The sequence below is a fragment of the Marinobacterium sp. LSUCC0821 genome, assembly GCF_012848475.1.
GTDB lineage: Bacteria > Pseudomonadota > Gammaproteobacteria > Pseudomonadales > Balneatricaceae > Marinobacterium_E.
Window position 1 is genome coordinate 1863083 of the sequence record NZ_CP051666.1, and the last position, 229290, is coordinate 2092372.

223 protein-coding genes (2 of these 223 only partly in view) are annotated in these 229290 nt (G+C 48.6%); 122 read left to right on the plus strand and 101 right to left on the minus strand.

Translation table 11 applies throughout. From position 1 onward, the window contains the following. Positions 1-134 carry the start of a YheV family putative zinc ribbon protein gene (locus HH196_RS09075; protein ID WP_169451804.1) on the minus strand. The gene continues 145 nt to the left of window position 1, outside the view, so the window shows 134 of its 279 coding nt (coding positions 1-134); its start codon is at positions 132-134; its stop codon lies off the left edge, out of view. Between the two features lie 15 nt (positions 135-149). Beyond that, complete coding sequence (gene prlC, locus HH196_RS09080; protein WP_169451805.1) at positions 150-2180, minus strand: oligopeptidase A; 2031 nt, start codon at positions 2178-2180, stop codon at positions 150-152. A gap of 94 nt (positions 2181-2274) precedes the next feature. Here prlC and HH196_RS09085 point away from each other — a divergent pair, with 94 nt between their 5' ends. Beyond that, positions 2275-2817, plus strand: a complete 543-nt coding sequence (locus HH196_RS09085) for a gamma carbonic anhydrase family protein (protein ID WP_169451806.1) — start codon at positions 2275-2277, stop codon at positions 2815-2817. Between the two features lie 137 nt (positions 2818-2954). Here the strand turns inward: HH196_RS09085 and HH196_RS09090 are convergent, their stop codons facing one another. The 6 genes from HH196_RS09090 to HH196_RS09115 form a co-directional block, all read right to left on the minus strand. After that, the gene (locus tag HH196_RS09090; protein WP_169451807.1) at positions 2955-5324 is read right to left on the minus strand and encodes a Lon protease family protein; all 2370 of its coding nucleotides are present in this window, start codon (positions 5322-5324) and stop codon (positions 2955-2957) included. Positions 5325-5422: 98 nt separating this feature from the next. Next, on the minus strand, positions 5423-6247 hold the full coding sequence (gene aroE, locus HH196_RS09095) for a shikimate dehydrogenase (protein ID WP_169451808.1): 825 nt from the start codon (positions 6245-6247) through the stop codon (positions 5423-5425). After that, a complete protein-coding gene (hemF, locus tag HH196_RS09100; protein ID WP_169451809.1) occupies positions 6244-7164 on the minus strand; it encodes an oxygen-dependent coproporphyrinogen oxidase in 921 nt (306 codons plus the stop codon). The genes aroE and hemF overlap by 4 nt, the downstream gene beginning before the upstream one ends. A gap of 10 nt (positions 7165-7174) precedes the next feature. Further along, positions 7175-7735, minus strand: a complete 561-nt coding sequence (locus tag HH196_RS09105; RefSeq protein WP_169451810.1) for an L-threonylcarbamoyladenylate synthase — start codon at positions 7733-7735, stop codon at positions 7175-7177. Between the two features lie 19 nt (positions 7736-7754). After that, the gene (locus HH196_RS09110) at positions 7755-8933 is read right to left on the minus strand and encodes a DNA-processing protein DprA (RefSeq protein WP_169451811.1); all 1179 of its coding nucleotides are present in this window, start codon (positions 8931-8933) and stop codon (positions 7755-7757) included. A 55-nt stretch (positions 8934-8988) separates the two neighbouring features. Beyond that, entirely contained in the window at positions 8989-10026 is a 1038-nt protein-coding gene (locus HH196_RS09115) for a LysM peptidoglycan-binding domain-containing protein (RefSeq protein ID WP_169451812.1), read from the minus strand. Between the two features lie 188 nt (positions 10027-10214). On the opposite strand from HH196_RS09115, the gene def reads away from it, so the two are divergent. From def to glyS, 7 genes are all read left to right on the plus strand, one after another. Further along, complete coding sequence (gene def / locus HH196_RS09120) at positions 10215-10730, plus strand: peptide deformylase (RefSeq protein ID WP_169451813.1); 516 nt, start codon at positions 10215-10217, stop codon at positions 10728-10730. A 51-nt stretch (positions 10731-10781) separates the two neighbouring features. Beyond that, complete coding sequence (gene fmt / locus HH196_RS09125; RefSeq protein ID WP_169451814.1) at positions 10782-11717, plus strand: methionyl-tRNA formyltransferase; 936 nt, start codon at positions 10782-10784, stop codon at positions 11715-11717. Further along, positions 11710-13020 (plus strand): 16S rRNA (cytosine(967)-C(5))-methyltransferase RsmB, encoded by a 1311-nt coding sequence (gene rsmB / locus HH196_RS09130; protein ID WP_169451815.1) that lies wholly within the window; start codon positions 11710-11712, stop codon positions 13018-13020. The genes fmt and rsmB overlap by 8 nt, the downstream gene beginning before the upstream one ends. A 6-nt stretch (positions 13021-13026) precedes the next feature. Continuing rightward, positions 13027-14421 carry a Trk system potassium transporter TrkA gene (gene trkA, locus HH196_RS09135; protein ID WP_169451816.1) on the plus strand — a complete coding sequence of 465 codons (1395 nt, stop codon included), beginning with the start codon at positions 13027-13029 and terminating at the stop codon, positions 14419-14421. A 7-nt stretch (positions 14422-14428) separates the two neighbouring features. Continuing rightward, a complete protein-coding gene (locus HH196_RS09140) occupies positions 14429-15877 on the plus strand; it encodes a TrkH family potassium uptake protein (RefSeq protein ID WP_169451817.1) in 1449 nt (482 codons plus the stop codon). Positions 15878-15974: 97 nt separating this feature from the next. Next, on the plus strand, positions 15975-16928 hold the full coding sequence (gene glyQ, locus HH196_RS09145) for a glycine--tRNA ligase subunit alpha (RefSeq protein WP_169451818.1): 954 nt from the start codon (positions 15975-15977) through the stop codon (positions 16926-16928). Next, positions 16928-18976, plus strand: a complete 2049-nt coding sequence (gene glyS, locus HH196_RS09150; protein WP_169451819.1) for a glycine--tRNA ligase subunit beta — start codon at positions 16928-16930, stop codon at positions 18974-18976. Before glyQ ends, glyS begins: the two co-directional genes overlap by 1 nt. A gap of 117 nt (positions 18977-19093) precedes the next feature. On the opposite strand, the gene HH196_RS09155 is transcribed toward glyS, so the two are convergent. From HH196_RS09155 to HH196_RS09185, 7 genes are all read right to left on the minus strand, one after another. Then, positions 19094-20323: a TIGR03862 family flavoprotein gene (locus tag HH196_RS09155; RefSeq protein WP_169451820.1), complete on the minus strand. Its 1230-nt coding sequence runs from the start codon at positions 20321-20323 to the stop codon at positions 19094-19096. A 74-nt stretch (positions 20324-20397) separates the two neighbouring features. Further along, positions 20398-22821: a DNA topoisomerase (ATP-hydrolyzing) subunit B gene (gene gyrB, locus HH196_RS09160; protein WP_169451821.1), complete on the minus strand. Its 2424-nt coding sequence runs from the start codon at positions 22819-22821 to the stop codon at positions 20398-20400. Next, positions 22814-23920, minus strand: coding sequence for a DNA replication/repair protein RecF (gene recF, locus HH196_RS09165; RefSeq protein WP_169451822.1), 1107 nt, complete (start codon positions 23918-23920; stop codon positions 22814-22816). The genes gyrB and recF overlap by 8 nt, the downstream gene beginning before the upstream one ends. A gap of 50 nt (positions 23921-23970) precedes the next feature. After that, complete coding sequence (dnaN, locus tag HH196_RS09170; protein ID WP_169451823.1) at positions 23971-25074, minus strand: DNA polymerase III subunit beta; 1104 nt, start codon at positions 25072-25074, stop codon at positions 23971-23973. Between the two features lie 24 nt (positions 25075-25098). Then, the gene (gene dnaA, locus HH196_RS09175) at positions 25099-26574 is read right to left on the minus strand and encodes a chromosomal replication initiator protein DnaA (protein WP_169451824.1); all 1476 of its coding nucleotides are present in this window, start codon (positions 26572-26574) and stop codon (positions 25099-25101) included. Between the two features lie 283 nt (positions 26575-26857). Next, positions 26858-28357 carry a TRAP transporter large permease subunit gene (locus HH196_RS09180; protein ID WP_169451825.1) on the minus strand — a complete coding sequence of 500 codons (1500 nt, stop codon included), beginning with the start codon at positions 28355-28357 and terminating at the stop codon, positions 26858-26860. Continuing rightward, on the minus strand, positions 28358-28927 hold the full coding sequence (locus HH196_RS09185) for a TRAP transporter small permease subunit (RefSeq protein ID WP_169451826.1): 570 nt from the start codon (positions 28925-28927) through the stop codon (positions 28358-28360). It abuts the gene before it with no gap. Positions 28928-29174: 247 nt separating this feature from the next. Here HH196_RS09185 and HH196_RS09190 point away from each other — a divergent pair, with 247 nt between their 5' ends. From HH196_RS09190 to HH196_RS09280, 19 genes are all read left to right on the plus strand, one after another. Continuing rightward, complete coding sequence (locus HH196_RS09190) at positions 29175-30251, plus strand: TRAP transporter substrate-binding protein (RefSeq protein ID WP_169451827.1); 1077 nt, start codon at positions 29175-29177, stop codon at positions 30249-30251. Between the two features lie 184 nt (positions 30252-30435). Beyond that, entirely contained in the window at positions 30436-30570 is a 135-nt protein-coding gene (gene rpmH, locus HH196_RS09195) for a 50S ribosomal protein L34 (protein ID WP_169451828.1), read from the plus strand. Between the two features lie 20 nt (positions 30571-30590). After that, on the plus strand, positions 30591-30977 hold the full coding sequence (gene rnpA / locus HH196_RS09200; protein WP_169451829.1) for a ribonuclease P protein component: 387 nt from the start codon (positions 30591-30593) through the stop codon (positions 30975-30977). Between the two features lie 6 nt (positions 30978-30983). After that, a complete protein-coding gene (gene yidC, locus HH196_RS09205; RefSeq protein ID WP_169451830.1) occupies positions 30984-32642 on the plus strand; it encodes a membrane protein insertase YidC in 1659 nt (552 codons plus the stop codon). A 75-nt stretch (positions 32643-32717) separates the two neighbouring features. Continuing rightward, positions 32718-34007: a hemolysin family protein gene (locus HH196_RS09210; RefSeq protein WP_169451831.1), complete on the plus strand. Its 1290-nt coding sequence runs from the start codon at positions 32718-32720 to the stop codon at positions 34005-34007. Between the two features lie 14 nt (positions 34008-34021). Further along, positions 34022-35386, plus strand: a complete 1365-nt coding sequence (gene mnmE, locus HH196_RS09215) for a tRNA uridine-5-carboxymethylaminomethyl(34) synthesis GTPase MnmE (protein WP_169451832.1) — start codon at positions 34022-34024, stop codon at positions 35384-35386. A 506-nt stretch (positions 35387-35892) separates the two neighbouring features. After that, positions 35893-37782, plus strand: a complete 1890-nt coding sequence (gene mnmG / locus HH196_RS09220) for a tRNA uridine-5-carboxymethylaminomethyl(34) synthesis enzyme MnmG (RefSeq protein WP_211160780.1) — start codon at positions 35893-35895, stop codon at positions 37780-37782. Next, positions 37782-38408 carry a 16S rRNA (guanine(527)-N(7))-methyltransferase RsmG gene (rsmG, locus tag HH196_RS09225; protein WP_169451834.1) on the plus strand — a complete coding sequence of 209 codons (627 nt, stop codon included), beginning with the start codon at positions 37782-37784 and terminating at the stop codon, positions 38406-38408. Before mnmG ends, rsmG begins: the two co-directional genes overlap by 1 nt. 1 nt (position 38409) lies before the next feature. Next, positions 38410-39198 carry a ParA family protein gene (locus HH196_RS09230; protein WP_169451835.1) on the plus strand — a complete coding sequence of 263 codons (789 nt, stop codon included), beginning with the start codon at positions 38410-38412 and terminating at the stop codon, positions 39196-39198. A gap of 12 nt (positions 39199-39210) precedes the next feature. Further along, positions 39211-40074 carry a ParB/RepB/Spo0J family partition protein gene (locus HH196_RS09235; protein ID WP_169451836.1) on the plus strand — a complete coding sequence of 288 codons (864 nt, stop codon included), beginning with the start codon at positions 39211-39213 and terminating at the stop codon, positions 40072-40074. Positions 40075-40214: 140 nt separating this feature from the next. Then, a complete protein-coding gene (locus HH196_RS09240) occupies positions 40215-40613 on the plus strand; it encodes an ATP synthase subunit I (protein WP_169451837.1) in 399 nt (132 codons plus the stop codon). Between the two features lie 25 nt (positions 40614-40638). Further along, complete coding sequence (gene atpB / locus HH196_RS09245; protein ID WP_169451838.1) at positions 40639-41460, plus strand: F0F1 ATP synthase subunit A; 822 nt, start codon at positions 40639-40641, stop codon at positions 41458-41460. Between the two features lie 70 nt (positions 41461-41530). Continuing rightward, positions 41531-41764 carry a F0F1 ATP synthase subunit C gene (gene atpE, locus HH196_RS09250; protein WP_169451839.1) on the plus strand — a complete coding sequence of 78 codons (234 nt, stop codon included), beginning with the start codon at positions 41531-41533 and terminating at the stop codon, positions 41762-41764. A gap of 58 nt (positions 41765-41822) precedes the next feature. Beyond that, a complete protein-coding gene (locus tag HH196_RS09255; RefSeq protein ID WP_169451840.1) occupies positions 41823-42293 on the plus strand; it encodes a F0F1 ATP synthase subunit B in 471 nt (156 codons plus the stop codon). A gap of 12 nt (positions 42294-42305) precedes the next feature. After that, a complete protein-coding gene (locus tag HH196_RS09260) occupies positions 42306-42842 on the plus strand; it encodes a F0F1 ATP synthase subunit delta (RefSeq protein WP_169451841.1) in 537 nt (178 codons plus the stop codon). 15 nt (positions 42843-42857) lie between these two features. Beyond that, positions 42858-44402 (plus strand): F0F1 ATP synthase subunit alpha, encoded by a 1545-nt coding sequence (gene atpA, locus HH196_RS09265; RefSeq protein ID WP_169451842.1) that lies wholly within the window; start codon positions 42858-42860, stop codon positions 44400-44402. A gap of 78 nt (positions 44403-44480) precedes the next feature. Then, the gene (atpG, locus tag HH196_RS09270; RefSeq protein ID WP_169451843.1) at positions 44481-45344 is read left to right on the plus strand and encodes a F0F1 ATP synthase subunit gamma; all 864 of its coding nucleotides are present in this window, start codon (positions 44481-44483) and stop codon (positions 45342-45344) included. A 36-nt stretch (positions 45345-45380) separates the two neighbouring features. Beyond that, complete coding sequence (atpD, locus tag HH196_RS09275; RefSeq protein ID WP_169451844.1) at positions 45381-46778, plus strand: F0F1 ATP synthase subunit beta; 1398 nt, start codon at positions 45381-45383, stop codon at positions 46776-46778. A gap of 31 nt (positions 46779-46809) precedes the next feature. Further along, positions 46810-47235, plus strand: coding sequence for a F0F1 ATP synthase subunit epsilon (locus HH196_RS09280; RefSeq protein ID WP_169451845.1), 426 nt, complete (start codon positions 46810-46812; stop codon positions 47233-47235). A gap of 46 nt (positions 47236-47281) precedes the next feature. Here HH196_RS09280 and HH196_RS09285 read toward each other — a convergent pair whose 3' ends face one another. Beyond that, positions 47282-48022: a TrmB family transcriptional regulator gene (locus HH196_RS09285; protein ID WP_169451846.1), complete on the minus strand. Its 741-nt coding sequence runs from the start codon at positions 48020-48022 to the stop codon at positions 47282-47284. 97 nt (positions 48023-48119) lie between these two features. On the opposite strand from HH196_RS09285, the gene glmU reads away from it, so the two are divergent. Together glmU and glmS are read left to right on the plus strand one after the other, a co-directional pair. Next, the gene (gene glmU / locus HH196_RS09290; protein WP_169451847.1) at positions 48120-49484 is read left to right on the plus strand and encodes a bifunctional UDP-N-acetylglucosamine diphosphorylase/glucosamine-1-phosphate N-acetyltransferase GlmU; all 1365 of its coding nucleotides are present in this window, start codon (positions 48120-48122) and stop codon (positions 49482-49484) included. 9 nt (positions 49485-49493) lie between these two features. After that, positions 49494-51317: a glutamine--fructose-6-phosphate transaminase (isomerizing) gene (glmS, locus tag HH196_RS09295; protein ID WP_169451848.1), complete on the plus strand. Its 1824-nt coding sequence runs from the start codon at positions 49494-49496 to the stop codon at positions 51315-51317. A 14-nt stretch (positions 51318-51331) separates the two neighbouring features. Here glmS and HH196_RS09300 read toward each other — a convergent pair whose 3' ends face one another. Continuing rightward, the gene (locus tag HH196_RS09300) at positions 51332-52819 is read right to left on the minus strand and encodes a RimK family protein (RefSeq protein WP_169451849.1); all 1488 of its coding nucleotides are present in this window, start codon (positions 52817-52819) and stop codon (positions 51332-51334) included. A gap of 117 nt (positions 52820-52936) precedes the next feature. Here HH196_RS09300 and HH196_RS09305 point away from each other — a divergent pair, with 117 nt between their 5' ends. Further along, positions 52937-54034 carry a GNAT family N-acetyltransferase/peptidase C39 family protein gene (locus HH196_RS09305; RefSeq protein WP_169451850.1) on the plus strand — a complete coding sequence of 366 codons (1098 nt, stop codon included), beginning with the start codon at positions 52937-52939 and terminating at the stop codon, positions 54032-54034. Here the strand turns inward: HH196_RS09305 and HH196_RS09310 are convergent. After that, complete coding sequence (locus HH196_RS09310; protein ID WP_169451851.1) at positions 54024-54950, minus strand: DMT family transporter; 927 nt, start codon at positions 54948-54950, stop codon at positions 54024-54026. The genes HH196_RS09305 and HH196_RS09310 overlap by 11 nt on opposite strands. 6 nt (positions 54951-54956) lie before the next feature. Continuing rightward, positions 54957-58388, minus strand: a complete 3432-nt coding sequence (putA, locus tag HH196_RS09315) for a bifunctional proline dehydrogenase/L-glutamate gamma-semialdehyde dehydrogenase PutA (protein ID WP_169451852.1) — start codon at positions 58386-58388, stop codon at positions 54957-54959. A gap of 147 nt (positions 58389-58535) precedes the next feature. On the opposite strand from putA, the gene HH196_RS09320 reads away from it, so the two are divergent. The 8 genes from HH196_RS09320 to HH196_RS09355 all read left to right on the plus strand — a co-directional run bounded on the left by HH196_RS09320 (position 58536) and on the right by HH196_RS09355 (position 65894). Then, positions 58536-59006 (plus strand): Lrp/AsnC ligand binding domain-containing protein, encoded by a 471-nt coding sequence (locus HH196_RS09320; protein ID WP_169451853.1) that lies wholly within the window; start codon positions 58536-58538, stop codon positions 59004-59006. A 345-nt stretch (positions 59007-59351) separates the two neighbouring features. After that, positions 59352-60548, plus strand: coding sequence for an ABC transporter substrate-binding protein (locus HH196_RS09325; protein ID WP_169451854.1), 1197 nt, complete (start codon positions 59352-59354; stop codon positions 60546-60548). Positions 60549-60614: 66 nt separating this feature from the next. Continuing rightward, positions 60615-61385, plus strand: a complete 771-nt coding sequence (locus tag HH196_RS09330) for an ABC transporter ATP-binding protein (RefSeq protein WP_169451855.1) — start codon at positions 60615-60617, stop codon at positions 61383-61385. 5 nt (positions 61386-61390) lie between these two features. Further along, positions 61391-62095 (plus strand): ABC transporter ATP-binding protein, encoded by a 705-nt coding sequence (locus tag HH196_RS09335; RefSeq protein ID WP_169451856.1) that lies wholly within the window; start codon positions 61391-61393, stop codon positions 62093-62095. Between the two features lie 3 nt (positions 62096-62098). Beyond that, positions 62099-63112 (plus strand): branched-chain amino acid ABC transporter permease, encoded by a 1014-nt coding sequence (locus HH196_RS09340; RefSeq protein WP_169451857.1) that lies wholly within the window; start codon positions 62099-62101, stop codon positions 63110-63112. After that, positions 63112-64443 carry a branched-chain amino acid ABC transporter permease gene (locus tag HH196_RS09345; RefSeq protein WP_211160781.1) on the plus strand — a complete coding sequence of 444 codons (1332 nt, stop codon included), beginning with the start codon at positions 63112-63114 and terminating at the stop codon, positions 64441-64443. The genes HH196_RS09340 and HH196_RS09345 overlap by 1 nt, the downstream gene beginning before the upstream one ends. A 140-nt stretch (positions 64444-64583) precedes the next feature. Then, complete coding sequence (locus tag HH196_RS09350; RefSeq protein WP_169451858.1) at positions 64584-64853, plus strand: antibiotic biosynthesis monooxygenase; 270 nt, start codon at positions 64584-64586, stop codon at positions 64851-64853. A gap of 60 nt (positions 64854-64913) precedes the next feature. Then, on the plus strand, positions 64914-65894 hold the full coding sequence (locus HH196_RS09355) for a GlxA family transcriptional regulator (protein ID WP_248276845.1): 981 nt from the start codon (positions 64914-64916) through the stop codon (positions 65892-65894). A gap of 16 nt (positions 65895-65910) precedes the next feature. On the opposite strand, the gene HH196_RS09360 is transcribed toward HH196_RS09355, so the two are convergent. Both HH196_RS09360 and hexR read right to left on the minus strand, forming a co-directional pair. Beyond that, positions 65911-66111 (minus strand): PA3496 family putative envelope integrity protein, encoded by a 201-nt coding sequence (locus tag HH196_RS09360; protein ID WP_169451859.1) that lies wholly within the window; start codon positions 66109-66111, stop codon positions 65911-65913. A 150-nt stretch (positions 66112-66261) separates the two neighbouring features. Next, entirely contained in the window at positions 66262-67152 is an 891-nt protein-coding gene (hexR, locus tag HH196_RS09365) for a transcriptional regulator HexR (RefSeq protein WP_169451860.1), read from the minus strand. 146 nt (positions 67153-67298) lie between these two features. Between hexR and pbpG the strand changes: the two genes are divergently transcribed. After that, entirely contained in the window at positions 67299-68177 is an 879-nt protein-coding gene (gene pbpG, locus HH196_RS09370; RefSeq protein ID WP_169451861.1) for a D-alanyl-D-alanine endopeptidase, read from the plus strand. 12 nt (positions 68178-68189) lie between these two features. Continuing rightward, positions 68190-68831 carry an MBL fold metallo-hydrolase gene (locus tag HH196_RS09375; RefSeq protein ID WP_169451862.1) on the plus strand — a complete coding sequence of 214 codons (642 nt, stop codon included), beginning with the start codon at positions 68190-68192 and terminating at the stop codon, positions 68829-68831. 93 nt (positions 68832-68924) lie between these two features. On the opposite strand, the gene pfkA is transcribed toward HH196_RS09375, so the two are convergent. Then, complete coding sequence (gene pfkA, locus HH196_RS09380) at positions 68925-69929, minus strand: 6-phosphofructokinase (protein WP_169451863.1); 1005 nt, start codon at positions 69927-69929, stop codon at positions 68925-68927. Positions 69930-70068: 139 nt separating this feature from the next. Continuing rightward, a complete protein-coding gene (locus tag HH196_RS09385) occupies positions 70069-70971 on the minus strand; it encodes a dienelactone hydrolase family protein (RefSeq protein WP_169451864.1) in 903 nt (300 codons plus the stop codon). Between the two features lie 203 nt (positions 70972-71174). On the opposite strand from HH196_RS09385, the gene HH196_RS09390 reads away from it, so the two are divergent. Together HH196_RS09390 and HH196_RS09395 are read left to right on the plus strand one after the other, a co-directional pair. Continuing rightward, positions 71175-71669 carry a hypothetical protein gene (locus HH196_RS09390; protein ID WP_169451865.1) on the plus strand — a complete coding sequence of 165 codons (495 nt, stop codon included), beginning with the start codon at positions 71175-71177 and terminating at the stop codon, positions 71667-71669. Then, a complete protein-coding gene (locus tag HH196_RS09395) occupies positions 71670-72434 on the plus strand; it encodes a sulfite exporter TauE/SafE family protein (protein ID WP_248276846.1) in 765 nt (254 codons plus the stop codon). It abuts the gene before it with no gap. On the opposite strand, the gene HH196_RS09400 is transcribed toward HH196_RS09395, so the two are convergent. The 3 genes from HH196_RS09400 to ssb all read right to left on the minus strand — a co-directional run bounded on the left by HH196_RS09400 (position 72431) and on the right by ssb (position 74283). Then, positions 72431-73039: a LysE family translocator gene (locus HH196_RS09400; protein WP_169451866.1), complete on the minus strand. Its 609-nt coding sequence runs from the start codon at positions 73037-73039 to the stop codon at positions 72431-72433. The two genes, HH196_RS09395 and HH196_RS09400, sit on opposite strands and share 4 nt — an antisense overlap. 13 nt (positions 73040-73052) lie before the next feature. After that, entirely contained in the window at positions 73053-73682 is a 630-nt protein-coding gene (locus tag HH196_RS09405) for a LysE/ArgO family amino acid transporter (protein WP_169451867.1), read from the minus strand. 82 nt (positions 73683-73764) lie between these two features. Further along, a complete protein-coding gene (ssb, locus tag HH196_RS09410; protein ID WP_169451868.1) occupies positions 73765-74283 on the minus strand; it encodes a single-stranded DNA-binding protein in 519 nt (172 codons plus the stop codon). 243 nt (positions 74284-74526) lie between these two features. On the opposite strand from ssb, the gene uvrA reads away from it, so the two are divergent. Beyond that, the gene (uvrA, locus tag HH196_RS09415; protein ID WP_169451869.1) at positions 74527-77346 is read left to right on the plus strand and encodes an excinuclease ABC subunit UvrA; all 2820 of its coding nucleotides are present in this window, start codon (positions 74527-74529) and stop codon (positions 77344-77346) included. A 70-nt stretch (positions 77347-77416) separates the two neighbouring features. Here the strand turns inward: uvrA and ilvD are convergent, their stop codons facing one another. Then, positions 77417-79249, minus strand: a complete 1833-nt coding sequence (gene ilvD, locus HH196_RS09420; protein ID WP_169451870.1) for a dihydroxy-acid dehydratase — start codon at positions 79247-79249, stop codon at positions 77417-77419. Between the two features lie 199 nt (positions 79250-79448). Here ilvD and HH196_RS09425 point away from each other — a divergent pair, with 199 nt between their 5' ends. From HH196_RS09425 to HH196_RS09435, 3 genes are read left to right on the plus strand one after another with little or no spacing between them, the layout of a single operon-like run. After that, positions 79449-79946 carry a PepSY domain-containing protein gene (locus HH196_RS09425; protein ID WP_169451871.1) on the plus strand — a complete coding sequence of 166 codons (498 nt, stop codon included), beginning with the start codon at positions 79449-79451 and terminating at the stop codon, positions 79944-79946. Beyond that, positions 79943-80623 carry a response regulator transcription factor gene (locus tag HH196_RS09430; RefSeq protein WP_169451872.1) on the plus strand — a complete coding sequence of 227 codons (681 nt, stop codon included), beginning with the start codon at positions 79943-79945 and terminating at the stop codon, positions 80621-80623. Before HH196_RS09425 ends, HH196_RS09430 begins: the two co-directional genes overlap by 4 nt. Continuing rightward, positions 80583-81995 (plus strand): ATP-binding protein, encoded by a 1413-nt coding sequence (locus HH196_RS09435; protein ID WP_248276847.1) that lies wholly within the window; start codon positions 80583-80585, stop codon positions 81993-81995. The genes HH196_RS09430 and HH196_RS09435 overlap by 41 nt, the downstream gene beginning before the upstream one ends. Here HH196_RS09435 and argA read toward each other — a convergent pair. Beyond that, the gene (gene argA, locus HH196_RS09440) at positions 81992-83326 is read right to left on the minus strand and encodes an amino-acid N-acetyltransferase (RefSeq protein ID WP_169451873.1); all 1335 of its coding nucleotides are present in this window, start codon (positions 83324-83326) and stop codon (positions 81992-81994) included. The genes HH196_RS09435 and argA overlap by 4 nt on opposite strands. A gap of 2 nt (positions 83327-83328) precedes the next feature. Then, a complete protein-coding gene (gene argE, locus HH196_RS09445) occupies positions 83329-84483 on the minus strand; it encodes an acetylornithine deacetylase (RefSeq protein WP_169451874.1) in 1155 nt (384 codons plus the stop codon). A 102-nt stretch (positions 84484-84585) separates the two neighbouring features. Here argE and HH196_RS09450 point away from each other — a divergent pair, with 102 nt between their 5' ends. Then, the gene (locus HH196_RS09450) at positions 84586-85575 is read left to right on the plus strand and encodes a CYTH domain-containing protein (RefSeq protein ID WP_169451875.1); all 990 of its coding nucleotides are present in this window, start codon (positions 84586-84588) and stop codon (positions 85573-85575) included. Then, positions 85575-86543: an asparaginase gene (locus tag HH196_RS09455; RefSeq protein ID WP_169451876.1), complete on the plus strand. Its 969-nt coding sequence runs from the start codon at positions 85575-85577 to the stop codon at positions 86541-86543. The genes HH196_RS09450 and HH196_RS09455 overlap by 1 nt, the downstream gene beginning before the upstream one ends. A 22-nt stretch (positions 86544-86565) precedes the next feature. Here the strand turns inward: HH196_RS09455 and HH196_RS09460 are convergent, their stop codons facing one another. The 4 genes from HH196_RS09460 to HH196_RS09475 all read right to left on the minus strand — a co-directional run bounded on the left by HH196_RS09460 (position 86566) and on the right by HH196_RS09475 (position 90753). After that, positions 86566-87330 carry an amino acid ABC transporter ATP-binding protein gene (locus tag HH196_RS09460; protein WP_169451877.1) on the minus strand — a complete coding sequence of 255 codons (765 nt, stop codon included), beginning with the start codon at positions 87328-87330 and terminating at the stop codon, positions 86566-86568. A gap of 1 nt (position 87331) precedes the next feature. Then, the gene (locus HH196_RS09465) at positions 87332-88432 is read right to left on the minus strand and encodes an amino acid ABC transporter permease (protein WP_169451878.1); all 1101 of its coding nucleotides are present in this window, start codon (positions 88430-88432) and stop codon (positions 87332-87334) included. A 9-nt stretch (positions 88433-88441) separates the two neighbouring features. Then, positions 88442-89662, minus strand: a complete 1221-nt coding sequence (locus tag HH196_RS09470) for an amino acid ABC transporter permease (protein ID WP_169451879.1) — start codon at positions 89660-89662, stop codon at positions 88442-88444. Positions 89663-89736: 74 nt separating this feature from the next. Then, positions 89737-90753, minus strand: coding sequence for an amino acid ABC transporter substrate-binding protein (locus tag HH196_RS09475; RefSeq protein WP_169451880.1), 1017 nt, complete (start codon positions 90751-90753; stop codon positions 89737-89739). 351 nt (positions 90754-91104) lie between these two features. On the opposite strand from HH196_RS09475, the gene glnE reads away from it, so the two are divergent. Beyond that, positions 91105-93954: a bifunctional [glutamate--ammonia ligase]-adenylyl-L-tyrosine phosphorylase/[glutamate--ammonia-ligase] adenylyltransferase gene (glnE, locus tag HH196_RS09480; RefSeq protein WP_248276848.1), complete on the plus strand. Its 2850-nt coding sequence runs from the start codon at positions 91105-91107 to the stop codon at positions 93952-93954. A gap of 76 nt (positions 93955-94030) precedes the next feature. Continuing rightward, the gene (locus HH196_RS09485) at positions 94031-94297 is read left to right on the plus strand and encodes a hypothetical protein (protein ID WP_169451881.1); all 267 of its coding nucleotides are present in this window, start codon (positions 94031-94033) and stop codon (positions 94295-94297) included. Between the two features lie 73 nt (positions 94298-94370). Here HH196_RS09485 and HH196_RS09490 read toward each other — a convergent pair whose 3' ends face one another. After that, a complete protein-coding gene (locus HH196_RS09490) occupies positions 94371-95366 on the minus strand; it encodes a branched-chain amino acid aminotransferase (RefSeq protein WP_169451882.1) in 996 nt (331 codons plus the stop codon). A 178-nt stretch (positions 95367-95544) separates the two neighbouring features. Between HH196_RS09490 and HH196_RS09495 the strand changes: the two genes are divergently transcribed. The 3 genes from HH196_RS09495 to HH196_RS09505 are packed head-to-tail and all read left to right on the plus strand — an operon-like array spanning position 95545 to position 98791. Then, positions 95545-96399, plus strand: a complete 855-nt coding sequence (locus HH196_RS09495; protein ID WP_169451883.1) for an ELM1/GtrOC1 family putative glycosyltransferase — start codon at positions 95545-95547, stop codon at positions 96397-96399. Then, on the plus strand, positions 96390-97679 hold the full coding sequence (tviB, locus tag HH196_RS09500) for a Vi polysaccharide biosynthesis UDP-N-acetylglucosamine C-6 dehydrogenase TviB (RefSeq protein ID WP_169451884.1): 1290 nt from the start codon (positions 96390-96392) through the stop codon (positions 97677-97679). Before HH196_RS09495 ends, tviB begins: the two co-directional genes overlap by 10 nt. An 11-nt stretch (positions 97680-97690) precedes the next feature. Beyond that, complete coding sequence (locus HH196_RS09505; protein WP_169451885.1) at positions 97691-98791, plus strand: glycosyltransferase family 4 protein; 1101 nt, start codon at positions 97691-97693, stop codon at positions 98789-98791. Here HH196_RS09505 and HH196_RS09510 read toward each other — a convergent pair. From HH196_RS09510 to lpxL, 4 genes are read right to left on the minus strand one after another with little or no spacing between them, the layout of a single operon-like run. Beyond that, on the minus strand, positions 98781-99530 hold the full coding sequence (locus tag HH196_RS09510) for a glycosyltransferase family 2 protein (RefSeq protein WP_169451886.1): 750 nt from the start codon (positions 99528-99530) through the stop codon (positions 98781-98783). The two genes, HH196_RS09505 and HH196_RS09510, sit on opposite strands and share 11 nt — an antisense overlap. After that, positions 99527-100279 carry a polysaccharide deacetylase family protein gene (locus tag HH196_RS09515; protein WP_211160782.1) on the minus strand — a complete coding sequence of 251 codons (753 nt, stop codon included), beginning with the start codon at positions 100277-100279 and terminating at the stop codon, positions 99527-99529. The genes HH196_RS09510 and HH196_RS09515 overlap by 4 nt, the downstream gene beginning before the upstream one ends. A gap of 4 nt (positions 100280-100283) precedes the next feature. Beyond that, positions 100284-101291 carry a glycosyltransferase family 4 protein gene (locus HH196_RS09520; protein ID WP_169451887.1) on the minus strand — a complete coding sequence of 336 codons (1008 nt, stop codon included), beginning with the start codon at positions 101289-101291 and terminating at the stop codon, positions 100284-100286. 59 nt (positions 101292-101350) lie between these two features. Continuing rightward, positions 101351-102271, minus strand: coding sequence for an LpxL/LpxP family Kdo(2)-lipid IV(A) lauroyl/palmitoleoyl acyltransferase (gene lpxL / locus HH196_RS09525; RefSeq protein WP_169451888.1), 921 nt, complete (start codon positions 102269-102271; stop codon positions 101351-101353). Positions 102272-102384: 113 nt separating this feature from the next. Between lpxL and msbA the strand changes: the two genes are divergently transcribed. After that, positions 102385-104145 carry a lipid A export permease/ATP-binding protein MsbA gene (gene msbA / locus HH196_RS09530; RefSeq protein WP_211160783.1) on the plus strand — a complete coding sequence of 587 codons (1761 nt, stop codon included), beginning with the start codon at positions 102385-102387 and terminating at the stop codon, positions 104143-104145. Continuing rightward, the gene (gene waaA, locus HH196_RS09535; protein WP_169451889.1) at positions 104138-105373 is read left to right on the plus strand and encodes a lipid IV(A) 3-deoxy-D-manno-octulosonic acid transferase; all 1236 of its coding nucleotides are present in this window, start codon (positions 104138-104140) and stop codon (positions 105371-105373) included. The genes msbA and waaA overlap by 8 nt, the downstream gene beginning before the upstream one ends. On the opposite strand, the gene HH196_RS09540 is transcribed toward waaA, so the two are convergent. Both HH196_RS09540 and cyaY read right to left on the minus strand, forming a co-directional pair. Further along, a complete protein-coding gene (locus tag HH196_RS09540; RefSeq protein ID WP_169451890.1) occupies positions 105370-106374 on the minus strand; it encodes an NAD-dependent epimerase in 1005 nt (334 codons plus the stop codon). The two genes, waaA and HH196_RS09540, sit on opposite strands and share 4 nt — an antisense overlap. A 9-nt stretch (positions 106375-106383) precedes the next feature. After that, positions 106384-106710 (minus strand): iron donor protein CyaY, encoded by a 327-nt coding sequence (gene cyaY, locus HH196_RS09545; protein ID WP_169451891.1) that lies wholly within the window; start codon positions 106708-106710, stop codon positions 106384-106386. 198 nt (positions 106711-106908) lie between these two features. On the opposite strand from cyaY, the gene HH196_RS09550 reads away from it, so the two are divergent. The 6 genes from HH196_RS09550 to HH196_RS09575 are packed head-to-tail and all read left to right on the plus strand — an operon-like array spanning position 106909 to position 111400. Continuing rightward, positions 106909-107016: a lipoprotein gene (locus HH196_RS09550; protein ID WP_169451892.1), complete on the plus strand. Its 108-nt coding sequence runs from the start codon at positions 106909-106911 to the stop codon at positions 107014-107016. A gap of 10 nt (positions 107017-107026) precedes the next feature. Then, on the plus strand, positions 107027-108283 hold the full coding sequence (gene lysA / locus HH196_RS09555; RefSeq protein WP_169452376.1) for a diaminopimelate decarboxylase: 1257 nt from the start codon (positions 107027-107029) through the stop codon (positions 108281-108283). Continuing rightward, entirely contained in the window at positions 108283-109116 is an 834-nt protein-coding gene (gene dapF, locus HH196_RS09560; RefSeq protein ID WP_169451893.1) for a diaminopimelate epimerase, read from the plus strand. The genes lysA and dapF overlap by 1 nt, the downstream gene beginning before the upstream one ends. After that, positions 109113-109787, plus strand: coding sequence for a DUF484 family protein (locus HH196_RS09565; protein WP_169451894.1), 675 nt, complete (start codon positions 109113-109115; stop codon positions 109785-109787). Before dapF ends, HH196_RS09565 begins: the two co-directional genes overlap by 4 nt. Position 109788: 1 nt before the next feature. Continuing rightward, positions 109789-110697: a tyrosine recombinase XerC gene (xerC, locus tag HH196_RS09570; RefSeq protein WP_169451895.1), complete on the plus strand. Its 909-nt coding sequence runs from the start codon at positions 109789-109791 to the stop codon at positions 110695-110697. Then, entirely contained in the window at positions 110684-111400 is a 717-nt protein-coding gene (locus HH196_RS09575; RefSeq protein WP_169451896.1) for an HAD family hydrolase, read from the plus strand. Before xerC ends, HH196_RS09575 begins: the two co-directional genes overlap by 14 nt. Here the strand turns inward: HH196_RS09575 and hemW are convergent. The 9 genes from hemW to HH196_RS09620 all read right to left on the minus strand — a co-directional run bounded on the left by hemW (position 111390) and on the right by HH196_RS09620 (position 117883). Continuing rightward, entirely contained in the window at positions 111390-112535 is a 1146-nt protein-coding gene (hemW, locus tag HH196_RS09580; RefSeq protein WP_169451897.1) for a radical SAM family heme chaperone HemW, read from the minus strand. The two genes, HH196_RS09575 and hemW, sit on opposite strands and share 11 nt — an antisense overlap. Position 112536: 1 nt before the next feature. Continuing rightward, positions 112537-113136 carry an RdgB/HAM1 family non-canonical purine NTP pyrophosphatase gene (rdgB, locus tag HH196_RS09585; RefSeq protein ID WP_169451898.1) on the minus strand — a complete coding sequence of 200 codons (600 nt, stop codon included), beginning with the start codon at positions 113134-113136 and terminating at the stop codon, positions 112537-112539. Between the two features lie 37 nt (positions 113137-113173). After that, a complete protein-coding gene (locus HH196_RS09590; protein ID WP_169451899.1) occupies positions 113174-113611 on the minus strand; it encodes a DUF4426 domain-containing protein in 438 nt (145 codons plus the stop codon). A 9-nt stretch (positions 113612-113620) separates the two neighbouring features. Continuing rightward, a complete protein-coding gene (gene metW / locus HH196_RS09595; protein ID WP_169451900.1) occupies positions 113621-114211 on the minus strand; it encodes a methionine biosynthesis protein MetW in 591 nt (196 codons plus the stop codon). Then, positions 114201-115367 (minus strand): homoserine O-acetyltransferase, encoded by a 1167-nt coding sequence (locus tag HH196_RS09600; RefSeq protein WP_169451901.1) that lies wholly within the window; start codon positions 115365-115367, stop codon positions 114201-114203. Before HH196_RS09600 ends, metW begins: the two co-directional genes overlap by 11 nt. A 57-nt stretch (positions 115368-115424) precedes the next feature. After that, positions 115425-115721, minus strand: coding sequence for a DUF167 family protein (locus tag HH196_RS09605; protein WP_248276849.1), 297 nt, complete (start codon positions 115719-115721; stop codon positions 115425-115427). 13 nt (positions 115722-115734) lie between these two features. Further along, complete coding sequence (locus tag HH196_RS09610; protein WP_169451902.1) at positions 115735-116280, minus strand: YggT family protein; 546 nt, start codon at positions 116278-116280, stop codon at positions 115735-115737. Between the two features lie 73 nt (positions 116281-116353). Continuing rightward, entirely contained in the window at positions 116354-117178 is an 825-nt protein-coding gene (proC, locus tag HH196_RS09615; protein ID WP_169451903.1) for a pyrroline-5-carboxylate reductase, read from the minus strand. A 12-nt stretch (positions 117179-117190) separates the two neighbouring features. Further along, on the minus strand, positions 117191-117883 hold the full coding sequence (locus HH196_RS09620) for a YggS family pyridoxal phosphate-dependent enzyme (RefSeq protein WP_169451904.1): 693 nt from the start codon (positions 117881-117883) through the stop codon (positions 117191-117193). 43 nt (positions 117884-117926) lie between these two features. Between HH196_RS09620 and HH196_RS09625 the strand changes: the two genes are divergently transcribed. Both HH196_RS09625 and HH196_RS09630 read left to right on the plus strand, forming a co-directional pair. Further along, positions 117927-118961 (plus strand): type IV pilus twitching motility protein PilT, encoded by a 1035-nt coding sequence (locus tag HH196_RS09625; RefSeq protein ID WP_169451905.1) that lies wholly within the window; start codon positions 117927-117929, stop codon positions 118959-118961. A 12-nt stretch (positions 118962-118973) separates the two neighbouring features. Beyond that, complete coding sequence (locus HH196_RS09630; RefSeq protein ID WP_169451906.1) at positions 118974-120110, plus strand: PilT/PilU family type 4a pilus ATPase; 1137 nt, start codon at positions 118974-118976, stop codon at positions 120108-120110. A gap of 85 nt (positions 120111-120195) precedes the next feature. On the opposite strand, the gene HH196_RS09635 is transcribed toward HH196_RS09630, so the two are convergent. The 9 genes from HH196_RS09635 to metK form a co-directional block, all read right to left on the minus strand. Beyond that, positions 120196-121473, minus strand: a complete 1278-nt coding sequence (locus HH196_RS09635) for a dihydroorotase (protein WP_169451907.1) — start codon at positions 121471-121473, stop codon at positions 120196-120198. After that, positions 121473-122477 (minus strand): aspartate carbamoyltransferase catalytic subunit, encoded by a 1005-nt coding sequence (locus HH196_RS09640; protein ID WP_169451908.1) that lies wholly within the window; start codon positions 122475-122477, stop codon positions 121473-121475. Before HH196_RS09640 ends, HH196_RS09635 begins: the two co-directional genes overlap by 1 nt. A gap of 13 nt (positions 122478-122490) precedes the next feature. Next, complete coding sequence (gene pyrR / locus HH196_RS09645) at positions 122491-123000, minus strand: bifunctional pyr operon transcriptional regulator/uracil phosphoribosyltransferase PyrR (RefSeq protein WP_169451909.1); 510 nt, start codon at positions 122998-123000, stop codon at positions 122491-122493. Further along, positions 122990-123457 (minus strand): Holliday junction resolvase RuvX, encoded by a 468-nt coding sequence (ruvX, locus tag HH196_RS09650; RefSeq protein WP_169451910.1) that lies wholly within the window; start codon positions 123455-123457, stop codon positions 122990-122992. Before ruvX ends, pyrR begins: the two co-directional genes overlap by 11 nt. An 11-nt stretch (positions 123458-123468) precedes the next feature. Further along, the gene (locus HH196_RS09655) at positions 123469-124032 is read right to left on the minus strand and encodes a YqgE/AlgH family protein (protein WP_169451911.1); all 564 of its coding nucleotides are present in this window, start codon (positions 124030-124032) and stop codon (positions 123469-123471) included. A 48-nt stretch (positions 124033-124080) separates the two neighbouring features. Further along, positions 124081-125016 (minus strand): energy transducer TonB, encoded by a 936-nt coding sequence (locus tag HH196_RS09660; protein WP_169451912.1) that lies wholly within the window; start codon positions 125014-125016, stop codon positions 124081-124083. Next, entirely contained in the window at positions 125016-125966 is a 951-nt protein-coding gene (gshB, locus tag HH196_RS09665) for a glutathione synthase (protein ID WP_169451913.1), read from the minus strand. The genes HH196_RS09660 and gshB overlap by 1 nt, the downstream gene beginning before the upstream one ends. 32 nt (positions 125967-125998) lie before the next feature. Then, entirely contained in the window at positions 125999-126730 is a 732-nt protein-coding gene (locus HH196_RS09670; RefSeq protein WP_169451914.1) for a 16S rRNA (uracil(1498)-N(3))-methyltransferase, read from the minus strand. A gap of 105 nt (positions 126731-126835) precedes the next feature. Further along, a complete protein-coding gene (gene metK, locus HH196_RS09675; RefSeq protein WP_169451915.1) occupies positions 126836-128026 on the minus strand; it encodes a methionine adenosyltransferase in 1191 nt (396 codons plus the stop codon). Positions 128027-128239: 213 nt separating this feature from the next. Between metK and tkt the strand changes: the two genes are divergently transcribed. From tkt to fba, 4 genes are read left to right on the plus strand one after another with little or no spacing between them, the layout of a single operon-like run. Continuing rightward, positions 128240-130234, plus strand: a complete 1995-nt coding sequence (gene tkt, locus HH196_RS09680; RefSeq protein WP_169451916.1) for a transketolase — start codon at positions 128240-128242, stop codon at positions 130232-130234. Positions 130235-130291: 57 nt separating this feature from the next. Then, positions 130292-131314 (plus strand): type I glyceraldehyde-3-phosphate dehydrogenase, encoded by a 1023-nt coding sequence (locus HH196_RS09685; RefSeq protein ID WP_169451917.1) that lies wholly within the window; start codon positions 130292-130294, stop codon positions 131312-131314. Positions 131315-131346: 32 nt separating this feature from the next. Then, positions 131347-132513: a phosphoglycerate kinase gene (locus tag HH196_RS09690; protein WP_169451918.1), complete on the plus strand. Its 1167-nt coding sequence runs from the start codon at positions 131347-131349 to the stop codon at positions 132511-132513. Positions 132514-132573: 60 nt separating this feature from the next. Then, on the plus strand, positions 132574-133638 hold the full coding sequence (gene fba / locus HH196_RS09695; protein ID WP_169451919.1) for a class II fructose-bisphosphate aldolase: 1065 nt from the start codon (positions 132574-132576) through the stop codon (positions 133636-133638). 53 nt (positions 133639-133691) lie between these two features. On the opposite strand, the gene HH196_RS09700 is transcribed toward fba, so the two are convergent. After that, the gene (locus HH196_RS09700; protein ID WP_169451920.1) at positions 133692-134000 is read right to left on the minus strand and encodes a hypothetical protein; all 309 of its coding nucleotides are present in this window, start codon (positions 133998-134000) and stop codon (positions 133692-133694) included. A gap of 122 nt (positions 134001-134122) precedes the next feature. Between HH196_RS09700 and HH196_RS09705 the strand changes: the two genes are divergently transcribed. Continuing rightward, complete coding sequence (locus HH196_RS09705; RefSeq protein WP_211160784.1) at positions 134123-135109, plus strand: serine/threonine protein kinase; 987 nt, start codon at positions 134123-134125, stop codon at positions 135107-135109. Between the two features lie 13 nt (positions 135110-135122). Then, positions 135123-135743 (plus strand): FMN-binding negative transcriptional regulator, encoded by a 621-nt coding sequence (locus tag HH196_RS09710; protein ID WP_169451921.1) that lies wholly within the window; start codon positions 135123-135125, stop codon positions 135741-135743. Here the strand turns inward: HH196_RS09710 and nadS are convergent. From nadS to HH196_RS09730, 4 genes are all read right to left on the minus strand, one after another. Next, positions 135740-136024, minus strand: a complete 285-nt coding sequence (gene nadS, locus HH196_RS09715) for a NadS family protein (protein WP_169451922.1) — start codon at positions 136022-136024, stop codon at positions 135740-135742. The two genes, HH196_RS09710 and nadS, sit on opposite strands and share 4 nt — an antisense overlap. Next, positions 136021-136356 (minus strand): type II toxin-antitoxin system RelE/ParE family toxin, encoded by a 336-nt coding sequence (locus HH196_RS09720; RefSeq protein WP_169451923.1) that lies wholly within the window; start codon positions 136354-136356, stop codon positions 136021-136023. The genes nadS and HH196_RS09720 overlap by 4 nt, the downstream gene beginning before the upstream one ends. Before the next feature lie 80 nt (positions 136357-136436). Next, on the minus strand, positions 136437-137822 hold the full coding sequence (gene dbpA / locus HH196_RS09725) for an ATP-dependent RNA helicase DbpA (RefSeq protein WP_248276850.1): 1386 nt from the start codon (positions 137820-137822) through the stop codon (positions 136437-136439). 53 nt (positions 137823-137875) lie between these two features. Continuing rightward, a complete protein-coding gene (locus tag HH196_RS09730) occupies positions 137876-138742 on the minus strand; it encodes an NAD-dependent protein deacetylase (protein ID WP_169451924.1) in 867 nt (288 codons plus the stop codon). Positions 138743-138798: 56 nt separating this feature from the next. Here HH196_RS09730 and HH196_RS09735 point away from each other — a divergent pair, with 56 nt between their 5' ends. After that, positions 138799-139470: a 2OG-Fe(II) oxygenase gene (locus tag HH196_RS09735; RefSeq protein WP_169451925.1), complete on the plus strand. Its 672-nt coding sequence runs from the start codon at positions 138799-138801 to the stop codon at positions 139468-139470. A 59-nt stretch (positions 139471-139529) separates the two neighbouring features. Here HH196_RS09735 and folD read toward each other — a convergent pair whose 3' ends face one another. Continuing rightward, entirely contained in the window at positions 139530-140378 is an 849-nt protein-coding gene (gene folD / locus HH196_RS09740; protein WP_169451926.1) for a bifunctional methylenetetrahydrofolate dehydrogenase/methenyltetrahydrofolate cyclohydrolase FolD, read from the minus strand. Between the two features lie 219 nt (positions 140379-140597). Here folD and purU point away from each other — a divergent pair, with 219 nt between their 5' ends. Continuing rightward, a complete protein-coding gene (gene purU / locus HH196_RS09745) occupies positions 140598-141467 on the plus strand; it encodes a formyltetrahydrofolate deformylase (RefSeq protein WP_169451927.1) in 870 nt (289 codons plus the stop codon). Between the two features lies 1 nt (position 141468). Here purU and HH196_RS09750 read toward each other — a convergent pair whose 3' ends face one another. After that, on the minus strand, positions 141469-142539 hold the full coding sequence (locus HH196_RS09750) for a substrate-binding domain-containing protein (RefSeq protein ID WP_169451928.1): 1071 nt from the start codon (positions 142537-142539) through the stop codon (positions 141469-141471). An 86-nt stretch (positions 142540-142625) separates the two neighbouring features. On the opposite strand from HH196_RS09750, the gene HH196_RS09755 reads away from it, so the two are divergent. From HH196_RS09755 to HH196_RS09775, 5 genes are read left to right on the plus strand one after another with little or no spacing between them, the layout of a single operon-like run. Then, complete coding sequence (locus tag HH196_RS09755) at positions 142626-143162, plus strand: formate dehydrogenase subunit gamma (RefSeq protein ID WP_169451929.1); 537 nt, start codon at positions 142626-142628, stop codon at positions 143160-143162. Next, the gene (locus HH196_RS09760) at positions 143155-144708 is read left to right on the plus strand and encodes an NADH-quinone oxidoreductase subunit NuoF (RefSeq protein WP_169451930.1); all 1554 of its coding nucleotides are present in this window, start codon (positions 143155-143157) and stop codon (positions 144706-144708) included. The genes HH196_RS09755 and HH196_RS09760 overlap by 8 nt, the downstream gene beginning before the upstream one ends. Next, positions 144705-147560, plus strand: a complete 2856-nt coding sequence (gene fdhF / locus HH196_RS09765; RefSeq protein WP_169451931.1) for a formate dehydrogenase subunit alpha — start codon at positions 144705-144707, stop codon at positions 147558-147560. The genes HH196_RS09760 and fdhF overlap by 4 nt, the downstream gene beginning before the upstream one ends. Positions 147561-147563: 3 nt before the next feature. Further along, the gene (gene fdhD / locus HH196_RS09770) at positions 147564-148364 is read left to right on the plus strand and encodes a formate dehydrogenase accessory sulfurtransferase FdhD (RefSeq protein WP_169451932.1); all 801 of its coding nucleotides are present in this window, start codon (positions 147564-147566) and stop codon (positions 148362-148364) included. Between the two features lie 2 nt (positions 148365-148366). Further along, a complete protein-coding gene (locus HH196_RS09775) occupies positions 148367-148594 on the plus strand; it encodes a formate dehydrogenase subunit delta (RefSeq protein ID WP_169451933.1) in 228 nt (75 codons plus the stop codon). Here the strand turns inward: HH196_RS09775 and HH196_RS09780 are convergent. Next, the gene (locus tag HH196_RS09780) at positions 148591-149142 is read right to left on the minus strand and encodes a molybdenum cofactor guanylyltransferase (RefSeq protein ID WP_169451934.1); all 552 of its coding nucleotides are present in this window, start codon (positions 149140-149142) and stop codon (positions 148591-148593) included. The genes HH196_RS09775 and HH196_RS09780 overlap by 4 nt on opposite strands. A 249-nt stretch (positions 149143-149391) precedes the next feature. Here HH196_RS09780 and HH196_RS09785 point away from each other — a divergent pair, with 249 nt between their 5' ends. Beyond that, positions 149392-150594, plus strand: a complete 1203-nt coding sequence (locus tag HH196_RS09785; protein WP_169451935.1) for a hypothetical protein — start codon at positions 149392-149394, stop codon at positions 150592-150594. A gap of 58 nt (positions 150595-150652) precedes the next feature. Here HH196_RS09785 and HH196_RS09790 read toward each other — a convergent pair whose 3' ends face one another. The 3 genes from HH196_RS09790 to HH196_RS09800 form a co-directional block, all read right to left on the minus strand. Beyond that, positions 150653-152818: a malate synthase G gene (locus HH196_RS09790; RefSeq protein ID WP_169451936.1), complete on the minus strand. Its 2166-nt coding sequence runs from the start codon at positions 152816-152818 to the stop codon at positions 150653-150655. Positions 152819-153059: 241 nt separating this feature from the next. Beyond that, entirely contained in the window at positions 153060-154292 is a 1233-nt protein-coding gene (gene serA, locus HH196_RS09795; protein WP_169451937.1) for a phosphoglycerate dehydrogenase, read from the minus strand. Positions 154293-154511: 219 nt separating this feature from the next. Beyond that, the gene (locus HH196_RS09800) at positions 154512-154793 is read right to left on the minus strand and encodes a pyrimidine/purine nucleoside phosphorylase (RefSeq protein ID WP_169451938.1); all 282 of its coding nucleotides are present in this window, start codon (positions 154791-154793) and stop codon (positions 154512-154514) included. A 122-nt stretch (positions 154794-154915) separates the two neighbouring features. Here HH196_RS09800 and HH196_RS09805 point away from each other — a divergent pair, with 122 nt between their 5' ends. The 3 genes from HH196_RS09805 to HH196_RS09815 all read left to right on the plus strand — a co-directional run bounded on the left by HH196_RS09805 (position 154916) and on the right by HH196_RS09815 (position 157285). After that, positions 154916-156094 (plus strand): MFS transporter, encoded by a 1179-nt coding sequence (locus HH196_RS09805; RefSeq protein ID WP_169451939.1) that lies wholly within the window; start codon positions 154916-154918, stop codon positions 156092-156094. Positions 156095-156159: 65 nt separating this feature from the next. Beyond that, the gene (locus HH196_RS09810) at positions 156160-156861 is read left to right on the plus strand and encodes an SDR family NAD(P)-dependent oxidoreductase (RefSeq protein WP_169451940.1); all 702 of its coding nucleotides are present in this window, start codon (positions 156160-156162) and stop codon (positions 156859-156861) included. Positions 156862-156871: 10 nt separating this feature from the next. Then, positions 156872-157285, plus strand: coding sequence for a CopD family protein (locus tag HH196_RS09815; RefSeq protein WP_169451941.1), 414 nt, complete (start codon positions 156872-156874; stop codon positions 157283-157285). Here the strand turns inward: HH196_RS09815 and HH196_RS09820 are convergent. The 8 genes from HH196_RS09820 to HH196_RS09855 all read right to left on the minus strand — a co-directional run bounded on the left by HH196_RS09820 (position 157282) and on the right by HH196_RS09855 (position 165797). Next, entirely contained in the window at positions 157282-157884 is a 603-nt protein-coding gene (locus HH196_RS09820; protein WP_169451942.1) for an SCP2 domain-containing protein, read from the minus strand. The two genes, HH196_RS09815 and HH196_RS09820, sit on opposite strands and share 4 nt — an antisense overlap. Before the next feature lie 9 nt (positions 157885-157893). Then, a complete protein-coding gene (gene ubiE / locus HH196_RS09825; protein ID WP_169451943.1) occupies positions 157894-158649 on the minus strand; it encodes a bifunctional demethylmenaquinone methyltransferase/2-methoxy-6-polyprenyl-1,4-benzoquinol methylase UbiE in 756 nt (251 codons plus the stop codon). 74 nt (positions 158650-158723) lie between these two features. Further along, positions 158724-159101: a gamma-butyrobetaine hydroxylase-like domain-containing protein gene (locus tag HH196_RS09830; protein WP_169451944.1), complete on the minus strand. Its 378-nt coding sequence runs from the start codon at positions 159099-159101 to the stop codon at positions 158724-158726. Positions 159102-159158: 57 nt separating this feature from the next. Then, entirely contained in the window at positions 159159-160487 is a 1329-nt protein-coding gene (gene hslU / locus HH196_RS09835; RefSeq protein ID WP_169451945.1) for an HslU--HslV peptidase ATPase subunit, read from the minus strand. 18 nt (positions 160488-160505) lie between these two features. Next, positions 160506-161036 (minus strand): ATP-dependent protease subunit HslV, encoded by a 531-nt coding sequence (hslV, locus tag HH196_RS09840; protein WP_169451946.1) that lies wholly within the window; start codon positions 161034-161036, stop codon positions 160506-160508. Positions 161037-161102: 66 nt separating this feature from the next. Further along, on the minus strand, positions 161103-161738 hold the full coding sequence (locus tag HH196_RS09845; protein ID WP_169451947.1) for an SPOR domain-containing protein: 636 nt from the start codon (positions 161736-161738) through the stop codon (positions 161103-161105). A 3-nt stretch (positions 161739-161741) separates the two neighbouring features. Next, a complete protein-coding gene (argS, locus tag HH196_RS09850) occupies positions 161742-163499 on the minus strand; it encodes an arginine--tRNA ligase (protein WP_169451948.1) in 1758 nt (585 codons plus the stop codon). A gap of 105 nt (positions 163500-163604) precedes the next feature. After that, positions 163605-165797 carry a primosomal protein N' gene (locus HH196_RS09855; RefSeq protein WP_169451949.1) on the minus strand — a complete coding sequence of 731 codons (2193 nt, stop codon included), beginning with the start codon at positions 165795-165797 and terminating at the stop codon, positions 163605-163607. A 277-nt stretch (positions 165798-166074) separates the two neighbouring features. On the opposite strand from HH196_RS09855, the gene rpmE reads away from it, so the two are divergent. The 3 genes from rpmE to HH196_RS09870 all read left to right on the plus strand — a co-directional run bounded on the left by rpmE (position 166075) and on the right by HH196_RS09870 (position 168511). Further along, on the plus strand, positions 166075-166290 hold the full coding sequence (gene rpmE, locus HH196_RS09860; protein WP_169451950.1) for a 50S ribosomal protein L31: 216 nt from the start codon (positions 166075-166077) through the stop codon (positions 166288-166290). Positions 166291-166304: 14 nt separating this feature from the next. After that, positions 166305-167066: a thermonuclease family protein gene (locus HH196_RS09865; RefSeq protein ID WP_169451951.1), complete on the plus strand. Its 762-nt coding sequence runs from the start codon at positions 166305-166307 to the stop codon at positions 167064-167066. A 197-nt stretch (positions 167067-167263) separates the two neighbouring features. Next, complete coding sequence (locus tag HH196_RS09870) at positions 167264-168511, plus strand: malic enzyme-like NAD(P)-binding protein (RefSeq protein ID WP_169451952.1); 1248 nt, start codon at positions 167264-167266, stop codon at positions 168509-168511. A gap of 99 nt (positions 168512-168610) precedes the next feature. Here the strand turns inward: HH196_RS09870 and HH196_RS09875 are convergent, their stop codons facing one another. Further along, positions 168611-171079: a penicillin-binding protein 1A gene (locus HH196_RS09875; RefSeq protein ID WP_169451953.1), complete on the minus strand. Its 2469-nt coding sequence runs from the start codon at positions 171077-171079 to the stop codon at positions 168611-168613. A gap of 144 nt (positions 171080-171223) precedes the next feature. On the opposite strand from HH196_RS09875, the gene pilM reads away from it, so the two are divergent. The 14 genes from pilM (at position 171224) to HH196_RS09945 (ending at position 187679) form a co-directional block, all read left to right on the plus strand. Beyond that, on the plus strand, positions 171224-172279 hold the full coding sequence (gene pilM, locus HH196_RS09880) for a type IV pilus assembly protein PilM (RefSeq protein ID WP_169451954.1): 1056 nt from the start codon (positions 171224-171226) through the stop codon (positions 172277-172279). After that, positions 172276-172827 carry a PilN domain-containing protein gene (locus HH196_RS09885; protein WP_169451955.1) on the plus strand — a complete coding sequence of 184 codons (552 nt, stop codon included), beginning with the start codon at positions 172276-172278 and terminating at the stop codon, positions 172825-172827. Before pilM ends, HH196_RS09885 begins: the two co-directional genes overlap by 4 nt. Continuing rightward, entirely contained in the window at positions 172824-173432 is a 609-nt protein-coding gene (locus HH196_RS09890; protein ID WP_169451956.1) for a type 4a pilus biogenesis protein PilO, read from the plus strand. Before HH196_RS09885 ends, HH196_RS09890 begins: the two co-directional genes overlap by 4 nt. A 3-nt stretch (positions 173433-173435) precedes the next feature. Then, positions 173436-173972, plus strand: coding sequence for a pilus assembly protein PilP (locus HH196_RS09895; protein ID WP_169451957.1), 537 nt, complete (start codon positions 173436-173438; stop codon positions 173970-173972). Between the two features lie 7 nt (positions 173973-173979). Then, entirely contained in the window at positions 173980-176055 is a 2076-nt protein-coding gene (gene pilQ, locus HH196_RS09900) for a type IV pilus secretin family protein (RefSeq protein WP_169451958.1), read from the plus strand. 39 nt (positions 176056-176094) lie between these two features. Beyond that, positions 176095-176595: a shikimate kinase AroK gene (gene aroK, locus HH196_RS09905; protein WP_169452380.1), complete on the plus strand. Its 501-nt coding sequence runs from the start codon at positions 176095-176097 to the stop codon at positions 176593-176595. A gap of 21 nt (positions 176596-176616) precedes the next feature. Beyond that, the gene (gene aroB / locus HH196_RS09910; RefSeq protein ID WP_169452381.1) at positions 176617-177687 is read left to right on the plus strand and encodes a 3-dehydroquinate synthase; all 1071 of its coding nucleotides are present in this window, start codon (positions 176617-176619) and stop codon (positions 177685-177687) included. 191 nt (positions 177688-177878) lie between these two features. Then, a complete protein-coding gene (gene gltB, locus HH196_RS09915) occupies positions 177879-182333 on the plus strand; it encodes a glutamate synthase large subunit (RefSeq protein ID WP_169451959.1) in 4455 nt (1484 codons plus the stop codon). A gap of 63 nt (positions 182334-182396) precedes the next feature. Beyond that, entirely contained in the window at positions 182397-183821 is a 1425-nt protein-coding gene (locus tag HH196_RS09920; protein WP_169451960.1) for an FAD-dependent oxidoreductase, read from the plus strand. Positions 183822-183952: 131 nt separating this feature from the next. After that, entirely contained in the window at positions 183953-185017 is a 1065-nt protein-coding gene (gene hemE, locus HH196_RS09925) for a uroporphyrinogen decarboxylase (protein ID WP_169451961.1), read from the plus strand. A 45-nt stretch (positions 185018-185062) separates the two neighbouring features. Beyond that, on the plus strand, positions 185063-185758 hold the full coding sequence (can, locus tag HH196_RS09930) for a carbonate dehydratase (RefSeq protein WP_169451962.1): 696 nt from the start codon (positions 185063-185065) through the stop codon (positions 185756-185758). A gap of 145 nt (positions 185759-185903) precedes the next feature. Continuing rightward, positions 185904-186209 (plus strand): hypothetical protein, encoded by a 306-nt coding sequence (locus HH196_RS09935; protein WP_169451963.1) that lies wholly within the window; start codon positions 185904-185906, stop codon positions 186207-186209. A gap of 277 nt (positions 186210-186486) precedes the next feature. Next, entirely contained in the window at positions 186487-187074 is a 588-nt protein-coding gene (locus HH196_RS09940) for a HupE/UreJ family protein (protein WP_169451964.1), read from the plus strand. Further along, positions 187071-187679, plus strand: a complete 609-nt coding sequence (locus HH196_RS09945; RefSeq protein ID WP_169451965.1) for a hypothetical protein — start codon at positions 187071-187073, stop codon at positions 187677-187679. Before HH196_RS09940 ends, HH196_RS09945 begins: the two co-directional genes overlap by 4 nt. Positions 187680-187809: 130 nt before the next feature. Here HH196_RS09945 and HH196_RS09950 read toward each other — a convergent pair whose 3' ends face one another. The 4 genes from HH196_RS09950 to HH196_RS09965 form a co-directional block, all read right to left on the minus strand. Continuing rightward, the gene (locus HH196_RS09950) at positions 187810-188601 is read right to left on the minus strand and encodes a 2-keto-4-pentenoate hydratase (protein ID WP_169451966.1); all 792 of its coding nucleotides are present in this window, start codon (positions 188599-188601) and stop codon (positions 187810-187812) included. Between the two features lie 12 nt (positions 188602-188613). Beyond that, on the minus strand, positions 188614-189633 hold the full coding sequence (locus HH196_RS09955; RefSeq protein ID WP_169451967.1) for a zinc-binding alcohol dehydrogenase family protein: 1020 nt from the start codon (positions 189631-189633) through the stop codon (positions 188614-188616). A 194-nt stretch (positions 189634-189827) separates the two neighbouring features. Continuing rightward, the gene (locus tag HH196_RS09960) at positions 189828-190664 is read right to left on the minus strand and encodes a PhzF family phenazine biosynthesis protein (protein WP_169451968.1); all 837 of its coding nucleotides are present in this window, start codon (positions 190662-190664) and stop codon (positions 189828-189830) included. A 53-nt stretch (positions 190665-190717) separates the two neighbouring features. Then, positions 190718-191059, minus strand: a complete 342-nt coding sequence (locus HH196_RS09965) for a RidA family protein (RefSeq protein WP_169451969.1) — start codon at positions 191057-191059, stop codon at positions 190718-190720. A 15-nt stretch (positions 191060-191074) separates the two neighbouring features. On the opposite strand from HH196_RS09965, the gene HH196_RS09970 reads away from it, so the two are divergent. Next, positions 191075-191341, plus strand: a complete 267-nt coding sequence (locus HH196_RS09970) for a hypothetical protein (RefSeq protein ID WP_169451970.1) — start codon at positions 191075-191077, stop codon at positions 191339-191341. Positions 191342-191701: 360 nt separating this feature from the next. Here the strand turns inward: HH196_RS09970 and HH196_RS09975 are convergent, their stop codons facing one another. Next, the gene (locus HH196_RS09975; protein ID WP_169451971.1) at positions 191702-193090 is read right to left on the minus strand and encodes a sensor histidine kinase KdpD; all 1389 of its coding nucleotides are present in this window, start codon (positions 193088-193090) and stop codon (positions 191702-191704) included. Next, complete coding sequence (locus HH196_RS09980; protein WP_169451972.1) at positions 193087-193758, minus strand: response regulator transcription factor; 672 nt, start codon at positions 193756-193758, stop codon at positions 193087-193089. Before HH196_RS09980 ends, HH196_RS09975 begins: the two co-directional genes overlap by 4 nt. 166 nt (positions 193759-193924) lie before the next feature. On the opposite strand from HH196_RS09980, the gene HH196_RS09985 reads away from it, so the two are divergent. The 6 genes from HH196_RS09985 to HH196_RS10010 are packed head-to-tail and all read left to right on the plus strand — an operon-like array spanning position 193925 to position 198561. Continuing rightward, the gene (locus HH196_RS09985; RefSeq protein ID WP_169451973.1) at positions 193925-194674 is read left to right on the plus strand and encodes an ABC transporter ATP-binding protein; all 750 of its coding nucleotides are present in this window, start codon (positions 193925-193927) and stop codon (positions 194672-194674) included. Then, positions 194671-195603: an ABC transporter permease gene (locus HH196_RS09990; protein WP_169451974.1), complete on the plus strand. Its 933-nt coding sequence runs from the start codon at positions 194671-194673 to the stop codon at positions 195601-195603. The genes HH196_RS09985 and HH196_RS09990 overlap by 4 nt, the downstream gene beginning before the upstream one ends. After that, a complete protein-coding gene (locus HH196_RS09995) occupies positions 195596-196573 on the plus strand; it encodes an ABC transporter permease (RefSeq protein WP_169451975.1) in 978 nt (325 codons plus the stop codon). Before HH196_RS09990 ends, HH196_RS09995 begins: the two co-directional genes overlap by 8 nt. 2 nt (positions 196574-196575) lie before the next feature. Further along, positions 196576-197196: a hypothetical protein gene (locus tag HH196_RS10000; RefSeq protein ID WP_169451976.1), complete on the plus strand. Its 621-nt coding sequence runs from the start codon at positions 196576-196578 to the stop codon at positions 197194-197196. A gap of 28 nt (positions 197197-197224) precedes the next feature. Continuing rightward, positions 197225-197719: a cytochrome b gene (locus tag HH196_RS10005; protein ID WP_169451977.1), complete on the plus strand. Its 495-nt coding sequence runs from the start codon at positions 197225-197227 to the stop codon at positions 197717-197719. Next, positions 197716-198561: a phosphatase PAP2 family protein gene (locus HH196_RS10010; protein WP_169451978.1), complete on the plus strand. Its 846-nt coding sequence runs from the start codon at positions 197716-197718 to the stop codon at positions 198559-198561. The genes HH196_RS10005 and HH196_RS10010 overlap by 4 nt, the downstream gene beginning before the upstream one ends. Positions 198562-198635: 74 nt before the next feature. On the opposite strand, the gene HH196_RS10015 is transcribed toward HH196_RS10010, so the two are convergent. Beyond that, on the minus strand, positions 198636-199907 hold the full coding sequence (locus tag HH196_RS10015) for an O-acetylhomoserine aminocarboxypropyltransferase/cysteine synthase family protein (RefSeq protein WP_169451979.1): 1272 nt from the start codon (positions 199905-199907) through the stop codon (positions 198636-198638). 103 nt (positions 199908-200010) lie between these two features. On the opposite strand from HH196_RS10015, the gene radA reads away from it, so the two are divergent. Genes radA through HH196_RS10030 form a run of 3 tightly spaced genes read left to right on the plus strand, consistent with a single transcriptional unit; the run spans position 200011 to position 202266 of the window. Then, positions 200011-201387, plus strand: coding sequence for a DNA repair protein RadA (radA, locus tag HH196_RS10020; RefSeq protein WP_169451980.1), 1377 nt, complete (start codon positions 200011-200013; stop codon positions 201385-201387). A gap of 30 nt (positions 201388-201417) precedes the next feature. Next, complete coding sequence (locus tag HH196_RS10025) at positions 201418-201918, plus strand: peptidylprolyl isomerase (RefSeq protein ID WP_248276851.1); 501 nt, start codon at positions 201418-201420, stop codon at positions 201916-201918. 9 nt (positions 201919-201927) lie between these two features. Continuing rightward, entirely contained in the window at positions 201928-202266 is a 339-nt protein-coding gene (locus HH196_RS10030; protein ID WP_169451981.1) for an FKBP-type peptidyl-prolyl cis-trans isomerase, read from the plus strand. A 52-nt stretch (positions 202267-202318) separates the two neighbouring features. Here the strand turns inward: HH196_RS10030 and ettA are convergent, their stop codons facing one another. Continuing rightward, positions 202319-203977 carry an energy-dependent translational throttle protein EttA gene (ettA, locus tag HH196_RS10035; protein WP_169451982.1) on the minus strand — a complete coding sequence of 553 codons (1659 nt, stop codon included), beginning with the start codon at positions 203975-203977 and terminating at the stop codon, positions 202319-202321. 231 nt (positions 203978-204208) lie between these two features. On the opposite strand from ettA, the gene glyA reads away from it, so the two are divergent. From glyA to ribA, 10 genes are all read left to right on the plus strand, one after another. Further along, positions 204209-205465, plus strand: coding sequence for a serine hydroxymethyltransferase (glyA, locus tag HH196_RS10040; RefSeq protein ID WP_169451983.1), 1257 nt, complete (start codon positions 204209-204211; stop codon positions 205463-205465). Between the two features lie 140 nt (positions 205466-205605). Then, positions 205606-206160, plus strand: coding sequence for a transcriptional regulator NrdR (nrdR, locus tag HH196_RS10045; RefSeq protein WP_169451984.1), 555 nt, complete (start codon positions 205606-205608; stop codon positions 206158-206160). 2 nt (positions 206161-206162) lie between these two features. After that, entirely contained in the window at positions 206163-207275 is a 1113-nt protein-coding gene (gene ribD / locus HH196_RS10050) for a bifunctional diaminohydroxyphosphoribosylaminopyrimidine deaminase/5-amino-6-(5-phosphoribosylamino)uracil reductase RibD (protein ID WP_169451985.1), read from the plus strand. Further along, a complete protein-coding gene (locus HH196_RS10055; protein ID WP_169451986.1) occupies positions 207275-207940 on the plus strand; it encodes a riboflavin synthase in 666 nt (221 codons plus the stop codon). Before ribD ends, HH196_RS10055 begins: the two co-directional genes overlap by 1 nt. Positions 207941-207965: 25 nt before the next feature. Next, a complete protein-coding gene (gene ribBA / locus HH196_RS10060; protein WP_169451987.1) occupies positions 207966-209081 on the plus strand; it encodes a bifunctional 3,4-dihydroxy-2-butanone-4-phosphate synthase/GTP cyclohydrolase II in 1116 nt (371 codons plus the stop codon). 7 nt (positions 209082-209088) lie between these two features. Beyond that, positions 209089-209562, plus strand: a complete 474-nt coding sequence (gene ribE / locus HH196_RS10065) for a 6,7-dimethyl-8-ribityllumazine synthase (protein WP_169451988.1) — start codon at positions 209089-209091, stop codon at positions 209560-209562. Between the two features lies 1 nt (position 209563). Continuing rightward, a complete protein-coding gene (nusB, locus tag HH196_RS10070; protein ID WP_169451989.1) occupies positions 209564-210037 on the plus strand; it encodes a transcription antitermination factor NusB in 474 nt (157 codons plus the stop codon). Further along, positions 210037-211008 (plus strand): thiamine-phosphate kinase, encoded by a 972-nt coding sequence (gene thiL / locus HH196_RS10075; protein WP_169451990.1) that lies wholly within the window; start codon positions 210037-210039, stop codon positions 211006-211008. Before nusB ends, thiL begins: the two co-directional genes overlap by 1 nt. Before the next feature lies 1 nt (position 211009). Continuing rightward, positions 211010-211486 carry a phosphatidylglycerophosphatase A gene (locus tag HH196_RS10080; protein WP_169451991.1) on the plus strand — a complete coding sequence of 159 codons (477 nt, stop codon included), beginning with the start codon at positions 211010-211012 and terminating at the stop codon, positions 211484-211486. Positions 211487-211577: 91 nt separating this feature from the next. Further along, positions 211578-212189: a GTP cyclohydrolase II gene (ribA, locus tag HH196_RS10085; protein ID WP_169451992.1), complete on the plus strand. Its 612-nt coding sequence runs from the start codon at positions 211578-211580 to the stop codon at positions 212187-212189. 90 nt (positions 212190-212279) lie between these two features. On the opposite strand, the gene HH196_RS10090 is transcribed toward ribA, so the two are convergent. The 6 genes from HH196_RS10090 to HH196_RS10115 all read right to left on the minus strand — a co-directional run bounded on the left by HH196_RS10090 (position 212280) and on the right by HH196_RS10115 (position 216774). After that, the gene (locus HH196_RS10090; RefSeq protein ID WP_169451993.1) at positions 212280-214055 is read right to left on the minus strand and encodes a 1-deoxy-D-xylulose-5-phosphate synthase; all 1776 of its coding nucleotides are present in this window, start codon (positions 214053-214055) and stop codon (positions 212280-212282) included. After that, on the minus strand, positions 214055-214924 hold the full coding sequence (locus HH196_RS10095; RefSeq protein ID WP_248276852.1) for a polyprenyl synthetase family protein: 870 nt from the start codon (positions 214922-214924) through the stop codon (positions 214055-214057). Before HH196_RS10095 ends, HH196_RS10090 begins: the two co-directional genes overlap by 1 nt. A gap of 21 nt (positions 214925-214945) precedes the next feature. After that, the gene (locus tag HH196_RS10100; RefSeq protein ID WP_169451995.1) at positions 214946-215179 is read right to left on the minus strand and encodes an exodeoxyribonuclease VII small subunit; all 234 of its coding nucleotides are present in this window, start codon (positions 215177-215179) and stop codon (positions 214946-214948) included. A gap of 66 nt (positions 215180-215245) precedes the next feature. Then, positions 215246-216025, minus strand: coding sequence for a sulfite exporter TauE/SafE family protein (locus tag HH196_RS10105; RefSeq protein ID WP_169451996.1), 780 nt, complete (start codon positions 216023-216025; stop codon positions 215246-215248). 93 nt (positions 216026-216118) lie between these two features. Continuing rightward, entirely contained in the window at positions 216119-216424 is a 306-nt protein-coding gene (locus HH196_RS10110) for a cytochrome c5 family protein (protein ID WP_169451997.1), read from the minus strand. Positions 216425-216582: 158 nt separating this feature from the next. After that, the gene (locus tag HH196_RS10115; protein ID WP_169451998.1) at positions 216583-216774 is read right to left on the minus strand and encodes a hypothetical protein; all 192 of its coding nucleotides are present in this window, start codon (positions 216772-216774) and stop codon (positions 216583-216585) included. A gap of 135 nt (positions 216775-216909) precedes the next feature. On the opposite strand from HH196_RS10115, the gene HH196_RS10120 reads away from it, so the two are divergent. After that, positions 216910-217413, plus strand: coding sequence for a methylated-DNA--[protein]-cysteine S-methyltransferase (locus HH196_RS10120; protein WP_169451999.1), 504 nt, complete (start codon positions 216910-216912; stop codon positions 217411-217413). On the opposite strand, the gene HH196_RS10125 is transcribed toward HH196_RS10120, so the two are convergent. After that, entirely contained in the window at positions 217410-217856 is a 447-nt protein-coding gene (locus tag HH196_RS10125) for a type II 3-dehydroquinate dehydratase (protein WP_169452000.1), read from the minus strand. The two genes, HH196_RS10120 and HH196_RS10125, sit on opposite strands and share 4 nt — an antisense overlap. Positions 217857-218015: 159 nt before the next feature. Between HH196_RS10125 and HH196_RS10130 the strand changes: the two genes are divergently transcribed. Then, complete coding sequence (locus tag HH196_RS10130) at positions 218016-218771, plus strand: sulfite exporter TauE/SafE family protein (RefSeq protein ID WP_211160785.1); 756 nt, start codon at positions 218016-218018, stop codon at positions 218769-218771. Positions 218772-218826: 55 nt separating this feature from the next. On the opposite strand, the gene HH196_RS10135 is transcribed toward HH196_RS10130, so the two are convergent. From HH196_RS10135 to HH196_RS10150, 4 genes are all read right to left on the minus strand, one after another. Continuing rightward, the gene (locus HH196_RS10135; protein WP_169452001.1) at positions 218827-219690 is read right to left on the minus strand and encodes a shikimate dehydrogenase; all 864 of its coding nucleotides are present in this window, start codon (positions 219688-219690) and stop codon (positions 218827-218829) included. 20 nt (positions 219691-219710) lie between these two features. Further along, on the minus strand, positions 219711-220994 hold the full coding sequence (locus HH196_RS10140) for a TRAP transporter large permease (protein ID WP_169452002.1): 1284 nt from the start codon (positions 220992-220994) through the stop codon (positions 219711-219713). Continuing rightward, on the minus strand, positions 220994-221551 hold the full coding sequence (locus HH196_RS10145) for a TRAP transporter small permease (RefSeq protein WP_169452003.1): 558 nt from the start codon (positions 221549-221551) through the stop codon (positions 220994-220996). The genes HH196_RS10140 and HH196_RS10145 overlap by 1 nt, the downstream gene beginning before the upstream one ends. 78 nt (positions 221552-221629) lie before the next feature. After that, complete coding sequence (locus HH196_RS10150) at positions 221630-222634, minus strand: DctP family TRAP transporter solute-binding subunit (RefSeq protein WP_169452004.1); 1005 nt, start codon at positions 222632-222634, stop codon at positions 221630-221632. Between the two features lie 261 nt (positions 222635-222895). Between HH196_RS10150 and HH196_RS10155 the strand changes: the two genes are divergently transcribed. Together HH196_RS10155 and HH196_RS10160 are read left to right on the plus strand one after the other, a co-directional pair. Continuing rightward, a complete protein-coding gene (locus HH196_RS10155) occupies positions 222896-223543 on the plus strand; it encodes a TetR family transcriptional regulator (protein WP_169452005.1) in 648 nt (215 codons plus the stop codon). Between the two features lie 35 nt (positions 223544-223578). Then, positions 223579-224754, plus strand: coding sequence for a sugar MFS transporter (locus HH196_RS10160; RefSeq protein WP_169452006.1), 1176 nt, complete (start codon positions 223579-223581; stop codon positions 224752-224754). 17 nt (positions 224755-224771) lie between these two features. On the opposite strand, the gene HH196_RS10165 is transcribed toward HH196_RS10160, so the two are convergent. Genes HH196_RS10165 through HH196_RS10180 form a run of 4 tightly spaced genes read right to left on the minus strand, consistent with a single transcriptional unit; the run spans position 224772 to position 228730 of the window. After that, entirely contained in the window at positions 224772-225578 is an 807-nt protein-coding gene (locus HH196_RS10165; RefSeq protein ID WP_169452007.1) for a sugar phosphate isomerase/epimerase, read from the minus strand. A 4-nt stretch (positions 225579-225582) separates the two neighbouring features. Further along, a complete protein-coding gene (locus HH196_RS10170) occupies positions 225583-226200 on the minus strand; it encodes an NIPSNAP family protein (protein WP_169452008.1) in 618 nt (205 codons plus the stop codon). Between the two features lie 12 nt (positions 226201-226212). Then, positions 226213-227934, minus strand: a complete 1722-nt coding sequence (locus HH196_RS10175) for an FAD-dependent oxidoreductase (RefSeq protein WP_169452009.1) — start codon at positions 227932-227934, stop codon at positions 226213-226215. A 4-nt stretch (positions 227935-227938) separates the two neighbouring features. Then, the gene (locus HH196_RS10180) at positions 227939-228730 is read right to left on the minus strand and encodes an IclR family transcriptional regulator (RefSeq protein WP_169452010.1); all 792 of its coding nucleotides are present in this window, start codon (positions 228728-228730) and stop codon (positions 227939-227941) included. A 132-nt stretch (positions 228731-228862) separates the two neighbouring features. Here HH196_RS10180 and HH196_RS10185 point away from each other — a divergent pair, with 132 nt between their 5' ends. After that, on the plus strand, positions 228863-229290 hold the beginning of the coding sequence (locus HH196_RS10185) for an FAD-dependent oxidoreductase (protein ID WP_169452011.1). 1258 nt of this gene lie beyond the right edge of the window; only the first 428 of its 1686 coding nucleotides appear in the window; its start codon is at positions 228863-228865; the stop codon falls past the right edge of the window.

Genomic DNA, 229290 nt, shown 5'->3' on the forward strand with positions numbered 1-229290 from the left:
CGAAGACTATCCTCGAAACCACACTTCACACACTCACGATATTCGCGCTCTTCGTCACGATACATACGGGTGGTATCCATCTCTGCACAACGTGGACAGACTACACCCGCGACAAAACGTTTTACGACAGACATTCTTATCTCCTGATTTTATGCGGCAATGCCTGAATGACGAAGTAGTGCATCCACTTCAGGTTCGCGACCGCGGAACTCAACAAAGAGCTCCATAGGCTCTTCTGAACCGCCCTTCTCAAGAATCGCTTTACGGAAGGATGCGCCGGTCTCTGCATTGAAGATCCCCTCCTCTTCAAAACGTGAGAAGGCGTCTGCAGATAGCACTTCTGCCCATTTATAGCTGTAATAACCCGCCGCATATCCTCCAGCAAAGATATGGCTAAAGCTGTGCTGGAATCGGTTAAAGCTTGGCGGTGACATAACAGCGACTTCAGCACGTACCTTGTCTAACACTGTTTGAACTTCAGTTCTGCCCGGCTCAAAGTCACGGTGCAAGATGAAATCAAATAGCGAAAATTCTAACTGGCGAACCATCATCATGCCGGACTGGAAGTGCTTAGCCTCCAAGAGACGATCTAGTTTCTCTTGGGGTAATGCTTCACCTGTTTGGTAGTGAGCTGAGATGAGCGCAAGCGCTTCAGGCTCCCAACACCAGTTCTCAAGGAACTGACTTGGTAGCTCGACAGCATCCCAAGCGACACCATTAATACCGCTGATATCCGCATGCTCCATCTGGGTCAGCATGTGATGGATACCGTGACCAAATTCATGGAATAGCGTAGTGACTTCATCATGAGTCAGTAGCGCTGGTTCACCTTTCAGTGGCGGTGTGAAGTTACACACCAGGTAGGCAACTGGCAGCTGAACCGTACCATCCTTTTGACGGCGCACACGGCAATCGTCCATCCAGGCACCACCGCGTTTACCTGAACGAGCAAATGGGTCTAGGTAACAGTGCGCCAATACCTCACCATCGCGCGATAGCTCAAATAGACGCACATCAGCATGGTAGGTATCAAATTCAGCAATCTCTTCAACTTTTACACCGAATAGACGATCAGTAATCTCAAATAAACCGTTAAGCACACGTGGCAATGGGAAGTAAGGACGAAGCTCTTGCTGCGAAATATTAAAGCGCTGCTGTTTCAGCTTCTCTGCATAAAAGGTGAGGTCCCAAGCTTCAACACTCTCTAGGTTACCCGACTCTTTAGCAAAGGCGCGAAGCTCATCGAGTTCGGTAACGGCTTGTGGGCGACTGCGAGCAGCCAAGTCCTCTAGGAACTGCACAACCTGATCTGTCGATTGCGCCATCTTTGTAGCAAGTGAATACTCTGCATAGTTTGCAAAGCCCAGTAGTTGAGCAAGCTCTAAACGCAGCGTGAGGATCTCCGTAATGAGATTCGAGTTATCCCACTGGCCTGCCGTTGGTCCCTGATCAGAGGCACGTGTTGCATAGGCTGAGTAGAACTCTTTACGCAGTTCACGGCTCTCCGCTTGCAGCATCACTGCGTAGTAGACAGGGAAATCCAGAGTGAGAACCCAACCCTCAAGCTCGCGCTCCTCGGCAGCAGACTTTGCGGCAACTAAGACATGCTCTGGAAGACCAGCTAGGTCTGCATCATCGGTCACATGTTTAACCCATCCCTGGGTTGCGTCGAGTACGTTTTCAGAGAATTTTGTAGTCAGTTCAGAGAGTTTCAACTGCAGTTCTGCGTAACGCTGCTGCTTCTCTTTTTCAAGACCGATCCCCGCCAGACGGAAGTCACGCAGTGAGTTAGTAATCACTTTCTTCTGAGGCGATGATAACTTTTGAAAAGCATCACTTGCCGAAAACGCTTCAAAGGCTTGATAGAGTTTTTCGTTCTGGCCAAGCTCCGTAAAGTACTCAGAGAGCTTAGGAAGACAGGCATTGTAGGCCTCACGCACCTCATCTGAGTTACGCACTGCATTGAGATGAGAAACTGGAGACCAAGCCTGAGCAAGCTCGTCATTGAGGTGCTCAATTTCACCAACCAGGCTCTGCCAGTCGGTCATGGGTTGTTCTACCAGTTCGGCAATGCGCGCTCGGTTTCGCTCTAAGAGGTGCTCAATTGCGGGCACCATATGCTCTGCTTTAATTGCACTAAATGGAGGTAGTGCAGCCGGTGTTAACAACGGATTACTCATTAAAATCTCCGAGTCTCTAATTCAATCTACTTACTATACAATGGGGCGATTAGATCATTTATTCAACTGGCACCTCAGGATAAAGGAGCAACTCATGAAACTTCGCCCATTTAAAGGTATTACACCCACCCTTGGTGAACGCGTATTTGTGGATCCAAGCTCCGTGGTACTCGGCGATGTGGTGCTAGGTGATGACAGCTCTGTTTGGCCGCTTGTCGCTATTCGCGGGGATATGAATCACATTCGGATTGGGGCTAGAAGTAATGTCCAGGATGGTGCCATTTTACATATCACCCATGCCAGCAGTTACAACCCTGATGGCTACCCTTTACTCATCGGTGACGAGGTAACGATTGGCCATATGGCGATGCTGCATGGCTGCACAATAGGCAACCGGGTGCTCGTTGGCATGTCTGCAACCGTGATGGACGGTGCCGTTGTCGAAGATGACGTGGTAATTGGTGCGGGCTCACTTGTACCACCAGGTAAGCGCCTTGAGAGCGGCAAACTCTATATGGGCCGCCCCGTCAAAGAGGTGCGAGATCTCACCGAAAAGGAGCTGAGTTTCTTTAGCTACTCAGCCTCTAACTATGTGAAATTGAAGGATGAGCACCTTCAGGAAGATTGGGCGGGGTAAGCCTTCGGGGCGTTAATGATTACGAAGCGTAATTAGAAAATGGTGTCAGACCGGAGGTCAGACACCGGAGCTTCGAAATAATTTTTGGCACCGGGGTCTGACCTTTGGTCTGACCCCACTCTTGAACCCGGCAGAGACTAAGCTTTCGCCTTAGCCATCTCACGCAGTCGTTTAACCACTTCAGCACCGATTGAGCGCTGGTTGAATACACCATCCGCCTTCTCTTTGCCGGCATCTCTGCCCATCAGCAGTTCAAGCGCTTGATCCACTGTGGCAACTGAGTAGATTGAGAAAACACCTTGGCGAACGGCATCCACTACCTCTTGCTTCAACATAAGGTGTCTTACGTTAGCCTGAGGAATGATGACACCCTGTCGACCCGTTAATCCGCGAGTTTCACACAGGCGGAAGAAGCCTTCGATCTTCTCATTAACGCCGCCTATGGCCTGCACCTCACCATACTGGTTGATGGAGCCGGTCATCGCAAACTGCTGCTTGATAGGAATATGGGTCAGTGCGGAGATGAGGGTACAGATCTCAGCCATTGAGGCGCTATCTCCGTCGATATAGCCATAAGACTGCTCCATCGCGATACTCGCAGAGATCGCCAGCGGGAAATCTTTTGCATAACGGTGGCCGAGGTAACCGGAAAGAATGAGTACGCCTTTAGAGTGTATCGGCTGCCCGAGTGTGACCTCTCGCTCGATATCAACGATACCGCGGCTACCCGGGTGCACAGTTGCGGTGATACGCGCAGGTGTACCAAAGCTAACATCGCCGACTTGAAGTACCGTTAAGCCGTTCGATTTACCAATCGCCTCGCCGTCAGTATCGATCAATACGGTCTCATTGGTAATACCTTCATGAATCTTCTGGGCAAGGCGACCGGTGCGGCGCTCTTTGGCAGCAAGCGCTGCGTCGACATGGTGGGCGTCGATGTATTTATCCTCGACGCTGTTACGTCGGTAATCCGCTTCGCAGAGTAGATCTTTAAGCTCACCAATGTGTGCTGAGAGCATGTCCTGATCACCAGCAAGCCGTGATGAGTGCTCTACTAACCGCGCCACACCCTCACGCGTTAATGGTGCCAACTTCTCTTCATTAGCGAGGGTGCTCATCAACCTCGCATATTGTCGAATGGTGGCATCGGTGCGTGGCACATCCTCTTCAAAATCGACAACAACTCGGAACATCTTCTCGAAGTCATGATCTAGATCTTGGAGTAGGTAGTAGATATCTCGACCACCTATCAGCACCAGCTTCACGTTCAGATCTATCGCTTCTGGCGAAAGCGTTACTGTGCTAATACCGGTGAATTCACTGGCCGGATTCTCGATTCGAATTTCATGGGCTTTGAGGGCACGTTTAAGCGCTTGATAAACAAAGGGCTGTTCAAGGAGCTTCTCTGCTTCAATGACTAGGTAACCGCCATTAGCACGATGCAAGGCGCCCGAACGAATCAGGCGGTAGTTGGTAACCATAGCGCCCATTTCTGAGTTGTACTCAACACGGCCAAATAGGTTTTCATAGCTTGGGTGCGCTTCGTAAACGACCGGCGCACCTTTGGTCCGCTCGTTATCAACTAGCAGGTTAAGCCCATAATTATCGTTCATGAACTCACGACGGGCGGCTTCTGATTTACTTTCGAAGATCCCATCTGCAACCATTTCACCAGCGTTGCGAATCAGATCATGCTCGACATCATTCAGATAGTCATTCACACCGGATAGGTTTGAATACTCAGTTCGCACCTCATCAAAGAGTGGAACAAGCGTGTGACGTGCGGTATCGCGGTCTAGATAGCGAAGTGCATCAGCTGCTTCACGGCGCCAGCGAGGCATCTCGGTGAGCTGCTCATTCAACAGCTCTTCAAGTTCCGAGATGTGTAGATTGAATGCATCACGAATCTCTTCTGGTAGTGCCGAAAAAACAGCCTCATCAATTGCCTGTCCCTCAGCTACTGGTGTAAAGCCAATGGTACCGGCATCACGATAGACGGCGATCGAGTACTCGCGCCCTTTACGCTCAACAACCTCTACAGCAGCATCATAAAGTCGCGCAAAATCACGTTCTATGGTGCTCTTTTGGCGTTGATAGGTTGGGTTTTCAAAGGCAGCTGGCAGCTCTGTTATGGCACGGTTCAACAGCTTGCTTAGGTCTCGCTGTAGCTTAACCCCTTTACCTGCAGGCAGTTTTAGAGCCTTAGGGTAGCGAGTATCTGAAATATTCTTGAGATAGCACCAGTCGTATGGTTTGTTCTGTCTCTTCGCTGCAGATTTTAGATTCTCCATCGCGAATGAGAAACGGCCGGTATGCGGCGTGCCCATCACGAAGAGGTTATAACCTGGACGTACCATACCGACCCCAAACTCCATCGCTTCAATAGCGCGCTCTTGGCCAAAGAAGCCACTGTAGCCTTCTAGGTCATCGGTGGTTTTGAAAGGGAGTAACTCGCTGTCGCAAGTACGGTAGAGCTGATCGACGGAGAGAGGAGCGAGCTTTTCCATGTGGGTATCCCTAGCAGCGAATGGATACCCTAAGACTGACGGTCATGCCACGCTAAGTCAACGCTAAAACGGTGTAATTTTAGAGAAATTAACCAGTTTTAAGGCTGCAGTTCAGAGCGTAATTCAGCCAGAATCGCGGCTGTTTCAGGCTTCACACCACGCCAGATAAAAAATGACTCAGCTGCTTGTTCAACCAACATCCCCAGACCGTCGATTGCACGGGCATTGTGAGCTTCACACCACTCACAGAATGGCGTTTTAGTAGCGCCATACATCATGTCATAACCGCAGGTATTAGCATCAATTGCTGCATCTGGAACAGGCGGTAACTCGCCTCCAATACTGGCTGAGGTGCCGTTCACAATCAGATCAAAAGCGGGACCGGTGATTTCCGCATAGCTAATCGCTTTAAGCGGCGCACCAGGGAAGATATCGACAATGGCTTGGGCACGCTCAACGCTTCGGTTAGCGATAATCACTTCAGTCACACCCGCATCAAGCATCGGCTGAATGACACCACGCACTGCACCACCCGCACCTAGTATTAACACTCGGCGATTCTCGAGCTCTAGTCCGAGGTTATTTTTAAGATCGGTCAGTAAACCAATGCCGTCTGTGTTATCCGCACAGATCTGGCCCGCGTCATTCAACCAGAGAGTATTTGCAGCGCCTGCGGTCTCTGCTCTGGCCGTTCTAACTTCAGCCAAAGCCCAGGCCAACTCTTTAAATGGCAGGGTTACGTTACTCCCCAAAATTTCACCGCTGGTGAGCTGGCGACGCAAATTATCGGTAAAGGTCTCAGCCTCCTCCAACTGCGCTGTATACTCAATCGGCTCACCAGTAACCTGCGCAAAGTGCGCATGAATACGCGGCGAAAGGCTGTGTTTGATCGGATTACCCGTTACACGGTATAGCAGACTCATGCCTCTAAGCCCAGCCAATCACGAGACTGTAGGAAGTACTCTGTCAAACGCGCTTCTGCTGTGCCAGGCTCTGGTGCCCAGTTGTAGTCCCAACGCACTTCAGGTGGAAGAGACATCAAAATAGATTCGGTTCGCCCACCTGTTTGAAGACCAAACAGGGTACCGCGGTCGAACACCAGGTTAAATTCAACATAACGACCGCGACGATGAAGCTGGAAGTCGCGTTCTTGTTCGCCATAAGGGTCATTGCGACGACGCTCAACGATAGGCACATACGCTTGCGCATAGGCATTACCGATCGACTGCATGAGTGCAAAACTCTGATCAAATCCAAGCTCGTTAAGGTCGTCAAAGAAGAGACCGCCGATACCACGCGGCTCACCACGGTGCTTCAAGAAGAAGTAGTCATCACACCACTTTTTGTAACGGGGATATACATCACTGCCAAAAGGATCGCAGGCATCTTTAGCCACCTGGTGCCAGAAAACACAGTCCTCTTCGTTACCGTAGTAAGGGGTAAGATCGAAGCCACCACCAAACCACCATACTGGATCTTCGCCCTCTTTCTCAGCAATGAAGAAGCGAACGTTGGCATGTGATGTTGGAATCATCGGGTTGGTTGGGTGCATAACCAAGCTGACACCCATCGCTTCAAAATTACGACCCTGCAACTCAGGACGATGGGCTGTTGCTGAAGCTGGCATCTGATTGCCGTGAACGTGAGAAAAGTTAACGCCGCCCTTTTCAAAAATAGCACCATTAGTGATGACACGGCTGCGACCGCCACCACCCTCTTCACGATCCCAAGAGTCCTCCACAAACTTAGCTCCGCCATCTGCAGCTTCAAGTGCCTGACAAATGCGATCCTGAAGATCCATTAGAAAGGCCTTCACCTCTGCAACATTTGGTTTACTCATGGAGTTCTCCTTAATCTCGAATAACGGTTTGAGTCAGAGCATCACGAATCAATGACGGGCGAGATGAATCGCCTAAAGCACCCTGCACTCGAAAATCTAAATTTGAACCGAAGTAAGCGCTCACTCTCAGCTTTGTTCTTGCAGGTGTTGATCCTGCTGGATTTGCCGAGGTAGAGACTAACGGCATTTTAGCGGCTGCACACAACCTCTTTACAACAGGATGCGCGGAAACTCTGACAGCTACGGAGCTAAACTTGCCTTTAACCCAAGCAGGAATCAAGTTCTCTTCATCAGGCAGTAACCAGGTGTTTGGACCAGGCCAGCTATCGATCACAGCTGCACGTTGTGTAGAGGTCAGACCATAAAGAAGGGGTTCGATTTGATCAACATCACTCGCCACTAAAATGAGGCCCTTTTCTACCGGCCGGCGCTTAAGAGCGAGCAGCCTCATTACAGCAGCCTCGTTCCACGGGTCACATCCAAGGCCCCAGACAGCCTCTGTTGGATAGGCAATGACACCACCTTCACGGACAATCCTAGCTGCTTGATGGATATTCCAATGATTCAACATATCTCATTCGCTCAGAAATTCAGAGTGACATTCTACCTGAGCTGCTGACTAAAACGAATCGTACACCCTCCCTCTGAATTACTCCCTGCAGTTCATACTCGGTCAATTTGATCTGTAACTCTGAAATTGCCATGCCAGACATAAGACAAAGCTGATCCAGTGAAGGCTGCTCTTTGCCAATCAGATGTAATAGTGGATCGAGTGGTGAGTGGTTGTTATTGACTGGAGCGCTTTTTACATAAGGGGTAAATTCACGCAAATCTTTGTGCAGAGCAAGAAGTATATCTTCAACATTTTCGACAAGTGCTGCGCCCTGTTTAATGAGGTGGTGACACCCCTGCGCACCTGGGTTATTCAAAGCGCCCGGAATTGCCATCACCTCTCTGCCCTGCTCAAGCGCTAATTTGGCGGTTACTAATGAGCCACTTTTAATTGATGCTTCAATAATTAACGTACCCAGGCTAAGCCCAGAGATGATTCGATTGCGCTCGGGAAAAAGAAAAGGACGAGGCTGGGTGCCGGGAATCTGCTCAGTGATGATCGCCCCTCCAGAAACGAGTATCTGATCAGCAAGATTGGCATTTCGTGTTGGGTAGATTTGATCTGGCCCAGTCGCCATTACAGCGACAGTTTTTCCGAAGCGCTCGCTCGTTTGAGATAAAAAATCTTGGGCCGTCTGCTTATCCGATTTAGCATCCAATCGCACACTGTGTGATATGGCTCCACGATGGGCTGCGGCATCTATCCCCAATGCTAAACCGCTTGTAACGTGTATACCGGCTGTGGCTAGGTCTGTGGCAAGACGTTCAGCCGTTGCCCGTCCAAGCGAACTCGACTTACGACTCCCTACTATCGCAACCTGCGGCTCTGCAAGGATTGCCGGATCGCCTCGAACAAAAAGCACTGGCGGAGGGTCAAATAGGGTTTTAAGCAGTGGTGGATAGGAAGCCGAATCCAAGGCGACTGCAACACACTCTAACTTTGCGAGGCGCTCCAAAAGTTGCTGACTTCGTTCGGCAAGTCCATCAAGTTGTGCGAGTGAGTAGCGTCCAGTGGTCGCTTCAATAAGAAACTGTTTCAGGCCAGATGGGTCCCGAATAAGCTCGTTCCAGTGGGGTATCTCGAGTAGCATTTGAGCTACTCTGGGTCGCAGCGCCAACAGACGCAGGGCAACCCAATCCTCTAGGGCTGGTGGCATCCTTGCTCTCCAATTTTTATGAGCCGATCCTTGGCTCATTATTTAGATATTTGTTTTAAGGGGTGTGTAGCTCATCTCCAAGCTTAATCACCTCATGGGCACGCATCACGATTGCGTAGCTCACTTTTTCGAAGGCTTTGAATACCATCAACTCGCCTGCTCGCTCTGAGGGCAGTCGCAGGGTTTCTCCGGTTTTCGGGTCTCGAATTTTTTCGCCACGATTGAAGATCGCAAACACATCCCCTACCGAGACACCCTCTCTGAGGCCTGCATTCACTGTCAGTGTGTCAAACTGCCCAATATTAGCTACGCCGTTATGAACAGCGATGATCTCAACGTTTTCGAGCTCAGGACCCGCTTTGGGGGTAAACCGAGTGTTAAGCGCACTCTCTTCACTCGGAATGACCTGGTCCTTAATACGAACCTCTTCGACAGCATTGGCCACATCAAGCTTGATTGTTTCGGACTCAAAACCACGCACCACAACATCAGCGACGCGGTGCAACTCGAAACCTAGCTCCTCGCCAGTGTGAGGATCTTTATAGGTTTTTGATGGGCGGTAGATAGCTTGCAGCTTCTCGTCGCCAACGAGCGTGCCACGTGCATAGACACGATCGCCGTTCGCGGCAAGAATGCGCTGATTCTTGCCACCAAGAATATAGGGCGCATTGTCGAGTAGATCTTGAGAAACCACTTGGTTGTCATGCAGGAAGGCGCGCAGGTCTCGTAAAGGGATGGTTTGAATAGCCTCTTTACGAGGAATCACCTTAACCTCAGGTGTCAGTACTACGGTACCTGTTGGCCCTGAAGGCTGCTTAACGCCTAGGCGCGGCTCACCGTTTTGCCAGTAGAGGTAGATCACATCACCGGGATAGATCAGGTGTGGATTAAAGATCTGTGCATTCGCCTCCCATACCTTTGGCCAGAGCCAAGGGCTTTGCAGAAAACGAGCAGAGATATCCCACAGCGTATCGCCTTTCACAACGACGTATTCATTGGGTGCATTGTCAGCCAATTTGATCGTTTCAGCTTGTATCTGAAGCACAGAGCTACAAAGCAGTAGCGCGACAAATCGATTTAGAAACTTTTTCATATCACCTCTTCGAGTAACGCCAAAGATCAACCCCTTCAAACAACCCAAGGGAGATACCATGCAGATCATCTTACAATTACACTTTGCCAGTGACATGCAAAGCAGAATCTATGGGTTATAATAGCCCAAATTTTTAACATTGGACGAAACTCTAAGCATAAACTGCAAGAGAGTAAGAAAATATTGATATGGCACTACTGAACATCCTTGAATTTCCAGACCCACGCCTGCGCACAATTGCTGAGCCAGTTGAGCAAGTCGACGATGAGATTCGAACACTGATCGATGATATGTTCGAGACGATGTATGCGGCACCAGGCATCGGTTTGGCAGCAACGCAGATCAATGTCCACAAACGCATCGTTGTTATCGATATCTCTGAAGAGGGCGATGAGCCGCTGGTTCTGATCAACCCAGAGTACGAGCTTCTGACTGAAGAGCTAGACCAGATGCAAGAGGGTTGCCTGTCAGTGCCTGGTTTTTATGAGAATGTAGAGCGTCCAGAGCACTTGCGTCTTAAGGCATTGGATCGTGATGGCAAGCCATACGAACTTGAAGCGAAGGGGCTGCTTGCGGTCTGTATCCAGCATGAGCTTGACCACCTGAATGGTAAGCTGTTTGTCGATCATATCTCTCGTTTAAAGCGCGATCGTATTCGCTCTAAACTTGAGAAGAAACACAAATTCGAAGCACAACACGCGTAATTTACTAAACAGGTTTGCCCAGCAAGCCTGTTTTTATTTTAGGAAACCGATTTGTCGAACATCATTTTCGCAGGCACACCCGATTTCGCTGCAACACACCTGCAGGCACTTCTTGATGCGGGCATTAATGTCACCGCTGTTTATACCCAACCCGATCGTCCTGCTGGCCGTGGTCGCAAATTACAAGCGAGCCCTGTAAAACAGGTTGCCCTGGATGCTGAGATTCCGGTGTTCCAACCCCTCACTTTGCGTGATCCCGACGCACAAGCTGAACTGGCAGCCCTTAAGCCGGATCTGATGATTGTTGTCGCTTACGGTCTAATCCTGCCGCAGGTTGTATTGGATACACCAACGCACGGTTGTGTGAATGTTCACGCATCACTCCTGCCACGCTGGCGCGGTGCTGCACCTATTCATCGTGCGCTACTTGCTGGTGATGCCGAAACCGGTGTGACCCTGATGCAGATGGAGGCGGGACTTGATACTGGCCCAATGCTAGCCAAGGTTACGACGGCAATTACCGAAACCGAATCAAGCGGTGAGCTACATGATCGCCTTGCTGTTTTAGGTTCAGAGATGCTTGTTGCACAACTTCCAGCCCTGCTTGCCGGCGAGCTTGCACCAGAAATTCAGGATGATTCGCTAGCAAACTACGCTGAAAAGCTAGAGAAAGTCGAAGGTGCAATCGATTGGACCTCAAGCAGCAATGATATTGCTCGCCAAGTGAGAGGCCTATCACCCTGGCCAGTCGCTTACACCAACCTTGGCGACAAGGTAGTTCGCATTTGGCAGGCTCAATCTGTGACTGATAACTCTGGCAAACCTGGCGAGCTCATCAAAGCCGATAAACAGGGCATTCTGATCGGCTGTGGTGAGGGCTCGTTATTGATTAAATCGATTCAGATGCCTGGCGGTCGTGCCACTGATGCAGCAGCACTGCTCAACTCAAACAACCACCCTTTCCAACCAGGTATGAAGTTTGAGTAACTCTTATAATCTTCGCGCGTTGATTGCGCAGTTACTAACTCAGCTGCTGCAACATCAAGGCTCTATTGCCAGTAGGCTGCCCGCTGCATTAGCGCAGGTTGAAGGGCGTGATAAGGCGCTGTTCCAAGAGATCTGTTACGGTACTTTCCGTTATCAGCCACAGTTAGATGCGTTGAGTCAGATGCTGCTTCGCAAGCCGTTCCGTGATGATGATCTTGATATCTACGCGCTTCTTATCAGCGCGCTTTACCAGATTCGCCACCTCTCGGTTGGCGAACACGCCGTTATCAACGAAACTGTAGAGGCAGCTAAGCAGTTCGATAAACCTTGGGCGGGCAAACTGCTAAATGCAGTGCTGCGCCGCTACCAGCGCGAATCAGAATCACTAGAAGCAACACTCAAACACTCAGAAGTGGCACAGTGGAATCACCCAGAGTGGATGATTGCTAAGCTAAAAAATAACTGGCCTGATCGGTGGCAAGCGATTCTCGCCAGCAACGATCAAAGTCCACCCATGTGCTTGCGTGTAAACCGCCAAAAAGTTGAGCGCGAGGCCTATATTCAACAACTCGCCGATGCTGGCATCGAGTCGCGTGCAGGCCAGTTCTCGACTGATGCTATCTACCTGCAGACACCCTGCGGTGTTGATAAACTGCCGGGCTTTTTTAATGGCTTGGTCTCAGTTCAAGATGAAGCGGCACAACTTGCAGCTCAGCTTTTGGCACCAAAATCAGGCGAACGAGTACTCGATGCTTGTGCAGCACCTGGCGGTAAACTCTGCCATCTTCTTGAACATACACCAGATATTGAAATTGAAGCGGTTGAGCTAGAACCACGCCGAGCACCTCGCATTGAAGAGAACCTTGAGCGACTAGGCCAACAAGCAGCTTTGATTATCGGCGATGCGGCTACGAAGGATTGGTGGAGTGGCGAGCCCTATGACCGTATCCTGGTAGATGCCCCCTGTAGTGCAACTGGGGTGATTCGTCGCAACCCAGATATTAAGGCGTTGCGTCGCAATGAAGATATTGTGCCGCTGGCCAATACCCAGCTGGCAATACTCGATAATCTCTGGGATATGCTAAAGCCCGGTGGTACATTGCTCTATGCAACCTGTTCAATCTTCCCACAGGAGAATGAACGCGTGGTCGAGAGGTTCTTGAAAGATCATATTGACGCATCAGAATTAAAAATTGATGCGGATTGGGGAGTGGAACGACCACGCGGTCGCCAACTCTTCGCCCAAGAGAGCTGGCATGATGGTTTTTACTATGCGTGTTTAACACGCGCTGAGGAGGCTTAGGCTTCAATGAATGTCGTAATCTTAGGCGCGGGCCAGGTCGGTGGCTCACTGGCTGAACACCTAGCTAGCGAAGCGAACGATATCACCGTTGTCGACGTGGATGGCAAGCGCCTTCGCGAACTGCAAGACCGCTTAGATATCAGAACAATTGAAGGTCAGGCCTCTCTACCAACTATTCTTCTCAGTGCTGGCGCCGATGATGCCGACATGTTAATTGCGGTGACCAACAGCGATGAGATCAACATGATCGCTTGTCAGGTCGCTTGGTCTCACTTCCGTGTTCCGAAGCTTATCGCACGTGTTCGTGATCAGGCTTACAACTTTGATGGCGGCAAACTCTTTAACGACCAGAAAGAGAATAATGGCTCGGGCATACCTATCGATGTTTTGATCAGCCCAGAGCAACTCGTCACCCAACATATTGCGCGCATGATCCAGCATCCAGGTGCGCTTCAGGTACTAGACTTTGCGGGCGGTCGCGCCCAGTTGGTTGCTGTAAAAGCCTACTATGGCGGCCCGCTAGTAGGACGTGAAATTGCGTTACTGCGTGCACACATGCCAAATGTCGACACACGTGTTGCAGCTATCTTCCGACAAGACCGACCTATCATCCCAACGGGTGATACCGTCATAGAGGCGGATGACGAGGTTTTCTTTATTGCGGCTGCTAAAGATATTCGTTCTGTGATGAGTGAACTTCGCCGTCTTGATAATCCCTACAAACGCATCATCATCGCAGGCGGCGGTAACATCGGTTTCCGACTTGCTGAATCGATCGAATCGCAGTTCCAGGTCAAAATTATCGAACGCGGTTTAGAGCGCTGTCACCGCCTGGCCAATGATCTACAAAACACCATCGTATTGCATGGCAGTGCGAGTGATACCGACCTTCTCCTTGAAGAGAATATCGAAGATACCGATGTATTCTGTGCTCTGACCAATGATGATGAAGCGAACATCATGGCGTCGATGCTCGCCAAACGCTTAGGTGCTCGCAAGGTAATGACACTGATCAATAACCCCGCCTACGTGGACCTAGTTCAAGGTGGTGTAATTGATATCGCCATCTCGCCACAGCAGACCACTATCGGTGCGCTGCTTGCACACGTGCGTCGCGGTGACGTTGCAGCCGTTCACTCTCTGCGCCGAGGTGCGGCTGAGGCTATTGAGGCTGTAGCACATGGCGACCCATCAAGCTCTAAAGTGGTCGGCAAGGCTATTGAAGATATTGCGCTTCCAACGGGTGCAACCATCGGGGCTATTGTTCGTAATGATCAGGTGCTTATCGCACACGATGACGTTGTTGTGGAAGATGGCGACCACGTCATTATCTTCCTAGTTGATAGTCGTCACATTGCCGATGTAGAGAAGCTCTTTACTGTTGGCCTAGGCTTCTTCTGAGGACGTTATGCACTTTAAAGTCATCCTTCGAATCCTAGGTCTGCTGCTGATGATATTCAGCTTTACGCAGATTCCCCCGGCAGCAGTCTCCCTAATTTATGATGATGGCAACCTAGCAGCCTTTGTTGGTGCATTTGTCGTTACCCTACTGACTGGCTTCCTCATTTGGTTGCCGGTGATGCGCGTTCGCCAAGATCTTAGAATTCGTGATGGCTTCCTTGTCACCGTAATGTTTTGGAGCGTTTTGAGCCTGTTTGGTTCGCTCCCTATCCACTTTTCGGAATCGATTACACTGAGTTTCACCGATGCACTGTTTGAGTCCGTTTCGGGCTTAACTACCACAGGTGCAACCGTTATTGTTGGCTTAGATGAGCTACCTAAATCACTGCTCTACTACCGCCAACAGCTGCAGTGGCTTGGCGGCATGGGTATCATCGTGCTGGCCGTCGCCATTCTTCCGATGCTGGGTGTCGGCGGTATGCAGCTCTACCGTGCAGAGACTCCGGGACCAGTTAAAGATTCGAAACTCACACCGCGCATTACTGAAACCGCAAAAGCCTTATGGAACATCTATCTCACGCTAACCATCGCGTGTGCACTTGGATACTGGTTTGCAGGGATGGATCTATTTGATGCGATTGGCCATAGCTTTGCGACTGTTGCTATTGGCGGTTTCTCGACACATGACGCGAGTATTGGTTACTTCGACAGCGCCCTGATCGAATCGATTGCGATAGTCTTCATGATCTTATCTGGCATTAACTTCAGCCTTCACTTTGCAGCTTGGCGTAGCAAAGCGGTGGCCCACTACTTCTCAGATCCTGAGTTTAAGTTCTACATAGCTTCACTGCTGCTACTGGTGCTGTTCACGCTCTTCATTCTTGATTTCACCGATACGTATGAGTCGATGGATGCACTACGCAAGTCAGCGTTCATGGTCGTCTCAGTGGCTACAACCACGGGGTTTGCTACAGCGGACTTTGCTCATTGGCCAGCGATGCTGCCATTCCTGCTATTTGTTGCAGCCTTTGCCGGCGGATGTGCCGGGTCAACGGGCGGCGGTATGAAACAGATACGTCTGCTTCTGATTCTTAAACAGGGTTACCGTGAGATTGTTCGTCTGATCCACCCAAATGCGATCATGCCTGTTAAGTTGGGTCGTCAACCCATTTCAAGCAAGGTGCTAGAAGCTGTATGGGGATTCTTCTCGGTCTACCTCATGGTATTCGTCTTGATGATGATCGCGCTTCTCGCGACTGGCCTAGATCAGGTCACTGCCTGGTCTGCTGTCGGAGCTACTTTGAATAACTTAGGTCCTGGCCTTGGCGATGTTGCCGAGAACTACAGCAGCATCTCAGACCCTGCTAAATGGATACTGGTCTTTGCGATGTTACTAGGCCGTCTTGAGGTCTTTACGCTACTGGTTCTGTTAACCCCCGCTTTCTGGCGTCGTTAATCACTTCAGCTATTCGCCGCTCTACCCCACATATGGGGTTTTGGTGTACAATCCTCGGCTAATTTTTTGCAAGAAATCCTAGTCGAGGACCTCTGTCGTGACCGACACTGTCAAACCAGATGTAAGTACATTCCAAGGCCTGATTTTCGCCCTACAACAGTATTGGACTGAACAGGGCTGTGTCATCGTTCAACCGCTTGATATGGAAGTGGGCGCGGGTACCTTCCACCCAGCGACAACTTTACGTGCGATTGGCCCAGAGAGCTGGAATGCTGCCTACGTTCAACCAAGCCGCCGTCCTACAGATGGTCGCTACGGTGAGAACCCAAACCGTCTTCAGCACTACTACCAGTTCCAGGTGGTAATGAAGCCAAACCCAGACAACTTCCAAGAGCTATACCTAGGCTCACTTGAGCGTGTTGGCTTTGACCTACTTACTCACGATGTTCGTTTCGTAGAAGATAACTGGGAGTCTCCAACACTTGGTGCTTGGGGTCTAGGCTGGGAAGTTTGGCTCAATGGCATGGAAGTGACTCAGTTCACCTACTTCCAACAGGTTGGTGGTCTTGAGTGTTACCCCGTCACTGGCGAGATCACCTACGGCCTTGAGCGTCTTGCGATGTACATTCAAGAGGTGGATAGCGTCTACGATCTCGTTTGGTCAAAAGCACCAGACGGTACCGTTGTAACCTATGGTGATGTTTTCCACCAAAACGAAGTAGAGCAATCGACCTACAACTTCGAATATGCCGATGTGCCTCACCTGTTCGCGAACTTCGAACACTACGAGAAGGAGTGTCAGAAACTACTCGACGTTAATCTGCCACTACCAGCCTACGAGCAAGTGATGAAAGCATCTCACACGTTCAACCTGCTAGATGCTCGTCATGCTATCTCTGCTACTGAACGTCAACGTTACATTCTTCGTGTTCGTACCCTGGCTCGAGGCGTTGCTGAAAGCTACTTCAACAAACGTAAAGAGCTTGGCTTCCCACTAGCTGAAGAGAAGATTCGCCTCGAGGTACTAGCCTCACTGGAGGGAGCAGAATAATGAGCACTAAAGATTTTCTATTCGAACTAGGTACTGAAGAGCTACCACCAGGTGCCCTACTTACCCTCTCTGATGCCCTAGGCAAAAGTATTGAGAGCCAGCTTAAAGATGCACAGCTCTCTTACACGGGAATTGAGCTTTTTGCAGCACCACGTCGCTTAGCTGTAATCATTAGCGCTCTGGATGCTCAGCAACCGGATCGTTCAATTGAGAAGCGCGGCCCATCAGCTAAAGCACCTGAACAGGCAGCGAAAGGCTTTGCTGGTAGCTGCGGTGTTTCTCTTGAAGATCTAGAGATTGAAGCTACCGATAAAGGTGATTACTACGTTTACCGTGGCACTGAAGAAGGCAAAGCGACAAGCGAACTTCTGCCAGCTATTTTAGAGACTGCGCTTGCTGGTCTACCTATCCCTAAACGCATGCGCTGGGCAGCTAGCCGTATGGAGTTTGTCCGTCCGGTTAAATGGATTGTGGCATTGCTGGGTGATGAAGTACTTAACTGTTCACTATTGGGCATTGAGTCAGGCCGTAAGTCACGTGGCCACCGTTTCCACTACCCACATGATATTGAGCTGATCAACGCTAAAGATTACGCAGAAGCGCTTCTAAATACCGGCAAGGTAGTTGCTAGCTTTGAAGCACGTAAAGAGATGATTCGCTCTCAGGTGCTTGCTGAAGCTGCTCGCATTGGCGGCACAGCAGAGATTGATGAAGATCTACTCGACGAAGTGTGTGCGCTTAACGAATGGCCTGTTGCGCTTGCTGGCCGCTTTGAGGAACGATTCCTTGAAGTACCAGAACAAGTTCTTATTCTTTCGATGAAAGAGAACCAGAAGTATTTCCACCTTGTGGACAGCAACAATAAGTTGATGCCTTACTTCATCACCATCTCAAATATCGAGTCTAAAGATCCACAGCAGGTCATCGCTGGTAACGAAAAAGTTATCCGCCCTCGCCTAGCCGATGCTGCATTCTTCTTTGAAACAGACAAGAAGGCTCCGCTAATCAATCGCCTAGAGAAGCTTAAGAGCGTCGTTTTCCAAAATGAGCTTGGCACGGTTGCCGCTAAAGCTGAACGTATCGAAGCGACTGCTAAACAGATTGCGGCTAAGATTGGCGGCAATGTTGAGTTTGCTTCACGGGCATCTCTTCTAGCTAAGTGTGACCTTTTAACTGATACGGTTTATGAGTTCACAGAATTGCAGGGTTTGATGGGTTACCACTTTGCCCTTCACGATGGTGAGGAGACCGAGGTCGCTCAAGCAATTTATGAGCAGTACATGCCTAAGTTTGCTGGCGATGATCTACCTGCAACTAAAACGGGTATCGCTGTCGCGCTTGCTGATCGCCTAGATACACTTGTTGGTCTATTCGCGATTAACCAGCCACCTACCGGCTCTAAGGACCCGTTTGCTCTTCGTAGAGCGGCTCTTGGCGTGCTTCGCATTATCGTTGAGCATGAACTGGATCTTGATCTGAAAGAGCTATTATCGATTGCTGCATCAAACTACAGCGATCTGCCGGCACTAGACAATGCCGCAGAGCAGGTCTTTGAATTCATGCTAGAGCGCTTCCGTTTCTGGTTTGAAGAGGAAGGTATCAGCGCTGAGATCTACCTCTCTGTCCATGAAGTTCGCCCATCTAAACCACTCGACTTTGTTCGTCGTGCGCGCGCCGTTTCTAAATTCTTGGAGTTAGAGTCTGCAGCTTCTCTTGTAGCTGGTAACAAGCGTGTAGCTAATATTCTTGCGAAACTTGAATCACCAGTGACTGCTGTTATTGATCAGTCGCTATTGAGTGATGCTGCTGAAATTGAACTTGGTTCGGCACTAGTTAACCTTCAGTCTGCGGTTTCTACAATGACTGCAGCGGGTGACTACCAAGGTGCTCTTCAGTCCCTTGCGGACCTACGCACACCAATCGACCGATTCTTTGAAGAGGTTCGAGTTATGGCTGATGAAGAGCAAATTCGTAACAACCGCTTGGCTGTCCTTAGCCAGCTACATGCGCTCTTCTACGGTATTGCAGATATCTCAAAACTAGCTTAAGAGCTCGCTATGGTACTAAGACGCCCTCTTCTGAGGGCGTTTTCATTTCTCTATTTTCTTATTTTTGTTTTAGCTCAGCTTGTTCTGAGTGCCATGTTTCACGTGAAACATATCAATCTATAAGCCATCCAAATAATCAGCAGCGGCCTGCCCGGCACGATATCCAGTTGTAAAACAGCCCGTTAAAAGATAACCACCGGTCGGCGCATCCCAATCAATCATTTCACCGGCAACAAAAATGCCTGGTTTAGAGATCACCATCAAGCCATTACTCAAGGTTTCTCTATCAACCCCGCCTATGGTGCTGATAGCCTCATCCATTGGCCGCGGATTATTAAGCCGAATGGGATATCCCTTAATCCTATCTGCGAGCTGCAAAGGGTTCAGTTCAGATAATTTAACGCCCTCATTAAGAAGCGAGATGACAGTAACATTTAGACGGAACAACTTGCGCAATTTGTTCGCCATGCTCTCTTTTTTGGACGCGAAGGTAAGTTTGTCGGCAATAGCATCACGGCTATGTTCTGGCAGAAAATCAATTAGTAGTGTCGCACCATTATCCCAATTCTCACGGATAATTTTATTTGCAGCATATACGCCTGTGCCTTCAATTCCGTACTCAGTTAGCATTACCTCGGAGATTATCTTTACTGATGGATCCTCAATATAGAGACTCACTTTTTTTAGGGGCTGACCAGATATCCGTTCTTTAAGGTAATCAGACCAATCGACCTCAAAGCCAACATTTGAAGCAGCAAGTGATTTAACATTTACGCCCACCTCTAGTAGCACATCAACCCATGAGCCATCGGAGCCTAGTTTTTTCCAACTACCGCCACCTAATGCAAGTATCAGAGCATCGAATTGGACATAGCTAATTTCGCCCTCTGATTCAATCAAGATGCAATTATTACCAGCGGCACTTTTTTGCTCACTCCAGCCTAGCCAACGTGAGCGTGGGTGAAAGCGAACGCCTTGCTCTACTAGCTTCGCTTTCCAACGTCGCAGAAGTGGTGCCGCTTTCATCTCTGCAGGAAAGACACGACCAGAACTTCCAACAATCGTCTCTACACCTAAGCCATGAATCCAATCGATAAGTTCGGCAGGCCCAAAGCTATTTAGCATTGGGCTAAACCAATCAGCGGCATCGCCATACCTACTGATAAATTTATCCATAGATTCCGAGTGGGTGATATTCATGCCACCTATGCCAGCAAGAAGGAACTTACGTGCGACACTTGGCATAGCATCATATAGATCCACTGTATGACCACGTGCAGATAGTTGCTCAGCTGCAAAGAGCCCAGCCGGACCTCCACCAATCACTACAGCTCGCTTACTATTCATTTATGACTCCAACAAGATGTTTCACGTGAAACAAAAAACGGCCCGAAGGCCGTTTTATAAAATACCATAACGAATTAAACGTCTAGGTTAGATACGTTAAGTGCATTCGATTCAATGAAGTCACGACGAGGTTCAACTTCGTCACCCATCAGGGTAGTGAATAGCTGGTCGGCACTGATTGCATCTTCAATGGTTACTTGCAACATGCGACGAGCGTCTGGATCCATAGTCGTCTCCCAAAGCTGTTCTGGGTTCATCTCACCCAGTCCTTTGTAGCGCTGGATGTTTGAGCCACGACGAGCAAGACCCATCAGCCACTCAATGCCTTCACCAAGTTCAGTAACGTCCATACGACGCTCACCACGCTCTAGGTACGCACCATCAGCAAGAAGACTTGTAAGCTCACCACCGAGATCGACAATCAGATCATAGTCACGCGAACGGAAGAAGTCCGCTTCGAAACGGTAGCTAGTAGTAATACCATGAAGAAGTACATTCACAACTGGAACGTATACGCTGCGCTCTTGATCGAACTCTACAGTCACTGTGTAAACTTCAGAACCAGAAGTGACAGTTGTATCCAACTTGCTCTGAAGCGCTTCAGCCCAAGATTTCACCTGCGCTTCGTTAGCTAGCTGATCAGATGCTAGACGAGGCACGTAGAGCGACTGCATAAGCGCCTGGCTAGGGTAGATTCTAGATAGACGAGCGATCATTGCCACGACACGACGGTAGCGCTCAAATAGCGTCTCAAGTGCCGCACCAGCAATCGCAGGAGCACCTTCTGAAGGGTATAGGGATGTACCCTCTAAAGCGCCCTGCAGTAGGTATTTGTCCATTGCATCATCATCTTTAAGGTACTGCTCTTGCTTACCCTTCTTCACTTTATAAAGTGGTGGCTGTGCTATGTAGATGTAACCTTTCTCAATCAGCTCTGGCATTTGACGGAAGAAGAAGGTCAAAAGCAGGGTACGGATGTGAGAACCATCGACGTCAGCATCGGTCATGATAATGATGTGGTGGTAACGTAACTTCTCAATGTTGAACTCATCACGGCCGATACCACAACCCAATGCGGTAATCAGCGTACCAACCTCGGCAGATGAGAGCATCTTATCGAAGCGCGCTTTCTCGACGTTTAGGATCTTACCTTTTAGAGGCAGAATCGCTTGTGTACGGCGGTCACGGCCCTGCTTAGCAGAACCACCCGCCGAGTCACCTTCGACGAGGTATAGTTCAGATAGGCCTGGGTCTTTCTCCTGACAATCAGCAAGCTTGCCCGGTAGACCCGCGATATCAAGGACACCCTTACGACGAGTCATTTCGCGCGCTTTACGTGCTGCTTCACGAGCACGCGCAGCGTCCATCATCTTCTGAACTACCGCTTTAGCTTCAGCTGGATTTTCAAGCAAGTAGGAGTTGAAGTGTTCAGCCATTAGCTGCTCAACCGCTGTTTTCACCTCAGAAGAGACAAGCTTATCTTTGGTCTGCGATGAGAACTTAGGATCAGGAACTTTAACAGAGATGATCGCTGTTAGACCCTCACGGCTGTCGTCACCACTGGTGCTTACACCACCTTTCTTGTTGAGGGACTCAGACTCAATGTAGCTATTTAGACCACGAGTCAGTGAAGCACGGAAGCCAGATAGGTGGGTACCACCATCACGCTGCGGAATGTTATTTGCAAAACAGTGAATAGACTCTTGGAAGCTATCGTTCCACTGCAGCGATACCTCAACACCAACACCATTCTCATGCATCGCATTGAAGTGGAAGATACTGTTGATAGGTGATTTGTTGTGGTTCAAGAAATCAACAAACGCAGCCAAACCACCTTCGTACTCAAATACCTCTTCACGGCCAGAACGCTCATCTTTAAGACGAATACGCACACCTGAGTTTAGGAAAGATAGTTCACGAAGACGCTTAGCTAGAATCTCATATTGGAATTCGATGTTGGTAAACGTTTCTGGGCTTGGCCAAAAACGAACGATAGTGCCTGTGCTACCTGTTTCGCCCACAACCTTAAGAGGCTCAGCTGGTACACCGTGGTTATAAACCTGTTCATGGACCTGACCCTTACGACGAATCGTTAGGCGAAGCTCTGTTGAGAGTGCGTTTACTACAGATACACCCACACCATGAAGACCGCCAGAGACCTTGTAGGTGTTGTCATCAAACTTACCGCCTGCGTGCAGAACCGTCATGATAACTTCTGCTGCAGAGACACCCTCTTCTTCGTGAATGTCGGTAGGGATACCACGACCGTTGTCGCTTACCGTAACACTCTCATCCGCGTGAATAATAACTCCGACCTCAGAACAGTAACCGGCAAGCGCTTCATCGATACCGTTATCAACAAGCTCAAACACCATGTGATGCAAACCACTGCCATCATCGGTATCACCGATATACATGCCAGGACGCTTACGGACCGCATCTAGGCCCTTAAGTACCTTGATGCTCGATGCGCCATATTCTTGGTTTGACTCACTCATCTGACTCTCCAAATCTCTGCTTAGCAGTTAACTGACCTGATTCTAACTGAATTAGGGCACCATCAGTTTCTGTACCCCAAACTTCCAGCATCGAGCTTGGCTCGACACAGGTTATAAAACATTGGCTACCACTCTGCTTCAGATATTCACAGAAGGTACCTAGGTGACCGCGATCTAGCTCAGCTGGTAGGTCATCAATTAGATAGACACAAGGCTGGCCACGCTGGGCAGCATATAACTGCCCTTGCGCGAGTTTTAACGCGCTCACCACTAACTTCTTTTGGCCGCGCGAGAGGTGCTCAGCAGCGGCACGATTTCCAACCTTAAAGCGCAAGTCCGCTCGTTGAGGTCCTACAGAGGTAAAGCCTTGGCGCATGTCACGCTCAAAACTCTCATCCAGCAGTTGCTGGAGACTCTGATCGGTATCCCAACCAGGTGAAAATTTAAGCTCCGTTTTTACCTCACGCACCAACTGTTCAGATATCTCTGCAAAGTGCGGAAGTAGGGCCTCAATGTAGGCACGACGAAGTTCTGTAAGTCGTTCAGCGTGAAGGATAAATTCACGATCCCACACCTCTTTTAACGACCGCTCAATAGTACCACGTTTAAGTAGAGAATTCCTTTGTTTTAAGGCCCTCTGAAAGCCTCTCCAGACAGAAATAAAGCCTGGTGTATGGTGAAAAGCGCCCCAATCAATAAACTGCCTACGCACAGAGGGAGAACCATCTAAAAGATTGAAGGTATCGGAGTCGATAACTTGAAGCGGCATTAACGAAGCTAGGGTTGTTAAATCGATATCTTCACCGCGATAACGGACACGTAATTCACCTTGCAGCGTTCTCTCAATACCCAGAGAGCCACCGCCGTCAGGCCCATCAATCTGCGCGAAACACGTCGTTAGCGGCTGACCTTCGGTGATGACATGTCGACTTTGATGGGTGCGAAAAGAGCGAGCGATAGAGAGAAGGTGAATCCCCTCGAGAATACTGGTTTTACCGCTGCCGTTAGGGCCATGAATAATATTGATATCGGGCGCCGCATCGAAACTGAGAGCCGATATAGAACGAATGTTAGAGAGTTTTAATCGCGAAATGCGCATAAATATAGCGCTGCCCACTCAGAGATGAGCAGGCAGCCTGGTAACACCAATTACATGCGCATTGGCATGATAACGTAGGTAGAGTTTGGATCATCAAACCCTTGAACCAGTGCAGAGCTGTTAGCGTCTGCAACGGTGAAGCGAACCACGTCCGCGTTGAGAATAGAGAGAACATCCAGCAAGTAGTTAACGTTGAAGCCGATATCCAAAGCAGGACCTTCATACTCAACAGCTACTGTCTCTTCCGCCTCTTCCTGCTCAGGGTTATTAGCGGTTACTTTAAGGTAACCATCGCTAAGCGTTAGACGCACGCCGCGGTACTTCTCGTTAGAGAGGATAGCGATACGCTGGAATACTGCACGAAGTTCTTGGCGATCACCCAGAATCACTTTATCGCCATTCTTAGGAATCACACGCTGGTAATCAGGGAACTTGCCGTCTACAAGCTTAGAGGTGAATGTAAAGTCACCAACATTCGCACGAATGTGCGAAGAGCCAATCACCAAGGTCACTGGTGAATCACCGCCCTGGAGAAGACGAGCAAGCTCAAGAATACCTTTACGCGGTACGATGATCTGATGCGAACCACCGTTAGGGACATCTGCAGAACATGCTGAGGTAGCAAGACGGTGACCATCAGTCGCAACCGAACGAAGTGAGTCTTCACTCACTTCTAGAAGCATACCGTTAAGGTAATAACGCACATCTTGCTGCGCCATAGAGAAGCCTGTCTTCTCGATCAACTGACGAAGTTCAACCTGCGGCAAGCGAAGCTCAAATGTCTGCGGGCTATCTTCAACATTAGGGAACTCTGACGCTGCCAATGTTGATAGTGAGAACTTAGAACGGCCAGATTTGATAACCATCTTCTGCCCTGTCAGCTCCATCTCGATACGCGCATCATCTGAGAGTGACTTACAGATATCCATCAGCTTGCGCGCTGGCACAGTCACAGAACCAGACTGAGCAGGCTCATCTAACTGAACACGGCCAATCAACTCTACTTCAAGGTCGGTACCTGTTAGCGAAAGTTGATCACCCTCAGCAACAATAAGAATGTTGGAGAGCACTGGCAGAGTTTGACGGCGTTCTACAACACCAGCAACAAGCTGCAGCGGTTTAATCAAGGCTTCACGAGTGATAACGAATCTCATGCGTATTCCTGTCCCAGTTCTCAGTTAGGTCGTCAGATGACGAAGCAAGTTTTTGTAATCTTCCGCGATCTCGGCGTCACTGTCACGTAACTCTTTGATCTTTCTTGTCGCATGTAACACTGTTGTGTGGTCTCGACCACCAAACGCATTACCAATTTCAGGCAGACTGTGGTTTGTCAGCTCTTTCGACAGTGCCATTGCAACCTGACGAGGCCGAGCAACCGAGCGGCTGCGACGCTTTGAGTGGAGATCTGCTACACGTATTTTATAGTACTCAGAGACCACTCGCTGAATGTTATCAATACTAACCTGTTTGTCCTGTAATGCCAGCAAGTCTTTCAACGACTCTTTAACAAAAGTGGTGGTAATTGGACTGCCAGTAAAGTGAGCATTCGCTATCACGCGTTTCAGCGCACCTTCTAACTCTCGAACATTACTACGGATTTTTTGTGCAAGGAAGAAAGCAGCGTCATCTGGAAGCTTAATACGCGCCTCTTGCGCCTTACGTTTCAAGATAGCAACGCGCGTCTCAAGCTCGGGTGGTTCAATCGCAACTGTGAGACCCCAGCCAAAACGGGACTTGAGGCGCTCTTCCATACCGCCAATCTCTTTAGGGTAGCGGTCACTGGTCAAAATCATCTGCTGGCCCCCCTCTAACAGTGCGTTAAAGGTGTGGAAGAACTCCTCTTGCGAGCGATCTTTATTAGCAAAAAATTGAATATCGTCGATCAACAGTGCATCGACTGAGCGGTAGTAACGTTTAAAGTCATTAATTGCATTGAGTTGCAGCGCTTTCACCATATCTGCAACAAAGCGCTCTGAGTGCAGGTAGACGATTTTAGCGTTTGGATTACGCTTTAACATTTCAGCACCCACTGCATGCATTAAGTGGGTTTTACCTAGACCGACACCACCATAAATAAAGAGTGGGTTGTATCCACCGCCTGGGTTATCAGCAACTTGCTGTGCAGCAGCCAAGGCAAGCTGGTTCGACTTACCCTGGACAAAAGATTCGAAAGTGAAACTTGGATTAAGTGTGGTGTTATGACGCAGTCCACCCTCAACCTGAACAGCGCGCTCTCCAACATCTGAGAGATCCGTTGAGGCGTCATCATCAAAATCGAGTAGCTCACCAGTGACTGGCGTTGCTGTTGCGGTCGTTGAATCGATGTTTGCACCAGTCATGGCTGGCGAGGTTGGTTTCAAACGCACAGGTGCGGGACGTGAACGTTGCGCACGATCCATAGGTGCTGCAGCACCTGCAATTCCTATTTCAACGCGAGGTGCATCGAGGCCGGCAAGTCGCTCTACAACCTCTTGGATGCGAGGTACAAACTTGTCATTAACCCAGTCCCTAACAAAACGGTTAGGCGCCAACAGACGAAAATCAGCATCCGAACTTTCATCATAGGTGAGCGGACGAACCCAGGTATTAAACTGCTGTTCGGGCAACTCATGACGAAGCGTCTCAAGTGATTTCTGCCAAAGCTGAAGGGACATTACTGCTCCAATGAAGCGGGGTTATTAAAATTATTCACAGATCTTATCCCCATCTCCAACAATTATCCACAGAAACCGTAAAAAATAATTAAATCCTGCCAATTTTAGAACGATTTATTGATAAGCTAGCCACAGGAGGATTATCGAATTAGCAGGGCCTAGGGTAATATATACACAGATATAAACATCTTAGTCATATTTTGTTAACAGAGATATCCACAGAAAGCCTTTAGCTCGTAATAAAAAAGGCCGCCTAGGCGACCTTTCTAATTTGGAGTTATCACTACTTCCAAGGATCGGAAGCACCCCAGTTATCTCCACCAGATTCACCGCCAGCACCGTCTCCACCTGTATCATCTGCCCAGCTATCACCATCTAGAGAGATGCTGATTGTGTCTAGATCAACGTCCAATGGTGGATCAAGGTTGTAGGTCACGATCTCTGGGAAGAGGAAGATCAGTGTGAGTGACAACAGCATGATCAGGATAAATGGAATCGCACCCTTATAGATCTCCTGGGTCTTCATGCCATGAATGTTCTCACCCGTCACAGCATCTTGGTAATCATCTTTCGGCGCGACACTGCGCAGATAGAAGAGTGCAAAACCAAATGGTGGTGTTAGGAAAGACATCGACATGTTAAGACCAACCAATACAAGGAACCAGATCATATCGATACCCATATTCTGGGCTACAGGCCCGATCAATGGCATAAGAATGAACGCGATCTCGAAGAAGTCGATGAAGAAACCAAGAATGAAGACGATGACGCTGACAAACAGCACAAAGCCCATCTCACCGCCTGGAATAAAGCTGAATAGATGCTCAATCCAAAGGTCACCATTAATTGCTCGGAAAGAGAGTGCAAAAATTGATGAGCCAACAAGAATGAACATTACGAAGGTCGACAATTTAGCGGTTGAATCCAACGCACCCTTAACGACATCCCAAGTAAGTCGGCGACGAAGTATAGAAAGCAACAGCGCACCCACAGCACCCATTGCACCACCCTCGGTTGGCGTAGCCCACCCGATGAAGATTGTCCCCAGCACAAGGAAGATCAAAATAACTGGTGGCAGCATCGCTGTCAGAATTGAGATGTAGAGTTCAGAACCGCGCAGAGTGCGTGCATCTTCCGGCAGTGGCGGAACCATCGAAGGCTTAACAATCGACAGAACAAACATGTAAATCAGCAGGAAGCTCACCACCATCAAAGCTGGGAACAGTGCACCGGTGTAAGCATCTTTAACCGATACCGATAACACATCAGCCAGTACGATGAGGACCAGTGAAGGGGGTATGATCTGAGCAAGCGAACCCGCGCCCGTCAAAAGACCTGCAGCTGTAGGGTAGTGATACTTGTAACGCATCATCACTGGCAGAGAAATCAGACCCATCGAGATAACCGAAGCGGCTACCACACCAGTCGTTGCTGCAAGTAGTGCACCTACAAGTATAACTGCATAGCCCAAGCCACCCGGTACACGACCAAATAGCTGACCGGCTGACTCTAGAAGGTCCTCCGCCATACCGGAGCGCTGCAGGATAATCCCCATAAAGGTAAAGAACGGGATCGCCAGGAGAGTATCGTTCTGCATAATGCCGTAGATACGCTCAGGAATAGCCTGTAAAAGAACAAAGTCTAGAAGCCCAAGCTCATGACCAATGAGCGCGAAAAGAATACCATTTGCTGCAAGACTAAAAGCAACAGGGAAACCAGAAAGAAGGAAGAAGATCAGCGAGCCGAACATGATCGGCGCGAGGTTATCCGTTAGAAACTCCATTTATGCTTTCTCCTTCTCATCGTCCATGCTGACGGTTGCATGGCCACCATGTGCTAACGGATCTTCAATTAAACCTTTCAAGAATGCCCAACGCTTAACGAGCTCGCTTAACCCTTGCAAAAAGAGAAGGCCAAAACCAATTGGGATCATAGCTCGCACTGGCCAGCGAATAAGACCGCCCGCGTTAGCACTCACCTCTTGGTTAATATAAGTCTCAACAAGGTTAGGGATCGATTGCAGCGTGATGTATAGAGTCACTGGCAAGACAAATAGGAGGAGCCCGAAGAAATCGATCCAGTTTCGAGTACGTGGCGACATGCGCTGACTCATTACGTCAATTCGAACATGCTCATTCACTTTAAGCACATAACCCGCAGCGAATGTGAAAACAGCAGCAAAAAGGTACCACTGCAACTCCAGCATCGCATTCGACGCTATGTTGAACATGTAGCGTGTTGTTGCATTACCAGCACTGACCAGCACTGCAGCAAGAATTAGCCATTTGATGTAGCGTCCAACGAATGAGTTTAAGCAGTCGACGGCACTAGAGAACTTTAGCAAAGCATTCATCCCTAAAAGCGCTCCGAAATTAATAGTTTTAATTTTTAATAGACTGCAGTTTGCCCAGTTTAGTACTTAGGCACAACAGACGCCGGCTCTGGTAGGACCAGTTAGCCTTCGATAGTAGACCAAAGTATTAGATTACAAATAGCCGTTTATGAATAACCTAGGACTGTTGTCGATTTCGTATTCCAAAATGAATTCGTAATCCTTCCTAGAAAAATAAATGCCCTTCGGGACAAGTAAAGGAAAAATCATGAAACGTAGAGATCTGTTTAAAGGTGCTGTACTTGCAGCAGCGGTATCATCAGCTACTGCACTACAGGCAGCTGAACTTCCAGAAATTAGCTGGCGTCTACAGTCAGCTGTACCACCAGGCATTGGCTTCTACATGGGTGGTGTCTACTTCGCTGAAGAAGTAGAGAAGATGACTAACGGTAAATTCAAAATCCGCGTTTTCCCAGCTGGTGAAATCGTGGGTACGATGCAGATCTTTGATGCGGTATCAGACGGTACAGTTGAAGCGGGTCACACAGCGTCTTACTACTACTACGGTAAGAACCCTGCATTCGCACTAGATACTACTATCCCATTCGGTCTTAACTACCGTCAGTTCCAGGCTTGGTACAACCACGGTGGTGGTGGCGAAATGATCAAAGATCTATTCGCTAAATCGAACATCGTTCCTTTCCCAGCTGGTAACACTGGTGTACAGATGGGCGGCTGGTACAACAAAGAGATCAAATCTCTTGCTGACCTTCAGGGTCTGAAAATGCGTATCGGTGGTATGGGCGGTAAGATCATCGAGAAGCTTGGTGTAGTACCTCAGTCTATCCCAGGCGGCGATATCTTCCCTTCTCTTGAGAAAGGTACTATCGACGCAGCTGAATGGGTTGGTCCATTCGATGACATGAAGATGGGCTTCAACAAGGTTGCTAAGTTCTACTACACTCCAGGTTGGTGGGAAGCAGCTCCAAACCTTTCTGTATACATCAACAAAGAGAAGTTCGACTCTCTACCAGTTGAGTACCAGAACATCGTTGCAGCAGCAGCTGAAGTTGCTAACGTAAAAACAACTGCGTTCTACGATGCGAAGAACCCAGAAGCACTTAAGACCATCCTAGCGGGCGGTACTAAGATGAAGATCTTCCCGAAAGATGTAATGGATGGTGCTTGGGATGCTGCACAGCAGACTTACGCAGAGCTTGAAGCATCTAGCGAAGACTTCAAAAAGATCTACGGCAGCATGAAGCAGTTCCAGAAAGATCAGAACCAGTGGATGAGCGTATCAGAAGGTCCACTAGACTCTTACATGCAGCGTAAGCTTAAGTAATCAGTCCTCTTTGATCTGAATATAAAACCAGCCTGCGGGCTGGTTTTTTGTTTTTGTCGTTAAACTCCGACAAAACATTTGCAACAGCTAAATGATTTCTATAGTATGTCGCGTCTCGAATTTTAGGTTGAAGTCCATACACTTCAGCCAAAACTAAAAGTGGACTTGTAAGTAGGACAAGGCAATGAAAAGAACATTTCAACCAAGCGTACTAAAGCGTAAGCGTACTCACGGTTTCCGTGCACGCATGGCTACTAAGAACGGCCGTCAGGTTCTGGCACGTCGTCGTTCACGTGGTCGCGCTCGCCTAGCTGCTTAATAGCGGTCTAGCGCAGCCATATGGCTGAGTTCGAATACCCTCGCCAGTTACGTCTGTTAACTGGCGGTGACTTTAAAAGGGTATTCGACAAAGCCGACTTCAAGGTCAGCGACAACCACCTGCTGATACTTGCCCGTAAAAACAAAACTGAACAACCCCGCATCGGTTTTGTCCTTTCGAAAAAAAATATCCGAAGAGCCGTGAATCGAAACCGTATTCGACGTATCATTCGCGAGTCATTTAGGCTGAACCAACATCAACTGCCCCAGGTAGATATCGTTATTCTTGCACGCAAGGGTATTGATCAGCTCGAAAATCCAGATGTACATAAACTGATTTCGAAGAGTTGGAACAGACTAAACAAGCAAGCTTTTAAAGCGCAAACCTCAGAAAAAGGTAAGGTTTAACCCGCCATGGATGTACAGCGAGTCATATTAATTGCAGCACTGGCATTGATCTCATATATGATGGTCCTCCAGTGGAATGCAGACTACAACAACCCAGTAGCTTCTCAACCTACTCAGGCTGAAACAGTTTCTGCATACCAACCTGCTAGTAGCGATCTTCCAAGCACTGCTGCACCAGCAAACAGCGATCTTCCAACTGCCGCAAACAGTGTAACTAGCACAGTAGCTGCAGCATCAGGAAAGTTGATCAGTGTTACAACTGATAACCTAGCTGTTCTAATCGACCCACGTGGCGGCGATATTATCGAAGTTAAATTGCTAAACCACACTGCTAAATTGAACGAGAAAGATCCATTTGTCCTTCTTGAGCAGAATGCGAACCGCACCTACGTTGCACAATCAGGTTTAGTTGGTGCTAACGGCCCAGATGCAGCGGCTGAAGGTCGCCCTCTCTACTCTTCAACATCAGATAGCTACGCTATGGGTGATGCTGATTCACTAACTGTGGATCTAAACCTTGACCAAAATGGCGTGATTATCACTAAGAGCTTCACGTTCACTCGTGCTAGCAACGCTGTTGCAATGAACTACACTATCAACAACCAGAGCAGTGCTAATTGGCAGGGTGCTCTGTTTGGCCAGATCAAACGTGATGCAAGCGAAGACCCTTCTCAAACCACTGATATGGGCATGCAATCTTACCTAGGTACTGTCTTCTCAACAGAGGCTGACAACTACCAGAAGATCTCATTTAGCGATATCGACGATAAGCGTTTCAGCCAGACCAGCCCTAACGGTTGGGTTGCAATGGTTCAGCACTATTTCCTAAGTGCATGGGTTCCAGCTCCTGGCCAAGATTACAGCTACACTGCACGCAAGCTAAATGGCAACTACATCGCAGGCTTCATGTCTCCAGCGATCAATGTAGCGCCTGGTGCTAGCGGTGAAGCTTCTGCTGTATTTTATGCAGGCCCTAAAGATACAGACCAGCTAGAGAAGATTGCACCTAACCTCGACCTAACCATCGACTTCGGTATTCTCTTCTTCATTGCATCACCAATGTACATGCTATTGAAGTGGATCTACTCAATGGTAGGTAACTTCGGTGTGGCGATTATCTGTATCACTATTTTGGTTAAAGCTGCACTGTTCCACCTGAATGCTAAAGCGTTCAAATCGATGGCTAAGATGCGTAAGTTTGGTCCAGAGATGACGCGTCTGAAAGAGCTCTACGGCGATGATCGTCAGAAGATGTCACAAGAGATGATGAAGCTCTACTCGAAAGAGAAGATCAATCCACTGGGTGGTTGTCTGCCTATTCTTGCTCAGATGCCTATCTTCATCTCGCTCTACTGGGTATTGATGGAAGCGGTTGAGCTACGTCATGCACCTTTCGTCCTCTACATTCAGGACCTTTCGCAGATGGACCCATACTTCATCATGCCGATCTTGATGGGTGCAACGATGTTTATCCAGCAGATGCTAAACCCAACACCGCCGGACCCAATGCAGGCTAAGATCATGAAGATGCTACCAATCATGTTCACCTTCTTCTTCCTGTGGTTCCCAGCAGGTCTAGTACTTTACTGGTTGGTAAACAACGTACTGTCGATTGCACAGCAGTATGTGATCAACAAACAGATCGAATCGGGCGAACTTAAGTAAATTTGCCCATAGGCACGCTGAAAGCTTTGGATAGTGACCTTTTCAGCTCATTGAATTGAGAGAGGTGTAAAGGATATGAATCTATTCGAAGCGATCAGCGTGCTTTTTTTATGCATCATCGTCAGCATATTCTTTTCTGTTTCAGAAATTTCACTCGCAGCAGCAAGAAAAATTAAGTTATCTCAGCTTGCTGATGGGGGTAATAACGCTGCAGCTAAGGTAATGGCCCTTCAGCAAGACCCTGGGGCTTTTTTCACTCTCATTCAAATCGGTTTAAACTCAGTTGCAATACTGGCTGGTATTGTCTCTGAGTCACAATTCACACCCGTATTTAAAACGCTGATTAGCTTTGTTTACGCGGGCCCCATGCTCGAGCAATTCTCAGCTGCCAGTGCATTTATTCTAGTAACACTCAGTTTCATTCTCTTTGCTGATCTGGTTCCTAAACGCATCGCAATGAACCACCCTGAAGCCATCGCAATTCGCGTTGTTGGCTCTATGAATGTGTTAATTACACTCCTCAAACCACTTGTATGGGTGATCAACGGCGCTGCCAATCTCTTTTTTAAATTGGTCGGCTTAAAGTCGGAGCGAATTGATGATCTCACTAACGATGATCTCTATGCCATGGTAGAAGCTGGTGCTGAAGCGGGCCTTCTGCGCAAGGAAGAGCATCAAGTAATAGAAAATGTTTTCGACATGCAGAGCCAATATATCACCACGGCTATGACGCCACGCGAAAATGTTGTGTTTCTATCAGAGAGTGATTCGACAGCAGAGCTACATGCAAAGCTAGCTACCGATACACACAGTCGTTTCTTAATTTGTGGAGAGACTATTGATGAGGTCAAAGGCTACATTGATGCTAAAGCATTTCTTAGACAAAGCCTTGCCGGTAATGAGTTATCGATCAATGCTGATATGGTCAATGAGTTAATTATTTTGCCCGATACACTTAACTTGTTTGAAGCGATGGAGCAGTTTAAAGCTCAACAATCAGATTTCGCTGTAGTACTAAACGAATATGCTCTAGTTGTTGGTGTTTTGACTATCAAAGACCTAATGTCGACCGTGATGGGTGAATGGGCGCAAACAGCTGATAATGAGCAAATCATCAAACGTGATGATAACTCTTGGTTGATGGATGGCTTAACACCGATATCAGATGTTATGCGAGTCCTTAATATTGAAGAGTTCCCTGAAGAGCAAAATTACGAAACCCTTGCTGGCTTTATCATGTATAGCTTGCGTAAAATTCCTAAAAGAACAGAGTTTGTAAGCTTCGCAGGGTACAAGTTTGAAGTCATCGATATCGATAATTTCAAAATTGACCAGCTACTTGTTACTAAAATTGAATCCAATTAATTGAGATTGAGCCCTTGTCTACGAGTCATGACACTATTGTTGCGCAAGCAACGGCACCCGGACAGGGCGGTGTCGGCATCGTGCGCGTCTCAGGTTCTCTTTCTACAGAGATAGCCAAAGCCTTTATTGGGTTCAACCCCAAGCCAAGATATGCACACTACACTCCTTTTTTAGCAGATGGTGAGCAGCTTGATGAGGGGATTGCGCTGCTATTTCCAGGGCCTAATAGCTTTACTGGCGAAGATGTTTTCGAGCTCCAGTGTCACGGCGGCCCAGTCGTTATTGATCTTATCATTCGCCATGCACTTAAACTGGGTGCCAGAATGGCTCGTCCTGGAGAGTTCTCAGAGCGTGCATTCCTGAACGATAAACTGGATCTAACACAGGCAGAGGCCATTGCAGACCTCATAGAGAGTAGTTCTGAGCAAGCTGCCCGTTGTGCCCTTCGTTCATTGCAAGGTGCCTTCTCTCGTGAGATCGATAGATTGGTTGATCAGCTTACTAACCTTCGTATCTACGTTGAGGCTGCTATCGATTTCCCCGATGAGGAGATCGATTTCCTTAGCGATGGCAAGGTCCGTTCTGATCTCGTTTTAATTATTGAGCAGCTCACTGAAGTAAGGGCTCAAGCACAGCAAGGCTCGTTAATGCGCGAAGGGATGACCGTTGTTATTGCGGGACGCCCAAATGCTGGTAAATCGAGTCTCCTGAATGCACTAGCCGGTCGCGAAACAGCTATCGTAACTGATATTGAAGGGACGACACGCGATGTTCTTCGTGAGCAGATCAATATTGATGGTATGCCGCTGCATATCATCGATACTGCTGGCCTTCGTGAATCGCCTGATAGAGTGGAACAGATCGGTATAGATCGTGCTTGGCAGGAGATTCGTAAAGCGGATCGTATTCTAATGCTGGTTGATTCACAAACCTCAAACACGACATATCCCCACACACTTTGGCCTGAGATGGTCGAGAAGCTTGATGGCGATCTGTCACACGTGACGCTAGTGAGAAACAAAATTGATCTCTCAGGTGAAACGGCAGGTATAGAGCAACAGGGTGATAACACGCTCATTCGACTCTCTGCTCAATCTGAACAGGGGATCAACCTGCTGCGTGAACACCTTAAAGAGATCATGGGATACCAAGGCAACACGGAAGGTGCTTTTATGGCACGTCGTCGCCATGTTGACGCGTTAGAGCAGGCTGCCGAGCTTCTCAATACTGGACTTTGGCAGCTCGATTCAAATGGCGCAGGTGAACTGTTAGCTGAGGATTTACGCCAAACTCAACAGATACTTGGCGAGATTACCGGAAAAGTCTCTGCTGATGACCTACTTGGAAAGATTTTTGGCTCTTTCTGTATCGGAAAATAGTCATCCACACATCAAGTTTGGCTTTGTCCACATAAAACTCCTGAAAATCCGTTCAATAGATCAAACTATTCAATAGTTATTCACAAAACTTGAAGAAAATCGGATATATCACTATTCGATGTGGATAATTTGTTACTTAATCAGCGCAAAAACGGTGATCAATGATGTGAATAACTTAGTCTGTGGGTAAGTACCCCATTTATACACAGCTCATCCAGAGGCTATTACCGCTAGCTACACAGTGAAGACAGGGGTTATTATTCGTATAAACAATTGAAATTAATATATTTAATTTAGTTATCAACTGTTTTTCGATTCACTAATAATAAACAAAATAATAATCTATCTTTTTTCTTTATCTTTTTATTTTATTTAACAGATCGAACATAGGTTTCTTTGAATGAATGGGTTGGCTATTTTTTAACCATTTCTTCAAACGCCAACCATAGGTATAATCGCGCGCACTTTCGCTCACAGGCTTGAGCACTATTTTTATGAGGTTTATGGTGGATTATCCAGATCGTTACGATGTCATCGTTATAGGTGGCGGTCATGCAGGTACAGAGGCAGCTCTTGCATCAGCTCGTAAAGGCGCTAAAACCCTGTTGTTAACTCATAACATTGAGACCTTAGGTCAGATGTCGTGTAATCCAGCTATTGGTGGCATCGGTAAAAGTCATCTAGTTAAAGAGATTGATGCACTCGACGGTGCTATGGCACGTGCGACTGACCGAGGTGGTATTCAATTTCGTGTTCTCAATGCGCGTAAAGGTCCAGCAGTACGCGCTACACGTGCTCAGGCTGATCGCATTCTCTACAAAGCGGCTATTCGAGAGATTTTAGAGAACCAACCTAATCTCGATCTTTTTCAACAGGCTGTAGATGATCTAATCATCGAGAATGACGAAGTACGTGGCGCTGTTACGCAAGCGGGTATTCGTTTTCATGCTACCAGTGTGGTTTTAACAGCCGGAACTTTCTTGGGTGGTCTAATCCATATTGGTATGGAGAACTACAGTGGCGGTCGTGCTGGTGACCCTCCAGCTATTCGCCTTGCGCAACGTTTACGTGAATACCCTTTCCGTGTAGATCGATTAAAGACAGGTACTCCGCCACGTATCGATGCGAGAAGTGTCGACTTTTCAGTGATGCAGGAGCAGCCGGGAGATACCCCTACTCCGATTATGTCGTTTATGGGTAGTAAAAGTGAGCAACCCAGACAGATCAGTTGCTATATCACCCATACCAACACAAAAACACATGATGTGATTCGTGCAAATCTTGATCGCTCTCCGATGTATTCAGGAGTGATTGAAGGGATTGGGCCACGCTACTGCCCGTCGATTGAGGATAAGATTCACCGTTTTGCGGATAAAGATCAGCACCAGGTATTTATTGAACCGGAAGGTTTAACCACGCATGAGTTATATCCAAACGGCGTATCAACCAGTCTGCCTTTTGACGTGCAACTTGAGATTATCCGTTCTATGCGCGGCCTCGAAAAGGCGCACATAACCCGCCCTGGTTACGCTATTGAATATGACTTCTTCAATCCGCAAGATTTGAAACACACGCTTGAGACGAAAGTGATTTCAGGTCTCTACTTTGCGGGCCAGATCAACGGCACAACCGGTTACGAAGAGGCGGGTGCGCAGGGATTATTAGCCGGCCTTAACGCTGCTGCCAGGGCGCTAGATCAAGATCAATGGTACCCACGTCGTGATGAAGCTTACATCGGGGTTCTTGTTGACGATCTTATTACGCACGGTACGTCCGAGCCTTACCGTATGTTCACAAGTCGAGCGGAGTACCGTTTGATTCTGCGTGAAGATAACGCAGATATTCGTTTAACTGAGATGGGCCGTAAGTTAGGGCTTGTCAGTGATGAGCGTTGGGACCATTTTTCACGCAAGCGTGATCAGATCGATTGCGAGCTCGAGCGTTTAAAAACCACATGGGTTCAAGCGAAGTCGAAAGAGGCTGAAGAACTTGCACCAAAACTTAGCTCGCCGCTGACACGTGAATATAATTTGGCTGACCTTGTTAAACGCCCAGAGCTTACCTATGCCGATATCAAATCGATTCGCCCAAGTGAGGTTGAACTCGAAGAGGCTGCAGAGGAACAGGTCGAGATTCAGATTAAGTATGCCGGTTATATCGATCGCCAACGCGATGAGATTGAGCAGATGCGTCGTCAAGAGAATACCGCCCTGCCGGAAGATTTTGATTTCGCGCTCGTAAGTGGTTTATCGAATGAGCTACGTTCAAAGCTTGAAGCGGTACGCCCGGCAACTATTGCTCAAGCATCTCGTATCCAGGGTATGACGCCAGCGGCTATCTCTCTGTTGTTGGTCTACCTTAAGAAACGCCAGTTGCAAGCTAAGGTGGCGAGCTAATGGCCTTTGATGCAAAAAAGATGCTGCAGTCAGGCTTGGCTAAGCTTTCGATCAATGCAACTGCTGAACAACAAGATCAGTTACTGAACTATCTTGCCCTACTGCAGAAGTGGAATAAGGCTTACAACCTGACAGCCATTCGTGATCCGGAACAGATGTTGGTTAAACACATTCTCGACAGTGTTGCGATCCAACCCTATGTGGCCGCCACAGATTTGATTGATGTTGGCAGTGGTGCAGGGTTGCCCGGTATCCCCATGGCAATTTTAAATCCAGAGTTGCCTGTCACAACCCTGGATAGCAACGGCAAAAAAACGCGTTTTCAGCATCAAGTAAAAATTGAACTAGGACTTGCGAATCTTGAGGTGGTTCATGGCCGTGTAGAGGAGTTTGCTGATCGCAAATTTACTCAAGTTACATCTAGAGCCTTCGCTTCTATCGAAGATATGGTAACGTTAAGCTCTTCGCTGTTAGCCGATGATGGTATTTTTCTTGCAATGAAAGGCCGTTATCCTGATTCTGAACTTGAATCACTACCAGCAGAGTATCAACTGCTAGAGACCTATTCACTGAATGTCCCCGGCTTAGACGAAGAGCGCCACCTGCTGAAGATTGGGAGAGCATAAGTTGGCTAGAATTCTGACAATCACCAACCAGAAGGGCGGTGTCGGAAAAACCACAACCAGCGTGAACCTGGCAGCATCACTTGCGGCTATGCATAAGCGCGTGCTGCTGATCGATCTTGATCCTCAGGGTAATGCGACCATGGGTTCTGGTGTTGATAAACACGATCTCAATCTCTCCGTGTATGAAGTGCTAACTGATCAGGCAACACTTAGCGAAGCAACGCTTAAACAGCTTGATGTGGGCTACGATGTGTTGGGTGCTAACGGTGACTTGACCGCTGCTGAGGTTGAGTTGCTGCAGATGCCGCGTCGCGAGTTTAGATTGAAAATGGCTCTTGAGGCGGTTGCTGATAACTACGATTACATCCTGATCGATAACCCGCCGTCATTGAGTCTGCTAACAGTCAATGCACTGGCAAGTTCAGATGGTGTAATCATTCCAATGCAGTGTGAATACTACGCGCTTGAAGGTATCAGTGCTCTAGTCGGAACTATTGATAAGATCCATGAACGTTTGAATCCGCACCTCAAAATTGAGGGGATTCTTCGTACCATGTTTGATCCGCGTATGAGTTTGACCAAAGATGTCTCAGACCATCTAGTGGAGTACTTTGGTGATGCTGTTTACCGCACTGTAATTCCGCGCAATGTGCGTCTAGCCGAGGCACCAAGTCATGGTTTGCCGGCCATTATGTATGATAAGAACTCTCGTGGCGCCCTAGCCTATCTAGCGTTAGCAGGTGAATTGGTGCGCCGTACTGAGAGAGAGCAGCCAACCAACGCTGCTTAATAGGAGAACTGCATGAATCAAAAGCGTCGAGGTTTAGGTCGTGGTTTGGATGCCCTGTTATCTGCATCAAGCTCACCTGCTCTAACTGAAAAAAACACTAGCGCTGAGCTGACAGAAATTGCTGTCGAAAAGCTAAGTCGTGGTCGTTATCAGCCTCGTCGTGACATGGAACCACAAGCCCTTGAAGAGCTAGCAGCATCGATTAAAGCTCAGGGCATTATGCAGCCAATTGTCATACGCCCAATCTCAGTTGATAAGTATGAAATCATCGCGGGCGAGCGCCGTTGGCGTGCGGCACAGATGGCAGGCTTGGATAAGGTGCCAGTGGTTATTCGCGATGTGCCGGACGAAGCGGCTATTGCGATGGCGTTGATTGAGAATATCCAACGTGAAAACCTCAACCCAATCGAAGAGGCAATTGCCCTGCAACGTTTGCAGCAGGAGTTCGAGCTCTCTCAGCAAGAGGTTGCAGATGCTGTAGGTAAGTCACGCACTGCAGTGGCTAACCTGCTGCGTCTTTTGAATCTTGTCGATGAAGTGAAGAAAATGCTTGAGTATGGCGACCTTGAGATGGGCCATGCGCGTGCACTGCTAGCACTGACCGAAGAGACCCAAATTGACGCTGCACGTGAAGTCGTTTCCAAAGGTCTATCGGTTCGCCAAACAGAGATGTTGGTTAGATCCCTACAAAATCCGGCTGAACCAAAAGAGAAGGGTGAGATCTCTAGCAAATATGAACGTATCGCTGATGATTTGACCAAACTCTTCTCAACCAAGGTGACCGTTTCTGAAAATGCTAAGGGCAAAGGTAAGATTGTTATCAATTACAGTGATGCGAAAGAGCTCAAAGCGATAGTGAAACAACTGCGCCAATAATTGATCAACCTCAACCATTAAGCCCTAAATTAGGGCTTCTAATACCAATGAACAGCATCATCAACTTGAAGCTAAATCCTGTTCAACCTATAATTGCGCCCGCTGTACATGGACTATGCGTGAAATTCGCAGGGTAAACTATGAGTTCAAACCTTGTTGGAAAGCGCTCAGACCGCGCTAAATCTCGGTATTTCACTGTTTTGAAATACCAATTAGCTACAGTGTTAGTGTTGTGTTTAGGTGCTCTGTTTTTTGATGTTGTGGCCGCCTACTCACTGTTAATTGGTGGTGCTATCTATTTAATTCCGGCCCACTACTTTGCAAAAAAACACTTTTCGAGTCCGTCCGATAGGTCGGCTCACGCCACACTCGCGGCGATGTATGCGGGTCAAATATGGAAAATGTCATTGATGGCAGTTGGGTTCTCCCTCGCCTTTGTATTGGTGAAGCCGATCAGTGTGTTTTCCCTATTTGCGATGCTGATACTGCTTCAGGTTATAAACCTAGTGATGCAGTTCAGCACTAAAACGATTTCTTAACCTTTGATAAAGAGAGAAACTGAGAATGGCTAGCGGAACTGTTACCTCCTCAGAGTATATTGCTCACCACTTAACAAACCTTACCTTCGGTAACCACCCTGAGAACGGCTGGAGCTTGGCGCATAGCGCTGCAGAAGCTGCAGAAATGGGCTTCTGGGCGATTAACGTTGACACTATGTTCTGGTCTGTACTTCTTGGCCTAGGATTTGTGTGGTTCTTCCGTAAAGTTGCTAAGTCGGCTACAAGCGATGTACCTGGCGGCGCTCAAAACTTCGTTGAAACAATCATCGAGTTCATCGATGACAACGTGAAGAGCATCTTCCATTACAAAAACGCATTGATTGCACCTTTGGCTTTGACCATCTTCGTCTGGGTTTTCCTGATGAACACGATGGACCTTGTGCCTGTGGATTGGATTCCTTTCCTAGCGGGTGAAATGGGCGTTCACTTTATGAAAGTGGTACCGACCACTGACGTTAACGCAACAGCTGGTATGGCTCTAAGCGTATTCGCTTTGATCCTATACTACAGCGTTAAGCAGAAGGGTCTTGGCGGCTTCCTAGCGGAGCTTAGCTTCCAGCCACTTGGCAAGTTTATGCTGCCATTCAACCTCTTCCTAGAAGTGGTTGGTCTACTGGCTAAGCCAGTATCTTTGGCGCTTCGACTGTTCGGTAACATGTACGCGGGTGAAATGATCTTCATCCTGATTGCACTGCTACCGTTCTGGGCTCAGTGGATCCTTTCGGTTCCTTGGGCAATCTTCCACATTCTAGTTATTACGCTTCAGGCGTTTATCTTCATGGTCCTAACAATCGTCTACTTGGCGATGGCCCACGAAGATCACTAAGCGTGTGACAAGAGTTTTACTTAACCGTAGAAAATTTAAACTTAAACTTAACTAAAATCGGAGAAAAACGATGGAAATGGCATTGCTATACATTGCTGGTGCACTGATGATGGGTCTGGGCGCTGTTGGCGCTGCAGTAGGTATCGGTGTTCTAGGTGGCAAATTCCTAGAAGGTGCTGCTCGTCAGCCAGAACTGATCCCACTTCTACGTACTCAGTTCTTCATCGTAATGGGTCTTGTCGACGCGGTTCCTATGATCGGCGTTGGTCTTGGTCTTTACGTACTATTCGCCGTTGCTGGCTAATAAGTAGTTTGAAAACTGAACCAACTACTATTAATCAGACAACCGCGAGGATAATGGCGTGAATATCAATCTCACCATCATTGGTCAGGCCATTGCTTTCTTCATCTTCGTCGTATTTTGTATGAAATACGTATGGCCACCGCTAACAAGCGCACTGGCTGAGCGTAAGAAGAAGATTGCAGACGGTCTTGATGCGGCAGAGCGCGCTGAACGCGATCTGAAGCTAGCTCAAGAGAAAGCGACAGATAACCTGCGCGAATCTAAAGAGCAGGCAGCTGCCATCATTGAACAGGCCAACAAGCGGGCTAACCAGATTGTTGAAGAAGCTAAAGAAGCAGCACGTGAAGAAGCATCTCGCGTGAAAGCTGCAGCTGAAGCTGAACTTGAACAGGAAATCAACCAGGCGAAGGAAGCTCTTCGTTCACAGGTTGCAGCACTAGCACTAGCTGGCGCTGAAAAAATTCTGGAAGCCTCTGTTGACGAGAAAGCACACGCACAGCTAGTTGAAAAACTAGCAGCGGAGCTTTAAGCGAGGTTTACGATGGCTGAACTCAATACAGTCGCTCGGCCCTACACCAAAGCTGCGTTTGAATACGCAGCGAGTGCGGGCAGCCTCGATCAATGGGCAACTATGCTCTCTACAGCTGCTGCAGTAGTAGCAGACGAGACAGTTGCTCGAGTGCTGGCTACTCCAGCCCTAACGTCAGAGCAGAAAGCGGCGACGCTGAATGGCCTTCTTGAAGGCGATATCGACCAGGCAGGACAAAATTTTGTTGCTGTACTGGCTGAGAATCAGCGTTTGGCACTGCTCCCAGAAATTGCTTTGCAATTCAAAAAGCTTAAAGCAGCGCAGGAAGCATCAATCGATGTGGATCTGACAACTGCCTTCGAGCTTGCTGATGACCAGCAGCAGAAACTGGCAAAGGCGTTGAGCACTAAGTTGGGTCGTGAAGTGTCAGTTACATCTCAGGTAGATAAATCTATCCTTGGCGGTGTAATTGTTCGTACTGACGACCTTGTGATCGACGGATCTGTTCGTGCGCGATTGGCTAAATTGGCCGAAGCGATGAATTCCTGAGTGTGAGGAATAAAAATGCAGCAACTGAATCCATCTGAGATCAGCGAGATTCTCAAGAAGCGCATCGAGTCTCTTGATGTGTCTTCAGAAGCCCGTAACGAGGGCACAATCGTTAGCGTATCCGATGGTATCATCTTGATCCACGGTCTCGCTGACGTAATGTACGGCGAAATGATCGAGTTCCCTGGTGGCGTCTACGGTATGGCGCTTAACCTTGAGCGTGACTCTGTCGGTGCCGTAGTTCTAGGTGACTACCAAAATCTAAAAGAAGGTATGACCGCTAAATGTACTGGTCGTATCCTTGAAGTACCTGTAGGTCCTGAGCTACTAGGTCGCGTTGTAGACGCGCTTGGTAACCCAATCGACGGTAAAGGTCCAATCGACGCGAAAATTACTGACGCTGTAGAAAAAGTAGCGCCAGGCGTAATCGCACGTCAATCAGTTGATCAGCCAGTTCAGACTGGTCTGAAAGCGATCGACGCGATGGTACCAATCGGCCGTGGTCAGCGTGAGTTGATCATCGGTGACCGTCAGATCGGTAAGACTGCAATTGCAATCGACGCGATCATCAACCAGAAAGGTACTGGTATCAAATGTATCTACGTAGCAGTGGGCCAGAAACAGTCTACTATCGCTAACGTAGTACGTAAGCTTGAAGAGCACGGCGCGATGGATCACACCATCGTTGTTGCAGCGGGCGCAGCGGATCCAGCAGCAATGCTATTCCTTGCACCATACGCTGGCTGTGCGATGGGTGAATACTTCCGTGACCGCGGTGAAGATGCACTGATCATTTACGATGACTTGACCAAGCAGGCTTGGGCATACCGTCAGATCTCTCTACTTCTTCGTCGTCCACCAGGTCGTGAAGCATACCCAGGTGACGTATTCTACCTTCACTCTCGTCTACTAGAGCGTGCAGCTCGCGTAAACGCAGATTACGTAGAAGCGTTCACTAAAGGTGAAGTTAAAGGACAAACAGGTTCATTGACTGCCCTTCCTGTAATCGAGACTCAGGGTGGCGACGTTTCGGCGTTCGTACCAACTAACGTTATCTCGATCACAGATGGTCAGATCTTCCTTGAGTCTTCAATGTTCAACGCCGGTGTCCGTCCTGCGATCAACGCAGGTCTGTCAGTATCACGTGTAGGTGGTGCGGCTCAGACTAAGATCATCAAGAAACTTGGTGGTGGTGTACGTCTAGCGCTTGCTCAGTACCGTGAATTGGCTGCGTTCTCGCAGTTCGCATCTGACCTGGACGACGCGACTCGCGCTCAGCTTGAGCACGGTCAGCGCGTAACTGAGTTGATGAAGCAGAAACAGTACTCGCCAATGTCTGTCGCTGAGATGGGTCTAAGCTTGTACGCTGCTAACGAAGGCTTCCTGAAAGATGTAGAGCTGAACAAAATCAGTGCATTCGAATCAGCACTAGTTGCTTACTTCAACAGTGAGCACGCTGATGTGATGGCTAATGTGAACAAAGCTGGTGATTTCAACGATGAAATCGCAGCTAACTTCAAAGCCGGCATTGAGAAGTTCAAATCTACTCAGACTTGGTAATAGGCTCGGTATTAATGAGCATGGCGGCTGATTACTCAGTGGTCAGCCGGTACTAGGTCAAGGAATAGAGGCGGAACTATGGCAGTCGGAAAAGAGATTAAGACGCAAATTGCGAGCATTGGTAGCACACGTAAGATCACCAGCGCCATGGAAATGGTTGCTGCGTCGAAAATGCGTCGTGCACAAGATCGCATGCAAGCTTCCCGTCCGTATGCTCGCAGCATCCGTGGTGTTATTCAGCACTTAGCGAAAGCTAACCCTGAATACAAACACCTGTTTATGCAGTCTAACGATGTGAAACGTGTTGGTTTCATCATCGTTGGCTCTGACCGCGGACTCTGTGGTGGCTTGAACATTAACGTGTTCAAAGCTGCGATGGGCAAAATGAAGGAGTATCACTCGCAGAACGTTGAGATCGATGTTGCTGCGGTAGGTGCTAAAGCGATTAGTTTCTTCAAGAACTACGGTGGTAACGTTGTGGCAGCGACTAGCGGCCTTGGCGATGCACCTGAACTTGAAAAGCTAATTGGCTCGGTAAAAGTAATGCTAGACAACTTCAATGCTGGCAAACTGGATCGTCTATATGTGGTATCGAACGAGTTCGTTAACACGATGACCCAGAAGCCACAGGTTGAGCAGCTTCTACCCCTTCGGGCTGAGGAAAACGACGATACTCTCAATCATCATTGGGACTACATCTACGAGCCAGAAGCTCGTGACCTTCTAGAAGGTCTATTGACTCGTTACATCGAGTCATTGGTGTACCAGGCAGTGGTTGAGAACAACGCCTGTGAACAGGCAGCGCGTATGTTGGCAATGAAGAATGCAACTGACAACGCCGGCAACCTGATTGATGAGCTTCAGTTGGTTTACAACAAAGCGCGTCAGGCAGCGATTACTCAGGAAATTTCTGAGATCGTCGGTGGTGCTGCTGCTGTATAAGCAGTTAACAGGTTAATAAGTTAAGAGGATCCGAACATGAGTAGCGGACGTATTGTTCAGATTATCGGTGCAGTAGTTGACGTGGAATTCCCACGCACTGACGTACCGAAGGTTTATGACGCACTAAACGTCACTAAAACCAACCTGACACTTGAAGTTCAGCAGCAGCTGGGCGACGGTGTTGTACGTACAATCGCAATGGGTCAGACCGAAGGTGTTAGCCGTGGTCTGGACGTTGTAAACACTGGTGCTCCAGTATCTGTACCTGTAGGTACAGCGACCCTAGGTCGTATCATGGACGTACTAGGTAACCCAATTGATGAGTGTGGCCCGATCGGTGAAGAGGAGCGTTACCCAATCCACCGTAAAGCACCAACTTACGCAGATCAGGCAGCGACTAACGAACTGCTTGAGACAGGCATCAAGGTTATCGACCTTGTTTGTCCTTTCGCTAAGGGTGGTAAGATCGGTCTGTTCGGTGGTGCCGGCGTAGGTAAAACCGTAAACATGATGGAGTTGATCAACAACATCGCAACTCAGCACTCTGGTCTATCTGTATTCGCAGGTGTAGGTGAGCGTACTCGTGAGGGTAACGACTTCTACCACGAGATGCAGGAAGCGGGCGTAGTAAACGTAGAGCAGTTTGACAAGTCGAAAGTAGCGATGGTTTACGGTCAGATGAACGAGCCACCAGGTAACCGTCTACGCGTAGCGTTGACTGGTCTAACTATGGCTGAGAAGTTCCGTGACGAAGGTCGTGACGTACTTCTATTCGTAGATAACATCTACCGTTACACGCTTGCGGGTACTGAGGTATCTGCACTTCTAGGTCGTATGCCTTCAGCGGTAGGTTACCAGCCAACTCTTGCAGAAGAGATGGGCGTTCTTCAGGAGCGTATCACTTCTACTAAGACTGGTTCGATCACTTCTATCCAGGCGGTATACGTACCAGCGGATGACTTGACTGACCCATCGCCAGCTACAACCTTCTCGCACCTTGATGCGACAGTTGTACTTTCACGTCAGATCGCAGAGCTTGGTATCTACCCAGCAATCGATCCACTAGACTCGACTTCTCGTCAGCTTGACCCGCTAGTAATCGGTACAGAGCACTACGAGACTGCACGTCAGGTGCAGGGTGTACTTCAGCGCTACAAAGAGCTGAAAGACATCATTGCGATCCTAGGTATGGACGAGCTTTCTGAAGAAGATAAACAGACAGTAGCACGTGCTCGTAAGATCCAGCGCTTCCTGTCTCAGCCATTCTTCGTGGCTGAAGTCTTCACTGGTTCACCAGGTAAGTATGTTTCTCTGAAAGACACTATCCGTGGCTTCCAGGGCATCCTAAATGGTGAGTTCGACAACCTGCCAGAGCAGGCGTTTTACATGGTTGGTGGCATCGACGAAGCAGTCGAAAAAGCCAAGAAGATGTAATCCGAGAGCGGAACCTGAAGAGGTAATATAAATGGCTATGACTGTTCATTGTGACATCGTAAGTGCTGAAGGAGAGATCTTCTCTGGCCTTATCGAGTTCGTCTCTCTGAGAGGTAGCCTGGGTGAACTGGGTATCTACCCAGGTCACACTCCGCTATTGACGGAACTAAAACCAGGCCCTGTCGAGCTACGCAAGCAGGGCGGTGAAGAGGATATCTTCTACGTGTCTGGTGGTTTCCTTGAGGTTCAGCCGTACAAAGTAACTGTACTTGCTGATACTGCACTTCGTGCACATGACCTTGATGAAGCGACTGCGCAGGAAGCACAGAAGCAGGCTGAACAAGCGATGGCTGATAAGCAGGGTGAGTTCGAATACTCACGTGCTGCAACTCAGCTAGCGGAAGCAGCTGCACAGCTTCGTACCCTCGATGCAATTCGCCGCAAACTCGGCAAATAAGATCTTAATGATCAAAAAAGGCAGCTTCGGCTGCCTTTTTTATTCCTTACAAAAGCCGCCAAAGCGTATCAAAAATAATCTGCTGCGCAGCAGCAACCTCTTTTGAGTCGATTACCACCGCGGTTGGATAGTTCTCTGAAGCTAGCGAGATAATCGCCACACGTGGAGGATAGATCGCGATATAGGCCGCATCCACCGGCCCTTCCGTCTTAATCCACTTACGTTCAGAGTAGTCGGCACTCTCACCACCATCGCCTATCGCAATAACCTTTACTTTAATCTCACGCGCGACTCGTTGAGCAGTAAAGTTCGGAAAGGGGCGGTAGAGGTGTTTACGGATCGGTTTAGATGAGAAGACCGAATAGACAGGATCTTTAGCCTCGCCAACACGCGCTAGGATATCCCTGAGCACCTGCTCTATCCCATCATCCCCCTCAAACCACTGTACATTGGCTGCGCTAAAGTCAGGAGTGAGTTGATGCAGTTCAGGTATTAAACGCTTCTTGAGCTCATCTACGGCGCTATCCAGGCGTTTTCTGCGCTCCTCCGCAAGATCTAACAGCACTTCCGGCTCACGTGCAGTAAAGATTCGCCTTTTACCTTTAGGGAGATAGGTGACTATCCCCTGAACCTGCATCTGCTTTAATGACTCATAGGTTGTGCCACGATTGATGCCTGATCTGTCCGCAATTGTACGAATAGAGCTTGGCCCTAATGCAAGAAGTGCGCGATAGATAGAGAGTTCGCGAGGTCCGAGACCTATGTCTGAAAATAGTTGTGCGTCCATATTGTCAATTTTTTTATGACATTTAACCTTGCCTCAGTCTGCGCTTCGGTTAAAGTATCGTCAAGTAGATATAACCCTCTTTGGAAACATACGTTAGATGTCGATTGATGTTGTAATCCTCGCTGCCGGACAAGGTAGCCGCATGAAGTCCTCTCTGCCCAAGGTGCTGCACAAGCTTGCTGGTAAACCGATGGTGCTACATGTGATTGATCAAGCAAAACAGCTCGCTAATAGCTCGATTCATGTTGTGGTTGGACATGGTGCGGATCAGGTTGAAGCAGCACTCGCAAATGAGGAGTGTGGCTTCTATCTTCAGGCGGAGCAGAAGGGTACTGGCCATGCAGTTGCTCAGGCAGTACCAGGGTTGCGTGCTGAGGGTGTTACCTTGGTGTTATATGGGGATGTGCCGCTGACGCCCGCTTCGGTTTTCGAGTCGATGGTGCAGACAGCGCAACAAGGTAAGGTTGCTCTCCTAACAGTAAAACTTGACGACCCTACAGGCTATGGCCGAATTATTCGCAGTGCTGTGAATGATGTGGTGGGTATTGTTGAGCAGAAGGATGCCAATCCAGAGCAGCTAGCAATTACTGAAGTGAATACGGGCATTATGGCAATGCCTACCTCGCACCTTATTGAGTGGCTACCTCAGTTATCTTCTAACAATGCCCAGGGCGAATACTATCTAACAGACCTTATCGCGATGGCAGCTAATGCGGGCATTAGCGTGCAAGCTCAACACCCTGAGTCTGAATATGAGGTGCAGGGCGTTAATAATCGTCGTCAACTCGCAGAGTTAGAGCGCTGGTATCAGCTTCAGCAAGCTAACCGTTTGATGGACGCTGGGGTTACGCTTGCAGACCCTACACGAATTGATGTACGCGGTGAGCTAGTTGTTGGCAGTGATGTTGAGATCGATATCAATTTCATTGCCGAGGGCAGTGTGAAGATCGGTTCAGGTGTCACTATTGGTCCTAACTGTGTGATTAAAGATGCTGTGATTGGCGATAATGTTGAGATTCTTGCCAACTCACATATCGATGGAGCATCGGTTGCTGCAGGTTGTCAGATTGGTCCCTATGCACGTCTTCGCCCAGGCAGTGATCTGGCCGCTGGTGCTAAGGCGGGTAACTTTGTTGAGATTAAAAAGGCCAAGATAGGTGAAGGTTCTAAGGTGAATCATCTAACCTATATTGGTGATGCGGTAATTGGTAAGGGTGCAAATATCGGTGCTGGCACCATCACCTGTAACTACGATGGTGTGAATAAGTCGCTTACCGAGATCGGTGATAATGCCTTTATTGGTTCGAATAGTTCACTCGTAGCGCCGGTCAAAGTGGGAGCCGGAGCGACAATTGGCGCAGGCTCTACGATCACATCCGAAGTCGGTGATGAAGAGCTCTCTGTTGCGCGTGGTAAACAACGAAATATTGCTGGCTGGCAGCGTCCAGTCAAAAAGAGTTAAGGATAGATTATGTGCGGTATTGTAGGCGCAGTCTCTGAGCGTCAGGTAAGCGGTATTTTGTTAGAGGGCCTCAGTCGCCTTGAGTATCGTGGCTATGACTCTGCGGGCATGGCGATTCACGATGGGGATGTAGTTGGTCGTTTGCGTCGTATTGGTAAGGTACAAGCGCTTAAGGATGCTCAAGCAGCCACACCGATTAAGGGCACCCTGGGTATAGCGCACACGCGTTGGGCAACACACGGTGTTCCTGCTGAACACAACGCCCATCCTCATATGTCGGGCGACTCTGTAGCGGTTGTTCACAACGGAATTATCGAAAACTTTGAATCCTTAAAAGCGGAGTTGATTGCAGAGGGGTTCGTCTTCTCATCTGAAACCGATACTGAAGTAATTGCTCACTTACTTGAAAGCCAACTGAAATCAGGCGCCTCATTGCTTGAAGCTCTACCTAAAGTGATTGCGCGTTTGGAAGGTGCATTTGCTCTTGGCGTTGTTCAACGTGATATTCCGGATCAGCTTTTCACCGCACGTAAGGGTAGTCCGCTGGTGATCGGTGTCGGCATAGGTGAGAACTTCATCGCCTCAGATCAGTTAGCTCTGCTCCCTGTAACCGATCGTTTCATGTTCCTTGAAGATGGCGATATTGGTTGTTTGACCCGTGAAGAAATTCTGGTTTGGGATGCTACTGGCAAACAGGTAGAGCGTCCTGTATCGCAGTTTGAATATGCCGCGAATTCTGCTGAAAAGGGTGAATACAAACACTTTATGCTTAAAGAGATCTTCGAGCAGCCAGAGGTGATGGCGAATGTTCTTGAAGGTCGTCTCAGTGGCAATAACCTGCTTGAGCAGTGTTTCGGTGCTCAAGCTGCAGATATCTTTGATCGTACCAAGGGTGTGTTGATTTTGGCTTGTGGTACCAGCTATCACGCAGGGATGGTGGCACGTTACTGGATTGAGGAGATCGCAGGTCTTCCATGTAGTGTTGAGGTGGCCTCGGAGTTTCGCTATCGCAAAGCGGTAGTGCCAGCAGACACACTGCTACTGACAATCTCACAATCGGGTGAGACGGCAGATACACTGGCAGCACTTCGTGATGTGCAATCGCGTATTCTAGCCTCACTAGCGATCTGTAACGTACCAGGCAGCTCACTGGTGCGAGAGTCACAACTCTCACTAATGACCCATGCTGGCCCTGAGATTGGTGTCGCTTCAACGAAGGCCTTTACCTCTCAGTTGGTTGCACTAATGCTGACAACCATCGCACTTGGTCGTCGTAATGGCATGCCAGAGAGTTTAGAGACAGAGATCATTTCTCAGCTGCGTACCCTACCGCAGATCCTGAACGAGGTGCTTAAGTTTGATCAGGCAATCCTTGATATGTCGGCTGCTTTTGCTGAGAAGAATCATACGCTCTTCTTAGGTCGTGGTGCGCTCTACCCTATAGCGATGGAAGGTGCGCTTAAACTAAAAGAGATCTCCTACATTCATGCTGAAGCCTACCCAGCCGGCGAGTTGAAACACGGCCCGTTAGCCCTAGTGGATAAAGAGATGCCAGTTGTTGCAGTAGCGCCACATAACGACATGCTCGATAAACTCAAAGCAAACCTTCAAGAGGTGCGTGCACGCGGTGGCGAGCTATTTGTCTTTGCAGAGCAGGGCACGCTGAAAGCGGAAGAGGGAATTCACGTTATTGAGCTCCCAAGCGTAAGCCTCTGGCTTGAGCCGCTCGTCTACTCAGTGCCTTTGCAGCTACTCTCTTACCATGTGGCAGTGCTCAAAGGGACCGACGTCGACCAGCCACGTAACCTTGCTAAGTCTGTGACCGTCGAGTAAGCAACGGTCGCTTCTTAATTCAGACGATACTGACGTCTGTTCTCCATGCGGCGTAAGAACTCTGCCATGATTTCATGGTAGAGCGCTTCGCCGAGGTGGAGATCTTCAACCTCTGAATCAAGGCTTGGGTTGTCATTAACCTCGATAACCACCACGCGATCCCCTGTCTGTTTCAGGTCGACTCCATAGAAACCATCGCCAATCAGGCGAGCAGCCTTCAACGCAACACTCATCACCTTCTGTGGCACTTGCCAGGTTGCCGGCGTGTCAAAATCCCCTGAATCGGGTGCTGACTCACCACCATGTTTATAGATTTGCCAATGATCTTTAACCATGAAGTAGCGACAGGCAAAAAGTGGCCTGTTGTTGATGATGCCGATTCGCCAGTCATATTCTGTGTATAGATACTCTTGAGCCAATACTAGCGAAGAGCTCTGACGCAGTTGCTTTAACGAGTCTGTTAGCTCCTGCTCATTATTGGCGAGTATTACGCCGCGAGAGAAAGATCCATCTGGCACTTTGAGCACAGCAGGAAAACCGATCTCCTCTTTAATCTGATTTACAGTCGCCTTACTCGCATTAGTTACAATCACCGTATTGGGTGTCGGGACCTTATGAGTCTTAAGAAGATCAGCAAGGTAGACCTTGTTGGTACAGCGCAAAATGGACTGTGGATCATCTATCACAACTAAACCATCAGCTTCTGCCCTACGCGCAAACTTGTAGGTGTAGTGATCGATGTTTGTGGTGACGCGAATGAAAAGCGCATCAAACTCGGCGATTCTATGAAAATCCCTGCGTGTTATGCGTTGTACGTTAATGCCAAGGTGTTCCCCCGCTTTTTCGAACTTCTTAAGCGCGTCCTCATCACTTGGTGGCATGGGGTCTTTGCTGTCGACAAGCATGGCTAGGTCAAAGCGAAACTGCTTTTTCGCCTTGGGCTTGCGCCAAATACGCGTACTGAACTGATCAATCGCAGTTGCAAAACGATCTTGCTCTGACTCGTCATTCGAAGATGGAATGACACCCTGTTTAATCTTTTCGATTTTCCATCCTTTACGGTACTTGAGAGTTACTTCAAGAATTGGAATAGGGAAGCGATCAAACAACTGGCGTGCCAAAGGCTCTAACTCAGAGACACCTGCTTGGCCGAAGTAGAGGGTTAGATCGAGTGTTCCAAGGCCTGAATCTAAGTTGGTCTCGAGTTGATCCAACGCTGCTTGAATCTCTTCGGCCTCCATACTCCAAAGCGCCTTACGACGCAGGTCATTCAGTACTTGGATTTTAGGGATGACGTGATGATCTCGAGCCTCAGCAAGCAGTGAACAGTAGTAGCCACGGCCAAGAGCCCGTGAGTTGCGGCAGCAGTTGATAACACGCACTCGCCCCTTACTACGATTGGCAGGCAGTGCGATGTACTCCTCAAAAGAGATGACATCCTGACTAGGGAAAAATGGGGTCCAATCGTCTTTATCGTCGACGACTACATAGAGTTGTGCCATGGTGTACTCCTTGCGAGCAGGGCTTTAGCGAATAGTAGACTCTTTTTTTTATTTCGCTACTAGCTAGTTTAAAAAAACAGTTCTACGATTTGCTTAACATAGCTAGAGGGCATCCATGTGTCCGAAATTGAGATCCGCCCTGCACAACTTTCTGATCTGGATAATCTTGTATCACTAGAGAACGCATCCTTTCAGAGCGATCGAATGTCTGCGCGCAGCCTACGCCGCTTTATCAAATCGTCTCATGATGATCTTCTAGTCGCTGTCGCAGGTGACGAACTGCTCGGTTATCTTTTACTGCTCTATCGCAAAGGGACGAATTTAGCCCGAATCTACTCTTTAGCGGTCGATGCAAAGGCGCGAGGACGAGGGATTGCCCAACAGCTATTACAGCAGGCAGAGCTGGCCGCACGTGAACAGGCGAGTGCTTTTATCCGGCTAGAGGTTTCAGTCAACAATCAGCCTGCTATTCAGCTCTATAAACGTATGGGATTTCATACCTTTGGGCGTATAGCGGAATATTATGGTGACGGTAGTGATGCTATCCGTATGGAACGTACTATACGGCGGGCTGCAAAACCCGTGCCCGCGACAGGATATTACGAACAGACCACACCTTTTAGCTGTGGTCCAGCCAGTTTGTTGATGGCTATGAATCGACTTGCCTCTCCGCGCGCGATGACTCGAAGTGAAGAGCTCGCGATATGGCGTGAAGCCACTACCATCTATATGACCTCAGGCCATGGCGGTTGCTCCCCAGTAGGTATTGCGTTGGCTGCAAAGAGGCGAGGGTTCAGTCCGACTCTCTATCTATCGAAGGAAACCACTCCCTTTATTGATAGCGTTCGAGATCTGGATAAAAAGTCTGTGATTGAGCAGGTTCACCAGGATTATCTTGCAGAGTTGAACAGCTTAGGGGCTGAGATACATTATCAAACAATCGACTCAGCCGATTTGGTAAAGCACTTGAAAGAGGGTGCGGTAGCTATTGCGCTCATTAGTACCTGGCGCTTAAACCGCAACAAAGCACCACACTGGGTATTGCTTTCAGGAGCAGATGACCGGTTTATCTATCTCTGTGATCCCGATATGGATCATGATGATTGGCATACGGAGCTGGACTATATCGATGTGCCCGTTGCGTTAGATGAGTTTCAGCAGATGTCGCGCTATGGCCGTGAGCGTTTAAGCGCGACGATTTTAATTACCCTTTAATACCTCTAGCGCTGACCATGGCAATCAGTCCTCCTAAGACAATCACGCCACCACCAATGAGCGTAAGCAGTGTTGGAACCTCACCTAGAAAGATGAGCGCAGCTACTGTAGCGAACAGTAGTAGCGTGTAGTTAAAGGGCTGCAGGGTACTGGCGTCAGCGTAGTCCATCGCTTTGATATAGAAGAGTTGTGAGCCAATATTCATGACGGCTAGTGTCAGCAATAATAGCCCCTGCTCAAAGCTTGGCTCCAGCCACTGCCAAATCCCTAAGGGCAGTGAGATCACCAGCCCGACGACACCCATATACATTGCATGCGTTTTGAAGCCATCTTTGCCACTCAAAAATTTTGTCACAATCGAAAAGCTTGCTAAGGCTATAGCCCCACTAAGCGGTAACAGCATGTCTGTGTTAAAGCCCGACAGTTTAGGTTGAATGATCGTTAGTGTGCCTGCCAAGCCGACCAATACCGCAACCGCTTTTCGTCTGCTGAGTGACTCTTTGAGAATAAAACGCGCCATCACGAGGGTAATGAGAGGAAATAGCGCAACAATGGCGTGCACTTTAGCGACAGTCATCAAGGTGAATGAGATGTTGATAAAGGCGATCTCTGTCATCGATAACGACGCCCTTAGAATCTGTAGGCTTGGCCTTGCTGACTTTAACGCGCTCCATGCCTTGTGTAGGCCACCCGCAAGCACCACTGCAAATATGGAGAATACAGCGTAACGCACCAGCAGAAGCTGGCTGAGAGGTATTCCACTGAGTAGCAGCGTCTTAGTGATGATGTCCTGGACAGCAAACGAAGCCATTGATGCTAGACAGAGTAGAATTCCAATATTGGTCGGCTTCATCCATTTGCTCACTGCGGTTAATAAACGCAAAGTAGGGCGCTTGACCGCTTGGGTCAAGCGCATTGATGACTATCCAATCAATAATGCTGCATTTCCGCCCGATGCAGTTGTATCTTCACAGATGTGCTGCTCTTTGATGTGGCGTACCGACCTACCTAAATCTGTTAGAAGTGGAACGATAGCTCCCTCTCTGTTTGCTAAAGCTTTGCGAATCTCCCGTTGATACTCTTGGCTTGCGCTGACGCTAACACCTGCGATTGCATTTAGCTTTTGCAGAGTAACGGCAGGCAGAGTCCCTTCGAGGTGAATTAGGGGTAGCTGAGGATCAACATTCGGGGGCGCACTCGCATTTGTTATGAGGAGTGTTGGGTTGCCTGCTTTGGCAGAAGCAATCGCTTGCTCCCAGCTATACTGATCGCCGGTCACTAACCAATATCCACGGGCCATCGTTTGTAAGCTGTTCTTTTCGCCAGTGACGCCCGGACAATCTAGCTCCTGCTTCACAACTGATGGTGAGTAACGATCGATTAAAGTGTTCCAAGCGTTTTCCACCTGGGTGTCCACTAAGTAGTTCTGTTGATCTGGAAGCCAGCTCGATTGCGTCACAATTGGCGCTACCATGTTTTGCAGGTAGTTGGGGCCGCCCGCTTTGGGACCCGTTCCGGATAGTCCTTCACCGCCAAAAGGTTGTGAGCCGACCACTGCACCAATTTGGTTACGATTGATGTAACAGTTGCCCACGTGCAATGCCTCGCACACCTGTTGTGTCTGAGATTGAATGCGAGAATGGATAGCAAAAGTTAATCCATACCCCTTGTCATTAATCTGCTCAATGACCTTTGAAAGCCGAGCTGCTTTGTAAGATGCGATATGTAAAATCGGGCCGAAACGCTCAAAATCGAGATCTTCAATTCCATTCACTTCGATCAATGTCGGTAGCACAAAGTAACCGCCATCAGCTTGAGAATTCACTTGATAGATAACCCGCTCTTTCTGCTCAGCAATGTAGGCATTGAGCGAAGCGTACGCGCGCTCATCAATGACAGGTCCAACGTCAGTGTTTAAAAGGGTTGGGTCGCCTACTTTGAGCAGCTTCATAGCACCGACAAGCATCTCAACTACCTGCGGATAGAGCTCCTCTTGGACATAGAGCATACGCAGAGCTGAACAGCGTTGTCCGGCACTTTGGAACGCGGATGCTACTACATCACGCACCACTTGCTCAGGGAGTGAGGAGGCATCGGCAATCATCGCATTTAGACCACCTGTTTCGGCTACCAACAAAGCCTCTGGAGATGCATTCTCAGCGAGCGCGTGATTAATTCTTTGTGCTGTAGCTGTAGAACCTGTGAAGATCACAGATTTGATCTCTGGGTGTGAGACTAGTGCGTTACCCTGCACTGCGCCGGTACCTAGAATCAACTGAACTACATTTTTCGGAACACCAGCTTCGTACCAAAGATTGATCGCTTTGATAGCAACTAAAGAGGTCTGCTCAGCAGGTTTTGCTAACACTGTGTTTCCTGCACCGCAGGCCGCAGCTATCTGGCCTGTGAAAATGGCTAAAGGGAAGTTCCAGGGTGAAATACAAACGCTCACCCCACGTCCTTGTGATTCAGCAGCTAGTTGATCTGTCTGATCAGCGTAATAGCGAAGGAAATCGACCGCTTCTCTCACCTCGTTAATCGCATCTAACAGGGTTTTACCCGCTTCGCGCGCGAGCAGGGCCAAAAATTCTGGGGTGTCACGTTCATACAGATCGGCAATAAGGCGCAGAGCTTCTGCACGGTGAGTGGCAGACTGCCAAGATGGCTGAGCATCGATTGCGTTTGTGATTGCTTCCTTAATTTCATTGGGGGCTGTGGTCTGATAGTAGCCAACCAATTCGCCTGAATAGGGGGAGACAACCTGGGAGTCGCCACTATCGCCCCAGATTTTTGTCATGAAGAGTTCACGCGATTTGAGTAGACCCTTTAAGACTTTTCTCTCTCCTAGATCAAAGCCACTTGAATTGATGCGTGGTTTGAAGATCTCTAGTCCAGTAGCAATGCTATTGGCGATCTTTGGTTTGTTGAGTGGGTTTTCAACAACCTGATGTGCTGGGACTTTTTCATCCGCTAGAAGGTTCACAAATGAGCTGTTTGCACCATTTTCTAATAGTCGGCGCACTAGGTAAGCGAGTAGATCTTTGTGAGTTCCAACAGGTGCATAGATACGGCAACGAGTTGAATTGGCTTTCATGATTTGCTGATGGAGCGCCTCCCCCATGCCATGTAAGCGCTGAAGTTCAAACTCAATACCCGCCTCTTTAGCCCAAGCAGTCACACAGGCTGCGGTTTGGGCATTATGAGTCGCAAACTGTGGGTAGATACGCTCGCCGTAACGAATCAATTTTCGCGCACAGGCAAGATAGCTAATATCAGTATGGTGTTTTGCCGTGTACACCGGGAAATCTGCCAAGCCTTGAGTTTGCGCAAGCTTAATCTCGGTGTCCCAGTAAGCCCCCTTAACAAGGCGAATCATAATTTTGCGATCGTACTCTTTAGCCCAACCGTAAAGTTGATCAATCACAGCATAGGATTTTCGATTATATGCCTGTACTACGATGCCTAAACCATCCCAGCCTGATAACTCTGGAGAGGCTATGAGCGCATGGATGATATCGAGAGAGATCTCGAGGCGTGCGCACTCCTCTGCATCGATGTTCAAACCAACGTTGTGCTCTTTTGCGAGCAGGCACAGTGGCAGCATCTTCTGCGTTAGCTCGTTGATAGCGGCTTGCTCATTGAGCAGTTCGTAACGCGGATGGAGCGCAGAGAGTTTTACAGAAATTCCAGGGTTTTTAGCTATATCACTTGAGTCAGAGCGAGCCACTAGTGCTAACAAGGCATTTTTATAGGCGTTGAAATAGCGATCTGCATCATGCTCGGTGTGCGCGGCCTCGCCTAACATGTCATAGGAGTAGCTGTACCCTACTTTTTCTAGCAGACGCGCTCTTTTAAGTGCTGACTCTATGTTTTGGCCCAGCACGAATGCTTGCCCCATCGCTTTCATACCCATACCAATAGCTAGGCGCATGACAGATAAAATTGCAGTGCGCATTAGTTTGGGTTTAAGCATGGCATGCCCAAGTTTTAAACCGCTTGAGGCCAGTGAAACTAGTAAGGTTTTGCTGTCTGATTTAGCACTCCAATCTCGATTCGTAAGCTTATCGAGTATCAGTGCATTTCGCGTGTGGGCATCAGGGATACGTTGGAAGGACTCAGCAAGAGTCATTAACGATAGCCCTTCAGAGGTATTCAGCGGATAGGCTTTTAGAAACTGCTCCAGCATCGAGGGTTTGTAACCTGTGCGAATTTCATCGACTAGCGACTCCGCCTGCTGCTGTAGAGATGAATCTACTGCGCAAAGGAGCGACTCTTGTTCTATTAAGGTAGATAGTTGTTCGACTTCGCTGTTGGTTGGGAGCGGTAGTTCGATATGTCTGTTTTGAGCGTTCATTGCCAAGCCCCTCTTGAATATGACGCTCAGTATAGTTATCTTGCGTTAAACAATTGGTCTAATTTATCGATCATAAGTTAAATTAAAAACTTATTATTAAATATTAATTAGGCTAAAAATTAATTAACTATCAATAAAGTAGTGATTATGGCTAAAGTGGATTTAGATAGTTTTGATCGTGCAATTCTTAAAGCACTTGAGCGTAACGGCCGCATAACAGTCACAGAGCTCGCAGATACAGTAGGCTTATCTAAGACACCTTGTCAGATCCGTATGAAGAGACTGGAGTCTAAGGGCTATATTCGTGGTTACGCAGCCATCATGGATTACGGCCTTTTAGATACAAACCACATCGCATTTGTGCAAGTTAAGTTGAGCGATACCCGTGCAGCCGCTTTAGCGGCCTTCAACGCTGCAGTTGGTAACGTCTCTGAGATTGAAGAGTGTCACATGATGGCAGCTGACTTTGATTACATACTTAAGGTTCGTACCCGCGATATAGCGAGCTACCGTGCTGTCTTGGGTGAAACTATTTCAGAACTACCCTATGTCGCTAGCACCTCTACGTTTGTCTGTATGGAGGCAGTTAAAGAGCACGGACAGGTTTTTGAGGATTAGTTTTGACCTGTTAATAGTCAAATTATCTAAAAATTATAAAAATGAAGGATATAAGTTATGAATATTCGATTATTAAGATTTATATAACTGATTTTTTATAAAAAATAGTGAATTTACACTTACGGTTTGGTTTTATACTTACTTAAGCCACAAAATTTTTACTCAGATTAGTTAAAGATTAACTTGTCTGACCAGCAGAGCAGTTAAGTCCACTTAGTGCGATTGTCTAGGGGGTCAACTTTCTGTAATGTTGATCTTAATGAACCGCGTCACTCGTAGTTCATGATCGTTGCACCTAAAAACGAGTTTAGGTCAGACGATTGAATAAATTATAAGGAGAACAGAATGAAAAAATTAGCATTGGCTGTTGCTGCAGCATCAATGATTGCTGGCGCAGCACAAGCTGGCAGCCACATGCCTAACGAAGTGCGCCTAGGTGTTGCACTTGGTTTTACAGGTCCTGCTGAATCACTAGCTGCTTCTATGGCTGCAGGTGCAGAGCTTGCGATGAAAGAAGTTTCTGATAGCGGCAAACTTCTTGGTGGCGCTAAAGTAACTTCATCTCGCGCAGACTCTACTTGTACTGATGCAGCAGCAGCTGCGGCAGCTGCAGAGCGTCTAATCGCTGCAGAAAAAGTAGATGCGATTGTAGGTGCTCTATGTTCAGGTGCGACTATCTCAATCCTACAGAACGTTGCGATGCCTAACGGTGTGGTTCTGTTCTCTCCATCAGCGACTTCTCCAGCGCTATCTACGCTTGAAGATAACGGTTACTTCTTCCGTGCATCACCATCTGATGCGCGTCAGGGCCAGGTAATTGCTGAGATGCTTAAAGAGAAAGGCTACAAGTCTATCGCTCTTTCTTACACTAACAATGACTACGGTAAAGGTCTTGCAGACAGCATCCAGTCAAACTTTGAAGCTGCTGGCGGCAAAGTAACCATCAACACTCCACACGAAGATGGCAAAGGCGATTACAGTGCGGAAGTGGGTGCTCTAGCTCAGGCTGGTGGTGACATCCTTGTTGTAGCAGGCTACCTAGATCAGGGTGGTAAGGGCATTATCCAGTCTTCACTAGACTCTGGTGCGTTTGATCACTTCTTCCTTCCAGATGCGATGATTGGTGACAGCCTAACTGCTGCAATCGGTAAAGATCTGAACGGCTCTATCGGTACAGTTCCTGGTACTGACAGCCCAGGTTCTGCAACTTACCAGGAGATGGCTAAAGCTGCTGGTTTCGAAGCTGGTCCTTACTCTGACTACTCTTACGACGCTGCAGCTATGACTCTTCTTGCTATGCAGGCAGCTAAGTCTAAAGACTCTAAAGTGTTTAAAGATTTCGTATTTGAAATCGCAAACGCTCCTGGTGAGAAAATCTACCCAGGTGAACTTGCTAAAGGTCTTGAGATCCTAGCGAACGGCGGTCAGATCGACTACGTTGGTGCGACTGCAGTTGAGCTAATCGGCGGCGGTGAGTCAGCTGGTAGCTACCGTGAGATTCTGGTTAAAGATCAGAAGAACACAACTGTTCGTTACCGTTAATTCGTAGCGATAAATAAACAGGCTCGGGACTCAAAAGGTTCCGAGCCGTTTTTGCATTTAGACAGTATGATTCGTGTAGAAAATCTTCATAAGCGCTTTGGCGGTGTACATGCCGTGAATGACGCCTCTCTTCATATTAAGAAGGGATCTATTACTGGTTTGATTGGCCCAAACGGTGCCGGTAAAACTACTCTCTTTAACGTGATTGCCGGTCACTACAAGCCGACCTCAGGTCGTATTCTGCTTGATGGTGAAGATATCACAGGCCTTCAGCCCCATGAGTTGTTTCAAAAAGGGGTGTTGCGTACTTTCCAGTTGGCGCATGAGTTCTCCTCACTTACGGTACGTGAAAACCTGATGATGGTGCCTTCGGATCAGGCGGGCGAAAGCCTTTTAAATGTCTGGTTCCGTAAAGATCGTGTTGCTGCTGATGAACAGCGCGTTCGTGAGAAAGCGGAAGAGGTTATCGACTTTCTTGAGATTGGCCATGTAGCGGACGAGCTTGCAGGCAATCTTTCAGGTGGCCAGAAGAAACTGCTTGAATTGGGTCGTACCATGATGGTCGAGCCAAAAATCGTCTTTCTTGATGAGGTGGGTGCTGGCGTTAACCGCACGCTTCTATACAAGATCGGGGATGCAATTTTGAAACTCAATCAAGAGCGTGGTTACACCTTCTGCTTGATTGAGCATGATATGGACTTTATCGCACGTCTTTGTGACCCAGTGATCTGTATGGCTGAAGGGACAGTTTTGGCCGAGGGTACGGTTGATGAAGTTAAAAACAATGAGCAGGTGATCGAGGCTTACCTTGGCACCGGGCTTAAGCATAAGCGGTAAGAGTCATGAGCTTTTTAATTGGACAGAGTATGACCGGCGGCTACGGCTCCGCGGATATTCTGACAGATTGCACCATCGGTGTAGATAAGGGTGAAATTGCTGTGATTGTAGGCCCAAACGGTGCCGGTAAATCGACAGCAATGAAAGCGACCTTCGGTATGCTCAATTTGCGTTCAGGTCATGTGATGTTTGATGGTGAAGATATCACCCATCTAAAACCTGAAGAGCGCGTATTGAAAGGTATGGGCTTTGTTCCACAAACCCACAACGTTTTCACTTCGATGAGTGTTGAAGAGAATCTCGAGATGGGTGCATTCATCCGTACCGATGATTTCACAGACACCATGGAGCAGGTTTACGAGCTATTCCCAATTCTCAAAGAGAAGCGTAACCAACCAGCGGGTGAGCTCTCTGGTGGTCAGCGACAGCAGGTTGCGGTGGGTCGTGCATTGATGACCAAGCCGAAAGTGCTTCTGCTTGATGAGCCTACAGCGGGTGTTTCGCCTATCGTTATGGATGAGCTGTTCGATCGTATTATTGAGATTGCGCGCACAGGCGTTGCTATTTTGATGGTTGAGCAAAACGCGAAACAAGCGTTGGAGATTGCTGATAAGGGCTATGTGCTTGTTCAGGGTTCAAACCGTTTTACAGACACAGGTGAAGCACTACTCGCTAACCCTGATGTACGTCGTTCATTCTTAGGGGGTTAACGCATGACTGATTTTCTTAATGCGTTGGTCGTTCTAGGTAACTTCCTTCTCGTTCCAGCCCTGACATACGGAAGTCAGCTGGCGTTGGGTGCACTGGGTGTTACTCTGGTCTACGGCGTTCTACGTTTTTCAAACTTTGCCCATGGTGAAACCATGGCATTTGGTACCATGCTGACAATTTTTGGTACCTGGGGACTGCAGTCACTGGGTGTTTCGATCGACCCACTACCAACAGCCCTTTTGGCATTGCCGGTAGGTATTCTTGGCGCTGTGGCACTGTCATTGCTTCTTGATAAGAGTGTCTACAAATATCATCGCCAACGTAAAGCGAGCCCGGTCATCTTTCTGATTGTATCGATCGGTTTGATGTTCTTCATCGGTGGTTTGGTGCGTTTCATCATCGGCCCTGGCGACCAGATCTTCTTTGATGGTGCCCGTTTCGTGATCTCCGCTCGTGACTTCAAAAAAGCGACGGGTTTAGATGAGGGCCTCGCGCTGAAAATGACACAGGCTGTAACCATTATTACGGCTATTCTGGTTGTTGCGGCGATGTTCTGGTTCCTTAATAAGACTCGAACAGGTAAGTCGATGCGCGCATTCTCAGATAATGAGAACCTCGCATTGCTATCGGGTATCAACCCAGATCGTGTAGTTCTGATCACGTGGATCTTGGTGGGTGCGCTTGCAACGATTGCGGGTACTTTGTACGGCCTGGATAAGAGCTTTAAGCCCTTCTCGTACATGCAGTTACTGCTACCTATTTTCGCATCGGCGATTGTTGGTGGTGTGGGTAACCCTCTAGGTGCTATTGCGGGTGGCTATGTCATCGCCTTCTCTGAGATCGCAGTGACCTTTGCCTACAAGAAAGTTGTGATGTATCTCGGCCCTGAAGGCTTTGAACCAGACTCTCTGGTTCAGCTACTGGGTACCGATTACAAGATCGCTGTCTCATTCATCATTCTGGTGATCGTACTGATTGTGCGTCCTACCGGTATCTTTAGCGGGAAGACCTTGTAATGAACCAATCATTCTTTAATCAATACCGTACGCCAATCCTCTATGCAGGTATGGCGTTACTGTTAATCATTGTGGGTGTTGGCCAGGGTTGGTCAGTAGCCTTCTCAATTTTTAACCTCTGTTTGATCAGTGCCATTATGTCACTGGGCGTGAACATGCAGTGGGGTTATGCAGGTCTATTTAACGTAGGTGTCATGGGCTTTGCGGCTCTGGGTGGTCTTGCTGCAGTATTGGTCTCTATGCCGCCAGTTGATGAAGCGTATGCCGCAGGTGGTTCTGGTGTCCTGATTGGTCTGCTGATTTTGGTTGCGACCATCTTCGCTTCTATCTTTGTCTGGAAGCAGTTTGGTAAGCAGAAAAAAGTCGCTTACTGGCTGATATTTGCTGTGATTGCAGTTGGATATGCACTGGGTCGTATTTTCTTCCTTCCGGCGGTTGAAGCGATTGAAGCGATTGATCCATCCGTGACAGGTTACCTGGGTGGCCTAGGTCTTCCTATCGTTCTCGCTTGGCCGGTGGGTATGCTGTTCGCGGCGGGTGCTGCATTTGTCATTGGTAAGGTCGCTTTGGGCTTGCGCTCTGACTATCTTGCGATCGCAACTCTCGGTATCTCGGAGATTGTTCTCTACTTCATTAAGAACGAAGAGTGGCTTACACGTGGTGTTAAGAACGTGAACGGTCTGCCACGTCCTGTACCTTATGAAGTCGATCTTCAGGAGGCCGCTTGGTTCCAAGATCTTGCAGCTAGCTGGGGAATTCCTCTGGCAGAGGCATCATCACTGTTCGTGAAGGTCTGCTATGCAGGTCTCTTCATTGCTGTGATTGCGATTCTACTTTTCCTCTCTGAGACTGCACTTAAGTCACCTTGGGGCCGCATGATGCGCGCTATCCGTGATAATGAAGTTGCGGCTGCCGCGATGGGTAAAAACGTAGTGAAGCGCCATTTGGCTATCTTTGTGATTGGTTCTGCTGTCATCGGTCTTGCTGGTGCCATGCTAACCACACTTGATGGTCAGTTTACCCCTGTGGGTTACCAGCCATTGCGTTTTACCTTCCTGATTTGGGTTATGGTGATTATCGGTGGTTCCGGCAATAACTGGGGTGCTGTGTTGGGTGGTTTCTTCATCTGGTTCTTCTGGATTGAGGCTGAACCGATCGGCCTGTGGTTGATTGACTCACTCACATCCTTCATGGAGCCAACTCACTGGTTGCGTCTGCACCTTATGGATGGCGCTGCTCACATGCGTCTAATGACTGTAGGTATCGTGCTTCTAATCGCACTTCGCTATGCGCCTGAGGGTTTAATCCCTGAGCGTACCGCGCGTCGGTAGTCTGGAAGACGCTGATATTGCCGCTGACAGGCTGAAGGCCTGTCACGGTAACTCCGTAGTTGGGTTTATTCGTTGGTGACAGGCTTTTAGCCTGTCATCCGCTCTCTCAACCTCTACTAGACCCTTTCGAGTGTTCACTCATGTACGTAGTTATCTTCAAAGCTGAAATTAAAGAATTGGATGATAACTACGTCAATACTGCTTATAAATTACGCGAACTTGCAAAAAGTTACGGATGTACTCGGTTTGAATCCTTTGCTACAGACAAAGAAGAGATAGCGCTCTCATATTGGCCCGACCGTGAATCTATCCGCCGTTGGGGTGCAGATCCTGAGCATCAAGCTGCCCAAACTCTGGGCAAGTCACACTGGTACACCAGCTATTCGGTAGAAATTGCTGAGTTAAAATAGTTTCTAATCCGACAAAGCATTACAATTGCGACACTGTTTTCACTTTTGTCGAGGGTTACTGTGCAGCAACGTCCTGAACATTTCGGCTTTTTTTTGATGCCGGGCTTCTCCATTATTTCGTTCGCAGCGACTATTGATCCTCTTCGTTTGGCTAATCAGCTGAGTGGTCAAAACCTCTATCAGTGGCACTTCTATGGTCCTGAAGATCAAACGGTCATGTGTAGTACGGGGATGCAGTTTCAACCGACTCGTATGATGCATGATATCGATGGCATTGATCGAATGTTGGTTGTGGGTGGGATTGGTGCACGCCAAGAGTCGGGCGAGGCTCTCAATCAGTGGCTACAGGCGTTAACGCGTCAGGGAGTTAGCCTTGGTGCAACCTCTACTGGCGCGCTGGTTCTTGCTCAAGCAGGTATTCTTAACGATAAAACCTGTACCGTTCACTGGGAGGAGCGTGATCATCTTATTGAAGCTTTCCCTGAGCTCAATGTCAGTGAAGAGCTATATGAGATCGATGGTAATCTCATGACCTGTTCAGGGGGCCTATCCGGCCTCGATATGATTTTGCAGCTAATCACCCTTCGACATGGCGAATCTTTGGCGCATCAGGTTGCCGAGCACTGTATCCACCCGAACATACGTCCAGCTCATGATAAGCAGCGTATGAAGCTACAACTGCGCCAGCATGGTAGCCATCCGCGTCTTACTCAAGCGTTAGAGCTGATGCGAGAACATGTTCAACAGGTACTGAGTTGTGATGACATCTGTGACCGTATAGGCCTATCCACACGTCAATTGGAGCGTCTATTTAGACAGCATCTAAATACGTCACCGACGGCCTACTACATGAGTTTGCGTCTAGAGTTTGCCCGTCAGCAGTTGAAGAATACCCGCTCGCCAATTCAAAAAATTGCACAAAATGCAGGCTTTAGCTCAACGAGTTACTTCTCTCGCTGTTATAAAAAGCAGTTTGGATTGACCCCGCGCGAGGCGAGGACAGGGGTGCACCGAGTCATTGAACTCGGTGAGACTAAATAGAGGGTCTAGAGGGGTTCTATTCGAACCAATCTTCCTCGTTGAAGTAGCTCGATAGCTCACGCTCTTCACGACGTTGCTCTATTGCACGACGGGCATTGAGCAAGCGTTGAGACTGAGTTCGCTTCTCTTCAAGGGTTCGCTCATCTTCGTATCCAACCAGAATATCGAAGATCTCAGTTTTTACAGCATCTAGTTGTTCTTCTTCACGAACTAGCATAGGTCACCTCCCAAGCAAACTGCCTACGATCAATGGCCCATTCTCAAAGAATTAGCCACGCTCGCAGCTACACTGTTCAATTACGTTTTTAACGAAGGTTAGATCATTTTTCAACCTAAACTATCGTAGCAGGGAGGTGTTACAGAAGTGTTAATCGTAACTGTATTCGCCACGGCGCCCGATAAAGCGGCGATCGTTTTGACGAAGGTTTCTAAGACTACGCTTGATGGTCTTAAGATGATCCACAGCACTGGGTCCAAGTCGCATAGCAACGCCCACGGCAAGAACATCAATAACCACCAGATGCACAACGCGAGAAGACATAAGCGCGCTAAGGTCTTTATCCTCTTCGACATCCACGTGAATTGGAATTGTTGCCAGTTCAGCTAGTGGCGTATCGGCAGGACAGATTGTGATAACAGTGGCTCCAGTGTCTTTCACTAAGCGAGCTGAGTGGAGTAGATCTTTGGTGCGACCTGTCTGAGAGATGGCAACTACCACGTCACCCTCGCCCAGCGTCACAGCAGAGATCGTCTGCATATGCGGGTCGGAATAGGCAGCAGCAGAGATTTTAAGACGGTAGAACTTGTGCTGCGCATCAGCACACACAGGAGCTGACGCTCCTAAGCCGTAAAACTCGACCCGGTTGGCCTTGGCGAGGGCATTAATCGCCTCTTCAAGTGCTTCGTCATCAAGTTGCTCGCGCACATTGACGAGGTTACCCATCATCGAGTCAAAGATCTTCTGCTTAAACTCTAGCACTGTATCTTTACGGTTCATGGAGAACTGCTCGAACGCAGTGTTGCTGGCAAGAGCTTGAGCAAGCGTCAGTTTGAAATCTTGGAAACCGTCATACTGCAGGGCACGACAGAAGCGAACTACGGTTGGTTCAGAGACATTGGCTTCAGAGGCCAAGTCTACAATGCGCATGTGAATCACATCATTTGGTTGTGCCAAGACGTAATCAGCCACCTTCTGCTCAGATTTGCGCAGCTTTTGGCGGGCGTCAGAAATTTGCTTCAAAAGGTTTGCTGAATTCACGCTTATTCCATCAAGATCCAATACGACTGCCTAAGTATATCAATCAATTGAACAATCGCATCTTTTGTTAAAACAATTTCGCCAATTCATACAAATATGGAGCCTGCTTCTGTATCCTATTGGATAAGAAATTAAAGCAGTTCACTATGCGTCATCTACTTCTTTTAATTACACTGGTTTTTTCACAGTTCGCCGTTGCAGCACCAGACCCTGCAAAGCTGGATGTCGCGTCAGTTGCGGTTTTGGTAAAAGATTTAGACTCGGGTGAAGTGCTTTTTGAACGAAATCCTGATCGTGTTCAACCGATCGCTTCACTCACCAAACTGATGACCGCTCTGGTCTCTTTAGATGCTCGCCTGCCAAAGCGTGAACGCATTACCATCGAAGTCGATCAAATTCCGGCAATGCGTAATGTCCATTCTCGCGTGCGAGTCGGTAGTAAGCTGCCTCGCGAGGATGTGTTGCACATTGCGCTGATGTCCTCTGAGAACCGTGCCGCAGCAACGCTTGCCCACGCCTATCCAGGTGGTGCTAAGTCATTCATTCAGAACATGAATCTGACAGCTCAGGGGCTGAGTATGTTTAACACCCAGTTTGTTGAACCTACCGGTTTATCTTCTAAAAACGTCTCGACCGCATCTGACCTAATGCGACTTCTAGAAGTTGTAACGCTCTATCCTGAGATCTCAAAATTTACTAAGTCCTCGAAGGCCGATGTTATCTTCTCAAACCCTAGAACCGCCATGGCATTTTTCAATACTAATACTCTGGTTAATAAGAAGAGCTGGAAGATTGATATTAGTAAGACGGGTTATACCGACGAGGCGGGGCGCTGCTTGGTCTTAAAGACCAAAATTGCTGGGCGTAACCTTGGTATCGTTCTACTCGATTCATATGGTAAACGTACCCATCTAGCGGACGCACAGCGAATTAAACGCTGGCTGGAGAAGGGCAGTAGCGGCAAAGTACCTGTTGGATCTTCCCGTTATCGCGACAAAAAGTTGAAGGAGATAGCACGTCAGTAGTGCTGAACAGCTATGGCATACCGAATTATTCCTGTAACGGCATTTCAACAAAACTGCACACTCTTTTGGTGTCCTAAAACCAAGGAGGCAGCTGTTGTTGATCCTGGTGGTGACCTAGAGACTATTTTGGCAGTCGCTGAACAAGAGGGCGTGACGATCAAACAGATTCTGTTGACGCACGGCCATATCGACCATGCCGGCGCTTCTGGAACCCTGTCTGAGCATTTGGATGTGCCAATCATCGGTCCACAGAAAGAGGATCTCTTCTGGATTGAAGGTTTGGAGCAGCAGAGCCAGATGTTTGGTTTTGCTCAGGTACAGGCATTCACGCCTACCCAGTGGCTGGAGGATGGTGATTCAGTTCAAGTTGGAGAACTTACTCTTGAGGTACTGCACTGTCCAGGTCACACTCCAGGACATGTGATCTTCTTTGATCGCGCTAATAGCGTAGCGCAAGTGGGTGATGTGCTATTTAACGGTTCTATTGGCCGTACTGACTTTCCTAAAGGAGATCATGCGACGCTAATAGCTTCAATCAAAGAGAAGCTATTCCCGCTAGGAGATGAGGTTCGCTTTATCCCGGGACATGGGCCTGAATCGACCTTTGGTTATGAGCGTCAAACCAATCCATTTGTGGCAGATCGCTGGGGCTAAGGCCCCTTTAACGCTTTGGCACTGAAGCCATTTTCTAACGCTGATGCTGTTCATTAGCGCTGTGGCTTTCTAAATTAGCGCTGAAGCTGTTCATTAGCGCTGAAGCTCCTCAATCAGTGTCAGGTTCGCCATATCAAGTGATTTTCTGGCGCTGATCACATCGACCAACGGCGTGGTATCTACTGCGCCAGCATTAATTCCAACCATCACATTATCAATGCCTGATAATAGATAGTGGATCGCGCAATTACCCAGGGTTGCTGCGAGTATTCGGTCATGTGCTGTCGGCGCTCCGCCACGTTGCAGGTGACCTAAAATACAGACTCTAGGATCCTCTCCTAAGGCTTGCAGCTCCTCAAGTAGCTTGTAAGACCAACCGGTTTGACCTCCTTCAGCAACGACGATGATGCCACTGCTCTCGCCCCCTTCGCGACGACTCTCAGCAAGCATCTGACTTACCTCTTGAATCCCCTTTTTATGCTCTGGGATGATCACCATCTCAGCCCCCGCTGCGAGTGCGACCTGTGTTGCTAATGCACCTGAGTTGCGGCCCATCACTTCAACTAGAAAGTGGCGATCATGCGATGCTGCGGTATCGCTAATTTTATCGACCGCCTCCACGGCAGTGGTCACCGCAGTATCAAAGCCAATGCTGTCGTCGGTACCGAAGATGTCATTATCAATAGTGCCCGGAAGACCAATGACACGAATGTTGTGCTCTTGTGCCAACAAGTGTGCACCAGTGAGTGAGCCATCACCGCCAATCACCACCAAGGCATCGATTTGATGTTTGTGTAGAATTTCTGCGGCTTTGGAGCGCGTCTCTGATTGATGGAAACTGAGACAGCGGGCGCTGCGAAGGTGCGTTCCACCGCGATGGCATAGGCCACTGACAGAGCGATTCCCTAGGGATTCAAAGTCCTCTTCAATAAGGCCAGCATAGCCACGATGAACACCCACTACTTCAATATCGAATTTATTCGCCGTGCGAACCAGTGCCCGTATTGCAGGGTTCATCCCAGGCGAGTCACCGCCACTGGTTAGGATGGCGATTTTGCTGAGCGTTGAGTTGTGGGTGAATTCAGGTAGCTGGTACATAGGTGGTCCATATAAGCTGATCGCTTAATACTAACGAGAAAGTGCCGGCTGGAACAGCGGATCCTTATACACCGATAGAGAGTTTTATGTAGCCGAAAACAGCGGTTGACAGGCTTTCAGCCTGTCAACCGCTTCTATTTTACGCTAGGTGCTCTTTAAAGAACTCCAACGTCCGTTGCCAAGCCAGCTCAGCCGCCGCTTCGTTGTAACGGGCAGTCGAGTCATTGTGGAAGCCGTGGTTCACATCTGCATAGGTGTGTGCAGTATAGGTTTTACCTAGCTGATCGAGGATGGGTTGGTAGTCGACCCAGGTGCCATTCACGCGTTGATCCAGCGCTGCAAAATGCATCTGCAGTGGTGCAGTGATCTTCTCAAAGCCGGATTTTGCTGGAGTGCCATAGAAGGGAACGCCGGCGTCTAGATCATCGCCTAAATCGATCGCGAGCTGATTCACTAGATAACCCCCGAAACAGAAGCCAACCATGCCCAGCTTGCCGCTACTGAAGGTGTGATTTTTCAGGAAGCGACCCGCTGCAATAAAGTCAGCAACAATCTTTTCACCGTCCAGGGTTTTCTGCATGGTGCGGCCCTCATCATCGTTACCTGGGTAACCGCCTAGAGGGAATAGTGCGTCTGGGGCGAAGGCGATATATCCAGCTTTCGCGAGGCGTCTTGCGACATCTTCGATATATGGGTTGAGGCCGCGGTTTTCATGAGCAACCAGTACGGTTGGCGCCTCATTCATCTCATCTACCCCTTTAGGAACGACTAGGTAGCCACGCCCTTTGCCGTGGCCATTTGGTGAGTCGAACTCAACATAGCGACCTTTAATATCGGGATCATTAAAAGAGATCTGTTCAGCCAGGGCGTAGTTTTGAGTGAGTGCCGCTGTCATCGTGCCAAGTGTTAAGCCAGCAATGCCGAGTGTACCAAGCCGAGCTAGAAAGGTGCGTCGCGAGATATCGCCATGTGCATATTCGTCGTACCAATCAAATGCGACCTGAGGAATTACAAGTGGAGCGTTATTCTTATTACCTTGCATATCACGACCCTCTTTGGGATTTAATATCTGCTTTTTATAGCACTCTGCTATCCAATCGGATAGATCACCTTTTATACTGTTTAGTATCGATTTAAGTTTTTGTTAGATGGATTATTTATGCGCATTTTTTTAATTTCAGCTCTTCTTCTTGCACTATCGGGTTGCGTCCCTTTTGTACCCTTCATCTAAGGTCTGTTTAAGTAATGTCTGACTCGCTACAAATCACTCGTTTCACTACAGAGTACTCTCCTGAGCAGGACCGGATTCGGATGGTGATCGAGACAGCTGAGGGTGAAAAACGCGTTATCTGGTTGACCTATCGTCTTTTAAATCGCTTGATCGAAGCGATGGTTAAAGCATTAGAGCAAGAGACCAGCGGAGTTCCAGAGTCGTCTAATTTGCAGGGGTTTAGCCAGGAGCGTGCTCGTCAAAAGCAGGTTCAAGAGCCCCCGGTACTTGCTGAACAGAACACACCTGAGTGGCTGGTGAACCGTGTCGATTTGACCGTTTCGCCGGAAAAGCTAGATATCGTTCTCTTTAAAGATGAAGCGCGCGCGTCACTGCCGATGCCACGTATGAATGCGCGACAGTGGTTGGGGATTGTTCGCCAGCTCTTTACCGTTGCGCAGTGGCACAGTGAACATTGGCCCACCTGGATAGCTCAGCCTAATGCGGCACCTAAGCAGGTGGTTCATTAATTGTTCGACTCGCTAATTACGCTACTACCAGATTCTCTAACGCTGACGGAATCACTCTTTCTAGTCACTCTAGCGGGTGGTACCTCGCTGCTGACAGCCACTCTGGGCATCGGTGGTGGTGCACTGCTTTTGGCTGTTATGGCACAGATGATGCCCGTTGCTGCACTGATTCCTGTGCATGGGCTTGTTCAGTTCGGCTCAAACTTTAATCGTGCTCTGCTGACCTGGCGCCACATAGATCGTGTGCTGATAACCCAGTTTATGATCGGAGCAGTCATCGGCGCATTAATCGCATCGATGATTGTGGTTCAACTGCCCCTCACGATGATTCAAATTGCTGTGGGTCTCTTCATACTTTGGATTGTTTGGGGTCCCAAGCCTAAGGGGGAGGGGTTGTCACCGAGAGGTGCGGTTATTGCTGGGGTCTTAACGACGATTATCTCAATGTTTGTTGGTGCAACAGGGCCATTGGTGGGTGGTATTGTCTACCGCACGGGGGCAGATAAACTGACTAAAGTAGCGACGATGGCGGCCGCATTAACAGGGCAGCATCTACTCAAAGGTGTCGTCTTTGCGTTTGTAGGATTCTCGTTTATTGAGTGGTTACCGCTAATCGCTTTAATGATTCTCTCGGGCGCCGTTGGCACCTGGGTCGGCCTAAATATTCTTCACAAAATTTCGTCTGAGCGGTTCAATCAACTGTTCCGACTTGTTATTACCCTGCTGGCGCTGCGACTCCTGTGGCAGGGTTTAATGGCCCTTTAAGGGATTAGGATAAGGCAGGCAGCAGCGGTAAGCGCCGTTGCTGTAAAACGTGCCAACCATTTGGTGTTCTTCTCATCGGTCAGCTTCTTCTGTAACCAGCGTCCCCCGCCAGCGTAAAAGAGGATGGCGCCCGCTTCGATCACGATAAAGGTCGCGCCCATCAGTGAAACCTGTGCAGGGATATCTCCCTTTGGATCCATGAACTGTGGAAAGAAAGCGGTAAAGATTAGGATTAGCTTAGGGTTTGTTGAAGCGACTAATGCTTCAGAGCGAGCCATCGCTAGAATACCAATCTCTTTTGCATCGACAGCGTTTAAGTTGACGTGCGCGCGCAGTGATTGCCACGCCATATAGAGTAGATAACCCGCTCCGATAAAGCGCATTACATAAAAGGCATTCTCACTCAGTGCTAAAAGCGCTTCTAGTCCTATTGCTAAGAGGAAGAGCATCACCACCATCACCGGTAGGCGAGCAAGACCTGCGATAAATGACTTCAGCAGCGTAGTGCGTGTCCCGTGAATCAGTGCAATCAAATTGTTGGGGCCGGGAAAGAAGTTCATTCCAATACAGGCCGGTAGGAAGATCCACCATTGAGCAGCGTCCATCTATCTTTCCTAATTAGTGCGCTAGCGCATCTGAAATTAACATTGCAGCAATGCTCCACATTGTAATGCAGACCAATAGATCGAGAATGCGCCAAGCGTTTGGATTTTTAAAGAGCGGCGTAAGTACTCGTGCGCCAAAACTGATCGAAAAGAACCAGATGACTGAGAATGATGAGGCGCCCGCGGCAAACCAGTAGCTTTCATCGCCTTGGTATCGTCCCCCAAGGCTGCCCAATAGAACCACTGTATCCAAATAGACGTGCGGGTTGAGAAGACTTAAAGCCATAGTGGCAAGGACAGCACTTTTTAAGGTTTTGAAGCCACCGCCTTTGGCCTCTAGCGAACTATTCTTTAGTGCGGCTAACAGCGCCTTTAAACCATATAGGATAAGAAATGCGGCGCCACCCCAGGTTGCTATTGAAAGGAAGACAGGTGACGCCGATATCAGTGCTCCCATCCCCATGACACCAGCAAATATGAGAAGGGTATCGATGAGCGAGCAGGTGAGTCCGATCTGCCAATGATATTCTCTACGCACACCCTGGCTCAGCACAAAGGCATTCTGTGCGCCAATCGCTGCGATAAGTGACGCACCGGTCACCATGCCTGTGAAGTATGCAGTCGGTATATCTAGCAACAACATCTTGGGCTATTCCTATATAAATTGGCTGTGCACAAAAAAGCCACCCAAGAGGTGGCTTCTGAGCTGACGATATCTCGCTCGATTAAAAAGGGATGTCGTCATCGAAGTCATCAAACGCAGGTGGTTGCTGCTGTTGCATAGGCGCTTGCTGCTGTGGAGCCTGCTGACGAGGTGTCTGTTGCATTGGAGCACCGCCACCCTGCTGCTGACCATAACCAGCGTTACCGCCTTGTTGCTGGTAACCGCCACCGTTAGAGTCGCCGCCACGGCCGTCTAGCATCTGCATTTCGCTCGCTACGATCTCAGTCGTGTAGCGATCCTGGCCATCCTGGCCCTGCCATTTGCGTGTGCGAAGTGAGCCTTCGACATACACTTTAGAGCCTTTACGTAGGTATTCACCTGCGATCTCAGCAAGACGATTGAAGAATACAACACGGTGCCATTCGGTACGCTCTTGCATCTGGCCAGACTGCTTGTCTTTCCAAGAGTCACTTGTTGCTAGCGTAATGTTAGTTACCGCGCTGCCATTTGGCATAAAGCGCGTTTCAGGGTCGCCCCCAATGTTACCAACTAGAATTACCTTGTTTATACCGCGTGCCATCTTATTCTCCGGACAAAAATCTTTTCTTAATCCGTCTATCCTAACAGATCAAATCCACTGAATCAGCCGTATTCGTATGCAAATATTCCAAGTCTCAAATTTGTCTGAAATTGCGTGGTTGAAAATCATTAGCCTAGCTCGATTTTCTGCATCTTCAGGCTTAAAAAGTAATCGTTTATAAGTCGTCAGAGTGGCATGACTGCATGGTATAATGCTCGTTTTTCGACCTGCTTTGGAGCGGTAATGGATAAGATTCTGGTGCGCGGTGCGCGGACCCACAACCTCAAAAATATCGATCTTGAGATACCTCGAGATAAGTTGGTCGTTGTTACAGGTTTATCCGGCTCAGGTAAATCATCTTTAGCCTTCGATACGCTCTATGCTGAGGGCCAGCGCCGTTATGTTGAGTCGCTCTCTACTTACGCTCGTCAGTTTCTTTCGATGATGGAGAAGCCAGACGTAGACCATATTGAGGGTCTTTCACCGGCGATCTCAATTGAGCAGAAGTCGACTTCACACAACCCACGTTCAACGGTGGGTACCATTACCGAAATTTATGACTATCTGCGACTGCTGTTTGCACGTGCAGGTGAGCCGCGCTGTCCAGATCACGGCTTGCCCTTAAAAGCTCAGACGATCAGTCAGATGGTCGATCAAGTTCTGGCTCTACCTGAGGGGTCAAAACTGATGCTTCTAGCGCCGGTGGTGCAGGACCGCAAAGGTGAGCACTTACATACCCTAAACGAGCTGCGTTCGCAGGGTTTTGTTCGGGCGCGCATTGATGGAGTGGTGTGTGATCTTGATGAAGCACCGGCACTCGATAAGAACAAGAAGCACCGTATCGATGTTGTGATCGACCGATTCAAAGTGCGTGACGATCTCCAACAGCGTTTAGCTGAGTCATTTGAGACAGCGATCAATCTGACCGATGGTCTTGCGACTGTTGATTGGATGGATGGCGAGGGCGAAGAGATTATTTTCTCTGCACGTTTTGCTTGTCCTAAGTGTGGCCACTCGATTCAAGAGTTGGAGCCGCGCCTATTTTCGTTCAACAACCCTCACGGTGCCTGTCCAAGCTGTGATGGCTTAGGTGTCCGTCAGTACTTTGACCCAGCGAAGGTTGTGCAGGATGGCTCATTGACGCTTAGTGAAGGTGCCATTCGTGGTTGGGACCGCCGAACCCTCTACTACTTTCAGCAACTCAAGGCGGTTGCTGAACACTACGGTTTCGATATCGATACCCCCTTTGAGAAGCTCTCAAAGAAGCACCAGGAGGTTATCCTCAATGGTTCGGGTGATGAGGCTGTGCCCTTCCGTTACCTTAATGATCGCGGCGATATCATTTCGAAATCACACCCCTTTGAAGGTGTTTTGAATAACCTTGAGCGTCGCTACCGTGAGACAGAGTCGGAGATGGTGCGCGAAGACCTCTCTAAATATATCAACATGCAGCCCTGTCCAAGTTGTGAAGGTAGCCGCCTTCGCCGTGAAGCGCGTCATGTTTTTATCGATGAGAAGACGCTCCCTGAACTTGTTAAGCTTCCTATCGGTGGTGCGCTTAACTACTTTGATGGTTTAGAGCTCACAGGCAAACAGGGTGAGATCGCAGATAAGATCTTAAAAGAGATTCGTGAGCGCCTAAGCTTCCTAGTTAATGTCGGTTTGGACTATCTATCTCTAGAGCGCAGCGCAGAGACGCTCTCTGGTGGTGAAGCCCAGCGTATTCGTCTGGCGAGTCAAATTGGTGCAGGCCTTGTGGGCGTCATGTATATCCTTGATGAGCCATCGATTGGCCTTCATCAGCGCGATAACGAACGTCTTCTTAAAACCCTTGAGCACCTTCGTGACCTTGGTAACACAGTGATTGTTGTAGAGCATGACGAGGATGCAATCCGCAGAGCCGATCATATTATCGATATAGGCCCTGGCGCAGGTGTCCATGGCGGCGAAGTGGTAGGTGAAGGTAGTTACGAAGATATCCTTGCTAGCAAGCGCTCACTTACGGGTCAGTATCTGAGTGGTGAACGTGGTATTCGAGTACCTGAAAAACGTCAGAAGCGAGACCCTAAAAAGTCATTAATATTGGAAGGCGCTTCAGGTAACAACCTTAAGGATGTCGACCTTGAGATTCCAGTTGGACTCTTCACTTGTATCACGGGTGTATCGGGTTCCGGTAAATCGACCCTGATTAACAACACCCTCTATCCGCTTGCTGCGACGGCGCTGAACAACGCAACGACCTTAACACCTGCGCCATATAAAAAGATCAAGGGCATGGACCATTTCGATAAGGTGATTGATATTGATCAGAGCCCAATCGGAAGAACACCCCGCTCTAACCCAGCCACCTACACAGGTATCTTTACGCAGATTCGCGAACTCTTCTCGGGTACCCAAGAGGCACGCTCGCGTGGTTACCAGCCAGGTCGATTCAGCTTTAACGTGAAGGGCGGTCGCTGTGAAGCTTGTCAGGGCGACGGTGTTATTAAAGTAGAGATGCACTTCCTGCCGGATGTCTATGTACCTTGTGATGTGTGTAAGGGTAAGCGCTACAACCGTGAAACCTTAGAAGTGCAGTACAAGGGCAAGAACATCCATGAAGTGCTAGATCTAACTGTCGAAGATGCGCGTCAGTTCTTTGATGCAATTCCGGCGCTAGCTCGCCGTCTACAGACCTTGATAGATGTGGGTCTTAGCTACATTCGCTTGGGTCAGGCCGCTACAACTCTTTCAGGCGGTGAAGCTCAGCGTGTGAAGCTAGCGAAAGAGCTCTCTAAACGTGATACCGGCAAAACACTCTACATTCTCGATGAGCCAACTACCGGTCTACACTTCTACGACATTGAGCAGCTCCTAACGGTTCTGAATCGTCTGCGTGATCATGGCAATACTATTGTTGTTATTGAGCACAACTTGGATGTTATTAAGACAGCGGATTGGATAGTCGATTTGGGCCCTGAAGGTGGCAGTGGCGGTGGCCAGATCATCGCGACTGGCACGCCTGAAGAAGTTGCAGCGACCAAGGGTTCTGAAACCGGACGCTTCTTGAAGGCGATGCTCTGATTATTAATTGAGATTAATAGCCCAATAAAAAACCCGCTCTATGAAGCGGGTTTTTTGTAGGGGTTGGATCTTAGTCTAGCTGGCTAAGATCACGTACTGCGCCTTTGTCGGCAGCAGTTACAAGCTTCGCATACGCTTTAAGCGCTGCTGAAACCTTACGTGGACGCTCTTTAGCAGGCTTCCAACCAGCAGCATCTTGCGCTGCACGGCGAGTTACGAGCTCTTCATCGCTAACCAGGACGTTGATTGAGCGGTTAGGGATATCGATGCGAATCAGATCACCATCTTGAACAAGACCGATGTTACCGCCACCCGCTGCTTCTGGAGATACGTGGCCAATTGATAGGCCTGAAGTACCACCAGAGAAACGACCATCAGTAAGAAGCGCACAGGCTTTACCTAGGCCTTTAGACTTGATGTATGAAGTTGGGTAGAGCATCTCCTGCATACCAGGGCCGCCTTTAGGGCCTTCGTAACGCACGATGACTACATCACCCGCTTTAACTTTGTCATTAAGGATGTGGTCTACCGCTTCATCCTGAGACTCAGTGACATGTGCAGGGCCTTCGAAAACAAGAATCGAATCGTCTACGCCGGCAGTTTTGACAACACAGCCATCTTGAGCAAGGTTGCCAAATAGAACCGCGAGGCCACCCTCTTGCGAGAATGCATGTTCAGCAGAGCGGATACAGCCTTCAGCACGATCACCATCGAGTGATGGCCAACGCGTTGCTTGGCTAAATGCTTCCTGTGTTGGAATGCCCGCAGGACCCGCTTTATAGAACTCAACAACTTCAGGTGTTGGAGCACGCATGATGTCCCACTTGTTTAGGACCTCTGCCATGTTTTCACCCGCTACATGCGGTACATCTGTATGAAGTTTGCCAGCGCGATCCAATTCACCAAGAATCGCCATGATGCCACCGGCACGGTGAACATCTTCGATGTGGTACTTAGGTGTGTTTGGTGCAACTTTACACAGCTGTGGTACAACGCGAGAAAGGCGATCGATATCGGCCAGGGTAAAGTCGATTTCAGCTTCCTGAGCAATCGCAAGAAGGTGAAGAATAGTGTTAGTTGAACCACCCATTGCGATATCAAGAGTAATCGCGTTTTCGAACGCTTTAAAGCCAACGCTGCGCGGAAGTACGCGCTCGTCATCCTGTTCGTAGTAGCGCTTAGTCATCTCAACAATACGACGACCCGCTTCTAGGAATAGCTCTTTACGATCAGCGTGAGTGGCTACAACAGTACCGTTGCCTGGCAGTGCAAGACCGAGTGACTCCGCAAGACAGTTCATAGAGTTCGCAGTGAACATGCCTGAACATGAACCACAGGTAGGACAAGCTGAACGCTCTACTGCATCTACTTTCTCATCTGATGCTGTTGGATCTGCAGCTAGCACCATTGCGTCGACAAGATCGAGTTTGTGCTCAGCAAGCTTAGTTTTACCCGCTTCCATTGGGCCGCCGGTAACAAAGATTACTGGGATATTGAGGCGCATTGCAGCCATCATCATCCCTGGTGTGATCTTATCACAGTTTGAGATACATACGATCGCATCAGCACAGTGTGCGTTGACCATGTACTCAACTGAGTCTGCAATAATGTCTCGGCTTGGTAGTGAGTAGAGCATGCCGTCATGGCCCATTGCGATACCATCATCAACCGCGATGGTATTGAACTCTTTTGCTACACCGCCCGCACGTTCGATCTCACGAGCAACCAATTGGCCCATGTCTTTAAGGTGAACGTGACCTGGTACAAACTGGGTGAACGAGTTCGCTACAGCAATAATAGGTTTGTGGAAGTCATCATCCTTCATACCTGTTGCACGCCATAGGGCACGTGCACCCGCCATATTGCGGCCTGCGGTAGAAGTTTTTGAACGATATTGTGGCATCTCTTATCTCTCTATCGTTATCAGTCAAAAAATTATCGAATCAGTATATCAGAAACCGAGTTTTAAACAGCTGCTAAGCAGTTCACGGCAGTTATTGAATATTCATCAAATTGAAACTTTTGCTCTGATTCAGACTCAATTAATATGCATAAGGTTAGTATGTTCTTATTATTAGTGCACTCGTTGTTGGAGTTATTGTTTGAAACAACTTGTTACCCTCTATTTGCTAGGCTGTGTGGCTCTATCTACACCTAGTTTTGCGGCCGATTCAGATGCCGTGCTCACTAAACCAGCTGTTGCGACTGAGTCTGCGACGCCTTCTAAAGTAGCTGTTACAGAAAAACCTGTCACAGACACAGCGGTCGTAATGCCTGCAGCTCCTGTCAGTGGTGCAGAAGCAAGTGCCGCAGCTGCACAGCTCCCTATCGACCTTAAAATGGCGGCTGATATTGTTATCGAAGCTTTTGGCGGTGAGGTTGTTAAGGCCGAAGAGGTTCAGGATGAGTCAGGACTGCACTTCAATATTCGTATCGTTAACGATGGTCGCGTTAAAGATGTGGTCGTAGATGCGGCTAATGGTGATATCGTCAAACCGATTGAACCGCCTAAGCCTATTGAAGATACCAAACCGGTAGAGACGGCTCAGCCAGCTGAGACTGTTGAATCAGCAACAGCGGTAGAGGTGAACCCTAAATGAAACTCCTTGTCGTTGAAGATGATCCAGATCTACGTCGCCAGCTACTTACCGGTCTGAACTCTAAAGCTTATACGGTCGAAGAGTGTGCTGATGGCAAAGAGGCTGTCTACATGGGCAGCGAATATGACTACGACTTGGCCATTGTCGATATAGGGCTTCCGGGTCTCTCTGGTCTTGATGTGATTCGTGAGTGGCGCAGAGCCCAACGCCCTTTGCCAGTGCTTATTCTGACTGCTCGTGGTGATTGGCAAGATAAGGTCGAAGGCCTTGAAGCCGGAGCGGATGACTACCTTGTTAAACCGTTCCACATGGAAGAGTTACATGCTCGTGTTAATGCACTGCTTCGTCGTGCGGCAGGGCATGCATCCCCTCAGATGAACTATGGCCCCATTACGCTTGATACAGTCGCGCGTGCAGTTTTGGTTCATGGAGATGAGATTAAGCTGACCAGTTATGAGTACCGTACCCTTGAGTATTTGATGATTCATGCCGGCAAAACTATCTCTAAAGGTGAGCTGACCGAACACCTCTACCATCAAGACTATGATCGTGACTCCAATGTATTGGAGGTTTTTGTGCGTCGTCTGCGCCAAAAGCTCGATCCCGATTCAACACTTAATCCGATTATGACGGTTCGTGGCTTGGGCTACCGATTTGCGCTGGAAGCTACTGAATAGTTGGTTCAAGGGCATCGTTTGGGTGCCCGGATCGCTACAAACTCGTCTTTTGTGGGCATCTATTGTCCTACTCCCTATCCTAATTATCTTTGCTGGCGCAGCCCTACAGCGTGCGTTTGAGGGTAGCGTTATCGCATCTGAGCGCTCCCAAGCCCAGCTACATACTTACGCTATTTTGGGGTCAGCTGAGCTTGTGGATGGCGCCTTAGTGTTACCGCGCCGCCTCCAAGAGCCACGTTTTAGTCAGGTTCAATCTGGATTGTCAGGCTTAGTATTCGATGCTGTAGGTTTAATGCGTTGGCAGTCTGAATCCAGCGCCTTGTTGGGTGAAGAGTTCATCCAACGCCTGGCGGCTATTCAGCCAGATCCAGGTAGTAGCCGATTTCAGCACCTAAAGTCAGATTCTGTGTATGTTTATGTCTATCCGTTGGTGTGGGAGATCGAGTCGAAAGAGTATCGCTACACCATCGCTATAGTGCACTCTGATGCCGCTTCCATGGAGGAGCTTCGCGCCTTTCAAACTCAGCTTTGGGGTTGGCTAATCGCCGTCTACCTATTGGCGATATTGCTTCAGTTTGTCATTCTGCGTTGGGGTTTGAAACCGCTTCAGAGCCTTGCAGATGATCTATCAAGTATTGAAAAGGGCGATGCAGAGAAGCTTGCGGGGGTTTACCCACAAGAGGTGCAGCGCGTCACCCTTAACCTCAATCGCCTTATTGAGACCGAGCGTAAACAGCGTGAGCGTTACCGCAACACGCTAGGTGATTTGGCGCACAGTTTGAAAACTCCGCTGGCCGTTATTAAAGGGGCCGCTACGGAATCTCACACCCTCTCTAGTTACCGTCGCTTGGTGGATGAGCAGGGTGATCGCATGACCCAGATCGTTCAGTATCAGTTGAGTCGTGCCGTTAAATCTAAAGGCAAAGCGCTGGCGCAACCTGTGAGTTTGCTATTGGCAGTGGATCGCATTGTAAACGCCTTAAACCGAGTCTATGCCGCCAAGGGTATCGAGATTGAACGTGAAGGTTTGAATCAATTCTTTGCCGGTGATGAGCGCGACCTGATGGAGATGCTCGGTAACCTTATAGAGAACGCTTTTAAATATTGTGAACAAGCGGTGCGAATCACGGCGAACGCTGACGAGGAGTGGCTGGAGATTGTCATTGAAAATGATGGTCGTGCTATCTCAAATGAGGAGCACAGTGTTGTGCTTGAACGCGGTGCACGGCTTGATACATCCAAACCTGGGCAAGGCATTGGACTCGCTGTCGTGACGGATATTGTCAGCAGTTATGACGGCGGTGTTGAGATAGGTATTTCAGAACTGGGCGGAGCCGAAATACGACTCCGCCTTCCTGCTGGACAGGTTTAATCTAAGGGTCTGAAGAAGACCTTAGAGTTGCGTTGAAAGTTATAGAGCTCTTGGCGTTGGGTTGGCAGTTCAGACAGCCCTTTTTCCACGAAGCCACGCTCTAAGAACCAGTGTGCTGTTCGTGTTGTCAGTACAAAGAGTTGCTTCAAACCCTGGGCTTTAGCGCGCTCAGCAATATGTTCAAAAAGCACATCACCACGATCGCCCCCACGGTACTCATCAGCAACAGCAATGCCAGCGAGTTCGCCGACCTGCTCATCCGCAAATGGGTAGAGGGCTGCACACCCGATAATCGTGCCATCACGTTCAATTACAGAGAAACGTTCGATCTCCGCTTCGAGTAGCTCACGAGAGCGTTTCACGAGCGTGCCATTTCGCTCAAGAGGTTCGAGCACCTCTAGAATCCCGCCCACATCATCGAAGTTGGCTTCACGCACCAGCTCATAACTTTGACGGCTGACCATGGTGCCATAACCGTCACGTGTGAAAAGCTCGGTCAGTAGCGCGCCATCCTCTAGATAGCTGACAAGGTGACAACGTGGCACGCCACGTGCACAGGCATCTGCTGCAGCACCCAATAGACAAGCGATCTCAGAGTGAGGCTCGGTCGGATCCTCAATGTTAGCGAGGTAGTGAGTAACTAGACGCTTTGCGGTCTCTGCTAATAGCTCGCTTCTTAAATCGCCCTGGCTATCACGAATCCCTTGCTGAGAACCGAATAGAATCAGCTTGTCTGCTTCAACGGCACTGGCAACATTTACCGCAACCTCTTCAACACTGAGGTTGAAGATCTCCCCCGTTGGTGAATAACCTAGGTTTGAGATCAACACGATGTTGTTGAGATTGAGCTGCGATTTGATCGCCTCAGAATCTACCCTACGCAACTCTCCGGTTAACCCCATATCGATGCCATCGAGAACACCGAGAGGCTTCGCTGTTACATAGTTTCCACTCACCACACGAATCTTGGTGCCATGCATCGGAGTATTGGCCAGACTCATCGAGAGTTGTGCTTCAAATTGAGTTCTAACGCTCGCAACAGCAGCGATCACCTCGCCAAGAATATCAGGGCTGGTAATGCGCTGATCGTGATGCAACTGCACCTCTTTGCCAGCCGCTTCCAGGCGAGCATCGATCTGTGGACGAGCACCATGGACAAGTATTAGGCGTACGCCTAACCCGTTAAGCAGAGCAATGTCATGTATGATGTTGGAGAAGTTTTCACTCTCTACCGCTTCACCATTCAACATCATCACACAGGTTTTCCCCCTGTGGGCGTGAATGTATGGCGATGAGTGCCTAAACCAACTTACGTAATTCGCTGTATCCATTCCTAACAGCCTTCAACACAGTATCGATTAATCAGATTATGCAACAGATCGAGGGTCGGCGCTAACTGGTCTAGCGCTAGATACTCATCGGGCTGATGCGCTTGGTTTATTGAGCCAGGTCCAAGCACCAGCGTCTCCATACCCATCTGCTGTAAAAATGGGGCTTCCGTACCAAAGGCAACAGCTTGTGCCTTATGCCCAGTAAGCTTCTCAACTACCGATACAAACTCGGTTTCACTCTGCTCAAAGGGAGGAATTCCCGGAAAGAGAGAGCGCACATTAAGCTCGACTCGATGCTTCGCTTCAATGGGGTGCAGTCGCTCGCTAATCATGTTGCGCAAGCCGTCCATCGACATGCCTGGTAACGGGCGAAGATCAAACTCCATCTCACATTGGCCACAGATGCGGTTTGGATTATCACCACCGTGGATGCAGCCAAAGTTCATGGTTGGTACATCGATCTTGAAACTGCTGTTTCTATAGTTGGCCTGAAGCTCTTGGCGAATCGTGAGTAGCTCACCCATGACGCTGTGCATCGCCTCTAAGGCATTCGCGCCCAGGGAGGGATCGGATGAGTGTCCAGACTGACCTTCAATACGAACAGCCTCCATCATCATTCCTTTATGCATGCGAATCGGTTTTAACCCCGTGGGCTCACCAATCACAGCAACGCGCGCTTTGGGTCGGCCGGCATCTACAAGTGCTTTCGCGCCCGACATCGAGGACTCTTCGTCTGCAGTAGCAAGAATAATGAGAGGGGCTTTTAGCGGCGTATCCTTATAGGTTTTTGCAGCCTCTACAGCGAGTGCAAGAAACCCTTTCATGTCACAGGTGCCAAGGCCATAGAGTTTCTGGTCACGCTCTACCACTTTGAATGGATCCGATTTCCAAAGCTCAGGATCACAGGGTACCGTGTCGGTATGGCCAGAAAGTACAAGCCCCCCGGGCCCTTGGCCGAGAGTCGCAATAAGGTTCGCTTTACCAGGCTCGCCAGGAACCTGCATCACTTCACAACTAAATCCTAACCCCTCTAACCAGCTGTGCAGCAGCTCAATCACCCCAAGGTTAGGTTGATTCCACTGAACGGAGGTTGAGCTGATCGAGGGGCGGGCAATCAGCTCGCTTATCATCTCAATGGGTTTGGGTGGCATTGGCATGTAAATAGACCTCAAAACTTTGAATCACTTTAGCTCTTTAAGCAGATTGGGTCATTAGTTGTTGATAGACTATGACAAATTTTATTTGCTGCTTGCGAGATCATGAGAGAGCTAGAGTTAAAACTGGGTTGTCTTCCGACCACCATCACAACCTTTAAAGATATTCCGCTACTCAACGGGGTGCCTGCCGAGCAGAAGTTACTGCTCAACCTCTACTATGATACCCCCGAGGAGAGCTTGAAGTCTCTAAAGATAGCGCTTCGCGTCAGAAAATCCGGTGAGCAGTGGCTGCAAACGTTGAAAACTGCAGGGACAACAGATGCCTCCGGTCTCTCCAATCGAGGTGAGCTTGAGTGGCCATTGGCAGGGCCAAATCTCGACTTAGATCTGTTACGTCCCAACCTTCCCGAAACGGTCGATGTTGAACAGCTCTATCCTGTTTTCTCAACCAACTTTAAACGCACGACTTGGTTGGTTAACAGAGGTGAAAGCGTTGTTGAGATCGCCTGTGATCAGGGTGAGGTAAGAACTGGCAATCGCATAGAGCCAATCTCAGAGATCGAACTTGAGTTAAAAGCGGGCGACGCAAGTGCGCTACTGACGCTTGCCACCGAAATTGCAGGCGAGATTCCTGTCTGGATTGGCCAGCGCAGTAAAGCTCAACGGGGCCAAGAGTTAAAATTTGAGCACCCACCCGTTCCAGAGCTGCCCAATCTAGTAGTGGATAAACCAGACACAGAGTCGATTAAACGGTTAGCAGTGGAGCTCACCATCTCCTGGCAACGCTGTTTTGAACTGCTGTTGGTTACGCAGACACCTAAGGTAACAACGGTGCTCTGTTCCGCAATTGAGCGTCTAATTTCTGTGTTACGACAATTAGGCACACCGGCACAGGAGTTAGTAGCTGACTACGAGAAGCTACTGCTGAAATTACTGCCTCTGATGGACACCGCTTACTTTTCCGGATCAGACCCTGTTTGGTATCGCACAGTTCAAGATAAGCACAAATTATTTGTTTCAGAGTTGCTAGCTGATCAAGAGATTGGCAAATTAGCACTTAACACAGCGGGCTTCCTTTTGCGGGGTGAGTAATGAAACGCATTCTTATCGTTAATACGGGTGGTACTTTCGGAATGGTCGAGGGGCCTTTGGGGTTGGAGCCTTCAGGCGAACTTGAAGCGCGGATTATGGACCTGGTTGAAGAGGCGACCGATTTTAACTTTTCGGTGCTCGATCTGGCCCCTTTGATAGACAGCTCTGATTTGGCTGTAACCGATTGGAGTCGAATCCTCTCTGCTATAGCAGACAACCGTAATGAGTATGGCGCGTTTCTTATCATTCACGGAACAGACACTCTCGCCTACACATCCTCGATGCTCAGTTTTGCACTGCGTGGATTTGATAAGCCGGTAGCGGTAACCGGGTCACAATATCCCCTTGGCACTGAGGGGAGTGATGCCGAGACAAACCTCGTTGATTCACTCCATTTCCTAACAAGACGCGAACTTCCTGGGGTGAGTGTCTGTTTTGGCGGCAAGTTATTGCAAGGTAATCGAGTTCGTAAAGTTGATGCACAAGGGCTGGAGGCCTTTGCTTGTCCTAATGGCTTGATTAAATCAGCGGCAGTTAGTGTTGAGTCGGCTTCAGCGCTATTTGAGAATCTACCAACTTTTAAACCGGGTTCTGTCGCTACCCTGCTTATCTATCCAGGTATTCCGGCATCGCAAGTGGATGCACTGTTGGCTGATAGTCGGTTAGAAGCGATCATTCTTTTGAGTTTTGGCTCTGGCAATATTCCCATGCAGTCTAGTGATCTTGCCGAGGGCTTAAAGCGCGCGGCTAATAAGGGGGTGCTGTTAGTGAATATGACACAGTGTCAGCGAGGTCGAGTCGTTCAAGGTACCTACGCAACAGGTTCGTTGCTGGTTGAGCTTGGTGCCCTAGATGGCTTTGATATGACCCCAGAAGCCGCCTTTGCCAAGCTTCACTATCTGTTGGCTACAGGCGACAAAAAAGCGGCTGAAACCCAATGGTCGCAGCCGCTTTGTGGCGAGTTCTAAGCTTGCGCTTAGATGAGTTAGTTTAGTGACCTAAAATCTGGCTTAGGAAGAGCTTAGTTCGCTCATTCTGAGGGTTGTTGAAGAACTCGTTAGGTTCGTTCTCTTCAACAATCTGGCCCGCATCCATAAAGATCACTCGGTCCGCTACCTTCTTAGCAAAGCCCATCTCGTGTGTTACACAGAGCATGGTCATGCCATCTTCAGCAAGCTCTACCATTACATCCAGTACCTCTTTGATCATCTCTGGATCAAGTGCTGAGGTTGGCTCATCAAATAGCATGATGTTTGGGTTCATACAGAGTGAACGCGCAATCGCTACACGCTGTTGCTGGCCACCTGAAAGCTGGCCTGGGTATTTATCAGCCTGATCAGGGATTTTTACGCGCTCGAGATACTTCATAGCGATCTCTTCCGCTTCCGCTTTTGGCTTCTTCTGCACCCAGATAGGACCTAGGGTTAGGTTCTCAAGGATGGTTAGGTGTGGGAATAGGTTGAAGTGCTGGAACACCATGCCAACATCCTTACGAATGCGCTCAATGTTTTTCACATCTTCAATCATCTCGACACCATCAACAACGAGAGATCCCTCTTGGAACTCCTCTAGGCGGTTGATACAGCGAATCGTAGTTGATTTACCAGAGCCTGATGGGCCACAGATAACAATACGCTCGCCCTTCTTAACGCGAAGGTTGATATCACGCAGTACGTGAAAGTTACCGTACCACTTGTTTAGGTTCTCAATTACGATGATTTCTTCAGAGTCTGCTGCTGACTTAATCGCGGTCATTTTAGCCTCGCTTATCAGTGTTCATTTGGCGTTCGATACGACGTGCAAGTACTGACATGCTGAAACAGCTTGCCCAGAAGACGAAGAACACGAACAGGTAGCCTTCAAGTGCGTGGCCACCTAACCAGTAAGAGTTAGAAAGTGCTGTTTGAAGTGTCTGTACCACTTCTGGAATACCGATGATCAACAAGAACGTGGTGTTCTTAAACAGCATGACAAATGTTGCCAGGATATTTGGCATCGAGACCTTAATCACCTGTGGCAGGATAATAAGGAGAATCTTCTGCCAGTAGCTAAGACCGATAGAGTCTGCCGCTTCATATTGACCAGAAGGGACCGCTGCAAAACCACCACGGAACACCTCAGCCATGTAGCCTGACATGAAGAATATGAGTACCAGCCAAACACGGATCAGCTTGTCGACGTTGGTTCCCTCCGCGAAGAAGAGAGGCAACATCACTGAGCCCATGAAGAACAGTGATAGCACAGGTACACCACGGAAGAACTCGATAAATACTACCGAGATCGAACGGATGAAAGGCATCTCTGAACGGCGACCTAGGGCCCACAAGAAACTGAATGGGAACGCGACAATTATACTCGCAGCTGCCATAAAGACGTTCAGTGTGAAACCACCCCAAAGTTCAGTGCCAACTACTGGTAAGCCAACCATGCGGCCATCAAGAATCGCTATGCCAACCAATGGTAGAGCTAACCAAGATGCAATCGAAACTTTAAGTCGAATCTGCTTAGGCAGAGTGAATGAACCAATAATCACCATTACCAGCAGTAGCAGTGTTAGGTTAATTCGCCACACCTCTTCGATAGGGTAGGTGCCGTAGAAGAACTGATATGACCAAGCATTAACGAAGACCCAACAGGCGCCATCTTTCACACAGTCATTTTCGGTTGTGCCTGACCAGTTTGCAGAGATGAATGCCCAATCTACTAGGCCTGGAATGTAGTAAATCAGTAACGCGATGACCGCTAGCGTAGTTACGCTGTTTGGTATGGATGAGAAGAGGTTTTCTCTCATCCACGCTACCATGCCTACCGTTTTAACTGGCGCTGGACGTGCTGGAATCGGAGTAAAATCTTTCATCTTAATCTCCTATCGTGAAACCAGAGCGACCGCATTGTTAAAGCGGTTCATGAGGAATGAAATCACCATGTTGACTACGAAGTAGACAATGATGGTCATGAATATAGTCTCAATCGCTTGGCCTGTCTGGTTAAGAGCGGTACCAACGAATACGTTGAACAGATCTGGGTAACCAATGGCAGCGGCGAGTGTCGAGTTCTTCACAAGCGATTGATATTCAGAGTTGAGTAGCGGAACAATGACACGCATCGCTTGTGGAACAATAATCAGCGACATGATCTTGTTTTCACGAAGACCGAGACTGCGCGCAGCTTCTGTTTGACCGTGAGGAATAGCCTGCACGCCGGCACGAACCGCTTCTGCAATGAATGCACCTGTGTAGACTGAAAGTGCCAAGGCAAGCGCCATCAATTCAGGAATGACCGTTACACCGCCAAAGTAGTTAAAGCCTTTAAGTGCTGGATATTCGACTGTAAATGGAAAGCCAGTGAGCGCTGCAGCTATAAGAGGTAGGCCGACGATCAGTCCAAGACTCGCTTTAAGAACGGGGAACTGCTGACCTGTTTCATCCTGACGACGTTTTGCCCAACGACGCAAAACAAATATGCCTGCGATCGCTGCCGCTAGCGCTGTCCATACGATCCAAGCGATGTCATTGCCGATTAGTTTAGGGAAGTAAAGGCCACGAACGTTAAGGAAAACTGCTTCGCCAAGACTTAGGCTCTGTCTTGCACCTGGTAGACTTGCAAGGACCGCAAAGTACCAAAAGAACACCTGAAGTAGCAGTGGAATGTTTCGAAAAATCTCGACATATACCAGCGCTATTTTGCGAACCACCCAGTTGTGTGAGAAGTGTGCAACACCAAACACAAACCCCAAAATGGTTGCGAACACGATGCCTATTGCAGATACCAGAAGTGTATTTAGGAAACCGACAACGAATATTCGGCCATAGGTATCTGTTGATTCAAATGGAATCAATGACATCAATACGTCGTAACCCGCCGCAGAACTTAAGAAGCTGAAACCGGTTTTGATACCGATAGCTTCCATATTGCCAAGCGTGTTACCAATAATATTCCCAAAGAAGTAGAGCAGTCCTAGTACCAATAGTATTTGGTAAAAAATTGCTCGTACCTGAGGGTTGTTGTAGAAGGCGCCTGAGGCTCCGCCCTTACGAGATTTTCGCGCGGCAGATTTCAGCTCTTCTAACGTTTTCTCTTTAAACATTAAAAAGACCCAGGTTAAAAGAAATTATGCAGAAAGGGGCACCTGCAGTGCCCCTTTGAATCATCAAATAATGATTAACGCATTGCTGGAGCGTACATGATGCCGCCAGCATTCCATAGAGCGTTGATACCGCGGTCTAGGTTAAGTGGAGAACCTTTACCTACGTTACGCTCGAACGACTCAGAGTAGTTACCTACCTGCTTAACGATCTGGTAAGCCCAGTCAGCACCTAGACCTAGGTTTGCACCTAGCTCACCTTCAGCACCAAGAAGACGTTTGTTACCTGGGTTGCCGTTCGCTTTCATATCGTCAGCATTTGCAGAAGTTACGCCCTGCTCTTCAGCTTCGATCATTGCGTTTAGAGACCACTTAACAATGTTGAACCACTGGTCATCGCCCTGACGAACTACTGGGCCTAGTGGCTCTTTAGAGATCACTTCTGGAAGGATGATAGCATCACCTGGATTAGCTAGACCCACGCGAAGTGCAGCAAGCTGTGAACCGTCAGAAGTTAGGAAGTCACAACGACCTGATTCAAAGCCCATACGAGTCTGGTCAGAAGTATCGAAAGTAACCGCTTTGTAAGACATGTTGTTTACGCGGAAGAAGTCGGCAATTGCAAGCTCAGTAGAAGTACCTGCCTGGATACATGCGTTAGCACCATCAAGTTCTTTAGCAGATTTCACGCCTAGGCCTTTCATGACCATGAATGCAGCACCATCGTAGTAGTTTGTGCCCGCAAAGTTGATACCTAGTGAAGTATCACGAGTGTGAGTCCAAGTGGTGTTACGAGATAGCATGTCGATCTCGCCTGATGCTAGTGCAGTGAAACGCTCTTTAGCTGTCAGTGGCTTGTACTGAACTTTAGATGCATCGCCTAGGACTGCTGCAGCAACTGCACGACAAACGTCGACATCAAGACCGCTCCAAGTACCTGCTTCATCTTTCTGAGAGAAGCCCGCAAGACCTGTAGAAACACCACAAGTTAGCTCTCCACGTGATTTAACGTCATCAAGAGTGCCCGCCTGAGCTGCGCCAGCAACGACAGTTGCCGCAAGAATTGAAGCAGTGAGAAGAGTTTTCTTAGCCATTTAAATATACCTCTAGTGAGTGTTGTTGTTCTTAGTTACTCAGCAACGATCGTGCCAACAAAACCGGTTACGCATAATTTTTTAATTTGGATGACAGTTAAGATGTGATCATCCTAGCGTATACAGCGGTTGCGGGATTTAGGGTGAATCCCTTTTGTTGTTAGTAGATCCGCTTAGTGGGCATACCTTCGGCCATTCTGACTGAAAGGTCAATACTAAACTGCACTTAATTGGTCCGACCTGCACTGGCTTGGTGCATTTTTGATTTAGTCCAGGACGCCCTTAAAAATTAGGTGTAATCTGATTGTTGATGATTGTCCTTTTTTGTTGGGTATTACAAAGGAGTCAACTTTGTTAAGCGAAGATCTTCAGCAGCTATTAGATAGACAAAAAGATAAGGTTTCAGAGGCATTAACTAGATTATCTCCCGATCAAATTCCTCAGCTCGAGCAGGTGTTAGTTGGATCTGATTATGTTGCTGATCAATTACAGCGCCACCCAGATCTTGTTGATCAGTTGGAGTTCCATCTAGGCTGCTATGAGCCTGGTTATTTAACTAAGAAGATTGAAGATCAAATCGCAACGGTTGAGTCTGAAGAGGCGTTGAGTGTTCAGCTGCGACGTATTCGTCGTCGCGAAATGGTTCGCATTATCTGGCGCGACTTAACTCGCCAAGCAGATCTAAATGAAACGACTCGTGTACTCTCTGAACTTGCTGATGCGACGACAGAGTGTGCGCTTAATTGGCTTCACAGAGAGCTTGCAAAAGATTTGGGCGAGCCGAGCAGTCAGGATGGCCAGCCCCAGCGCATGGTCGTGATCGGTATGGGTAAGCTTGGTGCGTTTGAGCTGAATCTCTCCTCAGACATTGATCTGATCTTCACCTTCCCAGAAAACGGCGAAACCCAAGGCGGCAAGCGTTCTGAGTCTAATCATGAGTTTTTCACTCGACTTGGTAAGCGTTTAATTCGTGTTTTGGATGCCCCTACCGCAGAGGGTTTTGTATTTCGTGTCGATATGCGCCTGCGCCCATTTGGCTCTTCAGGCCCACTGGTCGCCAGCTTTGATGCGATGGAACAGTACTACCAGACCCAAGGGCGTGAATGGGAGCGCTATGCGCTGATTAAAGCGCGAGTGATTGCGGGCGATAAAGCGGCAGGGGAACGCCTATTTATGGACCTTCGCCCCTTCGTCTATAGAAAGTATATCGACTACAGCGCCTTTGAATCACTGCGTGAAATGAAGGGCATGATCAATCGTGAAAACCGCATCAAAGGCCGTGAAAATAATGTGAAGTTGGGGGCTGGCGGTATTCGTGAAGTGGAGTTTATCGCCCAAGCGTTTCAGCTAATACGAGGCGGTCGCGATCTGCGCCTGCAGCAGCGAGAGCTGATGAATATCCTGCCGCTTCTGCCAGAGTGTGTTTCCATGCCACAACAGGTGGTGGATGATTTAACACAAGCCTATATCTACTTGCGCAATACTGAACACGGCATTCAAGCGCTTGCCGATAAACAGACCCAAGAGTTGCCAGTTGATTCACTCAATCAACAACGGCTTGCCTATGTGATGGGTGAACCTGATTGGCCAAGTTTCCTTGAAAATCTCAACCAATTCAGAGCAAAGGTGTCTCAGCATTTTGCTGATGTGATTGCCCCTGCTGAGGAGTCTGAAGAGAAACACGCTGAAGAGAGTGACGCTCTGCTTGTCGCTTTGTGGGTGAGCGAGTTTGAGGATAGCGAAGCGCTTGTAAACTATCTCGCCGATATTGGCTTTAAACAGCCGGATACAACGGCAAAACGTCTAATCGATCTTCGCCACCTTAAAACAGTCCAAGCTCTGCAAAATATCGGGCAGGATCGTCTTCTAGCGCTGCTTCCACTACTCCTAAGAGAGATCGCAGCCCTTGAGAATTGTGATGAAACACTGGAACGAGTCCTGCAGTTGATTCAGGCAATTGTGCGACGTTCCGCTTACCTTGTGCTCTTGTCGGAAAACCCTGGAGCACGAGCGCAGTTAATTCGACTCTGTTCAGCAAGTTCGTGGTTTGCAGAACAGCTAGCGCATCAGCCTGTGCTTCTGGATGAGCTGATCAATGCAGGGCAGCTATTTTCCCCACCGAATGCTGAAGAGCTGCAGAGCGAACTTCGCCAACAACTGATGCGCATTCCTGAGGATGATATGGAGCAGTTGATGGAGTCACTGCGCTACTTCCGTAATGCTCATATATTGCGCGTCGCTGCCGCTGATATTACCGGCGCCTTACCGTTGATGAAGGTGAGCGACTATCTTACTTGGCTTGCAGAAGCCATTTTGCAGGCGGTTCTTGATATCGCTTGGCGTGAGATGACTAGCAAATATGGCACGCCGCAGAGGGAAGCTGGGGTGGTGTGCGATCAGGACTTTATAGTGATTGGATTTGGTAAGCTGGGCGGCATTGAGCTCTCTTACGGCTCTGACCTTGATCTTGTCTTTGTCCACGATGCCCCATCAGCCCTATCAACCCTTGGTGGTGATAGAGAGATTGCTAATGAGCTCTTTTTCACCCGCCTAGGGCAGAAAATTATCCACATTCTTAATACCTACACCCCTTCGGGACAGCTTTATGAAGTGGATATGCGACTTCGTCCATCTGGCAACTCTGGACTCCTGGTGAGCAGCCTAAACGCGTTTCTTAACTATCAGGAGCGAGAGGCGTGGACTTGGGAACACCAGGCCTTAGTTCGAGCTCGAGTGGTGGCTGGTTCAAGCCGGTTACAAAAAGAGTTTGAAGCAGTGCGCGCCAAAATTCTCAGTGCTCATCGTGACCCAGTGCAGCTAAGAACCGATGTGGCTGATATGCGTGACAAAATGCGAAAACATCTAAGCAGTGGTGAAAATAGCGGCCAATTCGATCTAAAACAGGATGCTGGCGGTATCGTGGATATTGAGTTTAGCGTTCAATACTTGGTCTTGAAGCATGCGGAGAGTGTGCCGGCGCTGTTTGAGTTTACCGACAACATTCGCATCTTAGACGCCTTGGAAAGTCATGCCCTGATCACTACCACACAAGCCGAAACCCTTCGTGAAGCTTATAAAGCCTACCGAGCGCTTGGACATCGCCAGACGTTACAAAACCGCAAGGGAACGCTCTCCGATGACTCCTTCGCTGAGTTGCGCAAAGAGGTGAGCGGTGTTTGGCAGGAGATATTTGCCGAGTAAATTTTACTGGTAGGCTGATTCGTTATTGGCCTACTATCAATGAACACTCATCAAGCAATTAAAAAGAGAATAAAAAATGGCTGAAAAATTTGTGATTTTCGTCGCGTTAAAACCTGAGTCGCTTCTCGATCTACATGAGCTAGCTAAGCGAATGCGTATTGAAGCTTTGAAGAACTCTGCTTGTCACCATTACGAATACCATATCCACGATAACGTGCGTGTGATTCGTTTTGATCAGCAGTGGGAGAGTGGCTACAGCATTAGTGATGAACACCAAAACTTGATCGATCAGATGATTGCAGCCAGCGCTGTATACGACAAAATTGATCAGCCAAAGCCCTAAACAGGTCCAAATAAAAAGGGGTCAGAGTAGTCTAACAAGACTACTCTGACCCCGATGTCCATTCGTTACGACCTTACAGGTGCGTAAGCCAACCATGAGGATCTTCAGCCTTACCCCACTGAATATCATTCAGCGCACGACGTAGACGAAGTGTAGTCTGACCGATACCGCCATCACCCACTTTGTACTCTTTATCGTTGTAGATCAGCGTTCCAACAGGTGCAAGTACAGCGGCTGTGCCTGAGAGTGCAGCTTCGCAGCCTGGTTTAGCCGCGCGCTCAAATAGCTCTTCTACAGTAAGCTGGCGCTCTTGAACGTCCATACCCAAATCGCGAGCAAGAGTCAGTATTGAGTCACGAGTTACACCGTGCAAGAAGCTCTCATCAAGTGCTTTAGTGATGATTGTGTTGCCATCAATTAGCAGGAAGTTTGCAGCACCAGTCTCTTGTACATCGCCACCTGGGCAGAAAAGAACTTGGTCAGCTTGGAACTGAGCTTTAGCGCGAAGAATAGGCCCCATCGCTGCAGCATAGTTACCACCGCTTTTGATCATGCCCATGTGAGGCGGGCAGCGCATCGCTTTGTCATCAACCAAGAGGCGAAGAGCCTTATCCCCGCCAGCAAAGTAATCGCCAACAGGTGAAAGCAGAACGTAGTGTGCAGAAGTGATTGAAGGCACAGCTGCTTTGCCGATTGCAGGTTCTGTCCCTACATGGGTCGGGCGAATGTACATTGAACCAGGAGGCGCAGGGACATCTGCAGCAAAGCGTTTTACGATTGATGTAATCATCTCTGCTGCTTGAGCTTTGTCGATCTCAGGAAGGCCTAGCAGGTGACTGCTCTGGGCAAGACGATCAATGTTTTTGTCCATGCGGAAGATCTTGATAGAACCATCTTCATGGCGAAACGCTTTCAACCCCTCAAAACAGGTGCTTGAGTAGTGAAGAACGTGTGCGCCAGGATGAAAGCTCATCGAGTCACTAGAGACGATCTCCGCTTGGCTCCATTTCTCGCCATCGAACGTCGTGATCGCCATCTCTGGCATGAATACTGAACCAAAAGCTGCCATGTAAAAACTTCCTAATTGTGCATCCTGATGTTGCATGTAGAGGGATAGGTGACTATCCAATCGAACAATTGTAAGCATCCCAGCAAAAATTGGAATCGATATTTGCTAAAAGAACCGTGTCTTTGCAGTGATATTTCATTATCCTGAGCGTAATTGTTCTACGGCTTAGGAGGCCGTGTTGTCAGATATTTGGATCATTAGCGATGAAAAGCCGGGACACCTTAATCAGTCTCTAGGTCTCGTTGAGGCACTCATTGCCTTGAAACCGCAGATTAAGAGGCAGGTTATATCGGTATCTGATGCTCGGCGCTCACTTTTTTCAACGCACTCCAAGCCCAGCTTAATCATTAGTGCAGGTAGTGGTACACAGTTGATTAATGCGCTGCTAGCGTTGCGTTATCGCGTACCAAATGTGCTGCTAATGAAACCTAATTACCCTCAATCACTCTTTAGTTTGTTACTGATACCCGAGCATGATCAGGTCCCACCCAGTGAGCGTGTAGTTCTAACCAAGGGCGCATTAAATAGAATGAAGCCTGCGGTTAAAGAGGTTGGTAGTTCACTTGTGTTGGTTGGCGGCCCGAGTAAACACGTTAAGTGGCAAGATAAACTGGTCATAGATGCTATAGATACACTGATTAGCAGTACTGAATCTAATTGCATTAAAGTAGCGACCTCTCGTCGCACGCCTAAAACACTTTTATCTGAACTAGCCGCTAACGAGAAGGTTGAGCTAATACAGCCAGAATCAGTAGCCCAAGACTGGCTGCCAAATACTCTTGCAACCACCGAACGCGTTTGGGCCACCTCAGATAGTGTCTCAATGGTCTACGAAGCGTTAACTGCAGGATGCGCTGTCTCGCTGATCAGTTTAGAATCTAACCCCAATTCACGTACTCAACGTGGAATGCAGATGTTGTTAGCAGATGGAATAGTGGATAACTCGTTAGAACGAAGCCACAACCTAACTAATACCCCGTTAGCTGAAGCTAATCGCTGCGCAGAGATTATTTTGGAGAGAGGATGGCTGTAAGTCTTCCAAGCTTCGCAGATGCGAAGATAGCAATTATTGGTTTGGGTTATGTAGGTCTGCCACTCGCGGTTGAGTTTGGTAAGCAGCGGAATGTTGTCGGCTTCGATATCAATGCTGCCCGCATCCAGGAGTTAAGTGCAGGTCGCGATTCGACGCTTGAAGTGAGCCCTGAAGAGTTAGCCGAAGCTACCTCACTTAGCTTTGCCTCAGAAGAGTCTGCACTTAAAGGGTGTGACGTCTTTATTGTTACGGTGCCCACGCCAATAAATGGCCATAAACAGCCAGATCTGACTCCTTTGATCAAAGCATCTGAGTTATTGGGTCGAGTGGTACAAGCTGGCGCGATCGTGATTTATGAGTCAACTGTCTATCCTGGTGCGACAGAAGAGGATTGTATCCCTGTAATTGAGGCAGGCTCTGGCCTTCGATTTAACCAAGATTTTTATGCTGGTTACAGCCCTGAGCGAATCAATCCAGGTGATAAGACCCACCGCCTGCCAAACATCATGAAAGTGACTTCTGGCTCAACTCCAGAAGTTGCAGATTTTGTCGATCAGCTGTACCTGAGTGTTATAGAAGCTGGAACATTTAAAGCGAGTAGTATTCGTGTAGCTGAGGCGGCTAAGGTAATTGAGAACACTCAACGCGACCTGAATATCGCCCTTATTAATGAACTCGCCATCATCTTCAATCGTCTCGGGATCGATACGGAAGAGGTGCTTTTAGCGGCAGGAACAAAATGGAACTTCTTGCCCTTCCGTCCAGGTCTTGTAGGTGGCCACTGTATTGGTGTTGACCCCTACTACCTAACCTACAAAGCGCAATCAGCAGGCTACATTCCAGATGTAATTCTAGCGGGTCGACGAATTAATGATGGAATGGGTGCGTTTGTCGCTGATGAGTTGGTTAAAGCGATGTTGAAGCGCCGCATTCACGTCAATGAGAGTCGAGTATTGGTGCTTGGCTTGGCATTTAAAGAGAACTGCCCAGATCTACGCAATACGCGTATTGTGGATATTGTCTCTGTGCTTGAGAGTTATGGCGTTTCGGTCGACCTGCATGATCCTTGGGTTGATGCTAAAGAGGCTAAGCATGAATATGGTGTTGATCTTGTCGATACCCCTCAACAGGGTGATTACGACGCAATAATTATTGCAGTTGCTCACCAAGAGTTTCGTGATTACGGCGTTACTAAGATACGTGGTTGGGGTCGTGATAATCACGTCTTATACGACCTGAAGTACCTTTTCCCACAGAGCGAAACAGATCTGCGACTTTAACGGCAATATTGATGAAAGTAGTTCAGCTCCTTCCAGCACTCAATGGCGGAGGTGTCGAAAAAGGCACCTTGGAAGTCGCTAAGTATCTGGTTGAGCAGGGCCATGAGTCGATTGTCGTATCGGCTGGTGGCTCTATGGTTGCGCAACTCGAGTCTGAAGGTAGTCGCCATGTTTCATGGGATCTTGGAAGAAAATCCCTTCTCACTTTTAGGCACATTTGGGCCTTTCGTCGTTTCCTTAAACAGGAGCGACCAGATATTCTGCATCTACGTTCACGAATGCCAGCATGGGTCGCTTGGTTTGCTTGGAAAGGGTTGCCAAAAGCGAGTAGACCAAAACTGATTACCACTGTTCACGGGCTTTATTCGGTCAGTAAGTACTCACATATAATGTGTCGTGGCGAAGCTGTAATTGCTGTCTCGAACACAGTTAAAGAGTACATACTTAGCAATTACCCAGATACCCCTCCTGAAAATATTAAGCTGATCTACCGTGGAGTCGATCCAGCTGAGTGGCCATACGGCTATGTGGCATCTAGTGATTGGAAAGACTCTTTTTTTGAGCAATTTCCAAAAGCAAAGGGAAAGAAAATCCTCTGTTTACCTGGACGCTTAACTCGCCTCAAAGGGCATCATGACTTTTTGGAGCTAATGCACTCAATAGCTGCAGAAAATGATGACGTCCATGCGTTGATCGTAGGCGGAGAAGATCCTAAGCGTAAAGAGTATGCAAATGAGCTGTATCGACGAGTTAAAGAGCTGGGGTTGAGCGATCGGGTAACGTTCACCGGCGCGAGAAGAGACATCCGCGAAATTTTCGCAATCAGCGAGATTATCTACTCCCTATCAACTAAACCAGAATCCTTTGGACGTACTGTTCTAGAGGCATTGTCGTTAGGCCGCTCAGTACTGGGTTATGATCATGGTGGAGTGGGTGAAATTCTTGCCGAGATCTATCCCGAAGGAAGAGTTCAATTGAGCTCAATGACCAGTTTGAACAAACTGACATGTGAGAAACTTGTTAACCGTTCAGTACCTATGCCTGCATCGGTTTTTACTAAAGAGAACATGCTTTCTGCTACTTTGGAAGCCTACGGCTCCACTATTTCTTAGATCTACTTTTAAGTTCAGCTTCATATAATTTAGCCTCTTTGAGAAACGCATAAAAAGCATTGATCATACTCCCAATAAAACCCCTCTTTCCATTTAAGAGATTTCGTTTAATAAAGTATGACTTTATAAATGCGAGTGGCATTATTGTGATGAGTTTAAGGATTGAACTGCGTTTCCCTTTTTCAAATTTATCAATCGCTTTACCAGAGGAGTAGAGGTTGATTTTACTCACCTTCACGTCGATAGAGGTTTCTCCGTAGTGACGGATTCCCCCCTTTAGATCGATTATTTTGCCTTCAACTGTTGGTGTCTCATGGAAGCGTTCATTGCCATAAGAGCCGAGTGCTTTCTTAAATAGCCTAACGTGTGAATTCTTTTTGGTTATTTGGTGTATCGGATATCCAAGAAAATACTCTTCAATAGGTATGTTTGCCCCTGAAATATCCGATCTTTGGATAACCTCCAGTATTTCTGATTTTAGTTCTGGGCTGAGTTCCTCATCCGCATCTAGGTTGAGCACCCAGTCGTTTGTACAGAGATTTTTTGCATGTTCTTTCTGTTGCGCCATGCCGAGCCACTCATGGAAGCTAACCTTGGCATTTAGTTTTGAAGCAATCTCCAATGTCTTGTCTGTACTGCCACTATCAACAACGACTACTTCACCCATTCCTTCAACACTTTTTAGTGCCCGTTCTATGTTTCTCTCTTCATTTTTAGTGACTATGTAGATGCTGATCATACTTTGTATCGACCTCTAGAAAGTGCAATCCTAAACTGCAGAAGATTGGTTGAGCGAAGTACTGAAATTCGCATAATTCGAAACGGATCCACTATTTCAGAAATGCCTTTTTTTACTGTAACTGCTGAGTTAAAACCCGAAGTCTTAACAATATCAACAACCTCATCCGTAAATCGTCCGAATGGATAAGCAAATGCATTGCATCTCTTGCCTGTAAGCTCTTCAACTCGACTTTTCGAGGTTAGAACTTCAAATCTTGCTGTTTCAAGGTCACAGTTTTGTAAATTTATGTGGTTAAGGGTATGGGCGCCAAACTCGACTAATCCCGAAGTAGCCATCTCCCTGATCATTTCAGGGCTTAATTTCTCTATCTCCGAAATTTCAGGAGCTAAGTATATGGTTGCTTTTGCCCCATATTTTTTCAACAAAGGAAAAGCGATTTCATAGTTATCTTTAAAGCCATCATCAAAAGTTATCGCAACACATTTTGTATTGCTTTTATGGCTATCTATTAATTCCGATATGGTGCAAAACTCATACTCTTTACTTTTTAGTAGCTTAAGTTGCTTTTCAAAATTCTTAGGGTCTACTGCAAGCTCTGCATTTAAATTATCAACCCTCTCGTTGATGCTGTGGTACATCAATACTCGAGGTTGGTTAAAGGGGCGAATTGGTCGCCAGATGTTGTAATGAGCAGCGAAATATATTGCTCCAACGATTAAGGCTAAAACGAGGAGAGAATAAATCATCAAATTAATTTCCACTCGAATCGATAACGTTGATTAAAATTTTTGATAAATTGTTTGTCACTTTGTGACTCACCAATTCGTTATCAAAGCGTTGCTTAGCATTGTTTCCATATTCCGATAACAACTTCCGGTTAGAGTAGGCCTCGGTGATTGCAGCTCGAATTTCTAGGTGGTTTGAGCCATCAACACTCCATCCCGTTAGACCATCGATAACTGCCTCTTTTGCGCCTCCAGCGATACCGCCAATTGATGCTAAGCCGAATTGAGCTGCTTCAATGTATGTTATGCCAAAACCTTCGAGTGAAAGTCCCTCTTGGTAACTCGGCATTAAGAAAAGCTGATGGGAACTGTATAGGTCATCTTTCTCTTGGTCATCAACTCTACCCAAAAACTTTACGAAGGGTAGATCTGCACAGCTCAGTTTTAGCTCCTCTAAGTCAGGCCCGCTGCCGGCGATATTCCACTCTAAGTTACAGCCTTCCATATGAAGCTCTCTTAAAGCTAATGCACTTTGAAAGAGCCCTTTCCGTTTTTCGATTCTGCTTAGAGATAGAATTTTTAGAGGCGCGTCTGAGCTATATTCAGGGATTGATATGTGATTTTCATATAGGCCGTAGGTAGGATAAATACAAATGGCCTTTGATGCTTGTTCCTTGTTAAGCGCAGCAATTAATTCAATGGTGGCTTTAGACGAGGAGACGATTTTTTCAGCTCTGTTGAGAGCTTGAACAATACGTTTAGATTTTCTGGTATCTAAATACTCTTGGCCATGCGCTAAAACGACAATCGGGATGTTGTTTTGGGGTATGGCTTCAACGCTTTTCCAGCTATCGCATAGATAAAGATCAGGTTTATCTTTAAAGCTTAAAAAAATCCTTTTGGCGACATTACGGATCAGTTTGGGCACCGATATAGAGTAATGCTCGAACTTAAACTTTCCGGGTAACGACTTGTTAGCCACAACACATATTGACCAATCTAGACCGCTTAGGTTGTTTGCTAACGAAAACATGACGCTTTCCATACCCCCAGTTCTCGGCGGAAATGTCTGTGTCACTATAGTTATCCGTTTCATGAGTTCGTGCCGTACATAAACCCTTTGCCATTAGGGTGTGTTTTGAATCTTCTATGCATCCACATATATTGAGCTGGCTCGTATAGTATTCCCTTTTCTAGCTCCTGATTTATGCGGGTGGCGGACTCACGATCATCGTTTAGTGGGAAAGGGGTCACGGGCGGGTGAACTCTAAGTGTATAAGAATTATCAATATTTCTGTGATGTGTAAGCATAATGATGGGTGCTTTGCTAAGCTTTGCCAGGCGTGCAGTTGCCGTGACAGTAGCAGCTTCGATTCCAAAGAATGGGGCATATACAGAGTTGGTTGGCCCAAAATCTTGATCCGGGGCATACCAAACAATCTCATTGCGTTTTAGCGCGCGAATTACACCCCTAAAATCGTGCCGATCAATCAACGAGCTAATAAAACGACTTCTCCCGCGATCTATCACAGTCTCCATGAGCGGATTGTTATGTGGCCTATACATGGTGTGAAGTTTATAAAACCTACTAAAAAGTAAGCCGCCTAGATCAAGAGTTGAGAAATGAGCACCCAAAAGGATAACGCCTTTTCCATCCTTAAGAGCTGCATCGAGATAGTTTCGGCCTTCGATTTTGAGCCTATTATCAAAACTATTTAAAGGAGCCCACCAGGCCGCGGATGTTTCAATTATTCCTATACCGTTGTTTCTAAAAACAGCCTCTACCATGCCCTGCTGTTCTTGATTGCTCAAATTTGGAAAGCAGAGTCTGATGTTTGTCTCAGCTACACGCCTGCGATTTTGTGCAATTAGATAAATTAATTTCCCAAGTTGCGAACCAATGCTAACTTGAGTTTGAAATGGAAGTAGTCTGATCAATCGAAGCAGAAAAAGTCCGGCCCATGTTGCCCAGTACTTTGGCATTAAAAATTGTGTAACTGATTTGAATTTCATAAGCGTCGGGTCAAAGTTGATAGTTGAAGTGTAAAAGCCAAACAAAGTTGTGGCAACACGAACGCTTCACTGAGGTATACTGTTATTGCTTTGATTTGTAGCTTGGTTATATTTTGAAAAATAGCTCCTCTCCTAATAGTAGCTGGACACTCTATAAACGCCTTCTTTCATATGTGGGCGGGTATTGGTATGGGTTCCTGATAAGTTTCATTGGATTTGCAATTTTTGGCGCATCTCAAGCGGCGGCATCTAAATGGCTTGAGATGGTTGTAGATGCTGTTGAACAAGACGCACTAGATCAACGTTTTTTTCTTGGTCTCTTTATTGTTGGAGTTTTTGCCCTAAGAGGGCTTGGAACATTTATTGGAACCTACTCCCTAGCCTACATTGCTCGCCAAGTTATTCACGGTATTCGCGTCGATCTTTTTCAAAAGCTGCAACAGCTTCCGGCTGGATTTTTTAAGAGCAGCTCTTCGGGTCAGCTGCTTGCTAAGCTTACTTATAATGTTGAGCAGGTAACTGAGGCAGTTACCGAAGCGGTAAAAATTGGCCTGCGTGAAGGCATGACTGTACTAGGCTTGTTCGGCTACATGCTCTACCTCAACTGGAAATTAACTCTAGTCTTTTTTGCTACAGCCCCTTTGATTGGCTTGGTTGTTCTATTCGCCGCTAAACGTATGCGTCGTCAAGCTCGAGGTATTCAGGAGTCAGTTGGAGACGTGGCGGATGCGGCTTCTGAGGCAATTAGAGGCTATGAAGTTGTTCGTATTTTCGGTGGTATAGAGTTTGAAAATAGACGCTTTCAAGCGGCGAGTGATCAAAATCGAAAGCAGTTTATGAAACTAACTGTTACTCAAGAAATTAATAGCCCTCTTGTGCAAGTTCTAGTGGCAATTGCTTTAGCGGTGCTCCTATTTGTGGCAATGCACCCCTCTGTATTGGAAGACATGAGTACAGGTGGTTTTGTCGCTTTCCTTACAGCCGCTGGTCTTATCACCAAACCGTTGAGGCTACTCACAGATGTAAATACCAAGATTCAGCGTGGTATTGCAGCGTCTGAGGGTGTCTTTGCTGTGATGGATGAGCCGGTTGAGGTGGACAATGGTACGGTTGAGATTGAGCGAGCAGTGGGTCATTTACAGTTCAATAATTTAAGTTTCGCCTACCAGTCGACACTAGATGATGCGCTGCAAAATATTAATCTTGATGTGCCTGCAGGAAAAACCGTCGCATTAGTTGGTCGCTCTGGGTCAGGTAAATCGACCTTGGTGAGTTTGTTGCCGCGATTTAATGACGGTTGGCGCGGTGAGTTGTTATTAGATGGCACTCCTATCGAGCAGTGTACTCTCACATCGCTTCGTAACCAAATCGCGCTAGTTAACCAGCAAGTCGTGCTTTTTAACGGCTCAATTGCCGATAATATCGCTTATGGGGCTCTTGCCACTTCGACTCCTGAGCAGGTTAAAGCCGCAGCAGAAGCCGCACATGTGATGGAGTTTGTTGAGCGGCTCCCAGAAGGTTTGGATACACAAATCGGTGAGGGCGGCGTGCTTCTGTCGGGTGGTCAGCGCCAGCGTATAGCGATTGCTCGTGCGATTTTGAAAAATTCACCAATATTGATTCTTGATGAGGCGACATCAGCTCTTGATACAGAGTCGGAACGACATATTCAGGCTGCGCTTGCTGAGGTTGTTAAGGGGCGAACGACGCTCATGATCGCACACAGGCTATCTACTATTGAAAGTGCAGATATCATTGTGGTGATGGATCACGGCCAAATTGTTGAGCGCGGCACACATGCTGAACTTCTGGCGCAAGATGGTGCCTACGCACAGCTTCATCGCATGCAGTTTAGTGAGCAGGCGGATGTCTAGACATCTCTACTCTTTAATATACCTACTTCTGCTCCCCTTTCTTTTCGTCAGAGTACTGATACGAAGCCTAAAGGCGCCTGCATATCGGTCGCGTCTATTAGAGCGATTTGGTATCCAGAAACCTTCAGCAAAAGGCGCTATCTGGATTCATGCGGTCTCTGTCGGTGAAACGATTGCGATTAGCCCTCTCGTTGAAAAACTGCTAGCTCAGGGTGAGTCGATCCTCTTCACGACTACAACCCCAACGGGGGCCGCTCAGGTCAAACAGCGTTTTGGCGATCGAGTTGAGCATCGCTACCTGCCATGGGATCTCCCCATCTTCTTTGATCTCTTTTTTAGCAGCCATAAACCCAAGCTTCTTTTAATTGTTGAGACTGAAATTTGGCCAAATCTTCTCTCTACAACCTCAAAGCGCCATATTCCAATCGTTCTGGCGAATGCTCGACTATCTGAGAAATCATTTAAGGGCTACAGCCGGTTTTCAGAACTGACCGAGCAGGCTCTAAATTCGATTTCACTTTTGCTCGCCCAGCATGAAGCTGATTCTGAGAGATTTAAAAAACTTGGTATGCCGGAAGATCGATTGTTGGTATCGGGTAGTATCAAATTTGATATCGATATACCTGACGAGCAAGTTCAAAGTGGCCAAGCGTGGAAAGCTGCTTTTGCCCGCAAAGTGCTAGTGGCTGCAAGTACACATCAAGGTGAGGATAAGATCCTGCTGGATGCGTGGAGTCTTATTCCGCAAGATCAACGTCCGACGCTCATTCTAGTACCTCGTCATCCAGAACGTTTTGAATCTGTTTTTCAGTTGGCTACAGGCTACTCTGAGAATGTAAGTAAGCGATCACTATCAAATCCTGACAGCAATATCGATATCTGGATAGGAGACTCTTTGGGTGAGATGTTCTCTTACTATGCGGCTGCGGATGTAGCATTCGTGGGTGGAAGTTTTTCTGGTACGGGAGGGCATAACCCGCTTGAGCCTGCAGCTCTTGGTTTACCCATAGTGATGGGGCCAAGTGATTACAATTTCCGGTCGATTATCTCTACACTTAAAAGCGAAGGGGCTTTGGTTCAGGTAGAAGATGAGTCAGAACTGGCTGAGCAGATTGGACGATTGCTAAGCCAAGATAACCACACAATGTCTCAAGCGGGCGTTCAGGTGGTCGAAAAAAATAGAGGCGCTATGGAGCGCCTCTATCAACAGGTCTTAAAACTGATTTAACTGTAATAAGAGTTAAACCACGCAACGAACTTCTCTACGCCCTCTTCAATAGGTGTATTGGGCTGGTAGCCCGTATCGCGCATCAAAGCGGTGACATCTGCATAGGTGTGTTCAACATCACCTGGTTGCAAAGGTAGCAGCTCTTTTTCTGTGGTTTTGCCCAAAGATTTCTCAATACACTCGATATAGTAGAGCAGTTCTACAGGCTGGCTGTTGCCTATGTTGTAGATGCGCCATGGTGCTTTTGATGTTGCTGGATCTGGGTTCAGTCCAGACCACTGCGGATTTGGCTCTGCTACCTTGTCCAGCGTGCGAACGACACCCTGCACAATATCATCAATATAGGTGAAATCACGGCGGTGTTTACCGTAGTTGAATACCTTAAGTGGCTTGCCTTCAGTAATCGCTTTAGCAAATAGAATCGGCGACATATCTGGGCGACCCCAAGGGCCATAGACCGTAAAGAAACGAAGTCCCGTGGTTGGCAAGTTATAGAGTTGACTGTAACTGTGTGCCATCGCTTCATTCGCCTTTTTAGAGGCCGCGTAGAGTGAGACTGGATGATCGATATTATCATTCTCACTGAACGGGATCGTCTCATTGGCGCCATAGACAGAGCTCGATGAGGCGTAGACTAGATGCTCAACTTTATTTTGACGACAGCCTTCAAGAATATTTAGAAATCCAACTAGGTTGGAGTCTGCATATGCGTGCGGATTCTCTATTGAGTAACGGACACCTGCTTGTGCAGCAAGGTGCACCACTCGGTCAAACTTCTCATCAGCAAATAGTTTGGCGAGACCATCTCGATCGGCAATATCTAGTTTAATAAAGCGGAAGTTAGGTAGTGGCTCCAATTGAGCAAGACGAGCCTCTTTAAGGCTGACTTCGTAGTAGTCGTTGAGATTATCTATGCCGACAACCTCATCGCCACGGCCACACAGCAACTGGCTGACATGAAATCCAATAAAGCCAGCAGCGCCTGTAACAAGAATTTTCATGAGCGGCCTTTAGATATTAGAGAAATCGAGCTGTTCATCAGTCTGGTCAGCAAATGCCGCAGCTAAATGATCACGCAGAAGAGAACTGTCTGAGTCGAGGATCCAAGTATTCTGTGACTCATCAAAATCGAAATGTAGACCCTGAGTCCGAGTGGCCAACCAAAGCTGTTTAACGGGTGGCTGGCGCGTCAGGATAATCTGACTGCCATCGGTGCATTTCACCGTCATCATGGCGCCGTTGTTGTCGTAATCTAGATCTGATTCAGCATCATCCAGTAGCTCCTCAACCGCGTTTAGTGTCTCTTCGATACGGTCGGTATAAATCGCGTCACTCATTGCACATTCTCAGTTAGCTTTTTTTGCCATTATACCTCTTATGAATGCGACGAATAAGGCCATATTTGAACCCTATTGTCATAGGGATTGGGTTCATTATCAGCAGGTGTTTAGTCAGTGCCTTCAGGGTATACTTCTAACTTTATAAAATTTAGCTAAAAGCCGATGTACGTTGGCGACTTAAATTTGGAGGCAGAGATGCGTTTAGTTATGGCAATGTTGGTCTGTTTGACTCTGGTTGGTTGTGGTCAAAAGGGCCCTCTAACGATGCCTAGTGCTGAATCTACGCAAACCTCTGCCAATTAAGAGAGTGATGATGGATTGTTTTGAATACCGCGATGGTCAACTGTTCGCGGAAGATGTTGCCGTAACTGAAATTGCAAAAGCTCTAGGCACGCCAGCTTATGTCTACTCGCGCGAAGCGCTTGAGCAGGGTTACCTGGCGTATGCTAATGCGCTTCAGGGCCGTGAATCTCTGGTCTGTTTTGCGGTGAAGTCGAACTCAAACTTAGCTGTTTTGAATGTCTTGGCTAAACTCGGTGCAGGATTCGACATCGTCTCTCTTGGCGAGATGGAGCGTGCTCTGCGTGCAGGTGCTGAAGCTTCTAAAATTGTATTCTCGGGTGTTGGTAAACAGCCTCACGAGATCCGTCGTGCTTTGGAAGTAGGTATTCACTGCTTCAATATTGAATCAGAGGCTGAACTTCATCGTATCAATGATGTGGCAGGTCAGATGGGTAAGGTGGCACCTGTATCTTTTCGTGTGAACCCTGATGTTGATGCTGGTACACACCCATACATCTCGACAGGTCTCAAAGAGAACAAGTTCGGTATCGCTATCGATACGGCGGTAGAAGTTTATAAAACGGCGGCTCAACTCTCCAACGTGCGTGTTATTGGCGTTGACTGTCACATCGGGTCACAACTAACCGAGATCGCTCCTTTCCTTGATGCGTTAGATCGTCTGCTGGGCCTGATTGATAATCTTGCTGATGCAGGCGTGGTGATCGAACATCTAGATCTAGGTGGTGGTTTGGGCGTCTGCTATACCAACGAGACCCCGCCTGCGCCAGGTGAGTACATCGCTGCCATTCTTGAGCGTATTGGTGACCGCAAACTGAAGCTTGTGTTTGAGCCAGGTCGCTCTATTTCGGCTAATGCTGGAATTCTTTTGACTCGCGTTGAGTTCCTGAAGCGCAATGATCATAAAAATTTCGCAATCATCGATGCAGCGATGAACGACCTTATTCGTCCATCACTCTATAGCGCATATCAGGAGATTATTCCTGCGGCGCTGAATGAAGATGCAGCAAAAGAGCAGTGGGATCTTGTAGGGCCTATCTGTGAAACCGGCGACTTCCTCGGTAAAGATCGTTCGCTTGCCCTCAATGAAGGTGACCTACTCGCTGTTTGCTCATCAGGAGCTTACGGATTCGTTATGTCTTCAAACTACAACACACGTGGTCGTGCTGTTGAGGTGATGGTTGATGACGCACGTTACCAGGTGGTTCGTGAGCGTGAGACGTTTGAAGATCTGATTCGCGGTGAATCACTGCTCTCTGAGGATAAATAATGCTTCTGCGCTTCACAAAGATGCACGGTTTAGGCAACGACTTTATGGTGATCGATGCGATCTCTCAAAAAGTGCGTATGCGTCCTGATCTTGTCAAAGAGCTGGCTGATCGAAACTTCGGCATTGGCTTTGATCAGATGTTGCTAGTCGAGCCACCCACTGAGCCAACTATGGATTTCCGCTACCGCATCTACAATGCTGACGGTAGTGAGGTAGAGCACTGTGGTAATGGTGCACGCTGCTTTGCTCGCTTTGTGCGTGACAAGGGACTAATCCTGCGCGATGAGATGCAGGTGGAGACCGCACGCGGCAGAGCGATCTTGTCTATTAAGGGCCGAGATCAGGTTGAAGTTGATATGGGGGCTCCAGAGCTTCGCCCACTCGAAGTACCTACGACATATGCAGAGCAGGCAACTACCTACACGACTCAATTAGCAGATGGTACAGAAGTTGAGTTTGGTGCTGTCTCGATGGGTAACCCGCACGCCGTATTGGTTGTTGATTCGGTTGCGAATGCGCCAGTTGAGAGCTGGGGCCCTGAATTAGAGTCACACTCAGTATTTCCAAACCGCGCCAATATCGGGTTTATGGAAGTGATATCACCTAGCGAGGTTCGACTACGCGTATACGAGCGCGGTGCGGGTGAGACGCAGGCTTGTGGTACAGGAGCCTGTGCTGCAGTAGTTTCAGGTCGTTTGCGTGGACTTCTAGATCAGCGTGTCACTGTGCATTTGCCAGGTGGCGATTTAGAGATCGAATGGGCTGGCGAAGGTCACTCCGTGATGATGACAGGTCCCGTAGCAACCGTTTATGAAGGGCAGATCTACCTATGAGTAAATCGACTATCGACGAATCACAGGTTGCTGAGTGGCTAGCGCAACACCCCGACTTTTTTGATCGCCAAAGCTGGTTGCTAGAGAAACTCTATGTTCCTCATCAGCGTGGCGCTGCGGTTTCACTGGTTGAGAGACAGACCAGTATGCTGCGCGAAAAAGCACAAACGCTAGAGACACATCTCTCTGACATGATTGAAGCGGCGCGTCACAATGATGGCCAGTTTGGTAAAACCAAACGCATGGTCCTCTCATTGTTAGAAGCAGACAGCTTCGATGAGGTGGGTATCGCCCTTGAAGAGAGCCTGTGTGGTGATTTCAGTGGCGATGAAGTGGAGCTAATTCTATTTAGCGACGCTCCACTAGATGTTAATTCATTGCGAGTTCTGCCTCGTTCACAAACCTCAATTGTGCAGCCGCTAGTCGATGCATCCAGCCCAGTTTGCGGGCAGTTGAGCGAACAGATGACCCGCTTCTTATTTCGTAATCCAAAGCAGCCCGTTGGTTCTTGTGCCGTTGTTCCATTAGTCAAAGGTGAGTCACTCGGATTGTTGGTGATCGGCTCGTACGATGAGAAGTACTTTCAATCGAGCCAAGGCACACTCTTCCTTGCCTACATTGGTGAAGTGCTTAGCCGTATTCTGGCTCGTTTAATGAATATCGGTGGCTAAAATGCAGAACTCGGATAGCGAACTTGAGTATCGCTTCACCGAGTTCATGCGTGTGGAGCGCCAGCTCTCGCCACAAACCGTACTAAATTATCAGCGTGATCTCGAGCGTGTTCGTCACACGCTTGAAACGATCGAATTTAGCGGGTGGCTCCATTTGAAAGAGCGACCTCTTCGATTTGCGATTGCAGAGTTACATGCCGAAGGCCTCTCTGGTCGCAGTCTGCAGCGCATGCTATCGGCGCTGAGAAGCTTCTACCGTTATCTGAACCGTGCCAAGCAGTGTGATCATAATCCGGCCATCGCGATAAAAGCGCCTAAAGCCCCTCGCCGACTTCCACAAACCCTCACATCAGAGACATTGGGTGAGGTGCTGGATGTTCCTCCAGATGACCCCTTACAAATTCGTGATCGAGCGATGATGGAACTGCTCTACTCAAGTGGTTTGCGCGTATCTGAGTTAGTGGGCATTGATCTAAATGACATTGACCTGGGTGCAGGCTCAGTCATTGTTGAAGGTAAAGGCCGTAAAGAGCGACAGGTGCCGGTTGGGCGAATGGCGTTAAGCGCTGTCCAGGCTTGGCTTAGAGAGCGCCACCTTTTTGCTGAATTTGATCAGCAGGCTCTGTTTGTTAGCAAGCAGGGCAATCGACTCTCTGCCAGAAGTGTCGAGAAGCGACTTAAAGAGTGGGGTGAGCGCGCAGGTGTTGCAGGAAGTCTCTATCCTCACCGACTGCGACATAGTTTTGCTACCGAGATGCTAGCTGCTTCTGGGGACCTAAGGGCTGTTCAGGAGATGCTTGGCCATGCCGATATCAGCACCACACAGATATACACTCACCTCGATTTCAAACAGTTAAAATCGATCTACCAAAACGCCCATCCAAGAGCGAAACGTAATGACAAAAATTAAGTGTGTAACCTTCGACCTAGACGATACGCTCTGGGCGGTTCATCCTCCCATGAAGGTGGCAAATCGCAATTTATGGGATTGGTTGACGCGAGAAACTCCAGCTTTTGTAGAGCGCTATGAACTGAAGGATCTATTTGAAGGTTCTGCACTGCGACAGTCGCTTTTAGAGCGCTTCCCCGAGATAGCGCATAGCATGACTGAGATTCGACTGCGTCTTCTTGAAGAGGGCTTTAGTAATGTTGGATATGATCGTAACAAGGCACAGGAGCTAGCCGCTGCTGCCTTTGATAGTTTCATGGTCGATCGTCATGCAGTAACACCCTACGAAAACGTTGTAGAGCTTCTGCAAGCACTTAAAGACCGTGGTTATCTGATAGGCGCCTTGAGCAACGGAAATGCCGATGTGAAACGCACAGCGATAGGCCCCTGGTTTGATTTCCAGTTCAATGCTGATGGTGTCGGAACTGCGAAACCACACCCTTTAATGTTTGAAAAAGCGTTACAGCATGCTGGTGTTAAACCAAATGAGGTAGTGCATATCGGCGACCATCCGATCAACGATGTTCAGGGAGCAAAATCCTTGGGTATCCACACCATTTGGGTGAATCCGGAAGGCTTAGAGTGGGAGATGCCGATCGATCCGGATCGTCGCGCCAGCTGTTTGAGTGAAATTCCGGCGTTGGTAGAGAGCTTTAATCAATAAACTGCGTTAGCAGGTCGTTCAAGAAGAGGCGGCCCTCATTAGTTGGTGCAAGCCTCTCAACATACTCCTGCAGCAAACCTCGCTCATAGGCCTTAGCTAGTTCAGGTGTAATTTGTGCTAATGGAATGCCGGTTCGCTCAGAGAATAGGTGGCTAGGTACTCCATCATTTAAGCGCAAGGCATTGAGCATAAATTCGAATGGACGATCTTCAACGTCGATTGTCTCTTGCCCGGCTATCATGCTGATATTTTCGATGTAGCCCTTGGGTTGGCGATGTTTATTGGTTCGCTCAATGGCCAGTTCATCACCTTTAATGTATGTCATTTTTCCATGCGCACCGGCGCCTATTCCGATGTAGTCACCAAACTGCCAATAGTTTATGTTGTGTTTTGAGGCCCCGCCTTCACGGGCAAACGCAGAAATTTCATACTGCTTGAAGCCTGCTGACTCTAATAGTGCCTGCCCCTCCTCTTGAATAGCCCAAAGTGACTCCTCAATCGGGAGCTGCGGAGGTTTTGCAGCAAACTCGGTATTAGGTTCGATGGTGAGCTGATACCAGGAGATCTGATCTGGCGAGAGCTCGATAGCTTGGTTTAAATCACTGATCGCCTGTTCAGGGGTTTGTTCTGGTAAACCATGCATCAGATCGATGTTAATCCGCTCAAAAATCGCACGTGCGCTTTTGATTGCTGCGATTGCTTCATCTGCATTATGGATGCGGCCAAGGCGCTCAAGAGCTGCGTTATTAAAAGTTTGCACACCAATAGAGACGCGATTGATGCCTGCTGAGCGATACCCTGAAAAACGCGCCTGTTCGAAGGTCCCGGGATTCGCCTCTAAAGTTATTTCAGCGCCCTCCTCTAAACGGAATTCTGAGCGTATAGCATTTAGAAGTCTTTTATAGCTTTCGGGTTTGAAGAGGCTTGGTGTACCGCCGCCAATGAAAATAGAGTGGATTGGGCGATCACCTGCTCGCACTCGCTCTATTTTCAAATCCTCAATTAATCTATCAATGTAGGCCTCTTCAGGTAACTCATCACGCACTTGATGCGAGTTGAAGTCACAATAGGGGCACTTTCGAACACACCAAGGGATATGAACGTAGAGTGAGAGAGGAATGTTTGTGGTACGCATCCTAACGGAGGAAATCTGCGAGCTGAGCACTCAGCTCGGCCACCGCTTTACCCCGGTGGGAAACAGATCGTTTCTGTTCGGAGGTAAGTTCCGCGGCTGCGCAGTCAAATTCTGGAGCCCAGAAAATAGGGTCGTAGCCAAAGCCATTTTCACCTTCGGGCGCAGACAAAACACGACCTTCCCAAGTGCCTAAAGCGATGAGTGGCGTTGGGTCATTTTCGTGGCGCATGCAGACCAACACACAGCGGAAACGAGCAGTGCGCTGGGACTCGTCCAGTTCAGCAAGTTCACCTAGAAGCTTTTCAATGTTCGTAGCGTCAGTTGCCCCTTCGCCAGCAAAGCGCGCTGAGTAGATGCCAGGAGCGCCGCACAGCGCATCGACTTCAAGGCCTGAATCATCAGAGATGGCGGGTAGTCCGGTCACTGCACAGGCATGGCGCGCCTTGATGATCGCATTTTCGACGAAAGAGAGTCCGGTCTCTTCAATATCTAAAACCCCTAACTCACCCTGTGATACAACTTCAAAGTTGATCGGGTTTAGAATCTCAGAAAACTCTTTTAGTTTGCCTTTGTTACCGCTGGCAAGGACGATGCGTCTCATCACAAATTTCTCCGAGTCTTATAACTCTTCAGGCTCACTATTGCTCGGTGTAGAACTTCTGAGCGAAATCAATTTCGATAGGGGCGCGGTCAGGGTTTGGCTGGACGCTTAACTTGATCGTGATTCGCTCATCATTGGTGAAACGAAAGCCGCCAATGTAGTAGAGCGCGTTCTGCTCTTGAATCGGAGCAAACTCCAGTTCCTGTTGCTGTTGCAGCATGTTTGCTGCAGTACCGTCGACTCGAGCGCGTACAGCACGTTTTGATCCATCTGCCTGCAACTCAAAGACTGCGACATTCACTAGTGCTCGAACCTTGCTTCGCAAGAGTCCATTCGCTTGTGCAACTTCTGGCGAAATGAAGTCAGAATTGAAGGCGTTGTAGTGTATTTCATAGCCATTTTGCACAACTTTCTGCTCTGCAAAAGCAGTTGTTGCAGCAAATAGGGATACCATAAGAATAAATAGCTTACGCATAAGAGCCTCCTAACGAGTAATTCGGTAGATTGCGATCTCGCCCATCATGTTGGGCCAGAGTTTATGCCACCAACGTTGACGGAGAGTATTATCTACTACGGTGCGCTCAAGAATTCGGATGTTGCGCGAAATGCACAGTGATTCAAAATCTTTAAAGGTACAGAAGTGGATATTTGGTGTGTCATACCACTGATATGAGAGGAACTTCGATACCGGCATCTTGCCGCGAAACGCCAAGTAGAAGCGTGCACGCCAGTGCGCAAAGTTAGGGAAAGTGACAATTCCCTGGCGGCCGATACGAAGCATCTCTTCAACAATCAAATCTGGGCGATGCATCACCTGCAGCGCTTGAGTCATGACTACGGTATCGAAGCTTGAATCTTCAATACCGGCCAACCCCTCATCAATGTTCTTATCAATCACATTGACGCCACGACCAATACAGCTAGTGATGTTGTCGTGATCAATCTCAATACCAAGCCCTTTTACTGACTTAGTACGGTGTAGTTTGTCTAATAGCTCGCCATCACCACAACCAAGGTCAAGAACGCGCTCACCCTGGCCGATCCAGTCGGCGATAATCTCTAAATCAGCGCGCATGGGACTCTCCTAGGTTTAACTCTGAAGCGACTCGGTTTAGGTAAGCTGCCAACACCGCATCGTAGCGTGGGCTAGAGATTAGAAAGGCGTCGTGGCCATGATCAGAGTCGATCTCTGCATAGCTGACATCACGGTTCGCCTCAACCAACGCATCGGTGATTTCGCGAGAGCGCTCTGGTGCAAAACGCCAATCTGTAGTGAACGACACCACAAGGAAACCACAGCTTGCTTTGCTCAGCGCCTTGGCAAGGTCATTATCGAACTCTGAAGCTGGGTCAAAGTAATCCAGCGCTTTGGTCATCAACAGGTAGGTGTTGGCATCAAAAGCAGTTGAGAATCGCTCTCCTTGATACTGCAAATAGCTCTCGACCTGAAACTGGGTGTTGAAATCAAAGCTCAACTTGTCGGACTTCATCTCACGACCAAATTTCTCACCCATGCCGTCATCAGAAAGGTAGGTGATGTGACCGATCATGCGAGCAAGCGCTAGGCCAGTTTTTGGCAGTACGTCGTGCTCGTAGAAACGTCCCTCATGGAACTGCGGATCCTTGGTGATCGCTTGGCGAGCCACTTCGTTAAATGCGATGTTTTGCGCAGTGAGCTTAGATGATGAGGCGATCACTAGCGCATGACCTAGGCGATCTGGATAATCGATCGACCACTGCATCGCTTGCATGCCACCTAAACTGCCGCCTACTACCGCTGCCCAGCGTTGAATCCCTAGACGATCAGCAAGGCGTGCTTGGCTGTTCACCCAATCGCGAACCGTTACAACTGGAAAGTCAGGACCATACTGCAGCCCTGTCTCAGGATTAATTGAGGTGGGGCCGGTCGAGCCGTGACAGCCACCTAGGTTATTTAGAGCAACAACAAAGAAGCGGTTGGTATCGATAGGTTTACCAGGACCAATCGAGCTATCCCACCAGCCAGGTTTTTTCTCGTCCATTGAATGGAAACCCGCAGCATGGTGGTGGCCAGATAGAGCATGGCAGATAAGAATGGCGTTGCTTGCTTCGCTATTAAGCTCGCCGTAGGTTTCAACCATCAACTCATAGCTAGGCAGCACCTTGCCTGAGCAGAGCTCAAGCGGTTCATCAAAGCGATAGATCTCAGGTGTAACTATTCCGACGGAGTCCGCGGGTAGGGTATCAGGCATCTGCCCTCTCTCCTTTAGTGAGCTTAAGCGAGCATTGCTCGTAACCATTTGAAAACGTTATTGTAACAAGGCTTGCAGTGATAGGGGGAGAGTTTCTACGCCGGAAATCGCCACTCGCTTACGGCGGTTCATCTGCCCCGAGATGATCTCTATATCACGCGCTGCAACGGCAAAGCTCTTAGCGAGAAATTTGATCAACTCTGCATTGGCCTTGCCATCTACCGGCGGTGATGCGATACGAATCTTAACTGCATCACCGTGAAGCCCTGCAAAGCCTGGCTTTTTAGCCCCGGGTTGAAGATGGCAGGTTAGCAATAATCGGCCATCAGCTAATTGCCAGGGTATCTCATTCAACCTTTGATCGACCTTACATGACCAGGCGTGTAATCGCCGATTGTAGGATCTGGATAACGAAGAAGATCAAAATAGGTGATAGATCCAGACCACCAATCGACGGAATAACTTTGCGAGCAAGAGCAAATAGAGGGTCAGTTAACTGGATAATCAGTTGAGGACCGGGGTGGTAACTATTGGGTGCAATCCACGAAAGAATCACAGAGCCGATCACCGCCCAGAAGTAGATAGTCAGGATCGAGTCTAGGACGCCAAATAGCGCATATAGAGCGATGCCAACCAGATTAGGTAGTGCACTTTGCGACAGGAAGATAATCCCAGCAACCACAGCAAATTTAACAATGAATGCTAGGATCAACGGCGTAATATCAAGACGTGCGACGCGTGGGATTAGACGCTGAAGCGGCGCTAGCGGAGCCTGGGTAAAGCGAACAACTGTCTGTGAGATAGGGTTGTAGTAGTCAGCCCCAGCCACCTGCAACAAAAAGCGCAGAATCAAAATGAAAGCGTAAACATCACCAATGGTGCGCAGTGCAAGTGTCAGCGTATCGCCGGCCATATCAGTTCCTATCCAATCAATGGTTTGTATCAATTAACTACAAGACTACCTGTTTTCAGCGAGTGCAGCCAGATTACTCATCAGCTCCGAGAATTTCACTCATCTCTGCAGCACGGTTCATGCAGGCAAGCATCGCTGTTTCAACGACACGGCCAAGCTCATCCCGTTCAAAGCTCAGAATAGCTTGCTCTGTCGTGCCTCCCGGAGAGGTTACATTTTTTCGCAATTGTGCCGGTTCAATGCCTGTCTGCTTCGCCATTTCGGCAGCACCTAACGCGGTTTGAAGCGTTAACTCGCGGGCATTCTCTGGGCTCATACCCAAGGCAATACCTGCATCAATCATCTTCTCCATCATCAGGAAGAAATAGGCAGGGCCTGAACCGGAAACGGCAGTGACTTGGTCGATCCCCTGCTCTTGCTCACACCAAACAGAGATGCCAACCGCATCGGTTATAGCCTGTGCCTGCTCGCGTTGAAGCTCAGTGACGGTCTCTGTTGCAAACAGACCGCACGCACCTAGTTTGAGCAGTGATGGAGTGTTTGGCATGGCACGGATAACAGGGATATCACCACCAGCCCAACGCTCCAAAGAGTCGCAAGAGATACCCGCAGCAACTGAGATAAGTAGCGGCTTGCGGCTCTGAAGTGCTGGCGCTAGTGCTTTGAGTGTCTGTTGCATCATCTGCGGTTTTACAGAAATAACCACAATATCAGCCGCTGCAATCGCCTGTTCGTTATCTGCAGTAGTGTTGACCCCAAGTGCTTGGAAGGTAGCTAGTTTTTCCTTCTGGCGACGAGTAGCCCAAAGCTGAGCTGCAGGGTAGCCGGTAGCAATAAGACCTTCCAAAATTGCACCGGCCATGTTGCCAGTGCCGATAAATGCGATAGTTGGTTGCAATGTATGCACCCCTTATTGGTTGTAATTACGTGGCCCGAAGAGTGCGGTGCCAATGCGCACTATGGTAGCACCCTCTTCGACGGCTGGAATAAGATCGTCTGACATTCCCATAGAGAGCGTATCGATTTCGGGAATTTCAGCTTTAATTGTCTCAAAAAGCTCGCGAACTTCGCGAAACTGTTGGTGCTGCTTTGCCAAGTCATCTGTCGCTTCTGGGATAGCCATTAAGCCTCTGAGCTTAACACGCGGTAGCGCAGACATTTTTAGCGCTAGTGCAAGCGCATCCTCTGGAAGGCACCCCGATTTGCTCTCTTCGCGGCTGCTATTAACCTGCAGGCAGATATTGAGATCATCTGCATAGTAGGGGCGTTGTGCTGAGAGTCGCTCGGCAATTTTGAGTCGGTCGACACTGTGCACCCAGCTAAAGTTCTCTGCGATAGGTTTAGTCTTATTCGACTGAATCGGACCGATAAAGTGCCACTCCAGCGATAAATCCTCTGTTGCGACGATTTTATCGAGCGACTCCTGAAGGTAGTTCTCGCCAAAGGCTTGTTGCCCCAAAGCGGCCATCTCCCTCACCTCATCGGCACTTCGGGTCTTGCTGACGGCTAGTAACTGCACGCTTTCAACCGGGCGTTTTGCAAGATCACAGGCTTCTTTGATCTGTGAACTAACCTTTTCAAAACTCTCTGCTATAGTACTCATAGATGCTTTGTAATTTTGTAGACTCATTTACTTCGAGATTGTTATGGATATTACCGAACTTTTGGCCTTTGCAGTACAGCAGGGCGCCTCGGATCTGCATTTAACAGCTGGTATGCCACCTCTTATTCGAGTTGATGGTGAAGTGCGCCGCATTAAGCTGCCCTCTATGGAGCACAAAGAGGTACATGCGCTTGTCTATGAGATTATGAATGACAAGCAGCGTAAAGAGTACGAAGAGAATCTCGAAGCCGATTTCTCGTTTGAGGTACCTAATCTATCTCGCTTCCGTGTAAATGCGTTTAACCAACACCGTGGTGCGGGTGCCGTATTCCGTACCGTCCCGAGTAAGGTTTTGACGATGGATCAGTTAGGCATGGGGACTGTGTTTAAACAGCTCTCCGATCAGCCGCGCGGTCTAGTACTGGTGACGGGTCCGACGGGTTCAGGTAAATCAACCACACTAGCTGCGATGATCGATTACATTAATGACACTCGCTCTGACCACATTTTGACTATAGAAGATCCGATCGAATTTGTTCACGAAAGCCGCAAGAGCTTGGTCAACCAGCGTGAGGTGCATCGCGATACTCTCAGCTTTGAAAATGCGCTGCGCTCGGCTCTTCGCGAAGACCCGGACGTTATTCTCGTTGGCGAGATGCGTGACCTAGAGACGATTCGACTTGCACTAACTGCTGCAGAAACGGGTCACCTAGTCTTTGGTACTCTGCACACCACCTCAGCAGCTAAAACCATCGACCGTATCATCGACGTATTCCCAGCCGCCGAGAAAGATATGGTGCGATCTATGCTCTCTGAGTCTCTGCAGGGGGTTATCTCGCAGACACTCCTCAAGAAAGAGGGTGGCGGTCGAATTGCTGCACACGAAATTATGATTGGTACCTCTGCAATCCGTAACCTAATCCGTGAAGATAAAGTTGCGCAGATGTATTCCGCTATCCAAACCGGCGCCTCGGTTGGTATGAAAACACTGGATCAGTCCCTATTGGAGCTGGTTCAGAAAGGTCATATCACACGTGAAGTGGCCCGACTTCGTGCCAAAGACCCAACAGCATTTTAATTGAGGTGTATTGTGGACTTTACTCAACTACTTAAAGTGATGACTGAGCGGGGCGGTTCCGATCTATTCATTACAGCAGGCGCGCCGCCATCGATTAAAGTGGATGGCACCATTAAGCCGCTAACCAAAGAGTCATTAACTGCTGCTCAATCCCGTGCGCTCGTTTATAGCACCATGAACGACAAACAATTGGCAGAGTTTGAAGCGACCAATGAGTGTAACTTCGCACTCAGCGCCCATGACATTGGCCGTTTCCGTGTCAGCGCTTATGTGCAACGCAACTCTCCCGGAATGGTGCTGCGCTCGATCGCTAGCCATATTCCGTCGATGGAGGAGCTCAAGCTGCCAGAGGTGATTAAAGAGCTGGCGATGAGTAAACGCGGTTTGATTCTGTTTGTGGGTGGTACCTCAACCGGTAAATCGACCTCTTTGGCATCCATGATCGATTATCGCAATGAGAATCATGCGGGTCACATCATTACCATCGAAGATCCGATCGAGTACATTCATAACCACAAGAAGAGCATCATCACGCAGCGCGAAGTGGGATTGGATACCGACTCATTTGAAACTGCGTTAAAGAACACACTTCGCCAAGCGCCGGATGTCATTCTGATGGGTGAGATTCGCTCGTCAGATACGATGAGTTATGGCTTAGCTTTTGCCGAAACAGGCCATCTCTGTTTGGCAACGCTTCACGCTAACAACGCCAACCAAGCGTTGGATCGCATCATCTCATTCTTCCCAGCAGATCATCACGATCAGATCTGGATGGATCTATCGTTGAACCTGAAAGCGATCATTGCTCAGCAGTTGGTGCCAACTAAAGATGGGAAAGGTCGACGCGCTGCGATTGAAGTAATGATTAATACCCCGTTGATACAGGATCTGATTCGCAAAGGTGCGGTACATGAGATCAAGGATGTGATTAAGAAGTCGACGAACCTGGGTATGAAAACCTTTGATCAGTCGCTCTATGATCTCTATCGAGAAGATGTCATTACCTACGAAACCGCCCTCAGTCATGCCGACTCAGCGAATGACCTGCGTTTGATGATTAAACTCAGTGCAGATGGTAACGAAAAACCAACTCAAGCTGATGATATGCCCTCTTTTACCCTCCAGGATGAAGAGGATAAACGCGGTTAATTGCTTGAATAGCAATTGAATGAGTCCCAAAAAAATCCCAGCAAGTCGCTGGGATTTTTTGGTTATGCAGTGCTACCAGTAAGGCTTATGCCCTGCGGTAGACAGGGCGACCATCAAGAATGGTTGCAGTCACCTGACCCTTAAGGTCGCAATTTAGGAATGGGGTGTTCTTACCCTGCGAGCGCAGCGCTTGTGGTGTCACCTTCCAAACCGCTTCTGGATCAAACACACAGACATCTGCTGCGGTGCCCACTTCTAGAGTACCCGCTTCAATTCCCAATACGCGCGCTGGCGCGACAGTGAGCTTCTCAATCAACTGCGGGAGTTCCAATAGCTTCTCTTCGACAAGCATAAGGCTTAGAGGAAGCAGAGTCTCAAATCCTGAGATGCCCGGTTCCGTTGCAGCAAAGGGTGCCTGTTTTGAAATCTCATCCTGTGGTTGGTGGTCAGAACAGATCGCTTCGATAGTATCCGTTACCAAGCCCTGGCGAAGACCTGCACGATCAAGCTGAGAGCGAAGCGGAGGAATAACGTGGAACAGGGCATTGAAGCCATCGACTTGCTCATCAGTGAGCAGAAGATGGTGGATAGCGACATCCGCTGTCACTCGTAGGCCGCGTTTGCGGGCGTTATCGATCAGATGAATCGACTGCTGAGATGAGAGTTGCCCAAAGTGTGCACGTACACCGGTCTCTTCGACAAGCAGTAGGCAACGAGATACCTCAATAGTCTCTGCAGCAGATGGAATGCCGCTAAGGCCCAAGCGCGTTGCTGTGGTGCCATCGTGCATACAGCCGCCTGCAGCAAGTGAGCGATCCTGTGCTTGGAAGACAACCAGCAGGTCGTGCGTTGCCGCATATTCAAGGGCGCGCAGTAGTACCAACGAACTATCAATTGGTTTGCGAGCGTTGGTAAAGCCGATACAGCCAGAGCTTGCTAGTGCATGCAATGGTGCGAGCTGCTCACCTGCCAATCCTTGAGTCAGGGCGCCAAGCGGAAGTACGCGTGCCATCCCAGCATCCGTTGCGCGGTCCTGAACCAGTTCAGCGACTGCGGTGCTATCGACTACAGGTGAGGTCGTTGGCTGTGATACCAGCATGGTAATGCCGCCGGCCGCCGCTGCTGCAGTCTCGCTTGCGATATTCCCTTTTTGCGTTTGGCCTGGCTCACGTAGATGTGCGCTTAGGTCTATTAAGCCAGGACAGACAATCTGCCCTGTAGCATCAATAGTCTCATCAGCGGTAAAGCCCTCAGGCTCTTCGCCTATGCCTGCGATCAAACCCTTAACGATGTATAGATCGGCAATTTCATCAATATTTTGTGCGGGGTCAATGATGCGTCCACCAGCAACTTTAATCTGCATTACTGTGCCCCCTCTGCAAGTTTAGCGCGCTCGGAAAGTTGTCCACTCATCGCCATCGACATCACGGCCATGCGCACGGCTATGCCATTAGTCACCTGGTTTAGGATGACCGATTTTGGACCGTCGGCAACTGCTGACGAGATCTCTACCCCACGGTTGATAGGACCCGGGTGCATGACAATCGCTTCTGGGTGAGCGTAAGCGAGCTTCTCATCATTGAGGCCATAAAGTTTGTAAAACTCAGACTCACTCGGTAGTAGAGCCGAGGTCATACGCTCCTTTTGCAGGCGAAGCATGATCACTACATCAACATCACGTAACCCTTCAGTCATATCGTTGTAGATACGTACCCCAAGGGTTTCGACATTACGTGGTAACAAGGTGCGAGGTGCTACTAAGCGAATCTCTGGCACGCCTAGGATACGTAGAGCGTGGATCTGTGAGCGCGCCACACGGGAATGTAGGATATCGCCGACGATCGCGACTTTTAGGTTCTTAAAGCCCCCTTTATGGCGACGAATTGTCATCATATCGAGCATCGCTTGCGTTGGATGCGCATGTCGACCGTCACCAGCGTTGATGATCGCTACGTTGGGCGTTACCTGGCTCGCAATAAAGTGTGCTGCACCTGAATCTGCGTGGCGCACGACGAACATATCGGTATGCATCGCCTCAAGCGTCATCAAGGTATCCTTGAGAGTCTCGCCCTTTTTAGTTGAGCTGGTGTTGATGTTTAGGTTGAGCACATCCGCGGACAAGCGTTTTGCTGCCAACTCGAAGGTTGAGAGAGTACGGGTACTGTTCTCAAAAAAGAGGTTTGCGACCGTCTTACCGCGCAGTAGCGGTACCTTTTTAACTTGCTGCTCTGTCATGTCGACAAAGGAGTCAGCCGTATCTAAAAGCTCCAGTAGCAGTGACTCTGGTAGCCCTTCGATAGTCAAAAAGTGTTTCAACTGGCCATCAGCGGTAAGTTGAACTGATTGTGGATCTGGAAAGTTAAACATGCTCTCTCCGAATTTAGCTGCGCTGGCTGATGGTCAGTGCCAGTGGCTCTGGACCTGTCAGCTTAACCTGTTGATTTGCGTTTAGGCTCAGAACCCCGCCAACGACATCCGCTTGAATTGGGAGCTCGCGGCGCTGTAGGTCAACCAAGGTGACCAGCGAGACAGACGCAGGGCGGCCAAAGTCAAAGAGCTCATTCAATGCTGCACGCACTGTGCGACCGCTCATAAGAACATCGTCCACCAAAATAATATTTCGTCCTTCAGTCGCCATAGGAAGGCGAGTAGGTGCGACCTTAGGGTTTAAACCCACCTGAGTGAAATCGTCACGGTAAAAGGAGATATCTAGTGTACCTAGCTCTTCTGTTAGGCCGAGGAAGCTGTGGATGCGTTCCGCTAACCAAACACCGCCGCTGCGAATACCGATGATGTAGGGCGACTCGATATCGCGCGCTTCAATCATCTGCTGAGTGCCCTCACAAATCTTTGTGAGTAGCTGTTCAGCATCAAGCTGTTTATTGCCCATAATAGTCCTCTAGCCTTGCGTGGCTGGGTATACGTTGATCCTGTGCAAACCACCCTTCCAGCATCAATTGTGCTGCCACCCCATCCACCGACTCTTTACCAAAATCGGCCTTACCGCCTGCGTTTAAATGCTGGGATTTGGCCTCGAATGAGGTGAGGCGTTCATCATATAGGAAACAGGGTGTGCGGTATCGTTCGTTCAAACGGTTTGCGAATTTTCTTGCGCGACGTGCCATCTCACTAATTGAACCGTCCATGTTTAGTGGAAGGCCAATAACCATTAGATTGGGCTGCCACTCTGAGACGATGCGATCAATTTGGGTCCAATCTGGAGTGCCATCGTTGGCGCAGATAGGGTCGAGAGGTTGTGCGGTTGCGGTGAGTGATTGACCAAAAGCGATACCAATTCGGCGTAAGCCAAAATCAAATCCCAGTGCGCTTTCAGTTTGATTGGTCATTTCACCCTAATTTAAGCGTGTCCCGCTTGTGCGGATATCAGGTTAAAGTCGATTCCAAGGTCAGCTGCTGCAGCACTAAGGCGCGCTTCTGGCTCGGTTCGGAAGATTATATCTAAATTTGCCGGCGAGCTTAACCATACATTGTTGCCCAACTCCTCTTCGAGTTGGCCAGGCCCCCATCCAGCGTAACCAAGGGCAAACAGAAACTCCTGTGGCCCCGTGCCTGCAGCGATCGCTTCAACAATATCGAGCGATGTAGATAGCGATAGGTCATCCGGTAGCTCAAGGGAAGATTTCCAACGCTGTTCAGAGCGAGGATGCAGAACAAAACCGCGATCCTCCATGACGGGACCGCCTTGATAGATTATTTCTGAGCGGATATGAGAGCGCTGCGGGAGGTCGAGCTGCTCAAACACTTCATCCATAAAGGTCTCGGAAGGCTTGTTGACGACAATACCCATCGCGCCCTCTTCGTTATGCTCGCAGAGGTAGATAAGGCTAGAGCTGAAATAGTCGCTCTCTAGTTGCGGCATAGAGAGCAGAAACTGATGCTTTAGATAGGTTGTCGAGCTCATTGCATCCTCCCGAAAGTGGTTCCAGTTTAGGGCTAGAACAGGCTGCCGTCAGTAGATTTTTGTCTCTTTTTCGAATTTCCAGGTACGGATCACTTCGATTCTATCTAACCGTTTACGCATCTCAGCTGTAAACGGCTCAAAGGGTGCTGCAGTGCGTACGATGCGAATTGCCGCGTCGTCTAGAACAAGCTGCCCAGAACTTTCCAGCAGCTCGAGTCGCTCCACGCTGCCATCAGAACGAATACTGACAAGAAGACGAAGGCTGCCTTCAATGCCTTTGGCGCGCGCTTCACGTGGGTAGTTTAGATTGCCGATCGCCTCGATTCGTTGGCGCCAGCGATCGAGATAGACTGCATCTTGGTGCGCCAGAGTTGAGAGGGAGGTGTAGCGAGCGACACGTCCTTTGGCTGCTATTTTCTGTTGTTCATTTCGAATTCGAGCCTCTAAAGAGGCAATCTCACTGTTTCGTTCACTCAATGAGGTTGCATCACCAGCAGCGCTACTAGAGGCGAGGGATCTGTCAGCTACATTCTCTTGGGATGCGAGTGTCGAATCGGTTTTAGTGGTAATGACAGCTAAGCTTCCAGCAGCGGATTCACTGGTTTTGTTAGCTTTACCTTGGTTGGGCTCGACCACAAGCTCCGTTGAGCCACCCATCCCCTGTTTAGAAGCGAGCTTATTGACCTGATTGTCATTAAAGCGGGCGCGCTCTGTGATAAAGGCCTCTTGCTCGTTGTTATCACTTCCGGCGCCCAATTGATTACTTTGCGCAGCAAAATTGGCTTGTTCGGGAGCGTTGGCACTTGCACCAGGAGCTAGTGTGATCTCAATTGTGTGGCTGTTTTGCGTTGATCTTGGAAAATCAAAACCCAACAGGATAATAAGAATCAGGTGAAAAGCGACGGCAACCACCAATAGGAAACGCAAACGCTCATCAGCGTCTGCGCACCAGGCGGGTAGTTTGGGTGTTGCCGATTGACTCATTAGCGTGCGAGTTGCGCTTCAATGCAGTCCATTAACTGCATAGCGATATCTAGGCCAAATTGGTTGTCCAGTTCGCGAATACAGGTTGGGCTAGTGACGTTAATTTCGGTTAGGTAGTCGCCAATCACATCCAGACCCACAAATAGAAGGCCCGCTTCACGCAGCTTTGGTCCAACTTGCGCGGCTATCCAACGGTCTCGATCGCTCAGTGGACGTCCTTCACCACGACCGCCAGCTGCAAGGTTGCCACGCGTCTCTCCCTGGCTTGGAATACGAGCCAAAGCATAATCGATCGGTTCGCCATTGATCATCAGAATGCGTTTATCACCATCGACGATCTCAGGAATGTAGCGCTGCGCCATGATTGTCTCTTTGCCATGATTGGTCAGGGTTTCGATAATCACGCCAAGGTTTAGACCATCGTCAGTCACGCGGTAGATGGAGCTACCACCCATCCCGTCTAGAGGCTTAAAGATTACATCTTTGTGTTCAGCATGAAACTCTTTGAGCTTCTGTGCAGAACGGCTCACCAGCACTGGCGGGCAGCACTCTGGGAAGTGAGTAGCAAATAGCTTCTCGTTAAAGTCACGTAGGCTCTGAGTACGGTTAACGATGAGCGTACCCTCTTTCTCCGCCATTGCGAGCAGGTGTGTTGTGTAGATGAACTCGTTATCAAAAGGCGGATCTTTACGCATCAAAATAACATCTAGATCACTCAAAAGTCTGTCTTGATATTCGCCGCGCTCGAACCAATTCTCTGGATCCATCGCAACAGTAATAGGCGCCATACGTGCTTTTGCTTGACCATCGCGAGAATAGAGGTCGCTCTGCTCCATGTAAAAGAGCGACCAACCTTTGCGCTGGGCAGCCCATAACATCGCAAGAGAACTATCCTTCTTGAAGCTGATCGCATCAATTGGATCCATCACTATGCCGAGTCGAATTGTCATCTACATCTCTCCAATAATCGGTAAACGTGCGACTAGTTAAAGTCGCCCCATAAATAGTTTAGTACTGATGCTGCCGCGACGGGTGCTGTTTCTGTGCGAAGAATACGTGGTCCAAGCAGCCAAGGCTTAAAGCCCTTGCTGATGGCGAACTCTACTTCGTTATCTTCAAGCCCGCCTTCTGGGCCAATCAATAGCGCAACACTTTTGGGCGCCATCTCGGCTGTGAGTTGTGCCAACTCAAGGTGAGGGTGGAGCACAAGTTTTAGCTCAGCATCACACTGTTCAATCCAATCACTGAGCGACTGTGGAGACTCTATGGTCATCAACTCAGCGCGGTAACTCTGCTCGCAGGCGCTGATTGAAACCTGCTGCCAGTGAGCAGTGCGTTTATCTTGTCGCTCTGCACTGAGTTTAACCTCAGAGCGCTCGGTAAAGAGTGGGGTTACTTTTGCAACGCCTAACTCAGTTGCCTTTTGGATCGCGAAATCCATACGCTCGCCACGCGAAAGCCCCTGGCCAATCTCGATACGCAGGGTTGATTCGCGGGTGTTGGTTTCAGCGGACTCAATTTTGACACTGGAGCGACGCTTCTCAACGGAGCTGAGCGTTGCCATGTAATCGAAGCCATCGCCATTAAATAGCACTAGCTGCTGACCCTCGCGCATACGCAGCACTTTAACCAGATGGTTGTGGGTGCCCTCGGGTAGCTCAAGATCGGAGCCAACGGCGAGAGTTGATTCAATGTAGGCGCGTGGAATTCGCATAGGGTCACTTCTAAAAACTGTTGAAGGGATTATGCCATATGGCTAGCAACATGCGATAAAAAAGCCCGATCGATGACCGGGCTTTGCATAGATTAGGTTGGCCTTTTAGATGCCAGCTGCAGATCGCAAAGCATCTGCACGATCTGTCTTCTCCCATGGGAAAGCAGTAAAGGTATCGTTACCGACTGTCATCTCAAATGGGTTGCGACCGAAGTGACCGTATGCCGCTGTCTGGCGGTACATTGGGTGCAGAAGGTCTAGCATATTGGTGATCGCGTATGGGCGAAGATCGAAGTTGTCGCGAACAAGCTGGATGATCTTCTCATCTGAGATCTTGCCAGTACCGAAGGTGTTGATCGATACCGAAGTAGGCTCTGCCACACCGATAGCGTAAGAGACTTGGATCTCACAACGATCAGCAAGGCCTGCTGCAACGATGTTCTTAGCCACATAACGACCTGCATAAGCAGCTGAACGGTCCACTTTTGATGGATCCTTGCCAGAGAATGCACCGCCACCGTGACGCGCCATGCCGCCGTAGGTATCTACGATGATCTTACGACCAGTTAGACCACAGTCACCGACAGGGCCACCGATAACAAATTTACCGGTTGGGTTGATGTGGTATTTAGTACCAGCGTGTAGAAGATCTGCTGGAAGTACCTGTTTAATGATCAACTCTTGAACCGCTTCCTGAAGATCTTTCTGAGAGATCTCAGGGTTGTGCTGAGTAGAGAGTACAACTGCATCAATCGCTACTGGCTTACCGTTTTCGTAACGGCAAGTGACCTGAGACTTAGCATCTGGACGCAACCAGCCAAGCAGACCAGATTTACGCGCTTCAGCTTGGCGCTCAACAAGACGGTGCGCGAAAGTGATTGGTGCTGGCATTAGAACGTCAGTTTCGTTTGATGCGTAACCGAACATCAGGCCCTGGTCACCTGCGCCCTGATCTTCCGGACGTGAACGATCCACACCCTGCGCGATATCAACTGACTGCTTACCGATGATGTTGATCACACCACAGGTGTTGCCATCATAACCCACGTCAGATGAGGTGTAACCGATATCGTTGATTACGTTACGTACTAGATCTTCAAGATCGATCCAAGAAGAAGTCGTGATCTCACCAGAGACAATAGCAACACCCGTCTTAACCATCGTTTCACACGCAACACGTGCGTATTTATCTTCAGCAAGAATGGCATCCAGTACCGCATCTGAGATCTGGTCTGCGATCTTGTCTGGGTGGCCTTCAGATACTGATTCCGACGTAAAAATTGAGTATTCGCTCATCGATCTTTCCTGTGATTAGTTACGCTCAACGTATTTAAGGGGCACATTCTAGCTGTTTATGAGCTGAGAACTAAGCAGAAATGGCATTTAAAGATGAAACATTCTAACTAAATGATGAAATTACTTAATTTCAGACGTAATGATTTGAACCTATCCCTTAACTAAGCGAAAATTACCGCCTTAGATTTTTACCCTTCCTGCAGGAGAAGTTTGATGTCATCTCGTCGTGAGTTAGCCAATGCCATTCGTGCCCTAAGCATGGATGCAGTCCAGAAAGCAAAATCGGGTCACCCAGGTGCGCCTATGGGCATGGCGGATATTGCCGAAGTGCTTTGGAATGAGTTCATGAAGCACAACCCAAGCAACCCGCACTGGTTTGATCGTGACCGCTTCGTGCTTTCAAATGGCCACGGCTCGATGCTTATCTACTCGCTGCTGCACCTGACTGGCTACGATGTGACTGCAGAGGATCTTGCGAACTTCCGTCAGCTTCACTCTAAAACTGCGGGCCACCCTGAATACAGCTACTGCCCAGGTGTTGAAACAACTACGGGCCCACTAGGTCAGGGTATTACCAATGCGGTAGGTATGGCCGTTGCTGAAAAAGCACTGGCTGCACAGTTCAACCGTCCTGGTCACGAAATCATCGACCACAACACCTATGTGTTCATGGGCGACGGCTGTTTGATGGAGGGTATCTCTCACGAAGCTTGTTCACTTGCCGGCACACTTGGCCTAGGCAAGCTGATCGCATTTTGGGATGACAACGGTATCTCTATCGACGGTGAAGTTGAAGGCTGGTTTACAGATGATACGCCAGCACGTTTTGAATCATACGGCTGGCAGGTAATTCGTGGTGTTGATGGCCACGATGCGGAGCAGATTATCGCTGCGGTTGAAGCGGCTCAGGCTAACGAAGAGAAGCCAACACTGATCTGTTGTAAAACAATTATAGGTTTCGGTTCGCCAAACAAGCAGGGCAAAGAAGATTGTCACGGCGCGCCACTCGGTGATGACGAGATCGCTCTAGCACGTAAAGAGCTGAACTGGCCATATGCGCCATTCGAAATTCCTGCAGAGATCGCAGAGGGCTGGGATGCGCGTGAAGCAGGCAGCGTTCTTGAGAACGAGTGGAACGAGCGTCTTGCAGAGTACACAGAAGCATTCCCAGAGTTGGCTGCAGAACTTATGCGCCGTCTTGCTGGCGAGCTTCCAGCTGACTTCTCTGAAAAAGCAGATGCTTGGATCGCAGACGTAGCGGCTAAAGGTGAAACGATTGCATCGCGTAAAGCGTCGCAAAATGCACTGAACTCTCTAGGTCCTATCCTTCCTGAGTTCATGGGTGGTTCTGCTGACCTTGCAGGCTCAAACTTAACGCTTTGGTCTGGCTCAAAAGCGATCACTGCTGAAGATGCGAGCGGTAACTACCTACACTACGGTGTGCGTGAGTTCGGTATGAGCGCAATCATGAACGGTATCGCACTGCACGGCGGTTTCATCCCTTACGGTGCTACCTTCCTAATCTTCATGGAGTACGCTCGTAACGCGGTTCGCATGGCGGCACTGATGAAGCAGCGCGCTATCTTCGTATACACCCACGACTCAATCGGTCTGGGTGAAGATGGCCCAACGCACCAGCCAGTCGAGCAGATCGCATCGCTTCGTATGACTCCAAACATGGAAGCTTGGCGCCCATGTGATGCCGTTGAGTCTGCTGTTGCATGGCGTAACGCGGTAGAGCGCGCAGATGGTCCAAGTGCGTTGATCTTCTCACGTCAAAACCTACCTCATCAGCCACGCAGTGAAGCGCAGATTGCTGATATCTCTAAAGGTGGGTACATCCTTCGCGATAGCAAAGGCACGCCTGAGCTAATCCTAATCGCTACCGGTTCTGAGATTGAAGTGACATTGGCTGCCGCTGATGCACTTGAAGCACAGGGCAAAGCGGTGCGTGTTGTATCTATGCCTTCAACAAACCGCTTCGACTCACAAAGCGCTGAGTATAAAGAGTCTGTTCTACCAGCAGCAGTTACAGCGCGTGTTGCTGTAGAAGCGGGTATTGCCGACTTCTGGTACAAGTATGTTGGCTTTGGTGGCGCAATTGTTGGTATGGAGAGCTTCGGTGAATCTGCTCCAGCAGGCGAGCTATTCAAGTACTTTGGCTTCACAGCTGAGAATATCCAGGCGAAAGCGCTGGCACTTCTTTAAGCGGAATCACGCCGGCTGTAAATGCCGGCGTTTTTAATTCTATAAGTAGGATCTTTGATGGCAGCTCGTATCGCTATTAATGGTTACGGTCGTATTGGACAGTGTGTGTTGCGCGCCCTGTTTGAGCGCGGACTCGAGTCAAAACTCCAGCCGGTAGCCATTAACGAGCTTGCTGATTTAGAAACTGTATCCTACTTAACACGTTACGATACTACCCACGGTCGTTTTCCAAAGCCTGTCTCAATTGAGGGTGACTCCCTCAAAATCGCCGATCAGCGGATCAAGGTTTTGAAAGCTGAGTCTCCAGAGCAGCTACCTTGGGGTGAGCTGGGTGTTGATCTACTGCTAGAGTGCTCTGGCTCCTTTAGTGACCGTGCAACCGCGCAACGTCATCTCGATCAAGGAGCGGCGCGCTTGCTCTTCTCACAGCCCGCCACGGCTGATGTCGATACCACTGTTGTGTTTGGCTTAAATACCGATTCAATAAATGTGAACCATAAAGTGGTCTCAGCAGCATCCTGTACCACCAATTGTGTGATACCAATACTCTCCACAATTAATAAGGCATTTGGCATCGAGCAGGGTGTGACCACGACGATCCACTCGGCAATGAATGACCAGCCCGTGATTGATGCATACCACCGTACCGACCTGCGACTCACGCGTAGCGCGTTGCAGTCTATTATTCCGGTGGATACTGGCTTGGCGAAAGGTATAGATCGACTCTTACCTGAGCTGGCAGGGCGCTTCGAGTGTCTTCACCTGCGCGTACCGACGATCAACGTCTCATTGATGGATATGTCGATACAGCTGAGCCGCGATACCAGTGTTGAAGAGGTGAACCAACTTTTCAAAGAGTTGGCGAATGGTGAACTTAAAGGCTTGCTGGGCTACACCGAAGAGCCGCACGCATCGGTCGATTTTAATGGTGATAGCCGATCGGTTGTGGTCGATGGTACGCAAACGCGTCTGTCGGGTAAGCGACTACTGAAATTAATATGCTGGTTTGATAACGAGTGGGGCTTTGCGAACAGAATGTTAGATATCGCAGAGCACTGGCTTGCACTTGAGAAGCAGTAGCGAAGAATTTAATAAAAATTTGGAGAAACCCAATGAATGTACGTCTGATGAAAGACCAAGATCTAGCCGGTAAGCGCGTTCTTATTCGTGAAGATCTAAACGTACCAGTAAAAGATGGCAAAGTGACCTCTGATGCGCGTATTCGTGCATCACTACCAACGATCCAGCTTGCCCTTGAGAGCGGTGCGGCTGTGATGTTGATGTCACACCTAGGTCGTCCAACAGAGGGCGAGTATGAAGAGCAGTATTCACTAGCACCGGTTGCTGCGCACCTCGGTGGCCTATTGGGTCGTGAAGTACCGCTGATTAAAGATTGGGTTGATGGTGGTTTTTCAGTAGAACCAGGTCAGGTCGTTCTGCTTGAGAACGTTCGTTTCAACGCGGGCGAGAAGAAGGATAACGAAGAGCTCTCTAAGAAGATGGCAGCGCTTTGTGATGTCTATGTGATGGATGCGTTCGGTACAGCACATCGTGCTCAGGCATCAACTCATGGCGTGGCTCGTTTTGCACCTATCGCATGCGCAGGCCCACTTCTAGCGAACGAGCTTGAAGCTCTGGGTAAAGCACTCGATAACCCAGCGCGCCCATTAGTAGCGATTGTTGGTGGTTCAAAAGTCTCTACTAAGCTTGAAGTTCTTAACTCGCTATCAGAGAAGTGTGACCAGCTCATCGTAGGTGGTGGTATTGCGAATACCTTCCTAGCGGCTGCTGGCAAACCTGTAGGCACATCTCTTCATGAAGCTGACCTTGTCGATACTGCTAAAGCTCTGATGGCGCGTTGTGAAATTCCAATCCCAAGCGATGTTGTTACAGCAACTGCGTTTGCAGAAGATGCAGCGGCAACAGTGAAATCAGCTGATGATGTTGCTGAAAATGAGATGATTCTGGATATCGGTCCTGATTCAGCTGCGCAGTTGGCAGAGATCTTGCAGAGTGCTGGTACGATCATCTGGAACGGCCCTGTAGGTGTCTTCGAGTTTGATCAGTTTGGCGAAGGCACTAAGACGCTTTCGATGGCGATTGCTAAGAGCCCTGCGTTCTCAATCGCAGGTGGCGGTGATACTTTGGCAGCAGTAGATAAATATTCTATTGCAGATGATGTATCCTACATCTCAACAGGCGGTGGTGCTTTCCTTGAATTTGTTGAAGGTAAAGTGCTTCCAGCGGTTGCGATTCTAGAAGCGCGCGCTAACGACTAATTTAAAACGCGAATCAGGTTCTCTCCCTGGTTCGCAAAGACATTTAAATGTAGGTAAAAGATGGCTCTAATTTCGATGCGACAGCTGCTCGATCATGCGGCAGAATTTGGATACGGTATCCCAGCGTTTAACGTAAATAACCTGGAACAGATGCGTGCAATCATGGAAGCGGCCGACCGTGCCGATGCGCCTGTTATTGTTCAGGCATCAGCAGGAGCACGTAAATACGCAGGTTCTAACTTCCTGCGCCATATGATTTTGGCAGCTATCGAAGAGTTCCCGCACATTCCAGTGTGTATGCACCAGGACCATGGTACTAGCCCTGCGGTATGTCAGCGCTCAATCCAGCTAGGCTTCTCATCAGTCATGATGGACGGCTCGCTAGGTGAAGATGGTAAAACCCCAACTGATTACGACTACAACGTTGAAGTGACCCGTCGTACAGTTGATATGGCACACGCTTGTGGTGTCTCTGTGGAGGGCGAGCTTGGCTGCCTAGGTTCACTTGAGACAGGTGAAGCGGGTGAAGAGGATGGTATCGGTGCGGTAGGTAAACTCAGCTACGATCAGATGCTGACTGACCCTGAAGAGGCTGCGCAGTTTGTTAAAGCAACTAACGTGGATGCCCTGGCTATTGCTGTTGGTACATCACACGGTGCTTACAAATTTACCCGTCCACCTACAGGCGACATTCTTGCTGTCGATCGCATTCGTGCCATTCACGAGCGTATCCCTGGCACTCACCTTGTAATGCACGGCTCATCTTCTGTACCGCAGGAGTGGTTGGCCGTGATTAACCAGTTCGGTGGTGAGATTCCAGAAACTTACGGTGTGCCAGTAGAGCAGCTAGTGGAAGGTATCAAACATGGTGTCCGTAAAGTGAACATCGATACGGATCTTCGTCTTGCTTCAACAGGTGCTATTCGTCAGTTCTTAGCTGAAAACACGGCTGAATTCGATCCACGTAAGTATCTAGCGAAAACAACCAAAGCAATGTCTGATATCGCTTTTGCGCGTTACGATGCCTTTGGTGCTGCTGGTCATGCAAGCAAGATCAAGCCAATCTCCCTAGAGGCGATGACGGATCTGTACACCTCTGGTCAGTTGGATGCGAAAGTAAACTAATCCATATTGATTAGAGAGAAGGGTAGCTTAGGCTGCCCTTTTTTATTTCTGCTTCAGTGGAGTTGTCCCGCGTAAATTAACCCCCAAGGCTCGGTAATGTCATACCAGATAACGGCACTGAAATACTCCGTCTGCCCAGCTTCCTGCTGCTCGTAGTTCACCTCAAATACCTGAACGGTAGTTACGCCTTGCTGATTAATCTGTGAGTCTATAATTTGCAGATCCTGCCAGCCTCGTTGCAGAGCCATGGAGCGAATGTGTTCACTAATCAGCTCTAGTAGATCGCAACTATCTAACTTACTCAGTGTTTGAACAACAAAAGGGCTATCTGGCCAGCCGGTGCCTTCGTGTATAGAGATCAATTTTTCACGCTATGACTTGAATGATTTTAAGTAACTACGAATTTCTTTCGTGGATGGAGCTTAATTCCCGACAAACAGATTCGAACTGGTTAGAATCAAACCTTAATTGTTATGTGGCATCAATGATGGACGATAAAACCCCCTTTTTTACTATGACCCCAGATCGGGTGATTGATGCCGTTGAATCCCGCGGATGGTTGAGTGATTACCGAATTCTCGCCCTTAATAGCTACGAGAACCGTGTTTATCAGGTAGGTATCGATCAGCAAGAGCCAGTCATCGCTAAGTTCTATAGACCGGGCCGCTGGAGTGATGCGCAGATTCAAGAGGAGCATGATTTCTGTTTCGAGCTAGTCGAGCAGGATGTCTCTGTCGTTGCACCGCTCAAAGATGAGTCCGGTAAAAGCCTATTTGAGTTTGAAGGGTTTCGCTTTGCACTGTTTCCGCGTCGTGGCGGCAGAGCTCCAGAGTTGGATGATCCAGAACATCTCTATCAATTGGGCTTAGCCCTGGGTCAGATTCACTCTGTGGGTGCAGCAAAACCGTTCCAAGTTCGCCCCACGCTCGATGTGCAATCTTATGGCTGGAATAGCCGAGAGCTGCTTCTCAAAGCGCATATTCCTGCCTCACTGCGTGAAGCCTATGCAACCATTTCGGAATCGTTATTGGAACGTGTCGATGAGGTTTTCAAAGCCTACTCTGATGTATCCCAAATTCGTGTCCATGGCGATTGCCATAGCGGCAACGTGCTCTGGCGTGATGATCGCCCGCACTTTGTCGACTTTGATGATGCGCGCATGGCACCAGCAGTTCAGGATATCTGGATGTTGCTGACCGGTGATCGTGTCCAGCAAGAGATGCAACTAGGCGAGGTCATTGCAGGCTACGAAGAGTTTGCAGAATTTAATCCACGCGAATTGAATTTAGTTGAGCCTCTTCGCGTACTGCGCATGATGAACCATGCAGCATGGATCGCAAATCGATGGGAAGACCCTGCATTTCCAAAAGCCTTCCCTTGGTTTAACACCGAGCGATACTGGGGCGAGCACCTGCTCGATCTCAAGGAGCAGTACTCCAATCTCGATGAGCCCGTGTTGAAGTTACTTTAAGGTAGAGCCAATCATGTATATCCCAGAGCTATTTGAAGAGTGCGATCCTGAAGAGGTAAAGCGCATCATCAACGAACACCCGTTGGCGACGCTGGCATATACCACTGAATCAGGGCTGCAAGCGCAACATGTGCCTCTAATATTCGCTGGTGAAAACACGCTTATTGGGCACGTTGCTGCAGCGAGCCCTATCAGTTCCGAACTGCACAATAACAGCTCTGTCCTTTTAGTATTTGTGGGCCAAGAGAGTTATATATCACCTAATTGGTACCCAACCAAAGCTGAACACCATCGCCATGTTCCTACCTGGAATTACCAAGCAGTGCATGTTTCAGGACGCATAACCTTCTCGAGGGATTCCAAGTCCGCATTAGCTGTTGTTGGTAAGCTGACAAAACATTTTGAGAGCAAAACTAACGGCAGCAGTGGTTGGAAAATGGCAGACGCTCCTAGGGAGTATATTGAGTCGATGTTACAAGAGTTTGTGCCCTTCGAGATTACTATCGATCGTATCGAGGCAAAATCCAAACTGAGCCAAAACCGCGAAAAAGTGGATTTCGACTCAGTCCAGACTCAAATGGAAATGCGCGGCCAAGCTGAATTAGCGATGCGTATGCAAAAACTGAAGAGTTAGTGGGTCGCGATCTGTTTAAAGACGGATGGGTCGTCTTGGATCGTTGCAAGCACCTTAGCTGCAAGACCGGTTGGATTGCGGCGCTTACTCTCCCAGCTTTTAACTGTATCAATACTCGTTCCAAGTGCGTCTGCGAACTCTTGCTGTGATACATTGAGTTTAGCTCGAATAGCTTTGACATCAGCAATAGAAAACTTGGTAACACGGCTCGCAGAGGTTTTGCCTTCGTGTATATCGAGAGCCTCTTCAAGCGAGGCAATTAAAGATTCCCCAATTTTCATTCTGACTCTCCTTGAAAACTTCTAGTTAAAGTTCTTAAAGCAGATTTTTCTTTATCCGTTAGCGTCTCTTTGTGCGACTTCGGATATGCCAAAAGTAAGTAGATGAGGTCTGATGTTGCCAGAAAATAGATTACTCTACTGCCACCGCTTTTACCCCGGTTTTGCTTGGGGATACGGATTTTTCTGACGCCGCCAGCACCTACAATAAGCGCACCTGCATAAGGGTTTGCAATTAACTCTTCTTGGAGATTTCGTAGATCCTCATCCGTTGCGATCTCTCGAAACTGTTTAGTGAAGAGTGTTGTCTCAATAAATTCGATTGCTCTTATCATACCAGCGCATCCTTGCCGGTGTACATAGTACACTTTCTTCCTGAAAAGTTTCCTTCAGTATAGACAAGGAATTAGATAATTTAGATTTTGCGAGCGCGGGCTGGCTTTCCTTTGAGTGGGCGCTGGCGAAGGATCTCTACTGCTCGGTCGGCTAGGGTGCGTGGTAATGCAACATAGCTGGTGAAGTCTTGTACTTGAATAGAGCCGATCTGATTGCCAGCAATCTCTTTGGTTGCAGTGAGCGCTCCCACGATATCACCAGGGCGGATCTTGTTTTTGCGGCCCATAGAGATGGCGATAGTGCGCAGGTCAGACTGCAGTTTAATGACCTGGTTGATTGCAGCTTTTGGTAGCGGCTTGGGTTCAAGCGCTAGGTTGTTTTCGCGGTTGATGTTTTCAAGGCGACGACCATCACGGCTACCCGCTAAACTCACTGCAAGGCCACTACGTCCAGCACGTCCTGTACGACCACAACGGTGCACATAGGTTGCAGCATCTGATGGCAGGTCTGCGTTAATCACTAGATCGACAGTGTCGATATCCAAACCGCGTGCTGCAACATCGGTTGCGATTAGGAAGCGAATCGAGCCGTTACTGAAACGGACCAGCATCTGGTCACGATCACGCTGTTCTAAATCACCATGCAGGGTGCCGGACTTAATGCCATCTTCACGCAGGGCTTGTGAAAGCTGATTACACCCCTCTTTAGTGTTGCAGAAGATGATCGCTGATTCAGGTAGCTGTTGGGTCAGAATAGAGAGAACCCCTAAAGCTTGTTCACTGCGCTCACACTTATAGACTCGGTGTGTAATGTTGGAGATCTTCTCTGGTGGCTGCTCGATACGAACTTCAACTAGGTTTTTGAGATGCTCTTCGCTCATCTGCGCAATGTTCTCAGGGTAAGTCGCTGAGAAGAGCATTGTCTGACGAGAGGTCGGCGTCTGATTCAGAATAGTTTGTAGATCATCCTGAAATCCCATATCCAACATACGGTCCGCTTCATCAAGAACTAGAGTGCTAATGCGGCTTAGATCGAGTGTGCGCTTACGTAGGTGATCGACGATTCGACCTGGAGTGCCGACAATGACATGCGCACCATGTTCAAGCGAGCCGATCTGTGGACCGATAGGTTGGCCACCGCAGATAGTTAGCACCTTGATGTTGCCTGGGTGACGGGCAAGTTTGCGCAGCTCCTCTGCAACCTGACCTGCAAGTTCACGTGTTGGGCAGAGAACGAGAGCTTGCACAAAGTAAGCAGTTGGATTGAGGCGCTCTACTAGAGGAAGCCCGAAGGCGAGCGTCTTACCAGAACCTGTTGCAGCTTGGGCAAGGATATCTTTGCCAGCTAGTGTACTTGGCAGTGTTTGTTGCTGAATCGGAGTCATTTCAAGGTAGCCGTTGGCCTTCAGATTCTCTTTCTGGCCAGCTGAAATGGATAGGGATTCAAACAATAAAGATGTGCTCACGGTATACGCCTCAAATTAAGTAGGCGCAGTATACCAGAAGCTAGAGCCTGCGCTTACCAGTTCAAATTGAGTAAACGTGCACACTGCTCGAGGGTTGGCGCAATTTCAGCGCTTAGCTTCAGATCGAGCATATCATCAGCCCGGGTAACACCTTGAGTAAGGGCCGCTTGGGCAATGCCTTTCTCTTTGGCGTGGCGGTTAAATCGGAATCCAGAGAAAACCTGTAGCGAGCTGCCAACGACCAGCAACCCCAGGCTGCGCTCAAGAGCATTAATGGCATTGTATACCACCTCTTTGTGTACGTTATCGCCAAAGTAGACCACACGAGCTTTTAATACTGATTGGCAGTGTGGACAGTTGGGCACATTAAAGAGAGAAAAATCAGTCTCAAAATCAGCATCCCCATCTGGCCTTGGCGCAGATAAAGGCGCTTCAAATGTTGGGTTCAGCTCTCGACACAGCTCGTGCATTTGATCGCGTGTAATCTCGTAATCACAGCCCATACAGCCAACGATGTCGGCTCTACCGTGAAGGTCGATAACAGCTTGGCTACCCGCCTTTTGATGGAGCCTATCAACATTTTGCGTAACCACTAATTCAATAAGACCGGCCTGCTCCATAGCGGCTAAAACCTTATGCGCACTATTTGGTTGGGCATCTCTCATCGTGTGCCAGCCAGCCAAGCTACGTCCCCAATAACGTTGGCGCACAGGAAGCTGGGTCAGAAACTCTTTATGTTGCACAGGCGGAGGCGACTTCCAATTTCCCTCAGCATCACGATAGGCAGGTATACCAGAGTCAGTGCTGATACCTGCACCCGTTAAGACAAACAGCCTCGGGTGTTGCTCAATAAATTGGGCCAGCTGTTCTGCTTCGCTGTTAGGCACGCTTTTTTGATCCTGGTCGGTGAGAGTTTTCATTGCTTCAGCTAGATTTTAAGCGTAAAAGGCACTCAACACATTAGAGAATTGCACTCATGGCTACAGCAGAGATTTACGACAAATTTGATTCTGGAGATCACGATGAATCACTATTCGCGCGCATTGCCAATGATTTAATAGAGAAAGGCTACAGCATCTGTCCTGCAGCACTTCCTATAGATCTCTGTGCTGCCATTTCTGAACAGTTGGAATCTCTGGATGCCAATGAGTTTAAGCCCGCAGGTATTGGGCGCGGCGATGAGCTCAACAATAATGAATTTGTTCGTTCAGATAAGATCTGCTGGATTACTGGAGAGACTGAGACCGGCGCCCGCTGGCTGGAGTGGTCTGCGGCCCTGCAACGGTATCTAAATAGCAGACTCTTCCTGGGGCTTTTCTCCTATGAGGGGCACCTAGCCCACTACAAAGCTGGCGACTTCTATAAACGCCACTATGACGCCTTCCGCGGTGCACGCACTCGGGTGGTCTCTACCGTTGTCTACCTCAATCAGAATTGGGGTGCAGAAGATGGTGGAGAGTTAGTTCTTTACCGTGACGATGCGGACCAAGAAGGGATTAAAGTAACGCCCCTGATGGGTACCATTGTGGTGTTTTTGAGCGAAGAGTTCCCACATGAAGTGTTGCCCGCAAACCGAGATCGCTTCTCGATAGCCGGTTGGTATCGTGTCAATGGCTCTACAGCCGACAGGGTTGATCCACCGCGTTGATGAAACTAAAACGGGAAGCATAGCTTCCCGTTTCTGTAGAGGTTCTATCGGATGGCTAATTAGCCAGCTATCTTCTTCTCGCCGGCAGCAACACACTGGAAAATTAATGTGTTGATGGTCATTGGGCCTACACCGCCTGGAACCGGAGTTAAGGCAGCTACACGATCCTGAAGTGGTGCTAGCTCGATATCACCAACGCCACCTGGGTGGTAGCCAGCGTCTACAACGATAGCGCCATCTTTTATCCAATCTGCCTTGATGAACTCAGGACGACCAACAGCACCAACGACTATGTCGGCACCTTTAATAATGTCTGCTAGGTCCTGGGTGCGAGAGTGACAGATAGTCACAGTCGCATCGGCATTCAAAAGCATCATAGCCATTGGCTTGCCAAGGATTGGGCTGCGGCCAACGACGACAGCGTTTTTACCTGAAAGCGGGATGTCGTAAGCTTCAAGTAGGCGCATAATGCCCTGAGGCGTTGCAGAGCCATAGGCTTCCTCTTGCATTGCCATGCGGCCAAAACCAAGACAGGTTACACCATCAACGTCTTTGTTTAGAGATATGGCGTCAAAACATGCGCGTTCATCTATCTGCTCAGGAACTGGGTGCTGAAGTAGAATGCCATGACAGTTAGGGTTCGCATTTAGCTCTTCAATCTTCGCAAGAAGCTGCTCAGTCGTCGTCTCTTGTGGCATCTCTACAGTGATAGATTCCATACCAATGCGCTTGCATGCGTTTTGCTTCATTTTGACGTAGGTTGCGGATGCAGGATCGCCTCCAACTAGTATGGTTGCTAGAGCGGGGGTTTGGCCACCTGATTTCTCTTTTAATCGCGCAACACGTTCTGAGAGTTCAGCTTCAGTTTTTTTGGCAACTGCGCTGCCATCAAGGATAAGAGCGGTCATTTTCTTCCTAAAATTGCATCTTACGGTTAGCACTTTAGCGTGCTGTTCTGAATTGCGCGTATTGTACCCTGAAATAGTCAGGTTTTTGCGATTTTGAAGGTACTTTCGCTTAACTTTTTACTCTATTTCCTAATTTCAGCGTGCTTTCTAAGACAGGCTGAATGAGGATCGGATATAATTCCGCGAAATGGATTTGCGTTACTTTTTGAGGATTTCTTTGTGAGCAGTTCACACCACTACACGCTAAAGGTTGAGTGTCCTGGACGGACGGGTCTAGTTGCTGCCATTACTGGTTTTTTAGCTGAGCGTGATTTCTTTATTGTTGAGATGAAACAGTTCGACGATGAAAACTCCGGGCGTTTCTTTTGTCGTCTTGAATTTTCTTCTGTAAATGAACTTGATCTTGAAGCGATAAGTGACGAATTTGATTCTAAAGTTGCTAAAAATCTAGAAATGCGAGCTGTGTGGCGTGATGCTAAATCTCCCATGAAAACGCTTATCCTAGTGTCTCAACACGATCACTGTTTGATGGAACTGCTATACCAGCAAAAACGTGGTGAGCTGAACATCGAAGTGACTGGGATTCTCTCTAACCACCCAGATCTAGAGCCTATCGCCAAGTTTTATGGCTTTGACTTTGAACTGCTGCCGAAGCTTGAAACCTCATTAGAGACCAAAGCCGCTCGCGAAAAACGCATACTGCAGGCGTTCAAAGAGACTGGTTCGGAGCTTGTTGTACTTGCTCGTTACATGCAAATTCTTTCGCCAGAACTTTGTAGCGCTTTATCAGGTCGTTGTATCAATATTCACCACTCGTTCCTACCAGGCTTTAAGGGTGCACGCCCTTATTACCAAGCTTATGAGCGTGGTGTGAAGCAGATAGGTGCCACTGCTCACTATGTGACATCAGATTTGGACGAAGGCCCAATCATAGAGCAAGAAGTTGGACGGGTAGATCATGGATTTACTCCTGATGGGCTTCGCGACATGGGCCGCAACATGGAAAACTTAGCGCTTTCCAAAGCGGTTCGTGCTCACTCTCAGCACCGCGTGTTTTTGAACGGACTTAAAACAGTCGTACTCTCTTAAATTAATCGAGGAGGCCTGCAAAGGTCTCATCTACCGTCATCAAGCTGCCTGCACTTTCTAGTTCATAACCGGGTAGTGCGGCAATCGCTGATTTAAAATTCTCACTATTCAGTTGGCTCACCAGGTCGTTTAGAACGGGGTTGGCGAGTGCCTCATTTCGGCAGACGAACAGGTAGTGCTCCAGTGTGATAGGGATAAAATCTAATCCGAAATTACGAGCCGGGGGTTCAACTCCTAAGCCAACATCAGCCATACCGGATGCTACATAGGCAGCAATTGCTGAGTGGGTGAACTCGCGCGTGCCATAGCCATGAATCGCTTGGCTTGTAATGCCTTCTCGTGCAATAAGCTCATCAAAAAGGGCGCTGGTTCCCGAGCCCTGTTGGCGATTCACAAAACGTACATCACTTCGGGTTAGGTCCTGCAGTGATTGAATGTCCTTTGGATTGCCGCTTTTTACCATCAACCCTTGAGCGCGCGTAATGTAGCGAACAACTGTGAGCTCTTGGCTGCTAAGAAGTTGTTGGTAGCGAAGGTAGATTTCACTATTGGCAAGGTTACGTGGTAGGTGAAACCCAGCTAGTTCACACTCCCCCGAGACTACAGAACGAATCGCCTCTTCTGCTGGCATGTACTGCAGGTTTATTTGAAGACTATCAACTAGCTCGGGTAGAAGAGCTACAGCATATCCATGACTGGCGAAGATATTGAGTATAGGCTGCTCGAGTTGCAGTGCGCGGTGTATCTCAAGATTGAGTTCAGATGCGAGGTTCTCTAACTGTGGACCCAGGCGTGCATGGACTCGCTCCTCTGCCCAGAGTAATTTTTCGCCAAGTAGGGTTAGGGTGGCTCCTCGTCCCTTTTGCATATCAACTAGTGGCGTGCCAAAGAAATCTGTCCACTGTTTGATGAGGTTCCAACCGTGCCGATAGGAGACACCAATCTCTTTGGCGGCATCCGTCAATTTGCCAGTCCGTTTGAGTGCCTGCAAAAGATCAAAGAGTTGCGGGCTTAGCTGTCGCCCTTCAGCGTCTATAAAGCGCCAGTTTGGTTCTACGCGTATCTGTTTCATATGTAAAAAATTGCATATTTGTATCCGGTTGGCCTCAATGTTAAATTGCATTCATTGAAATTTCACCCTAAATATCGCGATTAAATATGAATAAAAATGCATATTTGGAGGGCTCTGCAATCCCTTCATCACTGACAGAAGCGCAGTGGCAGTCTGCTGTCGTTGCGACGCTTGCTTCTCTTAACGATAAGCCCGGTGCTCTCCTACCTATTCTGCATGAGATTCAGGGTCAACTCGGCTATGTACCGCCTGAGTCGATCGAGCTGATTGCAAAGGCGCTTAACCAATCCAGCGCTGAAATTTATGGTGTAATCAGTTTTTACCACCAGTTCAGAACGACTCCAGTTGGTGCTCACCAGGTTGAAATCTGCCGTGCTGAGTCTTGCCAGTCTATGGGCGGTCGTGCACTTGAAGCACACGCTAAAGCTAGCTTAGGCGTTGATTACCACCAGACTACTTCGGATGGCGAGGTCACTCTTGAGCCTGTCTACTGTCTAGGTAATTGCGCTTGTTCACCCTCTATCCGCATCGATGACCAAACCTATGCGCGCGTGACGCCTGAGCAGTTTGATGCGCTTATGGAAGGTCTAAAAATACGCTCTTTGGAGGTGCAAAATGGTTAAGTGTTTTGTCCCTCAGGATATGACAGCTAAAGCGATGGGGGCAGACCAGGCAGCAGGCTTCATCCAAAATGCAGCTAATCAGTCTGGTGCCCAAGTTGAGTTGGTGCGCAATGGTTCTCGAGGCCTGTTCTGGTTAGAGCCATTGGTCGAGGTGGAGACTGAGGCTGGCCGTATCGGTTTTGGTCCAGTTACTTTTGATAAGTTAGACACAACACTTATCGATGCTCTTTTATCTGCTGATCAATCTCACCCTCTTTGTGAGGGTCTGGTTGAAGAGATCCCCTATTTGAAAAATCAGCAGCGCTTCTCTTTTGTGCGCGCTGGTTTAGATGACCCACTGTCACTCGCTTTCTACCAATCAACTGGTGGTTATGTCGGTTTGCGTAATGCGCTCGCAATGTCGGGTCAGGCGATTGTAGATCAGGTTAAAGAGTCTGGTTTGCGTGGTCGTGGCGGTGCTGCTTTCCCTACGGGTATTAAGTGGCAGACGGTGCACGATGTTGCCGCGGATGAGGGTGAGACTAAGTACATTGTCTGTAACGCCGATGAGGGTGACTCAGGTACCTTCGCTGACCGTTTAGCGATGGAAGCAGACCCGTATCAATTGATTGAGGGTATGACGATTGCGGCAATGGCTGTGGGTGCAGAACAGGGCTACATCTACCTGCGTTCGGAGTACCCAGAAGCACACCGTATTTTGAATGCGGCCATTTCAATTGCTGAACAAGCCAACCTACTTGGTGACAATATTTTAGATTCTGGCCGTCGATTCAATCTTGAAGTGCGTTTAGGTGCTAAAGCCTACATCTGTGGTGAAGAGACTGCGCTGCTGGAGAGTCTTGAAGGCAAGCGAGGCATGGTACGTGCTAAACCACCACTGCCAGCAATCAAAGGTCTGTTTGGCCAGCCGACAATCGTCAATAACGTTCTTACCTTGGCCGCTGTTCCGTTTATTTTGCGTGAAGGAGCAGCCGCTTATGCTGAGGTTGGATTTGGCCGCTCGCGCGGAACTCTGGCGTTTCAGTTAGCTGGCAACATTAAACGCGGTGGTTTGGTTGAACTCGGTTTCGGACCATCACTAAAAAGCCTGTTAGATGATTTTGGTGGTGGTACCTATACGGGTCGTCCTATGCGAGCTGTTCAGGTGGGCGGACCCTTGGGTGCCTACCTGCCTGAGTCACAATGGGATACACCACTGGATTACGAGTCGTTTGCTGCCAAGCAGGCGGTGTTGGGTCACGGCGGTGTCGTAGTCTTTGATGACCATGTTGATATGTCTGAGCAGGCACGATTCTCGATGGAGTTTTGTGTGGCTGAGTCGTGCGGTAAATGTACCCCTTGTCGTATTGGATCAACACGTGGTGTTGAGGTGATCGATAGAATTCGTGCCAACGAAAATAGAGCGGCTAACCTCGAGTTGCTTGAAGAGTTATGTGAAACCATGGTGGATGGTTCGCTATGTGCCATGGGCGGTATGACACCGTTCCCGGTTATGAGTGCAGTTCGTCACTTCCCTGAAGATTTTGCTGCGGAGGGTTCAAAATGACCGTTCAATACTTCGAAGCTGATAAAGATTTCGGTACCCCTAAGCGTCAGTCAGATAAAAAAGTAACCCTTTGGATTGATGATTTCGAAGTCACTGTGCCTGAGGGTACCTCTGTAATGCGTGCCGCTGCCGAGATTGGTATTCAGATTCCAAAACTCTGTGCCAGTGATAACTTGGAAGCCTTTGGCTCATGTCGTTTATGTACAGTGGAAATCGAGGGGCGCCGTGGCAAGCCTGCCTCTTGTACGACGCCTGCAGAGTCTGGAATGCGCGTGACGACTCAGAATCCGGCGCTCGCCAAACTTCGTCGTAACATTATGGAGCTCTACATCTCCGACCACCCGCTCGACTGTCTCACCTGTCCAGCCAACGGTAACTGTGAACTACAGGATATGGCTGGCGCTGTTGGACTGCGTGAAGTGCGTTATGGCTTTGATGGTGAGAACCACCTCGACGCACCTAAGGACACTTCAAACCCCTATTTCACCTTCGATGCGAGCAAATGTATCGTCTGCTCACGCTGTGTTCGTGCCTGTGAAGAGGTGCAGGGAACATTTGCACTGACCATTGGAAATCGTGGTTTCGAATCAAAAGTGACTGCTGGTGTTCAACAAGATTTTATGGACTCAGATTGTGTCTCTTGTGGCGCCTGTGTACAGAGCTGTCCTACAGCAACCCTGACTGAAAAATCAGTGATTGAGCATGGCCAGCCAGAGCACGCTGTCGTGACGACCTGTGCATACTGTGGTGTCGGCTGTTCGTTTAAAGCGGAGATGAAAGGTGACCAGTTGATTCGTATGGTCCCTTACAAGGGCGGTGAAGCGAATATGGGTCACTCCTGTGTCAAAGGTCGCTTTGCCTTTGGTTATGCGACTCACAGTGATCGTGTCACCAAACCGATGATTCGCGATTCGATTGATCAGCCATGGCAGGAGGTCTCTTGGGATGAGGCGTTCAAATATGCTGCAGACAAGATGCGCTCCATTCAGGCTAAGTATGGTCGCGAAAGTGTGGGTGGTATCACCTCATCGCGTTGTACCAACGAAGAGACCTACCTAGTACAGAAATTGATTCGTGCAGGTTTCGGTAACAACAACACCGACACCTGTGCTCGTGTATGTCACTCGCCGACCGGCTTTGGTTTGAAAGCAACGCTGGGTGAATCCGCAGGTACACAGACATTTGAGTCAGTTCTGCACTCCGATGCGGTACTTGTGATTGGCGCTAACCCGACCGATGCACACCCTGTATTTGGTTCGATGTTGAAGCGTCGTATCCGTGAGGGTGCCTCTTTGATCGTGGCTGACCCGCGCTCTACTGATTTGGTGGCGAGTGCCCATGTCAAAGCGTCTCACCACTTGAAACTTCGTCCAGGCACCAACGTGGCGCTGATTAATGCGCTCGCTTACGTTGTCGTGACTGAAGGTCTGGAAGATCACGACTTTATTGCATCGCGTTGTGATGATGGTAGTTACGCACAGTGGCGTACGCATATAGCGGATCCTAAGCATTCACCAGAAGAGGTGGAAGAGATTACCGGCGTACCTGCTGCAGAGATGCGTGAAGCAGCACGTACCTTCGCTAAAGCTGGTAACGGTGCTATATACTACGGTTTAGGTGTGACTGAGCACTCACAGGGTTCAACCATGGTTATGGGTATTGCGAACCTTGCACTTGCGACGGGTAACATTGGTCGTTTAGGTGTGGGTGTTAACCCGCTACGTGGCCAGAACAACGTACAGGGCTCGTGTGATATGGGTTCATTCCCGCATGAGCTTCCAGGCTATCAGCATGTCTCAGACGATGCTGTGCGATCTCGCTTTGAGGCTGTTTGGGGTGTGCAGTTGGATAACGAGCCAGGCTTGCGTATCCCTAACATGTTCAATGCAGCTCTCGATGGTGTGTTCAAAGGGATGTATGTGCAGGGTGAAGATATCGCCCAGTCAGACCCTAATACGGCACACGTTGAAGCGGCTCTTCGTTCACTTGAATGTCTTGTGGTTCAGGATATCTTTCTTAATGAGACAGCGAAGTTCGCACATGTCTTCCTTCCGGGTTCCTCTTTCTTAGAGAAAGATGGCACATTCACCAACGCTGAACGTCGTATCAACCGTGTTCGCCGCGTGATGAAACCGCTAGCAGGGTTGGCAGATTGGGAGGTGACTCAGGGCTTCGCCAACGCACTTGGCTACCCAATGAACTATCAGCATCCATCTGAAATTATGGATGAGATTGCGCTGCTAACTCCAACCTTCAAAGGGGTGAGCTACGACCGTCTGGAAGAGCAGGGAAGTATTCAGTGGCCATGTAATGATGAGTTCCCGAATGGCATGCCAATCATGCATATCGAGGAGTTCCCAATCGGCAAGGCGCGCTTTGCGATTACTGAGTACGTGCCAACTGAAGAGCGCTCTAACCGTCGCTTCCCGCTGCTACTGACAACAGGACGTATACTAAGTCAGTACAACGTAGGTGCACAGACGCGCCGTACCGATAACCAGCAGTGGCATCACGAAGACAGACTTGAGATTCATCCAATCGATGCAGAAGATCGCGGTATTAAGACCGGTGATAGCGTCAGTATCGCTAGCCGTGTAGGTGTTACAGTGCTGCCAGCACTTGTCTCTGACCGCATGCAGCCGGGTGTTGTCTATACCACCTTCCACCACCCAAGTTCTGGTGCAAACGTGGTAACAACCGATAACTCAGATTGGGCTACTAACTGCCCTGAGTACAAGGTCACTGCAGTGCAGGTGAATAAGGTAACGGGCGAGTCGGATTGGCAAGCGGAGTTCCGTCAGTTCGATAAGCGCCAGAAAGCGTTCCTTGAATCAGCCACAGCTGCAGAGTAACTGATGCTAGCTGATCGCAGAGTAAGTCGTTGGAGCCAAGTTCAGGGTGTTGTGCTTGCCTCCGATCAGGTCGCCATGGAGTGCCCCGTTGCGGTGGTATTCAATGGCATCTCTTACGCAGTGATGATGCTCACACCCGACTCGCTTGAAGAGTTCGCCTATGGCTTTGCCCTCTCTGAGGGGCTAGTAGAGCGCTTAGATCAGATCTACGGTGTAGAGGTGAATACCTGGAAGATTGAGATGGGTACCGCCTATGAGCTGGATATCGAGATCAGTTCCGAGTGTGCGCAAAAAATGGGTGAGAATCGTCGAGCCATGGCGGGTCGAACCGGATGTGGGTTGTGCGGCATTGAGTCGTTAGACAAGGCTATTAGGCCTGTCAAACAGGTCATGAGAGGCGTTAGTCTAACTGCAGAGAATATTGATCAGGCAGTGCGTCAACTCGAACAGTATCAACCGCTGCAGTCAGCGACGGGTGGTGCTCATGCAGCCGCTTGGTGCGCGGCTTCTGGTGAGATCCTAAAGGTCTATGAGGATGTTGGCCGCCACAATGCGATGGATAAGTTGTTGGGCTATATCAGCTGCCAAAAACTGGATCCAACTAACGGCTTTGTTCTGATCTCAAGCCGAGGCAGCTACGAGATTATTCAAAAGGCTGCGGCTCTGGGTGTTTCAAACTTGGTGACTGTCTCTGCACCTACAGCGTTGGCTTGTGAACTTGCTACCCAGGCTGGAATTTATTTAGTGGGGTTCGCTCGACCTGGCAGACAGGTTATCTATAACGAACCCAAATCGGAGAGTTAATTATGTCTTCTCATCAGCTACCAAATTTAATTCTGATGGCGAATCAAATCGCGGCCAATATCACCTCTGGGCAGTCAGAGGAGGCGACGGCAGCAGCAGTTACTCAGCACCTCTCACGCTTCTGGTCACGCGCTATGAAAGCTGAGATTGTTGCCTATCTTAATGCGGACGGTTCAGAACTGAGTGCAACTGCGAAGCTTGCTGTTGCTAAGCTTGAGCAAGCTGCCTAGTTAGCTTGCTCTAAAATTGCCTGCCACTCTTGCGGCGTATTGGCATTAGCCAGCGCTGTTTCATCCTTGAGGGTAACCTCAGCGCGCGTATGCGACTCAAAAAAACTGCGTAACGAAAGACGTTTTCCCTCCTCAAGCCGCGCGGTAAGCGATTCTAAAATCGCCGCTGGATTCCAGATAAATATTGGGATGTAGAGTTCTGTGAAGTGCGAGCTGCACTGGTTCGCAAAGCCGAGTTGAATCAATTCGTTTAGATCGCCGGTGTCAATTAATGGCAGGTCGACGGGTATTACCAGGGTCGGTAATGCACTGTTCGTCATCAAAGCCGCATGTATCCCGCCCAGGGGACCGCTATCGGGATAGATATCTTGAATAGATCGCTCAGCACCATCGTTTCGGCAAACAGCCACAGAGTTCGCGCCTAGTTCCGCAAGAATTCTCTGAGAACGCAGTAACAGCGACTCGCCATCGATCTCAAGCAGTGCCTTATCTTGCCCCATTCGCGAGGATTGTCCGCCCGCTAATACAACGGCGTTAAAGTGATGCATTGATGCTTTCCTACCCCTAAGAGGCGATATTCTAACTCTTGGAGTGTTGATAGCGAAATTTGTGAGTGGCTCAAAAAATGAAAGGATCTATCAAGCAGGACTCCATCCCCTTTGCGTCAAATAATTAAGTGATTTTTGCAATCTGAAACGGAATATTGGGTTTGAGTAGGCTGTTGGTTAATTGATCGCTTCATTCTGGCAATATTTCGCTAATCAGTTCTAATCAAAACTTAAATAAAGAGAATAATAATGAACAAACTAAACCTTTCTATTGGTCTACTAGCTTTTGCTATATCAAAGGCAAATGCGGGCGGTTTTGAAAATGCGCGCTTAGATACATCGTTTATGTACGACAAGGGCAACCTCATATCTTTTGGTAGCGTCCGAAAAGACTTCAGTGTCAATGGCAGTGCCTTCGGAACAACTAGCTCACTGATCGGGGATCGAAGCGCCTCTAATTTCTCTGCAAAATATCAAGTTAACGAAAAGCTCGCTTTGGGTTTAACCGCCTACGATTCGGGTGCGATTCATGTCAATTATCAGGGAGCTGGTGGACTTACATCGGTTAACACTTTTGGACCAAAAGTTGATTTAACATCTGACTCTTTAGCATTTTTATCCACTTTTACCTTAAACGAAAGCGTGAGCGTCACAGCAGGTGCACGACATGATAAATTTAAAGTTAACAATGCAGATATTTTTCGTTTAACTATCGCGAATGCAATAACTAAAGCTACTGCTGAATTAAATGGGCGAACCTTAGAAACAGCAAATACCTCTGATCAACAAGCAGGTGCATTAGCAGCTGCGGCAGCATCAGATCCTCAAGTTAACTCAGATAGTGATATTGTTCCAATTTTAACGATAGCCTTTGAAAAACCAGAAATTGCACTTAGAGCCGAGATTATTTACCAAGGTAAGTCATCTGTATCAATGCAAACAACTTGTGGCATGACGGGTGTTGCAGCTTGTTCAACAGATCAAAGTACAGGTGGTTTGGCTGAATACCTTACTCTAAATTTCCAAACAGGTGTTGCTGAAAATACCCTACTTTTCGGTTCCATTCACAAAGGTAAATGGAGTGCTTCGCAGTTATCTGTGGCAGATACTGAATCGGCTCTACTTGGTCAATCTGGGTCTACATCTGCTTTTAAAGACTCGACTGAATACTCGCTCGGCCTTGGTCGAAAATTTACTGACTCTATTTCAGGATCTATAAGTTACAACTGGGAGCCAGAAGGCAGTTCGACAACGACTAGTCTCTTTACTGTGAATAATGGTTACAAGGGTGTCTCTTTGGGTGTGAAGTATGCTTTAGAGAATTTTGAAATTGCTGCTGGATATAACTACACCAAACTGGGTGATGTAACTTATACAGGCGCACCTGCGAGTAATTCGCTGACCGACAATACGGTGTCTGCTTTAGGAGCAAAAGTCACCATCAGATTTTAATAGTAGTTAAAAATAAAAACGGGCCTTTATGGCCCGTTTTTTGTTGCACTTATGTCGATTACTGAGCTGCTTTAAGCTCTAAACGGCGAGCATGCAGTGCTGGCTCTGTGTAGCCATTTGGCTGTTTGCAGCCATCGATAACAAGGTCACAAGCCGCTTTGAATGCGATGTTGTTGTCGATGTCGTTACATAGTGGAATGTAAGTTGGGTCGTTAGCGTTTTGACGGTCAACGACTGCAGCCATGCGTTTCAGAGTCTCCAGTGCCTGCTCCTTAGTGCAGATGCCGTGACGAATCCAGTTAGCGATGTGCTGGCTTGAGATACGCAGTGTTGCACGGTCTTCCATTAGGCCAACATCATTGATGTCTGGCACTTTCGAACAGCCGATACCGGCATCAACCCAACGTACAACGTAGCCAAGGATACCCTGAGCGTTGTTATCCAACTCTGCCTGAATCTCTTCAGCGCTCCACTGTGGGTTTCGCTCAACTGGTACAGTTAGGATGTCATCCAGTGATGCACGCTCACGTTTAGTTAGCTCTTGCTGGCGCGCGAATACATCAACCTGATGGTAGTGAAGCGCGTGCAGTACAGCTGCTGTTGGAGATGGAACCCATGCAGTGTTTGCGCCTGACATTGGGTGGCCAATTTTCTGGGTTAGCATGTTCGCCATCTGATCTGGGATAGCCCACATACCTTTACCGATCTGAGCACGGCCAGAAAGACCGCAAGCAAGACCTGTATCAACGTTCCAGTTCTCGTATGCTGAAATCCATGAAGCGGCTTTCATGTCGCCTTTACGGATCATTGGGCCCGCTTCCATTGAGGTGTGAATCTCGTCACCGGTACGGTCAAGGAAGCCAGTGTTGATGAATACAACACGTGAGCTTGCAGCGCGAATACACTCTTTCAAGTTAACAGTGGTGCGGCGCTCTTCATCCATAATGCCGACTTTGATCGTGTCTTTCGCAAGGCCTAGGGCATCTTCGATACGACCCATGAGTTCGTTTGTGAAAGCAACCTCTTCAGGACCGTGCATCTTAGGTTTAACGATGTAGATAGAGCCCGTTACCGTGTTGTTGAAACGACCCTGCTGTTTAACGTCATGGATAGAGATTGTAGAGGTGATCATGCCATCCATGATGCCTTCAGGTACTTCATTACCCTGCGCGTCGATGATCGCGTTGTTGGTCATTAGGTGACCTACGTTACGTACGAACATTAGCGAACGGCCTTTTAGTGCGATCGCGCTGCCATCTTTACCAGTGTATTCACGATCGCCGTTGATAGAGCGAGTGAAGGTCTGGCCACCTTTGCTGATCTCTTCGCTTAGGTCGCCTTTGATTAGACCAAGCCAGTTGCGGTAAACAACCACTTTGTCTTCAGCATCAACTGCCGCAACAGAGTCTTCACAGTCCATGATGGTGGTTAGGGCCGCTTCCAACACGATGTCTTTCACGCCCGCTTTGTCTTCAGAACCGATCTGGCTTGAAGCGTCGATCTGAATCTCGAAGTGTAGGCCGTTATTGGTAAGAAGGATCGACTCCGGTTCCGCTTCGCTACCACGGTAGCCGACAAACTTAGCTGCATCTTTAAGGCCAACCGCTGCACCATTAACGGTTGCAGTTAGTGAACCATTAGCAACGCTGTAAGCTGTAACATCGGCGTGTGAGCCAGACGCTAGTGGAGCTGCCTCATCAAGGAATTTGCGGCCAAAGGCAATAACCTTGGCGCCACGTACTGGGTTGTATGCTTTAGAAGCTTCAGCGCCACCCTCAGATGAGATTGCATCGGTGCCGTATAGAGCATCGTATAGGCTACCCCAACGAGCGTTAGCAGCGTTAAGTGCGAAACGTGCGTTCATGACAGGTACTACAAGCTGAGGGCCCGCCATCGTAGCCATCTCTGGATCGACGTTTGATGTTGTTACTTTGAAGTCTGGGCCTTCAGGAACAAGGTAGCCGATCTCCTGCAGGAACGCTTTGTACTCAGCAAAGTCATAACCTGTTGGGTGAGCGCGGTAGAACTCGTCCATCTGCTCTTGGATTGCATCACGTTTAGCCAATAGCGCACGGTTGCGTGGTGCCATGTCATTGATGATAGAGGCGAAGCCGCTCCAGAAATTCTCTACACTGACGCCGGTACCTGGCAGTACTTCACTGTTAACAAAGTTGTAGAGTTCTGTGGCTACTTGTAGGCCGTTTACTTCTGTACGTTGAATCATAAAGACTCCCGAATTTTTATTGGGATACCTCAGATTTTAAATTTCTGAGATCTCGAAAATTTGTGCATAGCAACAATAGCGTGCATGGCTATATATGTAACCCACCTTTAGTCAAAGGTGTGAAATGTTCAGTTTCATATTATGAAAATATGCTGGTCTGTTTCATTATGTGGAAACATTTGCCAATTTTAGGCATAAAAAAGCCCAGCTTTATGGCTGGGCTTTCATAAAGCGATAAAACTTAGAAAAGACGACGGCAGCGGATAGTGCCTTCGATCTCGCCTAGTTTTTGCAATGCAACTTCAGAGTAGTCTGCGTCTACATCGATAACAACGTAGCCAACTTTCTCGTTAGTCTGTAGGAACTGACCAGAGATGTTGATGCCGTTTTCTGAGAAGACGTTGTTGATCTTAGATAGTACGCCAGGCACGTTTCGGTGAACGTGCAGTAGACGGTGCGCATTGGTGTGCTCTGGAAGTGCAACTTCTGGGAAGTTAACAGAGGTGATAGATGAGCCGTTGTCGCTGTAGCGAACAAGCTTTTCTGCCACTTCGTAGCCGATATTCATCTGCGCTTCCATCGTAGATCCACCCACGTGTGGTGTAAGGATTACGTTGTCGAATTCGCGTAGTGGACTGATGAACTCATCATCGTTTGTACGAGGTTCAACTGGGAATACGTCGATTGCAGCGCCAAGCAGTTTCTTGCTTGAAAGTGCATCGCACAGTGCATCGATATCGACCACAGTACCGCGTGCTGCGTTGATTAGGATTGAACCCTGCTTCATCGCATCAAACTGAGCTTTACCCATCATGTTCTTGGTAGAAGCACTCTCTGGTACGTGTAGTGAAACGATGTCACACATGCCCAATAGCTCATTCAATGAGCCGACCTGAGTTGAGTTACCAAGCTGCAGTTTGGTGATTACATCGTAGTAGTACACTTCCATGCCAAGCCCTTCAGCTAGGATAGAGAGCTGTGAGCCGATGCTGCCGTAACCGATGATGCCAAGTTTCTTGCCGCGAATCTCGTAAGAGTTTTTAGCTGTCTTCTGCCAGCCGCCACGGTGAGCAACCGCGTTCTTCTCTGGGATACCGCGAAGTAGCATGATCGCTTCAGCAAGTACTAGTTCTGCTACAGAGCGAGTATTTGAGTAAGGTGCATTGAATACCGCTACACCACGCTCAGTCGCTGCACGAAGGTCAACCTGGTTAGTACCGATACAGAAACAACCAACAGCAACCAGTTTCTCAGCAGCATCGAATACCTTCTCAGTAAGCTGAGTTCGTGAACGAATGCCAACAAAGTGTGCATCTGCGATGCGCTCTAGAAGCTCTTCTTCAGGTAGCGAACCGGTGTGGCTCTCGATGTTGGTGTAGCCCTGAGCGTGCAGGGTATCAATCGCTGACTGGTGAACACCTTCTAGAAGAAGGATCTTAATCTTGCCTTTATCGAGGGAAGTCTCTTTGCTCATTTTTGCTCTCGTTACGAAAGGTTTGCCGTATCGGCCATAAATTTAAGGCCGGCGAGTATAGCACAAAGCGCGGAGTGTTTAGATTTTATCCAATAGTATTGGGCGAAATATTTTCAGGTGAAGTTGAAGAAAAGTTGAGAAAAAATAGAGAAGGGTAAAATAGAGCTGCCAATCCAGAGTTGGCTTGGCAGCTTAGGTGGCGAAGCTAAAGCAGAGAGCTTAGCCGTAGTAGCAAAGGTAAGCAGTTGCTACTGGAACCTGAAGGTCGAAAGATGAGTTCGCTGGTACGCTGAACTGAGAACCTGCAGGGTAGGATACGAACTCGTCTGAGCCTGGAAGTTTCACGATCAATTCGCCGTGAGTCACTTTCATCACTTCCGCCTCATTTGTGCCGAAAGTGTATTCACCTGGGTTCATTACGCCAGAAGATACGCGGCCATCAGTGCCTTCAAAACCGATCGATTTAACCTGATCGTCGAAGTAAGAATTTACTGTCAACATGACAATCTCCTAAATATTTGAGGGCGCCATCATAGAGTGAATTTCGTAAATTAGCTATTAGCTGTTGAAAGGAGTAGGCTTCGCGCAATGAAACATTCCCTAAGCATGGATCGCATCTAAGAATGATTGAAGCCAATAGTCGCGAGTACTGGCGAGCTACTGCAGCTCTCTGTCTTGGCTCGTTTATGATTTTTGCTAACGTCTACCTTACCCAGCCACTGCTGCCGACCTTGGCGCGCGAGTTTGGTGTATCTGCACTCGAATCGAGTTGGACCTTTACTATCACCACGGCCATGTTGGGTCTCTCGCTACTGATCTATGGCGGACTCTCAGACGCACTAGGCCGGCGCGGCATTATGATTATCACGCTAGCCGGAGTCATGGTGTGTGGTTTTGCACTAAGCTTTGTTGAGGGTTACAACCAGCTTCTGTTGCTGCGTGGTCTACAAGGGCTTTTGCTAGGTGGCCTACCCGCTATTGCAATTGCCTACATGAACGACGAGTTTACCCCAAGGGCACTCTCACTTGCGGTTGGGCTCTATATCGGTGGCAACACTCTGGGTGGTATCGGTGGACGTTTAATCGGTGGCTTTGTTGGTGAATACCTTGGCTGGCAAGGTGCATTCCTCGTTATGGGCGGCATTAGCCTTCTTTGCGTACTGGCCTTTATCTACCTTTTGCCGAGATCTAAACGATTTGAGTCGCGACCTCTTAGAGTAGGAGTAATTGTTAAAGCGATGGGTGCCCACCTGAGCAATCCCATGCTGTTAAGCGCCTACATCATCGGTGGTTTGAACTTCTTTATCTTTATCAACCAGTACTCTTACATCACCTTCGTATTGGCGGATGCTCCTTACAATCTGCCGGCAAGTTTCTTGGGTATGCTCTTTTTGACCTATCTAACGGGCACCTTCGGTTCGGCTATTTCCGGTAAGGTTTCAGATTTCTTGCCTCAGCCGCGAGCTATGAGCTTGGGTATTGTTATCTTGATGATTGGCTCATGCGTCACTCTCTCTGAGTCTATCGTTATGATTATTATCGGATTCTTAATTAACAGTTTTGGTTTCTTCTTTTGCCACTCTACGGCAAGTAGCTGGGTCAGCAAGCAGGCAACGCATGCGAAAGCGAGTGCGTCATCTCTTTACTTGGTCTTCTACTATGTTGGGGCAAGTTTGGGTGGATTCTATCTGCAGCCATTCTGGAAACAGTGGCATTGGCCAGGTGTCATTCTTGGTTCGTTGATCATTCTGGTTGTTACCCTGAGTTACTCTCTTCGACTTGAGAAGCGGCGCATCGCATAACTGATATCTCTCTGCATCTGATTGCTAATTTTTGACGTAGAAGTTGCCAGTGATGGAGATTTAATATGTCAGATCTTTTAGTGGTTGGTAGTGGTGGTATTGGTCGAGCGTTACTTAGCTTAAGTGCAATGCGTTACCCCGATCAGCGCCAGTTTTCGACTGCTCGCAAGCCTCAACAGAGTTCGCAACTGGCCCTTGATCTGCTCAACCCAGCAGCATTTGCAGATACTGTTGAAAAGCTAAAATCAGAGTCCTTTACACCCAGCAGAATCATCTTTGCACAAGGGTTGCTGCACCGTGATGGGCAGCGTCCCGAGAAGTCGCTTCGTGAGCTAGATGTCGCCTGGATGAGTGAGGTAATGCAGGTAAACGCAATTGCGCCCATACAATTCTTGGCTCAATTAATGCCCCTTGTAGCTCGCGATGCGGCCGTTCAAATCGCTTTTATTTCCGCTCGGGTGGGGAGCATCGAGGACAATCAGTTAGGTGGCTGGTATGGCTATCGTGCCTCTAAAGCCGCGCTGAATATGTTGATTAAAACGGCCTCAGTTGAGTTGGCGAGAACCCATCCCAAGGCACAGCTTTTAGCACTCCATCCCGGCACAACCGACACACCCCTATCTAAACCCTTTCAGGCAAGGGTGCCGGAGGGTAAACTATTTTCAACTGAGTTTGTTGCCAATAAATTATTAGATCTGCTGGATCAGCAGCGTGGCGGCAAATCGGGCCAATTTTTAGCCTGGGATGGATCCACCATCCCTTGGTAAGGAGATTTAGATGCTTTGGGTTAAAACCTTTCATATTTTAGCGATGACGAGTTGGATGGCTGGGATCTTCTATCTGCCACGAATCTTCGTTCACTATGTAGAGGGAAAAGCGGCGGGCCAAGATGTAGCGCGTCTCTCGATTATGGCATCTAAGCTCTACGGCTTTATGACTATCATGGCGCTCTTTACGCTGGGTTTGGGTTTCTGGCTTTGGCTAGGCTATGGCTTCAGCGGTGGCTGGCTGCACGCTAAGTTGCTGTTTGTAGTCTTCTTGATTGGTTTTCACTTCTGGTGCCGTAACTACCTAAAGCGTCTGAAAGCGGACCAGTTGACCGAGAGCGGTAAGTATTTTCGACTATTCAATGAGCTGCCACTGCTCATCTTTATTCCGATTTTGATCTTTGTGGTGGTGAAGCCTTTTTAATCTTTAAGAAGGCGCGCCACTCGTCTCTCAATTAGATCTACCTGATTCCGAAGGATCTGAACTTCACTGCTAAAAGCTTCTACCTCAACCCTTGAGGGGAGGGCTTTCAGCTCCTCTTGCAGATACTCTGATGTTGAGCGCTGGAGAGAGTCGGTTGCACTGTTTAAACCACGCATCACCGCTTTAACCTGTTGGCTAATCGCAGAGGCGGGTAGATCTCCAATTGTATTTGCTAACCACTGTTCGAGATCCAGTTCCGGCTCAGAGAGTGCGTTCTGTAGGCGTTGCAGTAGGGCGCTATCCCCAGACACTCTAACTCCCTGGCCAAACATAACTGAGCGAGGCTCTTTAGCCATCTGAATCAGTTTGCTGAGCTCGCCGCTGATCTCAGTGGTGACATCACCTTCAAATTCGCGCAGAACACGTATCTGATCAATAGCAAAGAGGATGACCGTTTGTTGGCCGCTAGGCTCTAGGGTGACCCTAAGTGACTGGCCGGCCAGCTCATTGAGTCGTTGCTGGGCGCGAGGGCGCGCTTTTAGATAGAGGTTGATTGAGGACTCAATCGAGCTGATAAGGGTAGCGTCGAGAAGGTCCATTGTTCAATCCTAGGGTTTGATACCAGTGTGAAGTGCAACGATACCCTGTGTCAGGTTGCGGTAGCGCGTCTGAACAAAGCCGGCGTTATCCATCATCCCTTTAAGGGTCTCTTGGTCTGGGTGCATACGAATTGACTCAGCAAGGTAGCGGTAGCTTTCAGCATCATTGGCGATGATTTCACCCATCTTCGGCAAGATATTGAATGAGTAGAAGTCGTACACTTTGGTCATCAATGGGTTGTTGGTTTTCGAGAACTCCAACACCATCAATTTGCCACCCGGTTTTAGAACGCGGTTCATTGAGCGAAGTGCGGCATCCTTGTCTGTAACGTTACGCAGACCGAAGGCGATGGTAATGATATCGAAGGTGTTATCTTCAAATGGTAGGCACTCGGCATTGGCTTGCACATATTCGACGTTGCCAGCTACCCCTTTGTTGATGAGCTTGTCACGGCCCACTTTCAACATCGAGTCGTTGATATCTGCGAGTACTACTTTGCCTGAAGGTCCAACAATCTCGGCAAAACGACGTGTTAGGTCGCCTGTGCCGCCAGCAATATCAAGGATCTTTTGGCCAGCACGAGCACCTGAGGATTCAATGGTGATGCGCTTCCACAGGCGATGAATCCCCCCAGACATGAGATCGTTCATCACGTCGTATTTGGCAGCGACTGAGTGAAAAACTTCAGCAACGCGGCCTACTTTTTCATCTACAGGTACCTCTTGGTAGCCAAAGTGGGTGGTTTTCTTTTGATCGTCAGCCATGGGGCGTCATCTCCGAGTAGAGTTGAGTTGCGCGTATTGTAGCGAGACTCGACTCGCTTGTCCCTAGTCGCAGATCAGCCTAGTGCGATAAGGCCCTTGTCACGGCTTTCACCGGCCTCTGTTAGGCGATCTAGATAGGCTTGCCAGTAGGTTGCTTGGTTGTGCGCAAGGTCGTGTAGGTAGGGCCAGGTGTAGAGGCCAGAATCGTGGCCGTCATCAAAGATGATCTTCAATGCGTAGTTGCCACTCGCCTCTAAACCCGAGATGCCGACAAACTTTTTACCCGTTTGCAGCACCTCTTGGCCAATGCCGTGACCACGCACCTCTGCTGAGGGTGAGTGGACGCGCAAAAATTCCGCTGTGAGCTCAAACTGGCCATCTGCATAGACTAGCTCGAGTGTTTTAGAACGTTTGTGAAGCTTGATCTCTAATGGAGCTGGTACTTGAGTCATATTGGCTCTCCTTGCTTCTTATGGCGGTTAGCTGACAGCGGAATGTCGTTTAAGCCATTACAAGATGTAATGGCTGAGGTCTTCGTTGCTACTCAACTCACCGAGCTGGCTGTTAACGAAATCGCGATCAATGGTAATGGTTTCGCCACTCTTGTCAGAGGCTTTGAAAGAGAGCTCTTCAAGGAGTCGTTCCATCATCGTATGAAGGCGGCGGGCCCCAATGTTTTCGGTGCTCTCATTCACTTCCCATGCCAATTCAGCGATGCGATCGATCCCCTCAGCTGAGAATTCGATCGATAGCCCCTCGGTCGCCATCAACGCTATGTACTGTTCGGTTAGCGCAGCGCGTGGTTCCGTCAGTATGCGTTTGAAGTCGTTCGGTGTCAGTGCTTGTAGTTCGACACGAATTGGCAAGCGGCCCTGTAACTCAGGGATCAAATCAGATGGGCGCGCAAGGTGGAAGGCGCCCGATGCGATAAATAGAATGTGATCAGTCTTTACCATGCCGTGTTTAGTCGACACGGTACAGCCTTCGATCAATGGCAGTAGGTCACGCTGGACACCTTCGCGGCTTACATCGCTATTGCCGCTTTCGGCACGTTTACAAACCTTATCGATCTCATCGAGGAATACGATACCGTTCTGCTCAACAGCGTCTAATGCCTGCTGTTTGATATCTTCCTCTTTGACGAGTTTTCCTGCCTCCTCTTCGGTAAGAAGCTTAAACGCTTCGGAAACCTTCAGGCGGCGAGTCTGGGTCTTCTCTTGGCCCATGCTTGAAAAGAGACTTTGCAGCTGGCTTGTCATCTCTTCCATGCCAGGTGGTGTCATAATCTCAACGCCGACCTTGGGTTGAGCCACCTCAATTTCGATCTCTTTATCATCTAGCTGACCTTCACGCAGTTTCTTGCGGAAGATCTGGCGAGTTGCACTGTCGCTCTTTTCGAGCTCTTCACTGCCGATTGGGCGTGCGCCTGGAAGGAGAGCGTCAAGTACGCGCTCTTCTGCGGCCTCTTCAGCTCGGAAACGGTTTTTTTCGATCGCTTGTTCACGAACCATTTTGATCGATTGGTCGACAAGATCGCGGACGATCGTCTCAACATCGCGACCAACATAGCCGACTTCGGTGAATTTAGTCGCTTCTACTTTTATGAATGGCGCATTGGCAAGCTTCGCTAGACGGCGCGCAATTTCGGTTTTGCCGACACCGGTAGGACCAATCATTAGGATATTTTTTGGTGATACTTCGGCACGTAGCTCTGAATCTAGCTGCATACGGCGCCAGCGGTTGCGTAGCGCAATAGCGACGGAACGTTTGGCTGCATCTTGGCCGACGATGTGTCGATCGAGTTCGGATACGATCTCGCGTGGGGTCATGTTAGACATTTTCGCTCCTTTCTCTATTTACGCGATCGACGTAAGTTCTTCGATTGTGAGGTTATCGTTCGTGAAAACACAGATTCCTGCCGCGATATGTAGGCTTTTCTCAACAATCTGTTTCGCATCTAAGTCGCTGTTATCAACCAGAGCGCGAGCAGCGGCTAGAGCGTAGTTACCACCAGAGCCGATCGCAATCACACCATCTTCTGGCTCGATCACATCACCAGAGCCAGAGATGAGAAAGGTCTTCTCTTTGTTTGCTACGAGCATGAGTGCTTCTAAGCGGCGCAAGACACGATCAGATCGCCATTCGCGAGCTAGATGAATCACAGAGCTGACGATGTTGCCCTGATGTTTATCCAACTGCTGCTCAAAAAGGTCGCGAAGGGTAATGGCGTCAGCGGTACTGCCAGCAAAGCCAGTAATCACTTCGTGCTTTGGAATCATATTTACTTTACGTGCAGTTCCCTTCATCACGGTGTTGCCAAGAGAGACCTGCCCATCACCGCCAACAACAACCTTGTTATCGCGACGTACGGAGACAATCGTAGTCATAAGAGGTGGATCCTTTTAAATAGCTATAACCCATAGATGAGGGTTATCTGGCAATTTTCAATGCAGCTATTTAACTTTCTTTTGCACGGGGTGGATATTGAGCTTATCCAGTTTGGTAAGTGCTTTCTTCAGCTCAGAGTAGGTAGTGAATGGTCCGGTTGATACGCGGTACCAGGTGCCGTTGCTGCCCTCGGAAAGCGAGGTCGTAACATTGGGTAGCCCTTGCAGAGCAAGTTTGGCACGTTGCGCTTCTGCGTCGCTAGCCTGACGGAAAGAGCCGGTTTGAAGACGATAGACACCATCAAGTGATGCGCTCTTGGGTGTTGAGGTGTAGGCAGACTCTTCGGGTGTTTTTACTTCGCTCTCTTGCAGTAGTTTGTAAAAACCGAATCGCTCATCGCCCTCTTTACCCAGATCGATATTATCCAACGGCAGAGATTGGCCCGGCTGGCGCGGCTCTGCATTGGCTTCAATTTTGGGTTGAGCTGACGAATTAGCTGCAGGTTTAGTGGTTGGTGCGGGTTGCTTCAGTAGAAAGAAGATCAAACCGCCAAGAATGGCTAGTGCGATAATGACTGCAAAGATTAGGCCGCCAGAGACGCCGGCACTTTGTGGTGGCGGGCTCTTTCGATTAGGCACAGCCTGAGTGCGGGTTGCACTCTGGCGAGGCTTTGGCTTGTTGGCGTAATCTTTGCGAGACATCTATTACATCTGCTCTGGAGCACTAACGCCCAAGATCTTCAGGCCGTTTGCTAGAACCTGACGTACAGCAACCGATAGCGTGATACGTGCGTTGCGAAGTTCAGCATCGTCGATCAGCATCTTATGGCCGTTGTAGTAGGTGTGGTAATCCGATGCTAGATCGCGCAGGTAGTTAGCGATCTGGTGTGGCTCAAAGTTAGCCGCTGCATTCTTAACCGTCTCTGGATACTTACCAAGCGCAGTCACAAGATCACGTTCCGCTTCGGCTTCAAGACGCGCTAGTGATTCAAGCCCCTGAGCCTGATCCCAAGCCATCCCTTCTGATTCAAGTTTGCGCAGCACCGAACAGATACGAGCGTGTGCATACTGAATGTAGTAGACAGGGTTATCTTTAGACTCTGACTTAGCGAGATCTAGATCGAAATCCATGTGCTGATCCGCTTTGCGAGTCACGTAGAAGAAGCGACAAGCGTCGTTACCTACTTCATCACGCAGTTCGCGCAGGGTGACAAATGAACCAGAACGGGTCGACATCTGTACGCGCTCAGTGCCACGGTAGAGGATGGCAAACTGAACCAGTTTTACCACTAGACGTTCTGGATCGTATCCAAGTGCCTGGATCGCCGCTTTAACTCGCGTGATATAGCCGTGGTGATCTGCACCCCAGATGTTCACGACAGTTTCGAAACCACGTTTAAACTTGTTCATGTGGTAAGCGATGTCAGATGCGAAATAGGTGGTTTGGCCATTGGCACGCTTAACAACACGATCTTTATCATCGCCAAAATCGGTAGAGCGGAACCAGATGTTGCCCTCTTGCTCGTAGAGGAAACCTTTCTCATCAAGACGCTTTAGAGCCTCGTCAACGTCGCCTGAGCTTGTAAGTGAGCGCTCACTAAACCAGCACTGGTAGTCAACACCGAACTCGCCAAGATCTTCGCGGATATCCCCGAGGATTGAGTTTAGGCCTGCATCAAATAGCGTCCAGTATTGCTCGCCTAGAATGCTCTGTGCACGCTCGATCAAACCGTCGATATGAAGCTCTTTGTCGCCACCTGCAGGCTCATCTGCAATGACATCGAAATAGAGATCATCAAGAGAGATCTGCAACGCATCACCCTGATCCTGTTTCAGATCGTTGGCGATATCGCGAATGTATTCACCCTGATAGCCATTGCTAGGGAAGGTAATTGTAGCGCCAAGCAGCTCTAGGTAACGGAGTAGAACGCTGACAGCCAAGATGTTCATTTGGCGGCCTGCGTCGTTCACGTAGTATTCACGCTCTACATTGGTGCCTGCAGCTTCCAAAAGATCCGCAAGGGTTGCGCCGTATGCTGCGCCACGCCCATGTCCGACATGCAGAGGGCCTGTTGGGTTTGCTGAAACGAACTCTACCTGTACACGCGCATCGCTCTCAGCTGGCGAGCGACCAAATTGTTCGCCCTGCGCAAGGATGTCGTTAACAACTGAGTAGATGGCTGAGTCGTTGACAAAGAAGTTGATGAAACCTGGGCCGGCAATTTCAGTTTTGTTGACGATCTCTGATGCAGGTAGCGCTGCACAGATCATCTCAGCGATTGCGCGTGGATTATTACGCGCAGGCTTAGCAAGCGTCATTGCAAGGTTGGTCGCTAGGTCACCATGTGACTTGTCGCGTGTGTTCTCAACCTGGATGTTGGCTTCAACATCTGCCGGAATTTTACCGTCAGCTTTTAGGGTCTCAAGTGCGCCGTTGAGCAGGTGCGCAATCTGTTCTTTCATTCGAGTACTCAGTGAAATAGATCATTACCCAGTGCTGGGTAGAAAATTTGCGCGCATTATACCGTTTTGCGGGGGGTAAAAGCCAACCTGCGAAGCGGGTTGCTTTTAAAGCGATTCGACGGGGTCTATGTCAATGTTCCAGCGTACGCGTGCCGCCGCCTTATCTTGCTCTAACAGGCTTTGCGCATAGTGCAGAGTCGCTTGGATCTGGGAGCGTTGTGGAGCGGTAAAGAGTAGTTGTGCCCGGTACATGCCTGCACGCTTCTCCATGATGGATGGGAAGGGGCCTGACAGGGTCGGGCACTGGCTTGGATCTAGGGTCTCTTCAATGTGCTGACGCAAGCGTCTCAATAGCGCTTCAGCCCACCCCTGTTTGTTAGCTTCAGCGCGAATAATCGCCTGATGAGTAAAGGGTGGAAGTGAATGAATCTGTCGATTTGCGAGCTCTTGGCTGGCAAAGGTCATATAGCCAGCTTCTACCAGGGTGTTGAGTAGAGGGTGCTCAGCATGGAGAGTCTGCAAAATTACCTCGCCAGGTCGCTCGGCACGGCCAGCACGTCCAGCGACTTGCAGTATCAATTGCGACATTCGCTCCATCCCGCGGGTATCTGCGCTGAAAAGGCCGGCATCTGCATTGATAATGACAACAAGTGTCACGCCAGGGAAGTGGTGCCCCTTGGCTAGCATCTGCGTGCCGACTAGGATGCAGGGCTCCCCGGTATTGACCTCGTGCATGAGCTTTTCAAATGCAGTTCTGGATTGCGTTGAGTCGCGGTCGACACGCAAAATTTTTCTCGAGGGAAATAGCTCATTTAGGCGATCTTCTATCCGCTCTGTACCTGAGCCTGCTGGGCGCAGTTGATCGCTGCCACATTGGTTACAGCAGCGTGGAATGGATGTTTGTCGATCACAGTGGTGGCAGTGCAATTTCGGTGGCGAGCGATGCAGTGTCATATGTGCATCACAGCGCGTGCAGTCGACGATGGTGCCACACTCTTGGCAAACTAACGTTGGCGCAAAGCCGCGTCTATTAATGAAAACCAGGGCCTGGTTGCCAAGTGTTAGGTGGTCATCAATGCGCTGTAGTACCTCTGGCGCAAGCCCTGCGTCTAACTCCATGCCGCGAATGTCCAGCAGTTCAAACGATGGCTCTGTGGCACTGCCAGCACGTTGGGTTAGTCGGAATTGCTGGTTGCGACCCTCAGTGGCATTTTGTAATGACTCTAGAGAGGGTGTGGCACTTCCCATGACTACGGGAATATTTAAGTTTCGAGCACGTACTAGGGCGAGATCACGAGCATGGTATCTGAACCCCTCTTGCTGCTTGAAGGAGGTGTCATGCTCTTCGTCGATGAGGATCATACCGAGCGCCTTGAACGGCACAAATATAGTGGAGCGGGTACCAATCAAGATTCGCGCTTCACCGCGAGCCACATTTTGCCAAGCATCAAAGCGTTGACGGTCGGTAAGGCCAGAGTGGATTGCAACGATTGGGGTGTTAAAACGCGCTTTAAAACGTTCAACTAACTGGGGTGTTAGCCCAATCTCTGGTACCAACATTAATACCTGTTGGCCGCGCTGCAGTACCTGTTCTATCGCTTGAAGATAGACCTCTGTTTTGCCTGAGCCTGTCACCCCAGCAATGAGAAAGCTATTAAAACCACTCTGGTTGTTGATCGCGTCTAACACATCGGCCTGTTCAGAATTGAGTTGCAGGGGCTGGCTGCCAAGTGTGACTGATTTGGTGGTATCGCTTTTATCGCTAGGTGGCTCGCCTGCTTTGATTAGGCCTGCCTCTACAAGGGCATTTTGAACGGTTGAAGAAAATCCCTCTGCTCGCAACTGCTGTTCGGATACCAGCCCGAGTGTCTTGATGTAGTGGAGCAGAGCTCGCTGTTTTACCGCCCCTTTTTTGATCATCTCAACCTCAGCATCACTGGCTGCTTGCCAGTAGTTGATAGCTTTGGGATAGGGGGCAGGTTCTTTGCGTGCTAAGGTAGGGAGAAGATGCATCAGTGCATCACCAATTGGGTACTTATAATAGGATGCTGCCCAGCGCCCAAGTTTTAGCTGTTCGCTATTTACAATCGGCTCGGGGTCAAGGATCTCCTTGATGGGTTTAACCTTGGAGGCGTCTAGATCTGTCTGCGAGTCAGTTTCGATCACCAGCGCAATGACTGAGCGCGGTCCGAAGGGTACTAAAACACGCACTCCAATTTCAGGTACACGCATATCAGTAGGCACGCTGTAATCAAACAGCCTATTGAGAGGAACTGAAAGGGCGACTCGTACAAACATGAAAAATACTGACCGGGGTAGATGTGATCAGTCTAGGAGTTGGTGCGTTTCGAAGCAACTGGTAACGCAACAGCTATCCTATACAAAAGTTTTCAGAGCCGGTTTTAATATATTTTGCGCAATAGTTGTACAGTGGCGGGGTGATGCGTATAATTGCGCGCCTTGACATTTCCCGGCGGTTTTCCGTCAGTCGTGCGGTGCTTGGACGTGATACTTGTTAGCTAATAGCAAGACGTATCAAGTGGCGGCACATAAAACATATAGAGGTTTTAATCCTATGAAAGCTGGTATCCACCCAGAGTACAACCGAGTTACTATTACTTGTTCTTGCGGTAACGTGATGAACACTGGTTCAACAATGAGCTCTGACATGAACGTCGACGTATGTTCACAGTGTCACCCGTTCTACACTGGTAAGCAGAAAGAAGCTTCTACTGGTGGCCGTGTTGACCGCTTCAACAAGCGTTTCGGCGCTCGCAGCCTTAAGAAGTAATTCTAGGTTCGCACATGAACATCATGAAAAAGGCACTCATCGCGAGTGCCTTTTTTGTTTCCAGCCTCTACCAGCCACTCCTAGCATCCGAATGCATTCCTCCTGGGCCCTCCGAGTCGGTGAAGGTCAAATACGCTGTCGATGGTGACACGGTTAAACTTGTTGATGGCCGCTCTGTCCGCCTTATCGGTGTCAATACGCCGGAATTGCACGCCAACAAAAATCCAGAACCGGGTTCAATAGAAGCGAAGCTCGCTCTTAAAGCCTGGGTTGAGGGTAAAGAGGTTGAGCTCATCTATGGTGAAGAGCCTAAGGATCGCTACAACCGAGTGTTGGGGTATTTGGTCCAACAGGGTGAGACGTTATCGCAAAGGCTTATCCGTGAGGGTTTGGGTTGGGCTATCTCGATTCCGCCGAATGATGCAATTGCACCCTGTCTATTTGCAGCTGAGTCTGAGCCCCAGACTGCTCGGACAGGCCTCTGGTCTGCACCTGAGAGGCGTGCTTCTTCAATAAATAGTGGTGGTTTTGCCGTTGTGGTCGGTAGTGTCACACGCATCGATCGCAGTAAAAAGTACACCTATATCGACCTTGATCGTCAGTTGGCGGTGCGCGTTGCAAATGAACTGGTAAGTGAATTGCACGTAACGCAAGGGGATCGTGTTCAGGTGCGAGGCTGGGTGATCGATCGGAGAAAGTCCCTTAAAGAGGGCTCAAAATTTAGCCCTTTTCTGTTGCCGCTCTCTGATAAGCATCACTTTCAGATTGTGAAATAAGTACCTCGAAAACCCAGAATTTGTGGTTTTTAGCGCTATTTTTCCATTTCATAAGCCGAATTAACTAGATTATTTCGCATCTGCACACTATCTCGTCGTGGCAGATTTTTATATCATCACGCGACGACCTATCAAAAAATGATTAGCTTAGGGTAATTGCCTAAGCATTATCGTATAACTCAAATCAGGAACGGACGATGTCTCAAGATTTTAAACAGGCAGCTCTGGATTACCACGAGTTTCCAACTCCGGGTAAAATTGGCATAGAAATCACTACGCCAGCATCAACTTCACGCGATCTATCTCTTGCTTACTCTCCAGGCGTAGCAGAGCCAGTACGTGAAATTGCGAAAGATCCAGAAAATGCTTACCGCTACACAGCTAAGGGCAACCTAGTTGCTGTTATCTCGAACGGTACTGCGATTCTTGGCCTTGGTGATCTTGGTCCTTTGGCATCTAAGCCAGTTATGGAAGGTAAAGCGCTACTATTCAAACGCTTTGCTAACATCGACTCTATCGATATCGAAGTTGATGCTGAGAGCCCACAGGCGTTCATCGATACTGTTGCGCGCATTGCCGACACTTTCGGTGGTATCAACCTTGAAGATATCAAAGCACCTGAGTGTTTTGAGATCGAACGTACCCTTATCGAACGTTGTAACATCCCTGTATTCCACGATGACCAGCACGGTACAGCTATCGTAACTGCAGCGGGCATGATCAACGCGCTTGAGCTAGCGGGTAAGAAGCTAGAAGAAGCTTCGATCGTATGTCTAGGTGCTGGCGCTGCTGCTAGTGCTTGTATGAAACTGCTGATCAACATGGGCGCTAAAGTAGAGAATATCTACATGCTAGACCGTAAGGGTGTTATCCACTCTGGTCGTGATGATCTAACGCCAGAAAAAGCAGTGTTCGCAACTGAAACTGACAAGCGCACTCTTGAAGATGCTTGTGAAGGTGCTGACGTATTCGTAGGCCTTTCTGGTCCTGATCTACTATCTCCAGAGAACCTTCTGAAGATGGCTCCAAGCCCAGTTGTATTTGCCTGTGCAAACCCAGATCCAGAGATCAAACCAGAACTTGCACGTGCGACACGTGAAGACGTAATCATGGCGACAGGCCGTTCTGACTACCCTAACCAGGTTAACAACGTGCTTGGCTTCCCATTCATTTTCCGTGGTGCGCTAGATGTTCGTGCGTCTGCAATCAATGAAGAGATGAAGGCAGCTGCAGTAGTTGCACTTGCTGAGCTTGCTAAGCAGCCTGTTACTCAGGAAGTGTTGGATGCATACGGTCTTGATTCGCTTGAGTTTGGTCGTGAATACATTCTGCCAAAAGCAACGGATTCTCGCCTACTAGGTGCTATCTCATACGCAGTAGCTAAAGCTGCAATCGATTCGGGTGTTGCTCGTAAAGATATGCCAGCTAACTATCCACTGAGCTAATCTATAGCTCAAATAAAAAGGGAAGCTCTTTAGCTTCCCTTTTTTATGTCCGATTTTTGCTCAAGTTAATTGTGTGTATCGGCTAAATAGACTTTCCAATTATCTAAATAGCTCTTCCGACGTTGGCGGTGGTGCCTCTTGGCCAGGTCGAGGTGCTGTCTCTGTCGGTACAGACTCCTCTTTGAAAAGCTCCAGCATCGCATTCTCCTGCCCAGGATAGGCGAGTTGGCCTGTTGTTGGGTCAATCAGAACGGCCGAAATACCTGCCGGTTCAGGAAGGTAGCTCTCTGGAACATTACGCAGTGCAACTTTCATAAAGTCGATCCACATCGGTAGAGCGGCGCTACTACCATATTCTCGACGGCCTAAAGGCGAGGGTTGGTCGAAGCCTACCCAGGTGGTTGCACTGAGTTTGGGCGAGAAGCCACTAAACCAAGCATCTTTTTGTTCGTTGGTTGTGCCGGTTTTGCCAGCAATGTCGCCTCGCTTAAGTACTAGAGCACGGCGGCCAGTACCTTTTTTGATAACGTCTCGCATCATGTCGTGTAAAAGGTATGCGGTACGGTCATCAAGTAACTGCTTAGCCAGCGGTTTTCCTTCAAGTGTAATAAGCTGTTGTTCCGCGTTACTCACTTCAGCTCCTGAAGCTGTATCGGCATTCATCTCAGCCAATTCACGCGCCATCATCTCCGCTTGCTGGCGCTCTGGGCAGTGCGCACATGCGATGATTGGATTGGCTGCAAAGAGCTCATTTCCTTCGCTATCAAGTAGTCGGTCGATCAAATAAGGATTTACGCGGTAACCCCCGTTAGCCAGGGTGGCATAGCCTGTTGCGACTTGGAGTGGGGTTGCATCAGCACTTCCGAGCGAAAGCGAAAGGTTTTTAGGCAGCTTCTCCTCTTCAAAACCGAACTGAAGAATGAATTCTCTAGTCGGTTCAATTCCCATGGCGCGCATGAGTCGAATAGAGATCAGGTTGCGTGAGCGATAGAGCGCTTCGCGAAGGCGGGTAGGGCCACCAAACTTACCGTTATCATTCTCTGGTCGCCAGTCACCCTCAAGGCTGACATCGTGGAATACCACTGGCGCATCGTTAATAACAGAACCGGGTGAGTAACCATTGCTTAGCGCTGCACTGTAAAGGAACGGCTTAATGTTGGAGCCAGGTTGGCGATAAGCCTGCACTGCGCGGTTGAACTTATTCAGGTAGAAACTAAAGCCGCCAGAAAGCGCTTTTAACCCACCTGTTTCAGGGTCGATTGCTACAATTGCACCCTGTACTTCGGGGATTTGGGTGAGCATCAAACCGCTGTTGCCATAACGCACACGTATCAAATCGCCTGGCTTGAGAATATCTGAGGTGCGCTCAGGTTTCGGGCCCATTGAGTCGACGCCTTTAAAGGCTCTAGCCCACTCTAAGCCGGACCAACTGAGTCGCTCAGTTGAACCATCCGCCATTAGTAGAGTGGCGCTTGTCTCATCGATCGACTGCACTAGCGCTGGCTGCAAGTTGCCATACTCAGGCGTTGCTTTTAGTTTTGTAAGTAGCGCTTCTGGTTCCAGGGCTTCTAGGTCAAAGTGCTGTTCTGGGCCCCGATATCCGTGGCGTTCTGAATAATCTAAAAGTGCTGCACGCAGAGCTTTGTCTGCAGCGTCTTGCATAGTGCTATCCACTGTTGTGTAGACGCTCATACCCTCGGTGTAGAGAGATTCACCGTAGGTCTCGAAAAGCTCGCTGCGAACCATTTCAGCAACGTAGGGTGCTGGAACCTCGATGTCAGCACCGTGATAGGTGGCTGTCACAGGTGCGGCAACCGCGCGGCTGTACTCAAGCTCCTCTAGGTAGCCCAACTCTTTCATTCGGCCCAATATCCAGTTGCGGCGCTCGAGTGCGCGCTGTGGGTTGGTGATTGGGTTGTAGGCAGAAGGAGCCTTAGGTAGGCCTGCAATCATCGCAAGTTGAGCTACAGAAAGCTCATTGATGTCTTTACCGTAGTAAACCTGAGCGGCCGCTTGTACGCCGTATGAACGGTGGCCTAGATAAATTTTGTTGATGTAGAGCTCTAGAATCTCCTCTTTAGTAAGCGACTGCTCAATTTGTAGTGCTAGAAGAATCTCAACAAATTTACGTTCAAAGGTGCGATCGCGACTTAAGAAGAAGTTCTTAGCGACCTGCATTGTAATAGTAGAGCCACCACTCTGAATTTTCCCCGAAGTGGCAAGCTGTAACGCGGCTCTAAACAGGCCTCGAATATCGATGCCCTGATGGTCAAAGAAGCGTGCATCTTCCGCTGCTTGAAGCGCGTGGATAAAGTGAGTGGGCGTCTCTTCGAAACGAATAGGGCTACGACGCATCTCGCCAAATTCAGCGATTAGCTTCTTATCGGAACTGTAGACACGAAGAGGAGTTTGAAACTTAACATCCCTGAGGGTCTCTATATCTGGCAGTTGCGGGCTAAAGTAGAGATAGATGCCGCCAGCTGCAATGACTCCAAGAGTCAGGCCAAGAATCGCAAGGCCAAGAAGCCATTTTGTAAGTCGCTTTATAAGTCGCTTTATAAGTCGCATTAAGTTGTTCTTACCGGTTGAATTCGGTTTTTTTATGAATTGATTATAACGAGTGCTCGTTTAGGGTCTACACTGTATGGATATTAGTACATAAACTAGGTTAACGTTGCATTAAAGCTCCATCATTTCTAGGGATTTTTTAGTTTGAGTCTATTTGGGCGGTCAGCTAAGAGTGTTATCGGTGTTGATATCGGCGCGTCTTCGGTAAAAGTTGTTGCGCTTACTCAACACAAAGAACAGCCAGTTCTCGACGGTTTTGCCTTGGTGTCACTGCCATCAAAGGCATTTATCGACGGTAATATTAGTCAGCCTGATGTGATTGCTGAGGCGATACAGCGTGCCCTTAAAATTAGTGGTATCAAAACCAAAGAGGCGATTGCAGCGGTCTCTGCTTCCGACGTTATTACCAAAGAGATTCAAATCTCAGATGCTTTCTTCGGTTTAGAGCTTGAAGAGCAAGTGCGTATCGAGGCCGATCAATTCATCCCGTACCCTCTCGATGAGGTTGCTCTCGATTTTGAAATTATTGGGCCTGCTCCTACTAACCCAGCCTTTAACCGCATCAATATTGTCGCTTGTCGTCGTGATGATGTAGATGCGATTGAGGATGTGCTTACCCTAGCGGGGCTCAAGCCTGAAGTGGTTGATGTAGACACCTATGTGATGGAGCGCATCGTTAATAGAGTCAGTGCTACGGATGAGTCCAGCGTTGCGATTGTCGATTTAGGTGCCGCCTCGCTCTCTTTAAGTGTCATAAAAAATGGAAATCTCCAGTACCATCGCGAGCAGGCGTTTGGTGGGCATGACCTGATTCACCAGCTGCAACTACATATCGACCAGTCAGAGCAGGATATCGATCAGATGTTGCGTGACGGTTCGATTGCTGCGGAGCTTCTAACGAGTGTGGTGGAGCCCTTTGCCTCTACGATTGCCCAGCAGGTCTCACGTGCTCTGCAGTTCTACTACTCATCTGGATCCCAAGATCATATCGGTAAAATACTGTTAACCGGTGGTTTGTCTGGAGTAAGCGCGCTGGTTCAGAAGGTTGCGGATACAACAGGCACAGAGTCTCAGCTTGCTGATCCATTTGCCTTTATCTCACTGGGAGCATCGATCAATGGTGAGCAGTTGGCAACCTTGAAACCTTCTCTTACTAAGTCGCTTGGTTTGGCTTTTCGTGGTTTGGAGGCGAAGCAATGACATCGATTAACCTTCGCCCTTGGCGTGAAGAGCGTAATGAGCGCCTGCAAAAACGTTTCCAAATCCACCTGGCTATTGCTGCGGCAATCGCAGCCGGGGTGGTTTTTACTAGCATCTCCTTTCTTGATTTGATGACCTCTAGGCAAGAGGCGCGCAACGCCTACTTGAACCAGGAGCTCGTCCGTCTTGATGCTAAATTGAAAGAGATCACAGATCTTAAAGTTAAACGCGAGCGCCTGCTTGAGCGATTAAATGCGATTCAACAGCTACAGGGTAACCGACCGCTGATTGTGCGTACCTTTGATGAGATGTCACGTGTAGCGCCCGATGGTGTGCACTACACCTCGCTGACTAAAGCGGGCGAGGTTGCCAAGTTAGATGGTTTGGCAGCAACTAATGAAGATGTCTCTGCGTTGATGCGAAATCTTAATGACTCTGAATGGTTTGGTGAGCCGACTCTCTCGAAAGTATCTCTGCAAGGCGAGCTAAGGGCGTTCAATCTAACTGTGCCATTAGAGAAGCCAGAAGCTTACGGAGGTGCAAAATGAGCCTTCGTCAGTCGCTAAATAACGCCTTCAAAGGTTTTGACGTTAACAATCTCGATTTCTCAACCGCCTGGAGCTGGCCTATTGGTGTCAAAATCGTCACCTACTTGCTGGTTTTTGCAGTTTTACTAGGTGGCGGTATTAACTTCCTAGTACTCGACAAGAACAGAGCACTCGAGAGTGAAATTGCTAAAGAGAGCGACCTCAAACAGCAATTTGAGACGAAGTCCTATCAGGTGGCTACGCTGGATGCTCTGCGCCGACAGATGGCGGATGTTGAGCTGCGATTTGCTGAGCTTTTGCGTCAGTTACCGACCCAGAAAGAGGTTCCTGGCTTGCTTGAGGATATCAGCGCGATTGGTCAAAGTGCTGGACTTGAGATCGATCTAATCGCACTGCAGCCAGAGCGGAAAGCGCAGTTCTATGTTGAACTTCCGATCAGTGTTCAAGTGCGTGGTACCTACCATCAGATGGGTGATTTTGTTAGTGGTGTTGCAGGTATTAAGCGTATCGTTACGCTACATGATTTTAGTTTGAAACCGAGTGGTGGCGATCAGCTCACAATGAGTATTGATGCAAAGACCTACCGCTACGATGATGAGGAGTAGAAGATGAAAAAACTGCTCCCTCTACTATTAGTTTTCGCCTCCCTCTCTGGGTGTGTATGGGTGGAAGATCCAGCCGATTTGCGTCTCTTTATTCGTGAGAAATTGGCCGCGCCTGCTGGAAGTGTAGAGCCACTTCCAGAGTTCAAAGCCTACGAAAATTTTGTCTATGAAGGGCCATGGTTGCGCAATCCATTCGTACCGATGGTGCCGCTCGTGATTCAGGAGAGTGCAGAAGAGGTTGTGCTTTCTCGCGTTCATCCTGACTTTAATCGTATTAAATCTTACCTTGAAGAGTTTCCAGTAGATCAACTCGTCATGGTGGGAACCATCTCTTCGCCACTGAATCGCGAGTTGATCGCGTTGGTTCGAGATCCAAACAGTGAGATTCACCAAGTAAAAGTGGGCGATCATCTCGGTTTAGACTATGGTGAGGTAGTTGGATTGAGTGAACGAGAAATATCATTAACCGAGATTGTTGCTGATGGGCGTGGTGGTTGGATTAATCGCCCTCATAGCATTGAGCTGCCAGTTTTAAAGTGAGGATGCCATGAAACTATTAATTGTTTTGGCAAGAAGTACATTACAGATGAAGCGCCACCTTGCTTGGGTGTTGCTGTTACTAGCTCAGCTCATTTTAGCGCAGCCCCTTTTCGCGCAGACGCTAGTCAATGTTGAAGCTACGGCACTACCTGGCGACAAAACAGAACTTAATTTCACATTTACAGAACCGGCTAAAGAGCCGCGTGTCTATGTTATCGACTCGCCTGCTCGTCTTGTAGTCGATTTCTGGGGTGCAACCAAGGGCGATCTGGGTAGGACGATGCCCATTGGAAGTGGTGCAATTGGTAATCTTCAGTTTGCAGAGGTTGATGATCGCACCCGCGTGGTGGTTGAGCTAACAGAATCACTCCCTTATGCGGTGAATGTTGATGGAGTCAATGTGAGACTTCAGCTTGGAGCTGAGGGTTCTAAGGTGGCTGGCTCTGCTCCAACAACTACTGCAGCAGCAAACACTCCAACGCAAACCTCTGATATTACCCGTATTGTGGGTGTCGATTTTGAACGTGTAGAGGGCGGCCAGGGTCGAGTGACTATCTCTATGTCAGATGATCGTGCGGGCCTTGATATTGTTGAAGAGGGTAGCGGCATAATCGTCAATTTATCGGGCGCCAATATCGCTACGGGCCTAGCTCAGCGTTTGGATGTTCAGGCTTTTGCAACACCGGTTAACTTTATTGACTCGATGAATGCCGAGCAAAACGCTGCGATTTTAATCCTCCCGTCAAAAGATCCGTATGAGTACCTCGCTTATCAATCAGGAAATCAGCTCGTACTCGATTTTAAACCGGTATCGCTGATGGATCAGACACAGCGCCAAGCAGATCTTTTCCCATACACCGGGCAAGAGATTGACCTTAACTTCCAGAATGTAGAGCTTCGTTCTGTATTGCAGATTATCGCTGAGGTTGCAGAGAAGAACTTGGTGGTCGGCGAAGAGGTGGGTGGCAATACGACCTTGCGTTTGAAGAATGTCCCTTGGGATCAGGCGCTTGATATCATCCTGAAAACTAACGGTTTGGATAAACGTGTAGTTGGTAATGTGATGCTTGTTGGTGATGCGACTCAAATCGCGGATCGCGAACGTAAAGAGCTAGAGAACCAGCAGGCTGTGAAAGAGCTAGCACCTCTGAATACCGAGTATGTTCAGATCGATTACCGCCGTGCATCTGAAATGAAAGAGTACCTTAGTGCTGCAAACCTCATCAGTGAACGTGGCTTTGTACTGGCTGATGATCAAACCAATGTCTTGATGATCCGTGAGACTCAGGCTGCAATCGATGATATTCGCCGTACCCTGAAGCGATTTGATGTTGAAGTTGCGCAGATTATGGTTGAGGCGCGAGTTGTAACTGCATCCTCAGATTTTGCAGATAAATTAGGTGTGCGTTGGGGATTTGCTAATGGTCCCACTACGGTCTTGGGTGATGGGCAACTCTCATTTGGGTCGGGTATTACTGCACCAGGTGTTGCTGGTGTGACTCAAAGTGGCTTGGGCGTGGATTTCGGTGTTGCAGGTCCTTCGCTGGCAGTAGGATTTATCAAAAACTCTCTACTCTTATCGGCCGAGCTATCTGCACTAGAGACCTCGGGTAACGGTGAGGTTATTTCACAACCGAAAGTGATAACTACCAATGGTAAAGCTGCAAATATTACCTCGGGTCAGCAAATTCCTTACCAAACTGTTCAGGATGGAAGTACCAGTACAGCCTTTAAAGATGTAGCTCTTTCGCTTGATGTAACACCACAATTAAACCCTGGTGATCGAATCGCACTGGACTTAGCGATAAATCAAGATAGTATTGGCAGCGTTTTGGCCAATGGTGATATTTCTATTAACACCAATCAATTGACTACTTCGGTTGTAGTTAATGATGGTGATACTATTGTCCTTGGCGGGGTATTCCGTACTGAAAAGTCGGAAGGTGTTCAAAAGGTACCGGGTTTAGGCGATTTGCCAATCCTGGGTGCGGCGTTTAGAAATCGTCAAATGACGGAAACCAAAAACGAGCTATTGATCTTCATTACCCCGAAACTTATTCGTGAGTCGCTTAGCGTGCGGTAACAAGGTTCGCTGTTTTTGAAAATATTTCTTATTGGCCCTATGGGATCTGGAAAGAGCACCATAGGGCGTTTGCTTTCTAATGAGCTTAAGCTCGACTTTCTCGACTCCGATAAGGTGATTGTCGATCGTGCTGGCGCGGATATTCCTTGGATCTTCGATGTTGAAGGTGAGGTGGGTTTTCGCGATCGCGAACAGGCAGTCATAGAGCAGATTTCACAGCAGGATGATCTGGTGTTAGCGACTGGTGGTGGTGTTGTGATGCGTGAAGCCAACCGCGAAGCGCTGCGTAGCCGAGGCTTTGTGATCTATCTTTTGACCAGTATCGATCAACAGATGGAGCGCACCGCGCGTGACAAGAATAGACCGCTGTTGCAGACAGAAAATCCACGTGCGACGCTTGAAGCTCTATTAGAGAAACGTGATCCACTCTATCGCGAAACCGCTGATCTGATCCTCCGTACAGACCGCCGTCACCCGCGCATAGTGATCTCTGAAATTGTAAAAGCGTTGAAGAAACACCGTATTTTGACCACGGCATAAACCGAGGCTAGTAGTTTGAAAATTCAAAATGTTGAAGTCGATCTAGGTGATCGCAGCTACCCTATCTACATTGGCGAGCAGCTCTTTGCGCAAGTAGATATTGCTGGGTTGATCAAAGGTCGTCAGGTGATGATTGTGACCAATGAGACAATCGCACCGCTCTACCTATCAGCACTTAGAGATCAGCTTCCAGCTCTTCAGGTAGATGAGGTGATTTTGCCTGATGGTGAGTCCTTCAAGACCTTAGATACTCTGAATTTAATCTTCGATGCCCTTCTCGAAATGCGTCATAACCGCACAACAACACTTATCGCTTTGGGTGGTGGTGTGATTGGCGATATGACTGGCTTCGCAGCAGCCTCTTACCAGCGCGGCGTGGATTTTATCCAGATTCCAACGACTCTGCTTTCGCAGGTCGACTCCTCAGTTGGCGGCAAAACGGGTGTAAACCACCCGCGCGGCAAAAATATGATTGGTGCCTTCTATCAGCCTAAAGCGGTTCTGGCTGATACGGATGTGCTGAAAACCTTACCTAAGCGTGAGTTGGCTGCCGGCCTTGCTGAGGTGATCAAGTATGGCTTGATCTATGATGTCGAGTTTCTTGCTTGGCTAGAACAGAACATAGATGGTTTGAATGAGTGCGATCCAGAGCTTTTAGCCTACGCGATTAAGCGCTCATGTGAGATTAAAGCTGAAGTCGTGGCGCAAGATGAGCGTGAATCGGGTATCCGCGCTATTCTCAATCTTGGCCATACCTTCGGACATGCGATAGAGACAGAGCAGGGCTATGGAAACTGGCTGCACGGCGAAGCCGTAGGTGCTGGGATGTGGATGGCAGCAGATCTGTCGCACCGACTAGGCTGGATCAGTGCAGGCGATTTGGCGCGCACGGAGACTCTTCTGCGTCGAGCTAATCTCCCGGTTCGAGCTCCAGATGATATGTCCCCAGAACGTTTCATTGAGTTGATGTCGTTGGATAAGAAAGTATTGGATGGTCGTATTCGTCTCGTACTACTTAAACAGCTTGGCGAAGCTATAGTGACCGACAGTGCAGATCCTGATCTGCTTAGAGAGACCTTGCTGTCGAACTAAGATTGAAACTTCGCTCGTATATTAACGCGTCTTTTATGACGCGTTTTTTTATTTTTGTGCTGTGTGATTTGTAGCCAAGCCAAGAGAAGTGTAAAATTAGCGTCCCTTTTTGCCTCGGTCTTTTTTGTGTCGAGGGTTATTCAGTATGTAAATTACTGATTTGTATAGTTTTTTCGGATGGAATTAAGCGTATGAGCAACGGTCTGTATCGCGCGGATGAATTTAAAGATAACTGCGGCTTTGGTCTGATGGCCCACATGGAAGGTCAGGCGAGCCATAAAGTTCTGACAAATGCCATTGAAGCACTGGCCTGTATGACCCACCGTGGCGGTATTAACGCCGATGGTAAGACAGGTGATGGCTGTGGTCTTTTGATGCAGATGCCACGCAAGTTTTTGCGTGCTGCTGTTAAGAGTGAGATGAATGTTGATCTGACTGATACATTTGCAGTCGGCATGGTATTCCTATCTCAGGACTCAGCGCTGGCTGATAAAGCACGTCAATCGATGAATGCGGAACTTGAAGCGCAGGGCCTTACCGTTGCTGGCTGGCGTGTAGTTCCAACCGATGACAGCTGTCTTGGCCCTATCGCGAAAGAGACTCTACCGCAGGTTGAGCAGGTATTTATCAATGTAGAAGGCAAAGATGCGCGCGAGCTAGAAGTTGCTCTGTTTATTGCTCGCCGTAAAACTGAAATTGCTTGTACTGCAGACCGTGACTTCTACATCTGTTCGCTATCTGAGCGCGTCATCAGCTACAAAGGTTTGATGATGCCGGTTGATCTGCCGACTTTCTACAAAGACCTTGCGAGCCCAGAACTTGAAACTGCGGTAGTGACATACCACCAGCGTTTCTCAACTAACACTGCGCCACGCTGGCCGCTAGCACAGCCGTTCCGTTTCCTTGCGCACAACGGTGAGATCAACACTGTTGAAGGTAACCGTAACTGGGCGCGTGCACGTGCATCAAAATTTGCAACGCCATTGATTCCAAACCTTGATGAGCTTCAACCAATTGTTAACACAACGGGTTCTGACTCATCGTCAATGGATAACATGATTGAGTTCCTACTTGTAGGTGGTATCGATCTATACCGTGCTGTGCGTATGATCATTCCACCAGCATGGCAGAACGTAGATACCATGGACTCTGAGCTACGTGCATTCTACGAGTACAACTCGATGCACATGGAAGCTTGGGACGGTCCAGCAGGTATGGTAATGACAGATGGTCGCTACGCTGTCTGTCTTCTAGACCGTAACGGTCTGCGTCCATCACGTTGGGTGATGACTAAAGATGGCATGATCTGTACTGCGTCTGAGATCGGTGTATTCAGCTACGAGCCGAGCGACATTGTTGCGCAGGGCCGAGTTGGACCTGGCCAGATCCTTGCAATCGACACCCAGACAGGTGAAGTGCTGCACACTAAAGACGTTGATGATCGTCTGAAGAAAGCTCAGCCATACAAGCAGTGGTTGAAAGAGAACACACTTCGTCTAGAAAACACTATGAACCTTGCGCGTGAAGCGGAAGCGTTCAGTGAGATGTCACCTGAAGAGGTGAAAACTCACATGAAGATGTTCAACGTCACTTACGAAGAGCGTGAGCAGATCCTACGTCCACTCGGTGAAACCGGAATGGAAGCTGTAGGCTCAATGGGTGATGACAAGCCGATGGCTGTGCTTTCGGAGAAGATTCGTTCACCTTACGACTACTTCCGTCAGCAGTTTGCGCAGGTTACTAACCCGCCAATCGACCCACTTCGTGAAGCGATCGTAATGTCGCTTGAGACCTGTTTAGGTCGTGAACAGAACATCTTTGAAGAGACTGCTGAGCATGCTCGTCGTGTTGTTTTGACCATGCCAGTGCTCTCTGCAAACAAATTTATCCGCATCCGTGATAACGAAGAAGCGGGCTTCGAGCCGCATCAGATCGATCTTAATTACGATCCATCTGCTGTATCGCTTGAAGCGGCTATCAAGTCAGTATGTGACCAGGCTGAAGCTGCTGTTCGTGCAGGTAAGTCGATCATCATCCTGTCTGATGCAAACATTCAGCAGGGTAAACTACCTATCCACGCGTCGATGGCGACTGGTGCTGTTCACCACCGCCTAATCGATTCAGGTCTGCGTACCGATGCAAACATCATTGTTGAAACCGGTTCAGCGCGTGATCCACATCACTTTGCCGTGCTATTCGGTTTCGGTGCGACAGCTGTTTACCCATACCTTGCTTACCGTGTATTGGCAGATCTTTGCCGCACTGGTGAGATTCAGATGGATCCATTGGATAGCCATGAGAAGTACCGTAAGGGTATCGATAAGGGTCTATTCAAGATCCTATCTAAGATGGGTATCTCGACGATCGCCTCTTACCGCGGAGCGCAGCTATTTGAAGCTATCGGTCTGAGCGATGAAGTTGTCGACCTATGTTTCAAAGGCGTGACTAGCCGTATTCAGGGTGCTCGTTTTGCTCACTTTGAGAAGGATCAGTCTGAGCTAGCTAAAGCAGCATTCAGCGCTCGCAAGCCAGTTGCTGCCGGTGGCCTACTCAAATACAAATTTGATGGTGAATACCACGCGTACAACCCAGATGTGGTTCAGTCGATTCACGAAGCGGTTAAGTCTGGCGATCAGAAACATTACGATCGTTACGCTAAGCTTGTGAACGAGCGTGGTATTGCGACTATCCGTGACATGTTTGCGCTTAAGACAAACAACCCAATCGCACTAGATAAGGTTGAGTCTGCGGAAGCGATCTACCCTCGTTTTGATACAGCGGCTATGTCTCTAGGTGCACTTTCACCTGAAGCGCATGAAGCTTTGGCTGTTGCAATGAACGAACTAGGTGGCCGCTCTAACTCAGGTGAGGGTGGTGAAGATCCAGCCCGTCACGGCACAATTAAGCGTTCTAAGATCAAGCAGATCGCGTCAGGTCGCTTTGGTGTAACACCAGAGTACCTTGTTAACGCTGATGTTATGCAGATCAAAGTAGCGCAGGGTGCAAAACCGGGTGAAGGTGGCCAACTACCAGGCGGTAAGGTTAACGCTCTGATTGCGCGTCTACGTTACTCAGTGCCAGGTGTGACGCTTATTTCACCACCTCCGCACCACGACATCTACTCAATCGAAGACCTTGCTCAGCTAATCTTCGACTTGAAACAGGTTAACCCAGAAGCGCTTGTTTCTGTGAAGCTAGTATCACGTCCAGGTGTAGGTACGATCGCGTGTGGTGTTGCTAAGGCATACGCTGACTTGATCACTATCTCTGGTTACGACGGCGGTACTGCTGCATCACCATTGACCTCAATCCACTACGCGGGTTCTCCTTGGGAGCTTGGTCTAGCGGATACTCACCAGTCACTTCGCGGTAATCACCTACGTGGCAAGGTTCGCGTTCAGACTGACGGTGGTTTAAAAACAGGTCTAGACGTTGTTAAAGCAGCGATCCTAGGTGCAGAGAGCTTTGGTTTCGGTACCATGCCGATGGTTGCGCTAGGTTGTAAATACCTACGTATCTGCCACTTGAACAACTGTGCGACCGGTGTTGCAACTCAGAACGATCGTCTACGTAGCGATCACTTCCGCGGTACAGTGGAGATGGTTAAGAACTACTTCCGCTTTGTAGCTGAAGAGACACGTCAGTGGATGGCTAAACTTGGTGTTGCTACCCTTGAAGAGTTGGTTGGCCGAGTTGATCTTCTAGAGATCATCGAAGGTAAAACAGATCGTCAGAAAGCACTCGACCTATCACCAATCATCAGTGATGCTGGCGTGCCTGCAGACCGTCCACAGACAGTTCAGCAAGAGCGCAACGAGCCATTCGATCAGGGTCTTCTGAATACTCACATGCTACAGATTGCTCAAGAGGCGATTGAAGCGGGATCAGGTGCTGAGTTTGAACTGACAATCACCAACTGTGACCGTTCAGTGGGTGCGCGTACTTCGGGTGCTATCGCTAAGAAACACGGTAACTTGGGTATGGAAAATAGCCCAATCACCTTTAAGTTCCGTGGCCATGCGGGTCAATCGTTTGGTGTTTGGAATGCGGGTGGTCAGAACCTAATCCTTGAAGGTGATGCCAACGACTACGTAGGTAAAGGTATGGCTGGCGGTAAGGTTGTTGTTAAACCTTTCGCAGAAGTTTCATACAAGAGCAACGAAACTGCGATTATCGGTAACACCTGTCTATACGGTGCGACTGGCGGTAAGTTGTTTGCTGCAGGCTGTGCCGGCGAGCGCTTCGGTGTTCGTAACTCAGGTGTGCATGCTGTTGTTGAAGGTGCTGGCGATCACTGTTGTGAATACATGACAGGCGGTCTTGTGACTGTACTAGGTGCAACGGGCCACAACTTTGGTGCTGGTATGACTGGCGGTTTCGCTTACGTTCTCGATACTGATCGTAGTTTCGTAGACAAGTACAACCATGAGCTTGTAGATATCCACCGTATTCACACTGAATCGATGGAGCAGTACAAGAACCACCTACGCTCAGTAATTATTGAGTTTGTACGTGAGACTGGCAGTGCTTGGGGTCAGGAGTTGCTAGACAACTACGAAGATTACCTAGGTAGCTTCTGGCTAGTGAAGCCAAAAGCAGCGAGCTTGGATGTTCTTCTAAAGAACATGACCCATTCGCCAGAGTAAGAATTTTAAGTTTATTTAGTTAGTTGCCCGAAGCGATTTGGGCAGTATGTAAGAGGTGGAGCGATGTCTACCCGTCTTAACAACAACTTTCAGTTTGTTGAAGTAGGTCGTAAAGGCCCAGAAAAGATTCCAGCGCAAGTGCGTCGTGGAGAGTTTGCTGAGATCTATCAGCCATTTGGTGAAGCTAATGTCGTAGAGCAGGCTCACCGCTGTCTGGATTGTGGTAACCCATACTGTTCATGGAAGTGTCCAGTACATAACCACATTCCAAACTGGTTGAAACTGGTTTCAGAAGGCAACCTGTTTGAAGCAGCAACCCTGTCTCATCAGACTAACTCATTGCCAGAGGTGTGTGGTCGAGTTTGTCCACAGGATCGTCTGTGTGAAGGTTCATGTACGCTGAACGATGAGTTCGGTGCTGTGACTATCGGTTCTGTAGAGAAGTACATTACGGATACTGCGTTTGCCCTAGGCTGGCGTCCAGATATGGATGGCGTGACTTGGACAGACAAGAAAGTTGCTGTAATTGGTGCTGGCCCTGCAGGTCTTGGTTGTGCTGATATCCTAGTTCGCAATGGCGTGAAGCCAGTGGTCTTCGATCGTAATCCAGAGATCGGTGGTCTTCTGACTTTCGGTATCCCAGAGTTCAAACTTGAGAAAGATGTGATGGTTCGCCGTCGTGAAATCTTCGAAGCCATGGGTGTTGAGTTCCGTCTAAACACCAATGTTGGTTCAGACATCTCAATGCAGGATCTGCTTGATCAGTACGATGCAGTCTTCCTAGGTATGGGTACATACACCTACATGAAAGGTGGCTTCCCAGGTGAAGAGCTAGACGGCGTCTACGATGCACTACCGTTCCTAATCTCTAACGTAAATCACTGCCGTGGTTACGAGAAAGATGCATCTGAGTTCATCAGCATGGAAGGTAAAAAGGTCGTTGTTCTTGGCGGTGGTGATACTGCAATGGACTGTAACCGTACCTCGATTCGTCAGAACGCAGCGTCTGTAACCTGTGCTTACCGTCGTGACGAGGAGAACATGCCTGGCTCTAAACGCGAAGTTGAAAACGCGCGTGAAGAGGGCGTTGAGTTCAAGTTTAACCGTCAGCCTGTAGAGGTTGTGGGTGAAAACGGTAAAGTGACTGGCGTTAAAGTGGTCACTACTCAGATGGGCGCGCCTGACGCAAACGGCCGTCGTTCTGCTGAGGTTGTTCCAGGTTCAGAAGAGATTCTTCCTGCTGACGCAGTGCTTGTTGCTTTCGGTTTCCGTCCAAGCCCAGCACCGTGGATGGCAGACTTCGGTATTGAACTGCACAGTGATGGCCGTGTAGCTGCAGAGCTAAGCGGTAACCGTCTACCATTCCAGACAAGCAACGACAAAGTCTTTGCTGGTGGTGATATGGTTCGTGGTTCTGACCTAGTCGTTACTGCAATCTATGAAGGCCGTAAAGCGGCTGAAGGTATTTTGGACTTCTTGGAAGTTTAATACCTTAGGATGTTCAAAAAGCCGCTGCTCAACCCAGCGGCTTTTTATTATCGGATTTATACGATTCGTTAACAGAATCGTCAGGGTTTCAGGGTTATAATCCCAAAAGTTTATTTGGAAGATTTAATAGTATGGCTGAGTTAAAAAACGACCGTTTCCTTCGCGCTCTTTTAAAAGAGCCTGTGGATGTAACCCCAGTATGGATGATGCGCCAAGCAGGTCGCTACCTTCCTGAGTATCGCGCTACACGTGCAAAAGCGGGTGATTTCATGTCATTGTGCATGAACCCAGATCTCGCTTGTGAAGTGACCATCCAGCCACTTGAACGCTTCGACCTAGATGCCGCTATTCTCTTCTCTGATATTTTGACTATTCCAGATGCTATGGGGCTTGGTCTCTACTTCGAAGCGGGCGAAGGTCCACGCTTCAAGAAAGAGGTACGCACTGCAGCGGACGTTGAAGCAATCCCAGTTCCAGATCCAGTGAAGGATCTTGGATATGTTATGGATGCAGTTAAGACTATTCGTCGCGAACTGAATGGCCGTGTACCGCTAATCGGTTTCTCAGGCAGCCCTTGGACACTAGCTACCTACATGATTGAGGGTGGCTCTTCTAAAGATTTCCGCCACATTAAAGCGATGATGTACTCACAGCCAGAAGTACTCCATGCGCTGTTGGACAAGTTGGCACAGTCGGTAACGCTATACCTCAATGAGCAGATCCGCAGTGGCGCACAAGCGGTTCAGATCTTTGATACCTGGGGTGGTGCACTAAGCGGCCCTATGTACCAAGCCTTCTCGTTGGACTACATGAAGAAGATCGCTTCAGGTCTAATTCGCGAACACGATGGCCGTCGCGTACCAGTGATCATGTTCACTAAGAACGGTGGTCAGTGGCTAGAGTCTATGGCTGAGGCGGGTGCAGATGCTCTAGGTCTGGATTGGACAACTGACATTGCCAATGCGCGTGCTCGTGTAGGTGATAAAGTGGCTCTGCAGGGTAACATGGACCCATCAGTACTTTACGCACCAGCAGATCGTATCCGCGAAGAGGTTAGCCGTATCCTTGCAGGTTTTGGCTCAGGCACAGGTCACGTATTCAACCTTGGCCACGGTATTCACCAGTTTGCCGATCCAGAACACGCGAAAGTATTTGTCGAAGCAGTGCACGAGTTAAGTGCGCAGTACCATCAATAAGAGCGGTTTAAACAACGTATTTAACTTTAGCGAAGAGGATTCCTGATGAAGAAACTAAAATCGCTATTTGAGAAGAACAAACATTGGGCTGCCACGATCCAGAAGGCAAACCCTCAGTTTTTCCCAACCCTAGCGGCTCAGCAGGCGCCTGAGTATTTGTGGATTGGCTGTGCAGATAGCCGTGTGCCGGCCAACGAGATTGTCGATCTGTTACCAGGCGAGCTGTTTGTTCACCGCAACGTATCAAATCTGGTGGTCCACTCAGACATGAACTGTCTTTCGGTTATCCAGTACGCCGTGGATGTCCTGAAAGTGAAAGACATCATGGTTGTTGGTCACTATGGCTGTGGTGGCGTGGTTGCCTCTATGGAGGATGCACGTCACGGTTTGATTGATAACTGGTTGAGCCATATCCGCGATGTCTACTATAACCACCGTAAGTTCTTAGGGCAGTGGGAAGCGAAACCGCATCAGGTCGATAGACTCTGTGAGCTTAACGTTATCGAGCAGGCACTGAATGTCTGTAACACCACCACAGTGATTGATGCTTGGGCACGTGGCCAAGAGCTTAACGTGCATGGCTGGATCTACGGCTTAGGTGACGGCTTGTTACGTGACTTAGGTTTCACAGTGAGCGGTACTGAAGAGATTCGCTCCACCTTTAATGATGCGGTTGAGTTGATCGAAGCGAAAGGCGAGACGGTTGAAGGCCACTCCTGTACGCAATTCTGTAACCACTAATTCGCTACATCTAATGAAAAAGGGCCTCGTGCCCTTTTTTTGTTTTTAGCCCCTTACAAAAAAGTAAGAATTCAGACAGATGCACGTTAACTACGCACCTTAATCTAACACCATCACTTCAGATAAATCCTAAGGAGAAATAGAGATGAATAAGTATGTAGTGAAAGGTGTCTTAGTGACCATCCTCCTGGCTCCAACAGGGTATGTACTCGCTAAGGATGTAAATGGTGTTATTGCGCCTGAAGTCAAAACTGTTCAAGTTGATCAAAAGCAGCTAGTAGATGATCAAGATCATGAAGATAAGGTGGCCGCTGAGGAGCAGGATGATGACCATGCGGATGGGAATGAGAAGAAGCCATTTTGGAAATTCTGGGAAGATGATGACGATGAAGGAGATAACCGACTTTCAACTCAGCATGACATTAAATGTAGTAATTCATACTCTATCTGACACATTTCGATGTCATGGACAGATCTGATCGTACAATTGCTGATCGCTAACTATCCCGCAGGAGCAGGCCTTCACAACATCCCTCTGTCTGCGGCAGCTATAGACTGCAAAGCAGACGATCCAATAAGCGTTCTTTGGTGCTAGCGATTCTTGATTTTCGACATCTCTGCAAGCCGCCGCTTTCGGTTGAACTCTACCTTTAGCAATCAGTAGTTTATTCTTGCACCAAATTGATTACACTTGGAGTATTAGAATAATCGTTGGAAAATTTGTAGGCATGAAAAATTTGATATCGCTGGCCATAGTGGTCATCACGGCTGCAGTTGCTCAGTCTGTTTCTGCGCACACGGGCGAAGGTATAAACACCGGTTTTGCATCAGGGTTTTGGCATCCGATCCTCGGCTGGGATCATGTCGCGGCGATGGTTGCTGTCGGTATGTGGGGGGCTTTTTTGAGGGCGCCTGCAATCTGGCTTTTACCCGTTGTCTTTCCAATCGTTATGGCTTTTGGAGCGGCTGCTGGCATGGCAGGTTTACCCTTACCGGCTGTAGAGACAGGGATCGCACTCTCAGGTGTTGTGCTGGGTCTGATGGTACTTTTTGCTGTTCGCCCGCCTCTCCCCGTCGCTGCAATCATTGTTGGCCTGTTTGCTATCTTTCATGGTCATGCTCATGGCACGGAGTTTCCTCCCGAGTTCAGTGCGTTGGGCTATGCAGTCGGATTTGTTCTTGCAACAGGGCTTATGCACCTTGCAGGGATAGCTATTGGCTGGCTTACTAAGTTTGAAGTTGGTACATGGATAGTTCGTGCGGGCGGCGCGGTGGTTACACTAGCGGGATCCGCGTTTCTTTTTGGATTTGCATGAATCTATTAAGATTTCGCTCTTTATTAATGCTGCTTGTGTTGCTCTGGCAACCGGCGGCATTGGCTCACAGCTTCGGAGCCGGCACTGACGCGTTCGTTAGTTTTCTCAATGCAGTCTCCATCTTTGTCAGCGATCCGATTCTTCTATTACCCAGTATCTCCTTGGGGATACTTGCTGCGGCCTATAAGACACGCGGCCTAGTCGATATTTGGCCTTGGTTATTCGGTAGCCACCTAGTCGGGTTTTTAACAGCGAGTCTGGTCGGTGATTGGGTTAATTCGATTTTGCTAGTAGTGGGTTTAGCGGTAGCAACGATTGCAGCCCTAGTATCCAAACCCGCCAAGATCCTTGTCATTTCTTCAGGAGTGATTACCGGCGTGCTCACAATGCTGGTCAGTCTGCAGGGACACGCATGGCACGAGTTGAGCATGTCTGTCTATGTAGGCCTGTTCGCTGGAGCTAGCATGGGGGTTGTTATCAGCTCTGGCATAGCAGAAGTCGCTTTAGAAAAACTGCCAGAAAAGGTTAGCAAAATCGCTCTGCGAGTTGCAGCATCATGGCTTGCAGCTATTCAGTTGCTCGCAGTAATGTTGCTGATCGCTTGATTTTGACTTCAGCGGGCAATCTGCTGACGGCTCAGCAAAGGGCAAGGAACCCGCAACTGCGGTCATTCGGTACCTCGCTGGTATAGACTCGTGCAATGCCCCGCAGCTTGCTGTACCTCACATCATTGTCTTAGTCAGCAGCGAAGTGACAGCCGACTTGGCCCAGCATGCCAAAATCGACCGACACGGAGTCGCCGGGCCTTACTTCTAGGGGAACCAAGCATGTGCCGGTGGTGACGGTCTGCTGAGCTGCCAGTGTGATCCCAAGGGTCGATAATTCGTTGGCGCACCAGGTAAGCGCCTGTCGAGGGTCTCCCAGTACATTCGCCCCCAGCCCCTCGCGCTCCATGCGGTTACCGACCCGTCCAACCACCCGATGGGTCGACAGATCTAGGCTTCGCCAACTTACCGGTGCCTGGGGTCCGAGGACGAAGCGATGAGCGCATGCGTTATCAGCGATGAGCTGGGGACCACCGACGCCGGCATAATTGGCGAAACGTGAGTCCGGTATCTCGATGGCCAGATACAGCGCGGCGACGGCCTCAAACACTTCGCTCTGATCATAGGGTCTGTCACGAGGCGGCAGGTCGCGCCCCATTCGGAAGGCGAACTCCGCTTCTGCGACGCGCATGCGATTGGCCCCCAAATGAAGGGTGGCGTCACCTGTGTGCACCATCTCCGTCAACAGCCTTCCAACAATAGGGCCTTCAACGCCGATATGTTGTTGCCCGGCGCTGCTGGTGGCGGCGATCTTCCAGCCAAATAGCGGTGAGGTACTGATCGTCTCAATCTGACTCTGTATCAGATAACCCTCTGCTCGGGTAGCAGGGCGCAACGCGGGCGGCAGCGCGTCCAATACCAGACCCTCTTTCCAGTGACGCACTAGCAATTGCGATGCTGCCTTGGCAGATTCTATTTGCATTTGGGTGCTCCCTTAGAACCCGGTTAAGGTGATTTTGCCAATCACGTGGCCACCCTCTAGCGCGGCATGGGCGCGTCTCAAGTTCGCGGCATTGATGCAACCGAAGTTGTTAGCGGCGGTTGCCCGAAGCTTGCCAGCATCAATAAGGGAGGCCACAGCGTTGAGAATCTCATGCTGACGTTGCATGTCCGGTGTCGCGAACATCGGCCGGGTGAACATTGCCTCCCAATGAATCGAAACGCTCTTGAATTTTAGCAGGCGCAGGTCAAGGGGCTCAGGATCGTCGATCAAGCCAATGCGGCCTTGCGGAGCGATGATCTTCGCCATCTCGGCCCAGCTAGCACTATTGGTGTGCGTCGAGAAGATGCGACCAACCGGCGCTAGGCCTTGGATGGCGGCAATCTGCTCGGCAAGTGGCCGCGAGTGATCGACCACCTGATGCGCACCTAGGGATCGAACCCACGCATCGCTCTCAGGACGTGACGCGGTCGCAATCACCGTCACCTGACTAAGCTGACGGGCCAGTTGCAGCGCGATCGAAGGTACACCTCCGGCGCCGCCGATCACCAGCAACGCCTCTCCCGCTGCTCGCTCGGGCGGCAACTGTAGCCGATCGAACAGCATCTCCCAAGCGGTCAGACTGGACAGCGGGAGTGAAGCGGCGGCGGCGTGATCTAGGGTAGTGGGTTTGCGGCCTACGATCCGCTCATCCACCAGTTGCAACTCGGCGTTAGCCCCCTGACGATCAAGAACGCCTGCATAGTAGACCGCGTCACCTGGCTGAAACAGCTCGACTTGGTCGCCAACCGCTTCGACTATACCCGACGCGTCGTAGCCGAGCACCACAGGCAGCCCGTCCGACGGCGCGATGCTGAGGCGGCTCTTGATATCGCGTGGGTTAACAGCGACCGCATGGATGCGCACCAGTAGATCGCGGCCGCGCGGCTGGGGCGGTTCCGCTATTTCGAGGTCTAGCAGGGCCTGCGGATCGTCAATGCGCAAACCGGGTTGCCAATAACCAACTGCCTTCATGTTTATCTCCTGGTGATTGGGTTACAGAGTATGGCGACTTGATTTAGCAAATCGCCTTGATCTGGATGATCATACAAAACGGCAGAATCCACTCCGGCGACCGATCGGGCCGAAAGATACTGCCAGCCAGGGTTGGTTACGGATGGCTGCTCAATAAGCAACAATGCGAGTGTTCGCGAGGGCATCGAGACTCCTTAGGTCTTTGAGATCAGGCGGACGCTACCAGATACACGTATGCTGGCTCCAGGTTGTGGGGTGATTGCCGCGCGCAAACGCGAAGGGACGCCCATATCATCGCCCTGACAGATAAGAATCGAACCCTGATGAGGCCAGCCAAGATCGCGCAGATAGCCGGCCAACGCCGCTGCTGCTGCGCCGGTCGCGGGGTCCTCATAGACCCCGCCAGTGGGGAACGGGTTGCGCGCATGGAATAATTGCGGTTGTTCCGCAACCACCAAACTGAAGGTTAACAACCCCGCACGCAGGGCCAACACCCGGCCCTGCTCTTGGTCATACTGCATCGCCGAGAGCCGCTCGCGGCTTTTGAGTGCCAGCACCAAGTGATCGCCGCCACCGTGTGCAATCGCAGGGGGAATCCGCGGGTCAAGTTGGTCGCGCTCTAGGCCGAACAGGGTCAAGACGTCTTGCAACAGTGCGGGCTCTAACCCATCACTGCGTGTCGGCGGCGATTGAAATGACGCTCTCCATTCGCTCGCGGACCAACGCGTATCTACGCTGATGTTGGCACGGTTAAGCATCAACGCGAAGGTGCCGGATCCGAATTGACGCGCTAACTCTGCACCGAGCGCGATCGTGGCGTGACCGCAGAAATCAACCTCAACCTCGGGGGAAAAGAAGCGCACCCGCCATCCCCCCTCTACCGGAGCAGCAAAAACGGATTCGGAATAACCGATCTCAGCTGCCAGTTCCTGCATTTTGGAAGCATTGGGCAGAGCATCACACAGCACCACACCGGCGGGGTTCCCCCCTTGGGGGCCATCCGAAAATGCAGCAATGTGTTGGATAATCATGATGGTAGCTCCGAATTGATGGTTGTTGGTTGCGAGAGACTCCAGCTCAGATATTAAAGGGGCGTCAGGGAAGCGATTAGGTCGATCTCGACTAATGCTCCTTCGATCGCGAGCTCTGAAATTACGGTGGACCGTGTAGGACGATGGTCGCCAAACGCCTGTGCAAATGCCGTATCAAATGCCTGAAAGTTTTCTCTCTCAGTTAGCCAGACCCCCGCCTTTACCACATTTTCCGGGCGTAAATCGTACTCAGCTAAAACCTTGAATTGCTGAGCAAGAATTAAGCGGGTTTGCTGTTCAATATCGCCATCGATCTGCCCGTTGGCGTTAAATGCAAGTTGGCCCGATAAAAAGACTAGAGATCCTGTTTTTATTGCAGGAGAGAGATGTGGCATGCGGGGTGCTCCGATTTGGTTATTCGCAACGATGGGGCTGATGTGATGGGTCGCTACAGTGTATTCATTTATGAGCATCGCGACATTTCAACAGCTGAGACACTTTTCAACTCGAGTAACATTCTGCCTGCATGCATAAAACGAGGCAATACCTTCAAGATAAACAACAAACATGCATTTTATGCATCAATATTTAGTCGTGGTCGATTCTGTGTCGCTACCGAATCAATTCCAGTAGCTTCTGGAGGCCTCTTAGGCACCAAATTAGATAATGGGATGTAGATACGCTCAAAGTTTTATCACCCGAAAATACACTTGAAAGGTTTGGAAACTAAATGTTGACTGCACTGAGGGGCTCCCAGTTTTAGTACCATACCCTACGAGACTGGGCTGGTTTTCTATGGCTGGTTTTAAGTGCTAAGTTAACGACCGCTTTTGTGAGTAGAGCGGTGGTGGGACCGTCATAAAATGACTTGGTCTGAATGTCCGAAAAGGGCAATCTGCTGACTGTACGATTGGGTCGCAACCAATTTCCTAACCTGTCAGTTTGAGTATGAGCCAATACACATTAAAGGCTAATTAATTCGATTCTGCTCCCACAAAACGCTATACGCCCCCACGTTTAGCGTTTTTTTATATCTGTTATTTAAAGATTAATGTGACTTGAAGTCCTGGTTTATTATCAGCTAGTTTCAACTCTGCATTATGTCTTGCTGCTATCGCTTTAATTAAACTCAATCCAAGTCCAGTACCTTCTATGTTGCGACTTTTATCTGCTCGATAGAAGCGACGTACAACCAATTCAAGCTCGTTAGCATCAATGCCGGGGCCGTTATCACTCACTTGTAGATAGGGTTGAGATTTTAGAAACCCATATGAAATTCTGATTTCTGAGCCCGCTGGAGTGTAGCGCATTGCGTTATCAACCAGGTTGATAATAGCCTGACGCAAAAGATTACTATCGCCGGCAACAGTCACAAAATTCTGAGATGTAATCGGGGGTAAATAGTGTCCGCTCTCTTCAGCAATTGGTTCGAAAAGCTCGAGGGTTTCACGACACAACTCTCCCAACTCAACAGGTTTAGATTCTATTTCCTCGATACCACTTTCAATTTGGGCTAGCTCTAAAACAGAATCAAAGGTTGCGGAGAGACGGTCAACATCTTCAATTGCTGAATCTAAATTTTTGAGTTTTGTGTCATGCTCGTGCGATAGGCCCTCTAGTTTCAATCGAAGGCGAGTTAAGGGTCTTCTTAAGTCATGAGCAATATCACTAGATACTTGCTGCAAGCTTTGAATTGAGGTTTCAAGCTGTTCCAAAGTTTGGTTAATGCCTCTTGAAACTGTGGCAAGTTCATCACGTTCGTGAGGTGATATCTCACAGCGAACGTTAAGTTGGCCATTAGCTGCCTTATTTAAAACGGTATTGATGGAGTGAACTCTCAATTGGCTCAATTTAGCAATGCTGAAAGCCACAATCGTGACGATAGTCATCGCTATGCCTAACCCCCATAAAATGGATTCAGTTAAGAGCTCCTGGCTATCTGAAACCCAGCGACTATCTTTCGCGACAAGAATCCAACCATCATCGACTTTAATCCCAAAGCCGTAATATCGACCGTCACTTTCATCACCGACATCGGTTACAGAGCTAATCTCCTTTCCCCCCGATAGTGAGCTACGACCGTCAAATGGTGCGTGAACTAGAAGTGTTCCTGTTGCAGTTTTAGTCTTGCTGAACCAAAAGCTTGCAAGCGTTGTGTTGTCATTTGCAAATTGCGCTTGGCGCTTAATTTCACTAATTACAGCCTCTGGACCGGCCAGTTTATAAATTCCCAAATATGAATCTGCTGTCGATTTTGTATCTAGATAGAGACGGTCAGATATTTCAGTGCTGTGGACCTGAACTGCGACAAGTGCCGCAATAGAGGTGCTCAGTGCGAAAACAGTGGTGATGATGATAGTAAATAGAATAGGGGATGAAACTCTATTTAGATAGAGCCTAGTTAGTTCACGAATAGAATTGCTCATGGTTTAAAAAGATATCCTGAGCCATGAACAGTTTGGATGTTGTTAGTGCCAAAAGGTTTGTCTAATTTTGCTCTTAGTCGACTGATATGTGTCTCGACGACTGAGGTTTTAGGGTCGAAGTTGATGTTCCAAACTGCTTCCAAAATCATCGTTTTAGTCTGCACACGCTCTGCACGCTCCATTAAAAAGCGTAAAAGGGCGTATTCACGAGGCTGAAGGTCAATTTTTTCGCCGCTACGGAAAACTTCGTGGCTTAGTAGCTTTACTTGTAAACCACCAAGCATCAGCTCTGTTTGTTCAACTTGCATGGCTGGTCTGCGAGTAATGACCTCTATGCGTGCAATTAACTCTGCCATAGAAAAGGGTTTTACTAGATAGTCATCAGCCCCAGATTTTAATCCACCTACACGATCATCTACGCTTCCCATTCCGGTCAAGAAGATCGCTGGTGTTAAGTCCTTAGCTGCGCGAAGCGACTTGACTACAGATAGACCATCTAAACTAGGCATCATTCTATCGAAGATGTAGAGATCATAATCTTGCATGGTTGCCTGTCCCAGTGCGTGCTTGCCGTCGTGCACGACATCGACTGAGTAACCCTGTTGTGCGAGGCCTGCACGAACGTATTCAGCTGTCTCTAGATCGTCTTCTGCGTACAAAATTTTCATGTTGCTAGTCTTCAATGTCTCTTTTCAGTAGACACAAGATTACAGGGTTTAAAGCGATTATCCCAATGCCCGGCGGGGTTCTTACAAAATTGTAAGAAATTGCACAGATCAGTCTCAAATCTCCTCTTTAAAGTGGCTCCCATAGATATTAAGACGGAGCAGATCAATGACTAAACTAGCTATAGATTTGAAACGCGTGAACCAAGTGTTTGGGGATTATCATGCGTTGAATAATTTGACCCTTCAGATTTCCGAAGGAGAAGTTTTTGGTTTCCTTGGCCACAACGGAGCAGGAAAAACGACAACCATCCATCTTCTCACCACGCTAACCAAACCGGTGAGTGGAAGTGGGCAAATTTTTGGCAATGACCTTTTTCTCGAGCCCGAAAAAGTGCGTCCATCGATTGGATACGTACCTGAAAATGTCCGGCTTTATGAGTCCCTAACGACACGTGAAAATCTCGAGTTCTTCGCTGGGCTGTCGGGGCTGAATGACACAGCCAATCGAGTCGATGAGGCTATGGAGTACCTGTCAATTCAGGATCTGGCGAATAAGCGCGTGGGTAACTTCTCAAAGGGAATGCGTCAGCGCGTCGGACTTGCTCAAGCAATCGTTCACGACCCTAAATTACTTTTCTTAGATGAACCTGCTTCTGGCTTGGACCCACTCGGTATGAAGATGCTGCGTGAGTTGATTGTCCGTCTTAATCAAGAGAAGGGCATGACGATTTTTATGAACACGCACCTAATTAGTGAAATCGCAAAAACCTGTACCTCTATCGGTGTTTTGAGTCGTGGTCAGTTAGTTTTTCATGGTGATGTTGCAGAAGTGAATGAGCGCTTTGGAGATGAGGTTGCAATGGAGCAGCTCTATTTAAGCGTTCAAAATGAACAAAGAGTAGGTGCTGCGGCATGAGTCACTCGGTCTCGTATTTAGTTACTAAGCAATCACTCAGCTCACTGCTGAAACAACCGATTGTCCATATCTTTGCGTTGTTGTTTGTTAGTTTGGTTTTGATGTCAGCCTACTTAGGCTGGTCTGCAACATCGACAGTTAATGCTATCTATCAGGATGCTGTTGTTTATCTCCAGAGTACTGGTGGCGCAATTCCGAGTAATCCTGTGACGCAACAATCTTCACTTGGATTGCTCCGAAATATGACTATCTATATCAGTTTGATCGGGGCGCTAGCTTCAATAGTCGTTGGGTATCAGTTAATCGCAACAGATCGCAAAAGTGGTGTAGTACCCCTCATAGGGACTCGTATTGGTCAGTCACTCTCTTATCTGCTGGGTAAAGTATCTGCGCTAGCCGTTGTTTTGGGCACGATTATTCTGATATCAGCTCTTATAGCAGTTATTACTCTAGCTCTGTTGCCAGCTATACAAGTCAGTTCTTCTCAGTGGCTTAAGTTGGTTGAGTTCTTTGCTTGCGCATACCTATACCTGCTCTTTTTTGGGTTTGTCAGCATAGCTTCTTCGGCAACTTCTAGGGTTGAGTCGGTAGCCTTACTTATTCCTGTAACTCTTTGGCTCACCTTTACTTTCGTTTTTCCGGAATTGACGTCGAGCATTCATTCAACAGCTGCGATCAATCCAATTTCGTCATTAGTCGCTGTACCAGATAGCGCGTTTTTCCACTTTACGAGCTCGTTGCTGGGGCCAATTTCATTGACTGAAAGCTTTAAAACACTCGGCGCTTATTTTCTAGAGTATCAAGTGTCTGGAGAAGCATTTCCTAGGGGCGCTCTACTTTCGCTAGTTGGTTTAACAATAGCTTCTGGATGCATTGCAGCATTTGGGGTGCTCACCCTTAAGCTTGAAAAAGGAGAGTTCGATGTCTAGTCAAACTTTTGCAATTACTAGTAAGGACCTCAAAGAGGCTCGTCGTGATGGATTTTTCACTGTATTGACTAGCTTTATCGGGCTTGCAGCAATTGCCGCTCTTGTAACAGGGGCGATTGCTCTGACCACGGACGTGGCAACTTACAACGCTGCTAAAGAGACCCTGCTGGCGTTAGGAAAATCATTAGATGTGATTGCCTCTCCCGAGTTCTATCCACTCAAACTACTTCGAGGTGCGATTGAGCAGGTAGAGATTGTGGGTGCTGTTCTTGGGATTTTGGTTGGTTTTAGAACAGCGGTTGCTGAACGTGGCCGTCAAACTCTTGCGCTGGTTTTAACTCGCCCCCTCTCAAAAACTCAGTTTTTACTTGGCAAAGTTTTAGCCGGTACGTTGTTGATTGCTATCAGTCTATTTACGGTCTTTGCAGTGTTGACGGGTATGTTAGCGGTGAGCTCTGGCGTTCCACTCACTGGTGATGACCTTGTTCGCATTGGATTTGTGTGGGTACTGGCAACTAGCTATGTAAGTGCTTTTTTCCTTCTATCAATGCTTCTGACTTTCACGCTCAAACACCCATCATCGGCGCTGCTAGCGAGCTTTGTAATCTGGTTGTTGGTTGTTCTGATTGCTCCTCAGATTGGAGACACCTTGGATCCGGACAACCAGGTTGCTGGTGGTGTGTTCAAACAGTTGCATATTCCTAAAGTTGAGCAGGAGCGCATCAAGCAAGGGTTCGCGACTTATGAACTAGTTCGAAATGGGATAGAGGCAGCATCAGTAACTAAACATTTTGAGCGAGCTAGCTTTGCCATACTAGGTATTAAAGATACCTACACCGGCCAGGCGCTCACTCCAATCCTTACTGAGAAGCGCAGCGATATCTTTTGGATCTTCGGTAGCTTCTTTCTCCTATCAATCTTAACGATCTCAAACAAACTTAAATTTGAAAAACTATCAAAGGAATCATAATCATGAAAACTCAAAAGACTATTTTAGCGGCTTCACTTTTAACTATTCTTCTATCACAGGGAGCACAGGCAGCTGTCGTAGACAGCGACCAAGATGGTATACCTGATACTGCTGAAGCACTTATTCAGACAGACCCATTGAACGCTGACACCGATGGAGATGGTATTAAAGATCTTGATGATAAAGAGCCAACGGTCGCGCCTATTTCGGTAGTCACTTCAGGCCCTAAATCACCGATAGAAATTAAAGAGGCATTAGTCGAGGATAACTATGACTATGCAGCAAAACATGATGCACCCGATCACCTTGAACTGTTGCTCAAGAACAGCTCAAGTAAAAACTTAACTGGTCTATCAGTTAGTTATTCGATCACGAGCAATGATTCAGGCAAGCATGAGTCTTACATAGTTCCACTCAAGGGATTTCAACTTGCAGCTGGCGCAGAAGAACGTGTGCACTTAGATGATGCCACGATTGCGGGCCATTTCCGTGCAAATCCAAACTCAATTTACAAAACAGACTCATCAGCAAAAACCTTTAAAGTTATTGTCGATGCAGCTGGGTACCAGAGTGTGACTGCAGAAATTAAGAAGGATAAAGGTGGAGCAGAGCAGGCTGACTAAGCCTGCTTCTTAAAGGGAGTAACCAGATATGAAGGTTAAACACTACTCAACAGGCCTTTCTCTTCTACATTGGCTAGTGGCAATTATGTTCGCGGCAAGTTATGTCATCAGTGATGGCATGCCAAAATATTTTGATCAACATTTGGAAAACATTGATGTCAGTGGACAGTGGGTCGCCAACTTCCACGTCTACGCAGGACTCGCCTTTATTGCGGTAGTAATAATTCGATTGATCGTGAGGCTTATTTCACAAAAACCGGAACCAATAGAGTCATCTGATTCGCTTCTTAACAAAGTAGCGACTGGGACACATCACTTGCTCTATCTGTTGATGTTTCTAGTGCCGGTTGCCGGAGTGATTGGGTGGTATGAAAAGATTACGATCTTTGGAGATATCCACGTATTTTTGATGAATCTAATGTTGGCCCTAGTGGGGCTGCATGTCGGGGCGGCAATATATCATCAAGTAATACTTAAAGATGGGATACTCTCACGTATCTCTCTGTTTAACAGTGAAAAATGAAATTAATGAAAACCTCAATTTCTAAAGATGCCATGAGCCAGTCTTGGTTATTGGATACAGCAATCGTTGGTGTGCTTGGTTTACTGAGCGCACTCATGTTGTTGACGAATATTAACCAGCCTCTTTTTCTGTCGCTGAATAGCCTGTTCTCAATCTTGCCAGACGGATTGTGGGTTTTCCTTACCAATGGGGGAGATGCAGCCGTTGCACTCTCCCTTTTAATTGGATTGTCACGACATAAAAGTAGTAAAACGGTAGTATTTTCGAGTCTGATGACTGCAATCGCCCTGACTATTGTGGTTCAAGGATTAAAGTTTGGCCTAGGAGTAGATCGCCCACCTCAGGTCTTAGAACAAAATGCGTTCCATTTAATTGGTGGGACGATTCATTCAAAATCATTTCCCTCTGGACATACTGCAACCGCTTTCTGTATTGCAGGAATTCTCTCGGCACAATACAGATTCCGCTGGTTAAAGATCTCATTAGTTGTTGTAGCTGCATTGATTGGTCTATCGCGTGTTGCCGTTGGTGTTCATTGGCCAGCAGATGTTGTCGTTGGGGCTTTGATTGGATGGCTGTTGGGGTACTACCTATTTACATTTATTGAGGGCTCAATTGTCGAGAGGCAGAGTTATATCCTAATTGGATTTGTCTTCTCTGTTGTTCTTCTGACATTAATGTTCTTTAGACATTTAGGGAGTGAGCCGGTGTTTGCTGAGTTGCTGCTACATCGAGTTGCCCTAGTAACTATTGCACTTGGAACTGCTATTCAGTTTATTTATTTAGATCTAGAAGCCCTTCCTTGGCTTAATGTACTCGTCCAAAAACTAAAGAGGGAGTGAGTTTTTCATCGAAGGCTATAAACGAAAAAAAACCGAATCAGATGATTCGGTTTTTTTGTCTTTGGCATTTCGAATTAAGCAGCGTCGAGTGCCTGTGAGAGGTCAGCGATTAGATCGTCGATATGCTCAATACCCACTGATAGGCGCACCATCCCCTCGGTTACACCTGCAGATGCAAGCTCTTCAGCATTCAACTGACGGTGTGTCGTTTCAGCTGGAATAGAGGCGAGCGACTTACAGTCACCAATGTTTACCAGGCGAAGGAAAATCTGAAGTGCGTCGTAGAATTTACGAGACGCTTCGCGGCCGCCTTTAAGTTCAAAACTCAAAATGCCTGACGCCTTACCGCCCATATATTTCTGCGCAAGTGCGTGGTCTTGGTGGGATTCGAGACCCGCATATTTAACCCAGCCGACCTTGCTGTGGCCCTCTAGGAACTCGGCAACCTTCTGAGTATTTTCACAGATACGCTCCATGCGCAGTGCTAGCGTCTCTAGACCTTGCAGGATGAGGAATACGTTCATCGGTGAAATTGCAGCACCGGTGTTACGAAGCGGGACTACGCGGCAACGACCAATAAAGGCTGCTGGACCAAAGGCTTCGGTGTAGACCACACCGTGGTATGACACATCCGGAGTATTCAAAAGAGGGAAGCGATCTTTGTGCTCCGCCCAAGGGAATTTACCTGAGTCGACAATCACACCACCAATCGAGTTACCGTGACCGCCGATGTACTTCGTTGCCGCCGTCACAATGATGTCAGCACCCTGCTCAATTGGACGCCACAATGCAGGGCTTGGAACTGTGTTATCACAGATCAATGGAATGCCGTGCTTGTGTGCAACTTCTGCAAGTGCTGCGATATCGGCAATACGGCCCGATGGGTTACCAACAGATTCACAGTAAAGTGCTTTAGTTCGTGCATCGATCTTAGATTCGATTGCAGCGATATCGTTACTCGCAACAAAACGTACTTCGATACCCTGACGCGGCAGTGTGTGAGCGAATAGGTTGTAAGTACCACCGTATAGGTCACTCGCAGAGATGATGTTGTCGCCCACCTCAGCAATTGTTTGAATCGCGTAAGTGATAGCCGCCATACCAGAAGCGACGGCAAGACCAGCAATACCACCCTCGAGTGCTGCAACGCGCTGCTCAAGCACATCGGTTGTTGGGTTCATGATACGGGTATAGATGTTACCAACCACCTTCAGATCGAATAGATCCGCGCCATGTTGTGCGCTATCAAAGGCGTATGAAGTGGTCTGGTAGATAGGTACCGCAACTGATTTTGTCGTTGGATCTGGTGAGTAGCCAGCATGAACGGCCATAGTTTCTAATTTCATTGGTGCCCCTTCTCTTCTTATTAAGTTGATGATCATGCAAAATGGATGCAATACATTTACGCGGAATTGCATCTTTCCGCAAGCTACATAGGGTTATAACGATATGGCAAAGGCTAAACAAGCCTACGTTTGTAATGATTGCGGTGCCGATTACACCAAGTGGCAAGGGCAGTGTAGTGCCTGTAAAGCGTGGAACACGATTACGGAAATTCGCTTAGGCGCAGCGCCTGCTGGTGGTGCCCAAGCGGCTCTTCGTAGGCAGGGTTATTCAGGCTCCGCTGGCCAATCTAAAGTGGTCAGCCTATCGGAAGTCGAACTCGAAGCGATGCCGCGTATCGATACCGGTATCGGTGAACTTGATCGTGTTTTGGGCGGAGGCTTAGTGCCGGGCTCTGCGATCTTAATCGGTGGTCATCCGGGTGCTGGTAAAAGTACGCTGCTTCTGCAAACGATGGCGCAGTTAGTCGCTACCATGCCGGCTCTTTATGTCACCGGCGAGGAGTCTCTACAGCAGGTTGCCATGCGTGCTAAACGTTTGGGACTGAATGTCGGTGACCTGAAAATGCTTTCAGAGACCTCTGTTGAGACTATCTGTGACGTGGCAGATACCTTAAAGCCCAAAGTGTTGGTGATTGATTCTATTCAGGTAATGCACGTAGCTGATGTTCAATCTGCACCGGGTTCTGTTTCACAGGTTCGTGAAAGTGCAGCCTATCTGACCCGCTATGCAAAGCAGACGGGCACCGTAATCTTTTTGGTTGGCCATGTGACCAAAGATGGTTCACTTGCTGGTCCGAAAGTACTGGAGCATATGATCGACTGCTCACTGCAGTTAGAGGGCGATTCTGATAGCCGTTTCCGTACGCTTCGCAGTCATAAAAACCGCTTTGGCGCAGTTAATGAGCTCGGTGTCTTCGCGATGCTTGAGACCGGCCTCAAAGAGGTGAAAAACCCAAGTTCAATCTTCCTAAATAGGGATGATCACGCACGACCTGGCAGTATTGTTGTGGTCGTATGGGAAGGGACACGGCCGATGCTTGTTGAGTTGCAGGCATTGGTGGATACTTCGCACCACTCTAATCCGCGCCGCGTTGCTGTGGGTATGGACCATAACCGTCTTGCGATGTTACTGGCCGTTCTGAACCGTCATGGTGGGTTGATGACCGGTGATCAAGATGTCTTTATCAACGTTGTCGGTGGTATTCGAGTGGTAGAGACCAGTGCCGATTTGGCGCTACTGCTATCTGTTGTATCAAGCTTCCGTGACAAAGCGTTGCCGAACGATTTGATCGTCTTTGGTGAGGTGGGCTTGTCTGGTGAAATACGCCCAGTGCCAAATGGCCAGGAGCGTATTCGTGAAGCAGCTAAACACGGTTTTACTCGCGCTATCGTGCCCAAAGGTAATAAGCCAAAGGATAGCGTGCAGGGGATGAAAATAATCACAGTCGATCGCTTATCCGAGGCGTTGGACGCAATTTAACGATTTTTGATTCAAGAATGAGGAATCTACGTGTCACAAATTACTAACAACAGTGTCGTTCAGTTCTTCTACACACTTAAAGATGCTGACGGCTCACAAATTGAGACCAACTACGATGCCGATCCAATCGCGTACCTGCATGGTCACGATGGCATGATCAAAGCGATCGAATCTGAACTTGAAGGCAAAAGTGCGGGCGATAAGCTTAGTTTGACTCTTACTCCAGACCAGGCATACGGGGAGCGCAAAGAGGGGCAGGAAGCACGTGTACCTCTCAAGCATCTGCAAGGTCTGCCTAAGGGTGTTCGCGCTTGGAAAGCGGGTATGGTTGCAGCGGTTAACACTGACCACGGTATGCGCCAGGTCACAGTCGTGAAGCCGGGTCTTAAAATGGTTGTTGTTGACACAAACCACCCACTAGCGGGTAAAACCCTAACTTACGACATTGAAGTGGCAAGTGTTCGTGAAGCAACGGCAGAAGAGATCTCTCACGGCCACGCTCACGGTGTCGGCGGACATCACCACCACTAAGCCAAAGCTATGACCGAGTTAGTGATCGAAGATCTAGTTATAGGTGATGGGACCGAAGTGAAAAAGGGCGGTGCGCTGATTACTGCGCACTACCGCGGCTCCCTTGAAAATGGCGCAGAGTTTGACTCCTCATACTCTCGCGGCGAACCGTTTCAGACTGTCCTTAGCCGAAACAAGGTGATTGCTGCTTGGGTTGAAGGGCTTAAAGGTATGCGCGTTGGTGGTAAACGAAAGCTCTGGGTACCTGCAGAGATGGGTTATGGCGAGCGTGGCTTCGCCAATCTGATTCCGCCCAATGCCAACCTTATCTTTGAGATAGAGCTGCTCGACGTCTTGAATCGCGAGTAGCCAGCAAACAATAAAAAACCCAGCATCTGCTGGGTTTTTTGTATCTGTGAGCTTAGCTCATGCGGCGATACTTGATGCGCTCTGGCTGGTGATCTTTGCCGAAGCGTTTCTTGTAGTCTTCCGCGTACTCGGTGTAGTTACCTTCAAAGAAGGTTACTTGAGAATCACCTTCGTAGGCGATCATGTGAGTACAGATTCGGTCTAGGAACCAACGGTCGTGGGAGATAACTACCGCAGATCCTGGGAAGGCAAGAATTGCCTCTTCGAGTGCACGTAGTGTCTCGATGTCGAGGTCGTTGGTCGGTTCGTCGAGAAGAAGAACGTTACCGCCCTCTTTTAGCAGTTTAGCCATGTGTAGACGGTTGCGTTCACCCCCTGACAGGTCTTTAACAAACTTCTGCTGATCTGATCCTTTGAAGTTGAAGCGACCACAGTATGCACGAGAAGGTGTGGTGTAGTTGCCGACAGTGATCATGTCTGAACCGTCAGAGATCTCTTGGAATACGGTCTTCTTGCCGTCTAGCTCTCGTGATTGGTTGACGTATGCAAGCTGCACAGTTGAACCAAGCTCTACGCTACCAGAATCTGGTTGCTCTTCACCTGCGATCATACGGAATAGGGTCGATTTACCCGCGCCGTTAGGACCGATGATGCCGACAATAGCACCCGGTGGAATTGAGAAGTTTAGGTTTTCGAACAGTAGCTTGTCGCCGTAGCTCTTAGTCACATTGTTAAGCTCGATCACTTTGTCACCTAGGCGTGGGCCAGGTGGAATGTAAATCTCTTGAGTTTCGTTGCGAGCCTGGAACTCTTTAGAGTTCATCTCTTCGAACTGTTTCAGACGTGCTTTCGACTTAGACTGACGACCTTTAGCACCCTGGCGAACCCACTCAAGCTCCGCTTTAATTGCTTTCTGGTGAGCCGCTTCTTGCTTAGCTTCCTGCTCTAGGCGCGCATCTTTCTGCTCAAGCCAAGAGCTGTAGTTGCCCTCCCATGGAATACCATGGCCGCGGTCAAGTTCCAAAATCCAGCCAGCTGCGTTATCTAGGAAGTAACGGTCGTGGGTAATCGCTACCACGGTACCTGGGTACTCCTGAAGGAAACGCTCGATCCATGCGATAGATTCCGCATCCAAGTGGTTGGTAGGCTCGTCTAGAAGTAGCATGTCTGGGTGGTCTAGGAGTAGACGACATAGTGCTACACGGCGACGCTCACCACCCGATAGGTGTTTAACTTCTGCATCCCAAGGTGGCAAACGCATCGCATCAGCAGCACGCTCAAGCGCAGTATCTAGGTTGTGGCCATCTTTTGCAGTGATAAGGTTTTCAAGCTCTGCTTGACGCTTCGCAAGGGCATCGAAGTCAGCATCCTCTTCAGCGTATGCAGCGTAGACTTGATCAAGTTCAGTAAGCGCGTTCTTAACGTCTGCAACTGCCTCTTCAATTACTTCACGAACCGTCTTGGTATCGTCTAGTTCTGGCTCCTGTGGTAGGTAGCCAACATTGATGCCTGGCATCGGACGCGCTTCACCAATGTAGTCCTGATCAACGCCTGCCATGATACGTAGCAGTGTTGATTTACCTGCACCGTTAAGACCAAGAACACCGATCTTAGCCCCAGGGAAGAATGAGAGAGATATATCTTTAAGAATCTCGCGTTTAGGTGGCACTACTTTGCCAACGCGATGCATCGAATAAACGTACTGAGCCATCAGGTTTACCTAGTTTTAAATTGATGCGCGAATTCTACCTTGCTGGCGCGATTATGGCCATTTTTACGCGGCTTAAGATGAGAAGTTCTATAGATAAGATGGAGTGCAATTCATGTGCTTTTTAAGCTCAAAATGTCATATAATTCCGCCCATCTTATTTTTGAGTAGATCTCTTGGGTGAAAATAGAGCCCTCGAGACGTTTTACTCGCAAATCTAAACAGGGGACCTTCATGTTTACTAAGGATATGAACATTGCTAGCTACGACGCAGAACTTTGGTCTGCGATGCAAGCTGAAGAGAAGCGCCAGGAAGAGCACATTGAGCTTATCGCTTCTGAGAACTACACCTCGCCACGCGTAATGCAGGCTCAGGGTTCAGTTCTAACTAACAAGTACGCTGAAGGTTACCCAGCAAAACGCTACTACGGTGGTTGTGAATACGTTGATATCGCTGAAGATCTAGCGATCAATCGCGCTAAAGAGCTATTCGGTGCAACTTACGCAAACGTACAGCCACACTCAGGTTCACAGGCTAACGCTGCTGTTTACATGGCACTTTGTCAGCCAGGTGATACGGTTCTTGGTATGAGCTTAGCGCACGGTGGTCACCTAACTCACGGTGCAGCTGTATCTTTCTCTGGTCGTATCTACAACGCAGTTCAGTACGGCTTGAACCCAGAAACAGGTGAGATCGATTACGCTGAAGTTGAGCGTCTAGCGGTTGAGCACAAACCAAAAATGATCGTTGCAGGTTTCTCTGCCTACTCACGTATCGTTGATTGGGCTAAGTTCCGTGAAATCGCTGACAAAGTGGGTGCTTACCTGTTTGTCGATATGGCTCACATTGCAGGCCTAGTTGCTGCTGGTGTTTACCCAAGCCCACTAGCTTTCGCAGACGTTGTAACGACAACAACTCACAAAACCCTTGGTGGGCCACGTGGCGGTCTGATTCTTTCATCTAACGCAGACGAAGAGCTTCAGAAGAAACTTAACTTTGCAGTATTCCCAGAATCTCAGGGTGGTCCATTGATGCACGTTATCGCTGCTAAAGCGGTATGTTTCAAAGAGGCGATGGAGCCAGAGTGGAAGGCGTATCAGGCACAGGTTGTTAAGAATGCTCAGGCGATGGCTAAAGTGTTCCTAGATCGCGGTTTTGATGTGGTTTCTGGCGGTACTGATGACCACCTATTCCTACTTAGCCTTATCGGCAAAGAGTACAGCGGTAAGGATGCGGATGCTGCACTAGGTCGCGCTAACATCACTGTTAACAAAAACTCTGTACCAAATGACCCACGCTCACCATTTGTGACTTCGGGTCTTCGTATCGGTACTCCAGCGGTAACTCGCCGTGGCTTCAAAGAAGCTGAAGTGGCTGAGCTAACAAACTGGATCTGTGATGTTCTTGATAACATCAACGATGAAGCAGTCATTGCACGTGTTAAAGGTCAGGTACAGACTATCTGTGCTAAGTACCCTGTATACGCATAAGTGATACTGTTTAGGTGCGTTGAGTCTTTAGGCTCTAGCACCTAGAATACGAAGGCTCGCAACTGCGAGCCTTTTTGCGCTCTTTAACCTACAACTGATTTAGTAACTTTAAATCAGTTTCGACGAACGACGAGGTCTCTATGCATTGCCCCTACTGTGGCGCATCGGATACTAAGGTAAACGATTCTCGGCTTGTGGCTGAAGGCCAGCAGGTGCGTCGTCGTCGTGAATGTGTCAGTTGTCACGAGCGTTTCACCACCTTCGAAGCGGCAGAACTATTGATGCCGCGTCTGATCAAAAATGATGGAATGCGCCAGCCCTTCGATGAAGAGAAGCTGCGCTCGGGTGTTTTGCGTGCCCTTGAAAAGCGTCCGGTCAGCATGGAAGAGATTGAAGCCTGTGTGAATCGCGTTAAGCAGCGTCTGCGAGCGCCTGGCGAGCGTGAACTGCCATCTAAAATGGTAGGCGAAGCGGTAATGGCAGAGCTGCGTGCTCTGGATCAGGTGGCCTATGTCCGCTTTGCATCGGTCTACCGCGACTTCCAAGATATTAATGAATTTAAACTCGAGATTGAGCGTCTTTCTGTGCCTGAAGAGCTCGATCATGCAACTACCTCCAAGCCGGTGCGCCAGCGTCGCAGCAAAAGCGATGCGCAGGATGTGCCTGAGAGCCCAGATCTATTCGGTGACGCCTAGTCATGTCGAACTTCACCGTCCAAGACCGCCAATTCATGGCGCGTGCCATTGAACTTGCTGCACGCGGAACCTACACCACGGATCCTAATCCACGTGTTGGGTGTGTATTGGTGCGTGATGGTGAGGTGATCGGTGAAGGGTATCATCAGCGTGCTGGTGAAGGGCACGCTGAAGTGAATGCTTTGCGTGCTGTTGGTGGTGTTGCCACTGGAGCTACGGCTTATGTCACGCTTGAACCTTGCAGCCACTATGGGCGCACGCCCCCCTGTGCTGAAGGGTTAATCAAGTCCGGTGTAGTTCGTGTTATCGCTGCGATGGTCGATCCTAATCCAGAGGTGGCAGGTCGAGGTTTAGCAATGCTAAACGCTGCTGGAATTGAGACATCAAGTGGGCTCTTAGAGTCGCAAGCTCGTGACTTAAATCGAGGTTTTTTGTCTCGTATGGAACGTCAGCGTCCCTATGTTCGACTTAAACTTGCTATTTCAGCTGATGGACGAACTGCGATGGCCTCTGGTGAGTCGCAGTGGATTACAGGGGCACAAGCGCGTGCTGATGTGCAGCGCCTTCGTGCTCGCAGTAGTGCAATCCTGACAGGTATAGGTTCTATCCTTTCGGATGACTCCTCATTGACGGTGCGTAGCGATGAGTTAAGTGAATACGTGAAGCCAAGTGTTGGCGAGCGCCAACCGCTGCGCGTAGTGCTGGATTCCAAAGGCCGAATCCCTGCGAACGCAAAGATATTGAATCAGCCGGGTCGAACACTGGTTGTCACCGGTCCTGATGTTTCGCTGCCAGAAAGCGTCGAGCAGTGTCAGATGCCTCTAGTTGATGGCCAGTTAGATTTGAGCGCTGTTATTAAGCACCTTGCTCTCAATGAGGGGTGTAACGAACTCTTGGTTGAGTGCGGCGCTGAGCTTGCTGGCGCAATGATTAGCAACAAACTAGTCGATGAGATGGTGGTCTATATGGCACCCAAACTGATGGGCAATTTGGCGCGCCCGTTGGCCGTTCTACCCTTTGATCTTATGAGTGAAACGGTTGAGCTTGAGCTTAAAGATCTTCGCCAGCTTGGCCAGGATATACGTTTCACCTGGACCTATAAGGAGTCACGCTGATGTTTACTGGAATTATTGAGGCGGTAGGTGAGGTTGCATCAGCTCAGGACGTTGGTGGGGATCTGCGATTAACGCTCGCTGTGGGCTCGCTTGATATGAGTGATGTCCAACTGGGCGACAGTATTGCGACCAACGGTGTCTGTTTAACCGTTGTTGATATGGATAGTGCCCATTTTACTGCCGATGTATCCCAGGAGAGCTTGGCGCACACCCGCTTAGCTCAGCTCCAAGTAGGTGAGGCGGTTAATTTAGAGAAAGCCTTGCTGCCAACTACGCGTTTGGGTGGCCATTTGGTATCAGGTCACGTGGATGGCTTAGGTGTGGTTAAGTCGATCGCTAAAGATGCTCGCTCGGTGCGAATTTCAATCGAAGCACCACAATCTCTCGCTCGGTATATCGCGCACAAGGGATCGGTTACAATAGATGGCGTTAGCTTAACTGTGAATGCCGTTGAGAACGCTGTGTTCTCTCTGAACATCGTGCCACACACAGCGGAAAGTACGATTATTCGTAACTACAAAGCGGGTGATGAAGTGCATATCGAAGTCGATATGATTGCGCGTTACCTGGAACGTTTACTCAGTGCACCTGCGTCGACTGCAGACTCGGGTGAGGGCGTTACACTCGAGCTGCTCGCCTCTGCAGGCTACCTGCGCGGGCGTTAATATTACTAAGAGCTTAGGAATGACTATGCAACTTAACACCGTCGAAGAGTTAATCGACGATATCCGTCAGGGCAAAATGGTTATCCTGATGGATGACGAAGACCGTGAGAATGAAGGTGATCTGGTTATCGCTGCCGAGATGGTGCGTCCAGATGATATTAACTTCATGGCTAAAAATGCGCGTGGTCTTATCTGTCTTACACTGACGCGCGACCATTGTGAGCGCCTCAAGTTGCCGTTGATGGTCCAGAGCAACGGCGCAGCATACTCGACCAATTTCACTGTCTCTATCGAAGCGGCAGAGGGTGTGACTACGGGTATCTCTGCAGCTGATCGTGCCCACACTGTTCGTACAGCCGTGCGTGCTGATGCTCAGCCTAAAGATATCGTACAGCCAGGCCACATCTTTCCATTGATGGCACAGCCAGGTGGTGTATTGAGCCGTGCTGGCCATACTGAAGCGGGTTGTGATCTTGCTCGTCTTGCCGGCATGAGTGCAGCATCAGTCATTGTCGAAGTGATGAACGAAGATGGCACCATGGCGCGCCGTCCTGATCTAGAGCTGTTCGCAAAAGAGCATAACCTTAAGATCGGTACTATCGCCGACCTTATTCAGTATCGTACAGCCAATGAGCGCACCGTAACTGTCTCTGAAAAAGGGCAGATTGCGACCGACTATGGTCAGTTTGATTTCACTCTGTTCCATGACGAGATTCTTGGTTGTAACCACTTGGCGATGCACCTTGGTGAAATCAAACACGATGAGCCAACGCTTGTTCGTGTTCACAACCGTACTGAAGTGCTTCGCGATGTTGTTGGTGTTGCTGCGGATACAGAGCCAAAGTGGACGCTGCGTAAAGCGCTAGAGAAAATTGCCCAGGAAGGTAAGGGTGTTGCCCTGTTGATCGATAGCGGTCGCCGAGTTGATCTTGGTGATGCCCTATCAACAATCAATCAAGGTGGTAAACCTTCAAAAGTGAATGTGAACGCGTCAGGTGCCTACCTGACAGTCGGTACAGGTTCACAGATTCTACGTGATCTTGGTGTGGGGAAAATGCGCCTACTTAGCTCACCAATGAAATTTAACGCGATCTCAGGTTTCGACCTTGAGATTGAAGAATATATCCCTTTTACAGAGTGAAAAAAGCATGAGTGTAAAGGTAGTTGAAGGCGATTTCGTCGCTGCTAATGGTCGCTACACAATCGTTGTAGGCCGTTTCAATTCATTTGTTGTTGAGAGCCTATTGGAAGGCGCAATCGATGTTCTTAAACGCCATGGCGTTGCTGAAGATAACATCCGTATTGTGCGTGTTCCTGGTGCATTCGAAATCCCACTAGCGGTTAAACGCGTAGCACAGCAGAAGCAGGATGATGCCATCATCGCTCTTGGCGCTGTGATTCGTGGTGGTACGCCTCACTTTGAGTACGTTTCTAATGAAGCGTCTAAAGGCGTTGCGCAGGTATCTCTAGACTTTGATATCCCAGTCGCAAACGGCGTGCTAACTGTGAACTCTATTGAGCAAGCGATTGAGCGTTCGGGCACTAAAGCGGGTAACAAAGGTGCTGAAGCTGCACTCTCAGCTGTAGAGATGGTTAGCCTGCTTCGTCAGCTTGAGGTTTAAGATGAGCGAAGAACAAGCTCCTAAGCGTAAAAAGGTTTCAAACACCGAGAAGCGTCGTAATGCACGTAGCTTCACGCTTCAAGCGCTCTACTCGCAAGAGTTAACGCAGAACCCTACCAATGAAGTAGAAGCACATTTCCGTGTAGATAATGACATGTCAGAAACAGACGTGCCGCTATTCTCGGAGCTACTACAGGGCATCAACACCCAGAAGGCGGATCTTGATAAAGCCTTTGAGATCTACCTAGACCGTCGTGTTGATGAGCTAGACCCAATTGAGCTTAGTATCCTTCGTATCGGTAGCTTCGAGCTGATCAACCGTATCGAAGTACCTTACAAAGTGGCTATTAACGAAAGCGTTGAGCTTGCCAAAATCTTTGGTGCGACTGACAGTCACCGTTATGTAAACGGTGTGTTGGATAAGTTGGCACAGAAAGTTCGTATGGTTGAGATCAAGGCTAACCGCGGTAAGTAATGCTGGGCGAATTTGAGATAATTCGTCGCTACTTTGCAAATGCCAGTGGCGATCATCCCCAAGTCCAACTTGGAATTGGGGATGATTGTGCCCTAACCACTCTTCCCCCAGATACTCAACTTGCTCTATCCATCGATACTCTGGTGGAAGGTGTCCACTTTCTTCCTGATATTGCCCCTGCTGATCTTGCTTGGCGACTTTTAGGCTCGGCGGTGAGTGATTTGGCTGCGATGGGTGCCTCTCCTGCATGGATAACCTTAGCACTCACTTTGAAAGATTCGGACAGTGAGTGGTTAGAGCAGTTCTCTAAAGGGCTCTCTGAGGCATGTCATCAGTATGGCGTCACCCTCATTGGCGGCGATACCACATCGGGATCGATTAATGTCCTCTCTGCTCAGGTTCACGGTTTTGTGGAGACTGGAAAGGGGTTAAAACGTTCTGGTGCACAGCCAGGCGATCTGATTTTTGTCAGTGGCTCTTTAGGTGATTCACGTGCTGGGCTTGCTACCCTAAAGGGCGAGTTAGACGCTAATGAGTATCTATTAACTCGTTACCTGCGCCCGACACCAAGAGTTGAGCTTGGAGTGGCTTTACGCGATATTGCTTCAGCGGCGATAGATATCTCAGATGGCTTATTGGCAGATCTTGGGCATATTCTCGAGCAATCTCAGATGGCTGCTGAATTAGAGTGTAGCCAGTTGCCGATTTCAGAAGTGCTGGCGCAATCTGTCTCTAAGCCCTATGCGGATCATTGGGCATTAACGGGTGGTGAAGATTTTGAACTCTGCTTTACAGTGCCCTCTGAAATGAGAGCTTCTGTAGCAGAGCTGGCTAAAGCCCTCTCTTTGAATCTGACCGAGATCGGCTGCATAGTTGCTGGTGAGGGGGTTCATCTCACCGATAATGGAGTCTCTATAGCTCTTCCTGAGACATTCGGATTTGACCATTTTCACAAGCAAGGTAACCCTTGATATGAGTAAAACTCCAGCCTCAATTTGGCGTAATCCTATCCATTTTCTAGCCTTTGGGTTGGGCAGTGGTGCCGCTCCGAAAGCGCCCGGCACCTTTGGAACGCTTGCTGCAATTCCGCTCTGGTTGTTGTTTGCTGATCTTCCAATCCTCTCCTATATTGCACTGATCGTTGTGGCATCTCTGGTCGGGATTTGGCTATGTGGGCAGACCTCAAAAGATCTGGGCGTGCATGATCACGGCGGCATTGTTTGGGATGAGTTTGTAGGCCTATGGATTACCTACATTGCACTTCCTGAGGGTTGGGTATGGGTGTTGTTTGGGTTCCTACTCTTCCGCCTGTTCGACATTTGGAAGCCTTGGCCAATCGGTTGGGCTGATAGCAAGGTTAGTGGTGGCTTGGGCATCATGCTTGATGATATCTTGGCCGGTTTTATGGCCCTAGGTGTACTTCAGGCGGTAAACTATCTACTAATTTAAAGAATCCGGAACCCAATCCTTAACGTAACATCATAAACTTGGGTTCAGAGTGATTAACCGGCGTATGGAAATGCCGAATGAGGATTTTACAGTGAGTATCAAATTTGTAGCAGAGTCAAAATTGCCAACACCCATGGGTGTGTTTCGCATGGTTGGCTTTGAAGATACTGAAACCGGCAAGGAGCATGTTGCTCTTGTTTACGGTGATGTAGCGGGTGATACCCCGGTCTTGGCGCGTATGCATTCAGAGTGTTTAACGGGTGATGCACTGTTTAGTTTGCGTTGCGACTGTGGATTTCAGCTGCAAGAGGCGCTTAAGCGCATCGCAGAGCAGGGTGCAGGTGTACTGCTATATCTTCGCCAAGAGGGGCGCGGTATCGGTCTTTTAAACAAGATTCGTGCTTACAACCTTCAAGATGGCGGTTGCGATACCGTTGAGGCGAACGAAAAGCTGGGCTTTGCGGCTGATATGCGAGACTACTCTATGTGTCAGCCGATGTTGGAACATCTAGGCGTTAAAAGCGTCAACCTGATGACCAATAACCCTCGCAAGGTAGATGCACTAGCGCGGTACGGTGTGAACGTATCAGAACGTGAACCTCTTCAGGTAGGTAAAAACCGATACAACGAACACTACCTCGAGACCAAGATGGGTAAGTTAGGTCATATGATGACAGAGGTTCATTTTAAGCCTGACGCTTAATTTGAGTGATGTTTGAATACTCTAAACGCCTTGCAATTACGCAGGGCGTTTTAGTTTTCGGAAGAGGCTTTTAGCTGCTCTTAATGGTTTTTAACTAAGTAGTTTAGTGATGCGGTTTAGCAGACTATCTTGATCTAACCCAGCAGCCTGCAGCTGTTCATCACGTGTGCCGTGGGCAATCCAGTGGTCAGGTACACCGAATGAGCTCAGTTTCACATCAACCCCACTCTCAGATATCCACTCAGCAACAGCACTTCCAGCACCGCCTTGCAGCGAATGATCTTCAAGAGTGAATAGTTGGTTGTGACGGGTCGTCAGTTCCGTTAACAACTCAGTGTCGAGCGGTTTTACAAAACGCATATCGACAAGTGTTAGATCCAATGCATCGGCTACTGCTTTTGCACTCTCTAATAGCGGCCCGAAGTTAAGAATGGCTGCTCCACTGCTGCCCTCTCTTAATAAGGCACCTTTTCCGAGTGCTAGATTACCAGTATATGTGTGTCCGGATTCGGGTACGCCGCTACCGCGTGGATAACGAATAAACACAGGGCCAACGTGTTGGTAACCAAGTTCTAGCAAGGCTCTCTGTTCTGATAGCGTAGAGGGTGTCATCACAACCGCACCGGGCAGAGTGCGTAAGAAAGCGATATCAAAAATACCTGAGTGGGTCGGGCCATCTTCGCCCACAAGTCCTGCCCTATCTATAGCGACTAAGCAGTCCAAATTTTGCAGGACGATATCGTGTACAACCTGATCATAGGCGCGCTGTAGAAATGTGGAGTAGATCGCTAGGACTGGTTTCATTTCACCAACAGCGAAGCCTGCCGCCAGTGTCGCTGCGTGCTGTTCTGCTATTGCTACATCAAAGTATCGATCAGGAAATTCGTTGGCAAAGCTAACTAGACCAGAGCCCTCTCGCATAGCTGGAGTAATCGCTACCACGCGGTTATCGTTGCGCCCTTTTTCAGTTAACCACTGGCCAAAGTTATCGCTGTATTTCACCTTTTGGGCACCGGATTCACCTGGATGCTCCAGTTTGGTGATTGCATGGTAACCCACGGGATCCTCTTCAGCCGGTGCAAAGCCTTTCCCTTTTTGAGTTCTTACATGCAAAAACTGAGGACCGCTGCTATTCAGAGCCCTATTAAGTGCTGGTAGTAGTTGCTCAAAATCATGACCATCAATAGGCCCTGTATAGTTAAAGTTGAGCGCCTCGAACAGTGGCATGACAGGGTTAGTAGGTACTCGCTCGCGTAACTGAGTTGCGAGATAGGTTGCCAATCCGCCCTGATTTGGTGAGATCGACATATCATTATCGTTGAGTATAACGAGCAGGTTAGCACCGGTATGTGCTGCGTGGTTTAGGGCCTCAAATGCCATACCGGCAGTCAGTGCGCCATCACCAATAACCGCAACGGATTTTCGCTGCTGACCTTGCATTTTATTAGCCAGTGCCATTCCCAGGGCTGCACTGATTGAGGTGCTAGAGTGACCAGTGCCGAAGCTATCAAATTCACTTTCACTCATCGTTGGAAATGGAGTGAGTCCGTGAGCCATTCGCATCGCTAGCATCTGTTCGCGGCGACCTGTCAGAATCTTATGCGGATAGGCTTGGTGCCCGACATCCCAGATTAGATGGTCCGTTGGGGTATCCAATAGGTGATGGAGTGCCAGTGTTAGCTCTACAACCCCTAGGCTTGCTCCCAGATGCCCGCCCGTTTGTCCCACTGTAAATAGCAAAAATTGACGAAGCTCGTCAGCCAACTGTGTTAACTTATTAATGCTACAATTTTTCAGATCAGCAGGGCCTGCAATCTTGTCGAGCGCAGGGGTGTTTGGGCGGTTGCGAGGGAAGTCGGAGATCATTAGCTAGATCTTGAGATGATGAATTGAGCTATCTCCCTAAGAGGAGTTGCCTGCTCGCCGAAACTGGAGAGGGCGTCATTGGCCTGTTCGACTAGCTCTTCTAACCAAGCCTTGCTTGCTTCCAGACCCATTAGAGCCGGGTAGGTCGGTTTGTCTCGCTCCAGGTCTGAGCCCTGAGGCTTACCAAGCTGTTCTGTGCTTCCCTCGATATCTAGAATGTCATCCTGAATCTGGAATGCGAGACCGATGGCGACACCATATTGGTCGAGTGCGGTAAGACTGTCTGGCGTGGCATTGTTGCTGGCAAGTGCACCTAGGCGCAGAGCTGCACGAATTAGCGCACCAGTCTTGGCACCGTGCATTGATTGCATCTCTTCAAGTGTAAGGGCTTTACCCACAGAGCCTAAATCAAATGCCTGGCCATCAACCATGCCCAGATCACCACTCGCTGTTGCGAGAGTTTGAACCATCTTGAGTTTAATATCGGGCGATTGCAATGAATCGTCACAGCTTAACAGCTCAAAGGCGAGCGTTAGCAAGGCATCACCCGCAAGTATTGCAGTCGCTTCATCGAACTTAATGTGGCAGGTGGGTTTGCCGCGGCGAAGATCGTCATCATCCATGGCGGGAAGGTCATCATGCACCAGCGAGTAGCTATGTATCGCTTCAATGGCACAAGCTGCATTATCAGCTTGCTCTAAGGTGCCACAGAGTAATTTACACGCCTGGTAGACCAAAATAGGGCGAAGGCGTTTACCACCATTCAACAGACTATACTGCATCGCCTCATTTAGATGAGATGCAATATTTGCGCGCGACGAGAGCAGTGAGAGTAGTTTTGACTCAACGCGCTCGCGGTACAGTTGCATCTCAGAAGCCATGGCGATGGATTACTCTTCTACAAATGGCTGCTCAGTAATCTGACCAGCTTTTTCAGTAAGGAGAACGACTTTCTGCTCGGCATCTTGCAGAATCTTTTGGCACTCACGTGTAAGGCCTATACCCTCTTCAAACGCTTTTAGCGCCTCTTCGATGGGTAGGTCGCCCTTCTCCATCTCGGTCACCAGCGCCTCTAGACGTTTTAATGAGCCTTCGAAATCGCTTGCCTGTTTCTTATCTGACATGTCCTAGCCTATTAGCATCGAATTCAGTTTGAGTAAGTATACCCTGCTTCTCAAGCTTTTCAGCCTTTACAGTGCAATCGAGCGAATAAGCCCAAGTGTGCTGGTAATGATTAACACGCTACCCATGATTTTGAAAAAGAGAACGGAGTCTGTATTCACCAGATAGCTGTGTAAACGCTGCCCCAACTTGTGACCAATAAAAGCGCAGGGGAGTAGCCATAAATGGTGAATGAGTTGCAGATCGACGCCAGCAATCACAAATGAACCAAGTTTGATCACTACCAGAATAAACCAGAGTACGAAGAGGGTGTCTCGCAACTGGGCTTTAGCTACATGGCTCGCGAAAACAGCCATCACGAGAGGTGCTGCGATCAATGAGGTACCGCTGACATAGCCGCCCAGCATTAAAAATAGATTATCAATCCAAGGTCTGTTACTGCGAAACGGCTTGTTAAGTATGTAGCCGATCGAATAGATAATGACGATGACAAAGATCAGGCCGGCCATGATCTCATTTGGCAGTGTTAGCAGACCAAATACCCCAATTAACTTGGGGATGATCATGATCTTTAGGCTCTTTTTCAGATAGTCCCAATCAACGTTCTCGGATAAGCCAGAGTTGCCACTGCGTTTTGCTTTGAGATGATTTGCGAGTGTGATCGAGCCTGAAAAAATCAGCAGGTGCATGCCAATGATTGGAAGAAAAATAACTGGATCATCAACAATTAACAGTAGAAATGGCAGCGATAGAACAGCACCGCCAAATCCAAGGCCGGTGCGAACAAAACCACTCCAGACAAAAATTAATGCGATCAGGCTATATTGCCACCAGAGAAGATCAGTCATGAATTTATTCACCAAATAATGGGGCGATGATCATACCAAAATTTGGGCACAAAAAAGCCGACACGAGGTCGGCTTTTCAGAACACTCTAAGAATTATTTAGAGTTGTTGATCATGTGCTCGATAGCGCCTTTAAGTTCTGCATCTGAACAGTCCATGCAAGTACCCATTGGCGGCATTGCATTGATACCTGTTTTGGCAGTTGCTAGAAGAGCATCAACACCTTTTGCAGCACGTGGAGCCCAAGCTGCTGCATCACCCATTTTAGGTGCGCCAGCAACGCCAACCATGTGACATGCAAGACAGTAAGTGTTGTATACAGTAGCACCATCACGCTCAGCCATTGCTGAAGCAGGAACCATTAGAACAGCGGCAGCTAGGCCGATTAGAGTCTTTTTCATCTATCTCTACCTCTTTGAGATTGGGTATCGGTCGTCTTACCAGTAAAGATCGCCGACTGAATAAACCTGGCTATAAGTTTAGAACTTTTAGTTTGGCTAAGTCTAGCACTAAAATTACGCGCAGAGGCAGAGTGTGGATCGCTTTTTAGCTATGCACCTTAGCGATAGGTCAGTCGCATCGCAAAATCAGCTTGCGAGTGCTGTGTACGATTCAAACGCTTTGCTTTCTCGATGTTCTCGATTTTGCGTGAAGCAGCAGCGAGTTGCTCTTCAGTGATCTCAAGTTGCGTAGAGATCTCTTTTACGTCGTAGCCACGATGATGCATACGAACTAGGCTATCTATATTCATCTTTTTATATCCTATCTATCTTTTCTCTATGTAGTGGCGCCATTAGAGCTTAGTTTGATGACTGTTTAATGACAGGATGTTTGAGTTACCAAAAAGATGGGCGTAGATTGGGTCTATTCCTATTAGGGTCTTTCCATGCTGCAACTGATAAACCTAAATGATCTAAGCATCTCATCAGAGAGACTGCAGTCCAGTTACCTGCAAACTGAGGTCGGTTTTCTCAAAGTTATATGGTGTGAAGAGGGCATTTTTACCTCTGAGTTTGTCGATGGTCTCCCCGGGTCTGATGAATTCAACAGTGCATCCTTTTTGAGTTTTTTGCGTAAACATCCAAATCAACTCCCCCTTATTGTGCAGGCAACTGAATTTCAGAAGAGTGTTTGGCAAGCAATATCTAAGAGTGTAACGGGGCAGTGCTTCACCTATAAATCACTGGCTATGGATATGGGTAAGCCGGATGCCGTGCGTGCAGTGGGCAGTGCCTTAGGTAAAAATCAGCATGCGCTTTTCATACCCTGTCATCGTGCTATTCGATCTGATGGTGGGTTGGGCGGTTTTCGTTGGGGGCTAGAACGAAAAAGCCACCTGCTCAAGTTAGAAGCAGATGGCCTTAATTTGATCGAGCAGTTGCTGGCTTAAGCGTTCAGTGCATCAGCAGCAGCGATGATGCCAAGCTTGTAGCTGGTTAGGCCGAAACCAGAGATTTGGCCAATCACCTGATGTGAAAATACCGACTTATGGCGGAACTCTTCACGTGCGTGAACATTCGACATGTGAACCTCAACGATAGGCCCCTTATCTTTAAAGATGGCCAGAGCGTCTGCAAGACCGTAGCTGTAGTGAGTCCAGGCGCCTGCGTTTAATACAATCGCATCTATATCTTCAAGGAAGGCTTGGTGAATCTTGCGAGCCATTTCACCTTCGATATCTGTCTGATAGCACTCCAGTTCACAACCCTGTTCTAGTGCCCACTTAGCAGAAGCCTGTTCAATATCTTGTAGTGTGAACGTGCCGTAGTGTTTTGGGTCACGTTTACCAAACATTGCATGGTTGATGCCGTGTAAAAGCAGAATTTTTGCCATCTTCTCTATTCCTTAAGTTTCGCTCTGTTAGCGAATATATGGTTGTTAGTCTAAGTCCGTGAGCGATGAGTGCAAGATCTTTCTGTGGTCTTGCAGCTATTGTCGCTATACTGCCTGCTCAATTTATAAATGTTGCTAGTTTATCTGCCAGGTTGAATCGTGATCGAGATTGGAAGCTCTGCCTTTATTGTTGCCTGTTTTGCAGCCTGGATTGTTGGTCTCTCGAAAGGTGGCTTACCCATCGTCGCGATGCTCTCTGTTCCCATTATGTCGCTGTTTATGCCGCCGATGACGGCCGCAATTCTGCTACTTCCAATCTATATCGTTAGCGATATGGTGGGTGTTTGGTTGTACCGTAAACACTACTCAGCAATTAACCTCAAAATACTGCTGCCCGCCGGGCTCTTTGGTGTCTTTATTGGTTGGGCCACCGCCTCAATCATCTCAGATGAGTTAGTCGCACTGTTAGTCGGCATCATGGGACTCTCGTTTGTTGCTTACACTTGGTTCGGAAAGCGTCATCTCAAAGAGGCACGTGAAGCGACTACTGGGAAAGGGTTGTTCTGGGGAACGATCGCAGGTTTTACCAGTTTTATATCGCATACCGGTGGACCACCTTTCCAGGTCTATACCTTGCCGCAAAAGTTAGAGAAGTTGGTGTTTGCAGGAACGGCAACGATCTTCTTTGCCATCATCAACCTCTCCAAGTTGCCGCCCTATCTAGCCCTTCGCGGCTACTCTGCAGATGATCTTAATCTTGCTCTGTGGCTAGTCCCAAGTGCACTGGTGGGCACTTTTATGGGCGCCCATTTGACCAAGATTTTAAAAGATCGTTGGTTCTTCGGGCTAATTGAAGTTGGGCTTCTGCTAGTTTCGATTAAGCTGATTCACGGTGTTGTGATCGGCGCTATGTGAGTTTAGCTTCAAGGCCCGGTGACTGGTTAAAACCAGTCACCGAAGCAATGGCTATCTACTGTATCTTGATAAACGTACTCGAGATATCAAACTCTTTTACGAATCGCCCAAGTGCTTCGTGTCCATCAGCCTTAGTGCCTGAGAAGGTTGTGAATGCATCAATGCCTTGGTGGAAAAAGAGGTCAAAACCACTCACCAGTTCTAGGCCCGCCTCATGTGCAGCCTTCATGAATTCAGTCTCTAACGGCACGTAAACGGCATCAAATGCCCAATCTTGTCCGCCAAATAGAGATGGATCTAAAGGGGTGCCTGGGGTTGCGTAGTGACCCACGGGTGTACAGTTTACGAGGCCGTTGACCGATTTTGCGATAGTCGGTAACTCATCCGCTGAAATCACTTCGGCACTGTAACCCTTCGCATTCACAGCTGCAGCTAAGCTCTTTGCTCCTTCGACGTTAAGGTCAAAGATATAGAGCTTAGTCGCGCCGCAATGGAACATACCAAAGGCTACAGCACGGCCAACACCGCCAGCACCAATCATTAGTACTTCGCCTGCAGGCGCATCGCCGCGCTGAGCGTGATAGCCATGAATAAAGCCTGTGTAGTCTGTGTTTGTAGCACGAATCTTGTCATCCGCTAGGTAGAGCGTATTTGTCGCACCTACTTCACGCACCGCTTCGTCTGGCTCGTCCACATACTCAACCGCTAGCGATTTAAATGGGAAGGTGACGTTACAACCGGTGTAGCCCTCTTCACGAAGTGACTTTAAGGTCGCTTCAAATGCTTCGCGGCTGTTGATACCTGGATCTTTTAGGTCGTAACTCACATCAAAATCGTAGATTTCACCCAGCATCTTGTGCAGAAAAGGGGCACGAGATTGCGAAATCGAATTACCGATCAATGCCAATTTCAATTTCATGACTTGCTACTCCAGCAGCGTTACAACAGACCAAGCGCCTTCGGCAGACCAATAACTAGATCTGGGACGAAGGTGATGATGATAAGAACCAATAACTCAACCAGGAACAGTGGCAGAATCACTTTGCTAAGCCGTGCCATACCAACTTTGGCTATGGAGTCGGCGACAAAGAGACAGAGTCCCATCGGCGGTGTGATTAGACCGATCATCAAGTTGAAAATAATGACGATACCTAGGTGGGTTGGGTCGACACCAAGGCTCACCGCAATTGGGTGCAGAATGGGCACAAGTACCAACATCGCAGCAATACCTTCTAGGAATAGACCAACCACCAGGAAGAGTACGATTACACCAACAAGGAACATCCACTTCACAGTCATGTACTCAAGTGCGAAGTCCGTAATCATGTTTGGCACACGGTTGTAGTTCATCAGCCAGTTAGCCGCTGCTACCGCACCGATTACCACCATGATGACCGAGCTATCACGCATGGCACGAGCAAATAGGCCAGGTAGCTGAGTCACTTTAAGTTCGCGGAATACGAATAGACCAACAAACATCGCGTAGCCCACTGCAAAACTAGCTGCTTCGGTAGGCGTCACAACACCCATAAGGATGGAGCCCACAACGAATACCGGCATAAGAAGCGGGATAATGCCCTGAATGAGTGCTTGCGAGTTTGACTGCTTCTCGGCAAATTCATGTTGCTCGCCCGACTTCTCGTAGTGACCTTTAAATAGGTAAACATAGACAGAGAGGAAGATCGCAAGCAGGATGCCTGGAACCACCCCCGCCATGAACAGTGCCGGTACAGAGACACCTGTAACAGTTAGAGCGTAGATGATGACAGGAATTGAAGGTGGGATAATCGGCCCGATAACAGATGATGCGGCTGTAATTGCTGCAGCAAAATCACGTGGGTAACCCTTCTTCTCCATCTCTGGAATAAATACACGACCAATCGCTGAGGTATCGGCAACTGCAGAGCCTGAAAGTCCCGCAAAAATAACCGATGCCCAGATGTTTACCATCGCAAGACCAGCACGCATACGGCCAACAAGTACGTTGGCAAAGGCGATGATTCGGCTTGTGATGCCTGATTCATTCATCAACTCGCCTGCGAGAATAAATAGCGGTATAGCCAGAAGTGGGTATGACGCCATGCCACCGAACATCTGCGTAGCGACGATACGAATGTGGTACGGGAATTCACCCACTGCCATGAAGTAAAGGAGTGAAGCGATAATCGCAAACGCGATAGGTAGGCCCAGGAAGATGCCGCCTAAAAGAACTGCATATGTCATTAGAATGCTCCCTCACCAACTTGATGATCAGCTTTAGCAAGACGATTCAAGAATCTTAAAAGGGCAGCTAACGCAAGCATTGCACCACCGAGGACCATGGCAAAGTAGTAGGGGTACATCTGACCCAGCACAGCGAGTTGCTCAATCCCTGTCGCATCACGAAGAGCACGGGCACTAGAGATAATGCTCGATGCATCGACCTTGCCGCGCTTGAGCATAAATAGGTAGCCTGAGTAGCTCAGTAGCGTACCCACAGCGACCATTGAAAGATCAACAAATAGACTGATTGGACGGTGCATACCCTGTGGTAGCAATCCCGCAACCAGATCAAAAGAGACATGGCGGTCTAGAAGATAAGCCCAGGCCATGCCAAACATAATTCCGTATACAGCCAGGTAAACAGGTAGCTCTTCACCCCAAGGGAGAGACTCGCCCATCGTGTAACGTCGGATAGAGTTAATAAAGATGATTAGGAATACCAACGCCATAGAGAGCGCTGATCCCGCAGCAAAAAAGGTCCCGACACAACGGGTGACCGTACGCAACATTGAAAGCATAGGGTTTACCGGCAGTTAGATAGTTAAATGTATAGAGGAGAGACTCCAGCCGGGCGGCTGGAGTCTTGGGTGGTTCGATTACTTAGAAGCAGCTGCTACAGCTGAATCAAGTTTTTCGATCCACTCTTTGCTGCCTAGCTCTTTCGCTAGCCAATCTTTAACTGCTGGCTGAGCAAGTTTCTTGAACTGTGCCATTTCATCAGCAGTTGGAGAGTGAACTTTCATGCCTTCAGCAACAACTTTAGTTACGCCTTCAGCTGTGTTGAACTGCTGAATTGCGCGGCCCATTAGACCAGCAGTACGTGCAGCTTTAGCTATGATGTCCTGCTCTGCAGAAGATAGTGACTGGAAGAACTCATCGTTGATTACGATGAAGTCAGCAGCGTATACGTGGCCATCAAGAACCATGTACTTCTGAAGCTTGTGAAGGTTGTTGTTGTAGATGGTACCTACAGGGTTTTCTTGGCCATCAACTACACCAGTAGTTAGTGCGTTTGGTAGCTCAGACCAAGCGATAGGAGTTGGTTCACCACCTAGGCCGTTAACCATCTCAACATATAGAGGGATTGGCTGAACGCGGAATTTTAGACCTTTCATGTCTGCTGGTGATTTGATTTCACGAACGTTGTTAGTGAAGTTACGGAAACCAGTTTCACCGTACGCAAGAGTACGTAGACCAGTCTCTTCTAGACAGTGTGCAGCAAGGTCCTGACCGAACTGTCCATCAAGTACATCCCACGCGATAGTAGCGTTTGAGAAAGTGTAAGGGATGTTTAGTACGTCAGCTTCTTTACAGATTTTAGCCATTGCACCAGAGATGATAGCCATCTGAGTTGTGCCTTCCTGCGCCTGCTGTACTAGTGAACCTTCGTCACCTAGTGCTTTAGCTGGGAAAAGTTCAACTTTGATATCAGTCTCGCCTTCAACGATGTTTTTGAAGATGACACCTGCAGCACCTTTTTTAGATGTCTGCCAGTCAGCACCGTCAACGTGACCTAGTTTAATAGTTGGTGCTGCGAAAGTTGAAACAGAAGCAGCCGCTACAGCAGTAGCAACAAGAGTTTTTAGCATCGCCTTTTTCATCTGGCTCTCCACTTTATTATCTTTTTGCGCTCGAAGATGGCGCTATTTAGGGTCTAAGGTCGTCTCTCAAATGCCGATTTACCCCAAGTAAAATCGACTTTTAAGATTCGATCTTGGTTTTTTGTACCATTTGGTTAAAACCAAGTGGCCTAAATTTGCCACACCCTTGCAGAGAAGATCAATAGTTTTGTACCATTTGGTTAAAACTTTTTTGAATTACAGTTATTACCTTTTTATAGGGTTTTGGTTAAAAGAGCGTTTATGACTCAAAGCGAAATATCCAAAAGCAGTTCTAAGAAACGTAATCCAGAAGCGGTGAAAGCGGACATCCTTCGCGTCGCAACCGAAGAGTTTGCTACATCCGGGTTTGCAGGTGCGCGAGTCAACCTGATAGCTGAGAAGACCGAAACGTCGAAACGCATGCTCTACTACTATTTCGGAGATAAAGAGCGTCTCTATATCCAGGTTCTAGAGAATGCTTACCGTGATATTCGACTGGGCGAGCAAGAGCTGAGACTGGCATCCCTTGAGCCTAAAGAGGCACTCAAAACTCTGATAGCGTTCACCTTTGATCACCAGCGAGCTAATCCTGCCTTTATCAAACTTGTCATGATTGAGAATATTCATGAAGGGCGTCATCTATTGGCTAAAGATGCCTTCGAGCAGGTCAATGCTCCGGCTATTCAAAGGTTAACGGAGATCTATCAGGCTGGCGTCGCCTCAGGCGATTTTCGTTCAGGGTTAAACGTCGTGGAGTTGCACTGGTTTATCAGCTCAATGTGCTTTTTTAATAACTCAAACCGGAGTACATTCTCTGCAGCTTTTGGTACCGAGATTTTTTCGGATGCAGGGCAAGAGAGATTGCGCACAGAGGTAGAAGAGTTAATCTGCCGATATGTAAGCGCATAATTTCGTTCGAACAAATGTTGCCAAGGAGATAGGCATTGTCTCGATCCGCGCTTTTACTACTACTCTGCTTCATCGCATTTATTTCATTGGGTCTGCCTGACGCGATTTTGGGTGTTGCCTGGCCATCAATGACGGGTGAGTTAGATGCAACACTAGACCGCTTGGGACTTATCATCGTAGGTGGTACCAGCGGCTACATTATAAGCAGCTTTATGACGGGCGCAGTACTGCGCTTGATTGGAGTCTCATGGCTCTTGATAGGCAGTGGATTGTTAACAACAGTCGGACTTATTTTAGTCACGGTTGTCGATAGCTGGTTATATCTACCCTTTATTGCGTTGATCTCTGGCTTGGGTGGCGGTGGTATAGATGCCGCACTCAACACCTATGTCGAAAAGCACTACTCGGGGCGTGTTATGCAGTGGCTGCATGCCAGCTTTGGAGTGGGCGTGACCATCGGCCCTTTGATTATGACAGGTGCTTTGGTCGCAACCGGTCAGTGGCGTGTTGGCTATCTAGTAGTCATCGTTTTAATGCTGCTGATGATCGCTACCTTCCTCTATTTCCGAAAGCTATGGGACGATCCTGATCAAACTGAAGAGGTTCATGACGAGCCATCTTCCACGCTAATCGATTCTCTAAGACTGCCCGTTGTCTGGTTTAGTATGGCGACATTTTTCTTCTACACCAGTGTAGAGATCGGTGTCGGAATGTGGTCTTTTACCCTGCTTACAGAATCTCGTGGCGTATCTGTTGAGCAGGCGGGATTTTGGGTCTCCGTCTATTGGGGTTCATTCACAGTAGGGCGCTTAGTCGCGGGTCTACTGTCAGAGCGTTTGGGAGATATGAAGATGACACTCATCGGGCTCTCAATGAGCTACGTTGGTATTATGGGTTATCTATTTGTTTGGCCGGGGCCTGGCGGAGTCTACTCTCTCGTGCTTATAGGTTTTGGTTTGGCACCAACGTTTCCTGCTCTTATTTCTACCACTTCAGAGCGAGTTCCAAAGAGTCACGTTGCTAATACGGTTGGGATGCAAATAGCTGCGGCTGGGGTAGGGATGTTGATTATTCCAGGTGTGATGACTTGGGCGGTCGGACTTTTTGGTATTGAGATTATTGTTTCAATCTTTGCAGCCTTGCTGGCTCTAGTACTGGTTACGGTAGGAATATTGAACAACTCTGCAAAGAATAACCCGAAGCCTGTTTAACGACCTCGGGTTTTACTTTACAACGAAGCAATCAGCTCTTTTGTGCGAATCAACGCTTGAGAAGCGCGATCTTTAGCGGAGATTGTCGCCTCTTCAGCGGTGCGAGGTATCTCTATGCTGATGACCTTGTCTCTGGGCAGGGCGCGCAACATTGAAGCGATATCTATTTCACCATCACCTGGTAAGAATCGTTCACCCCTTGCGTTGTGAATAAGCTGCTCTAGGGTCGGATTCTCGATTTGTGGAGCATCGCAAACCTGAATGTAGTTAATACGCTCGGGTTTGATTGCACGTAGATCCTCTAATGAACTCTCTGATCGATCGTAATGTAATGCATCCACCAGAATGGCAGCGTTAGTGCAATTCACCGCTTCAGTCACTTCAATAGCGTCACGTATATGTCTGACGGCAGTCCACGGCATAGGTTCTAAATCTGCAGTCATGCCAAATTCAGCAGCACGTCTACAGAAACGCCCGTAATTCTCAATCAGGCGGTTTCGATCTAGATCATCGCCCGCGACCAGAACATGTTTCGCTCCAAGCTCGGCGCCTACCGTTAAGAACTGATCAAAACGCGCAAGATCGAATGTGTCGTTTACGCGTACGATCTCAATATCCGCAAGTTGTATGCCTGTTTCGCGAAGCGCTGCAATTGTTCGCTGTTGTACCTTAGGGTCTGTAAGGATTGGAAATGGTGCCTCTGTTCCCGCAGGTAAGAGGCGAAACCCCACCATGTCATATCCAGTTTCGGCTGCAACACGTACAGCCTCATCTGGAGATAGATCTTTGGTTGTTAAATATGCGAGTGAAAACTTCGTGTTCATTTGCTTATTTCAGCGGTGAGAATGGCATTGGAATAGCCATAGTTGATTCCATTTCAGGGCGTAGGAAAGCAGGTCCGCCCGCTGGTGGCCATACGCCATCTGCAACACTCTTGCCGCGAGCTTCAGCACGTGCATTAGCCGATTCATACGGCCAGATTTGAGTGAATCGTGTAGGACCATCTATTGAGTACATTGCGATCGTAAGTGGTGAATACTCTACGCGCTTAGGTACTGCTTCACGCCATTTCTCGATCGTTGGAGCTAGGCCATTAAGCGTTGGTTGGTAAGTACGGATCTCATAAACTTTGCCAAATTCACCTGGCTCAATTTCAGGCATGAAATCCAACGCTTTATATGAATCGCAGCTGTAGTGAAGCAGGTCTTCACCGCCGTTAAATGGATCAGATGAAAGGCGGATACGATCGCGCTCTTCGAACATCTCGTCAAGGGAGTTGAAACCACGCAGTAGATACACCTCGTTAAGGCTGCCTACGTCAGAGAACCATGCACCGTATAGTGTGCCCTTGGCTTCTGGTGCATATAGGAAAGCTTGAATGCCATCGGCCATTTTGCCGGCACCAAATATCACAGTTTTAAGGGTGATCAGTTCGTAGTATTTCATCTTCTCTCCAAATTATTGGTCTGATTCGTTGTTCAAATGTTTTGCGATAGCTTTTCCGCAGAGATAACCAAAGGTCATGGCAGGTCCAAGGGTTATGCCCCCGCTGGGGTAGTCGCCCCTGAATATACTGGCGGCCTCATTACCAACAGCATACAACCCAGGAATCGGTTCCTCTGCTGCATTAATGACTTGGCATTCATGATTGGTCTTGAGTCCTATAAAGGTGCCAAGACTGCCGGAGTTCAGTTTTACTGCATAGAAAGGTGCTTTTTTGATTTCACCTAACGATGGGTTTGGTTGGTGTTCAAAATCACCTGCACCTTTGTTGTAGGTTGACTCGCCTCGTCTGAAATCTAAATCTTCGCCTGTTTTGGCAAATTGATTAAAACGGGAGATGGTCTCCTGAAACGCCTCAAAAGGAACTGCAATTTTATCAGCCAGCACCTGTAGCGATTGAGCCTTGATTAGATAACCGCTTTTTAATGCCTGAATATTTAAAAAGGGTGCAGGTTTCGCGCAACCTAAGCCCCAGCGCCTATAGGCTTTGCGATCGGCTATCAGCCAGCTGTAAGGTTGTTCGCTGGAGTGGCTATCAAATAGCCCTTTCTGGAATTGGTGGTAGCAGTTGGCTTCATTTGTAAAACGACGACCATCCTGCCCAATCGCTAGAATGCCCGGTTTGCCTCGTTCTAACAGGTGTGGGTAGTTGCAGGTCGTACCATCAATTCTGGTGTAAACACTACATGGAGCCCAAGCTGCTGCCTCTGCGTAATCTGCGGAGATCGCGGCACCCTGTTTAAGAGCCATCTGAATGATATCGCCAATATTTTCAGGTACTGCAGCAGAAAAGTGTTTAGCTCCTGCTCGGTGTGCAGCAAACTGATCCAATAACGCTTTGCTATGTGGAAAACCACCCGCTGCTGAAACAACCGCATTGGAATTGATCACAAAATCGGCATCGTTGCTCTTGATGCATACTCCTGTGACTGAGCCGTTCTCACAGATGAGATCGTTAATCTGAACATCAGTAAACAGATCGACTCCGAGGTTCAAATTGCTCTTAAATAGAGATGCAGCAAGGACGTTGCCGTTTTGCAGATACATACTTCTGCGATGAAGTGCCAGGTCTTTAAAATGCGCTGTGAAGCGCTTGCATACATGCAGAAGGGCAGAGGGTTTTCTTAGGGCATCATAGAATTGGCGTAACTCAAAAGAGCCGATGCTCATACCCCATACAGTCGTTAAATCTAACGGTTTTCTCAGAAAACGAATCTCACGTCCCAGTGTTCTGCCATCGAAAGGTGCGGCACATAAAGATCGGCCACCCTTAACAGAGCCAGGAAGATCCTGCATATCAGGCACTTTATCCCCAGAGATAAAGTCTACTTCGGTTGTTGAGCGGTAGTGCTCAACCATTTCTGGGGCTGCATCAAGAAAGGTGTCGACTCTTGGATCGAGTTCACGCCCGCCTGCTACGGACTGTATGTATCGCTTAGCATTCTCTTTAGAGTCCTGAAAACCGGCCTCTTTCGCGTAAGGGTTGAGCGGCAGCCACATCCAGCCACCAGACCATGCTGTAGTGCCACCAATGTGCGAGCTCTTTTCTAGAACTGCAACAGATAGTCCCTGCTGAACTGCACTTAATGCTGTTGAAAGAGCCGCAGCCCCAGATCCTATGACAATGACGTCGTAGTGACTCTTGGGACTGGTATCAATGATGGAGGCTACGGGCACGAGCTTAGCTCTCTAGATGTTTAAAGTAGTTAGACGCACGGCTCGCTTCACTTAATTCCAGTGCTGTAGCTTCAAGAAGCTGCTCAAACCCTGCCATTCTCTCTGCGGTTAATCTAACCGCAGGGCCCGCAATACTGACAGTACCAAAGGGTTTGCCGGTGATTGGATCAAAGATCACTCTAGCCATAGCTGACATGCCATCTAAGAAGGAGTTGCTGTTAATGCTATAGCCTCGAGTTCGAGTGACTGCGAGGGTCTCCAGCAACTGCTTAACAGTCATAGGCGCATCTGCACCCTGTCCCTCACGACTCATGCCCTGTTTCATGACGCGTGCTATAGCATCTTCGTCACTCATCGTGGCAAGCAGTGCGATACCAGAAGCGGACGAGGCTAAGTGAGCAGTCTGTCCCTGTTCTGAGCTTGGGTCATATTTAAGGCCTGATTTTGTACCCTGTGAAACGCCAACCCATACCAGAGATTCGCCATCAAGAATGGCCATTCGGATAAGCTCTTCAGTTTGTGATGCGAGATGGTCGAGCAGTGGTTGCGTAACATCATTCAGCCCTAAGCCACCTAAGTAAGAGAGCCCTAAAGCTGATAGCTTGATGGTTAGAGAGTAGTGTTTGCCCTGATCCAGCTGGCGAACATAGCCTAACTCTTCAAGCATTTTTAGTGAGCGATGGATGCCGCTGGCTGGTTGTCCTAGTGCTTCTGATAAAGAGGAGACTGAACTGCCATGCGGGTTTTGGGCTAGATGCTCGATTAGACTAAAGGCTTTCTCTAGTGCGCTACTCATATCTACTTCTTCTAATAACTTCGTTAAGTAAAGTTGGACTATAGCAGAAGTAGAATATTTTTAAAAAGTTGAATGAAATTCAAATTTATGAGATTTTTGTTCAATCAATCTTAGCGATCGAGGTAAGTTCGCGTGTCTAACTCAAGCTCAAATTACGATTTTATTGTCTGTGGTTCTGGTGCGGCAGGTCTCTCTGGTGCTGTTTTCGCAGCGCTTAAGGGTTGGAGGGTTTTGCTGCTTGAAGAGAGTCAGTATATTGGCGGAACCAGTGCCTTATCGGGCGGCACGACTTGGACTCCACTTAGTTCAATTGGGCGTGAAGTTAACGACAGCGATTCACTGGAAGAGGTGACAGCTTTCTTAGATGGTACTGTCGGTGAAGCATCAGACGCTAAGGTTCGTGCAAGTTTTCTGGCGCATGCCGCAAGTGCGGTTGAGACGCTTCAGAATCATACGCGTATGGAGTTTCGTCCATGCCCTAAACATCCAGATTACATGTGGAATGCAGGACATGCGACATTGAACGGACGAGCGATTGAGCCGGTACCATACAAAACTGG

What these genes read in the sequence shown, in the direction of transcription:
- waaA (WP_169451889.1), top strand. Translation starts at nt 104,138, where the DNA reads ATGTCTAGACATCTCTACTCTTTAATATACCTACTTCTGCTCCCCTTT.
- HH196_RS09540 (WP_169451890.1), bottom strand. Translation starts at nt 106,374, where the DNA reads ATGAAAATTCTTGTTACAGGCGCTGCTGGCTTTATTGGATTTCATGTC.
- HH196_RS09875 (WP_169451953.1), bottom strand. Translation starts at nt 171,079, where the DNA reads ATGCGACTTATAAAGCGACTTATAAAGCGACTTACAAAATGGCTTCTT.
- HH196_RS10055 (WP_169451986.1), top strand. Translation starts at nt 207,275, where the DNA reads ATGTTTACTGGAATTATTGAGGCGGTAGGTGAGGTTGCATCAGCTCAG.
- HH196_RS09505 (WP_169451885.1), top strand. Translation starts at nt 97,691, where the DNA reads ATGAAAGTAGTTCAGCTCCTTCCAGCACTCAATGGCGGAGGTGTCGAA.
- pyrR (WP_169451909.1), bottom strand. Translation starts at nt 123,000, where the DNA reads ATGGGCAATAAACAGCTTGATGCTGAACAGCTACTCACAAAGATTTGT.
- lysA (WP_169452376.1), top strand. Translation starts at nt 107,027, where the DNA reads ATGGATTGTTTTGAATACCGCGATGGTCAACTGTTCGCGGAAGATGTT.
- HH196_RS09870 (WP_169451952.1), top strand. Translation starts at nt 167,264, where the DNA reads ATGTCTCAAGATTTTAAACAGGCAGCTCTGGATTACCACGAGTTTCCA.
- HH196_RS09940 (WP_169451964.1), top strand. Translation starts at nt 186,487, where the DNA reads ATGAAAAATTTGATATCGCTGGCCATAGTGGTCATCACGGCTGCAGTT.
- HH196_RS09400 (WP_169451866.1), bottom strand. Translation starts at nt 73,039, where the DNA reads ATGGACGCTGCTCAATGGTGGATCTTCCTACCGGCCTGTATTGGAATG.
- HH196_RS09450 (WP_169451875.1), top strand. Translation starts at nt 84,586, where the DNA reads ATGAGAGAGCTAGAGTTAAAACTGGGTTGTCTTCCGACCACCATCACA.
- dapF (WP_169451893.1), top strand. Translation starts at nt 108,283, where the DNA reads ATGCTTCTGCGCTTCACAAAGATGCACGGTTTAGGCAACGACTTTATG.
- radA (WP_169451980.1), top strand. Translation starts at nt 200,011, where the DNA reads ATGGCAAAGGCTAAACAAGCCTACGTTTGTAATGATTGCGGTGCCGAT.
- HH196_RS09845 (WP_169451947.1), bottom strand. Translation starts at nt 161,738, where the DNA reads ATGTCTCGCAAAGATTACGCCAACAAGCCAAAGCCTCGCCAGAGTGCA.
- cyaY (WP_169451891.1), bottom strand. Translation starts at nt 106,710, where the DNA reads ATGAGTGACGCGATTTATACCGACCGTATCGAAGAGACACTAAACGCG.
- HH196_RS09140 (WP_169451817.1), top strand. Translation starts at nt 14,429, where the DNA reads ATGCACTTTAAAGTCATCCTTCGAATCCTAGGTCTGCTGCTGATGATA.
- HH196_RS10005 (WP_169451977.1), top strand. Translation starts at nt 197,225, where the DNA reads ATGAAGGTTAAACACTACTCAACAGGCCTTTCTCTTCTACATTGGCTA.
- HH196_RS10125 (WP_169452000.1), bottom strand. Translation starts at nt 217,856, where the DNA reads ATGGCAAAAATTCTGCTTTTACACGGCATCAACCATGCAATGTTTGGT.
- atpG (WP_169451843.1), top strand. Translation starts at nt 44,481, where the DNA reads ATGGCAGTCGGAAAAGAGATTAAGACGCAAATTGCGAGCATTGGTAGC.
- HH196_RS09720 (WP_169451923.1), bottom strand. Translation starts at nt 136,356, where the DNA reads ATGATAAGAGCAATCGAATTTATTGAGACAACACTCTTCACTAAACAG.
- HH196_RS09890 (WP_169451956.1), top strand. Translation starts at nt 172,824, where the DNA reads ATGAGCCTTCGTCAGTCGCTAAATAACGCCTTCAAAGGTTTTGACGTT.
- tkt (WP_169451916.1), top strand. Translation starts at nt 128,240, where the DNA reads ATGTCATCTCGTCGTGAGTTAGCCAATGCCATTCGTGCCCTAAGCATG.
- HH196_RS09660 (WP_169451912.1), bottom strand. Translation starts at nt 125,016, where the DNA reads ATGAGTCAATCGGCAACACCCAAACTACCCGCCTGGTGCGCAGACGCT.
- HH196_RS09750 (WP_169451928.1), bottom strand. Translation starts at nt 142,539, where the DNA reads ATGAAACAGATACGCGTAGAACCAAACTGGCGCTTTATAGACGCTGAA.
- HH196_RS09810 (WP_169451940.1), top strand. Translation starts at nt 156,160, where the DNA reads ATGTCAGATCTTTTAGTGGTTGGTAGTGGTGGTATTGGTCGAGCGTTA.
- HH196_RS09610 (WP_169451902.1), bottom strand. Translation starts at nt 116,280, where the DNA reads ATGGCCGGCGATACGCTGACACTTGCACTGCGCACCATTGGTGATGTT.
- ubiE (WP_169451943.1), bottom strand. Translation starts at nt 158,649, where the DNA reads ATGGCTGACGATCAAAAGAAAACCACCCACTTTGGCTACCAAGAGGTA.
- HH196_RS10095 (WP_248276852.1), bottom strand. Translation starts at nt 214,924, where the DNA reads ATGCAACTGTACCGCGAGCGCGTTGAGTCAAAACTACTCTCACTGCTC.
- glmS (WP_169451848.1), top strand. Translation starts at nt 49,494, where the DNA reads ATGTGCGGTATTGTAGGCGCAGTCTCTGAGCGTCAGGTAAGCGGTATT.
- glyS (WP_169451819.1), top strand. Translation starts at nt 16,928, where the DNA reads ATGAGCACTAAAGATTTTCTATTCGAACTAGGTACTGAAGAGCTACCA.
- argA (WP_169451873.1), bottom strand. Translation starts at nt 83,326, where the DNA reads ATGGATACAGCGAATTACGTAAGTTGGTTTAGGCACTCATCGCCATAC.
- HH196_RS10105 (WP_169451996.1), bottom strand. Translation starts at nt 216,025, where the DNA reads ATGACTGATCTTCTCTGGTGGCAATATAGCCTGATCGCATTAATTTTT.
- def (WP_169451813.1), top strand. Translation starts at nt 10,215, where the DNA reads ATGGCACTACTGAACATCCTTGAATTTCCAGACCCACGCCTGCGCACA.
- HH196_RS09465 (WP_169451878.1), bottom strand. Translation starts at nt 88,432, where the DNA reads ATGAAAGATTTTACTCCGATTCCAGCACGTCCAGCGCCAGTTAAAACG.
- ruvX (WP_169451910.1), bottom strand. Translation starts at nt 123,457, where the DNA reads ATGACCAATCAAACTGAAAGCGCACTGGGATTTGATTTTGGCTTACGC.
- HH196_RS10030 (WP_169451981.1), top strand. Translation starts at nt 201,928, where the DNA reads ATGACCGAGTTAGTGATCGAAGATCTAGTTATAGGTGATGGGACCGAA.
- metK (WP_169451915.1), bottom strand. Translation starts at nt 128,026, where the DNA reads ATGAGCGAATACTCAATTTTTACGTCGGAATCAGTATCTGAAGGCCAC.
- HH196_RS09670 (WP_169451914.1), bottom strand. Translation starts at nt 126,730, where the DNA reads ATGCGAATTCCACGCGCCTACATTGAATCAACTCTCGCCGTTGGCTCC.
- gshB (WP_169451913.1), bottom strand. Translation starts at nt 125,966, where the DNA reads ATGACAATTCGACTCGGCATAGTGATGGATCCAATTGATGCGATCAGC.
- HH196_RS09690 (WP_169451918.1), top strand. Translation starts at nt 131,347, where the DNA reads ATGAATGTACGTCTGATGAAAGACCAAGATCTAGCCGGTAAGCGCGTT.
- HH196_RS09115 (WP_169451812.1), bottom strand. Translation starts at nt 10,026, where the DNA reads ATGAAAAAGTTTCTAAATCGATTTGTCGCGCTACTGCTTTGTAGCTCT.
- argS (WP_169451948.1), bottom strand. Translation starts at nt 163,499, where the DNA reads ATGAAAGAACAGATTGCGCACCTGCTCAACGGCGCACTTGAGACCCTA.
- HH196_RS09620 (WP_169451904.1), bottom strand. Translation starts at nt 117,883, where the DNA reads ATGAGTACTATAGCAGAGAGTTTTGAAAAGGTTAGTTCACAGATCAAA.
- HH196_RS09705 (WP_211160784.1), top strand. Translation starts at nt 134,123, where the DNA reads ATGATGGACGATAAAACCCCCTTTTTTACTATGACCCCAGATCGGGTG.
- HH196_RS09805 (WP_169451939.1), top strand. Translation starts at nt 154,916, where the DNA reads ATGATTGAAGCCAATAGTCGCGAGTACTGGCGAGCTACTGCAGCTCTC.
- rpmH (WP_169451828.1), top strand. Translation starts at nt 30,436, where the DNA reads ATGAAAAGAACATTTCAACCAAGCGTACTAAAGCGTAAGCGTACTCAC.
- recF (WP_169451822.1), bottom strand. Translation starts at nt 23,920, where the DNA reads ATGCGCATTTCGCGATTAAAACTCTCTAACATTCGTTCTATATCGGCT.
- gyrB (WP_169451821.1), bottom strand. Translation starts at nt 22,821, where the DNA reads ATGAGTGAGTCAAACCAAGAATATGGCGCATCGAGCATCAAGGTACTT.
- HH196_RS09735 (WP_169451925.1), top strand. Translation starts at nt 138,799, where the DNA reads ATGGCTACAGCAGAGATTTACGACAAATTTGATTCTGGAGATCACGAT.
- fba (WP_169451919.1), top strand. Translation starts at nt 132,574, where the DNA reads ATGGCTCTAATTTCGATGCGACAGCTGCTCGATCATGCGGCAGAATTT.
- HH196_RS09815 (WP_169451941.1), top strand. Translation starts at nt 156,872, where the DNA reads ATGCTTTGGGTTAAAACCTTTCATATTTTAGCGATGACGAGTTGGATG.
- HH196_RS09185 (WP_169451826.1), bottom strand. Translation starts at nt 28,927, where the DNA reads ATGAATGCTTTGCTAAAGTTCTCTAGTGCCGTCGACTGCTTAAACTCA.
- HH196_RS09785 (WP_169451935.1), top strand. Translation starts at nt 149,392, where the DNA reads ATGAACAAACTAAACCTTTCTATTGGTCTACTAGCTTTTGCTATATCA.
- uvrA (WP_169451869.1), top strand. Translation starts at nt 74,527, where the DNA reads ATGGATAAGATTCTGGTGCGCGGTGCGCGGACCCACAACCTCAAAAAT.
- HH196_RS09430 (WP_169451872.1), top strand. Translation starts at nt 79,943, where the DNA reads ATGAAACTCCTTGTCGTTGAAGATGATCCAGATCTACGTCGCCAGCTA.
- nadS (WP_169451922.1), bottom strand. Translation starts at nt 136,024, where the DNA reads ATGAAAATTGGGGAATCTTTAATTGCCTCGCTTGAAGAGGCTCTCGAT.
- HH196_RS09790 (WP_169451936.1), bottom strand. Translation starts at nt 152,818, where the DNA reads ATGATTCAACGTACAGAAGTAAACGGCCTACAAGTAGCCACAGAACTC.
- lpxL (WP_169451888.1), bottom strand. Translation starts at nt 102,271, where the DNA reads ATGAAATTCAAATCAGTTACACAATTTTTAATGCCAAAGTACTGGGCA.
- prlC (WP_169451805.1), bottom strand. Translation starts at nt 2,180, where the DNA reads ATGAGTAATCCGTTGTTAACACCGGCTGCACTACCTCCATTTAGTGCA.
- HH196_RS09590 (WP_169451899.1), bottom strand. Translation starts at nt 113,611, where the DNA reads ATGCGTAAGCTATTTATTCTTATGGTATCCCTATTTGCTGCAACAACT.
- HH196_RS09240 (WP_169451837.1), top strand. Translation starts at nt 40,215, where the DNA reads ATGAGTTCAAACCTTGTTGGAAAGCGCTCAGACCGCGCTAAATCTCGG.
- trkA (WP_169451816.1), top strand. Translation starts at nt 13,027, where the DNA reads ATGAATGTCGTAATCTTAGGCGCGGGCCAGGTCGGTGGCTCACTGGCT.
- hemW (WP_169451897.1), bottom strand. Translation starts at nt 112,535, where the DNA reads ATGCGTACCACAAACATTCCTCTCTCACTCTACGTTCATATCCCTTGG.
- HH196_RS09300 (WP_169451849.1), bottom strand. Translation starts at nt 52,819, where the DNA reads ATGGCACAACTCTATGTAGTCGTCGACGATAAAGACGATTGGACCCCA.
- nusB (WP_169451989.1), top strand. Translation starts at nt 209,564, where the DNA reads ATGAGCGAAGAACAAGCTCCTAAGCGTAAAAAGGTTTCAAACACCGAG.
- rdgB (WP_169451898.1), bottom strand. Translation starts at nt 113,136, where the DNA reads ATGAGACGCATCGTCCTTGCCAGCGGTAACAAAGGCAAACTAAAAGAG.
- metW (WP_169451900.1), bottom strand. Translation starts at nt 114,211, where the DNA reads ATGCGCGCTGATTTAGAGATTATCGCCGACTGGATCGGCCAGGGTGAG.
- pbpG (WP_169451861.1), top strand. Translation starts at nt 67,299, where the DNA reads ATGCGTCATCTACTTCTTTTAATTACACTGGTTTTTTCACAGTTCGCC.
- HH196_RS09895 (WP_169451957.1), top strand. Translation starts at nt 173,436, where the DNA reads ATGAAAAAACTGCTCCCTCTACTATTAGTTTTCGCCTCCCTCTCTGGG.
- folD (WP_169451926.1), bottom strand. Translation starts at nt 140,378, where the DNA reads ATGACCGCTCTTATCCTTGATGGCAGCGCAGTTGCCAAAAAAACTGAA.
- HH196_RS09360 (WP_169451859.1), bottom strand. Translation starts at nt 66,111, where the DNA reads ATGCTAGTTCGTGAAGAAGAACAACTAGATGCTGTAAAAACTGAGATC.
- HH196_RS09460 (WP_169451877.1), bottom strand. Translation starts at nt 87,330, where the DNA reads ATGACCGCGATTAAGTCAGCAGCAGACTCTGAAGAAATCATCGTAATT.
- HH196_RS09995 (WP_169451975.1), top strand. Translation starts at nt 195,596, where the DNA reads ATGTCTAGTCAAACTTTTGCAATTACTAGTAAGGACCTCAAAGAGGCT.
- tviB (WP_169451884.1), top strand. Translation starts at nt 96,390, where the DNA reads ATGGCTGTAAGTCTTCCAAGCTTCGCAGATGCGAAGATAGCAATTATT.
- HH196_RS09640 (WP_169451908.1), bottom strand. Translation starts at nt 122,477, where the DNA reads ATGTTTAACTTTCCAGATCCACAATCAGTTCAACTTACCGCTGATGGC.
- HH196_RS09475 (WP_169451880.1), bottom strand. Translation starts at nt 90,753, where the DNA reads ATGGCTAAGAAAACTCTTCTCACTGCTTCAATTCTTGCGGCAACTGTC.
- HH196_RS09390 (WP_169451865.1), top strand. Translation starts at nt 71,175, where the DNA reads ATGTCTGACTCGCTACAAATCACTCGTTTCACTACAGAGTACTCTCCT.
- HH196_RS09180 (WP_169451825.1), bottom strand. Translation starts at nt 28,357, where the DNA reads ATGGAGTTTCTAACGGATAACCTCGCGCCGATCATGTTCGGCTCGCTG.
- HH196_RS10150 (WP_169452004.1), bottom strand. Translation starts at nt 222,634, where the DNA reads ATGAAAAAGGCGATGCTAAAAACTCTTGTTGCTACTGCTGTAGCGGCT.
- HH196_RS09920 (WP_169451960.1), top strand. Translation starts at nt 182,397, where the DNA reads ATGTCTACCCGTCTTAACAACAACTTTCAGTTTGTTGAAGTAGGTCGT.
- HH196_RS10145 (WP_169452003.1), bottom strand. Translation starts at nt 221,551, where the DNA reads ATGCTTTCAATGTTGCGTACGGTCACCCGTTGTGTCGGGACCTTTTTT.
- fdhF (WP_169451931.1), top strand. Translation starts at nt 144,705, where the DNA reads ATGACCGTTCAATACTTCGAAGCTGATAAAGATTTCGGTACCCCTAAG.
- HH196_RS09730 (WP_169451924.1), bottom strand. Translation starts at nt 138,742, where the DNA reads ATGAAAACTCTCACCGACCAGGATCAAAAAAGCGTGCCTAACAGCGAA.
- HH196_RS09800 (WP_169451938.1), bottom strand. Translation starts at nt 154,793, where the DNA reads ATGTTGACAGTAAATTCTTACTTCGACGATCAGGTTAAATCGATCGGT.
- HH196_RS09260 (WP_169451841.1), top strand. Translation starts at nt 42,306, where the DNA reads ATGGCTGAACTCAATACAGTCGCTCGGCCCTACACCAAAGCTGCGTTT.
- HH196_RS10135 (WP_169452001.1), bottom strand. Translation starts at nt 219,690, where the DNA reads ATGAAATTGAAATTGGCATTGATCGGTAATTCGATTTCGCAATCTCGT.
- ribE (WP_169451988.1), top strand. Translation starts at nt 209,089, where the DNA reads ATGAGTGTAAAGGTAGTTGAAGGCGATTTCGTCGCTGCTAATGGTCGC.
- HH196_RS10170 (WP_169452008.1), bottom strand. Translation starts at nt 226,200, where the DNA reads ATGAAATACTACGAACTGATCACCCTTAAAACTGTGATATTTGGTGCC.
- fdhD (WP_169451932.1), top strand. Translation starts at nt 147,564, where the DNA reads ATGCTAGCTGATCGCAGAGTAAGTCGTTGGAGCCAAGTTCAGGGTGTT.
- putA (WP_169451852.1), bottom strand. Translation starts at nt 58,388, where the DNA reads ATGAACGCTCAAAACAGACATATCGAACTACCGCTCCCAACCAACAGC.
- HH196_RS09760 (WP_169451930.1), top strand. Translation starts at nt 143,155, where the DNA reads ATGGTTAAGTGTTTTGTCCCTCAGGATATGACAGCTAAAGCGATGGGG.
- HH196_RS09515 (WP_211160782.1), bottom strand. Translation starts at nt 100,279, where the DNA reads ATGATTTATTCTCTCCTCGTTTTAGCCTTAATCGTTGGAGCAATATAT.
- HH196_RS09085 (WP_169451806.1), top strand. Translation starts at nt 2,275, where the DNA reads ATGAAACTTCGCCCATTTAAAGGTATTACACCCACCCTTGGTGAACGC.
- HH196_RS09625 (WP_169451905.1), top strand. Translation starts at nt 117,927, where the DNA reads ATGGATATTACCGAACTTTTGGCCTTTGCAGTACAGCAGGGCGCCTCG.
- HH196_RS09775 (WP_169451933.1), top strand. Translation starts at nt 148,367, where the DNA reads ATGTCTTCTCATCAGCTACCAAATTTAATTCTGATGGCGAATCAAATC.
- HH196_RS09285 (WP_169451846.1), bottom strand. Translation starts at nt 48,022, where the DNA reads ATGGACGCACAACTATTTTCAGACATAGGTCTCGGACCTCGCGAACTC.
- glyA (WP_169451983.1), top strand. Translation starts at nt 204,209, where the DNA reads ATGTTTACTAAGGATATGAACATTGCTAGCTACGACGCAGAACTTTGG.
- can (WP_169451962.1), top strand. Translation starts at nt 185,063, where the DNA reads ATGAAGAAACTAAAATCGCTATTTGAGAAGAACAAACATTGGGCTGCC.
- xerC (WP_169451895.1), top strand. Translation starts at nt 109,789, where the DNA reads ATGCAGAACTCGGATAGCGAACTTGAGTATCGCTTCACCGAGTTCATG.
- HH196_RS10110 (WP_169451997.1), bottom strand. Translation starts at nt 216,424, where the DNA reads ATGAAAAAGACTCTAATCGGCCTAGCTGCCGCTGTTCTAATGGTTCCT.
- HH196_RS09990 (WP_169451974.1), top strand. Translation starts at nt 194,671, where the DNA reads ATGAGTCACTCGGTCTCGTATTTAGTTACTAAGCAATCACTCAGCTCA.
- HH196_RS09855 (WP_169451949.1), bottom strand. Translation starts at nt 165,797, where the DNA reads ATGTTTGTACGAGTCGCCCTTTCAGTTCCTCTCAATAGGCTGTTTGAT.
- HH196_RS09635 (WP_169451907.1), bottom strand. Translation starts at nt 121,473, where the DNA reads ATGCAGATTAAAGTTGCTGGTGGACGCATCATTGACCCCGCACAAAAT.
- HH196_RS09865 (WP_169451951.1), top strand. Translation starts at nt 166,305, where the DNA reads ATGAACATCATGAAAAAGGCACTCATCGCGAGTGCCTTTTTTGTTTCC.
- dnaN (WP_169451823.1), bottom strand. Translation starts at nt 25,074, where the DNA reads ATGAGATTCGTTATCACTCGTGAAGCCTTGATTAAACCGCTGCAGCTT.
- aroK (WP_169452380.1), top strand. Translation starts at nt 176,095, where the DNA reads ATGGGATCTGGAAAGAGCACCATAGGGCGTTTGCTTTCTAATGAGCTT.
- rpmE (WP_169451950.1), top strand. Translation starts at nt 166,075, where the DNA reads ATGAAAGCTGGTATCCACCCAGAGTACAACCGAGTTACTATTACTTGT.
- HH196_RS10165 (WP_169452007.1), bottom strand. Translation starts at nt 225,578, where the DNA reads ATGAACACGAAGTTTTCACTCGCATATTTAACAACCAAAGATCTATCT.
- HH196_RS09820 (WP_169451942.1), bottom strand. Translation starts at nt 157,884, where the DNA reads ATGGACCTTCTCGACGCTACCCTTATCAGCTCGATTGAGTCCTCAATC.
- HH196_RS09320 (WP_169451853.1), top strand. Translation starts at nt 58,536, where the DNA reads ATGGCTAAAGTGGATTTAGATAGTTTTGATCGTGCAATTCTTAAAGCA.
- HH196_RS09110 (WP_169451811.1), bottom strand. Translation starts at nt 8,933, where the DNA reads ATGCCACCAGCCCTAGAGGATTGGGTTGCCCTGCGTCTGTTGGCGCTG.
- hslU (WP_169451945.1), bottom strand. Translation starts at nt 160,487, where the DNA reads ATGTCTAACATGACCCCACGCGAGATCGTATCCGAACTCGATCGACAC.
- HH196_RS09780 (WP_169451934.1), bottom strand. Translation starts at nt 149,142, where the DNA reads ATGCATCACTTTAACGCCGTTGTATTAGCGGGCGGACAATCCTCGCGA.
- HH196_RS09345 (WP_211160781.1), top strand. Translation starts at nt 63,112, where the DNA reads ATGAACCAATCATTCTTTAATCAATACCGTACGCCAATCCTCTATGCA.
- thiL (WP_169451990.1), top strand. Translation starts at nt 210,037, where the DNA reads ATGCTGGGCGAATTTGAGATAATTCGTCGCTACTTTGCAAATGCCAGT.
- HH196_RS09190 (WP_169451827.1), top strand. Translation starts at nt 29,175, where the DNA reads ATGAAACGTAGAGATCTGTTTAAAGGTGCTGTACTTGCAGCAGCGGTA.
- hemF (WP_169451809.1), bottom strand. Translation starts at nt 7,164, where the DNA reads ATGAGTAAACCAAATGTTGCAGAGGTGAAGGCCTTTCTAATGGATCTT.
- HH196_RS09600 (WP_169451901.1), bottom strand. Translation starts at nt 115,367, where the DNA reads ATGCCTGATACCCTACCCGCGGACTCCGTCGGAATAGTTACACCTGAG.
- HH196_RS09960 (WP_169451968.1), bottom strand. Translation starts at nt 190,664, where the DNA reads ATGATTATCCAACACATTGCTGCATTTTCGGATGGCCCCCAAGGGGGG.
- HH196_RS09955 (WP_169451967.1), bottom strand. Translation starts at nt 189,633, where the DNA reads ATGAAGGCAGTTGGTTATTGGCAACCCGGTTTGCGCATTGACGATCCG.
- HH196_RS09385 (WP_169451864.1), bottom strand. Translation starts at nt 70,971, where the DNA reads ATGCAAGGTAATAAGAATAACGCTCCACTTGTAATTCCTCAGGTCGCA.
- HH196_RS09550 (WP_169451892.1), top strand. Translation starts at nt 106,909, where the DNA reads ATGCGTTTAGTTATGGCAATGTTGGTCTGTTTGACTCTGGTTGGTTGT.
- HH196_RS10155 (WP_169452005.1), top strand. Translation starts at nt 222,896, where the DNA reads ATGACTCAAAGCGAAATATCCAAAAGCAGTTCTAAGAAACGTAATCCA.
- ilvD (WP_169451870.1), bottom strand. Translation starts at nt 79,249, where the DNA reads ATGCCACAATATCGTTCAAAAACTTCTACCGCAGGCCGCAATATGGCG.
- HH196_RS09985 (WP_169451973.1), top strand. Translation starts at nt 193,925, where the DNA reads ATGACTAAACTAGCTATAGATTTGAAACGCGTGAACCAAGTGTTTGGG.
- HH196_RS09325 (WP_169451854.1), top strand. Translation starts at nt 59,352, where the DNA reads ATGAAAAAATTAGCATTGGCTGTTGCTGCAGCATCAATGATTGCTGGC.
- HH196_RS09485 (WP_169451881.1), top strand. Translation starts at nt 94,031, where the DNA reads ATGGCTGAAAAATTTGTGATTTTCGTCGCGTTAAAACCTGAGTCGCTT.
- HH196_RS09375 (WP_169451862.1), top strand. Translation starts at nt 68,190, where the DNA reads ATGGCATACCGAATTATTCCTGTAACGGCATTTCAACAAAACTGCACA.
- atpE (WP_169451839.1), top strand. Translation starts at nt 41,531, where the DNA reads ATGGAAATGGCATTGCTATACATTGCTGGTGCACTGATGATGGGTCTG.
- glmU (WP_169451847.1), top strand. Translation starts at nt 48,120, where the DNA reads ATGTCGATTGATGTTGTAATCCTCGCTGCCGGACAAGGTAGCCGCATG.
- HH196_RS10015 (WP_169451979.1), bottom strand. Translation starts at nt 199,907, where the DNA reads ATGAAATTAGAAACTATGGCCGTTCATGCTGGCTACTCACCAGATCCA.
- hemE (WP_169451961.1), top strand. Translation starts at nt 183,953, where the DNA reads ATGGCTGAGTTAAAAAACGACCGTTTCCTTCGCGCTCTTTTAAAAGAG.
- HH196_RS09510 (WP_169451886.1), bottom strand. Translation starts at nt 99,530, where the DNA reads ATGATCAGCATCTACATAGTCACTAAAAATGAAGAGAGAAACATAGAA.
- HH196_RS09965 (WP_169451969.1), bottom strand. Translation starts at nt 191,059, where the DNA reads ATGCCACATCTCTCTCCTGCAATAAAAACAGGATCTCTAGTCTTTTTA.
- HH196_RS10120 (WP_169451999.1), top strand. Translation starts at nt 216,910, where the DNA reads ATGCTGCAACTGATAAACCTAAATGATCTAAGCATCTCATCAGAGAGA.
- HH196_RS10115 (WP_169451998.1), bottom strand. Translation starts at nt 216,774, where the DNA reads ATGAATATAGATAGCCTAGTTCGTATGCATCATCGTGGCTACGACGTA.
- HH196_RS10140 (WP_169452002.1), bottom strand. Translation starts at nt 220,994, where the DNA reads ATGACATATGCAGTTCTTTTAGGCGGCATCTTCCTGGGCCTACCTATC.
- HH196_RS09945 (WP_169451965.1), top strand. Translation starts at nt 187,071, where the DNA reads ATGAATCTATTAAGATTTCGCTCTTTATTAATGCTGCTTGTGTTGCTC.
- HH196_RS09980 (WP_169451972.1), bottom strand. Translation starts at nt 193,758, where the DNA reads ATGAAAATTTTGTACGCAGAAGACGATCTAGAGACAGCTGAATACGTT.
- ribBA (WP_169451987.1), top strand. Translation starts at nt 207,966, where the DNA reads ATGCAACTTAACACCGTCGAAGAGTTAATCGACGATATCCGTCAGGGC.
- yidC (WP_169451830.1), top strand. Translation starts at nt 30,984, where the DNA reads ATGGATGTACAGCGAGTCATATTAATTGCAGCACTGGCATTGATCTCA.
- HH196_RS09280 (WP_169451845.1), top strand. Translation starts at nt 46,810, where the DNA reads ATGGCTATGACTGTTCATTGTGACATCGTAAGTGCTGAAGGAGAGATC.
- atpB (WP_169451838.1), top strand. Translation starts at nt 40,639, where the DNA reads ATGGCTAGCGGAACTGTTACCTCCTCAGAGTATATTGCTCACCACTTA.
- HH196_RS09830 (WP_169451944.1), bottom strand. Translation starts at nt 159,101, where the DNA reads ATGACTCAAGTACCAGCTCCATTAGAGATCAAGCTTCACAAACGTTCT.
- HH196_RS09105 (WP_169451810.1), bottom strand. Translation starts at nt 7,735, where the DNA reads ATGTTGAATCATTGGAATATCCATCAAGCAGCTAGGATTGTCCGTGAA.
- atpA (WP_169451842.1), top strand. Translation starts at nt 42,858, where the DNA reads ATGCAGCAACTGAATCCATCTGAGATCAGCGAGATTCTCAAGAAGCGC.
- HH196_RS09330 (WP_169451855.1), top strand. Translation starts at nt 60,615, where the DNA reads ATGATTCGTGTAGAAAATCTTCATAAGCGCTTTGGCGGTGTACATGCC.
- HH196_RS09340 (WP_169451857.1), top strand. Translation starts at nt 62,099, where the DNA reads ATGACTGATTTTCTTAATGCGTTGGTCGTTCTAGGTAACTTCCTTCTC.
- HH196_RS09710 (WP_169451921.1), top strand. Translation starts at nt 135,123, where the DNA reads ATGTATATCCCAGAGCTATTTGAAGAGTGCGATCCTGAAGAGGTAAAG.
- ribD (WP_169451985.1), top strand. Translation starts at nt 206,163, where the DNA reads ATGTCGAACTTCACCGTCCAAGACCGCCAATTCATGGCGCGTGCCATT.
- HH196_RS09755 (WP_169451929.1), top strand. Translation starts at nt 142,626, where the DNA reads ATGAATAAAAATGCATATTTGGAGGGCTCTGCAATCCCTTCATCACTG.
- rnpA (WP_169451829.1), top strand. Translation starts at nt 30,591, where the DNA reads ATGGCTGAGTTCGAATACCCTCGCCAGTTACGTCTGTTAACTGGCGGT.
- argE (WP_169451874.1), bottom strand. Translation starts at nt 84,483, where the DNA reads ATGCCAATGCCACCCAAACCCATTGAGATGATAAGCGAGCTGATTGCC.
- HH196_RS09455 (WP_169451876.1), top strand. Translation starts at nt 85,575, where the DNA reads ATGAAACGCATTCTTATCGTTAATACGGGTGGTACTTTCGGAATGGTC.
- HH196_RS09520 (WP_169451887.1), bottom strand. Translation starts at nt 101,291, where the DNA reads ATGTTTTCGTTAGCAAACAACCTAAGCGGTCTAGATTGGTCAATATGT.
- dnaA (WP_169451824.1), bottom strand. Translation starts at nt 26,574, where the DNA reads ATGTCCCTTCAGCTTTGGCAGAAATCACTTGAGACGCTTCGTCATGAG.
- HH196_RS09405 (WP_169451867.1), bottom strand. Translation starts at nt 73,682, where the DNA reads ATGTTGTTGCTAGATATACCGACTGCATACTTCACAGGCATGGTGACC.
- hslV (WP_169451946.1), bottom strand. Translation starts at nt 161,036, where the DNA reads ATGACTACGATTGTCTCCGTACGTCGCGATAACAAGGTTGTTGTTGGC.
- pilQ (WP_169451958.1), top strand. Translation starts at nt 173,980, where the DNA reads ATGAAACTATTAATTGTTTTGGCAAGAAGTACATTACAGATGAAGCGC.
- HH196_RS10100 (WP_169451995.1), bottom strand. Translation starts at nt 215,179, where the DNA reads ATGTCAGATAAGAAACAGGCAAGCGATTTCGAAGGCTCATTAAAACGT.
- HH196_RS09490 (WP_169451882.1), bottom strand. Translation starts at nt 95,366, where the DNA reads ATGGCAGCTTTTGGTTCAGTATTCATGCCAGAGATGGCGATCACGACG.
- HH196_RS09885 (WP_169451955.1), top strand. Translation starts at nt 172,276, where the DNA reads ATGACATCGATTAACCTTCGCCCTTGGCGTGAAGAGCGTAATGAGCGC.
- nrdR (WP_169451984.1), top strand. Translation starts at nt 205,606, where the DNA reads ATGCATTGCCCCTACTGTGGCGCATCGGATACTAAGGTAAACGATTCT.
- HH196_RS09350 (WP_169451858.1), top strand. Translation starts at nt 64,584, where the DNA reads ATGTACGTAGTTATCTTCAAAGCTGAAATTAAAGAATTGGATGATAAC.
- gltB (WP_169451959.1), top strand. Translation starts at nt 177,879, where the DNA reads ATGAGCAACGGTCTGTATCGCGCGGATGAATTTAAAGATAACTGCGGC.
- HH196_RS09210 (WP_169451831.1), top strand. Translation starts at nt 32,718, where the DNA reads ATGAATCTATTCGAAGCGATCAGCGTGCTTTTTTTATGCATCATCGTC.
- ettA (WP_169451982.1), bottom strand. Translation starts at nt 203,977, where the DNA reads ATGGCTCAGTACGTTTATTCGATGCATCGCGTTGGCAAAGTAGTGCCA.
- HH196_RS09935 (WP_169451963.1), top strand. Translation starts at nt 185,904, where the DNA reads ATGAATAAGTATGTAGTGAAAGGTGTCTTAGTGACCATCCTCCTGGCT.
- HH196_RS09565 (WP_169451894.1), top strand. Translation starts at nt 109,113, where the DNA reads ATGAGTAAATCGACTATCGACGAATCACAGGTTGCTGAGTGGCTAGCG.
- HH196_RS09335 (WP_169451856.1), top strand. Translation starts at nt 61,391, where the DNA reads ATGAGCTTTTTAATTGGACAGAGTATGACCGGCGGCTACGGCTCCGCG.
- ssb (WP_169451868.1), bottom strand. Translation starts at nt 74,283, where the DNA reads ATGGCACGCGGTATAAACAAGGTAATTCTAGTTGGTAACATTGGGGGC.
- pfkA (WP_169451863.1), bottom strand. Translation starts at nt 69,929, where the DNA reads ATGTACCAGCTACCTGAATTCACCCACAACTCAACGCTCAGCAAAATC.
- HH196_RS09090 (WP_169451807.1), bottom strand. Translation starts at nt 5,324, where the DNA reads ATGGAAAAGCTCGCTCCTCTCTCCGTCGATCAGCTCTACCGTACTTGC.
- HH196_RS09235 (WP_169451836.1), top strand. Translation starts at nt 39,211, where the DNA reads ATGAATCAAAAGCGTCGAGGTTTAGGTCGTGGTTTGGATGCCCTGTTA.
- HH196_RS10090 (WP_169451993.1), bottom strand. Translation starts at nt 214,055, where the DNA reads ATGATCTCCGACTTCCCTCGCAACCGCCCAAACACCCCTGCGCTCGAC.
- HH196_RS09310 (WP_169451851.1), bottom strand. Translation starts at nt 54,950, where the DNA reads ATGCGCTTGACCCAAGCGGTCAAGCGCCCTACTTTGCGTTTATTAACC.
- serA (WP_169451937.1), bottom strand. Translation starts at nt 154,292, where the DNA reads ATGAGCAAAGAGACTTCCCTCGATAAAGGCAAGATTAAGATCCTTCTT.
- atpD (WP_169451844.1), top strand. Translation starts at nt 45,381, where the DNA reads ATGAGTAGCGGACGTATTGTTCAGATTATCGGTGCAGTAGTTGACGTG.
- aroE (WP_169451808.1), bottom strand. Translation starts at nt 6,247, where the DNA reads ATGAGTCTGCTATACCGTGTAACGGGTAATCCGATCAAACACAGCCTT.
- HH196_RS09655 (WP_169451911.1), bottom strand. Translation starts at nt 124,032, where the DNA reads ATGAGCTCGACAACCTATCTAAAGCATCAGTTTCTGCTCTCTATGCCG.
- HH196_RS10180 (WP_169452010.1), bottom strand. Translation starts at nt 228,730, where the DNA reads ATGAGTAGCGCACTAGAGAAAGCCTTTAGTCTAATCGAGCATCTAGCC.
- HH196_RS09470 (WP_169451879.1), bottom strand. Translation starts at nt 89,662, where the DNA reads ATGTTTAAAGAGAAAACGTTAGAAGAGCTGAAATCTGCCGCGCGAAAA.
- HH196_RS09685 (WP_169451917.1), top strand. Translation starts at nt 130,292, where the DNA reads ATGGCAGCTCGTATCGCTATTAATGGTTACGGTCGTATTGGACAGTGT.
- HH196_RS09950 (WP_169451966.1), bottom strand. Translation starts at nt 188,601, where the DNA reads ATGCAAATAGAATCTGCCAAGGCAGCATCGCAATTGCTAGTGCGTCAC.
- HH196_RS09975 (WP_169451971.1), bottom strand. Translation starts at nt 193,090, where the DNA reads ATGAGCAATTCTATTCGTGAACTAACTAGGCTCTATCTAAATAGAGTT.
- HH196_RS09155 (WP_169451820.1), bottom strand. Translation starts at nt 20,323, where the DNA reads ATGAATAGTAAGCGAGCTGTAGTGATTGGTGGAGGTCCGGCTGGGCTC.
- HH196_RS10080 (WP_169451991.1), top strand. Translation starts at nt 211,010, where the DNA reads ATGAGTAAAACTCCAGCCTCAATTTGGCGTAATCCTATCCATTTTCTA.
- rsmG (WP_169451834.1), top strand. Translation starts at nt 37,782, where the DNA reads ATGGCCTTTGATGCAAAAAAGATGCTGCAGTCAGGCTTGGCTAAGCTT.
- HH196_RS09575 (WP_169451896.1), top strand. Translation starts at nt 110,684, where the DNA reads ATGACAAAAATTAAGTGTGTAACCTTCGACCTAGACGATACGCTCTGG.
- HH196_RS10010 (WP_169451978.1), top strand. Translation starts at nt 197,716, where the DNA reads ATGAAATTAATGAAAACCTCAATTTCTAAAGATGCCATGAGCCAGTCT.
- HH196_RS10000 (WP_169451976.1), top strand. Translation starts at nt 196,576, where the DNA reads ATGAAAACTCAAAAGACTATTTTAGCGGCTTCACTTTTAACTATTCTT.